Below are 228,775 nucleotides of genomic sequence, written 5' to 3'. Positions count from 1 at the left end.
CTGCCCCCATAGCGGCGCCGAGCCGGTTGATCTCCTCGGCCGCCCTGTACCGGGAACCGCTGCGGCTGGTCGTGCACCACTCGCACCCGCTGGCCACGCGCCGCCGCGCCCGGCTCGCGGACATCAGGCACGATCCGTTCGTGGCGATGGGGCCCGGTTACGGCATGCGCTCGCTGACGGACGCACTGTTCCGGGAGGCGGGATTCCGGCCCCGCATCGCCTTCGAAAGCCAGGACTCCCACACCGCGCGGGGCCTCGTCTCGGCCGGCCTCGGCGTCAGCATCCTCCCGCCCGGCGGCCTGGCCCCCGGCCGCCACACCCCGGGGCAGTCAGGCGACCTGGGCTGGGTGGAGCTTGCGCTGGAGTCCGGCCTGGCCTTCCGGGAGATCGGCTTGGCCTGGCGGGAACGGCGCGGGGGAGCGGACGCCGAACCGGATCCGGTTCGGCTGTTCCGGGAACTGGTGCTCAGCGAGGGCCCGGCGCTGCTTGCCGGCTTCGTCCGCGGGCGCTCCGGCAACTGAACGGATCCGCCCGTCGTCGCCGGAGTCCTTCGCTCGCGGGTTCCGTCCGGACTCGACGTTTCCTCACGGCGAGCCCGGAGCGAAGCCGCGAGCGGGCGGACCGCCGCCGGCGGCTCCTCAGCCCAGCAGCCCAGCCATGACCTCCGCGACGGAACCGGCACGCGCCTGCTGCCAGCCGGTCCCGGCCCAGAGATTCAGCCGCTCCGCGTCCCCGGCGGCGGCAGCGGCTGCCCGCAGCGGGGCGGTGAGGTGGTGCACGGCCGGGTATGCCTCCGGCGCGTTGGGGTGGTCCCGGACAAACTCATTGACCAGCGCCCGCGCCGAGCGTCCGGTAAAGGCGCGCGTCATTTCGGTCTGCGTGAAGCGCGGGCTGGCCAGCGCGTCCTTGTGCAACTGCCGGGCACCGCTCTCGTCCGAGCGGAGGAAAGCCGTGCCCAGCTGGCCGGCCTCGGCCCCCGCGGCCAGCACCTGGTCCAGGCCGGCGGCGTCCATGATGCCGCCGGCCGCGGCGAGGGGGAGCTCGACGGCGGCGCGCACCGCCGCGACCAGCTCCGCCGTCGTGCCCGGCGCAGCGGAACCCGGCAAGGCGGAACCCGTGGCCGCGGAATCCGGCAGGAATGCTGCGCTGTGGCCCCCGGCGCACGCATGCTGCACCACCAGGGCGTCCACCCCCTGTTCGGCCGCCTGCCGGGCCTCGGACACCGAGGTGACCGTGGCCAGCACCGCCGACCCGGCCCGCTGCAAAGCGCGGACCACCTCCACGCCGGGGAGCCCAAACGCGAAACTGACCAGCTCCACCGGGTCTGCCAGCAGGGCATCGATCTTGCCCTGCCATTCGTCGTCGTCATCGAGCCGCAGGGGCGGAAGCTCCACGCCGTAGCGCGCCGCGTCGGCATGCAAACTGAGCCGGTACTCCTCCAGCTCCGCCAGGACGGCTGCGGACGGGGCCAGCTGGTCCGGGTCCGGGACAAAGACATTCATGCCGAACCGCGCGCCGGACTCACGGGTGGCGCGGATATCCGCCTGCATGGCGGCAACGCCCTTGTACCCGGCGGCCAGGAAGCCAAGGCCGCCGGCTGCATGCACGGCCGTCACGAAAGCGGGTGTGGTCGTCCCGCCGGCCATGGGGGCTGCTAGGACCCGGGTGCTCAAGATGCCGTGCGACATTGCTAACTCCTGCCGTTGGTTCAGTAGGCTGTTCAGGTGACCCATTCTGACATCCCGGCCGCGCCGGCACCCTCCGCCTCCACCCCTTCCGGTGCCGTGATCGGACTCGATATCGGCGGGACCAAGACCCGGGGAGTCCGGTTCGAGGCCGGAACCCCGGTGGCGGACGAATCGGTGGGAAGCGCCAACGTCCAGAACGTCACCCGGGAGGAGGCCGTCCGCAACCTGGCGGAACTCTTCGGCCGGATCGGCGGGGGAGACGTCGCCCAGGTCTACGCCGGAGCCGGCGGCATCGATACCGACGACGACGCCGCGGCGCTCGCCGCGCTGATCGCCCCGCACGTGCCGGGCGCCAAAGTCACCGTGGTGCACGATTCACGCCTGCTGCTGGCAGCCGGGGGTGCCAGCACCGGCGTCGCCGTGATCGCGGGAACCGGCTCGGCCGCGTGGGGCCGGAACAGCCACGGCGCCGAGGCCCGGGCCGGCGGCTGGGGCTACCTGCTCGGCGACGAAGGCAGCGGCTACTGGCTGGGCCGGGAAGCCGTGCGCCACAGCCTGCGCCGGATGAACCAGGGGCTCGAACCGGATGACCTGACCCGTGCCCTGCTGGATTCCTGCGGGGTGGACCACCCGAACAAGCTGATTGCGCTGTTCCACTCGCCCCAGACCGGACGCCGCTTCTGGGCCCAGCGTGCCCGGCTGGTTGTGGAAGCGGCCGACGCCGGCCACGCGCCGAGCCAGGCGCTGATCAACCAGGCCGGCCGCGACCTCGCCGGGCTCGCCGAACAGACTGTCCGGCAGCTTGGCATCGAGGGGCCGGTCATCTTGGGCAGCGGACTCGGCATGAACGTGCCGCGGCTGCAGGAAGCATTCCGCGGGGCCCTCGCCGCCGCCGGGATCACCGACGTCCGGGTCCTGCAGCAGGAGCCGGTGTTCGGCGTACTCCAGCTCGTCGCCGAGCAGGGCTAGCGGACCATCATTGCCGACGCCGGGGGCGCAGCGGCACCCCGGGCAGCGGCGGCGCCGGGATCCGTCCGGACTCGGGACCGGCGTCGGGACCGTGGCCACGCACCAGCCCGAACCGCGCCCGCGAGGCGTCCTCGTCCGAGAGGCCGGCCTGGGCTTCCCAGTCGAGCCGCGACTGCTCCACCTCTTCGTGGCTGCGGCCCACGAAGTTCCACCACATCAGCAATTCTTCCTCGAACGGCTCGCCGCCCAGCAACATGAAGCGGGTGCCCGGGGCAGCGTCCAGGTCCAGGCTGCTGCGCCCGGTGCCAAGGTAGCCCAGCGGCCCCGGGGGCACATCCTGGCCATCCAGTGCCAGGGACCCATCGAGCACCAGCACGGCGTGTTCGAAGTCCGGATCCAGCGGCAGGCTGAGCCGGCCGGCGCAGCTGATGTCGGCCCCCACGATCGGCGAGTAAACGCTGGCTGGGGAGGTGGTGCCCGCGAGGGTCCCCACAATGACCGTGGCGGTGAAGCCGTCACCACGGACCACGGGCAGCTCGCGGTGCTGTTCGAAGGCCGGGGCCCGGTGCCGGTGGGCGTCGGGCAACGCGACCCACAGCTGCAGTCCGCGCTGCAGCGGCAGCTCGTGCTCGGGGCTGTCCGCCCCGACTGCGGGCAGTACCGCGAACTCGGAGTGCGAGACCCCGCGGCCGGCGGTCATGATGTTCAGTTCGCCCGGGCGCACGAGCACGTCGCTGCCCACACTGTCGCGGTGATGGATGGTGCCGGCCAGCGGCCAGGTGACGGTCTGCAGCCCGGTGTGCGGGTGCGGCAGTACCGACATGGCCACCCGGTCCGGGCCGAAGCTGTCCAGGAAGCACCACGCGCCGACGGTCGGCAGCCCACGCTGCGGCAGCGTCCGGGAGACGTTCATGGCCCGGACGCCGCCCAGCGGGACCTCCCTGGCCGGCCACAATTGCAGGCACGGCCCGCTGGCGGCGCCCTCCACACTGTGGGCGGCGGGGCAGACTTCTTCGGGCGGAAGAACTTCGAGGTTGGTCACCCTCAAACTCTAGGGCCAGGACGGGAGATCCGGCAGGGCCAGCGCTGCGCCGTTACGCTGGATCAATGACCCTGCCATTCGACACCCGCCCGGCCGCCTACGGAATCATCATCCGCGAGGACTCCCTCCTGCTGGCGTACTGGAAGCAGGGCGGCCGCGAGGGCTGGACCCTGCCCGGCGGCGGCCTGGACCTCGCCGAGCATCCGGTGGACGGGTGCCGCCGGGAGATCTACGAGGAGACCGGCTACGATGCCGAGATCGGCGCCCTGCTCGGAATCGACGTCGGGCACTGGCCCGCCGAGACCCGGCTCGACGGCGGCCAGCGCGACTTCCAGTCCCTGCGGCTGGTCTACGAGGCGAGCATCACCGGCGGCGAACTGCGGCACGAGGTGGGCGGCAGCACCACCCATGCCGCCTGGATCCCGCTGGCCGAAGTGGCGGGCCTGAACCGAGTCTCGCTCGTGGATGCGGCGCTGCGGCTCTACCGGGAGCGGCCGCTGGACGGAAAACTCGCCTGAAAACCCTAGCCACCCGCGGCTCGGGCGGTTAGCCTAGAGAAACCGCGGCCGGGATGGCCGCCAGATGCCCGGGGAGGTGGAAATGATGACTGAAACGGACCTGCGCGCGCAGCGCACAACCTCACGCCTCATTATTCCTGCCCCGGCCGTCCGCATTTCCTAGCCCAACACCGCTGACCGGTCCGTCTGACCGCAGCGGGCAGCGCACCCCCGGGGCCCATCAAAGGGTTTCCATTGAATCTTCAGCGCAGTCAACAAACGGCTCTTCAAGGGCCGGTCCGTTTCGGTTTCACCGACGCCGTCACGGAACTCTTCTCCGCCCATCCGGTCCCTGGCGGCACCGGCGCCGGGCGGGTCGTGCGGGTGGACCGCAACCTCGTCCTGGTGGCGGCCCACGACGGCCAATCGCACCTGCCGTACCCGCGGACCGGGAAAGTTCCGGCCACCGGCGACTGGGTCTGGCTCGGCAGCAACCCGGTAGGGGAGCCCGCCATCGTTAGCGTGCTGCCCCGCCGCTCGGAGCTGAGCCGGAAGCGCGCCTTCGAGGCGTCCTCGGAGGCGCAGGTGCTTGGTACCAATATGGACCTCGTCGGCGTCGTGGTGCCGGTGGACCGTCCGCTCACACACAACAGGCTCGAGCGCACGCTCGTCGCGGCCTGGGATTCCGGCGCCACCCCGCTGGTGGTGATCACGAAGGCGGACCTCGCCGAGGTGGCGGACGACGTCGTCGGGCAGGTCATGCTGCAGGCCGCCGGCGTCGACGTGGTCACCACCTCGGCCGAACACGGCGACGGCCTCGACGAGCTGCTGGGACACCTTCCGCCCGGCGGCACCATCGTGCTGCTCGGCCCGTCGGGCGCCGGTAAATCCACCCTGATCAACGCCCTTGTTGGCTTCAAGGCGCAGGAAACAGGCGCGGTGAGGTCCGGCGACGGCAAAGGCAGGCACACCACAACCTCCCGTGAACTTGTGCCGTTGCCGGGCGGCTCGGTGCTGATGGACACGCCCGGGGTGCGCGGCTTTGGATTGTTCGACGCCGAGGACGGCCTGGACGAGGTGTTCGGGGACCTTGAGGACCTCTTCGCCCGGTGCCGGTTTGCCGACTGTGCGCACGGCCGCGAGCCAGGCTGTGCCGTGCAGGCCGCCCTCGCCGAGGGAAAGCTGGAGGGACGCCGCTGGGAGAGCTACCTCAAGATGCAGCGGGAGGTGGCGGCATTGGAACGGCGCCACGACGCCGCTGCCCGGCGCGCCTACCAGCGGGAGTGGCACCAGAAAGTGGTGGTTGCCAGCCGGAGCCAGCGCGCCGCCGAGCGGCTCAGCCACGACCAGCCGGGAAGGGGCAAGGACGGCGGCAACGGAAAGGGCAAACGTCGAGCGAAATAAGACCGGCCCATCCGGAACACGAACGGTGCCGAATGCCTCAGGTAGCCCGGGCTCCGCCGGCCGTGTCGGACCCGATTCTTCGAATTGGTCCCCGAGCTGGTCGGCGGCGCCCGCTACGCTGAGTCATACCCGCTTTACAGCCAAAAAACAGCATGCATATGATCAGTTGGCTGGACCGTCCCATGTTGCCGCCAACAGATAGGTAAGCCCGGAATGGCAGAGGCCATGATCGAGTTCCAGAGCGTCACCAAGCAGTATCCGGGCGGCCAGGCCGCCGTTGACGATCTGAGCATGTCCATCGACAAGGGCGCCATCACCGTCTTCGTCGGGCCCTCCGGCTGCGGCAAGACCACCTCGCTGCGGATGATCAACCGCATGGTCGAGCCGACGTCGGGCACCATCACCGTGGACGGGCGGGACGTCACCTCCGTGCCGGCCGCGCAGCTGCGACGTTCCATGGGCTACGTCATGCAGTCCTCCGGGCTGATGCCCCACCGCTCCGTGCTGGACAACATCGCCACCGTGCCGCGGCTCAACGGGGTGTCCAAGGCCGCGTCCCGGAAGCGCGCGCAGGAGCTGCTCGACGTCGTCGGGCTCGCCTCCGGTCTTGGCCGGCGCTACCCCTCACAGCTCTCCGGCGGCCAGCAACAGCGCGTGGGAGTGGCCCGCGCCCTCGCCGCCGACCCGCCCGTGCTGCTGATGGACGAACCCTTCAGCGCCGTGGACCCCGTGGTGCGCGACGAACTGCAGAAAGAGCTGCTCCGGCTGCAGCGCGACCTGGCCAAGACCATAGTGTTCGTCACCCACGACATCGACGAGGCGACCGTGCTGGGGGACAAGGTGGCCGTCTTTGCCAGCGGAGGGAAGCTGGCGCAGTACGCCACCCCGGAAGAGATCCTGCGGGCCCCGGCCAACGACTTTGTCGCGTCCTTTGTGGGCCGCGACCGGGGCTTCCGGCACCTCGCGTTCAGTCCGTCCGACGGCGTCGCGATCCACCCGGTACACACCGTCCGCGCGGACGAACTCGCCCGCCGCGGCGGCCCGGAAGCCGACGAATGGCAGCTCGTGGTCGACGACGAGCATCGGCCGCTCGGCTGGAGCGCGCCGGGCGCCGGTCCCGCGACGGTCCCGGGCGGATCGCTCTTCCACAAAGGGGAGACGCTCCGCCGGGCCCTGGACGCTGCCCTGTCCTCACCCTCCGGACTCGGCGTCGCCGTGGACGCTGACGGCCGGGTGGCCGGCGTCATCACGGCCGCGGAAGTGCTCGCCCTGATCGAAGCGGACCGCCGGGTCCGGCAGGGCGCGCGCTGATGGAATGGTTCCTGGCGAACAGCGGACAGGTCTTCAGCCTTGCGGGACAGCACCTCGTCCTGGCCGTCCTGCCGATGATCTTCGGCCTGCTGATCTCCATTCCGCTCGCCCAGCTGGCCCGGCAGAACCGGACCCTGCGCACCGTGGTCCTGACAGCCTCCTCGCTGCTCTACACCATCCCGTCGCTGGCGCTCTTCATTATCCTGCCGACCGTGCTGGGAACCAAGATTCTGGACCCGGTCAACGTCGTCGTGGCCCTGACCATCTACGCCGTCGCGCTCCTGGTCCGGGCCGCCCTGGATGCCTTCGACTCGGTGGACGATGACCTGCAGCAGGCCGCCGTCGCGATGGGCTTCAAACCCCTGGCCCGGTTCCTGCAGATCGACCTGCCGCTGTCGCTGCCCGTGCTCTTCGCCGGGCTCCGGGTGGTCTCCGTCAGCAACATCTCCCTGGTCAGCGTCGCCGCCCTGCTCGGCATCGGGAACCTCGGCATGCTGTTCACTTCCGGGCTCCAGCGCGACTTCGTGACCGAGGTGCTGGTCGGCATTGTCGCCATCCTGGTCCTGGCGCTGCTGATGGACGCGGTGCTGGTGCTCCTCGAGCGGCTCCTGACACCTTGGACCCGGGCCGGCACAGGAAAGTCCGGCGAGCCGGCATCGGCCCGCCGTCTTTCCGAATCAGCCGCGGGGGCGTCAGCATGAGCAATGTTTTCACCGACACCTTTGCCTGGCTCGCGGACCCGGAGCACTGGGCCGGCAGCACCGGCATCCCCGTGCGCCTTGCCGAGCACCTGCAGTACACCGGGCTGGTGATGCTGATCGCGACGGCCATCGCGGTCCCGGTCGGCCTGTACGTCGGCCACACTGGCCGCGGACGGGTGGCCGTGGTGGCCCTCGCCGGTGCGCTGCGCGCCCTGCCGACCCTCGGGCTGCTGACGCTCTTCGTCCTGTTGGCCGGCATCGGGCTGATGCCGCCGGTCTGGGCGCTGGTGATCCTGACCGTGCCGCCGCTGCTGGCCGGGACGTATGCGGGAATCTCCAGCGTGGACCGCGACGTCGTGGATGCGGCCCGCGCCATGGGGATGACCGAACTGCAGGTGCTCTTCCGCGCTGAATTCCCGAACGCGTTGCCGGTGATGTTCGGCGGCTTCCGCACCGGCGTCCTGCAGGTGATCGCCACGGTGTCGGTCGTCGCCTACATCAACCTGGGCGGCTTGGGCCGGTACCTCTTTGACGGCCTCGTGCTCTCGGACTTCCCGCAGATGCTCGGCGGATCGCTGCTCATCGCCGTGCTCGCCATCGCCGTCGACCTTGTCCTTGTGCTGTTCCAGCGGCTCTTCCTCTCCCGCGGGGCCGCCCGCAAACCCGACCGCAGCCACCCGGCCGCGGCACATCTCACAGACCCCGCGACCGCGGAGGCTGTTGTTCAAGGAGGTACGTCATGAAGGAAACCCGCCAACGAGCCCTCGGCAGGCGCGCATTCGGAGGCCTGGCCGCCGGCGTCGGTCTGGCCCTTGCCCTGTCCGCCTGCGGAGGCTCATCCAACCCGCTGTCCTCGGCCCCTGCCAGCGGCGGCTCGTCCGGCGCAGCCGGCGGCGCGCTGGTGATCGGTTCCGCCGACTTCACCGAGAGCCAGATCATCGCCGAGCTCTACGCCGGGGCGCTCAACGCCGCCGGGGTTACCGCGAGCACCAAGCCGAACATCGGTTCCCGGGAGGTCTACTTCAAGGCCGTGCAGGACGGATCCGTCGACGTGATCCCCGACTACAGCGGCAACCTGCTGCTGCACGTCAACAAGGGCGCCACCGAGATCTCCGCCGACGATATCGCCAAGGCGCTGCCGGGCAAGCTTCCGGACGGACTGGCGGTGCTGGATGCGGCCAAGGCCGAGGACAAGGACGCCATGGTGGTCACTAAGGCCACCGCCGAGAAGTACAAGCTGAAGTCCATCGAGGACCTGGCCAAGGTCTGCAAGGACATCGTGGTCGGCGCGCCGGCCACCTTCGCCGAACGCGCCTACGGCCTGCCGGGCCTGAAGAAGAACTACAACTGCGAGCCCAAGAAGCTTGAACCCTTCAGCGACGGCGGCGGCCCCGTCACCGTCAAGGCCCTGCTCTCGGACCAGGTCCAGGTGGCCGACATCTACACCACCACCCCGGCCATCGCGGACAACGACCTGGTAGTGCTGGAGGACCCGAAAAATAACTTCATCGCCCAGCAGGTCCTGCCGCTGTACAACAAGGCCAAGATGACGGACAAGGCCAAAGAGGCCCTCAATGCCGTCTCCAAGCTGCTCACCACCGAGGACCTGATCAACCTCAACCGCGCGGTTGGCGGCAGCCAGAAGCAGAACCCGAAGGACGCCGCGGCAGCGTGGCTCAAGGACAAGGGCCTGGTCAAGTAGACCGGGATCCCTGACTCTCCGACGGCGGCTGCCGGCCCGGTTACTCCGGCCGGCAGCCGCCGTCGCTGTGTCGCCATCCCGGCGGCAGGGCCGGCGTATGACGCCGGCTTCGGCTGTGAGACAAGTCTCAAGGGAAGTACATCCGCCATATGGCATATTTGATGAATGGCAGAATTCAAGCAGTCCACCAAGCTTCATAATGTCCTCTACGACATCCGTGGACCGATTCTTCAGGCCGCCCAGCAAATGGAGGCAGAGGGGCACCGCATCCTCAAACTGAACATCGGAAACCCGGCCCCGTTCGGGTTCGAAGCGCCGGACGCGATCCTGGTGGACATGATCCGCCACCTGCCGCACGCCCAGGGCTACAGCGACTCCCGCGGCATCTTCTCCGCCCGGACCGCCGTCTCGCAGTATTACCAGACGCGCGGGATCCAGAACATCCACGTCGACGACATCTACCTCGGCAACGGCGTCAGCGAGCTCATTACGATGTCGCTGATGGCCCTGCTGGACGACGGCGACGAGGTCCTCATCCCCACCCCGGACTATCCGCTCTGGACCGCTTCCGTGGCCCTGGCCGGCGGGAAGCCGGTGCACTACCTGTGCGACGAGGAATCCGGCTGGCAGCCCGACCTGGAGGACCTCGAAGCGAAGATCACGCCGCGCACCAAGGGCATCGTGGTGATCAACCCGAACAACCCCACCGGGGCCGTCTACCCCGAGGAAACGCTCAAGAAAATCGTGGCGCTGGCCGAAAAGCACGGCTTGGTCCTGTTCGCCGACGAGATCTACGAAAAGATCCTCTACGAGGACGCCGTGCACGTGAACATGGCCAGCCTCACCGGCGACGACGTCCTCTGCCTGACCTTCAGCGGTCTGTCCAAGGCCTACCGGGTCTGCGGCTACCGGGCAGGCTGGATGGCCATCTCGGGCCCCAAGAAGGATGCGGCGGACTACCTTGAGGGCATCAACCTGCTGGCCAACATGCGGCTTTGCGCCAACGTGCCGGCGCAGCACGCCATCCAGACGGCCCTCGGCGGGTACCAGAGCATCAACGACCTGATCCTGCCCGGCGGCCGGCTGCTGGAGCAGCGGAACAAGGCCTACGACATGCTGAACGCCATTCCTGGAGTCAGCACCCAGCAGGCCCGCGGCGCGATGTACCTGTTCCCGAAGCTGGATCCGGAGGTTTACCACATCCGCGACGACGAGAAGTTCGTCCTGGACCTGCTGCGCCAGCAGAAGATCCTCGTCTCCCACGGCAGGGCCTTCAACTGGGTCCGGCCGGACCACTTCCGGATGGTGACCCTGCCGAACGTCAAGGATCTGGAAGAGGCAATCAACCGCATGGCGGACTTCCTGAGCCGGTACCAGGGCAACTAGGATTCGGGACAGCAGCGCTGCGGGACGATCGTCCGGCAGGCCGGCTGCCCGAACCGGAAAGAGGCTTTGATGGCAGATGTCGTGAACTTCGACGAACACCCGGCTGACACCCTGAAGGCAGGGAAGAAGTTCAAGCTTGGCGACGTCGACCCCGGGTCCACGCCGGGCTACGCCGGCGACAAGGCCGAAGGCGAGAAGCTGCTCAGCGAACTCGACGGCAAGCTCACCAATCTCCAGGAGCAGCTCTTCGCGGAGTCCAGGATTGGCGGCAAGAAACGCGTCCTGCTGGTTCTGCAGGCGATGGACACCGCCGGCAAGGGCGGGATCGTCAACCACGTCATGGGCCAGATGAACCCGCAAGGCGTGCAGTTGAAGTCGTTCAAGGCGCCGACTCCCGAGGAGCAGTCCTACGACTTCCTGTGGCGGATCGAGAAGGAAGTTCCCGCGGCCGGGATGGTGGGGGTCTTCGACCGTTCCCACTACGAGGATGTCCTGATCCACCGGGTCCACCGCTGGGCCGACGCCGAGGAACTGGAACGCCGCTACCGGGCCATCAACGAATTCGAGGCCCGGCAAACGGCCGCGGGAACGAAGATCGTCAAGGTGATGCTGCACATCAGCCGCGACGAACAGCAGGAGCGTCTGCTGGCCCGGCTTGAGGATCCGGCGAAGCGGTGGAAGTACAGCGGGAACGACCTCAAGGAGCGGGCCTTCTGGGACGACTACATGGACGCGTACCAGGCCGCCTTTGAGCAGACCAGTTCCGAGCATGCGCCCTGGCACGTGGTTCCGGCGAACAAGAAGTGGTTCGCACGGATTGCCGTCCAGCAGTTGCTGCTGGACGCGCTGGAGGGGCTGGCGCTGGAGTGGCCCGTCCCGGAACTCGACGTCGAGATGGAACAGGAGCTGGTGCGGCGCTCCTAGCCGGCCCGCTCAGCCTTCCTGGCCGGCCTGGTCCCGGGCTGCCGCGAGCCGCTTGCGGGCGCCCTCGAGCCACTGCTCGCAGCGCTTCGCGAGGGCTTCGCCGCGCTCCCAGAGGGCCAGGGATTCCTCGAGGCTGGCGCCGCCGGCCTCGAGCTTGCCCACCACGCCCAGGAGCTGTTCGCGGGCCTCTTCGTAGCTCAGTCCGTCGAGGTCGGTGTCCGGTGCCGGGGTTGCTGCGTTCTCTGCTGCCATGCTGTGCTCTTTCTCTGGCTCCCGGGGTGGACCGCCAGTGCGGGGCCGGGAAGGGGATGTCGGGTTTGTCAGGTCTGTCTCTGTTGTCTGGGGGCGGCCGCCCGGTCAGTCTTCGGCGGCCTGCTGGCCGCCGGTGGACTGGGCCGTGAACCTGCCGCCGGCCACGCGCACGGCCAAGGCCGTGCCTGCCGGTGCCTGGTCGGGGTGCCGCACGACCTCGTGGCGGGTTCCCGGGGTCGTGGTGCCGTCGTCGAGCTGGACGACGGCGTAGCCGCGGTCCAGTGTCTTTTGCGGCGACAGGGCCCGGATCTGGGCCTTGAGGTGGACCAGTTGGTCAGCCGCCCGCACGACGGCGGTGTTGATGGCCGCGTGCGCCCGGCCCTTGAGCCGTTCGACGTCGTCGTGCCGCGCGGTGACCATGCTTTCCGGGGCCGCCAGCACCGGGCGGGAGCGAAGCGACGCGAGACGGTCCGTTTCCCGCTCCACCATGCGGGTGACCCCGCGGCGAAGCTGGTCGCGGGCCTGCCGGACCCTGGCCAGTTCCTCCGTCACGTCCGGGACGATCCGCTTCGCGGCGTCGGTGGGCGTCGAGGCGCGCAGGTCGGCGACGTCGTCCAGGATGGGCCGGTCGGCTTCGTGGCCGATCGCGCTGACGACCGGCGTGGCCGCGTCCGCCACGGCCCGGATGAGTTCCTCGCTGCTGAAGGGGAGCAGGTCCTCGAGGGCGCCGCCGCCGCGGGCGATGACAATGACGTCGACCTCCGGGAGGGCGTCCAGTTCCTGCAGGGCCCCGATGATTTGGGCCACGGCGGTATTGCCCTGGACGGCCACTTCGCGGATTTCGAATTCGACCGCGGGCCAGCGGAGCGCCGCGTTGCGGAGCACATCCTTCTTGGCGTCCGAATCGCGGCCGGTAATGAGGCCGATCCGGTGGGGGAGCAGGGGAAGGCGCTTCTTGCGGGAGTCCGCGAAGAGTCCCTCCGCCGAGAGGGCCTGGCGCAGGCGTTCAATCCGGGCCAGCAGATCGCCGAGCCCCACCGGCCGGATGTCCTTGACGGACATGTTCAGCCGGCCTGTCTTCAGCCAGAACTCGGCCTTGATCAGCGCCACCACGCGGGAGCCGCGCTCCAGCGGCATGGCCTGGCGGTCCAGGACGTTGGTCCAGACCGACGCGGGGAGGGAGATCTCCGCGTCAATGTCCCGCAGCGTGAGGTAGGCGTTGGTGCCGCGCCGGTTGAGCTCGATGACCTGGCCTTCGACCCAGGCCGAGGGCGCACGGTCGATGTACCCCTTGAGCTTCTGCGAGAGCATCTGTAAGGGCCACGGGTTGTCCGGGCTGGTGCCGGCCGCGGTGGCCGGCAGGGTGCTGGCCGCGGCGGTCTCCTCAGACATGCCGGTGACCGCCGGCGGTGTGTGCCGCGTGCAGGTGCGGGTGCTGGTGCATGTGGTGCGGGGTCCTTTGATGGAGACGGGGAACTGCTTCAACTCTATCCATAGCTCTACCAGCAGGGCCGGACGTTCTACCGGCCGCTTTCCGGTTCGCCGAAATGCCCCCGTAGGATGGCACTACTCCCAACCCCCTCCAGGAGATTTTCGTGCGCACTTTTGTCTCGGCCGTCGCCGTCCTGATCGGCCTTGCCATGGCGGCCGTTGCCGTCCCGGCCATGTGGGTGGACCGCAACCTCGTCCAAGAGGACGGGTTTGTCGCGCTTACCGCGCCGCTCGGCAAGGACCCTGCCTTCCAGAAGAGGCTGGCCACTGCAGCCGTGAACGGCATTGGCTTCGGTGACCAGCAGCTTCCCGCTGCCCTCGCCAACTTGGTCAAGCCGATTCTGGCGGAGGCTGCACAGTCCCTGACCTCCATGCCCGGGTACTCCGACGCCTGGGCCGAGACGCTGCGCCGGAGCCACCGGCTGAGTTTTGCCGATCCGCGCACCCTTCCGCCGGATGTCGACGGCGCCACCTCGCTGACGCTGGACGTCGCCCCGCTGGTGGGGCTGGTGGTCAAGCGGGTCTCGGAGTCCTCGCCGGTGCCGTTGAAGGCGCCGGAGACGGTACGGATCGGCATCGGGCAGTCCAACCAGCGTCAGCTGATAGAACGGGTGTCCGCGTACGCCCCGATGGGCTCCGCGGTGGCCGTGGGGTCGGCTATCGCCTTCATCCTGGCGTTCATCGCCGCGAGGCGGAAGTGGACGGTCCTGGTGGCAACCGGCATCGGCGCCCTCGTGCTGGCCGCGGTGTGGAAATTTGGTGGCGATGCCGCGGGCCAGGCGGTCCTGGGTACCCGCAGTGGCAACGACGTGGCGGAGATCTTCAAAAGCGAGTTCGTGGCCGCCTCCTTGGCGGGCTTCGGACCGTGGATCGTCGCGGCACTCGTGGCGGGGGCGTTCCTGCTGGTCGCAGGGATCGTGCTCCGTATTGTCGCCTCCCGCCGGCCGGCCCGAAGCATCGGGCAATAACGAACACCGGTAGCATTGGGGCATGACCTCCACCGCTGTATCCATCCCGATGCCCTCCGTTCCGCGCCGGCGGCGAACGCCGGAGGAAGTGTTGGCGGCGGCCCCGGTGACCGGGGCTAAGAAGGTGCTCCTGGCGGCACCGCGCGGTTACTGCGCCGGCGTCGACCGTGCCGTGATTGCCGTGGAAAAGGCGCTCGAGCACTACGGACCGCCCGTTTATGTCCGCAAGCAGATCGTCCACAACGTCCATGTGGTGAGCTCCCTCGAGGAAAAGGGTGCGATCTTCGTCGATGAGACCGATGAGGTGCCCGAAGGTGCCCTCGTGATCTTCTCGGCACACGGCGTCTCGCCGGCGGTCGTGCAGTCCGCCGAGGACCGCGGCCTGCGGACCATCGACGCTACCTGCCCGCTGGTGACCAAGGTGCACAAAGAGGCTGTCCGCTTCGCGAAGGACGACTTCGACATCCTGCTGATCGGCCACGACGGCCACGAGGAAGTCGAAGGGACCGCCGGCGAGGCCCCCGAGCACATCCAGATCATCAACGGCCCGCATGAGGTGGACAAGGTGACGGTCCGCGACCCCGAAAAGGTCATCTGGCTCTCGCAGACCACCCTGAGCGTGGACGAAACCATGGAGACCGTGCGCCTGCTGAAGGAGCGTTTCCCCACCCTGCAGGATCCGCCCAGCGATGACATCTGCTACGCGACCACGAACCGCCAGGTGGCCATCAAGAAGATCTCGCCGCAGGCCGACCTCGTGATTGTGGTTGGTTCGGCCAACTCCTCGAACTCCGTGCGCCTGGTGGAAGTCGCCCTGGAATACGGTGCCAAGGCCTCCTACCGCGTCGACTTCGCCAATGAGGTGGATGAGTCCTGGTTCGAGGGCGTCGCCACGGTCGGCGTGACCTCCGGCGCATCCGTGCCGGAGGTGCTGGTGAAGGACGTGCTCCGGCTCCTGGCCGACTACGGCTATGGCGCCGTCGAGGAAGTCGTCACGGCGGAGGAAGACCTGCTCTTCTCCCTGCCGAAGGAGCTCCGGGCCACCCTGAAGCAGGCCGGGGATGTCTCCCGGGCCCTGGGTGGCCGCGGCGCACGCCCCGCGGAACGGCCCTAGCCCCGCAGAGAAGTCTTAGGCGGCTGACTCTTCCGAGTCGCTGTCACTGCCGTCGTCGGCCTCGTCGAGCCCGGTGTTCCCGGCGGTGATACCCGGCTGCAGCTCCGGAGCGGCCACTGACCGTGGCGTCGCCTCGACAGTGGTCGGAGTCGCAAGACCCCCGGCGTCCAGGGCGTTAAGCTTGCGTGCGGTGGGGAGCACCCGGGCCTCCAGCGTGCCGACCAGGGAGTTGTAGCGGTCCACCGAGGTCTTCAGCGATGAGCCCAGCTTGGAAACGTTGTCGCCCAGGGTTCCCATCCGCTCGTAGAGCTGCTGGGCCAGTTCGAACAGTTCCCGCGCACTGTCCGTCAGCACGTCCTGCCGCCAGGTGAACGCCACTGACTTGAGGACCGCCAGCAGCGTCCCGGGCGAGGCGAGCACGACGTTCTTGGACAGCGCATAGTCCAGCAGGGCCGGATCCGCGGTGAGGGCGGCGGCCAGGATGGACTCGGCAGGCAGGAAGCAAATCACCAGTTCCGGGGCGTTGCCGGGAATGTCCCAGTACTTCTTGTTGCTCAGCGCATCAACGTGGGCTTTGAGGGCCTTCGCATGGGTGGCCAGCAGGGCCTGCTGGCCGTTCAGGGATACCGACCCGGGGGCCCGGCCGCCGGCGGGGGAGCCCAGCTCCTGCGCCTCGAGGTACGCCGTCAACGGCACTTTGGCGTCCACCACGAGCTGCTTATCGCCCGGGAGCTGGACGACGAGGTCGGGCCGGATAGTGTTGTCAGACCCGGAACTGTGCAGCTGCTCGTGGAAGTCAACATGCCTGAGCATTCCCGCGGCCTCCACCACACGGCGCAGCTGGACTTCGCCCCACTGGCCCCGGGCGCTGTTGGACCGCAGGGCCGACTCCAGCGCGTGCGTTGACCGCAGCAGCTGCTCGTCCGAGAGCCTCGCCTCCTGCAGCTGCTGGGCGAGCTGGCCGTACTGTTCCAGCCGGTCCCGCTCCAGCAGGGAGACCTGTTGCTGGACCGCCGTCAGCTTTTCGGCGACAGGGGCCAGCGCCCGCAACACGCTTCCGTCCTGGGCCCTCGCATCGCCCAGCTCCCGGTTCTGCGCCGCCAGCAGGCGGCGTTCGGCGTCGGCGGCGGCGAACCGGGCGCTTACTTCGGACAGACGCGCGGAAACGCCGTCGAAGTCCTGTTCCAGGGCGGAACTGCGGCGCCGGGACATGACAAAGGTGAAGGCGGCGCCGGCGACGGCTCCGATCAGCAGCATCAGCAGGGCAAGAATGAGTGCGAAAGCGTCCATGCCTTCACTCTGGCACGCAGCCCTGACAGTTTTGCCGAGGACGCACGGAACGCGGCGCTCCGGGCGGCGCCGACGGCGAACAGCGCCCCTCCGCCGCAGGGGACCGGGCGGTTTACCGGTAGAATCAATACTCGTGGCTCTTACTATTGGCATCGTCGGACTGCCCAACGTCGGCAAATCAACCCTTTTCAACGCACTGACCCGCAATCAGGTGCTCGCGGCGAACTACCCGTTCGCCACGATCGAGCCCAACGTTGGCGTCGTGAACCTGCCTGACCCGCGGCTCGCGAAGCTGGCCGAGATCTTCGGCTCGGCGCGCCTGCTGCCGGCCGCCGTGTCCTTCGTGGACATCGCCGGCATTGTCAAGGGCGCCTCCGAGGGTGAAGGCCTGGGTAACCAGTTCCTGGCGAACATCCGTGAGGCCGAGGCGATCGCGCAGGTTGTCCGCGTGTTCGATGACCCCGACGTCATCCACGTCGACGGCAAGGTCGACCCGCGCTCGGACATGGAGACCATCAACACCGAGCTGATCCTCGCGGACCTCCAGACCATCGAGAAGGCCGTCCCCCGGATCGAAAAAGAAGTCAAAATCAAGAAGCGCGAAGCCGCCGAGCTGGCCGCGGTCAAGGCTGCCCAGGCTGTGCTGGAGCGCGGCGACACCATCTTCTCCTCGATCAAGAGCGACAAGCTGGAGATGGAGCACCTGAAGGAGCTCGGCCTGCTCACCGCCAAGCCCTTCATCTACGTCTTCAATGCGGACGAGGGCATCCTTGGAAACCCCGAAAAGCAGGCGGAGCTGCGCGCGATGGTGGCGCCGGCGGACTGCATTTTCCTTGACGCCAAGCTCGAGTCAGACCTCGTTGAACTGGACGAGGAAGAGGCGCGCGAAATGCTCGAGATGAATGGCCAGGACGAGTCCGGCCTCGACCAGCTGGCCCGCGTCGGGTTCCACACGCTGGGGCTGCAGACCTACCTGACCGCCGGCCCCAAGGAGACCCGCGCCTGGACGATCCACCAGGGCGACACGGCTCCCCAGGCCGCCGGTGTCATCCACTCCGACTTCCAGCGTGGCTTCATCAAGGCCGAAGTGGTCTCCTTTGACGACCTGATCGAAGCCGGCTCCATGGCCGAGGCGAAAGCCCGCGGCAAGGTCCGGATCGAAGGCAAGGAATACATCATGGCCGACGGCGACGTGGTGGAGTTCCGCTTCAATGTGTAGGTCCTGACCGCCCTGGGAACTTTTGCGATGGCCGCTAAGAACCGTGTTCTTAGCGGCCATTCGCTTTCTGGGGACGGGCATTGGTGCTTGCGATGGGTGAGTCCACTGGCGTCTGGCTTGCACGGCTCCCCGGGGCCTTCGCTGCCGGTGGCGGGCGGGAGGGGCTTTCGGCTCATCGGGGCAGAAGCCGTTCGGTGAGCCGGGCACCGTCCACTGTGCCGATGTCTGTTCGGGCTATTTTGTGGTGGCTTTCTCTCTCCTGTCGACCGGGCGCCGTAGGAACGCCCCCCTGCCCGCTGAGCCTAAGGTCGGCACCCCGGGGCCGAAGGCTCCACGGCGCCGTAGGCGATGCGTGCGGCTGGTCCGGGTGGCCGATGGCGTCCATGAACCAGCCCCGGGTCTGACGGGCCAGATCCCCGCTTCCGCTCACGGCAACAGTGCAAATCCGGACTCATATCTTGTCTTCCCGATTGCTGCCAAGACGATCTGGAGAAAGCCCATCGCCTCGAGTTCCCTTGCACGCGAAAGAGGGCCGGCGTCGACCGCCCGGAGTCCTGCGCCTTCGAGGAGGGCAGCGACTGCTATTTTCGCCTCTGGGTCGTCTCCGGCGAACAGGACAGTCGTGCGCGTTGTGCCATTGGTGCCGGTGCTGAGCGTGTCGCCGAGATTGACGTTGAACGCTTTCACGACTGCCACGCCTGCCGGGAGGGCCTTGGAAAGTTCAACCGCAGTGGAGGAGTCCGGTGGGACCAGCAGCTCATCGTACGTGGTGAAATCGATGGGGTTGCTGATATCGATGACGACCTTGCCGCTGAGCCGATCGCGATAGTGCTCAAGAACATCCGGGTAGGCTTCATAGGGAACGGCGAGGACGACGAGGTCACCTGTGAGTTCATCGCCGACAAACCCATATTCCGCGTCGGAGCGCTCCGCGGCCGAGCCAGCCCCCGTCCTGCGCCTGATAATTTGGATACTCGCCCCGGCTCGCGCCGATACTTCGGCAATTGCTGAGCCCATCTTGCCGGTGCCAATGATGCTGATCGATGTCATGCGAACTAAATCCTCCTGAATCGTTTGAGTGCCTTTTCGGCGGCTGCCACCGCGTCGAAGTCGAAGAGCACACTTCGGCGGAAGTCACGTCCTGCGCGCAAGTCAGCGTCACGCTTCTTGGTGTCCTCAAACTCATTCCGCGCGTCGAACTGCGAGCCGCTTCTGCGAGAGCTGTTCTGCAAGATCGCCGTGCGTTGCATTCGAACGGCGGTGTAGCGCTTGAAAGCTTCGGCAATTCCATCGGCGCTTTCGGCCTCCCTGAGGAAAAAGGCGAGAGTAATGCTGTCCTCCATTGCTTGGTTCACTCCCTGGCCCGCGTGGGGCAGCATGGTGTGTGCTGCGTCGCCGAGCAACGTGACGCGCCCTCGCGACCAATTGGTGAGGGGCTCGTGGTCGTAGAGGCCCCACCAGAAGGTCTTGTCGATGAGTTGAACGAAGTGGCGTAGCTTCGGGTCCCATTTCTCACCCTCAAACTCGGCGGCGAGTTCGCTCACGTGCCCCGGCGCCGACCAGCTCTCTTTAAGAGGCCTGTCACTGGGTACGAACCCGACATAGTTAAACAACTTGCGCTGCTGCAGCGGGTAGCACATGAAGTGCTTTCCCTCACCCATCCATACCTGGCTGATCATGGGCCAGTCGTCGGGAAGGAGGGCTGCGTCAAGTACCCCGCGAAATGCGATGAATCCGGAGTAGACGGGTGCGGGGGCTCGCATCAGGGCATCCCGTACCACTGAGTGGACGCCGTCCGCACCCACCACAGCATCAAACTCACTGTTTACGCCGTTCTCGAAGCCCACGCAGACGCCCCTGTCTAGCGCTTGAATCGAGGTCAGACGATGGCCAAGGTGGATCGTGTCAGGTGCGACCTCGCGAGACAAAACGTTGACCAGGTCGGGCCTGTACATGCCGATATTTCGATACCGCTTTGCTGAGTCTTCCCAGGCTGCTTCGGCAACCAGATTGCCCATTGCGTCCAAGTAGACGCCGTGTCCGTCAGGGGTAGCCCCTGCGTGCTTGACCTGTTCAAGCACGCCGAGTTTGTCGAGAACGCGTTGTCCGTTCGGGGCGACGGTGACGCCCGCGCCCACGTCACCCAGCTTTTTTGCCTGTTCGAATACCGTGACGTGGACACCGGCGATCCTCGTAAGCGCAATCGCAGCGGTGAGGCCGCCCATCCCCGCGCCAATGACCGCGACTCTGGTGGTGTGATTTACCATTAGTTCTCCTCGACCACGTTAAGTAATCCTTGAATTTGCGGGCTATCAAGAGGCCATGACGACATGCTGAACAGTTCCCTGGACGTCACGGCGGATGGGTAACGTGGTTGCTACTGCTTCGCCCCAACCTCCCTGTGGGCCCCGTTCGGGGCGAACATCGTGGCGCCGCTGGCCTGCTCGGCCTCGTAGTCCGGGCCGAGGGGGATGCCGCGCCGGTCGCGCAGGCACAGCGTCGCCGCGGCCCCGATGAGGGTGGCTACGAGGATGTACCACGAGACTGCGGTCGTGGTTCCGGTGGCCTGCAGCAGGGCTTGGGCGATTGTGGGCGCGAACGCCCCGCCGAGGATGGACCCAATCGCGTAGGGGATGGCCACTCCCGAGAAGCGGACGGAGGCCGGGAAGATTTCGGTGTACCACGCCGCCAGTGGCCCGTACGTGAGCCCGAGGCCGATCGAGAGCAGGATCAGCCCGGCGTAGAGCCCGGGGAGCGTCGCGGTGTTGACGAGCCAGAACAGTGGGAAGGCCATCACGGCCTGCACCGCGAAGCCGATGAGGAGGGTGTTCCGCCGACCGAATGAGTCGGCAAGGCGCCCTGCAATGAGCGTCGCGACGAACCACGCCGCCGAGGCGACCGCGGACGCGATGAGCATCGCCGTGGTGTCTATCTTGAGCTTTCCGGTGGCGTAGCTCTGGAGGAATCCGCCGGTGGTCATATAGCCCACGGCGTTGTTGCCCACGAACACAAGCGCGGCGAGTATCACGAGGTGCCAGTGCCGCTTGAAGAGGACCGCGACGGGGGACTTGGTCTGCTGGCCGCGCTCGGCGATCTCAGCGAACACGGGGCTCTCCTCAACGGAGCGGCGGACCAGATAGCCGACGACGATAAGCACGATGCTTAGCAGGAAAGGCACGCGCCAGCCCCATTCGAGGAAGGCCTGTCCAGGGGAGACGACGCCGGTCATCAGGGCCATCACGCCCGAAGCGAGGAGAAAGCCGAGCGGGACACCGACCTGCGGCAAGGCGCCAGCGCGGCCGCGGCGGTCCGCAGGAGCGTGCTCGACGACCATGAGGACGGCGCCACCCCATTCGCCGCCGGCGGAGACGCCTTGGAGGATGCGGAGGAAGAGCAGGAGGATCGGCGCTGCGATGCCGATCTGCGCGAACGTGGGCAGGGCGCCGATTAGTGTCGTGGCCGTCCCCATGAGGATGAGCGTTAGGACCAGCATGGCACGGCGGCCGATTATGTCGCCGTAGTGCCCCGCAAGAAACGCGCCGAGCGGGCGGAAGAGGAAGGAGACGCCGACCGTGGCGAAGGAGAGCAGGAGCCCTATGTCCTCGCCGGCAGGCTTGAAGAAGAGTTGGGCGAACACGAGTCCTGCGCCTAGCGCGTAGATGAAGAAGTCGTACCACTCGATCGTGGTGCCGATAATCGTCGCAAGCGCGACGCGACGCTGCGTGGCCGGATTGCTAACGGCAGTTGAGGGGGTCATTGCTGTCCTAGTAGGAGTGCGGGCGAATCGGATGCTTTATGGTGAGCCAATTCACATCCTCATGTAAATGTCAGTAATGTGTGGATGTAGTCCTGTTTTACTTAAGAAGGTCTATCCATGTGGAGGTGAACATGGCCGATGTGAGCTTGAGGCAGCTCGAGTTGTTCGCAGCCTTGCCAAACTTCACTACGCTCAGTGCCGCGGCAGCGCATCTGCATATCTCGGAGTCGGCGTTGTCCCAGGCCGTAACGGGGCTAGAAAAGACTGTCGGGGAGCAGCTATGCGTGCGCCGCAAGGCCCGAGGGCTGACACTGACTCCTGCGGGGCAGAACTTTGCAATGCATGCCCGCCGGATCCTCGCGGACACACGCGAGCTCGTCCTGGGCTCGGGCCCGGGGGAGGAGCTGCGGGGTCCCGTTAAGCTTGGCTGCTACGCGAGCTTCGCCACGAGCGTGGTGCCCGAGCTACTCGAAGGCTTCCCGCGGAGGCACCCCGGGGTGGACCTCGAGATCACAGTGGGGAGCACCGACGACCTTTTACCAGCGCTCCAGTCGGGACGCCTCGATGTGGCCATCATGTACGAAAGGTTCCTCCCCGTCGGATACCGTCGCCGCGAGATCTACCCGACTGAGCTCGAGGCCCACCTGCATCCGGACCACCCGCTCGCGGCGGGAAGCACCGTGGATCTCACCGACCTCGCAGGCGAGCCACTGATCCTCTACGACGCAGCCCCGAGCACCATCAACATAGTCGAGGCGTTCGCGGCGCGTGGGCTGGAGCCCAGGATCGCGGCCCGGGTCACCCAGATCGGTCTTGTCGAGGCGCTCGTGGGCCGCGGCGTGGGCTACGGCCTGCTCATGTCCAGGCCCAACGTGCTCCCCATGAGTGCCGAGGGGCGGCCGGTCGCCGTCCGCCCCTTCGACCCGCCGGTAACCCTTTCCCGCGTCGTGGGCATCTGGCCCGAGGACATGATCCTTACGTCGCGCGCCGCGGCCCTGCTCGACTATGCGGTCGAGAAGCTCGGCTCCTACGGTCGCGCCAATGTAGTTCAGAACACAGCCGCGCACGACCGGCGCCGCCTTGTCTGACTCGAGGCGAAACGATGCCCAGGAGTAGGTCTTAGGGTCAATCGAGGGAACGGCCAGATTCCCCTGGGGAAAGCGTCTGGCGGGCGACGCGATCAACAACTGAGCATGGTCTTGACGAAGGATTTGCGCAACGGCAGCCAGCCCCGAAAGATCTGGATCGTCCCGAACTGGATGGGTGAGATGCGTCCGTAGGGAAAGTTGGAGTGATCGGGGATGAAACGTTGCGGTTCAGCCGGCGGCAACCGTTGACCGATGAGACGACATGCCGAATTCCGCAGCGCAAGAGTCCCGCTTCGGGTTGCATCCAGAGGTTCTTCCGTAACCGTGCGTTCAGTTGAGAAGCGAAACGGCCCGGGAGATGACGAGGGCCAGAAGGACGAATGCTCCGGCTGCCTCCACGCCCATCATGGCTTTTGCCGGTGTAGACAGCGGCATAGTGTCGGTGGGGCTGAAGGCCATGGAATTGGATAGCGAGAAGTATGCGTAATCGATGAACGATGGGACCCACCCGGTCCGCTCGGAGGACCTAGCCGCGACCTCCTCAATGGCGTCGTGGTCCTCGTCTTGAGGGAACCGGAAGTCTGCTGGCGGCATATCCTGGCGTTCGGCGTGGCGGCGGGTAACAGGGCCACCGCGGTCCATCTCCCAGAAGGCCAGGGCGAACGCAATGATGTTGGTGACCCAGATCTGCAACGCAGCCAGCAGGATTACAGGGCCATCGCTGTTGCCCGAAGTGGTGAGCCGGATGACCACCTGTACCAGGGCCACCTCGTTCGCGGCGACCAGAAGCAGCGCCTGCCCGGTGGCAACGTTTTTCGACCACCGCGTTTCCCTGTGGAACCGATGCGGATTCAGGTGCACGAGTGGGATCAGCATCGTCAGACCAACGCCGACCACCGTATACCTGAGCCACGGAAGGAAGGAGCTGGGCAGCGCGGCATACAGGCCCAGCGCGACGAGCAGTCCAATCGCCGCTGGCCACCGGTGCTCGGCGCGGGCGTCAGGGGTACCAGTATCAGCCATGGCTCAGTCTGTTTCCTGCTTCGGCCCTCGTTCGTGCCGACATCAGCGCTATCCTCCTTGCCGACTGTCTCTTGCCGACTGTCTGCGGTATTGGTGCGCCTAGCCCACCCGGTACTTCTCGATGTCGGACGTGCGAATGGTGAGTCCGTTGCCGGGGGAGTGCTTGTCGGGGATGATTGCGCCGCCCGTAGGGTCCAAGGTCCCGTCGAAGAACGTCTGTTCGATCCGGACGTGGTCGTGGAACCACTCCAGATGCCGGAAGTTCTCCGTCGCGGCGGCTGCGTGCGCGCTCAGGTGCGGTGCGCAGTGCCCGGATACCTGAAGCCCGTGCGCTGCAACCACGGCTGCGATGCGCAGCCATTGGGTGATACCGCCGCAGCGCGAAACATCCAGCTGGACACAGTCGACGGCTTCGGCCCGGCACAGGCGCTCGAAGTAGAACAGATCTGTACCGTATTCACCCGCGGCGACGTCGGCAGCTATCGCCTCCCTGACGGTCCGCAGGCCGGCCAGGTGGTCGGAGGAGACCGGCTCTTCAAACCACGCCAGCCTGGAGTCGCCGGCCGCTTGATAAACCCTCACCGCTTGTTTTGCCGTATAGGCACCATTGGCGTCTACGAACAGCTCAGCGTCGTCTCCTATGACGGTTCTGGCCTGACGAATGCGCTCCAAATCCTGGGGAATGGCGTTCCCCCGGTCCTGTCCGATCTTTATTTTGACCCGTGGGATGTGCTGGCCGTGCACCCAGCCCCCCAGCTGGTCCTGCAGTTGCTGGCGGGAGTAGGTGGTGAACCCGCCGCTGCCGTAAATGTCGACCTCGTCGCGCACCGCTCCGAGGAGGCGGTACAGGGGAAGGTGAAGCAGGCGTGCTTTCAAGTCCCACAGGGCACAGTCCACCGCGGAGATCGCGTAGCCGGCGAGCCCGCTGCGGCCGGAATTGCGCACGGCCTGCAGCATCGACTGCGCGGCTCCTCCGGTGTCCCACGCAGATCGTCCGGAGACGGCTGGCGCCAGCAATCCCGCGATCAGCTGGGCGCAAGAGGGTGGAGCGTAGGTCCAGCCAAGCCCTTCGCAGCCGCCGGCGCTGGTCCGGACCACCACCATCGTGGTGGCGTCCCAGGCGAAGGTGCCGTCTGCCTCGGAGTTATCGGTGGGAATCGTGTAGGTGCTGACGTCCAGGCCGGTGAGGGCCGGATCGGTGGTTCCCGTGGGGCGCATGGCTCAGCCTTTCCTGTGCGGAAGGAATACCTGCAGTTTGGTTCTGACTTCACGAGATCGGTTCAGCAGGTAATCTTCGAACTGTTGTTTTGGCATGGTCCGTTCCTTGGGTGGCGGCGGCCCGGATACGCGGCCGGTGGTTCGCTCAGGCCGCATTGTTGGCCCCGCCCGCGATCAGCCGTTCAGCGGTGCGCGCTGCGACCGCCATGATGGTCAATGCCGGGTTGGCGCTTCCTTGGGTGGGCATTACGCTACCGTCGGTGATGTAGAGGTTGGGTACGGCGAAGCTGCGGCAATCGGCGTCGACGACGCCGTGGCGCTCGTCCGCCGCCATCCGGGCCCCGCCCACCAAGTGCGCGTAGCGCTTGATGGTGATGACCTCGTCGGCCCCTGCGGCTTTCAGGACCTTTTCCATGGCTTCCTGGGCGGCGCCCATGAGTTGGCGGTCGTTGTCGCACTGGGAGTAGTGGAAGTGCGCGACCGGCATTGAGTTCCGGTCCTTCTCCTGCGCCAGGGTGACGCGGTTGTCCGCCTGCGGCAGGAATTCGCACAGCGCCCCCAGGCAGGCCCAGTGCACGTAGTCGCTCATGTATTCGCGCAACTTTGCTCCCCAGTGACCCTGGGCGGCGACGTGTTCGGCCCAGGTGATGGGCAGCGGCGATACCGTCTGTATCGAGAACCCGCGCTTGTAGGGCTTGGACGGGTTTGTCTCATAGAAGTCTTCGGAGCTGACTTCCGGCGGGGGCGCCTTCCACATTCGCACTTCTGAGTCGAACCTGCCGGCCGTCTGGGGCGCTCCCTGGACCATCAGGTACCTCCCCACCTGGTCGAAGTCATTGCACAGCCCGTCCGGGAAACGCTTGGAAGTGGAGTTGAGCAGTAGGCGGGGCGTCTCGATGGAGTAGCCGGCGACGGCGACCATACGGGCACGCTGGAAGCGCGTGCGGCCGTGGCGGACGTAGTGCACGCCGGTGGCTTTGCCCGTGGTGTCGTCCACTTCAATCCTCGTCACCATCGAGTCAGCCCGTACTTCTGCGCCGTGGTGCAGGGCATCCGGGATATGGGTGATCAGGGGTGAGGCTTTTGCGTTGACCTTGCAGCCCTGCAGGCAGAAGCCGCGGTAGATGCAGTGTGGCCGGTTGCCGAAGCGGCCGTTGGAGATCGCGACTGGGCCGACCTTCGCGGTGATACCGCAGGCCAGTGCGCCGCGCAGGAAGAGCTCGCCGTTCCCGGAGACGGGGTGCGGACTGTGCGGATAGGAGTGTGGATCGCCCCACGGCCAGTGTTCCCCGGCCACCGGAAGTTCGCCTTCGATGTCCTCGTAGTACGACTTAAGATCCTCGTACTCGAAGGGCCAGTCGGCGCCCACCCCGTCGGCACTGTAGGTATGGAAGTCACTCGGGTGGAACCTGGGGGTGTAGCCTGCGTAATGCACCATGGAGCCGCCCACGCCCCGGCCCGAGTTGTTTGAGCCCAGGGGCACCGGATCGTCCCCGGAGATCACCCGCGGTTCCGTCCAGTACAGGTGGTGTGAGGCCGCCTCGTCGCTGACCCAGTCGCGCTCCGGGTCCCAGAAAGGGCCCGCATCCAGGGCGACTGCCTTCCAGCCCGCGCGGGCCAAGCGCTGCAGGAGAGTAGAGCCGCCCGCACCGCACCCGACGATCACTATGTCGACTTCGTCATCGTCCTGGAACCGGGCCATGTCGGTGCGCATGGCGTGGTTAGTTCCCGGCACGGGGGGCAGCAGCCACGCGGAGGCGTTCCTATCTTTTACCGAGGCCATCAGTGTCGCCTCCCTTTCCCGGATTTTGTATTGGGACGGGCCGGATCCTGTCCGGGGCGGGCGTCCGGCACTTCGAAAGGCTCACGGGCGTCGAGGCCAAGATTCTTGTATCCGCGTGGATAAGCGGGCCCGGCAAAACCAATCTCATCCCAGGCCAGGGGATGCGAGTAGAAGGCCGTGCACGCATACCGGGTCCAGAGGCTCCATACCTGGGATGCCTGCCGCCCCCGCCACTGTTCGGCGTGGTGAATGTCCGTCAGGAGGCCTTCCTGCTCATCCCAGGACAGCTCGCAAAACGCTTTCCCGCTCCGTGCCCGGGCCTCGGCGTCCAGCGCCGCGAGGGTGCTGCGCCAGGCCGCCGGGTCCGGTTCCATGCCCTCGTAGTGCCAGCCGTCGGTCTGGTCCTCGGCCAAACGTGAGCCGACCATATTGACCACCGGGACCCGGGGTTCCTCACGCTGGTCCAGCAGTTGGTCAAACAGCGCCCTCGCTGCTGCCTCCTCCGCGACGGTGAAGAAGCGCAGGTCGGCCGGCCGGCCGAGGCGTGCCAGAACGACGCCTTGCGTCACCTGATCCCAGTGCCGGGACTGCCCCTGGGCATCGAAGCCCGGGAAGCGGCCGCCACCGTCCTTCGGGTCCAGCGGCAGGGCCGTCACCTTTCCCTCCTGAGCACCGCGGCGAGCAGACCCATGCCGCCCACCACAGTCACCAGGAGCGGGGCCAGCAGCGGCGGCCCCATTTCCATGTTGTACTTCAAGTTCGAAAACCCGCCGGGTTTCTGCGCAATGCCCCGGGCGTGTAGATATGTTCCCTGCAGGCCGTTGGCGACAATTGCTGCGGAGGCCAAGGGGAGCGCCGTTTTGGCCATCCGCCTGCTGAACACTCCAGCCACGCCGGCAGCTGCTCCGAGCGGTCCGAGGGCAACAGGGATCCACATCAGTTTGTTGCCAAAGCTTGCCTTGTCATGCTCAAAATATATTTCTGCGGCGGTCACGAGGGCGCCGATCGCGGTAATCCCGGAAAGGGACCGCTCGAAGCGGCCGGTTTCCACGTTGCGGATCATCCGGTCTATCCCGTAGACGGTTGCCCCGGGTGTAACTGGTGTCTTCATGGCGCTCCTTGCAGTCAGACTGGTTCTGCCGCGACGCAAATATTTCACTTGCGCAACAGATGGATGGATACTCGTGGTGTGGCAAATTCAGAAGATGCAATACAAGCCGCCGGTGCGCGGAAAGTGCCCTTGGATGGCAGCGAGGTGGATGCGGTGGTCCGGGCGGCCAACGTCTTGCTCCGCGTCGCTGCGCGGTCGGTGGCAGAAGTAGAAGACGTGGTGACGACGCCGCAGTTGCGGGTGCTGGTGCTCATCGCGAACCGCGGGCCGCAAAACCTCGGTGCGGTTGCCGTCGAGCTGGGGGTCCATCCCTCGAACGCCACGCGGACGTGTGACCGGCTGGTCCAGGCCGGGCTGATTGAGCGGGGAGAGGATCCACAGGACCGCCGCCTGTCCAAGCTAGTCCTCACCGCGAAGGGCACGCGACTGGTGGAGCAGGTGATGTCACACCGCCGTGAAGCGATAGCAGCGGTCCTGGAACACCTGCCCGCACAGACCAGGAAGTCCCTGACCGAGGCCATGAACGCGTTCGCGGAAGCCTCCGGGGAAACTGAAACCGAAGATGGACGCTTCGCACTGGCCCTCCACCGCTGAATCGACATGGGCTCACCGCCCCTTGCGGCGGCCCGCTGGCGGTAGCGCTGCGGGCCGGCGCGGCCTGATTCCGCCGCTCAGGCCAAATTCCGTACCCGCGAACAGGCCGGCAATCACAGCGTCCAGCGCGGCGGCCCTGCGGCGCCGCCGATCCGTAACCGCCAACCCCACCATGCTGGCCGAGTGCAACCAGTCCACCACACCGGCGCCGAGGTGTAGCGATCGGGAGAAAGGCGCCGCGCCAACGACCAGCGCCTGCAGGAGGTGCCTGGCGCCAAGAATACGGACCACTGCGCGGACCCGCCGGTCCGGCTGGTGTCCGAGCGCCAGACGGAAGATCATGCTCGGAAAGGCCAGTTGGCACAGTCCGTACGCCGCCCGGGTGGCTTCCATCGCCCTCACCGGCCTGTCCTACCCAGCAGCGCCCCGCCGAATGCCCACAAACCCAACACGGTGGCACCGGCCGCCGCCAGGACGGTGCCGTGGTGGTGGGAGGCCCATAGTTGAGGGCTCCGCGCCGCCGAGCGGGCATCAAACGCCCCGTGAGTTCCGAAATCCCGGTCCTCGTCGGCCGGTTCCCAGAGGTTGACGGGCTGTTCCGGGTCGCGGCTTTGCGGCCTCTGCTGGGAGGCGAATCCTTTCCGGGCCAGGTACCTGTCCAGCAGTCCGGGGGCCACAGCGTTCGCCACCAGGGTGGCTGCGGTGCTTGCCCCCACCCAGTACTCCCGGCGGTGCGGATGCGCGGCGGCAAAGAGTACCCCGCGGGCAGCGACTTCCGGCTGGTAGATCGGCGGAACCGGCTGGGCCTTGTTCGGCAGTCTGGAAAGTACCCAGCTGAACTGTGGCGTGTTGACCGCAGGCATTTGCACCATGGTCGTTTTGACCGGACTCCCGTCGTGCAGCAATTCGCAGCGAAGTGATTCATTGAAGCCCTGGATGGCGTGCTTGGCGCCGCAGTAGGCGGACTGGAGCGGGATGCCCCGGTAGGCCAGCGCCGAGCCGACCTGGACGATGGTGCCCCGGTTGTGTTTCTTCATGCGGTCCAGCGCGATCATTGTTCCGTAGACGTATCCCAGATAGCTGACGTCGGTGACGCGTTTGTATTCCTCCGGCTTGATCTCGGCGAAGGGGGCGAACACGGAAGTGAAGGCAACGTTGACCCAGATGTCAATCGGTCCCAGTTCCTGCTCAATGCGGCTTGCTGCCGCGTCGAGGGCATCATAGTCGGACGTGTCCACCGCGATGGCCAGCGCCCGGCCGCCCGAGTCTTCGACTTCTTTTGCTGCGCCCGCCAGCCCTGCCTCGCCCCGGGCCAGAAGGGCGACGGAGGCGCCGTGTCTGCCAAAGGCGATGGCCGTCGCCCGGCCGATGCCGCCGCTGGCGCCTGTCACAACGATTGTCTTGTCTTTGAAGGTGTTCATGAGTGCTCCTCGTCCTGGCCCGGGCAGGTCGCCCGGAGATGGTTGATGGTGCTCACTGCTCAGAATTCAGACCCCGCCAAGGGGGAGGGGGATCGGCGAGCCGCCGGGATGTTTCCAGCAGGGCTGCGTGAACGAAGGCCTGGGGGAAGTTGCCCCGGAGTTGGCGCTGTTCAATGTCGTACTCCTCCGTGAAGAGTCCCGGTGAGCCGCAGGCTGCACGGTTTCTTTCAAACCAGCGCGCCGCTTCAGTGGTCTCCCCGCTTTGGTGCAGGGCCATGGCCATATCGAAGCCGCACAGCAGGAAGGCGCCCTCGGACTCTTCCAGCGGCCGTCCGTCCTGGCGGAAGCGGTACAGGTACCCGTCGTGGGCAAGATCGTCCCGAATCGCTTTGAGAGTGGCAACGGAGCGGGGATCGTCGGCCGGAAGGGCCCCCCGGATTACCGGGAGAAGCAGGGACGCATCGACCCGGTCGTCGCCGGGTGCCCGTTGCCACCGTCCGCTGGAATGCAGGCAGTCTTTGGCCACATCGGTAAAGAGGGCGTCAGCCTGCGAGGTCCACGTGGCCCCCTGTTGCGGCGGGGCATTGCGGCCGATGGCGCGCAACCCGGCGGCGCAGATGAGGCGGGAGTGGGCCCACCTCCTGTTGTCGAGTTCCCACATGCCCGCGTCAGGTTCCTGCCACCGCGCCATGATGGCGTCCGCGCAGATCTCCGCCGCCTTCCAGTGCTCAAGGTTCAGACGGTCATTCTCCGCAGCGGCGGCGAACAGCAGCAACGACTCCCCGAATGCGTCCAGCTGGAACTGGTTATTGACCCAATTGCCGGCCTTAGCGGACCCCCCGGGGTAGCCGGGCAGCCCAACATCCCATTCATCCGGGACGCGGCCGCCCTCGGTGGTGTAGGCCGGCTTCATTTCCGGCCCGTCCGTGAGCAGCCTGGCGGAAACGAAACCGACCGCGTCATCCAGCAGCGGAAACATCTCGCAGGCCGCCACCGACTGGCCGACAAAACACTGATCCCGGATCCACGCGTAGCGGTAGTCGTAGTTCCTTTTCTGCCCGGCCCGTTCGGGCAGGCCCATGGTCGACGCGGCGACCATGGCTCCTCCCACCCCTGTCATTCCGCGAAGAACGGCGTAGGACTGCCGGCAGTCATCCGGGGATATGGTGTTGTCTAAGCGGGGGACGGCCGAGTGCCACGCATTTTCTGTCGCGTTCCACGCCTGAGCGGCCTGCGCCGGCTCAGCGGGCAGTTCGCGGTTGGAGATTTCCAAAACCAGATCGTGGTGTTCGCCTTCGGCAAGTTCGAGAACCACTTCGAGTCCTCCCGCTCCCGCCTTCGCCCCCGCCGCGCCGCCGAGGCGTATCCTGAGGTCTGCCGAGCTCGCGGTCCATAGACCGTCCTCACAGGAAAGCCTGGTCATCTTGTGCTTGCCGAAGTTCGCTCGGGCGTCCAACGTCACCCGCACGGTTGCCTGGCCCCGCACGGCACGGATCCGGCGCAGCAGCACGGCACGGGTGGGATCCCCGGGGTACGCCAGCGCTTCCCGGCATTCAATAATTCCTGAGCCGGTTACCCACCGGCTCACCCAGATCAGGGTTCCGTCCTCGTACTGTCCGCCCCAGACGTTGTGCGGGTCGGTAGGCGTCACGGCGAACGTTCCGGGACCGCCCAAGAGTCCCGAGAACACCGCGTCGTCCTGCCATTGCGGTGCGCACATCCACACCACGTCCCCGCCGGGGCCTATCAGGGCCGCGCGGGCGCCGTCGGCAACCATCGCGTACTCACGTAACGCGTGAGGGGGAAAGCCTGGAAACGAATCACTAAGCATGCTACCGAGTCTAAACGCAACAATTGCGAGGCCGCAATGAAATTGCTGGAGAAGTCCTGGGACTCCTGGGAGTGTCCGACGTCGGGCCCCGCGCGGACGTTTGTTGAAGGGCCGCCGGCAGGCCGGGATGCGGACGCGACGGCTCCGGCGGCCCCCGGGTGCTGGCGCACTGGGGCCGGCCTGAGGAGAGCTGCCACATGCTACCGATGAGTACTTTCGGAACCTATCTTTCCCGTCTCCTTTCCATCGCGGGCCTTAGTGTTGCTTCTCTTCACGGTCCTGGCCAAGGTGGAGCTTTCCTTTGATGCGTTCGATTCCTTCGGCTGCCAGGGCCTTGGCGGAGTCGCGCAGGACCCCGATCTCGTCGGGGTCCTTCTTGAGAAGCGCTTCTGCTGTGTGCTTTGCGAACTCAGTGGTGATGTGAGGAGGAAGGGGTGGGACGTTTTTGCTGGTGTACGCGTCGATGATGGTGACGCCCTGGTGTGCGAAGGCCGCGTCCCAGGCGCCCGCGACCTCGCTGTCGGTTTTGACCCGGATGCCGGTGAAGCCGAGCAGTTCCGCCCACCCGGCATAGTCAATCGACTGGACGTCCTGAGAGGTGGGCCACACGGGATTGGCGTCCTCGGTACGCATTTCCCATGACACCTGTGTCAAGTCGTTGTTGTGCAGAACCAGGATGATCAGCTGCGGGTTCTCCCATTCCTGCAGGTACTTCTTAATCGTGATCAGTTCGTTCATGCCGAGCATCTGGAAGGCACCGTCGCCAATGGTGCAGATAACGGAGCGTTCCGGATAGGCGAACTTTGCCGCTGTGGCGTAAGGCATCGCGGCGAGCATGCTGGCAAGCCGGCCGGAAAGATCGCCAAGCATGCCGCGGCGCAGCCTGATGTGGTGGCCGTACCAGTCCGCCGTGGATCCGGCGTCGGCGGTGACGATGGCCTGCGGGGGAAGGCGCTTGTTCAATTCCTGGTAGACCCGCCTGGGGTTGACGCCGTCTTTGTAGGTCAGCATCGCCTGGGCTTCCATCTCGTTTTCCCACTCGAGCATCTCCTCGGCGACGGTGTTCTGCCAGGAGAGGTCGGTTTTCGCCTCCAGGTGCGGGATGAGTGCGGTGAGGGTCGCCCTCACATCACCCCACAGATTGAGTTCGGTGGGGTAGCGCAATCCCATTTGCTCCGGCTTCAGGTCGACCTGGATCGCCCGTGCCTGTCCGCTCTTCGGGAGGAACTGGCTGTAGGGGTAGTTGGTTCCAAGGAAGACCAGGGTGTCGCACCCGCTCATTTGGTGTGCGCTGGGCAGGGAGCCGAGGAGACCGAGCTGCTGCGAGTGGTGCGGCACGTCGGAGGGGATCACCTGTTTGGCGCGCAGGGCCGTGATCAGGCCGGCGCCGCAAAGGTCGGCGGCTTTCAGCACCTCGTCGGTGGCGCCGTTTGCGCCATGGCCGACAATGAACGTGACTTTAGTGCCAGCATTGATGATTCCGGCGGCCTTCACGATCTCACTTGCCGGCGGGACGATTGAGATGGACGGGGAGACGGCACTGGAGCGTGATACCCAGTTCTGGGGAGTGAGATCAGGCATCTTCATTCCCTGCACGTCGTGGGGAATGATGATTACGGCCGGTCCCAGCCGCACCGTGGCTGTACGGAAGGCGGTGTCAACGACAGCCTGTGACTGTTCGGGCGAGACGATCGTCTGGACATATACAGAGACATCCGCAAAGACGCGTTCGAGATTGTTCTCCTGCTGTGTGAATGTGCCCAGCGAGTTCAGCCCCTGCTGGCCCACGATCGCGACGACCGGCTGGTTGTCCATCTGGGCGTCATAGAGGCCGTTGAGCATGTGGAAGGCGCCCGGGCTGGAAGTGGCAACGCAGACGCCGACTTCACCGGTGAACTTGGCGTGGGCGGTTGCCATCAGGGAGCAGATCTCCTCGTGCGTGGGGCGCACGTACTTAAGTCCTGCTCCATCGCGCTGGGCCTTCTCCAAGGCACCGTCGAACTCGCCGATCCCGTCGCCGGGGAAAGCGAAGATCCGGCTGACTCCCCATTCCTTGACGCGTTGGACCACAAAATCGCTAACAGTTGCCATGGTTCTTCCTCCATTTCTTTGTGTTGGGCCGGCCCGCGGCGCACGGCGGGGCAGTGATGGTCATCGGGAGCAGGGGGCCTAGGTGAGGACCACCGGCACGCTGTGGTACTTGTTCAGCTGCCAGCCCGGACGGCGGCAGCGGCGAGGATAAAGCCGGTGAGAGCGGAGGCGGCGCACAATATCCAGAGCCCGACGGCGCCACCGCTGGTCTGCCGTACGATGCGGGGTCCCGCGGTGGACGCGACACCTGCCCGAATGAGGGCTGTGCCCGCGCTAGCGACGGCGATTATCCAGCACAGCCACTGGACGATGGCTGTTGAACCCTGTTCCATGAGTTTCCTTTTCTAAAGAGGGTGCCTGCGGACGGCCGGCACGGACTTTTCTTGCATTTACGCTATCATTGCGTAAGCGCAAAGGAAATAAGTTCTCGAGGCCTCCTCGGCCGGCACCTGGGACTCCCTCCGTGCGACGAGGCTGCGAAGGCCGCCGGAGGTGACTCCGCGCAGCGCATTGAATGCTCCGTAAGTGGGTCAGCGAGCCCGGATTGGATCGTGGTAGTGATGGGCTCTTTGCCTCTGTGGGTTCTGATCGTTATTTTCGTCAGCGCCTCGGTCGTCATTTGGTTCGCTGGCATCCAGCTCTCTAGGAAGACCGACATTCTGGATAAACGATTCCATCTAGGCTCAGCTTTGGGCGGATTGATCCTTTTGGCCATAGCGACGAATCTTCCCGAACTGGCCATTACGGTCAGCGCCGCCATCTCCGGGGACCTGGAAGTCGCTGTGGGCAATATCCTCGGCGGAATTGCGTTGCAAACGGTAGTTTTGGTGGTGCTGGACGTCTTCGGCGTCAAGGGAAAGCACCCCCTGACCTACAAGGCTGCGTCCCTGACGCTCGTCATCGAGGCCGTGACTGTCGTCGCCGTGCTCGCCGTGGTCATCGCCGGAAGCCAGATGCCATCAGGCGTGGTGTTCGCGCGCCTGACGCCGAGTGCGGTTCTGATCGCAGTCGTGTGGGTTGTGGGTTTGTTACTTGTCCAGCGCGCGCAGAAACACCTTCCCTGGCAGGAGGAGGGCGAGGCCCCGGAAAGCCAATCCGAACCCAGGGGCCACAGCAAGGCACAAAGTCAGCGCGACTCCACGAAAACAAAGGGCACCGGCGCTTCTGTTGCTGTTTTTGCTGTCGCCGCCGTCGCCACCCTGATCGCCGGCGTAGTGCTTGAACAAAGTGGCAGTGCAGCAGCGGACCAGCTCGGTCTCTCCGGTGTGCTCTTCGGCGCCACTGTGCTGGCACTGGCAACGTCCCTGCCGGAAATTTCCACCGGCCTCGCGTCGGTACGCCAGGGTGATTACAAGCTGGCCGTCAGCGACATTTTTGGCGGAAACGCCTTCCTTCCGGTTCTTTTCCTTCTGGCGGTCCTCATCTCAGGCAAAGCGGTCCTGCCGCAGGCCCAGGCCACCGACATCTATCTCACGGCCCTGGCGATCCTGCTCACCGTCGTGTACCTGCTGGGTCTCCTTTTCCGGCCCCAGCGTCGCATAGCGAGGATGGGGGCCGATTCCCTTATTGTGCTGGTGCTCTATGCGCTCGGCGTCGCCGGACTCTTCGTCGTCGCCGGAGGATGAGGCCGGCAGTGGCGGCCCCAGCGGCGAGGCATACGCGACGGGGGTAGCCTGTGGCGTGAGTAGCAGGGACCTTGCCACACCCAGCGAGCGGGACGCGGAGAACCACGATGAAAGGAAGCCCATGAACACTGACCCAAGTAAGTCCGGCGCCGTGAATGCTGAGCCATTCAAAGGGGACCCTGCCGGGCAGGAGCCCACCGGTCGGGTCCCCGCTGCGGACGTGAAGCTGCAGCTTCAACTTGCGATCTTCGAGGCAAGCAAGGACTCAAAAGGCAAAAGCCTCGCCGAGATCCTTGAGAAGCTGCGGTCCGCTTTCGCCGCCCGCGGCGTCGCGGAACCCCCGGCCACGTGGTTGGAGTCCGTCGCCTCTTCAGCCTTCTACGGTGAGCCCTACCTCATTGATTTCCCCACTGCGATCGCGGCAGACTCCGCCGTGCCCGCTCCCAATCAAGAAGTCCGGAACCGCCTCGCGGGCCGCCGCGAGCTGCGGGCGGAAAAGCTTCCGCCCGGAATCTTCCCTTCTAGGGACGACTGGGACGTGCCCATCATCGAATCTCCCGAGGCTGTGAACCCGGCCGTCATTTCCCGGCGGGCGACGAGAATCGCTGCGGGCCTGGTTTTCGTAGGAGTCGTGGTTGCGGCCATAGTCCTGGTCATTCAGTCTGCCCGGACATCCAACTGGCGTCGGACGACCCTGCGGGCCAAACCCCGCGGAGGGGAAGTCGGCTAAGGCGGTAAGCTCAGTGGCCCACTGGCTCCCAGCCGCTCTCCAGTTGGATGAAAGGTTACTCTGTGCCGGAACGTGGTGGAGTTCCGGTTTAACGTTGAGCCCACACAATTTTGAGTCGGCCCCAGATGCTTCCGCATACGGGGCCGTCCCTCTTGGTGCGATGGTGGCCTCCGTGGGTTCTGGGTGCCGAGTGTGATAGCCGATGTGCGGTGTCCCGGATGGCGGCCAAGGGCAGTTCCGGAAGGTGCAGGCTAAGCCTGCTTCGTTGCATGGGGGAGTACTGCAGCCGACCAGCCGCAGGAATCCGACCCGCGCTGGGCTACCTGCAGCACGTGACCTAGGATCTACCCATGACGACTCTTCAGGGTGCGGTTGTTCTGGTAGCCGGCGCCACCGGCGGACTCGGTTCGCGCATCGCTGCTCAGCTGGAGAGCAACGGCGCCATCGTCGCCCGATCGTCAAAGTCTCTTGGGCACGATCTGCGCTCACCTTCCGTGATCCGGGAGGTGCTGGATCAGACGATTGCGCAGTACGGACGTCTCGACGGGCTAGTGGTTGCATCCGGCGTCGTCGCCTTCGGCGCGGCATCAGACCTTGAACCCGCCACGGTGGACGAACTCTTTTCTGTGAACACGACCAGTCCGATTCAACTCATTACCCAGAGTCAGCCCTACCTCGCGGTCTCCGCACGTGAGGGGCGGGAGCCCTTCGTGGTCACACTGAGCGGTGTTGTCGCCGAGGCACCCGTCGCCGGTCTGGCAGCGTACTCGGCGTCGAAGGCTGGGCTCGCGGCCTTTGTTGTCGCAGCGGCGCGTGAGTATCGCCGCGCGGGCATCCGAATCTTGGACGCTCGCCCGGGACACACTGGCACCGCGCTGTCCACCCATCCAATCGCCGGGTCAGCGCCGCGATTCGGAGCGGGGCTGGATCCAGACAAGGTTGCAGCGCGGATTATCACCGCGATCGTCGATGGCGAGAAGGATCTGCCCAGCAATGCCTTCTAGGCGCGGCCAAGGTCCTGGAACTGTGCGCTTACGAAGCTAATTGAGCATCAGGGCTTATAAAACAGGCGTTGGACGGCCGATTGCATAGTGCCGACCATCCGCGGCGGCCTCGGCCAGCAAGCGCGTCATGCGATAGTTGGGCAGGTCCGCCTCCGGCATCTCCGGCCCGCTAGCAACACACAGAGGAACACTCATGGTGAACGTCCAGACCGAAATACTGATCCGGCGGCCCCGCGAGATCGTGGCCAGTTTTGCTTCCGACCCGGACAACGCGCCGGCTTGGTACGTGAACATACGATCTGCAAAATGGCAGACTAAACGCCCCTTGGCGGTCGGCTCCCGGGTTGCTTTCACCGCGCGATTCCTGGGCCGAAATCTAGACTATGTCTACGAAATAAGCGAGCTGGTGCCTGGCTACAAACTTACTATGCGTACAAAGCAAGGTCCTTTCCCGATGCGGACCAGCTACAGCTGGCCCGACGAGGACGGCGCGACACGCATGACCCTCCGTAACACAGGTGAACCCTCCGGATTCTCAGCACTTGCCGGCATCTTCATGGCGCCAATGATGCGCAGGGCCATGCGCAAGGACCTGGAGAACCTCAAGAAGATTCTGGAATCCGCCTAGTCGAAGACAAAGCCAGCGTCTCGAGATTCGCTAGGCAACGTCCCGGCGTGGGGTCTGTCGTGAGGGAACCAGAGGTTACTCCGTGACGGAACGTGGTGGAGTTCCGCTTCAACGTGTAGGTCCCGTACTCCCTGAAATCGTACAGCCTGCGACCCCGAACGCATCTTCAGCTACCTCTAACTGGAACCAAGGCTTGTGGCAGTCCCGCTAGTGGTTTCCCCAATGCCGCCCAGCTCTTTGAGGACGGCCGCCGTCGGGGAGCGCCGGCCCCAATATTCCCGTGTGACGCAGCTGCTGGTTCCGTCTCTCTCCGGGAACGAGGCAGACTTTCCCTGGAGACACACATACGCGACCACAAGGAGTACTCCATGACCGCCGCAATCTCAGTCATTGTCTTTGATGTGAACGAAACCCTGTCGGATATGTCGCCTATGGGGGAACGCTTCAGCGAGGTTGGGGCACCAGTTGAGCTGGCTAAATTCTGGTTCGCGACGTTGTTGCGTGACGGCTTCGCACTGGCGGCCAGCGGGGAGAACGGATCGTTCGCCGCCATCGGGGCCGACGTTCTTCGGGAACTCCTGGCCGGGGTGGAGCTCAACCGCACTCTCGCTGAGGCGGTCGACCATGTGATGGGCGGCATGAACGGCCTTGAGGTACACCCGGATGTCCCAGAGGGGATCGGAGCCCTCGCCGCTGCGGGGTTCCGGCTGATCACGCTGAGCAACGGCTCGGCCGGGATCGCCGGCAAGTTGTTGAGCGGGGCCGGGATCCGGGACGCGTTCGAGGCTCTGCTGTCGGTCGAGGATGCGCCCGCGTGGAAGCCGGCCCGGGGCTCCTATGAATATGCAGCCGCCGCTTCGGGGGCCGACCCTGCCGGCATCCTGCTGGTGGCCGTGCATCCCTGGGATATCCACGGGGCCGCCCGCGCCGGACTGCGGACAGCGTGGCTAAACCGGACCGGGGGAAGCTACCCGGGCTACTTTGCGGCTCCGGACTTCATCGTCACAGCACTGACCGACCTCCCGGTGGCCCTGGTCGCAGCGCACTGACAGGGGACCGTCCCCTGGCGCCGCAGCCCAGCGCAGGTCCTGAGGACCGGGTTGAAGGAATAGAGATATAGAGGGCTTCGGCAATCATTGCCTGATGCCGGATACAGGAGTCGACTGAATCGACGGCATTGCGCGCGAGGGGTGAACGCTCACCAACGCCGCAGCGCCTAGCCGGATTGTTCGGCTTATATCCGGCGACAGCAGTCGGAATGAGTGACCAGAAGGCGTCATTCGGTGGGAGTATTCCGGCAGGAAGGTTCAGGACTCCTCCCGCCAGGTCGGCCAACATCAGCAAGGACGCCCGGGGGGACAGTGCCGCACCGAGGTTCTTGGGTGGCAACCGAAAGTGCGGGCGCCGGCGTAAACCGTCGTCCGCACCTGGTCGGGCGGTGTTACTCAGTGCTTCTTGAAGGCGTCTTTGACTTTCTCGCCGGCCTGCTTGAGATCGGCTTTGACCTGATGACGTTTGCCCTCGGCCTTCAGCCGGTCGTTGCCGGTGGCGTCTCCGGCGGCTTTTTGGCCCTTGCCGTGGAGTTTCTCGGCAGCGTTGTGAATCTTTTCTCCCAAACCCATGGCGAATCTCCTTATGTGGCCGCTTCTGCGGCATGATGCCGCCGAAACCGACAATTAATTGTAGTTGCGAATCGTCACCCTGGGGCCTACGCGTTCAAAGGATTTGCAGATCGACGCCGAAAATGGCCACTAGCGGCCAGCGCGCAATCGTGGACCGGGGGAGAGGGATGCGACGAAGAGACTTCCGTGCTCCGGGCTATTCGGCCGTGGTGGTGGCGGGTGCCATTTTGACCGTGGCCAGCAGGAGGACTCCGGCGATGGCTGTTGCGCCGGCAAGTAGGAATGCGATGAATGCTCCTGCCGGGGCCGCGTCGGCCTCACCGAGAACGGTGATGCCCAGGGTGACGGCGACGAGCGGATCGATTACTGTCAGGCCTGCGACGACGAGTTCGGGTGTCCCTCGGGCGTGGGCGTTTTGGACCAAGAATGTCCCGAACAGGGCGGCGACGATCAACCCTGCCAGACAGGTCAGGGATAGCCATTCGAAGTCGCCCTGGAAGAGTCGGGCAATGACGGTCTTGGCCAGCGCCGCGACGAACCCGAAGAGGATTCCGGCTCCTGCGGTGAACACGACGGCGCTCCAGCGGTGGCGCCAGAGACTGAAACCCGTGCCAAGCGCGACGAGGACGGCGCCGAGCAGTACCAGAATCGTGATGAGGTGCCGGTCGCTGATTTCAACGTCGCGGGCGGAAACTGCGGCGACTGCAACGAACACCCCGACACCGGCAATGCACAGGGCCACCGATGTGAGCGCGCGGCGGCCGGGGGACCTTCGGGTCATTCTGGCGGTGGCCAGGGTCGTGACCACAAGGGCGACCGCGCCGATGGGCTGCACAACGATCAGAGGTGAGAATCTCAGACTTGTGAGCTGCAGCAGTATTGCTGCTCCCAGCATGGCTGTGCCGGCGAGCCAGGCGGGTTTTCCCAGGAGGGCCTGCAGCCGGCCCCCGCCCATGCTCCCGGCGCCGCGCCCCGGTGCTGGCGCCTGCTCGCCAACGGCTTTGTGCTGGAAGAGCGTGCCTAGGGCAAGCAAGATCGCTCCGGCGACGGCGATCGGGATGCCAAGCCAGTGATAGGACGACAAGATCGGCACCGCAGCAGTCTGGATCATCATCCGACCCTACAGGTGGCGTGCAGCGCTGATGCACCGCCTCAGCGCCTCCCAGGACAAGCAGCCGGGTGCCCACCGGCGACCGGACTGGCCTTAACCGGACAATGGGTGCAGGTCAGACGCCTGCAGGATCGATGACGCCGTGGCGTTCAATGGTCGCCAGTTCCTTCAGCTCCTGCAGAATCTCCAGCTGCTGGCTATTGATGGCCATAAGCAGCTCAATCTCTTCCTTCGCCTTCACATTGGTGTCGTAGTCGTGTTGGGCCATGGCGGCGGCGATGGCATCCTGCCTTTTGGCGGCGATCAGCAGGATGGCGCCTTGGAGTCCGGCCAGCATCGAGAGCAGGAGGTTTAGAAGGATGTAGGGGTACGGATCCCAGGAATTGGTGGCCAGGGCCCAGGTGTTTATGGCGGCCCAGATGAGCATGAAAGCGATGAAGCCGCCCACGAATGGCCAGCTTCCCATGCCGTTGCGCATGAGGTCGGCGGCGCGCTGGCCTCTAGTAAGGGTGGCTTTGTGCCCCTCGTGCCAGGTCTTTTGGTGGTCGGTCATGACTCAGGGTAGCCGGGGAACGCCCCCGCCCGGCCTCTGCTTACCAGCAGGCGGACAAGCGGCAGGATGCTAAGCTTGCTTAGTTTCTCTTTCTGTCAAGCAGAGTGCGGCGAGGGCGAACTTGAAAGGTCCCGCCGGTCGTTGCGGCTGGCGGGGCTTCATAAGCTTGGCCTCCATCACTTGCTGGCCTGTCGCGACGGGGTCGCCCCGGCGTCTTGCTCGTGAGGTGTAACGGTTGCCGTTTGGTGTCCATTGAGTGGCGACCTCGAACGGTGAAACTTTGCGGGTCCTAACCCGCCCGGGCAGACTCGCCCCCCCGCTCGGCGCGTGTTCCCGAGACGAATCCGGCGTACCGAGGTTCGCTACGGCGGCGTCCCGTCGCGGGGTCTGTCGAGGTGATGAGTAGAGGTTATTCGGTGACGGAACGTGGTTGAGTTCCGCTTCAACGTTTAGTTCCTGACCTCCCTGAAACCTTTTACGATGGTCGCTAAGAACATGTGTTCTTAGCGGCCATCGCTATTACGGCTGCCCTCCTGGTCGAAATGACGCCGCCAGCTTTTGCGGCGCAAGGAATGATTGGCCTATGTTCGAGTGCCAGAATCATGTGCCGGTCGGCTGGAACCGGACATCGGAAAGATCGTCGGGGCGAGCCGAGCCGCCGTGTCTCAGTACCCGGGAAACCTGAGGCGAACGTGTAGGGCGGCGAGGGCTTCTAGCGCAGCTCCACCGGGCAGCACTTAGCCCTGTCGCAGCCGCCGCTGTTGGTCTGTAGCGAGCTGTTTGAGCTCGCGATCGAGGTCGGGGTCAGCCCGTTTTTCGATAGAAACACGCAGTTTGACGCTGCCACAAGTGGCTGGCGATGCGCGGAATATCACCTGCCTGGCTGGCCCGTGGTTAGATGAGCGCATGCGAAGACTTTGGGGGATTTTGGCCGTGTCTGTGCTGGCAATGACAGGGTGTAGGGCGGCTCCCGCTGTCGATGCGAAGGTGAGTCCGTCGGCCTCGGCCACCACGGCAACACCTTCTGCCGCAGTTGCGAGCGGTGAGTCCACGTGCAAGGACGCGGCGGGCGACTCAAGGTCCAAAGCGGTTGACATCGACCAAATTCGGCTGCTTAGCGACGGCAAGCTGATGTTCGTAGTCTTCAACACGGTTGCAAACGTTCCGACGACTGGCACCGTTCTTTACTCCGTGACCGCTTGGAGTTCAGACGGCAAGAAGGGCTACGAAATCGGAGCGAAGTTCCGGGACGGCCAAGAGATCGCCAACTTCGTTTACAACCTCGGGACGAACCAGCAGGAGAACATCACCAACGGAGCCGTGGCCGCAGACAAGCAGGTCAGAACCCGTTACCCTCTCGCTGCGCTCGCCGGTCTCGGCGATAAGTTCGGGTGGTATGGGGCCGTGACCGTGGACGGCGCGGGCGTCGGCACGGACGTGGATCGCTGCCCCGGCGGCGAAGCCAAGACCCAGTTCCCGGATGCCTAAGCCCCGCGCGGGAGTCCGCCGACGCATCGCTCCCAGCGGGGCGGCCGCGTAGTGGGACTCATAATCACATATCCATTTTTCTGGATATGGCTTTATGCATGCGGATATGGAAAGCGCACTGAACCCGTATTCGGCTCCGGCCGGCGTCAGTCCGGTCTTCCTGGGTGCTCCGATGCGTCCCGTAAAGAACCGGCTGACGGGTACAGGAATAATCCTGCTGATGGCGTGACCCGTCTCTCGAACTCGTCGACGCTACATCTCGGCGCCCTCGGCGTGAAACTCGCCATCGACGCGCCCCTCTCGGCAACCCCTAACGATGCCCGGGCCACCGGGACCTTCTGCTCTAGAGCCCTCCGCCCAACCTGCCTAGCGTCGAAGTACAAAGACGGGAAACCGTCCATACTTGAGGGAGCTGAGAGCAGTGGCCACACTGACACGCAGCATTACGATCGACGCGCCGGTCGAGACAGTATTCGACTTCGCGTTGGACATCAGCCGACTGTGGACGATGAAGGACGTCGAGTTGACGGATGTCGACATCAAGCCTGAAGGTGTCGGCACGTCGGCCCGCCTGACCACGCATCTCCTCGGCTTCCGCCTGGTGGGCGGTGTCGAGTACACCGAGGTCGTCCCCGGTCAGCGCATCGTCGCGCAGGTCCACTTCTTTGCGGAGAAGCCGACCTGGAGGTTCATGTTCGAGCCCGCCGACGGCGGTACCAGAGTGACCGCACAGGCCGAGTGGGACGTGAAGGTCCCGCTCGTGGGCGAGCCTATCGAGCGAATGATGGTGAAGGAACACGAGCCCTACGTGGAGGCGATGCTCGCCGAGCTCAAGTCACAGGTGGAGGCAAAGACCCCCGCCTGATGCGGCGAAGCCGCTTGCGGCATCCCGGTGAGGCATCTGCTTGGCGTGATGGTCATCGGGCTCTCGCTGTGCCAGCGCCCGATGGCTTTCCCCGTGCCGGTCTGTACAACGAACACCGGCCCACGGGAGACTGACGCCATGCGTAAATTGACCTTCGGTATGAACCTCAGCCTGGACGGCTACATCGCCGCGCCGGGCGGCGACATCGGCTGGAGCGTACCGAGCGATGAGTTGTTTCAATGGTGGTCCGACCGGGTGGGGGCGACCGGGCTGGCACTGTACGGGCGCAAACTGTGGGAGACGATGAACTCCCACTGGCCGACTGCGGACCAGCAGCCTGGCGCCACACCGGCGCAGATCGAGTTCGCCCGCCGCTGGCGGGACATGCCCAAGGTGGTGTTCTCCTCGACGGCCAGCACGGTCGACGGCAACGCCCGCCTGGTCACCGGCGATGCGGTCACCGAGATCACCCGCCTCAAGGCCGACGACGGCGCCTCCATGGACATCGGCGGTGCTACGCTCGCTGCGGCGGCCATGCGGGCCGGGCTGATCGACGAGTACGCGACCGTCACGCACCCGGTGCTGGTGGGCGGCGGCACGCCGTTCTTCACAGCCCTAGACAACTGGGTGAACCTGAACTTGGTGGAGGCCCGGACGTTTCCCGGTGGTGTGGTCCTTACCAGATACGAGACCCGGCGCTGAATGTCCGACGTCGAATCGTCACGCGAGGGCTTTACCCCACCGCTCGGAAAGACCCGCGGACCGGGGAGATTTGGCACTTGCGTCACCGGAAGACTAGGCGTATCACTGTTAATACGTTCTTCGAGAGAAGGACGGGAACGAACAACAGGGGAACTCTTGAACGCACGGTGGATCTGATCCTCCGTGGTCTGCCGGTGACGAGGCAGGAAGCGCCAGAGTTCCCGCAAGTTCGGGAGATGATGTTCGTCATAACGGAATCAAAACAGTCGAAGCCCCTTCAGCATTGCTGGTGGGGCTTCCCCTATTTACTGCCACGCCGCGCACTTTCCCTGAGCCGCCCAATCCGAGCCGGGAGGCCACCCCGCGGAAGTACTCAGCGGGCGGAGGTTGGGTCTTGGACCGGAACGGCGAGGCCGGATGGCTGTGCCTTGGCGGCCTTGTGCGGGTTTCCTGCTTCCTTGGCACAGTGGATGCAGCAGTACACGCCAGATTCGCTCTCGACCGGATGTCCGATGATCCGGCAGCCGCAGTGTTCACACGCCGGCGCCATCATATGTATGGCGCATTCGAAGCTGTCGAAAGTTCCGGTCTGGTTACCCATGGAGACGGTGAACGTTCTCCCGTCGGTGCTACCACAAACATCGCATGCTCCCATGATCCCTCTTCTCTTTAGCGCACGGTCTAAGCCCCAATTAACCGCTTGTAGGAGTTTGCTGAGTAGGGGCGAAGGTCCTTGCGGTACGGCAGACGCCAGCCCGCCGGGGGCGGCGTGGGGTCTTTGCCCGCTCACCATTGGGGTGTGGCGGGGCCAAAGGATGCAGCGGCAGAACGTTTCAGCGAGGTCAGGATCCGGTGCCCTGGCGCCTAGAACAGCGGCCAGGGCACCGCGGACATCTCCCCGCTCGGCGCCGGAAACCGACCGGCCAGACGCAACCGGGCGCAGCGCGCGGCGAGCGATGCGATTTCTTCGGCGCTGAGCAGGTCCGCCAGGTTGTGGCCCAGTTGGCCGTGCAGTCCTTCGCGGACTCGATCGATGCCAGCGCGTTCCTCGGCGGTCAGGGCGTCGCCCAGCCACCCCCACAGCACAGTGCGCAGCTTGTGGTCACGGTGGAAGGTGAGCCCATGGTCCACGCCGTGCCGGTGTCCGTCCGTCATGGCAAGAATGTGGTCGCCTTTGCGGTCCGCGTTGTTGACGATGACGTCGAACACCGCCATGCGTCTGAGCGCCGGCGTGTCTTCGTGAACGAGGGCGACCATGCATCCGTTCTCATCCCGTCCTTCGAGAACGCGTTTCCAGCCCCTCTCCGGCACTTGGTCCGTCGCGACCAGGTCCACGGCGCTTTGTGCGGGGTCCGGCTCCTGCCAGAGCTGCACCATTCCCTCGCCGAGCGGACCATCGCGCAGCCAGGTGCGCGGCACGATGTCCCAGCCGAGGACCTGCGAGACCAGGTAGGCGGCCACCTCCCGGTGTGCCAGGGTGCCGTCGGGAAAATCCCACAACGGACTTTCGCCTGCCAGCGGCTTATAGACGACCGCAACGTCGCCGATGCTGCCCAGGAAAGTAGCGTTTGAAGCCGTCGCGATGCGGCCGGTGAGCGTCAGCTCGGCAGTCACTAGGTCCGGCGTTGGCATCAGACCTCGGGGAGGGTGCAGATGTGCCCGTCGGCATCGATGGGGTAACCGCAGAGTGGGCACGTCGGGCGCCCGGCGCCCACGATCTCACGGGTTCGCTTGGCGAATGCGCGGGCGGTGCCGACCGGCATTCTCACGAGCAACATTTCGGGCTCGTTAGCGCCGTCCTCATCCAGGGATTCGTCGTTGTCATCATCGGCGATGGGATAGGCCTCAAGTACGACCTGGGCCGTTGTTGGGTCCCACCCTAGGCTCATGGCGCCGGTGCGAAACTGCTCCTGGACGGCCTCGAGCTGGTCATTGTCGACCAGTTCGATGGGAGTGCTCGTAGGAACGCTAAAGGGGTTGCCCTCGACGGTGATGAGCTGGTCGAGAATCTCGTCGATCTTCTCGGCGAGCAGAGCCGACTGCTGCTTCTCGAGGGCAATACTCACGATCTGCTTCCCTGCGCGCACTTGCAGGTAGAACGTGCGCGCCCCCGGAACGCCAATGGTGCCAACGACGACCCGATCAGGCCAGGCAAACTCGTGAACACGTGTAGGCATGTCAGTATTTTAGGCACATCAGGATCATGGCGCGTTGTGCCCGGCACCGCCGCCCACCGGCGCATCGCCAGAGTGGATGCCGTTTGACAGCCATGACAGGTCACCGGCGTCGGTGTTGGTCGCGTAGACGCTCGGCCGGGTGGCGCTGTAGCGAACGATTGATACGGAGGCGGGGCCCACGTTGATCCGCTGGAACAGGTCAAGGTGCATGCCGAGCGCGTCGGCGAGGATTGCCTTGATGATGTCACCGTGACTCACCGCCACCCACACGGCATCTGGTCCGAACTCGGCTTCGAAGGCTGCATCGTGGCGTCGAATCGCTGCCACCGACCGCGCCTGCATCGCCGCCATGGATTCACCGCCGGGAAAGACGACGGCGGACGGCTGGGACTGCACAACCGGCCACAAGTCCTCGGTCGCGAGATCACTGAGTGTGCGGCCCTGCCACTGGCCGTAGTCGCACTCGGTGAGATCGTGATCGACCGGCGCGGACGGCGTGCCAGCCTGGCGGTCGAGGATGAGCTGGGCGGTCTGCTGACAACGCTCAAGAGGGCTCGACACCACCCCGACGACGGGCACGGCCGCGAGCCGGTGTCCGGTCAGAGCCGCCTGGTCGCGGCCTGTCTGGTCCAGGCTGACGCCGGCTGCCCGACCGGCCAGCACTCCGGTCGCATTGGCTGTGGTGCGGCCGTGCCGCACGAGAATAACTGTCGCCATCCACCCAGCCTAACCACCCCGTCGACGGCGGTGTGAACCGCGGGTCAAGGGCCGGCCCGACCGGGAGCCGAGTACCGCATCGCCGTCGACCGAGCCGGCGGCCGATCGAGGTCCCGATGCAGGGGCAGGCTATCGGCTGGCTGACGGCTCGGCTTTCCGGCACAATCGTCACCACGGAGTACCAAAGCTACGCATGCCCTTGGCTAGCAGAGGCCACCTCCGCCAGGGCCACAAGCCCGCACATTTATTGGGGAACAACTTGAAGAAGCGCACCACGCTCCCGGCGGCCGCGGCTCTGGCCGGCCTGCTACTCACCGCGACGGCCTGCACGGCACCGGAACGGAACCCGGAGCCGTCCGCCCCGGCGGTCGCCGCCAACACACCGACGGCGGGCGGCGGAAAACGGTCGGCGCGGGGGCCTGTCGTGTCCGATTCGTTCGGCAACGCTGACTATTACACGACGCTCCCGAGCGACACGCCCGCCCGGGTGGCCGGCTCCTTCCGCATCTCCGAGGCGAAGCTCGCCGAGTTCAACAACCTGCAGCCCGGGGCGCCCCTGACGCCGGGCACGAAGCTCCGCCTGATCCCCGCCCCGGGACCGATCACGGGTGCGCAAGGAACGGCCGTCATCGACGCCAACGGCATCCCCACCAGCTATGTCGTTGAAGCCAAGGACACCCTGGACGGGATCACCTACCGGTTCGGCATCAATTCAAAACAGCTGGCAGAAGCGAACCAAGTACCGTACGTCGGCGAGCAAGGCGGCGTGTACTTCCTCCTCGCCGGCAAACACCTCCATCTGCAAAAGAACCCGGTCGACAGCAGGTCCGGCGCAGGGCCCACCGTCAACAATTCATTCCATCAGCCGATTTTTTACACGACTGTGGACGGCGACTCCCTAGACAGCCTCGGCTACAAATTCCGCTCCACCACGGCCCAGCTAATGCAATACAACCTGTCTCTCGCCGCGGACCGTCCCATCCCGGCCGGGACCAAGGTGCGGCTCATGCCCGGTGAGCTCAAAATCGACGGGGCCAAGGGCACCTTCACCGCCGACGCCGACGGAATCCCCATCTCCTACACCACGGCGCCCGGGGACACTGAGCACCAGATCGAAGCCCGGTTCAAAATACCCGATCTGGGCTTGGCGAACCGTCCGCTCACCGGCACCGCCACCGCCTGGTACACCATGAGAGACCTTCCCAGCGGGGAGATCGCCCCGGGGCAGGCCATCAGCCTCACCCTGAACATGCCCATCAATAAATAGCTCCCCGCCGCGACAACCTGCCCTGTCGGCGGTCTTGCGCCGGCCGTGTGCCCCGCCCTGTCTCTCCGCTATCCCGGCGGTATTGAGAACGACGTCGAGAACCGCGCCGGGCCCGCCGTCGGGCTGCACGAGACCTAAGTACACCGGCCGCTAACCACCAGGGCACGGGTTTCTCCGCTGAGAGCGCGTGTTCTTGGCGGCGCCAGCTCGTGCGTACGGTGCACGCCTCGGCCCTGTCGCCGCGGCCGTCACCGGCGTAGGCTTCGGCTGTGCCGGCCCTGTCCGTGGGACCTGTCCGCCCGGCCGGCAGTCGCCTATAAAGGAGTCCGCCATGACTGTTCTAGTCCAAAACCTGGTGCCCGGCCTGACCCGGGAACAGTACGAGGGCATCGCTGCGGCCCTGAGGGACAAACTCAAGGCCACCCCCGGATTCAACGCCCATTACGCCTATGAGAGCGACGGCGGAATGACGGTCGTAGAAATTTGGGAGGAGGCAGCGCAGCACGATGCCTGGTTCGACAACAATGTCAGGCCTAACCTGCCAGTGGAGATCACCCCGGTGAAGCACGAACTGGCGAACAAGGTGACAATTTAGGGCGCCCGCCCGGTCAACTCATACCGTCGGGGCATTCCGACGTCACCGGCGTGGAGACATCACCTTGGAGAGTGATCCTTTGCGGACCTAAGTGCCGGTGGCTGCGGCGGTGTGGCGTTCTGTCACGAAGGGACCCAGCAGCGTCATGAGGTGGGAGTGGACCCGTTCCAGCTTTTGACCGGATTCGAGCATCCGGGTGCCGGCGTGGACGACGGCGTACGCTCCTTCAGCGACAAGATCCACGTTGGCCATAGCGTTCCGCGACGGTGGCGGCGCTAATTCTAGGCCTTGCGGGATCCTTTGACTCTGACTGGCCTGCGCATCAAGAGTACGGCGCGCGACGGCGGCCTGCTGAGCAGGCCGCCGTCGTCGTGCCCGGGGGAGGGCGTGCTAGCGGGCCGGAGCCGGGACCCCCAGACGGCCGTCCACCATTTCCACAACGCGGTCGCAGTAGCCAAGGACGTCGTGGTCGTGGGTGACCACGACGGTTGCGACACCGTGGTCGTGGCTTTGCCGGACGAGGAGTTCCACGACCTCACGGCTGCGGGCCCGGTCCAGGGACGCGGTCGGTTCATCCACGAGAAGGAGTTTCGCCCCGGTGACGAGCGCCCGTTGGCGTTTCAAGTCCCGGCGCTCCAGTGCGTGGATGACGCTGCCACGTGGGCTTCCCTTTGCTCGGCGGCAGAGGCGCTGGGCTGCGCGGACCTGGTGGCACTGCCGGTGGCCGCCGGCAGTGGTGCAGGCCGCCCGGTAATTGCGGGTTAACTCGAAAAGAACCTAAAAGCCCCGATCCGCATGAATCGGGGCTTTTTTGCTGCATTCGTCCATAGCCCGGAGTTCGGCATCCGTCAATGAATTTTCACAAAATTTACTTTAGGGGGGCGCCAATTGTTGCAGCTCGATAACGAACCATATTTGCGGTCAACTTTCGTGCCGATCCGCCGCATCGTGGGTTTACGCTTCATGCCATGTGAGACGGGCCACACTGCCGCTGGGGGAGTGTGGACGTCTGTCTGGTGCCTACGGCGCCGGTCTCATCCACACCACAGAAACAAGGAGGCGGAATGCGCTTCGGTCGTATTTCCAAAGCAGTGGGGGTCGCGGCGGCAGCTGCACTCGCACTGAGTGCCTGCGCCGGCAACAGCGGCGGGTCAACCCCGCCGTCGTCTGCCGCGGCCGGCAAAACTGGCGGCTCGGCAACGGTCGTAGAGGTGAACGCGTTCAACACGTTCAACCCCAACACCGCTGACGGCAACACTGACATCAACTCGAAGATCAGCTACGCCACCCACTCGGGGTTCTACTACATCGACAATAAGCTGAACGTTGTACGCAACGAGAAGTTCGGCAAGATGGAAAAGACCTCGGACAACCCGCTGACGGTCAAGTACACCATCAATGATGGCGTGAAGTGGTCTGACGGAACGCCTGTCACCGCCGCCGACCTCCTGCTGCAGTGGGCCGCCTTCTCCGGTTACTACAACGACGCCGATGCGGAAGCAAAGACCGGAACGTCTTACTTCTCCTACGCCGGCGACCCGACCGGCATCGCACTTACCGATTTCCCGGAAATGGGCGCCGACGGCCGCTCCATGACCATCAAGTACTCCAAGCCCTTCGCCGACTGGGAAATCGCCCTTGGCGGCCCCGGCATTGACATCCCGGCTCACGTCCTCGCCAAGAAGGCCGGCCTGGCCGACACCAAGGCGTTCGTTGACCTGCTCAAGGGCATGCCGCGAGGCGACGCAAAGGCCCCGAAGCCTGTAAGCGCCCCGCTGAAGGCCATGTCGGACATGTGGAACACCGGCTTCGACACGAAGACGCTGCCGGCCGATCCGAGCCTGTACCTCTCCAACGGACCGTACATCGTCAAGGCCGTCAACCAGGACCAGTCCCTGACCATGGTCAAGAACAAGGACTACAAGTGGGGTCCGGACGCGAAGCTGGACGAGATCACCGTTCGCTACATTGGTGACTCGGCCGCCCAGGTCCAGGCACTGAAGAACGGCGAAGCGGACATCATCGCTCCGCAGGCCTCCGCGGACACCGTTGATCAGCTCAAGGCTCTGCAGAGCCAGGGTGTCACGGTCGACGTCGGAAACCAGCTCTCCTACGACCACATCGACCTGAACTACAGCGGCCCGTTCAAGGACAAGAACGTGCGTGACGCGTTCCTGAAGTCCGTTCCCCGCAAGGACATCGTCGACAAGATCGTCAAGAAGCTTGACCCGAAGGCGGCGCCGCTGGATTCCCAGCTGTTCGTTCCGGACCAGGCTCCCTACGCCGACTCGGTCAAGGACAACGGATCCGCCGCGTACAAGGATGTCGACATTGAGGGCGCCAAGAAGCTCCTCAACGGTGCCACTCCTGAAGTCCGCATCATGTACAACAAGGACAACCCCAACCGCGTTGACGCCTTCTCACTGATCCGCGAATCCGCCACCAAGGCCGGCTTCAAGATCGTCGACGGCGGCCTCGGCAAGTCTGACTGGGGTAAGGCCCTGGGCAAGGGGGGCTACGACGCCACCATCTTCGGCTGGATCAACTCGGGTGTGGGCGTCTCCGGCGTTCCGCAGATCTTCAAGTCCGGCAATGACTCCAACTTCAACAAGTTCTCCGATCCCGAAGCCGACAAGCTGATGGACGAACTGATTGTCACCACCGACAAGAGCAAGCAGGATGGCCTCATCCAGCAGATCGACAAGAAGATCTGGGGTTCCGCCTACGGCCTGCCGCTGTTCCAGGCAGTCGGCGTGGACGCTTACAGCGACCGCGTTACCGGCGTGAAGTACATGCCGAACCAGACCGGTGTCTGGTGGAACTTCTGGGAGTGGGCACAGAAGTAGCCGACGACCGCAAGTAACACTTGCTAGCTAAAGGCGTCGGGACCACGGCTTTACGGTCCCGACGCCTTTCTAGCGACACCCGACGATGGCCTGGCTGCCACCGAATCCCCGCGGCACCCGGCCGAACTCTGCGACCGGTCCTGGCAATCCCTGGGCCCGAATACCGAGGTTGTATTCCAATGGTGACTTACATAGTCCGGCGGCTCATGACAGCCGCCCTCATTCTTCTCGGCGCTTCCTTCCTGGTGTATCTCCTGACAGCGGCGTCCGGAGACCCCCTCGAGGAATTCCGAGTCAACAACTCCCCGCAAAAGCAGTCGCTCATGGACGCGCGCATCCAGCTCCTGCAACTGGATGTCCCGGCCCCCATCCGCTACTTCAAGTGGCTCGGCGGGGCCGCCCAGTGCCTCATCCCGTTCGCCAACTCCTGTGACCTCGGCAAGAACATCGCCGGCCAGCCTGTCACCGACGCTCTGGGCCACGCGCTTATCCAGACCCTGACGCTCGTTACCGGCGCCACGGTGCTGGCCATCCTGATCGGCATCACGCTGGGCATCGTCACGGCACTGCGCCAGTACAGCGCACTGGACTACGGCGTGACGTTCATGGCCTTCCTGTTCTTCTCGCTGCCGATCTTCTGGGTCGCCGTCCTGCTCAAGGAATTCGGCGCGATCGGCTTCAACGACTTCCTGCGGAACCCGGAGGTACCGCTGCCGGCGGCCCTGGGCATCGGCCTCGGGCTGGGAATCCTGATCGCCGTCGCCGCCGGCGGGGCACCGAGGCGGCGCCTGATCAGCGGCGGCGTCGTCTTCGCATTCGTCAGCGCCGTCCTCATCTACTTCTCCGCCACCGAATGGTTCAAGACCCCGGGACTGGGCCCGGTGGTCATCGCCATTGCCGGTGTCGGCATCGCCTTCGCGGTCACCCTGCTCTCGGCCGGGCTCAAGAACCGCAAGGCCCTGCAGTCTGCCCTGATCGCCGTCGCCGTCGGCGTCGTCCTGTACTTCGTCGTCCAGCCGCTGCTGGACCAGGCCACCTTCCTGATGATCGTGCTGCTGGCCGTTGCCGCCGTCCTGGTGGGCGTGGGGATCGGCTACTTCATGGGTGGTTACGACCGCGGCCAGTCCATGCGTGCCGCCGGCATCACCTCGTTCCTGGTCGGGGCCCTGATCTTGCTTGACCGCTTTATGCAGGCCTGGCCGAGCTACTTCAACAACAGCCGCGTCCGGGGCAGGCCGGTAGCGACCATCGGCGCCAACACCCCCAATATCGAGGGCGACTTCTGGGTCCTGGGCCTGGATTCCTTCACCCACCTGATCCTGCCGACGCTGGCCCTGATCCTGATTTCCCTGGCCAGCTACACACGGTTTACCAGGGCCTCGATGCTGGAAATCATGAACATGGACTACATCCGGACGGCGCGGGCCAAGGGTGTCTCGGAACGCACCGTCGTGATGCGCCACGCCTTCCGCAACGCGCTGATCCCGATCGCCACCATTGTGGCGTTCGACATCGGCGGCCTGATCGGCGGCGCCGTCATCACCGAGTCGGTCTTCTCGGTCCGGGGCATGGGCTTCCTCTTCCTGGACGGCATCTCCCACATCGACCCGAACCCGGTCATGGGCGTTTTCGTCTGTGTGGCCATCACGGCCATGGGTTTCAATCTCATTGCGGACCTCGCGTACTCCGCACTTGATCCGCGCGTAAGGGTAAAAGCATGAGCCAGCCAAGTCAGCAGGACGAAATCATGGCCGAGGAGGCCGCGCTCCAGCCCGCCCCCGCGGCCGGCATTGAGCCCATCCTCGAAGCGAAGGGCCTGAGCCAGGGCCAGATTGTCCGCAAGCGTTTCCTCGGGCACACCGGCGCGATCATCGGCCTGGTGGTCTTTGCCCTGATCTTCCTGATGGCCTTCACCTCGGTGGGTTACCTGGGCATCCCCGGGTGGTGGAAATACAACCACGAGCAGGTTTCGCCGCTGGTCAACGACGGCGTACCAACCTCCTCGCTGTGGCCGCTGGCGTGGGGCGAACACCCCTTCGGCCAGGACCGGATCGGCCGCGACCTGTTCGCGATGACCATGCGCGGCGCGCAGCAGTCCATCACCGTGATGGTGGTGATCGGCCTGATCGCGGGCCTGATCGGCGTCGTGGTGGGCGCAATCTCCGGCTATTTCCGCGGCTGGGCCGAAGCCATCCTGATGCGCCTGACCGACGTCATCATCATCATTCCGGCCCTGCTGCTCGCCGCCGTGATGGCACAGATGGCCGGCCGTCGTGACTCCGGAAGCTGGTTCGCATCGTTTGCCAGCACCAATGGCGTCCTGGCCCTGGGCATCTTCCTGGGCCTAATCAGCTGGGTGAGCCTGGCCCGCCTGATGCGCGGCGAGTTCCTCTCGCTGCGGGAACGTGAATTTGTCGACGCCGCCCGGATTTCCGGTGCGAGCAACGCCCGCATCATCTTCAAGCACATCCTGCCCAACGCCGTCGGTGTGCTGATTGTCAACGTCACGCTGACGATGTCCGCGGCGATCCTCACCGAAACGGCGCTGAGCTACCTGGGCGTCGGCGTCAAGGCGCCGGACACCTCCCTGGGCCTGCTCATCTCGCAGAACCAGCAGGCGTTCTCCACCCGGCCTTGGCTGTTCTGGTTCCCGGGTCTGTTCATCGTCCTGATCTGCCTGAGCATCAACTTCATCGGCGACGGGCTGCGTGATGCCTTTGATCCCCGGCAGAAGAAATTCAACGCCAAAAAGGCCCGCGAGGTAGCGGCGCCGGCCGCGGGGACACCCCCCGAGAAGACCGCCGTCACCGCGTTCGACGGACCCAAGGACAGCTAGGTGCGCTGCAGCGTTGCCCCCGGAGGGAGCCAGCTACTGGGCGGCAACCGTCCAGTAGCTGGCGGCAAGCAGGAGCGCGGCCGCGCCGATGGCTGTCCAGCGGGGCGTCACGACGGCGGCCGTGGTGCCCGCCTCGCCTGCGGCGAGGGCCCCGCTTTCCACCAGGTGTTGCCACCGTGTGCGCACCAGGCGGGCGGCCTGGCCGGAATCGGTGGTCTTCAGGTCGCCGGGCCGGACCGATTTCCCGGGGCCGTAACTGGTGTCCGGAAGCCCGTGCATGTCCTCGGGGCGGGCGTTGCGTCCGCCCCAGATGCCGGGCGCGGGTGCGGCCCACGCCGCGTAGCTGGTCTTCGCAGTGACGAGCGTCAGCGCGTAGCGGGTGTCCACATGCACGAGGGCGGCCCAGGGCACCAGGACGGACCGGAACGGGTTCTCCAGGGTCACGCCACCGTCGTGCACCACGACGGCCGGCATCCAGAAGAACTGCCAGCCCAGGAACGCGAGCAGCAGCAGCGGCGCGGCACTTGCCAGCCCCTCGACTCCGGCCGAGGCGACCGTGACTGCCAGGCCGACGGCCGCCACGGCCCAAGACAGCCAGGCGAACCATTTGTTCGTCCGGCCCTTGAAGATTTCAACGTTTCCGGCATCGGGCACAGTGCTCATGCCCCCCATAATTCAGTATTCCGGGTCACAGCACTAATTGCCGGTGCGACGGCGGCCCGGGCGGAAGGAACAACCCATCATGACTGACTTCATCACCCTGGATCCGGCCCCGGCCCCCGTGCCCGGCAAAGGTGACACCGTCCTGGAGGTCCGTGACCTCAGCGTGGACTTCGGCGTGGACAAAAAGTGGGTTCCCGCGGCGATCGGACTGAACTACGAGGTGCGCGCCGGTGAGGTCCTCGCCATCGTGGGGGAGTCCGGCTCCGGCAAGAGCGCCAGCTCGATGGCACTGCTGGGCCTGCTGCCGAGCAACAGCCGTGTCAGCGGCAGCGTCAAGCTCGCCGGCAAGGAGCTGCTGGGCACGAACGAATCGAACATCCGCTCCGTCCGCGGTAAGGATGTCGCGGTCATCTTCCAGGAGCCCATGACAGCGCTGAACCCGGTCTACACCGTGGGCGCGCAGATCGTCGAAACCATCCGGCTGCACAACGAGGTGTCCCCGGACCAGGCCCGTGAGCGCGCGCTGCGGATGCTCGAACTCGTGGAATTGCCGGACCCGGAGAAGGCCTTCAAGTCCTACCCCCACCAGCTCTCCGGCGGCCAGAGGCAGCGCGCCATGATCGCCCAGTCGCTCTCCTGCGACCCCAAGCTGCTGATCGCTGACGAGCCCACCACGGCCCTTGACGTCACCGTCCAGGCGGAGATCCTGGACCTTATGCGCAACCTGCGCAACAAGCTGGACAGCGCTATCGTCCTCATCACCCACGACATGGGCGTCGTGGCCGACCTCGCCGACCGGATCGCCGTGATGCGCCGCGGGCTAATCGTGGAGACGGGCACCGCGGGGGAGATCTTCCATAACCCGCAGCACGAGTACACCAAGGCGCTGCTGGCCGCCGTCCCGCACCTTGGCCAAGGCGGCGCGGAGAACGACGGCGACGTCGACGTCACGGCCGCCCTCGCTGCCGCCACGCAGGCCGAGATCCAGGCCATCCCGCGCTCGGAGCTGCTGCGCCGCGAACGTGAAAACGCAGCCGCGCTGGCCGCCGCGGAGACGGTGAAGCCGCAGGGCGATCCGGTCCTGGAACTCACCGACGTCGCCATCGAATACCCCAAGCAGGGGCGCGTGCCGGCCTTCCGCGCCGTCGAGGGCGCCAACCTCGCGATCTACCCCGGCCAGGTTGTTGGCCTCGTGGGGGAGTCGGGCTCGGGCAAGACCACGATCGGTCGCGCCGCCGTCGGCCTGCTGCCCGTGGCAGCCGGCACCATGAAGGTGGTGGGGCAGGACATCTCCGCGGCCAAGAAGAATGGCCGGCAGCTGCACGACATGCGCCGGCATGTCGGCATGGTCTTCCAGGACCCCTCCTCCTCGCTGAACCCGCGCCTGCCGATTGGCGAGAGCATCGGAGAGCCCATGTTCCTCGCTGGTGTGGCCAAGGGCGCCGAGCTCCAGCACCGGATCGAAGCCCTGCTGGACCAGGTTGAGCTGCCCCGCGACTACCGCAACCGCTACCCGCACGAGCTCTCCGGCGGTCAGAAGCAGCGCGTGGGCATCGCCCGGGCCCTGTCGCTGAAGCCGAAGCTGATGGTGGCGGACGAACCCACCTCCGCGCTTGACGTCTCCGTCCAGGCCAAAGTGCTGGAACTCTTCCAGAACCTGCAGAAGGAACTTGGCTTCGCCTGCCTGTTCGTCACCCATGACCTGGCCGTCGTGGACGTTCTGGCCGACCGGATCTGTGTGATGCAGCGTGGCCGGATCGTCGAACAGGGCAGCCGGGACCAGATCCTGCGGAACCCGCAGGAGCCCTACACCCAGCGGCTCCTGGCTGCCGTCCCGCTGCCGGATCCGGACAAGCAGCGCGAGCGGAGGGAACTGCGGGCACAGCTGCTCTCCGGCGCCAGCTAGGCCGCGTTCGGGGGTGATTTTCGGTTAGCGGCGCATAACCGGGAAGCGGCGGGCGCGAATACTACCAGCGAGTATTGTGTGACTTGAAACGCAGAGCGTTTGACGCTAACCGTCATGAAGTTGTCGGATCACGGTTTGGCAACGGAGTTCCAACATCCGGACATTTTGCGGTTAGGCTACTTCCATATGTAGGCCACGTCACAGGGGATACCCCTGTGCCCGGGCCTGCCGGGAAGCACAAGTCTCTCCCGAACGAACTCCCACAACTCTTAGGAGGCGGAATGCGTTTTTCGCGCACTTCCAAAGCACTGGGCATGATGGCGATCGCCGCCATGGCCCTGACCGGTTGCGGCGGCGGCGGGTCCAACACCGCCGGCGGCAGCACCGGTGGCGACGCCAGCAAGGTCATCATTGCCGACGGCTCGGAGCCCCAGCGCCCGCTGATGCCGGCCGACACCAACGAAGTTGGCGGCGGCAAGGTCATCCAGATGATGTTCGCCGGCCTGGTCAGCTATGACCCGAACGGCAAGCCCGTGAACGAACTGGCCGAGTCCATCGAAGGCAAGGACGGCCAGCACTTCACCATCAAGATCAAGAAGGACCAGAAGTTCACCAACGGCGAGGCCATCACGGCCAAGACGTTCGTCGACTCCTGGAACTTCGGCGCGGCTGCCAAGAACGCGCAGCTCAGCGGCAGCTTCTTCGAGAGCATCAAGGGCTACGACGAGGCCAGCGCCAAGGGCTCCACGGTCGAGACCATGTCCGGCCTGAAGGTCGTCGACGACCAGACCTTCACCGTTGAACTCTCGCAGCCGGAATCCGACTGGCCGCTGCGCCTCGGTTACACCGCCTTCGTGCCGGTCCCGTCCGGCGCGCTGAAGGACCCGAAGGGCTTCGGCGAGAAGCCGGTCGGCAACGGCCCGTACAAGATGGCGGACGGCGGCTGGCAGCACAACGTGCAGATCCAGCTCGTTCCGAACCCGGAATACAACGGCCCGCGCAAGGCCAAGAACGCCGGCGTGACGTTCAAGATCTTCCAGAACGACGACGCCGCGTACCAGGACCTGCTGTCCAATAACCTGGACATCCTGCAGACCATCCCCACGAGCGCCCTGAAGAACTTCAAGTCCGACCTGGGTGACCGCACCATCAACAAGCCGTACGCCGGCAACCAGACCATCGCCATCCCGGAATACCTGCCGGAGTGGAGCGGTGAAGCCGGCAAGCTGCGCCGCCAGGCCATCTCCATGGCCATCAACCGCGACGAGATCACCAAGGTCATCTTCAGCGGCGCACGCCAGCCCGCCAAGGACTTCACCGCCCCCGTCCTGGACGGCTACAGCGATTCGATCCCGGGTACCGAGAACCTGAAGTTCGACGCCGAGAAGGCCAAGGCTGCCTGGGCCAAGGCTGACGGCATCCAGAAGTGGGATGCCGAGAAGACCTTCACCATCGCCTACAACGCCGACAAGGGCGGCCACAAGGCATGGGTCGAAGCTGTTGTGAACCAGCTCAAGAACACTCTCGGCATCAAGGTTGAGGGCAAGCCGTACGCCACCTTCAAGGAAGCCCGCAACGACGCTACCGCGAAGACGCTGACCGGTGCGATCCGCGCCGGCTGGCAGGCCGACTACCCGTCGCTGTACAACTTCCTCGGACCGATCTACAAGACCGGTGCAGGCTCCAACGACGCGAAGTACGCCAACCCGGCGTTCGACAAGGCCATCACTGACGGTCTGAACGCTTCCTCCGTCGCCGAGGGCAACAAGGCCATGAACAAGGCCCAGGAGATCCTCCTGACCGACCTTCCGGCCATCCCGCTGTGGTACCAGGTTGCCCAGGGTGGCTGGAGCGACAAGGTCACCAACGTTGACTACGGCTGGGACGGCGTCCCGCTGTACTACAACATCACCGGCAAGTAACAACTGAACGACGGCGGGGGCTGCCTGGATTGGGGCCTCCGCCGTTGTTTTGCTTCCACACCGATTTCTCCCTGACGGCCAAAGCCTCGGGCGTACTTTCGCCGCCCGGCGACCGTGACTTTCCCGGCGTCGGACTGCACCAATAGTGAAAAGGTTCTTTGATGAACAACTCCGCCGCATCCCTGGCCGGGATGCCTGCTGACAAGGGTGTGCTTCGCTGATGGCGACATACATCCTCAAGCGCTTTCTCCAACTGATTCCCGTCTTCCTGGGCGCAACGCTGCTGGTCTACTTCCTGGTCTTCAGCCTCCCCGGTGACCCCATCGTCGCCCTGTTCGGAGACAAGCCGGTCAACGAGGCCGTCGCCGCGAAACTGCGGGCCCAGTACCACCTGGACCAGCCGTTCTTTATCCAATACCTGCTCTACCTCAAGAGCATCTTCACCTTCGACCTTGGCCAGGACTTCTCCGGCCGGCCGATCGCCGCGGTGCTCGGCGAGGTCTTCCCGGTGACCGCCCGGCTTGCCGTGATGGCCCTGATCTTCGAAGCCGTCTTCGGCATCATCTTCGGCTTGATCGCGGGCCTCCGTAAGGGCAAGTTCTTCGACGCAACCGTCCTGGTGGCGTCCCTGGTCGTCATCGGCATCCCGATCTTCGTCCTGGGCTTCCTGTTGCAGTTCACCATCGGTGTGCAACTGGGCTGGGCGAAACCGACCGTCAGTTCAGCGGCCACGGTGCAGGACCTGATCCTGCCGGCCATCGTGCTGGGCCTCGCCTCCTTCGCCTACGTGCTGCGCCTGACCCGCACGTCCGTCATTGAAAACATGAGCGCGGACTACGTGCGCACCGCCACCGCGAAGGGCCTGTCCCGCTTCCGCGTGGTCCGGGTGCACATCCTGCGCAACTCCCTGATCCCCGTCATCACCTTCCTTGGCGCGGACCTGGGCAGCCTGATGGGCGGCGCGATCGTCACTGAAGGCATCTTCAACGTGCCCGGCGTCGGCAACCGGCTCTACCGGGCCGTGCTCTCCGGCGAAGGCCCCACAGTGGTCTCGATCGTGACCGTGCTGGTGCTGATCTACTGCCTCTCCAACCTGCTCGTTGACCTGCTGTACGCCTGGCTTGACCCGAGGATCCGCTATGACTCCTGATTCCAACACCGCAAGGCCGGATGCTTCGGCGCCCGCCGAGCGCCACATCGAGCACTTCGTTGCCGACTTCGCCGAGACGCCCCTGCAGGCGACGGACAAAGTCAAGGAGGACCAGGCTCCGCTGAGCCTCTGGGCCGAAGCCTGGCGGAACCTGCGCAAGCAGCCGCTGTTCCTGATCTCCGCGTTCCTGATCCTCGTGGTCGTGGCCGTATCGCTCTTTCCGGGGCTCTTCTCGTCGATCGACCCGTCTTCCGAAGCGTGCCAGCTGGCCAACTCGGACGGGGGCCCCGCGGCGGGGCACCCGCTGGGCTACACCCAGCAGGGCTGTGACGTGTACGCCCGTGTCATCTTCGGCACCCGCTCCTCGGTCACCGTCGGCCTGTTCACCACCATCGGTGTGCTGGTGATCGGCGGCATCATGGGCGCCCTGGCCGGCTACTACGGCGGCTGGGTCGATGCCGTGCTGGCACGCATCAACGACATCTTCTTCGCCCTGCCGCTGATCCTCGGCGCCATCGTCGTGATGCAGCTGCCGATGTTCCGGGCCAACCGGACCGCATGGACCCTGGTCCTGATCCTGATGACCTTCGGCTGGCCGCAGATCGCCCGCATCACCCGCGGCGCTGTCATCGAGGTCCGCAACGCGGACTTCGTCACCGCCGCACGGTCCCTCGGCGTCTCCAAGTTCGGCGCCCTCATGCGGCACGTCATGCCGAACTCGCTCGCCCCGATCATCGTGGTGGCCACGATCTCGCTCGGTACCTTCATCGTCGCGGAATCCACGCTGTCGTTCCTCGGAATCGGGCTCCCGCCCAGCGTGATGTCCTGGGGCAACGACATCCAGGCCGCGCAGGCTTCCCTGCGCTCCAACCCGATGCCGCTGCTCTACCCGGCCATCGCCCTCTCCATCACCGTTCTGAGCTTCATCATGCTGGGCGATGCCCTGCGTGATGCTCTCGATCCCAAAGCGCGCAAGCGATGAAAGGGGAAGCCATGAACGCCCCTGTTGAAATCCGTGAAGAAGGTGCGGCCGCCCAGCGTCCGCTGCTCGAGATCCGGGACCTGGCGATCAGCTTCAAGACCAGCGGCGGCGTGGTCAACGCCGTCCGCAACGCCCACCTGACCGTGATGCCCGGCGAGACCGTAGCGATCGTGGGGGAGTCCGGCTCCGGAAAGTCGACGACGGCCTTGGCCGCCATCGGCCTGCTGCCGAGCAACGGCGCGGTGTCCGGCGGGCAGATCCTGTTCGACGGCGAGGACATTTCGCACGCCAGCGAAAAGCGCATGATCGAACTTCGCGGCAATAGCATCGGCATGGTCCCGCAGGACCCGATGTCCAACCTGAACCCGGTCTGGAAGATCGGCTACCAGGTCCGCGAGACGCTGAAGGCCAACGGCCTTCCGGACGGTCCGGACGACGTCGCGAAGGTGCTGTCCCAGGCGGGCCTGCCCGATGCCAGGCGGCGGGCCAAGCAGTACCCGCACGAGTTCTCCGGCGGCATGCGCCAGCGCGCCCTGATCGCGATCGGCCTGTCCTGCCAGCCGCGCCTCCTCATCGCCGATGAGCCGACGTCGGCCCTGGACGTCACCGTGCAGCGCCAGATCCTGGACCACCTGGACAAGATGACCACCGAACTGGGCACGGCTGTCCTCCTGATCACCCACGACCTTGGCCTGGCCGCCGAGCGCGCCGACAAGGTCGTGGTGATGTACCGCGGCCAGGTCGTGGAATCAGGGCCGTCACTGGAACTGCTGCAGAACCCGCAGCACCCGTACACCCAACGGCTGGTCGCCTCGGCGCCGTCGCTGGCATCACGGCGCATCCAGGTGGCCAAGGAACTCGGCGTCGAGTCGGAAGACCTGCTGGCGCCCGCTGAAGACGTCGTCGTCGAACCGTCCAAGCCTGAGGACGTGCTTCGGATTGAGAACCTGAAGAAGGTCTTCAAGCTGCGCTCCGGCCTTGGCCGCTCCACCGACTTCACCGCGGTGGACGACGTCTCCTTCAGCGTCAAGCGCGGCACCACGACGGCGATCGTGGGGGAGTCGGGCTCCGGCAAGTCCACCGTGGCGCAGATGGTCCTGAACCTGCTTCAGCCCACCGCGGGCAAGATCGTGTTCGACGGCGTCGACACCTCCACGCTGAACAACAAGGAGATCTTCGCCTTCCGCCGCCGGGTGCAGCCGATCTTCCAGGACCCGTACGGTTCCCTCGACCCGATGTACAACATCTTCCGGACCATCGAGGAGCCGCTGCGGACCCACAAGATCGGGAACAAAGCCAGCCGCGAGAAGAAGGTCCGCGAACTGTTGGACCAGGTGGCGCTGCCGCAGTCCACCATGCAGCGGTACCCGAACGAGCTCTCCGGCGGCCAGCGCCAGCGTGTCGCGATTGCGCGGGCCCTGGCCCTCGACCCGGAGGTCATCATCTGCGACGAGGCCGTCTCGGCGCTGGACGTGCTGGTGCAGGCCCAGGTGCTGAACCTGCTCGCCGACCTGCAGTCCCGGCTGGGCCTGACGTACCTGTTCATCACCCATGACCTCGCGGTGGTGCGGCAGATCGCGGACCACGTGTGTGTGATGGAGAAGGGCAAGCTCGTCGAGACCGGCTCCACGGATGACGTCTTCGATTCGCCGCAGCAGGACTACACCAAGGCCCTGCTCAACGCCATCCCGGGCGCCCGGCTCATGCTTCCTCCGGAAGTTGCCTGACCGGCACACCCGCTGACGCAGCAGACCGGTTAACGAAGGAGCCGGTGTCCATCCCACGGGGTGGACACCGGCTCCTTCTGTCGTTGTGAGCCGTATGGCGTTGTGGGCCTGGTGGCGTTGTTGGCCTGGTGGCGGGCGGCGCCTCAGGGTCAGCGGACCGTGGCGGTGTCGTCCGCCTGGATGCCCATCTCCTCCAGCCGCTGGCCGAGCAGCACGCCGAGGGCGTCGTTGCCTTCGGCAGACATGTGCGTGCCGTCCGCCAGCAACCGGGTGAGGTTGTACCTGCTCAGCCAGTCACCCACGCTCACGAAGGGGATCTCCTGCTTGGCCGCGATTGTCCCGAGCAGGGCGTCGACCTGGGTACGGCGGCCGCCGCCGTAGTTCGCGCCGCGGGCCAAGGTTCCGATCATCAGGAGCTTGCTGCCGGGGTAACGCTGCCGCAGGGTCGCGATCAGCCGCTCAGCGTTGGCGACGATCTGGGCGTCGGTGGCCCCACGGGTGGCGTCGTTGCCGCCGCCCTGGATGACCACCAGCGGCGGGGACCCGTAGGGAAGTTTCCAGTCGCCGCGCTGCAGGGCGTCGATGTAATTGCCGGTCTTGCCGTTCGCCGCGACGAACCCGGTGCCGCCGAGGCCGCAGAAGAACACGCCGTAGCCGGCGTTGCCCAGGCCCTGGCGCGTCCATGCGGTGAGGGGTTCGGACTGTGAGTCACCGATCAGCACGGCGGTGTGCCGGATGTCCGCAACGATCGCCTCGTCACGGCCATTAGCGGGATTGCGGTAAAGCGATCCCTCCGGCAGCGTTTCGGGATCCGGCCCCGTGACGAACTGGGACTTCGCGCCCAGACCCGCGGCGACGGGCTCGCCCGGGGCGCCGGCGGGGACGCGGACGGTCTTGCCACGGACGTCCTGCCCGGCATTAACGCTGGGCGCGGGCGCGGCAGTGGACTGGATCGGGCTTTGGCCGCAGCCGCCCAAGAGTACGCCTGCGGCGATCATCGGTGCGACGAAGCGGTACCGGGCCGAGGGGTTGCGCATTGATGTCTCCGGGCTGGCGTGCTGTTATCACAGCCATCATGGGGCATGCCTGGCCGGAAACCAAGTGACATTGCTCACGTGTCTGGCGTGTTTCTCGCCAGATGGCACCCGGGTGTGCTCCGCCGGCCGTCCCGTTTTTAGGCCAATAAATGCCCTAGCGTCTAGAATGGATGAAGGTGCCCTGTGCCAAAGGGACTCATCCGTCGTGCGTTCCGGTTGGAAATGTCGCGATACAACAGCTGACTTCACCACTGAATCGAGCAATAACGCATGTCTGAAACCACCACCAACACTGCGGTAGCCACTGCATCGCGCAGTGACCTGCGCAACGTCGCGATCGTGGCCCACGTTGACCACGGCAAGACCACCCTGGTCGACGCCATGCTCAAGCAGACCAACTCCTTTGCCGAGCACAACCACCTCGAAGACCGCGTCATGGACTCCGGTGACCTGGAACGCGAAAAGGGCATCACCATCCTGGCCAAGAACACCACCGTGGCCTACAACGGTCCGTCCTCCAAGGGCGAGACCATCACGATCAACGTGATCGACACCCCCGGCCACGCCGACTTCGGCGGCGAGGTCGAGCGCGGCCTGTCCATGGTCGACGGCGTCGTCCTCCTCGTCGATGCTTCCGAGGGCCCGCTGCCGCAGACCCGCTTTGTGCTGCGCAAGGCCCTGGCCGCTCACCTGCCGGTGATCCTCCTGGTCAACAAGACCGACCGCCCCGACGCCCGGATCGAAGAAGTCGTGCACGAGTCGATGGACCTGCTCCTCGGCCTGGCCTCCGACCTCGCGGACGAAGTTCCGGACCTGGACCTGGACAAGATCCTCAACGTGCCCGTCGTCTACGCCGCCGCCAAGGTTGGCCGCGCGTCCCTCGAGCAGCCGGCCGACGGCACCCCCCCGGAGAACGAGGACCTCGAGCCGCTCTTCCAGGCCATCATCGAGCACATCCCGGCACCGACCTACAACCCGAACGGTGTCCTGCAGGCGCACGTCACCAACCTGGACGCCTCCCCGTTCCTCGGCCGCCTCGCCCTGCTGCGCATCTACAACGGCACCCTCCGCAAGGGACAGACCGTTGCCTGGGCGCGCGCCAACGGCGAACTGAAGAACGTCAAGATCACCGAGCTGCTCGCCACCAAGGCGCTGGACCGCGTCCCGGCCGAGTCCGCAGGCCCGGGCGAGATTGTCGCCGTCGCCGGCATCGAGGAAATCACCATTGGTGAGACCCTGACCGACGCCGAGAACCCGCAGCCGCTTCCGCTGATCACCGTGGACGATCCCGCGATCTCCATGACCATCGGTATCAACACCTCGCCGCTGGCCGGCAAGGTCAAGGGCGCGAAGGTCACCGCCCGCCAGGTCAAGGACCGCCTGGACAAGGAACTGATCGGTAACGTCTCCATCAAGGTGCTCCCCACCGAGCGTCCGGATGCCTGGGAAGTCCAGGGCCGTGGAGAGCTCGCGCTGGCCATCCTGGTCGAGCAGATGCGCCGCGAGGGCTTTGAACTGACTGTCGGCAAGCCGCAGGTTGTCACCAAGACCATCGACGGCAAGATCCACGAGCCGATGGAGCACATGACCATCGACGTGCCGGAAGAGTACCTCGGCGCCGTCACCCAGCTCATGGCAGCCCGCAAGGGCCGCATGACCAACATGGCCAACCACGGCACCGGCTGGTGCCGCATGGAGTTCATCGTTCCGGCCCGTGGCCTGATCGGTTTCCGCACCAAGTTCCTCACGGACACCCGTGGCGCCGGCATCGCCGCCTCCATCTCCGAAGGCTACGAACCGTGGGCCGGCCCGATCGAATACCGCACCAACGGCTCGATGATCGCCGACCGCGCCGGTGTTGTGACGCCGTTCGCCATGATCAACCTGCAGGAACGCGGCTCCTTCTTCGTCAAGCCCACCTCCGAGGTCTACGAGGGCATGATCGTCGGCGAGAACTCCCGCGCCGACGACATGGACGTCAACATCACGAAGGAAAAGAAGCTCACCAACATGCGTGCCGCTTCCTCGGACACCTTCGAGAACCTGACGCCGCCGCGCGATCTGACCCTCGAAGAGTCCCTCGAATTCGCCCGCGAAGACGAGTGCGTCGAGGTCACCCCGGACGCCATCCGCATCCGCAAGGTCATCCTGGACACCAACGAGCGGGCCAAGGCCAACCGCGCCCGCGCCAAGGTCTAGTCTCCGCGTTTACGCTGAGGCCCTTGTGAACAGAAGAGCTGCCGGTATGGCAGGCGGCATTGCCGTCGCCGTACCGGCAGCTCTTTTTGCTGCCCTCGCAGGCACCATGCTGCACGGGCAGCACCTGGTGGTTGGCGGCGTCGAGCTTCCGTGGGGCGCCGTCGCCGCGTTGGTGCTGCTGGGCGCGGTCGAGCTCTGGCTCGGTGCCGCCTTCCGGTCCCCGCTTCCAACGGCAGCCTGCGGTGCCGTCTGCTACGCGCTGGCGGGCTGGTGGTCCACCCTGGATCAGGGCAAGCGCCTGATCATCGGCGACCTCGCAGGGAATATCTGGGTGTACGGCATCGTGGGTGTCACGCTCATTACGCTGGCCTGGAGTCGGCGCTACGCGCGGCGGGGCCGGTAGCGTACCAACCCGGGAGGGACATGCCCATCCTTGGTTCATCCGGACGGACATGCCCGTCGTCCGTGACCGCCCTGGCGGGACATGCCCAGCTTTAATTCACGCTGATGAGCATGCCCGTCGTACGTGACCGCCCTGGCGGGACATGCCCAGCTTTAATTCACGCTGATGAGCATGCCCGTCGTACGTGACCGCACTGGCGGGACATGCCCATCCTTCGTTCCCCAGAGTGGACATATGGGCACAATGTCCAATGCTCGGACCGTGCACTGGACATGTCCGTCGGCCGGGAATGGACATGTCCGTCCAAGCAGCCGCTTCGGTGGCCACCCGCTTGTGCACATAGCGGAAGCCGGAGCTGTCGCTCTCGGGCCGGCCTCGAAACCATGGTGAGCATGGTCAAAATCAATGAAGTCATGTCCAGGTACGACGGCGTTGCGCGAGCCAAGCATCTGGCGGCTGCCGGGATATCGGGCTTTCACCTCCGGGCGGCCCTGGCATCGGGCGCCGTCGCCCGGGTGTCCCGCGGCGTCTACGCGACGCCGGGAGCAGACCCTCTACTTGTCGCTATCCGTTCCCTCCCCGCCGAGCCCGCGTGTGTCAGTGCAGCGCAATTCGGCGGCCTGTGGGTCCTAGAAGCGCCCCAGCAACCACACGTCGGACTCACCCATAGCCGGACCTATCCGGGTTTTGTATGCCACCGGGCGACTCATCCACCGACCCTGCTGGACACGGTGGTGCAGAGCCTGCGCTGCCTGCCGGAGCTGGATGGCCTTGTGATTGCCGAATCCGCCGTCGTACTGAAGGGACTTCCCTTGGCGTCGCTTCGCCTGCGCCTGGCCAGCCGGAGTGACGCCCGGGAACGCAGGATCGTCGCATCCATCGTTCCGCAGTCGCAATCGGTCATCGAGTGCCTCGCACGGTTCCACCTTCGGCGCGCAGGCTTCCACGTTGAATCCCAGGTCAACGTCCCGGGGATGGGCCACCTGGATCTCATGGTGGACGGGCGGCTCGGAATCGAGACCGACGGCGCCGGCTTTCACATGGACCGGTTGAGTTTCGAAGAAGATCGGCGCCGGTGGAATGTCACCACCAGACTGGGTGTTCCCACTCTGGTCGTCACCTATCCGCTGCTCAAATACCGGCCGGAGGAATTTATTGCCATGGTCCGGGAGGCGCTCAACCGGCTCTCCGCCGCCGCCTGGTTCCTGCCGCTGCGGGAATCCTGCCGCCGCCTGAATCCTGCCGCTGCCTGATTCCTGCCGCTGCCTGAATCCTGCGGCTGCGGGATTGGAGCTGTCTGTGCCGCGAGCAATGGGCATGTCCGTCGCGGGATCCCGGCGGGAATGGGCATGCTCTCCCTGCAGAGCGGCGGATGGACATAACGGCATTATGTCCATTCTTCGAACCTGGGAATGGACATGTCCCATGGTGGAGGGCGCAGCCGATGGGCATGCTCGTCGGCGCGGCTTGGGGATGGGCATGCCCGTCGGATTGTGCAGCGGATGGGCATGTCCTATTGAGGCGGCTAGGGGAGGGCATGTCCACGGGGGCGGCGCGGCGGGGCCGGCGGGACTGCCTTGGCGGCCACCACCAGCCCGAGGCCAATGACGACGTCGGACCGCCGGGTCCGTACAGTGCATTCCCTGGCGGTGCGGGCCACCAGCTCGCCCAAGGCATCCGTCAGGCCGCCATCAATCCGGTAGCGCACCACCACTCGGGTCCCCAGCGGGGCGTCGGAGAGGAACTGCTGCGGCTGGGGGATCGGTGAACTCACCCGTCCATAGTAGGGGGCGAGGGCTCTGTGACGCCCGGCTAGGTTCGCGGGACCGGGCTGGGAGATAATAGGCTCAGAAGTCAGCAGCCCGGCGCTCAGGCCGGGAGCAAAATCCGGCGGGATGCCGGAACCAACGTGGAGAGGCCAGGGACGTGACGTACGTAATCGCGCAGCCGTGTGTAGATGTCAAAGACAAGGCATGTATCGAAGAATGCCCCGTCGATTGCATCTACGAGGGTGAGCGTTCCCTGTACATCCACCCGGACGAGTGCGTGGACTGCGGCGCCTGCGAGCCGGTGTGCCCCGTCGAGGCCATCTACTACGAGGATGACACCCCCGAGGAATGGGCCGACTACTACAAGGCCAACGTCGAGTTCTTCGATGTGCTCGGCTCGCCCGGTGGCGCCGCAAAGATCGGCAACACCCACACGGACCACCCCATGATCGCCGCGCTGCCGCCGCAGAACCAAGACAACTAGGACGGCCTTCCGGTGACTTCCGCGGTGCGCAGTTTCGGCCTCAGCCTGCCCGACTACCCTTGGGAAGCGATGGCGCCCTACCTTGCGCGCGCCGCCGCGCATCCCGGCGGAGCGGTAAACCTCTCGATCGGCACCCCGGTTGACGATACGCCTGCCCTCGTCCAGGAGGCGCTCCGGGCGGCCGCCAACGCCCCCGGGTACCCCACTGTGCACGGTACGCCGGCACTCCGGGAAGCGATCGCTGCCTGGTTTGACCGCCGCCGCGGCGTCCCCGGGCTGGATCCGCAGAACGTCATGCCCACCGTCGGGTCCAAGGAACTCGTGGCCTGGCTGCCGTTCCTGCTCGGCCTCAAGCCGGGCGACGTCGTGGTGCGGCCCACCGTCGCCTACCCCACCTACGACATCGGCGCCACCTTCGCCGGGGCAGAGCACGTGGCCGCTGACGACCTCGACGAGCTCGACGCCGACACCAGGTCCCGCGTCCGGCTCGTCTGGGTTAACTCACCCGCCAACCCCACCGGCAGCGTCCGCGACGCCGACTCGCTCAAGCGGATCGTGGGCCAGGCCCGGGAACTCGGCGCCGTGGTCGCCTCCGACGAGTGCTACGCCGAACTTGGCTGGGGCGAGTGGGACGTCCAGCGCGGCGGCGACCCCGTGCCCAGCATCCTGGACCCTCGCGTGGCCGGGGACTCCCACGAGGGTCTGCTGGCGGTCTACTCGCTGAGCAAGCAGTCCAACCTCGCAGGCTACCGCGCCGCGTTCGTGGCCGGCGACGGCGCGATCATGGCCAACCTGGTCAACAGCCGCAAGCACGCCGGCATGATCGTGCCCTACCCGGTCCAGGAAGCCATGCGCGTGGCCCTCGGCGACGACGGGCACGTGGCCGCGCAAAAGGACCTCTACCGCGGACGCCGCGAACGCATTGTCCCGGCGCTGGAGCGTTTCGGACTGACGATCCACGAATCCCGTGCCGGGCTCTATCTCTGGGCCACCGCGGGCGAGGCCACCTGGGACACCGTCGGCAGGCTCGCCGACCGCGGCATCGTCTCGGGTCCCGGCGTCTTCTACGGGGACGCCGGCCACGGCTTCATCCGGGTGGCGCTGACCGCTACGGACGAACGGATCGACGCCGCCGTCGAACGGCTGGCTACGGGACCGTAACAATGCTGTGATGCCGGACACAAGATGCGCGATTTGGACGCTTTGGAGTAGCCCCGGATTAGTGCCACCCGCGAACTGGCGGTAGTTTTTAACTGACTATCAATGGTGGCTTTCCACAAGAAGGCAGCGCAGCCGTTGGAACCCGTGTCCAGATACGGGCTCCGTGGGCCGCTTCACCAGATGTTGGATCAAGCTTTCAACAGGGGCCCTGACGCCTCATGAGGAGAATCCATGACTGAGACCACCAGCGCAACCCTGCGTCATGCGGGCGGCGAGCTCGAGCTCCCCCGCATCAAGGTTGTTGAAGGGAACGAAGGCTACGACGTTTCCAAGCTGCTGAAGCAGACCGGCGCCGTTGCCTTCGACCCCGGTTTCATGAACACCGCGGCCACCACGTCGGCCATCACCTACATCGACGGCGACGCCGGCATCCTGCGCTACCGGGGCTACCCGATCGAGCAGCTCGCCCAGCACTCCAGCTTCCTGGAAGTCTCCTACCTGCTGATCTACGGCAACCTGCCGACTCCGGCCGAGCTGGAAGCTTTTGACCAGCGGATCCGCCACCACACCCTGCTGCACGAGGAGCTCAAAGGCTTCTTCAGCGGCTTCCCCCGCGACGCCCACCCGATGCCGGTGCTGTCCTCCGCCGTGTCCGCGCTGTCCACGTTCTACCAGGACTCGCTGGACCCGTTCAACGCCGAGCAGGTTGAGGTCTCCACCTACCGGCTGCTGGCCAAGATGCCGGTTATCGCGGCCTACGCGCTGAAGAAGTCCGTCGGCCAGCCGATGCTGTACCCGGACAACTCCCACAACCTCGTGGAGAACTTCCTCCGCCTGAGCTTCGGCCTGCCGGCCGAGCAGTACGAGGTGGACCCGGTGGTGGCCAAGGCCCTGGACCTGCTGCTGATCCTGCACGCGGACCACGAGCAGAACTGCTCCACCTCCACGGTGCGGCTGGTCGGCTCCTCCAACGCCAACCTCTTCGCCTCCGTTTCCGCCGGCATCAACGCCCTCTTCGGCCCCGCCCACGGCGGCGCCAACGAGGCTGTGCTCAAGATGCTCCGCCAGATCCAGGCCGACGGCATCAAGCCCGAGGACTACATGGAGAAGGTCAAGAACAAGGAAGACGGCGTCCGCCTGATGGGCTTCGGGCACCGGGTCTACAAGAACTACGACCCGCGCGCCAAGATCGTCAAGGCCACGGCCCACGAGATCCTCAGCAAGCTCGGCGGCAACGACGAACTCCTGGACATCGCGCTCCGCCTCGAAGAGAAGGCGCTGCAGGATGACTACTTCATCGAGCGCAAGCTCTACCCGAACGTGGACTTCTACACCGGCCTGATCTACAAGGCGATGGGCTTCCCGGAGAAGATGTTCACCGTGTTGTTCGCGATCGGCCGTCTGCCGGGCTGGATCGCGCAGTGGCGCGAAATGATCAGCGACCCGAACACCAAGATCGGCCGCCCGCGGCAGCTCTACACGGGAGAGCCGGAACGGAACTACCCCTCCGTCTAGGCACCACCCGTCCACGACGCCGGCCGCGCACCTCGAGCATGAGGTGCGCGGCCGGCGTCGTTGTTGCCGGGGACAGGTGGCCCGGCCCTGGTGCTGGAGTTGCTGGTGCGACCGGCGTGGGAGGCCCGCGTGCGGGCACATCCGTGCTAAAAAGGAGCAATGCCCAAATTTGTCGACGCTGCTTTGCGGCGCCAGGAAGTTGTCGAAGCCGTTTTCAGGATTGTCGCGGCAGACGGGCTCGAGCGGGCCTCGCTCCGCGAGGTCGCCGACGAAGCCGAACTGGCGGTGGGCTCCGTGCGGCACTACTTTGCCAGCAGCGACGAGCTCCTGGCCCACTCTTTCGGCGTCGTGGTGGACCGGATCGCCGGCCGGCTCGACACTGCGGAGGCCCGGCTGGCGGAAACCGCCCCAGGCTCCGCCGAGCACCGCACCGCCGTATTAACTCTGCTGGGGGAACTTCTGCCGCTGGACGAGGAACGCGCCGTCGACGCCTGCGTCTGGATGGCCTTCAAGAACGCGGCCCGGACCAGGCCGTTCCTTGCCCCGGAAGCGGACCGCAGCCACCGCACGGTGGCCGCCGTCGTCGGCCGGCTGATGATGGACCTGGCCGCGACCCAAGGCGATGACGACGGCGCCGGCGGTCCGGACCGGCAGCAGCTCGTCACCGAGGCGGAACGGTTGCTGGCCACCCTGGACGGACTCACTATGCACGCCCTGCTGCAGCCGGAGTGGATGACGGCACAAATGTGCCACGATGTACTCGAGGCCCATCTGGCCAGCCTGGTCGGCAGCGGGGCCGGCCATTAACGTGCACTACCTTCAGGAATAGACTGGAAAAGTACGTCTTGCCAAGGGAGGCAATCGGATGCACCAAACAGGCGGGCCGGGCTGGCAAATCACCATGGACACCTCAGGACCGCTGCTCATAGCGCTGTACGTCCGAGACGCGGCCGGCCTGGAGACTGTCGGCCACCCCGCACTCTGCCACGCGGCCCCGAAGATCCGTGCCTCCGACCATTCGCACCTGATCGACGAGGTCGGCGGCATCAGCGCCCTCAAGACCGAGTGGGAGGCCTGGTGGGCCCAGCTCCTGAAAGCCCACCCGGAGATGGAGCCCGAGCTTGGGCCGCCGGGATTCCGCGCGTTCGGGAACTCGCCGGCCCTCCGCCGGGTCCTGCAGGCGCACTTCGGTGCGGCCCTGAGCTGGGCCCGCGAACGCCGGGGGGAGTACCTGGCCCTGGAAGCCGAACGGGATGCCAGCGGAGCCACCGAGTTGCTGGCCGACCTGGTGGAGGACCGGCTGCTGGAGGTCGGCCGGGCCGCTCGGAACTTTGAGCTGACCATCATCGAGCTTCCCCTCGCCGAGCCGCGGGCCTGGTATCTGGAGCCGGACAAGATCATCATGAGCTCGGCGCTGCTCTCCGAGCCGGAACTGTTCCGCAGCTACGTCCAGCCCGTCATCGAACTGCTGGTCTGAGCCCGGCGCCGTCGGACCGGCCCTGGGTCGGGGACGGACTGCGCTACGGCGCAGGCTTCCCGGCGACCGTGATGGCGACCTGGCCCGACGGCGCGTCCCCGGCCTGCCAGCCGTTGTGGGATGACCGGGTCCAGGTTTGCCCGGCCACCCGGACCTCGCTGATCGACAGGGCCTTGGCGTTGGCCACCGCCCAGTGGGCGACCGCCCAGGATCGGGTGTCCTGGGCGGTCACCATTACCGTCCTTCCGGCCGCCGTCGCCGGGATGGGGCCGAAGGCCGCGGCCAGGCGCTGCTGGAGCTGCGCGGGGTCCCCTGCCGCGTCCGGCATGCGCAGCGAGCAGTCGAGGCCCTGCGCGGTGTGGCCGGTCAGGGCGGAGGCGAAGGCGCGGGCCATCCCCTCGTGCTGGGCGTAGGCCCCGGGATACGCCGACCGCTGGACCTGCTGGGCGGCCTCGGTAATGGGAAGCGATTCGTAGCCCGGGATCGTCTCCAACGCGTCGTAGAAGGCGTTCGTGGCGTGGTACGGGTCCATCACCTCCTGCTCGGTGCCCCAGCCCTGCGAGGGCCGCTGCTGGAACAGCCCGCGGGAGTCAGGGCCGGCCTGGTCGCCGTGGCCGATGTTGCGCAGCTTCGACTCCTGCATGGACGTGGCCAGGGCGATACTCGCGGCGCGGGCCGGCAGCCCCCGCCGGACCGCGATGGCACTGATGAGGGCCGCATTGGCGGCCTGGTCGGTCGCGAGATCGTCACCGCCCGAGCCCACCGCGGTGCAGCGCTCGGTGATCAGGGTCTCGGAGCGCTGCAGGAATTCCACTGCGGTATAAATCGCGCCCGCCACCATGGCTACGGCCAGCAACAGCACGATCCGACGGCGCCAGCCACCTCTGCGTGCCACGTAACAACTCCCTCAGGCCCTGCCGGGCCGGTCCAGTCTTCTGCCGGTCAATGATCGGCCGGTGCCTAGTTGGCGTGCAGAGCCTCGTTGAGTTCGACGGTCTGTCCCTTGCGCGGGAGTACCTCCACCTCGCCGGTGGAGGAGTTGCGGCGGAACAGCAGGTTGGGGACGCCGGAAAGTTCAACGGCCTTGACGATCTGGCTGGTGTCCTCGCCGTCGGCGTCCTTCTGCCCGACCACCCGCACCCGGGTGCCGGCCGTGACGTAAAGGCCGGCCTCGACGACGGAGTCGTCACCGATGCTGATGCCCACCCCGGAGTTGGCGCCGAGCAGGACTCGTTCGCCCAGGGAGATCTTCTCCTTGCCGCCGCCGGAGAGGGTGCCCATGATGGAGGCACCGCCGCCGACGTCGGAGCCGTCACCGGCCACCACGCCGGCGGAGATGCGGCCCTCGACCATGGAGGAGCCGAGCGTGCCGGCATTGAAGTTCACGAAGCCTTCGTGCATCACGGTGGTGCCTTCGGCGAGGTGCGCGCCGAGGCGGACCCGGTCGGCGTCGGCGATCCGGACGCCAGAGGGGATGACGTAGTCGACCATCCGCGGGAACTTGTCCACGCCGTAGACGGTCACGGCGCCGCGCCGGCGCAGCCGCGCGCGGGTCAGTTCGAAGTCCTCGACGGCGGCCGGGCCGAAGTTGGTCCACACAACGTTGGGCAGCTTGCCGAAGATGCCGTCCAGGTTGATGGTGTTGGGCCGCACGAGGCGGTGCGAGAGCAGGTGCAGGCGCAGGTACGCGTCCGCGGTGTCGGCCGGGGCCTCGTCGAGGTGGACCTGGACGAAGACGACCTTCTGCTCGGTGCCGCGGTCCGCGTCGGCGCCCTCTGCGGCGACGTCGAGCAGCGACTGGTCCGCATTCGCCACGTCGCGGAGGCTCTCCGTCGCGGTCCCGAGCGCCGGAGCCGGGAACCAGACGTCCAGCACGGTGGCCTCACCGTTGCGGGTGGCGATGGTCGCGACGCCGTAGCCGTAGGCGGAGCGGGAGTCGTCGGGCACGGCAGCAGAAGCGGTTTCAGTCATGACCCCAAGTCTATAGACGGCGCCCGCGCTCACCGAAACCCGTGACACCCCGACTGGGTCCCACTTGTTGTCGTTATGACGCCTCCGAACGACAACTACTGCGAGCCAGTTGGAGGAGCGGGGGCGGCATATACAGTGGAACCGTGACTGAACTTCTTGCCCCCGCCCGCCTGGACCTGCGCCGGGACGTTGCCCTGCTGACCGCGGACATCATCGACATCTTCAGTGTCTCGGGGGAGGAAGGCCGGCTGGCCGACGCCGTCGAGCACGCCCTCCGCGCCATCCCCCAACTGGAGCTGGTCCGCGACGGCGACGCGATGATCGCCCGCACCAGCCTCGGCCGGCCCGAGCGGGTCATCCTCGCCGGGCACCTCGACACCGTCCCGCTGCCGACCACCGAGGGCGCGCTCGGCACCGTCCCGTCCTACTGGCCCTCCGGGGCGCCGGGGGAGGGCATCCTGTACGGCCGCGGTGCCACCGACATGAAGAGCGGCGTCGCGGTGCAGCTCGCGCTGGCCGCGGGCTTGTTCGACGGCGGCGCGGAGCCGGACAAGGACGTCACCTTTGTCTTCTACGACCACGAGGAAGTCGAGGGGGTCAAGAGCGGCCTCCGCCGGCTGGTCCGGAACCACGGGGCCCTGCTGGAAGGCGACTTCGCGATCCTGCTGGAACCGACCGACGGCACAGTCGAGGGCGGCTGCAACGGCACCATCCGGTTCGAAGCGACCACCCTCGGCGAGGCTGCCCACTCGGCGCGCGCGTGGATGGGCAGTAACGCCATCCACGCTGCGGCCCCGATCCTGGCCCGGTTGGCCGACTACGAGCCGCAGACCGTCACCGTCGACGGCCTGGACTACCGCGAGAGCCTTAACGCGGTGAAGATCCAAGGCGGCACGGCCGGAAACGTCATTCCGGACCGTTGCGTGGTGGAAATCAACTACCGGTTCGCCCCGGACAAGTCCATGGCGCAGGCTGAGGAACACGTGCGCGAACTGCTGGCCGGCTTCGAGCTGGTCCGCACCGACGGCGCCGCCGGTGCGCGGCCCGGACTGAACCACCCCGCCGCCGCCTCCTTCGTCGCCGCCGTCGGGGCCGAGCCGAAACCCAAATACGGCTGGACCGACGTCGCGCGCTTCAGCGAACTGGGGGTCCCCGCCGTGAACTTCGGCCCGGGCGATGCGCTGCTGGCGCACAAAGACGATGAACACGTCGACGCCGAGGCGATCCGGGAGTGCCTGCGGGCGCTGCGGAGCTGGCTGGGCGTGTAGCCAGGGCACCGGATGGCCGGTTAAACAGCGAAGGTCCGGAACCCGACGGGTTCCGGACCTTCATCCATTGGGGCTTCGCCCGGACCGGCCTACTTGGCCGGGGCGGTGCCCGCGACCGGGACGTGGGCCATGCCGCCGGCGGCCTTCTTGGAACCGCGCTTCTCGATCATGATCGCGATGCGGGAAACCGCAAGGTTGATCGCGATGTAGATGGCCGCGGCCACGAAGAACACCGGGAACAGGAACTGCGGACCCAGGAAGTCGGCCATCACCTGGACCGCCCGGAGCAGCTCGCCGTAGGCGACGATGTAACCGAGCGAGGTGTCCTTCAGGAGCACCACGAGCTGCGCCACGAGCGAGGGGAGCATGCGGCGGATAGCCTGCGGCAGTTCGATGGTGAGCCGTGACTGGAAGCTCGTCAGGCCGATGGCAAGCCCGGCCTCCCGCTGTCCCTTGGGCAGCGACTGGATGCCGGCCCGGATGATTTCGGCGAAAATGGCCGAGTTGTACAGGACCAGGCCGGCCACCACGGCGATGAAGGAACTGGTGGCGAAGACGAGCAGTACGAACAGCATCATCAGGACCACGGGCATGCCGCGGAGGAACTCGAGCACAATGCGGGTGGGGATGCGGATCCAGGCCACATCGGAGATCCGCATCAGGCACAGCAGCAGGCCGAGGGGGAAGGCGATGACGGCTGAGACCGCGGCGGCACTGAGGGTGGCGCCGATGCCGTTGGCGATCAGGGTCCAGACGTCGGCCTGGCCGAAGATGGCCCACCGCCGTCCTTCGAAAATGCCCTGCTGGGCCAGGGTCATCACGGCCAGCACCAAGAGGACGCCAATCACGATCACACCGATGACCGAGCCAATGAGGGAAACGCGGCGGGCCTTGGGACCCGGGACGTCGTAGAGAACGGAGCTCATCGTGCGATCGCCACCTTTCGTTCAACCACGTTGGCCAGGTAGCCAAGCGGGACGGTTATCAGCAGGTAGAAGAACGCGACGCCGACCAGGACCCACATGACGGCGTCGCCGTGGTCGTTGGCCAGCTGCTTGCCGTAGCCGAAGAGTTCCAGTACGTAGAACGCGCCGGCGACGGAGGAGTTCTTCACCAGGGCGATCAGGATGTTGATCAACGGCGGGATCACCGTGCGCACGGCCTGCGGAAGGATAATCAGGGAGAGCACCTGGCCGAACTTCATGCCGATGCTGCGGGCGGCCTCGGCCTGGCCGACCGGGACGCTGTTGACGCCGGAGCGCACGGCCTCGGCGATGAAGGCAGAGGTGTAGGCGCTCAGGGCGATGATGGCTGCGACTTCGAACTGCTGGAACGTAACGCCCAGGCGGGGCAGCACGACGGCGGCGAAGAAGAACGCGATGGTCAGCGGGGTGTTCCGGACCACTTCCACGTAGGCCATGCTGAAGCCGCGCAGCGCGGCGATGGGGGAGACGCGGGCCGCCGCGAGCAGGGTGCCGAAAATGAGGGCGAAGATTCCCGAGACCACTGCCAGGAAAAGGGTTCTGAGAAAGCCGTCCCAGTACTGGGGCAGGCTTTCAATGATGACGTCCATAGGTTCCTTCAGCTGCGTTGAGGGGGTCAAGCGTTAACAGGGCAGTGGCGGCCGCCGGACCGCACGTCGCGAACTCCGGCGACCGCCACGCCTTGCTTAGTAGCGGTTGATGGCGGGGAGCTTCGGGGCCGTCTTGATGACGGCGCCTGCAGTTGCTTCCCAGGCCTTCTTGTACGAGCCGTCCTTGTCGAAGGCTTCCAGCTGGTCGTTGATCCAGTTGCGGAAGACCTTGTCGTCCTTCTTCAGGCCGATGCCGTAAGGCTCCTTGGTGAAGGTCTCGTCGGAGGCGAGCTTGAAGGCGTCCGGCTCCTTGTTGACGAAGCCGGCCAGGATGACGTTGTCGGTGGTGATCGCTTCGACCTGCTTGTTGCGCAGCGGCTCAAGGCAGGCGGAGTAGGTCGCGGCCGGGACCAGGACTGCTCCGTACTTCTCCACGATCGTGGAGGCAGGGGTGGATCCGGTCACGGAGCAGACGTTCTTGCCCTTGACGTCTTCGGGCTTCTTGATGGAGTTGTTGTCCTTGTTCACCATCAGGGCCTGGCCTGCCTCGTAGTACGGGCCGGCGAAGTCGACTTCAGTCTTGCGCTTGTCGTTGATCGTGTAAGTGGCGACGATGATGTCGACCTTGCCCTGCTTGATGAACTGCTCGCGGTTGGCCGAAACCGTCTCGACCCACTCGATCTTGTCGGCGGAGATGCCCAGCTTGGCGGCGATCAGCTTGCCGATCTCGACGTCGAAGCCGACCGGCTTGCCGTCGAGGCCCTTCTGGCCGAACAGCGGCTGGTCAAACTTGGTGCCGATGGTGATCTTGCCGGCGGAAGAAAGCTTTGCCATGGTGCTGTCGGCGGCGAAGCTCGGCTTCTCGGCTACGGGCGGATTGGTAGTGGAGGAGCTGCCGCCGCAGGCGCTCAGGCTCAGGGCCAGAGCTGCGGATGCGGCAACCAGAAGGGATTTCCTTCGGGTCAAAAATGCCATCATGACATTCCTTTCATTGGTCGGCCGCCTCACGGCGGCCTGGGTGCGAACTCTGCGGAGGTTCAGTGGTGGTGTGGCGCAGCGGAACGGTCAGTGCGTCAGCAGCTTGGACAGGAAGTCCTTGGCGCGGCTGCTCTTGGGGTTGGTGAAGAACTCTTCGGGCGTCGCGTCCTCGACGATCTGGCCGTCGGCCATAAAGACCACGCGGTCCGCTGCCTTGCGGGCGAAGCCCATTTCGTGGGTGACCACGATCATGGTCATGCCTTCCTTGGCCAACTGGATCATGACGTCGAGGACCTCGTTGATCATTTCCGGGTCCAGCGCGGAGGTGGGCTCGTCGAAGAGCATCACCTTCGGCTTCATGGCCAGGGCACGGGCGATCGCAACGCGCTGCTGCTGTCCACCGGAGAGCTGGGCCGGCAGCTTCGGCGCCTGGTGCCCGACGCCGACACGCTCCAGCAACGCCATGGCGTCCTTGTCCGCCTCGGCCTTCGACACGCCCTTGACCTTGATCGGTCCCAGGGTGACGTTTTCCAGGATCGTCTTGTGCGCGAACAGGTTGAAGGACTGGAACACCATCCCGACGTCGGCGCGCAGTTTGGCCAGTTCTTTGCCTTCTGCAGGCAGTTCGTTGCCGTCGATGGTGATCACGCCGTCGTCGATGGTTTCCAGACGGTTGATGGCGCGGCAGAGCGTTGACTTGCCGGAGCCCGAGGGCCCGATGACAACAACAACCTCGCCCTTGCGGACGTTCAGATTGATGTCCTTGAGGACGTGCAACTGGCCGTAATGCTTGTTGACGGCATTCAGGGAGACGAGGGCATCGCCGGGCACTTGAGTAGTCATAAGAAGAATCTAGCGAACATTAGCCGGATATGACCGCAATCACTCATAGTTGGTCCACATCGTGACCCAAGAGATATCCGCAGGTCAGGGTCATACCATACGCTCCGACAGCCATGACGCGCCGGAACACCGGGCCCGCCGATCCGCGCTAGCCTATGGGCATGAGTACCGAGCCGCAGCCCACCCCAGACCAGACCGCAGGGAACGCCGGTTCCGGCCGGCGTGAGGTCCCGCCGGCCAACGGCATCCGGCATAAGGGGCCCCTGGAGCTGCGCCGCAAGGCGGCGAAGGTCACGATGTCGGACCAGACGCTGCTGGACACCAAGGGCCCCGGCCAGTTCGTGCACACCGACCCGTGGCGTGTGCTGAGGATCCAGAGCGAATTCGTCGAAGGCTTCGGCGCCCTCGCCGACCTCGGGCCGGCGGTCAGCGTGTTCGGTTCCGCCCGGACCGTGCCGGGCAGCCTCAACTACGAACTGGCCGTCGACGTCGGCCGCAAACTGGCCGACGCCGGCCTGGCCGTGATTACCGGCGGCGGCCCCGGGTCCATGGAAGCGGCCAACAAGGGCGCGGTCCAGGGCAACGGGGTCTCGGTGGGGCTCGGGATCGAGCTGCCCTTCGAGCAGGGCATGAACCAGTGGGTGGACCTGGGCATCAACTTCCGCTACTTCTTCGCCCGCAAGACCATGTTCGTGAAGTATGCACAGGGGTTCATCGTGCTGCCCGGCGGCCTTGGCACCCTCGATGAGCTCTTCGAAGCCATGGTTCTGGTGCAGACCCGCAAGGTGACCTCCTTCCCGATCGTATTGATCGGCACCGCCTTCTGGAGCCCGATGCTGGAATGGCTCCAGACCACCTTGGTGGCCGAGGGCATGATGGCCGAGGAGGACCTGGACCTCGTGCAGGTGGTCGACGACCCGGCGCTCGCGGTGGAACTCATCGTCGAAGGCGCCTCCCGGCACCGCAACCCCACTGGAAACAACCCCGGCGCGGGGATTAACGGCGCCGGGACCAACGGCATGGGGACCGGCAACAGCCCGCGGGCCTGAGCGTTCCGCCCGGCCGCGTCTGGCACGATGGAGCTGTGAGTTTCTTCCTGGTCTTCGTGGCGATCGTGCTGGCCGCCGTCGCCATCCTCGTCGGCACCGACCTGGCGCCGCGGGTCTTCCGGCGCCGGGCCGGAGAGCAACCCTTCGAGGACGGCTTCGACGAACCGGTGGCCTCGCTGCCGGCCGTGTTGCTGCCCGACGACGCGGAACCCGCCGACGTCGACCGGATCCGTTTCGCCGTTGGCGTGCGCGGCTACCGGATGGACCAGGTGGACCAGGTCCTCGACGAGCTGCGGGACCAGATCGCCCGGAAGGACCGCGAAATCGCCAGCCTCCGCACGGAACTGGAACGTCCGGAACCCGAACGTCCGCGGCTGGAGAGCCCGGAGCCGGATCCGGCCCCGTGAACGAAACCGCGCAGGACGGCCTCAACGTTGCCGTGTGGAACCGGATCGCGGCGGCCGGCGCTCGCAGTGCCCGCTGGCCATGGTGGCTCCAGGTCGGCGGCCTCTACCTCGCCGCCCGCCTGGTCAGCGCCTGCATCTTCATGGCCGCCGCCCTCCAGCAGGGCGTGAACCCGTGGTTCCCACCGAAGCCCGACTACTGGAACTTCATCAACATCTGGGACGCGCGCTGGTACGGCGAGGCGCTGACCCGCGGGTACCCGGCCGTGCTGCCGACCGACGGGACCGGCAACGTGCAGGAGAACGCCTGGGCGTTCTACCCGATCTTCCCGCTACTGGGCAGGATGCTCTCCGGGCTGACCGGGATCGCCCCGGCCGCCTCACTGACCATGATCGCCATGCTCTCCGGGCTGGCGGCGGTCCTCGTCATCTACCGGCTGTTCCGCCTCAAGGCCACCCACCGCACGGCCCTCTGGGGCGCGGTGTTCGTCTCCACCTTCCCCGTCGCACCTGTCCTGCAGGTGCCGTACGCCGAGTCGCTGAACCTCCTGCTGCTCGCCGCGGCGCTGCTGCTGGTGGTGCGAAGGCATTACCTGTGGGCCATGCCGGTGGCGCTGCTGATGTGCCTGTCGCGGCCCACCGGGGTGCCCTTTGCCGCCATGGTTGGCCTGCTCTTCCTGTACCGCGCGTACCCGCATCTGGGGGCCCGCTTCGGCCTGCGCCCGCGGACCGCCGGGGAACCCCGGCCCGGCCTTGCCGCCGTAGCGGGCGCCGGCGCCCGGCAGCACAGCACCGGCGAGCTGTGGTCCCTGGCCGGGCTGGCCGCCGTCAGCAGCATTGGCGCGTTGATGTGGCCGGCCATCGCATGGGCCGTCACGGGGGATATAGAGGCCTACACCAAAACCGAGACAGTGTGGCGAGGCCACGACCTGGTGCCGTTCAAACCCTGGTTCGACACCGGCATCCAGCTCTTCGGACCCGTCCTGGGGCTGCTGGCGCCGTTCGTTTTCGTGGCCGCCTTTGCCCTGCTGATGATGTCCCGTCCCGTGGTGGCGCTGGGAACGGAGTTGCGGCTGTGGTGTGTTTGTTACGTGGGGTACCTGCTTGTCTTCCTGCACCCGCAAACCAGCACCTTCCGGATGCTGCTGCCGCTGTTCCCGCTGGCCCTCGGCGCGGCCCTCGTTTCCCGCTCCCGCGCCTACCGCGGGACGGTTGTTGTCATGTTTTTACTGCTGCAGCTGGTGTGGATCGTGTGGCTCTGGGCATGGGCGCAACTGCCCGGCGGCGGCGACTACCCGCCGTGACGCCGGACACCTTTCCGGACCCGAGCAGCGGCATTACCAAGGGTCCGGGAAAGTCCATCGATTAGCTACAAGCGCGTAATTACGGGATAATGGCCCTAAGCAAGGAAAACTGAGTGTTGAGCCACGGCGGCTGCCATCACGGCCGCCAGGCGGCTTGTTTGACCAAGCGGACGCAGCCCGGCCGGGCTGGCAAGTCACGGGACTACTAAGGGGGATATTCCTCATGGCGGCTATGAAACCACGCACCGGCGACGGCCCTATGGAAGTGACCAAAGAGGGCCGCAGCCTGATCATGCGTGTTCCGCTCGAAGGCGGGGGGCGGCTTGTGGTCGAACTCAACGCTGCCGAAGCGACCAACCTCAAGGAATGCTTGGTCGGCGTTACCGAATAGCTTCTCTATCGTGCCGAAGGGGCCCGCTGCCGGTTGGCGGCAGGCCCCTTCCGCTTTTGCGCCACAGGGGTGGGAAACTATTTCTTGACCGCGACCAGCAGTCCGTCGCCGGTGGGGAGCATCGCGGAGGCGAGCCGGTCGTCGTCGCGGATGGACTTTCCAATCTGGCGCAGCACCACGGTGGTCGCCTCCCGGGCCGCCGGGTTGGAGACCCGGTCCTTGTCCAGGGCGTCGTTGACGATCAGCAGGCCTCCGGACTTGAGCAGCCGGATGGCCTGCTCCACGTAGCCGGGGTAGTTGGGCTTGTCCGCGTCGATGAACACGAGGTCGTAGGCGCCGTCGGTGAGGCGCGGCAGTACGTCCCCGGCCCGGCCGGAGATGGTGCGGGTGCGGTTGGCGGGGCTGCCGGCCTCCTGGAAGGACTCGCGAGCGGCACGAAGGTGCTCGACATCGACGTCAATGGTAGTCAGGACGGCCTGCGGGCCGAGGCCCCGGAGGATGCACACGCCGGAGACGCCGGCGCCGGTGCCGATTTCCACGGCGGTCTGCGCCTTGGAGGCGGCCGCGAGTACGGTCAGGACGGCTCCGACGCCCGGTCCGATCGGGGTGACGCCCAGTTCGAAAGACCGTTCGCGCGCGTGCAACAGAACCTCATCCTCGGCAGGCAGATCTTCTGCGTAGGACCAGCTCGTGGACTTATCGGCGCTCATGGGTATCGCTTTCCGGGCAGGAGGGGAGTGTTTCATACAGCGTACTGTGTCCTTCACTGAGTACCCGTAACTCCGTACCGGGGCGGCGTTCCGGGGCGGTGTTCCGCCGTTGGCGGAAGAAACCTCCGGGTCAGGAAATTCCCAGCATATTTTGAAATGATGGGTATCCGCTCATCCGCAAGGTGACCGGCGCCGAATTAACGATGTAGGGCCTTGCATCCGCAAGTTCCATCAAGGCGTAAGCACCATCCGCGAGGGGAGTGGACAATGTCGGTTCTGGCAGGTGTCCCTGTAACTGATGAGTCCCAGCCCACGGCCGAGGCCGAGTGGGTCAGGCCGACGTGGGAAGAGGTGGTGACCAACCACTCCGCCAAGGTTTACCGCCTGGCGTACCGGCTCACCGGCAACAAGTTCGACGCCGAAGATCTCACCCAGGAGGTCTTCGTCCGCGTCTTCCGCTCCCTGGAGAATTTCAAGCCGGGAACCCTCGACGGCTGGCTCCACCGGATCACCACCAACCTCTTCCTCGACCAGGCTCGCCGCAAGAGCCGGATCCGTTTCGATGCCCTCGCCGAGGACGCCGAGTCGCGGATCCCCGGCCGCGAACCCGGCCCGGAACAGAGCTTTGAGTTCAACAACCTCGACCTGGACGTGCAGGCCGCGCTTGAGGAGTTGCCGCCGGATTTCCGCGCCGCCGTGGTGCTCTGCGACCTTGAAGGCCTGTCGTATGACGAGGTCGCCGTGGCGCTGGACGTCAAGCTTGGCACCGTCCGGTCGAGGATCCACCGCGGCCGCACCATGCTCCGGGAGAAGCTTGCCCACCGGGACCCGCGGCCGCAGCCGGCCGCCAAGCAATCGCTGAAGCCGCGGCTCAAGATGCCGCGCATCGCCGGCCTCCTCTGAACAGGGCAATGGGTCAGCTGAAACACTTACTGGGTGGCCTTGCGTGCAGGTACTTCGGCCGCACGCCGAGGCGTCCCCGGCTTGGCACGCCGCCGCTCTCCCGCAAGGCCCAGGAGCGGCGTCGGAGGCACCTGACGCGCTGCGCGGAGTGCCGCGTCCGGCAGCAACGGGAACGCCAATACCTTGAGAGGCTGCGCGGTGCCGCTGTGCCCGCCGCCAGCGACGACCTCACCGCACGGCTGCTCGCCCGCACGGGGGAGCTGGCCGTCGGACCCGAGGACGCAGGCAAAACACATTCCGCGCTCCCAGACGCCGCCCCGGCGGCCGGCACCGGGCCCGGCGCAGTACCCGGGCTGCAGCGTGCGCCGCAGGCTCGCCGGGCGCGGCCCTGGCGCCTGGCGGCGCAGATTGCCGGCGGAATCGCTGCCACCACGGCCTTGATGGGCGGCGCCGCCTACCTCATTGGCAGCGACGCGCCGCTGACTGCCGACGGTGCCTTTGCCGCAGCCCTTCCCGGCCGGCTGCCCGGGCCGGCTGTCACCTCCGAGAGTGTCTCAGGGGCCGCGTGGAAACTCAGCAGCGGTCCCGACGTCGCGCCCGCCGGTGGGCTGAACACGGAGCAGCTCGCCGCGCTGCGGGCCCGCGGCTGGACCTGCCCCGAACTGCGGGAACTGGGCTACCACCTCCTCTGGGCGCGCGGCGGCGTCGCCGACGGCTCGGAGGTGCTGGAGCTCCGCCTGACCGACGGCCTGCACTTTGCCACCGTCCTGGAACAGCATCCGAAAGCGTTCCCTGACGGCCCGGGCGGCGCCGGGTCCGGACAGCTCCCCACCGCGCCTCCTGTCAACGTGCTCACCGGGCACCCGGCCACCGAAGACGGCTTTGTGGCCGTCCGCCGGGCCGAAGCGGCGGCTCCGGAGAATCCCGTGCCGGCCGAGGGCACGCTGTGGGTGAACCGCCAGGCACCCTTCCGGGCCATCTACCGGACGCCCGTGGCCACTTTCACCTATGTCTCCGAACTGCCCGAAGAGCAGGCCGACGACGGCGTGGGCGCCCTCGTGCAGTCCCGTCCCGGCGGCGCGGCTGCGGCCGCCAGCGGTGAGGGGATCGAGGCCCGGCTGGAGCGTGGCATGGAACGGATTATGGAGCTGCTCGTCCGCTGAGGTCTTTTCCCGCCCGGGGCCCGGAGGGGTCCAGCCGAATCGTCGCACGCCCGAGTGAGAGGGTAATCTTCCTAGAGTGCTTGGAATCAACGGACCGGAGTTCATTCTTCTGCTGATCATCGGCCTTTTGGTGATCGGTCCCAGCAGGTTGCCCGAATACACCCAGAAGCTCGCCAACATCGTCAAGGAAGTACGCCGGATGGCCTCCGGCGCCCGCGAGCAGATCAAAGAAGAAGTCGGCATCGACATCGACGATGTGGACTGGAAGAAATACGATCCCCGGCAGTATGACCCCCGGCGGATCATCAAGGAAGCCCTCCTTGAGGACGACAGCAAACCCGTCAGCGCCGGAGCGCCGGCAGCCGTGGCCACCGCAGAGGAGCGGCCACCGGCCCGCGTCATCGAGCGGCTGCCGGAGGGCGAAGCCGCACCGTACGACTCCGAGGCCACCTAAGCCGACGTCCGGGGCAGGTCCGGCTCAGCGGGGCTGGAGACCCAGCGACAGGCCGTTCAGTCCGCGCGGGCTGGACGCCAGCTGTCCGGCAATCCCCGCCAAAGCCCTCGCCGCCGGCGTTTCGGGACGGCCAAGCACCAGCGGAACGCCGGTGTCCCCGCCTTCGCGCAACAGGATGTCGAGCGGGATCTGGCCGAGCAGGGGCACTTCGGTGCCCACCGTGGCGGAGAGACGCTCGGCGAGCACGGCGCCGCCGCCACTGCCGAAGAGTTCCATCCGGGCGCCGTCGGGCATTTCCAGGTAGGACATGTTCTCCACGACGCCGGCCACGGACTGGCCGGTCTGGACGGCGATCGCACCGGCCCGCTCGGCGACGTCGGCGGCCGCGGCCTGCGGGGTGGTGACTACCAAAATCTGCGCCGCCGGCAGCAGTTGGGCCACGGAGATGGCGATATCCCCGGTGCCGGGCGGCAGATCCAGGAACAGTGCGTCCAGGTCGCCGAAGTAGACGTCCGTGAGGAACTGCTCGAGCGCGCGGTGCAGCATGGGCCCGCGCCAGGCCACCGGCTGGTTGCCCGTGACGAACATGCCGATCGAGATGACTTTGACCCCGTAGGCCACCGGCGGCAGGATCATGTCATCCACCCGGGTGGGTGCCTGACTGATGCCCATCAGGGCGGGGACGGAGAAGCCGTACACGTCGGCGTCGACGATTCCCACCCGCAGGCCCTGCGCGGCCAGCGCGCAGGCCAGGTTCACGGTGACGGAGGACTTGCCCACGCCGCCTTTGCCGCTCGCCACGGCGTACACCTTAGTCAAGGAAGCCGGAGCGTTGAACGGGATGCCGCGCTTGCCGCCGGGGCCGCGCAACTGCTCCTTGAGGGCATCGCGCTGGTCCTGACTCATGACCTTCAATTCGACGTCGACGGCGCTGACCCCCGGCACGGCGGACAGCGCCGCTTCGCAGTCTGCGGTGATGGTGCCGCGGAGCGGGCAGCCGGCGATGGTCAGGAGCACGGTGATCCGGACCCGGCCGCCGTCGGAGACCGCCACCGAATCCACCATGCCAAGTTCCGTGATGGGCCGCCGGAGTTCGGGGTCGATCACGGTGCGCAGTGCCGCGTGCACGGCCTGTTCCATGCGGGACGCCTCGGCTGGTCCCTGCGGGGTGCTCATGCGGGCTTGGCTCAGCTTTCGGGGGAGGTGCGGTGGGCAGAGGTTTGCGGGCCGTCGGGCCTGCCCTCGGCCCGGACGCGCGGGATCTGCTGGGTGCGCGGGTTGCGCTGTTTGTCGCGGCGTTCCTTGAGCTTTTCCTTGACCTTGTCGCGCGGGGACTCGTGGGCGCCGGCGGAGGGGTCGTGGGTGCGCAGTTCCTCCTGCGCCTCGAGCATGTCCTCCAGCAGGCTGCGCAACTCGGCCCGGACGAAGTCGCGGGTGGCGACCTCTCGCAGGGCAATGCGCAGCGAGGCCAGCTCACGGGTCAGGTACTCGGTGTCCGAGAGGTTGCGTTCGGCGCGCTGGCGGTCCTGTTCCAGCGAGACGCGGTCCCGGTCGTCCTGGCGGTTTTGCGCCAGCAGCAGCAGGGGCGCGGCGTAGGAAGCCTGAAGGGAGAGCATCAGGGTCAGCAGGGTGTAGCCGAGCGCCTGCGAGTCGAACTGCCACTGTTCCGGCGCGAAGGTGTTCCAGACCAGCCAGAAAACGCAGAACACCGTCATGTAGACCAGGAACGTCGGAGTGCCCATAAACCGGGCGAAGCCCTCCGTGGCGTGGCCGAAAGCGTCCGGGTTGGGTGAGAATTTGGGCAGGATCCGCGCCCGGCCGCTCAGGGGCGTGTCGAGGCCGCCGGCGGTCCGTGCCCCGGGGCGGACGTTGGAGTTCCGTGGGGTACTGCTATCAGCCAATGCGGCCTCCAAGTTTCCTTATCGGGGCGTCGTCCTCGTGGGCGCGCCAGTCATCGGGCAACAGATGATCAAGCACGTCATCAACAGTCACCGCCCCGACGAGCCGGCCGTCCTCGTTGACCACGGGGAGCGAGTTGAGGTTGTAGGTGGCCAGGGTGCGGGCCACCTCGCTGATGTGGGCCTGGTCCGAGACCGGCTCGAGGTTCTTATCCACCAAGTTGCCCAGCGGTTCCGGCGGCGGATAGCGCAGCAGCTGCTGAATATGCACGACGCCGAGGAAACGTCCCGTGGGCGTCTCCAGCGGCGGCCGCGCGATGAAGATCGAGGAGGCCAGCGCGGGCGAGAGCTCCTCGCGCCGGACGTGGGCCAGGGCCTCGGCGACGGTCGCCTCCGGGGGCAGGATGACAGGAACGGGCGTCATCAGGCCGCCGGCGGTGTCCTCGTCGTATTCGAGCAGGCGGCGCACGTCCTCGGCGCCTTCGGGTTCCATCAGCTGGAGCAGTTCCTCGGCCTGGGCGCTGGGAAGCTCGGCGAGGAGGTCGGCGGCGTCGTCGGGGTCCATCTCCTCGAGCACGTCGGCGGCGCGCTCGACGTCGAGGGCGGAGAGGATTTCCACCTGGTCGCCCTCGGGCATTTCCTGCAGCACGTCGGCGAGGCGTTCATCCTGGAGCTCGCTGGCGACCTCGAAACGGCGCTTGTCGCTCATCTCCTGGAGGGCCTCGGCGAAGTCGGCGGGCTTGAGGTCCTCGTGGGTGGCGACGAACTGGGTGGCGGCCTGGGGTTCCGTGCGGGCACCCTGCTGGGCGTCGGCCCAGTCGATGATCATGGTTTCGTTGCGGCGCAGCCTGCTCAGCGGCGAGAGGGAGTGGCCGCGGCGCACGAAGAGCTTGCTGACGAACCAGTCGCCGGAGCGGTGCCGGTCCATCGCGATGTCCTCGATGGTGGCGTCCCCGCTGCCGTCCGCCAGGGTTACCCGGCGGTCGAACATCTCGGCCACCACCAGGGTTTCCGCGCCGCGCTGTTCGAAGCGGCGCAGGTTCACCAGGCCGGTGCAGATGATCTGGGTCTGGTCGATGGAGGTGATCCGGGTCATCGGCACGAAGACGCGCTTTTTGCCGGGAACTTCGACGACGATGCCCACCACGTGCGGGGCGCCGCGGTTGCCGCGGGAGAGCACCACGACATCGCGCAGCCTGCCCAGACGGTCGCCCAGAGGGTCGAAGACGTCCAGTCCAAGGAGGCGCGCGACAAATACCCGCGAAAGAGTTGTGCTCACACCTACAGGCTACCGAGTCCGCTCTCTTTTAGCTGAATTTGCAGGCGCCGCCCAGCCGGATGGGTGAGAATGGGCGTATGTCAAACATTTTTGGTGGTCCAAAGGCCGGCGCTCCCGGCGGGGCGGACGAGTCACGTGCTGTACCCAAGGGAGACACCGTCGGTTCCTACAACTCCTACCTGGACGCCCAGAAGGCGGTGGACTATCTGGCGGACCAGCAGTTTCCCGTGCAGCTTGTCTCCATCGTCGGCAACGACCTGAAGATGGTGGAGCGGGTCACCGGCCGGCTCACCTATCCCCGCGTGGCGCTCTCCGGCGCGCTGAGTGGCATGTGGTTCGGCCTCTTCGTCGGGGTCATGCTGTCCTTCTTCTCGACGTCCGACGGCTACTTCTCGATCGTCACCTCGGTACTGATGGGCGCGGCTTTCTTTATGCTCTTCGGCATCGTCACGTACGCGATGCAGCGCGGCAAGCGCGACTTCACGTCGACCAACCAGGTGGTGGCGACCAACTACGACGTCGTGGTGGCCTTCGAGGCCGCCCATGAGGCCCGCCGCCTGCTGCACCAGCTGCCGATGACCCAGCACGATGCCTCCGTCCCGGGCTACCAGCAGTTCGACCACCAGCACCAGCCCTACCAGCAGGGCCCGCAGCAGCCCGGGCAGCCGGGACAGGCGCCGATGCCGCAGCGTCCCGCGGGCTGGAGCGACCCTTACGGCCAGCGGGCAGCCGACGCCGCCCCGCAGCAGACCGCCGCCGGCGAGCCGGTGGCGCAGGAACCGGCCCGCCCCTCCGGCGTCAGTTACCCGGACCTTCCCGACGGCCGCCCGCAGTACGGCGTCCGCGTCACGGATGCCCAGCGCGGTCCGGGACAGCAGGGACCGGAACATCAGGGAAGTCAGGAAGAACCGCGCCCGGACGGCGAGCAGCGCTAAGCCGCACCGGCACAGGAGTCCGGCCCCTGTGCCGGGCAGTCAAAAGGGAGGGCCTGCGGCCCTCCCTTTTGCGTTCCTGCCAGGCCTGTTACGGCTGCTGGGCGTCAACTTCCTGGTAGATGCCGGCCATCCAGGACTCGACGTCGTCGGCCTTGCGCGGCAGCGCGGCGCTCAGGTTGACCGGACCGTCGGCCGTCATCAGGATGTCGTCCTCAATCCGGACACCGATGCCCCGGTATTCCGCCGGAATGCCGAGGTCCTCCGCCTTGAAGTAGAGCCCGGGTTCGATCGTGAAGACCATGCCCGGGGCCAAGACGCCGTCCAGGTACAGTTCGCGCTTGGCCTGGGCGCAGTCGTGCACGTCCAGGCCCAGGTGGTGGCTGGTGCCGTGCGGCATCCAGCGGCGGTGCTGCTGGCCCTCGGCGCTGATGGCTTCTTCGACCGAGACCGGCAGCAGTCCCCACTCGGCAAGTCGCTCGGCCAGCACGGTGGTGGCCGCGGTGTGGATATCGCGGAACTTGGTTCCGGGCTGCGCGGCGGCGAAGCCGGCGTCCGCGGCGTCGAGCACTGCCTCGTAAACCTTGCGCTGGATCTCGGAGAAGGTGCCGTTGGCCGGCAGCGTGCGGGTGATGTCCGCGGTGTAGAGGGAGTCCGCCTCAACGCCGGCGTCCAGCAGCAGCAGCTCGCCGGCGTTGACCTTGCCGGTGTTCCGGGTCCAATGCAGCACGGTGGCGTTGTTGCCGGAGGCGGCAATGGTGTCGTAGCCGAGCTCGTTGCCTTCTTCGCGGGCGCGGGCGAAGAACGCGCCCTCGACCACACGCTCGCCACGACGGTGGGTGAGGGCCCGCGGAAGGGCCTTGACCACCTCGGTGAAGCCCTGCACCGTAGCGGCCACGGCGACCTTCATCTGCTCGACTTCCCACTCGTCCTTGATCAGGCGCAGTTCGGAGAGCGCCTCGCTGAGCTTCTCATCGAGCGCGTCGAGGACGCCCAGGTCCAGGTTCTCCGGGTCCTTGGCGGTGTTGTAGCGCGCGGTGTCCACGAGCGCGTCGATGTTCTCGTCCACCTTGCGCACCAGCCGGATGGAGATGCCGCCGATTTCCGGGGCGCCGACGTCCTTGGTGATGGCGAGTTCGAGTTCGGCCAAGTCAGCGGTTTCCAGGCCCAGCTGGGCCTTGAACTCGGCGAGGGTCGGCCGGGCGCCGATCCAGAACTCACCCGAGCGGGAGTCGGCGTAGAACTGCTCGGTGTCGCGACCGGCCAGCGGACGGAAGTACAGGGTAGCGCGGTGGTGGCCGCCGTCGTCGCCCTTGCCCTCGTCAGTGGGCTCCAGGACCAGCACGGCGTCGGGCTCGTGGTCCAGGCCCAGCCCGGTCAGGTGCGCGAAGCCCGAGTGCGGACGGAAACGGTAATCGCAGTCGTTGGAGCGGACCTTCAGCGGGCCGGCGGGGATGACCAGGCGTTCACCTTTGAACAGCTCGGAGATGGCCCGGCGGCGGTTGGCGGCGTGGCCTGCGACGGCATCCCGTTCGGGCAGCTGCTGCCGGGACGGGGCCCAGTTGCTGGCCATGAACGCCTTGAAGGCGTCGGAGCTGGGCCGCTGGGAGCGGTTGTTGACGCGCTCGTCGAGGGGCTGGGAAGCGGAGACTTGGGTGTTATCTGCATCGTTCACCGTCCCATAGTCTCACCAGCGGCGCGGCAGAGGCCAACAAGGCGCCCCGGCGAATCTACTAGGCTGGGGAGGTGAGGATTGACCTGCATGCCCACTCGAATGTTTCCGACGGCACCCAAGCGCCCGCGGAGGTGATCGCGTCCGCGGCGCAGGCCGGGCTCGACGTCGTCGCCCTGACTGACCACGATTCCACCGATGGCTGGACCGAGGCCGCCGCCGCCGCCCGGGAGCTCGCCGTGGCCCTGGTCCCGGGTATGGAAATTTCCTGCCGGACCCACGAGGGCATCAGCGTCCACCTGCTTTGCTACCTGCACGACCCGGCCCACCCCGGGCTGCTGGAGGAGATCACCAAAGCCAAGGATGCTCGCTTCACCCGGGCCGAACGGATGGTCAGCCTGCTCGCCGAGGACTATCCGCTGAACTGGGACGACGTCATCCACCACGTTGCCCCCGGTGCCACCCTGGGCCGTCCGCACATCGCCGACGCCCTGGTTGCAGCCGGCGTCGTGGCGGACCGCAGCGAGGCCTTCGACACGATCCTGACCTCACGCTCGCGCTACTGGGTGCAGCATTACGCGCCGGAGCCTGCCTACGCCGTTGAACTCGTCCGCGAGGCCGGCGGCGTGCCGGTCTTCGCGCATCCCGTCGCGTCCTCCCGGGGACGGATCGTGGGGGACCGCACCTACCGGGAGATGATCGACGCCGGCCTGGCCGGCCTGGAGATTGACCACCGGGACAACCCGGAGGAGGGCCGGGTCTTCCTGCGCCGCCTCGCGCAACGGCACGGCCTGCTCGTGACCGGGTCCTCCGACTACCACGGGGCCGGGAAACCCAACGTGCTGGGCGAGAACCTGACCGCGCCGGAGGTGCTGGCCCGGATCGAGGAGCTGGGCACCGGTTCGTCCGTGGTGCGTTGATGGAGTGGATTGACCTTCAGCTCCTGGCCTCCGTGATCGTTACGCTGTTCGTGATCATGGATCCGCCCGGGACGGTGCCGATCTTCATGTCCCTGACGGCGCAGATGGACGCCAGGGACCGGAACATGTCGGCGCTGCAGGCCCTGCTCGTGGCAACCGGGGTGATCGTGACCTTCGCGATTTTCGGGCAGTCCATCCTGAACTACATGCACATTTCGCTCGCCGCGCTGCAGGGCGCCGGCGGCCTGCTCCTGGTGCTGATCGCGCTCCAGTTGCTCACCGGGTCCACCAGCGGCGAGGAGAACGCGGCGAAGTACAAGAACGTCGCGTTTGTTCCGCTGGGTACGCCGCTGATGGCCGGCCCGGGCGCGATCGTGGCGGTGATGGTCTTTGTGCAGCGCTCCGACAGCATGGCGCAGTACCTTGCCGTCGGGCTGGGGATCGCCGTGACGCTTGCGTCCCTGTACCTGGCGATGCGCTTCGCCGGCGTCGTGCAGCGCGCCCTGGGCGAGAACGGCGTCGAACTGGTCACCCGGATCGCGGGCCTCTTGCTCTCCGCGATCGCGGTGCAGATGATCGCCGACGCCGTGCACGCGTTCGTCAAGAGCTGGACCTGACGGCGCCGCCCAACTGGCTGGCGGTTGTTGTCGTTTTGGGTCGCCCTAACGACAACTAGTGCGAGCTAGTTGGGTGCCGTGCCGGGCCCGGTGGTGAACGCGGCGTGCGGGCCGAGCCGGGTGGCCATCACGTCGACGGCGGCCTGGTTCTGGTCCACGCACACGAACTTCCGGTCGAGCTTCGCGGCGACGGCGCCGAGCGTGCCGGAGCCGGCGAAGAAGTCCAGGCACCAGTCGCCGGGACGGCTGGAGGCGGCGACCACCCGGCGGATCAGGCCCTCGGGCTTCTGCGTCGGGTACCCGGTCTTTTCCTTCCCGGTAGGCGAGACAATCGTGTGCCACCAGACGTCGGTGGGCAGCTTGCCGAGTTCGCGCTTTGCCGGGGTGACCAAACCGGGCGCCATGTACGGTTCGCGGTCCACCTCGGCGCTGTCGAAGTGGTATTTGGCCGGGTTCTTCACGTACACGAGGATGTTGTCGTGCTTGGTGGGCCAGCGGAACTTGGCGCGGGCGCCGTAGTCATAGGCCCAGATGATTTCGTTGAGGAAGCACTCGCGGCCGAAGATCGCATCCAGCATGACCTTGGCGTAGTGCACCTCGCGGTAGTCGAGGTGCAGGTACAGGGTGCCGTCGTCGGCGAGCAGCCGCCAGGCTTCGACGAGCCGAGGCTCCAAAAAGGACCAGTAGTCGCTGAACGCGTCGTCGTACTTGTGCAGCGCGCCTTTGATCGTGTCGTAGGACCGGCCCTTGAAGCCGACGCGGTCGCCCTCGCCGCCGGCGTTGAGCACCATCTTGGTTTCCTGGCGCTTCTGGACCCGGCCGGTGTTGAAGGGCGGATCCACGTAAATGAGTGTGAAGGCGCCGTCCGGCAGCGTCGGGAGGTACTCCGCGTTGTCCGCGTGTACCACCAGATTGCTGCCGTCCGGCGCCCAGACGGTGTCAGCCATGGAGCGGATTAGGCCTCGGCGCTGCGTGCCGGGGCGCCGCCCTGGGCCTCGCCGGTGACGACTTCGCCGTTGCGGCGGCGGGTACGGGTCCGGCGGCGCGCCCGGGTGGCCCGGTCGACCTCGGTCGGGGCGCTGGCCGTTGCGGCGGCCGGAGCCGTTGCCTCGGCGGGGCCGGTGGCGGTTTCCGCCTCGGGGGAACGACGACGGCGCTCGCCCGAGCGTGCGCTGTCGGGCCCGCCCTCGCGGGAGCCGGAGCGTCCGCCGTCACGGGTCGAGCGTTCGCGTCCGCCCTCGCGGGAGCCGGAGCGTCCGCCGTCACGGGAGCCGGAACGGCCGCCGTCGCGTCCGCTGGTTTGTCCGCTGCCGCGCGTGTTCTTCTTGCCGGTTTCGCCGAGGTCCTCGAGGACTTCGGCGTCGACGCCGGCGAGTACCCGCTTGTCGCGGGGGAGACGGCCCTTGGTGCCCTCGGGAATGTCCAGCTCCTCGTACAGGTGCGGCGAGGAGGAGTAGGTCTCAACCGGCTCGGGCACGCTCAGGCCCAGGGCCTTGTTGATCAGGCCCCAGCGGGGCATGTCGTCCCAGTCGACGAAGGTCACGGCGGTGCCCTTGTTGCCGGCGCGTCCGGTGCGGCCGACGCGGTGCAGGTAGATCTTCTCGTCTTCGACGCACTGGTAGTTGATCACGTGCGTGACGTCGTCGACGTCGATGCCGCGTGCCGCAACGTCGGTGGCGACGAGGACATCCACCTTGTTGTTGCGGAAGGCGCGCAGTGCCTGCTCGCGGGCGCCCTGGCCGAGGTCGCCGTGGATCGCCGCGGCGGCGAAGCCGCGGTCCACGAGTTCCTCGGCGACCTTCGCCGCGGTGCGCTTGGTCTTGGTGAAGATGATGGTCCGGCCGCGTCCGCGGGCCTGCAGGATGCGGGCCACCACCTCGATCTTGTCCATGCTGTGGGCACGGTAGATCAGCTGGCGGATGTCGCGCTTGGTCAGGCCCTCGTCCTCGGGGTCCGCCGCACGGATGTGGGTGGGCTGGGTCATGTAGCGGCGCGCCATCGCGATGACCGGGCCGGGCATGGTGGCGGAGAACAGCAGGGTCTGGCGGACGGCCGGGGTGCCGGCGATGAGGGTCTCGACGTCGGGCAGGAAGCCGAGGTCCAGCATCTCGTCAGCCTCGTCGAGGATGACCATCTTGACGTTCTTGAGCACGAGGTGCTTCTGCTTGTAGAGGTCGATCAGGCGGCCCGGGGTGCCGACGACGATCTCGACGCCCTGCTGCAGCGCCTCGACCTGCGGCTCGTACGCGCGGCCGCCATAGATCGTGGTGATCCGTGCGTTGCGCTTGCGGGCGGCGTTCTGCAGGTCGCTGGCGACCTGCACGGCCAGCTCGCGGGTCGGGACGATCACGAGGGCCTGCGGGGCTCCCGCAGCCGGAAGCGCGGCGTAACCGGCGTCGTCGCGGCCGACGACGCGCTGCAGGGCCGGGATCCCGAAGCCGAGGGTCTTGCCGGTGCCGGTCTTGGCCTGGCCGATGATGTCGTGGCCGGCCAGGGCGACGGGCAGTGTCATGGCCTGGATCGGGAACGGGTGCGTGATGCCCGCGTCGGCGAGGGATTCAACAATGTCGGCGCGGACATTGTAGTCGGCGAAGGACTTTTCCGCGATTTCGTGCGGCTTTTCGTCCGAGATGATGGTCTCTTCCGGCTCAATCGATTCCGTGCCGGATTCGTCGGTCAGAAGCTGGTGCGTGTGCAATTCACTCACAGGGGAGTTTCCTTATTCATTTGGGCTGCGCTGCTTGCTCAACGGGGCCGGCGCTTGGCCGTTCCGGAGCACGCTCAGATGCGCAGGCAAGTCCAGTGGAAGCCGATCGCGGGCTATCTGAATGCTGGCACTGGGACCAGCGGGTGTTACTCAAGATCGCGTAGGGGCGGGCTTGTTGAATTCGAAAAACATGGAAATCAACGACCGGGCATCCATTACTACCCTTCCAGTCTAGCCGTTCGCCGTTGCGAACCTCGACGGGGGCCCGCGGTGCGGCGCGGCTGTGTGCCCCGCAGGCGCGGAGCCGGGACCGAACCGTCGCCGAAGAATCAGCCGACGAGCTCCAGCCGGACTTCCCGCTTAGCGATGTCCGAGGACACAACGCGCACCCGGACCTGGGTGCCGGATTCGAGTTCACCGGGGCAGCGGGCCGTCACCGCGGGCTCGGCGATCTGCACGATCCCGGACGGGCCGTTCCCGTTGCCGTTCCCCTTCCCGGTTGCGTTTGCCTTGCCGTTGCTGGTGCCGTTCCCGTTGCCGTCTGACCCCGCCGTGCCGTTCTTGGCCGGCTTTGAGCCGGAAATCACGACGGCATCAAACTCCTGCCCGATGTGGTTGATCAGCAGAGCGGCTTCCACCGTGTCCAGCGACAACCGTTCCAGCTTGGCGGCAAGCTGGTCCGAGGCTGCCATGATGGCCGGCAGCGAGGGGAGCGCCTCGCGGGCCCAGCCGGGAACCTCTGCGCCGTTGGACAGCGCCTCGCAGATGACGAGGACGAAGCGGTCGATCAGGCGCCGCAGCGGGGCGGTGGAGTGGGCATACGCCGCGCCGATGGCCGACTGGATCGCGTCCTCCGGGACCTGGCCGTCGAAAGGGGTATAACCGGCACCGCGGAAGAGCATGCCGGCCGAGTGGACAATCGCCAGCTGGCGGGGGTCAGTGGGGTCCAGGGTGCGCAGGTATTCCCCGTAGCTGACCTGCCCGTCCCAGGGTTTGCCGAGGGCGCCGGTCTGGCGCCGGAAATGCCGCAGCGAACGCTCGTCCGGTGCGGGCATGGTGCGCAGGATGCCCACCTTGCCCCGGAGCATCAGCTCCGCGGCGGCCATGCCGGTCATCAGCGAGATCTGGGCGTTCCAGTCCTCCACCGGCAGTGGCGGGGCAGCGACAATCCGGTAGCCGCCGTCGGGCAGCTGCTCGATTTCCTGCTCCGGCATGTTCAGGCTGGCCCCGCCGCGCAGGCGTTCCAGTTCCACCCGCTTGCTGCCGACTTCCTTCAGCAACTGCAGCAGGGGGTCCGCGGTACCGCCGTCGAGTTCAGCCTGCACGCCGTGGTAGCTGAGCTTGGCCCGGCTGCGGACCTGTGCCCGGCGCACCATGACGGAGGACACCTCGGCGGCGGCGTCGAGCTCAAACTCCCAGACGAAGGCTGCGCAGAGCTGGCCCGCGAGCAGGCTGCCGGCCGCCTCGCTGATGACCTCGGGGTGCAGCGGAATGCGGCCCTCCGGGGTGTAGAACGTCTGGCCGCGGCGGCGCGTTTCGGCGTCGAGCGCACTTCCGGGGGCGACGAAGGAAGGGACGTCCGCGATCGCGTAGAAGACCTTGTACCCCTCGCCGGCGCGATCAATGTACAACGCCTGGTCCAGGTCCGTCGAGGACGCAGGATCGATGGTCACGAACTCCACATGCGTCAGGTCCAGTGGCGGCAGCTCATGGCTGGCCACGGCCGCCTCGGCGTCGCGGAGCACGTCTTCCGGGAACGGACCCGGCAGCTCCAGCGTGGTGCGCAGGGCTTTGAGCGCCTGGGCCAATTGGTTCTGCTGCTGGCGCACGCTCGGGGTCAGGCGATGATGAGACACGAAAATCAGGTTAGCCCGATTTCCGCTATTAGTCTTGAAGCATGAGCACTTCCCCGGCCGACCCCGTCCGTGACCCGCGTTTTCTCCGGGACCTGCTGGGCGTGATGGCCTACGGGGAACTTTCGGCCTTCGAACGGCTTTCCTCCGACGCGCGGTATTCGCCCACGCTGCGCGACCGTGCGGTGCTGGGCGGCCTTGCCGTCAGCGAGTTCCAGCACTTCGAACTGGTCTGCGCGAAACTGGCGGAGCTTGGCATCGACGCGGAGGAAGCCATGCTGCCGTTCCAGCCGTCCGTGGACCATTTCCATGAGCGCACCCGCCCTTCTGACTGGTACGAATCGCTGATGAAGGCGTACGTGATCGACACGGTCTCGGCAGATTTCTACCGGTCCATTTCCGGCTACGTCGACGCCGACACGGCAAGCCTGATCCGCACGATCCAGTCGTCCGAGGGCGCGACGGCAGTGCTGGGCGAGCGGCTCAAGGCGGCGCTCGCCGATGATCCCCGGCTGGCTTCCCGGCTGGCCCTGTGGGCGCGGCGGCTGCTGGGCGAGGCGCTCACCCAGGCCCAGCGGGTCAGCGTGGACCATGCGCTCCTCGGCGGCCTCGCCGGGGTGGACGAGGCACGGGCCGGAGAGCTCGTCCGCGAACTGACTGCCGAGCTCGCCGCCGCCCACTCCCGCCGGATGTCCCAGCTGGGGCTCGCGGGCTAGTTGGACGCGGCCCCGGCGTTGGCTTCCGCCCCGGCGTCGAGCGCGGCGAGCAGCGCCCGCGCTGCCCCGGCGGGATCGTCGGCCTCGGTAATCGCCCGGACCACCACGATGCGGTGGGCGCCGGCGTCGACCACCTGCTCCACGTTGGACAGGTCGATGCCGCCGATCGCGAACCACGGCACCACCCCGGAGACCCTGCCGCTGTCCCCGGCCTCGGCCCGTTCAATCGCCGCGGCGGCGTAGCGCACCAGGTCCAGCCCGACGGCGGCGCGGCCCGGCTTCGTGGGGGTGGCCCAGACCGGCCCCACACAGAAGTAGTCCAGCCCGCTCCGGCCGGGGGCCGCGGCGATGGCGGCGTCAACCTGCTCCGGGGTGTGCGTGGACATCCCGATCACGGTGCCCTTGCCCAGGAACTCCCGGGCCGCGGCGAAGGGAATGTCTTTTTGGCCGATATGGAAGACCGGTGCCCCGGCCAGCGAGGCGAGGTCGGCGCGGTCGTTCACGGCCCAGAGCCGGCCGTGCCGGTGCGCCACGGAGTGCAGGACCTCCAGCAGTTCGAGCTCCTCGGCCGCCTCCAGCGACTTGTCCCGCAACTGGATGATGTCCACCCCGCCGGCAAAGGCGGCGTCGACGAAATCCTCGAAGTCGCCGCGGCCCTTCCGGGCATCGGTGCACAGGTACAGGCGGGCGGTGGTGTGGACATCTTGGCTCATGTTCCAAGCCTAGTTCCTCTAAACTGGGCGAATACCGCGGGAGCCCGCGCCGCCCGATACCGGGCCGCAGGGCTGAGAGGGCGTCAGAGCCGACCGCTTGACCTGATCCGGCTAGTACCGGCGTAGGGAAGGAAGCCCATGGACCTGTCCGTCTCACCATCCGCCGCACCGGCGGGCCCATCAGCGAAGTGGTACGACGTCGCCGTGATCGGCGGCGGGGTGATCGGCCACGGGATCGCCTGGGAGGCACGCCGCTCGGGCCGTTCGGTGGCCCTGATCGACCCCGCACCCGGGAGCGGGGCCAGCTGGGCCGCCGCCGGCATGCTGGCGCCCGTGAGCGAACTGCACTACCAGGAAGAAGGGCTCCTGGCCCTCATGCTGGAAGCCGCACGGCTGTGGCCCGGCTTCGCCGCCGGCCTGGACGGCGGCGCGGGGGAGGCGGGCGGCACCGGGTATCTCACGACGCCGACCCTCGCAATCGGCGCGGACGCGGCCGACCGCCGGGCGCTCGCGGACCTGCGGGAGGTGCAGCAGGCCTGCGGGCTCGCCGTGGAGCCGTTGACCGTGCGTGAGGCGCGTACCCGCGAGCCCTTGCTCAACCCCGGCATCTCCTGCGCCTTCGGCATCCCCGCCGACCACCAGGTTGACCCGCGCCGGCTGCTGGCCAGGATCGGTACATTGCTGGCCGCGGACGACCGGTTCACGGCCGTGGCCAGACGCGCCGGCGGGCTGCTCTGGGACGGCGGACGCGTCGCCGGTGTCGTCCTCGAGGGTGGCGGGGAGCTCCGGGCCGGGGAGACCATTGTGGCCAACGGCCTCGGGGCGGCGGACCTGCAGGGTTTGCCCGAGGGACTGGCCTTGCCGCTGCGGCCGGTCTACGGGGACATCCTCCGGCTCCGGGTGCCTGAACGGCTCCGGCCGCTCTTGCGCTCCACGGTGCGGGGGCTGGTCCGGGGGGTTCCGGTGTACATCGTCCCGCGGGCGGACGGCACCGTCGTGATCGGGGCGACCCAGCGCGAGGATGCACCCTCGAACCCTGGCGCCGTCTCGGCCGGTGGCGTGTACCAGCTGCTGCGCGACGCGCAGCAGCTGCTCCCCGCCGTCGCCGAACTGGAACTGCTCGAGGCCACCGCCCGGGCGCGGCCGGGAACACCGGACAACGCCCCGCTGCTGGGCCGCGCATCCCGCCCCGGAAGCGGGCAGGACATCGAAGGACTGATCATTGCCACCGGCTTCTTCCGGCACGGTGTCCTGCTGACCCCGGCGGCCGCCGCGATCTGCCGGGCGCTGCTGGACGGGCAGCCGGACCCGCGCTGGGCCCGGTTCCGCCCGGACCGCTTTTCCGGCCCCCGGGATTCCGCGGCTCAGGACTTTTCACCGAAAGACAGGACAACAGCATGAACATCAAACTCAACGGGGAACAGCACGCCGTCGCCGACGGCGCCACGGTCAGCGCCCTGGTCAGCGTCGTCACCGGCCGGAGCCTGGCCGCCAACGGGCAGGCCACGGACGGCCGGCAGCTCGGCGTCGCCGTCGCCCGCAACGCCGAGGTGGTGCCGCGCAGCCAGTGGCACGCGACGGCGCTCGCCGAGGGCGACGACGTCGAACTCGTCACGGCAGTCCAGGGAGGATGAACACCATGGAAGAAACAACGCTGAAGCCTTTGCAGCAGACCGGCATGGACCCGTTCACGGTGGACGGGGTGGAGCTGGGCTCGCGGCTCATTATGGGCACCGGCGGTGCGCCGAGCCTGCACGGCCTCGGTGCCGCGCTCGTGGCCTCCGGCACGGAACTCACCACGGTGGCCATGCGCCGCTACTCGCCGGCGGAGACCGGGTCGCTGTTCCAGCTGCTGGCGGAGCAGAATATCCGCGTGCTGCCCAACACGGCCGGCTGCTTCACCGCCCGGGACGCCGTCCTCACGGCCGAACTGGCCCGCGAAGCACTTGAGACGGACTGGGTGAAGCTCGAGGTGATCGCCGACGAGCACACCTTGCTGCCCGACGCCGTGGAACTCGTGGAGGCCACCGAACAGCTGGTGTCCCGCGGCTTCAAGGTCTTCGCCTACACGAACGATGACCCCGTACTGGCCCTCCGGCTGGAACACCTAGGCGCGACCGCCGTCATGCCCCTGGGCGCCCCGATCGGCACCGGACTGGGCATCCTGAACCCGCACAACATCGAACTGATCGTTTCCCGGGCTTCCGTGCCGGTGGTCCTCGACGCCGGCATCGGCACAGCCTCCGATGCCGCGCTCGCGATGGAGCTGGGCTGCGACGCCGTGCTGCTCGCCACGGCTGTGACCCGCGCCCAGGACCCGGCGCTGATGGGGGAGGCGTTCAAACACGCCGTCATCGCGGGCAGGCTTGCCCGGAAGGCGGGCCGGATTCCGCGCCGAGAGCATGCCCTCGCCTCGTCCGCCATGGAGGGCCGGGCCGAGTTCCTGTAGGGAATACCTGTGCCGATCCGGAAAACAGCACTGGGACTGACAATGCAGGGTAATCGAGCACTGTCAAAGAATTACTCCAGTGTCTATCCTGATGCATAAGACCGCGGAAACAAGGTCTGCAGGCCGCCGGCACGTCCCGGGAAGCCTTCCCGCTCCGGGGGCCCGCCTCGACGAGGAGGCGTGCATGTCCAGTCCTGAAGTGCCCACGCGCGGACCGGCCAGACCGGGTCCCTATGTGATTTCCGGAATCCTTTTGCTTATAGCCATCGTGGTTCCCCTGTATGTGCCGGCGTATTCGTACGACGAACCGCGGTTGGGCGGTATCCCCTTCTTCTACTGGTATCAGATGGCGTGGATACCGGTCACCGCAGCCCTGGTGGGGATCTCCTACTGGCTGGTCACGAAGGAAGACCGGCGTCGCCGCGAATCCGTCCGCAGCCGCCTGGCCGACGGGGTGGAACGGTGAACGGGGCCGGCGTGCCGCTGGCGGCCCCGGACCGGCCGGTCAACGGCGTAGCACTCACCATTGTGATCATCCTCTTCCTCCTGGTGGCGGTCCTGGGTTTCTTTGCCGCGCGGTGGCGGCGGGAAAAGACGACAGGGCTGCATAGCCTGGACGAATGGGGCCTTGGCGGCCGGGGCTTCGGAACCTGGGTGACCTGGTTCCTGCTTGGAGGCGACCTCTACACCGCTTACACGTTCGTGGCGGTGCCGGCGGCGATGTGGGCCACCGGCGCCGTGAGCGGCTTCTTTGCGGTGCCCTACACAATCGTGCTCTATCCGATCGTGTTCTTGCTGATGAGCAGGCTGTGGTCCGTCTCGCACCGGCACGGTTTTGTCACGCCAGCCGACTTCGTCGGCGGCCGCTATGGCAGCAGGGCGCTGACGGTTGCGGTGGCTGTCACCGGCATCGTAGCCACCATGCCCTACATTGCCCTGCAACTGGTGGGCATCAAGGCCGTGCTCACCGTGCTCGGTCTGGGCAGCGCAGAGAATGTGCTGCTGACCGACCTGCCGCTCATCATCGCGTTCGTGGTCCTGGCCGCCTATACCTACACCTCCGGCCTGCGCGCGCCGGCCCTGATCGCCGTCGTGAAGGACCTGCTGATCTATCTCGCCGTGATCGTCGCGGTGATTTACCTGCCCATCAAGTTCGGCGGGTGGGGCCCCATCTTCGACTCTGCCCAGACGAAGCTGGCGACGGTCAGCCCTGCGACCGGCAAACCGGCGGGCGCGTTCATCCCGGGCGCGTCCAGTTACTCCGCGTATTGGACGCTTGCCCTGGGCTCCGCACTCGCCCTGTTCATGTATCCGCACTCGATCACGGGCGTCCTGGCCACCAAAAGCAGGAACACCATCCGCCGGAACGCCGCGGTGCTGCCGCTGTACTCCCTGATGCTGGGTTTCCTGGCGCTCCTGGGATACGCGGCCATTTACGCCGGCACCAAGCCCACGGACCTGAACGGCGCCGTCAACCCGCAACTGGTTGTTCCGCAACTGTTCCTTGACCAGTTCCCGGCGTGGTTTGCCGGCATTGCCCTCGCCGCCATCGCCATCGGGGCGCTGGTCCCGGCCGCCATCATGTCCATCGCCGCGGCGAACCTGTTCACCCGAAACATCTACCGGGACCTGATCAAGCCGGACGCCACTCCGCGGCAGGAAGCCAGCGTCTCCAAGATCGCCTCGCTGGTGGTCAAGTTCGGTGCCCTGATCTTCGTCATTGCCATGGACCAGTCCGCGGCCATCAACATGCAACTCCTCGGCGGCATCTGGATACTGCAGACCTTCCCGGCCATCGTGGCGGGACTCTATACCCGCTGGTTCCACCGCTGGGCCCTGTTCGCCGGCTGGGCGGCCGGCATCGCGTACGGCACCATCGCGGCGTACAACGTGGTCAACCCCGTCACGAAAGCCCACTTTGGCGGTTCCATCGCGGCCATCCCCGGCACCGACGTCCAGGTCTACATCGCCGTCGTGGCCTTCGCGATAAACCTCGTCGTCGCGGCCATCCTGTCCCTGCTCTTCCGTGCAATGAAAGTCGCCGACGGGAAGGACATCACCCGCGCCTCGGACTACGGCGCCGACGAGAACGACCCGAAAGTTGCCCAGCTCCAGCGCGAGCACCCCCTCGTCGAGCCAGGGGGCCCCACGTACTGAAGCCCTAAGCTCAACAAGGCAGCTGGCCCAACAAAAGATCTTTCCGCCAAGTGTCCTTTTACCGGCCCCTTCCTCGTCGTACTGATGTACCGACCTACCAGAAGGAGTCACTGTGGACTACATGCTTTTCATCTGCACCGATCCCACGGCACCGGAATATGTGCCTGCGGAGGACAACATCGTGGAGTGGGGTGCGGAGATGGACGCCAGGGGCATCACCCGCCACGGCGACAGGCTGCGTCCTGTCGAGGACGCGACCACCGTCACGGTGCGCGCGGGCGAGGTGGTGGTCGCCGACGGCCCGTTTGCCGAGACGAAGGAATGGATTGCGGGCTATGACATCATCGCCTGCGACGACCTCGACGAGGCGATTGAGGTAGCGTCCAAGCATCCGATGGCAAAATTCGGCAAGATCGAGATCAGACCCGTGTGGCCGCTCGGGTTGTAGCGATCCGTCGACAGCCGGGAACGTCAGAGCAGGGGGAGCGGATGACCGTGGAGGCAGCGGAGGTGCAGGCCGCCATTGAGGCGGTGTCCGCACTGGAGGCAGCACGGATCACCGCCACCCTGATCCGCATCACTGGAGACTGGAGCCTGGCCGAAGACTGTGTCCAGGACGCTTTCGCGCGCGCCCTCGTCGACTGGCTCGAACGGGGGATCCCCGGAAACCCCGCCGCCTGGCTCACCACCGTTGCCAAAAACAGGGCCATTGACTGCCTGCGGAGTGCGGCCAGCGAGCAGAAGGCGGTGCGGGAACTCTCGATTCTGGCCCGGCTCGAGGGGCTGGCGGACGACGAAGCCGGCGATCCGGCCGAGGGTGACGACCGGCTGCGCCTGATCTACACCTGCTGCCATCCAGCCCTTCCGCTCGAGGCGCGGGTGGCCCTGACCTTGCGCACCGTGGCCGGCCTGACGACCGCCGAGATCGCGCGCGCGTTCCTCGTCTCGGAGGCGACCATGTCCAAACGGCTGGTCCGCGCCCGAGCCAAAATACGCGATGCCGGGATCCCTTACCGCGTCCCGCCGCCGGAGCTGGTCTCGGAACGTACGGCCGGGATCCTTGCCGTCCTCTACCTGATGTTCAACGAAGGATATTCGGCCGGCGGCGGCGACTCCCTGGTGCGGGAGCCGCTTGCCCGGGAAGCGATCCGACTCAACCGGCTGCTGATCGCCTTGCTTGACGGGTCCCCGCATCAGCCGGAGGCCATGGGTCTGCTGGCGCTGATGCTGTTCCACCATGGCCGCCGACATGCCCGGACCGACGCTGCGGGGGATCTGGTCACGCTGGAGGACCAGGACCGCGAGCTCTGGGACCGGGAGGCTACCGCGGAGGCGGTGGCGCTGCTGACGGCTGCGGACCGGATAGGCATCGTATGCGGGTCCCGGCCGGGCAGTTACCGGATCCAGGCCGCCATCGCCGGGTGCCACATGACCGCCCGCGAGTTCGGCAGCACCGATTTTTCCAGGCTGGCCCTGCTCTACGACCGCCTCGCCCGGCTGGCGCCGTCACCGGTGGTGGAACTCAACCGCGCCGTGGCCGTCGCCATGTCCCGGGGGCCGGACGCGGGGCTGGCCCTCATCGACGAGCTGGAACGGACCCGGTCGCTGGAAGGGTATTACCTCCTGCCTGCGGCGAAAGCGGACCTTCTGCGGCGCCTGGGCCGGATGCCGGAGGCCGGCCGCGAATACCGGCGGGCCCGGGAACTGGCACCGTCTGAGGCCGAGCGACGCTACCTCAGCAAACGTTTGGCGGAGACCCGCCGAGAGGAACCCGGAGTACTGTGACCAGCATGGAAATGCGCCTGGAAGTCGTACAAGTACCGGTCGCCGACGTCGATGCGGCGAAATTGTTCTATACGGAGAAGCTGGGCTTCGCGCTGGATCACGACGTGGAATACATTCCGGGAATGCGGGTCGTGCAACTCACGCCGCCCGGTTCCGCCACCTCGATAGTTGTGGGTACGGGCATGACCACGATGGTCCCCGGGAGCCTTGAGGGGCTGCAGTTGGTGGTCCCTGACATGGCGGCCACGCGCGCGGAACTGCTGCGACGCGGAGCCGAGATCAGTGCGGTCCAGGACATGGGCGGGATTGCCTTCGCCTACTTCAGCGACCCGGACGGGAACCGCTGGGTCATCCAGGAGTCCACCGCACCGGCGGAAACCGCTTAAAGCGGAGACCGCTTAAAGCAGTGTGGCCGCCCACCCTAGGGGGAGCGGCCACACCGTTGAGGACTTTTGCGTTCCCGTTAGAGCCGCAGGATCGCAGACATCCGCTCGGTGTCCAGCCGGGTCCGGGACCGGCCGAGGTAGATCACGGCGCCGACTGCCGCGGCCGTGCCCAGCAGCAGCGGCAGGACCCACGGGATCCAGGTCAGGCCCGGCAGGTAGCCGAAGCCGGCCGCCACAAAAATGATCCAGCTCAGCATCGCTACACCGACGGCAATTCCCGCGGGCACGCTGATGCCGTACTTGGCGTGCCGCTTGTCATTGGCCCAGACCACGAACCCCGCGGCCACGGCCACCATGGCGACCACAATCAGGGACAGCATTCAGACTCCTTTGGGAACTGCGGATTGGACGGGGCGGATCCGGTTGGCCGCGCCTACAGCGCGCCGAAACCGACCCGGCGGACTTCCTCGGCGCCGATTTCGACATAGCCCAGGACGTTGGCCGGGATGATGACCTGGCGGCCCTTCTCATCGGTCAGGCGGAGTTCGGTGCCCTTGGAAATGGCCTCGCCCACAAGCTTCGCCACCGCGTCGGCGTCCTGGTTCGATTCCAGGGCAATTTCGCGGCCGATGTTCTGAATGCCGATCTTTACTTCCACAGCAAGGCCTCCCAGCCAATCAAAGTGTTCACACGTGTGTTCTCTATTTGTAGTCTAGGACTCTTTGGGGAAGCGGGAGATTCCGCGCCAAGCTAAACGGTAGATCAGGTCGCTGGCCACATCGAGGTCCAGGTTGCCGTCGGTTTCCAGCCAGTACCGGGCGCTGACCTGCGCCATTCCGGCCAGCCCGCGGCCCAGCAGCTGGGCTTCCAGCAGCGGCAGCTTGGTGTCCTCGGCGATAACTTTCGCGATCGCATCGGCGAACGTCTTGTTGAAGGTTTCCAGCCGGGCGCTCACATCGACGTCGTTGACCAGATCCGATTCAAAGACTAGCCGGTGGGCCTGGTCGTCGCTGGCGATGAAGTGGTAGTAAGCCCGCATGACGGCCTGGACGCGCTCGTCGTTGTCCGTGGTCGAATTCAGGGCACCCAGCATGAGCTCGGTCAGTGCCGAGAGGTGCCTGTCCAGCAGCGCCAGGTAAAGGTCCCGCTTCGACGGAAAGTGCTGGTACAGCACCGGCTTGCTCACATGCGCCGTCTCGGCGATTTCATCCATGGCCGCACCGTGGTAGCCGTTGGCCACGAAGACCTCCTGCGCGGCAGCGAGCAACTGCGCGCGCCGTTCGTCGCGCGGGAGCCGCGCCGACCGCTGAGTCCCGCCGCGCGTCTGGCCGGCCGTTGACTTTCCGGTATGTCCCCGCTCAACCGGTGTCTGGTGAACCACTGTTGGCCTACTTTCCCTCGCTGTTAGCTCCACTTTACGCGGGGGTAATATGACCTGGCGGCAACTTCGGGCATAGATTGAAGTATGGCTTCCAAGTTGACCGCACACGGCACCACCGCATCACCGGCACCGGCGCCCGGACCGCTGGTTGAACCGGCGGACGGACTCACCCCCGACGAGGTGGAGCGCTACTCCCGCCACCTGATCATTCCCGAGATCGGGGCACTCGGGCAGCGCCGCCTGAAGAACGCCAAGGTCCTGGTGATCGGCGCCGGCGGCCTCGGCTCGCCCGCCCTGCTCTACCTGGCCGCCGCCGGGGTGGGGACGCTCGGCATCATCGACGACGACGACGTGGACCTGAGCAACCTCCAGCGCCAGGTGATCCACGGCGTGGCCGACGTCGGCCGGCCCAAGACCGAGTCCGCACGCGACGCCATCGCCGCGCTGAATCCCCTGGTGGAGGTCCGGCTGCACAACGTCCGCCTTGACGCCGCTAACGCCCTGGACCTCTTCGCAGGCTACGACCTGATCATCGACGGCGCCGACAACTTCGCCACCCGTTACCTCGTCAACGATGCGGCCGCGATCCTAGGCAAGCCCTATGTATGGGGCTCAATCTTCCGGTTCGACGGGCAGGTCAGCGTCTTCTGGGAACAGCACGGCCCGACGTACCGGGACCTGTATCCGGAGGCGCCCCCCGCGGGGTCGGTCCCCTCGTGCGGGGAGGGCGGCGTGTTCGGCATGCTGTGCGCGGCAGTCGGGTCCCTCATGGTGACCGAGGCGGTCAAGCTCATCACCGGCGTCGGGCGTTCCCTGCTGGGGCGCGTGGCGCTGTTCGACGCCCTCGGAGGCACCTGGCGCGAGATCAAGGTCTCCCGGGACCCCGAGGCGCCCCGCATCACCGAACTCACCGACTACGAGGCCTTCTGCGGGATCACACCCGCCGCCGACGCCGGCACCGAACATACCGTCACCGCCACCCAGCTCGCCACCATGCTGGCGTCGCGGAAGGCCGGATTGAAGGACTTCCAGCTCGTGGACGTCCGCGAGAGCGGCGAATTCGAGATCGTCAACATCGAAGGCGCCCGACTCATCCCGCAGGGCCGGATTCTGGCCGGCGATGCGTGGGCCGAGCTGCCGCAGGATACCGACATCGTCTTCCACTGCAAGGGCGGCACCCGTTCCGCCGCCGTCCTGGCCGCTGCCCGTGCGGCCGGCTACGAACGGGTCAGCCACCTCGAAGGTGGCATCCTCGCCTGGGTCCGCGACGTCGAACCCGGCAAACCGGTCTACTGAGAGGCACTGCGATGAGCAAAGACACCGGCCTGACCCCGCAGCACAAGATCGGCTCGGGTTTTGGCCCGCGTTCGACGGCGGCGGAGGTGGTCGCGGGGCTGGACCTGGCCGGGAAGACCGCCGTTGTGACCGGCGGCTACTCCGGGCTGGGCCTGGAGACGGTGCGGGCCCTGGCCTCGGCCGGAGCCCGGGTGATGGTCCCGGCGCGGCGGCCGGAGCACGCGCGCCAGGTCCTGGACGCGGCCGGACTCGACGGCGTCAGCGTCGCCGGGCTGGACCTCGCCGAGCTGTCCGGCGTCCGGGAGTTCGCGGCCGGTTTCCTCGCCTCGGAGTTCCTTGGCGAGGCCGGCAGCCTGGACATCCTGATCAACAACGCCGCCATCATGGCCAGCCCGGAACGCCGCGTCGGCCCGGGCTGGGAATCCCAATTTGCCACCAACCACCTGGGCCACTTCGCGCTGACCAACCTGCTGTGGCCCGCGCTGGCGGCGGGGGAGGGCGCCCGCGTGGTGGCTCTGTCTTCCACCGGCCACAAGCTGTCGCCGATCCGTTTCGACGACATCAATTTCGACTCTGGCTATGACAAATGGAAGGCGTACGGGCAGGCGAAGACGGCGAACGCGCTGTTCGCCGTGCAGTTGGACGCGCTCGGGAAGGATTCGGGTGTCCGGGCCTTTGCCGTACACCCGGGCGGCATCATGACTGAACTGCAGCGCCACCTGCCCCGGGAGGAAATGATCGCCTCGGGCTGGATGGACGCGGACGGCAAACTCAACGAGCGGTTCAAGACGCCGGCCCAGGGCGCCGCGACGTCGGTCTGGGCGGCGACCTCGCCGCTGCTGGCGGGCAAGGGAGGGGTCTATTGCGAGGACTGCGACATTGCTGAGCCCACCGTGCCGGGGACGCCGGAGGCGCGGATCAGGGGAGTGGATGCCCACGCCGTGGACCGGACGGACGCCGCGCGCCTCTGGCAACTGTCCGCCGAGTTGACGGGCATCAACGCCTTCGCCGCGGAGTAAGACTGGGCCGTCGAGGCCTAGGCTGTTTCCCGTCCGCCCTCGACGGGGGTGGTCGCGCTGTGGTCGACCGGGCACTCGGCGGCCGAGCTGCGGGCCGCCGGCTGTTCGACCGTGATGCCGTAGACGGCTTCAAGGCCGGCCACGTAGTTGTCCTGCTGGCCGTTCGCGGCGAGTTCGCGGGCGCGGACGGTGGGTATGTGCAGCAGCTGCTTGACCATCCGGCGCAGCGCGAATTCGACTTCCTCCGCCGCGGCGGTGCAGCCGTGGCGGGCGCGAACCTTTTCCATCTCGGCGTCGAGCACGTCCATGGTGTGCCGACGCAGGGCCACGATCGCCGAATCGACCGAGCGCGCCTCGCGTTCCTGCTCGAAGGCAGTGGCGGCGCCGTCGACGATGCCGCTGGCCTGGTTCAGGGACTCCGCCTGCTCCTGCGGGGCAGCCAGCCGGACCGACTCCAGCGTGAGCAGCTCAACGCCGTCGAGCTCGGCGACGGCGGGGTCGAAATCGTGGGTCAGGGCCAGATCGATCGCGATCAACGGCTGCGGCGACGAGGAGCGGATCCTGGCCAGTTCGGCGGCTTCGACGCGGTTGTCGGAGCCACTGCAGCCAATCATCACATCGGCGGCCGCGACGGCGCCCGGCAGCGAAGCGCTGTCCAGGGCGGTGCCGCCGCGGGTGGCGACGAAACCGGCGGCGCGGCCAGAGGAGGAGAACACCGAGACGTCGGTGCAGCCGCGTTCGCGCAGCAGCGACATGGTGGCGCCGGCGTAGGCGCCGGTACCGAAGACAACGGCCTTCTTGCTGGACCAGTCCGGATTCTCGGACAGGTCGGTCGCGAGGTCCAGGGCGACGGAGACGATGGAAAGCCCGCGCGAGCCGAGCGCCGTCTGCGCGCCGACGTCCTTGGCGGTCTTGGAAGCGGCCTGGAACAGCCGCACGAGACCGGAGCTGGCGGTGCCTTCGTGCTGCGCCGTGATCAGGGCGCGCCGGACCTGGCCGGCGATTTCGCGTTCCCCGACGACGGCGGAATCCAGTCCGGAACTGACCGCGAACAGGTGGCGGCTGACGTCGGGGCCGGTGCGGGTATTAAAAGCGCGGGAGACGAGTTGCTCGTTGAGGCCGCTGGCGCCGCTGATCTGGGAAACGAGCGCGGCGCGGGCCGCTTCGACATCGTCCGGGTGCGGGGCTTCGCCGTAAATCTCGAAGCGGTTGCAGGTGGCAAGGACGACGGCACCCGCCACGGCCGGCGATCCGGCGAGGGCGGATGTGGCAAGCCCCGAAGCGCCGGTGCTCAGTTGAGCAACGGTCTCGAGGTCGATGTCGGCGTGTGTAGCCACCAATGAGAAAAGAACCACAGCAGGACAATCATAGCTTTTTCGCGTCCTTGTAGAACAACTACCGGGCGTGGGACTGCCCACCCCGGGGTGTGATTCGCGCCACGACGGGGCTGGCAGCGCCGCGGCTGACAGGTTGTCGTTATCTTTTGAGGCCGATTTTCGGCACAATCAAAGGCATGACTCCTAGCGCTGCGGCATCGAACGGCACGGCAATGAACGGCACTGCAACCGACGGCACGGCACCCGACGGCTCGGCACGCAACCGCCTCGACGCCGGCCACCCCTTGATGGACGGCCGCACTGCCAACTCACCGCTGATCACCGCCTACCGCGGCGGTAAGCCCTCACGGCGCCCCGTCTGGTTCATGCGCCAGGCCGGCCGCTCGCTGCCGGAATACCTCAAGGTGCGCGAAGGCGTTGCCATGCTGGACTCCTGCCTGCGCCCCGAACTGGCCTCCGAGATCACCCTCCAGCCCGTGCGCAGGCACGACGTCGACGCCGCGATCTTCTTCTCCGATATCGTCATCCCGCTCAAGCTGGCCGGCGTCGGCGTTGACATTGTCCCCGGCGTGGGACCCGTGCTGGACAAGCCGGTGCGCACCGCGGCCGACGTCGCCGCCCTCCCGCAGCTGACCTGGGAAGCCCTGGAACCGATCCGCGAAGCCGTCCGGCTGACCGTGGCTGAACTGGGCAGCACGCCGCTGATCGGTTTCGCCGGTGCACCGTTCACGCTCGCGGCCTACATGGTGGAAGGCAAGCCCTCCCGCGACCACCTCGGCCCGCGCACCATGATGCACGCGGATCCGGAGACCTGGACGGCGCTGGCGAACTGGGCAGCGGACGCGTCCGGCATGTTCCTCCGCGCGCAGCTGGAAGCCGGTGCCTCCGCCGCGCAGCTCTTCGATTCCTGGGCGGGTTCGCTGGGGCTGGCCGACTACGAACGCTTCGTGGCCCCGGCGTCGGCCCGCGCCCTGGACCACGTCCGGCACCTCGGGGCACCGCTGATCCACTTCGGTACCGGCACCTCCGAATTGCTCGTGGCAATGCGCGACGTCGGCGTGGACGTCGTCGGCGTCGACTACCGGCTGCCGCTGGACGAGGCCAACCGCCGGCTCGGCGGGACCGTTCCGCTTCAGGGCAACATCGACCCGGCGCTGCTCTCCGCACCGTGGGAAATCCTCGAAGCCCACGTCCGGGACGTCATTAAGGCCGGCTCCGCGGCCCCCGGGCACGTCCTGAACCTGGGCCACGGTGTGCCACCCGAAACTGACGCGGCCGTCCTGACCCGCGTGGTCGAACTGATCCACTCGATCGCCCCGGAGTAAGCCCCGCGATGGCCACCGGTACTGACGCCGCCGCCGATTCCACTGCTTCCACCGCCGCCGCGCCGACCGCCGTGGTGGTGGGCGGCGGCATCTCCGGCCTGCTGGCCGCCCGGCAACTGGCCCGGGCAGGCGTCCGGACCACGGTGCTGGAAGCCTCCGGGGACTGGGGCGGCTGCGTGGGCAGCCACGTGGTGGCAGGCCTGACCCTGGACAGCGGAGCCGAATCCTTCGCCACCCGCTCCGCGGCGGTGGCCCGGCTGGCCGAAGAACTGGGCCTCGGCGCGCAGATCGTCCTGCCCAACCCCGGCGGCGCCTGGGTCCAGCTGCCCGAAGGCCCCCGGGAACTGCCAAAGACCGGGGTGCTCGGCATCCCGGCCAACCCCTGGGACCCGGAAGTCCGGCGCTCCCTGGGCCTGGTTGGCTCCCTCCGCGCCTCCGTGGACGCGCTGCTTCCGGCATCAGTCGGCACCACGGCCGAGGCCACCAGCGTGGCCGCCCTGGTCCGGGTCCGGATGGGCAGGCGCGTGCTGGACCGGCTCGTCTCGCCCGTGGTCGGCGGCGTGCACTCGGCCGACCCGGCCTTACTCGACGTCGATATGGTGGCGCCCGGCCTGCGCGCCGGCATCCGCAGCCACGGCTCGCTGGCCGCAGCCGTGGCCGCGCAGCGCCGTGCGTCGCCCGCCCGCCCGGACGCCCTGCAGCCCGGGCTGCAGAAGGCGGGCTCCGCCGTCGCCGGCCTTCGCGGCGGCATGCACACCCTGATCACGGCCCTCCTCGCGGAGCTGCGCCGGCTGGACGCCACCCTGCTCAGCGGGACCCGAGCCGAAGCGGTGCAGCGCGTCCCGGGCGGCTGGCGCGTCACCGCCGGAGGCGACTCTTTCGACGCCGAACGGCTGGTGGTGGCGGTGGAGGGCCCGGCCGCCGTCCAGCTCCTCTCCGGCACGTTGCCCGCCCTGGCCGCCCTCCGCCCCGAGGCCGGCCCCGATGTGAGGCTGGTGACCCTCGTGCTGGACCGACCGGACCTGGACGCGGCGCCGCGCGGCACCGGCGTCCTCGTGGCCCCGCAAAGCGCCGGCATCCGGGCCAAGGCGCTGACCCACGCCACCGCCAAATGGGCCTGGCTGGCCGAACGCACGGCACCCGGGCGGCATGTCCTGCGCCTCTCCTACGGGCGGGGCGACACCGCCCCTAACGGCGGCGCGGCCCACCCCGAACCGCGGAGCGACGAGGAACTGTTCGCCGCCGCACTCCAGGATGCCTCCACGCTGCTCGCCGTCCCGCTGTCCGCGGCCGACGTCGCGGGCTGGGACGTGGTGCGCTGGTCCGGCGCGCTGCCCTTCGCCGCGCTCGGCCACAAGCGCCGCGTCGACCAGGTCCGGCAGCTTTGCGCGGCGGAGGGCGGCCTAGCCGTCGTCGGCGGCTGGCTGGCCGGAAACGGGCTCGCCGCCATTGTTGCCGACACCCCCAGGCACGTGGCTGCCCTGCTCCCTTAACTGGGGCGCCGGCGGGCCGGACTCCGGCCCCGCGAGGTGCCCGGTAGCCGGAACGGGGCCCGTTCGGCAAATTTTCCCCGCCGGCGTTCAGCGGCTAGGCTCGATGACCATGGTTATGCACAGGTCCGAAGTTCCAGAAACGCCGGCCGGTCACCATGGGGGACTTCGACGCGGCACGGCAGTGGCGGCGCTCGGAGCGGTACTGGCTCTCACCGCAGGGGTTCCTGCCACCCAGGCTGCGACGCCGACGCCCAGCCCGGACGCGCCGACAGCCTCAATTTCCGTAGGCATCGACGGCGTGATCGGCGGCCTGCTGGGGTCCACGTCTCCGTCCCCGTCCCCGTCCCCGACGCCGACATCCGGCAGCGCCGCCCCCACCGGCAGCACGCCTCCGTCGACGTCCACCGCGCCGGCCCCGTCGGAGACACCGGAGCAGCGGGCTTCAGCCTCGCCCGTGGCACCCGGGACCTTGGCCCCGCAGCCGGTCCCGGCGGCACCGCAGCCGGTTTCCGGCCAGGCGTCCGGCAGCCAGCAGGCGCCGGCGCCGGTCCAGGCGCCCGCCGCTGAGACCCCCGCCGCCGAGGCCGCCCCTGACGCGACGGCGGGCACGCCGTCGGCCACGCCGAGCGGCACGCCCCAGTCCGCCACGACGATGTCCGCCGCCAAGGCTGCCTCGCCGGCCCCGACCGCGACCTCCGGCGACAGGATGCAGGCCGCTTCCGCCGTCGAGCCCTCCGGGCCCTCAGCCCTGGTGGGATGGGGGATCTGCCTGGTCGCCGTGTCCCTCGGCGCCGGCGCCGTGGCCTTGCGGATGCGCCGGATCTGAGCCTGCGGCCGCCCCGTCCCCGCCCCGCCTTGTGAAATTGAGCACTTCTACGCCTTGTAGAAGTGATCTATTTCGACTTACCTCGGGGGAGGGGGCAGACTGGTATCCATGAGCCACACTTCTGCCGAATCTGTCACTAAAACCGGAGCAGCAGCCGAGGAATCCACCGAGCAGTTCTTCACGCTCTGGACGGTCTTCAAGCGCTCCGCCGACGTCCTGCGCAGCGGCGACGCCGCCGAGGACTTCGAAGCCCTCCTTGGGCGGCTGGCCGGGGACGGCGTTGTCCACCGCGGCAGCTACGACGTCTCCGCGATGCGGGCGGACGCTGACATCATGATCTGGCTGCACGGCCCCAAGGCCGAGGCGCTGCAGCGGGCGGTGCGCGACATCCGCCGCAGCAAGCTCTTCACCGGCACCGAGATCGCGTGGTCCGCCATGGGCGTGCACCGCGAAGCAGAATTCGCCAAGAACCACACCCCGGCCTTCTCGCGCGGCGTGGAACCGGCGGAGTGGCTGTGTGTCTACCCGTTTGTCCGCTCCTACGAGTGGTACCTGCTGCCGGACGCCGAGCGCGGCGCGATGCTCCGCGACCACGGCCTGCTGGGCCGCGACTTCCCGCAGGTCATCTCCAACACCGTGTCTTCCTTCGCCCTCGGCGATTGGGAATGGATCCTGGGCCTCGAAGCCCCGGAGCTTGTTGACCTCGTTGACCTGATGCGCCACCTGCGCGCCACCGAGGCCCGCCACCACGTCCGGGAAGAGGTCCCCTTCTACACCGGCCGCCGTGTCAGCCCCGTCGAAATTGCCGAGGTCCTCGCATGAGCCCGCTCGAAGCGCAGGACCCCCAGGAGAACCCGATCACCGCCGTGAACCCCGTCACCGAGGCCGGCCGGATGGCCGCCAAGGACTACGACGCCGTGCTGCTCGCCTCCTTCGGCGGCCCGGAAGGCCAGGAAGACGTCATCCCGTTCCTGCGCAACGTCACCCGCGGCCGCGGCATCCCCGACGAACGGCTCGAAGAAGTCTCGCACCACTACCGCGCCAACGGCGGCATCAGCCCGATCAACGCCCAGAACCGCGAACTCAAGGCCGCCATGGAGACCGAACTCGCCGCCCGCGGCATCGGCCTGCCGGTCTTCTGGGGCAACCGCAACTGGGACCCATACATCCCGCAGACCCTGCAGGAAATCTACGACGCCGGGCACCGCAAGGTCCTGATGATCACCACCAGTGCCTACTCCTGCTACTCCAGCTGCCGGCAGTACCGCGAGGACATCGGCATGGCGCTGACCGAAACCGGGCTGGACGGCAAACTCGAAGTGGACAAGGTGCGCCAGTACTTCGACCACCCGGGCTTCGTGGAGCCGTTCGTCGAGGGCACCGCCGCCGGCCTCGCCGACGTCCGCGCCCAGCTGGCTGCCGCCGGAACCCCGGACGCCCCGGTCCACATCCTGTTCGCGACCCACTCCATTCCCACCCGCGACGCCGAGGCCGCCGGCCGCTCCGACGCCGAGCCGCGCCAGTTCGAGGAGGACTCCGCCTACGTGGCCCAGCACCTGGCCACCGGCAGCGAGGTCATCCGCCGGGTCGAAGCCGAATCCGGCGACACCGCGCCCTGGTCACTCGTGTACCAGTCCCGCTCCGGTGCCCCGCACGTGCCGTGGCTGGAACCCGACATCAACGATGCCATCGAGGAGCTCGCCGGCCAGGGCGTCAAGGGCGTCGTGATTGTGCCCCTGGGCTTTGTCAGCGACCACATGGAAGTCGTGTGGGACCTCGACACCGAGGCGCTGGAAACCTGCGGCACGCTGGGCGTCGCGGCCACCCGCGTCCCCACGCCCGGGACGCACCGCAAGTTTGTCGCCGGCATCGTGGACCTGATCTGCGAGCGGACCGCCGCCAACAACATCGTCGACCGCCCGCACCTGACCAAACTCGGCCCCTGGTACGACGTCTGCCGGCCCGGCTGCTGTGCCAACTTCCGCGGCGAGAAGCCCACCATCGCGGGCGCGGACACCACCGTCGGGACCGGGCACAGCCCCTACCCGGCAGCCGCCGAACCGGCGACCCCGGCCGGCTCCTCCGCTCCGGCTGGCCAGGCTGCGCCGTGACCGTTCGGATCGGCACCCGGGCCAGCAAACTCGCCCTCACCCAGACCCAGCAGACCGCTGACCAGCTGGCCGCCGTCGGGGGATTCCCGGTCGAACTCGTGCACATCCGGACCGACGGCGATGTCCTGACCGGCTCGCTGTCACAGATGGGCGGCACCGGCGTGTTCGTGGCCGCGCTGCGTGACGCGCTGCTGCAGGACGCCTGCGACGTCGCCGTTCATTCGCTCAAGGACCTGCCCACCGGTGCCGCGTTGGGCCTGACGCTCGCGGCGACGCCGAAGCGCGTCGACGTCCGGGACGTGCTCTGCGCCCGCGACGGGCTCCGGCTCGCCGAGCTGCCAGCCGGCGCCACCGTGGGAACGGGATCCCCGCGGCGGGCCGCGCAGCTGCGGGCCGCCCGCCCCGACCTGGACATCCGTGACATCCGCGGCAACGTCGACACCCGGCTGGGCCGGGTGCCCGGCCTGCCGGGCAACAGCACCGACGCCGTCGTCGAGGGCAAGTCCTGCGACCTCGACGCCGTTGTGCTCGCGGCCGCCGGGCTGCACCGCATCGGACGGCTCGACGCCGTCAGCGAGTACCTCGAAACCGAGGTGATGCTTCCCGCCGCCGGGCAAGGTTCCCTCGCGATCGAGTGCCGCACCGCTGATGCTCCCCGCAAGGCCGGGTCCACCGAAGGGTCCCAGGGCGTCCTCGCCCAGGCCCTCGCGGCCCTGGACGATCCGGACACCCGGCTGGCTGTCACGGCCGAACGGGCGCTCCTGGCCCGGCTGGAAGCCGGCTGCGCCGCGCCGGTGGGCGCCTACGCGCACCGCAAGGGCAGCATGCTGCACCTCGAAGCCGTGGTCTGCGCCGTGGACGGCACAGCGACGGTCCGCGACAAGAAGGCCACCGACAGGCTCACGGAAGTCGGCGCCACCCTGCTGGGAATCGAACTGGCCGAGGCGCTGCTGGCCGCCGGCGCCGCCGACATCGCCGACCTGGCCGCTTCCTGAGCCGAACGGATTCTTCTCTGATGGGACGCCGCAGCGCCAACATCCGGCCGGACGGGAACGCCGGGCCCAGGGTGCTCGAAGGTGCCCGGGTCCTGGTCACGCGAAGCCCGGACCGGGCCGGCGAGCTGGTGTCCGCCCTGCGCGGGACCGGCGCCGAGCCGCTGTTGCTGCCCCTCATCGACTTTGAGCACGCCTCCGACCAGCACTCCCTCGACGTCGCCTTCGACGCGCTCGGGGCAGGCGCCTACTCCTGGCTCGTGGTCAGCAGCGTCACCACGGTCCAGGTCCTTGAGGCTAAGGCGGCCGAACGCGGTGCCGCGCTCAGCGCCTGGCTGCCCGGCAGCCTGCAGGTCGCCGCCGTCGGACCCGCCACCCGCCGCGTCCTCGAAGCACTCGACATCGCCGTGGACCTCGCCCCGGCCGGGCAGAAGTCCGCGGCGGGGCTGCTGGACATCTGGCCGCGGAGCCGGGCCAGCGTGCTGCTGCCCCAAGCCGATATCGCCGACCCGCGGCTCCGCCGGGGACTAGAGGCGCGCGGCGCCTCGGTCCAGGCCGTTACCGCATACCGGACCGTCGACTACCCGGCGGACCCGCGCCGCGGCCTGTCCCGGCCCGCCGGGCCCCGGCAGCAGGAGCACGACGCTCCCGTCCTCACCCCGGCCGAGGCGAAAGCCGGTCTCGACGCCGGCACCCTGCACGCCGTTGTCGCCGCCTCACCGAGCGCCGTCCGCCGCGTCCACTCCGAACTTTCGCCGCTGGGGGAGTGCCGCCTCGTCGCGATCGGACGGTCTACGGCGGCCGAAGCCCGGTCCCTCGGACTCCCGGTCGACGCCGTCGCCGAAGAACCCACCGTCTCCGGCCTCGTCGCCGCCGTCATCGCAGCCCTGGACCCAGGACAACCGACCCCACACCCCGTCCACCCGCAGACCGTGAAGGACCAGACATGAGCTTCCCGACCCACCGCCCCCGCCGGCTCCGCACCACGCCCGCGATGCGCCGGTTGACGGCCGAACACCGCCTCTCCGCCGCAGAACTCATCCTCCCCGCGTTCATCCGCGAAGGACTCTCGGAGCCGAACCCGATCGCCTCGATGCCCGGCGTGCAGCAACACACCACCGACTCGCTCAAACGCGCCGCCGCTGAGGCCGTCCAGCTGGGCGTGGGCGGCATCATGCTGTTCGGTGTTCCCGCCGAACGGGACGCACGCGGCACCGCGTCATTGGATCCCGACGGCGTGCTGAACAAGGCCATCCGGGACGTGAAAGCGGAGGTCGGCGACGAGCTGGTCATCATGAGCGACGTCTGCCTCGACGAGTTCACCGACCACGGCCACTGCGGCGTCCTGGACGCCCACGGCTGCGTGGACAACGACGCGACCCTCGAGATCTACGGACAGATGGCCGTGGCCCAGGCCGAGGCCGGCGCACATGTGCTCGGCCCCTCCGGCATGATGGACGGGCAGGTCGCCGTGATCCGCCGGGCGCTGGAGCAGGCGGGACACGCCAATACCGCCGTCGTGGCCTACGCCGCCAAGTACGCGTCAGCGTTCTACGGCCCGTTCCGCGAGGCCGTCGACTCCCAGCTGACCGGGGACCGACGCACCTACCAGATGGACGCCGCCAACCGCCGTGAAGCGATCCTCGAGGTGGAACTGGACCTCGAGGAGGGCGCAGACATGGTGATGGTCAAACCCGCCATGAGCTACCTCGACATCCTCGCCGACGTGGCCGCGATGAGCCCCGTACCGGTGGCCGCCTACCAGATTTCCGGCGAGTACTCGATGATCGAAGCCGCCGCCGCGAACGGCTGGATCGACCGCCGGGCCGCCATTACCGAGTCCGTGCTCGGCATCAAACGGGCCGGCGCCAACATGGTCCTCACCTACTGGGCGAGCGAACTCGCCGGCTGGCTGAAGGAGTCCTGATGAGCGGCCCGAAACTGCCCGACCCGGCGTCCGGGGCCAGCCCCACGGCCCCCGTGGGCCCGGAAACGATCCTGCTCGGACTGAACACCTTCGGCGACGTCGGCGTGTTCCCGGACGGGCACCCCGTCCCGCACGCGCAGGTGCTCCGGCAACTGCTCGAACAGGCCGAACTCGCGGACCAGGTCGGACTGCACGCCTTTGGCGTGGGGGAGCACCACCGCCGCGACTTCGCGGTCTCCGCGCCCGAGGTGTTCCTCGCCGCGGCGGCCGCCCGGACCAAGCGCATCCGGCTCGGCTCGGCCGTGACCGTGCTCAGCTCCGATGACCCGATCCGGGTCTTCCAGCGTTTCGCCACGGTCGACGCCCTCTCCAACGGCCGGGCCGAGGTCATGCTGGGCCGCGGCTCGTTCGTAGAATCCTTCCCGCTGTTCGGACTCGACCTGGCCGACTACGAGGTCCTGTTCGAGGAGAAGCTCGAGCTCTTCGACAAGGTCCGCGCGCAGAAACCCATCAAATGGGAGGGCCGGACCCGGCCGGCCATCAACGGACTCAGCGTCTACCCGCCGCTGGAGCACCACCTGCTGCCGGCCTGGATCGGCGTCGGCGGCACGCCCGAGTCGGTGCTGCGCTGCGCCGAATACGGCTATCCGATCATCTTTGCCATCATCGGCGGCCAGCCCCGCTCCTTCGGCCCGCTGGCGGACCTCTACCGTGAGGCCATGGCCAAGTACGGCCACCCGATGCAGCAGATGGCCACACATTCGCCCGGGCACGTCGGCGCCACCGACGAGGAAGCGCGGGAGGAGTTCTTCCCGCATTGGCTGGCCCAGCGCAACCAGATCGGCGCCGAACGCGGCTGGGGCCCGGGCAACCGCGCCGAATTCGACTACCTGTGCACCCCCGAGGGCGCGCTCTACGTCGGTTCGCCGGAGACGGTCGCCACCAAGATCGCCCTGCTCAAGCGGACCCTGGGCGTGGACCGCTTCGACCTCAAGTACAGCAACGGCACGCTCCCGCATGCCGCCATGATGCGCTCCATCGAGCTGTTCGGCACCGAGGTGGCACCGCGCGTGGCCACCCTGCTGGCAGACGCGGGGCCCATCCGCGACCAGCCGTTGTGAGAACGACCCGCGAGAACCACTGAAAGAATAGGAACCATGACTTCCAGCCACCCTCGCAACGAGGAACTTTTCGACCGCGCCCGCCGACTGATGCCCGGCGGCGTCAACTCGCCGGTCCGGGCCTTTGGCTCGGTGGGCGGCACACCGCGCTTTATGGTGTCGGCCAAGGGCCCGTACCTGACCGATGCGGACGGGGCCGAGTACGTCGACCTGGTGTGCTCGTGGGGCCCGGCGCTGCTGGGACATGCCCACCCGGCGGTCCTCTCGGCCGTCCACGCCGCCGTCGACCGCGGGCTCTCCTTCGGCGCGTCGACCCCGGATGAGGCCAACCTCGCGGCAATCGTCCAGGAACGCGTCCCGGCCGCCGAGCGTGTCCGGATGGTCTCCACCGGCACCGAGGCCACCATGACCGCCATCCGGCTGGCCCGCGGCTTCACCGGACGCAATCTGGTGATCAAATTCGCCGGCTGCTACCACGGCCACCTCGACGGCCTCCTCGCCGCGGCCGGCTCCGGCCTCGCGACCCTCGCGCTGCCCGGCTCGGCCGGCGTCACCGCCGCCACGGCCGCCGAGACCCTCGTGCTGCCCTACAACGACCTGGCCGCCGTCGAAGCCGCCTTCGCCAAGCACGGCGACAGCATCGCCGCAGTCATCACCGAGGCCGCACCGGCCAACATGGGCGTCGTCACCCCGGGCGAGGGCTTCAACGCCGGCCTGGCCCGGATCACGCGCGAGCACGGGGCCCTGCTGATCCTGGACGAGGTCCTCACCGGCTTCCGCACCGGCTACTCGGGCTACTGGGGCCTCACCGGCGGGGCGGCCGACGCCGCCGAGCCCTGGGCTCCGGACCTGCTCACCTTCGGCAAGGTGATCGGCGGGGGAATGCCGACGGCGGCCCTCGGCGGCCGCGCCGACGTCATGGACTACCTCGCCCCGGTGGGCCCGGTCTACCAGGCCGGGACCCTCTCCGGGAACCCGGTGGCGATGGCCGCCGGCGTCGCGACCCTGACCCATGCCACGGCCGAGGTCTACTCGTTCGTCGACGCCCGCTCGCTGGAACTCTCCGCCGCCCTGTCCTCGGCCCTGGACGCCGCCGGCGTGGACCACTCCATCCAGCGTGCCGGGAACCTGTTCTCCGTGGCCTTCGGCACCGCGGCCCGCGGCGTCCACAACTACGACGACGCCCAGGCCCAGGAGGTCTTCCGCTACGCGCCGTTCTTCCACTCGATGCTGGACTCCGGGGTGTACCTGCCGCCGTCGGTGTTCGAGGCCTGGTTCCTCTCCGCCGCCCACGACGACGCCGCGATGAACCGGATCTTCGACGCCCTGCCGGCAGCGGCGAAGGCCGCGGCGGCCGCGACGGCCTAGCCGCCCGGCGGCGCATCCGTCGTCGTCGCCGTTAAATACTTTCGGCACCCGCCGTGGCGGATGCCGAAAGTATTTTATGCAGGGCCTATTTAATCCAGGCCTAGAAGGCCGGGGTTACGTCGCCGTTGGGCCATTCCTTCGCGATGAAGGCCTTGACCTCGGGGGAGTGCAGCAGCTCCTCGAGCTTCTTGATCCGGATGTCGTCCTTGGAATCTTCACGCCAGGCCAGGAAGTTGGCGTACGGGTTGTTGTCCACCGACTCCACGGCCAGGGCGTTCTTGGTGCTCAGCCCGGCCTTGAGGATGAAGTTGCCGTTGATCAAGGCCAGATCCACGGACGGGTCCTTCAGGTCGTTGATCAGCAGTTCCGGCTGGTTCTCGGAGAACTTCAGCTTCTTGGGGTTCTGCGCGTCGCTGAGCGTCAGCACCGAGGTGTCGTCCTTGATGTCCTTGACCAGGCCGGCGACCTGGAGGACCTTGAGGGCGCGGACCTGGTTGGACGGGTCGTTCGTGATAGCGACCTTGGCTCCGTCCTTGATGTCCTTGATGTTCTTGACCTTCTCGGAGAAAGCGGCGTAGGGCTCGATGTGCACGCCTGCGCCGTGACCGAACTTGTAGCCCTTGGTCTTGACCTGGTCTTCGAACCACGGCAGGTGCTGGTAGAAGTTGGCGTCCAGGGAGCCGTCGCTCAGCGCGGTGTTCGGCGTCTGGTAATCCTCGATCTCCTTGATTTCCAGCTTGAGGCCGGCCTTGGGGGCGAGCTCCTGGTTGATGAATTCGAGGATCTTGGCGTGCGGGACCGGGCTGGCGCCGACCTTGAGCGTAACGGGCTTGGCCGGGTCCAGGGCCGTGACCTGGGCGCTGGGGGTGGACGAACCACCGCAAGCCGTCAGCGCCAGGGCAGTGACAATGCCGGTGGCCAGGAGGGTGAGTGACTTACGCATTCGATGCGTTCCTTTCGAAAGAGGCGGACAGCACGACGGCGGGGGCCGTGGGCCGCGCAGATGCAGAGGGCGGCTACCCGCTGCAAGACGGGGGTGGTGGATTCGGTCAGCGGTGGTCGAGGCTGCGGAAAATCCGCTCGCCCACGAGTTGGATGACCTGGACGAGGACGACGATCAGGACGATGGTGACGATCATGACCGTGACGTCGAAGCGCTGGAAGCCGTAGTTGTAGGCCAGCTTGCCGAGGCCGCCGCCGCCGACAAGGCCGGCCATCGCGGAGTAGCCGACGAGGGTCACCACCGTGGTAGTGGCGGCCGCAACGAGGGCTGGCAGGGATTCTCGCAGCATCACCTTGCTGATGACCTGCATGGTGGTGGACCCCATCACCTGGGCGGCGTCGATCTTGCCGTGGTGGACATCGCGCAGGCAGGATTCCACCAGCCGGGCGAAGAAGGGGATCGTGCCGATGGACAATGAAACCGACGCGGCGATCGGGCCGAGGCTGGTTCCGGTGAGGGCCCGGGCCAGCGGGATGAGGGCCACCATCAGGATCGCGAACGGGATGGAGCGGGTGATGTTGACGATCACATCGCTGAGGATCCGGTTGGTGACGGGCATCGGGCGCAGTCCGCCCGGGGCCGTGACGTGCAGGAAAACGCCCAGCGGCAGGCCGATGAGTACGGTGAAGAACGCGGAGATGCCGACCATCTGCAGGGTTTCCACGATCGCGTCGGGCAGGGCCTTGGCCAGGACGGGGTTGCCGAAAATGTCGTTCATTAGTTCGCTCCTTCTTCCGCCGGGGCAGCATCGGCGGCCACACGCTTGGCGCTGATGCCACGGTCGTGCAGGTAGCGCAGGACGGCGTCGACGTCGGCGCCTTCGTCGAGCTGCACGCGGAGGTGGCCGAACTGCTGGCCGCCCAGCGTCTCAACACTGCCGGCGAGGACGTTGAAGTCCATGTTGAAGTGCCGTGCGACGCCGGTCAGCACGGGTTCCTTGGCGCTGTCGCCGGAGAAGAGGATCTCCAGCACCGGTCCGCGCTGCAGCGCCCCGTGCAGCGGCTCCGAGGGCGGCAGCGGCAGCAGGGCGCGGGCCAGCTTGCTGTCCAGCTCGCCGGCCACGTCCTGCAGGGCGCCGTGTTCGATGATGCGGCCCCGGGACAGCAGCGAGACGGAATCGCAGACGCGCTTCACGACGTTCATCTCGTGGGTGATGATCAGCACGGTCAGCTGCAGCCGCCGGGTCAGGTCCCGGATCAGGTCCAGGATCTCTTCGGTGGTGGCGGGGTCCAGGGCCGAGGTGGGCTCGTCGCAGAGCAGCACCTCGGGGTCCGAGGCGAGGGCGCGGGCGATGCCGACGCGCTGGCGCTGGCCGCCGGAGAGCTGGGACGGGTACGCGTTCTCGAAGCCCTCGAGTCCCACCAGCCTGAGCAGCTCGGCCACCCGCGTCCGGATCTTGTCCTTCGGGGTCTTGACGAGTTCCAGCGGGTGCGCCACGTTGCCGGCCGCGGTCCGGGAGTCCATCAGGTTCGCATGCTGGAAGACCATGCCGATGCGCCGCCGCGCAGCACGGATCTCCGAGTCCCGCACGGAACTCAGCTCGGTGCCGTCGATGCTGACGGACCCGGAGGTAGGGCGGTCCAGCAGGGTCAGACAGCGCACCAGCGTGGACTTGCCGGCGCCGGAGTGGCCGATGATGCCGTGGATCGAGCCCTTCGGTACGGCGAGCGTGACGCCGTCGAGCGCCACCACTTCCTTCTTGCCCTGCCGGTAGACCTTGCGAAGGTCGGTAACTGTGATCATTTATCCCTTGGCGGTTGGGTCTGGGCGCGACATAACACACGCCCTCTTCTGAACTAAATTATGTCAGCGGCGCCAAAGGGCATCCACTTACGCATCACGTTCGTCACAAAGGGAAATAGGGTGCAGATAATTCGGTCTTGAGGTCCGGCGGGCGGGATTGGGGCCGGGTGCGGTTCCGGCGGCGGAATCCCGCGCGGCAGTACCGGCCGGCGGGCCAGGTCGGAGCTCCTGTGATCTCCGTCCCAGCGGGTTGCCCGGCCCGCGGGCGAAGGCTAGAAGTCGCCCCGGCTGGCGTCCTCGGGCGGCAGCACCGGCCAGTCACCCTCGATCACGGCGGCCGGCTTGGTCTTGCGCAGGTAGCTCTGGAAGTCGGCGGCCTGCGCGGAGGCCCACTCAACCTGGAGCTGATGGAGGTGGCTGGCCGGCATCCGCAGCTTGGGGAATTTGCCGGCCATCGCGTCGAGCACCCGCAGCGTCGCCAGCGCATCCGCCGCGGAGGTGTGAGCGTTGTCGAGGCCGACGCCGTACTCCTCGCAAAGTGCTGTCAGCGTGCGCTTGCCCTTGCGGTACCGGTCCACCTGCTTGTTCATGATGTACGGGTCAAGGACGGGAAAGCGGCTCAGCTGGGGGACGCCGTAGCGGGCCGATTCGGCGGCCAGTACGGTGAAGTCGTAGCTGGCGTTGAAGGCAATCACCGGCACGCCGGTGTCGAACAGCTCCTGCAGGACCGCCGCCAGCTCCCGGGTCACCTCGGCGGCAGGCCGGCCCTCGCGGCGGGCCCGCTCGGTGGTGACGCCGTGGATGTCGCTGGCCTCGGTGGGGATTTCCACCCCGGGGTCGGCCAGCCATTCGTGCTCCCTGATGACCGAGCCGTCGGCGTCCACCACGGTCACCGACGCCGTGACGATCCTCGCGGCGCGGGAGTTCCGGCCGGTCGTCTCAAGGTCGAAGGCTGCGCGGGGAAGGGTGTGCCAGGTGCTCATGCTTCAACGCTACCTGCTGCCGCCGACAGTTTTGCGATGCCCCGCAGAGCCCGGGGACAACCGGCAATACCCGGCAACATCCGGCAACGCCCGGCGCGGCCCGCGACGCCCGGCGGCGGACGGCAACGGTAACCTTGGTCCATGCGGACGGAGTATGTGGAGGCAGTGCTGGAGCTCGCGGGGATGGTGCCGGCGGGTACCGCCGTCGCCTACGGCGACGTTGCCGAACTCCTCGGCGCGGGCGGCCCGCGCCAGGTCGGTTCGGTCATGAGCCACCACGGCAGCGCCGTGCCCTGGTGGCGGATCCTCAAGGCCAACGGGGACGCTCCGCCCGGCCATGAGCGCGAGGCCCTGGCCCTCTACCTGGCCGAAGGGACACCGCTGCACGGCAGCTTTGTGGAGTACCAGCGCACCGGAGAGGGCCGCTGGCGCGTCGACCTGGCGGCTGCCCGCTGGGCGCCGACCGAGGAGGAGTTCGACCAGATCGACGCCATTGCCGAGCGCCTGGAGCGGGAGCTGCACACGTTGTCAGTCCCCACTGATGAAATGTCCGTGTGAGAAGCCCCAGCCAAACCGCTCCCAGCCAGGCCCGCCCGGGCACCACAGCACCGCACCGGGCCGGCCTGCGCCTGCTGCCGCCCCGGACGCAGCACAGCGCCGCCCCAGTCCTGTCCGCGGACCAGCTCGCCGCCGTCGACGTCGAACACGGCGCCGGCCCAGTCCTGGTCCCCGGCGCGCCCGGCACCGGCAAGTCCACGGTCCTGGTCGAAGCTGCCGTCCGCCGGGCCCAGCGCGACGGCCTGGACCCGGAGCGGATGCTGATCCTGGCTCCCGGGCGGCTCGCCGCGGACGCACTGCGCGACCGCTTCACCGCGCGCCTGGACCGCAGTTTGAGCACGACGCCGGCCCGCACCTGGGCGTCGTACGCCTTTGACCTGATCCGGCGGGCCAAGGCGGAAGGCATCCTGCCGCTGCCGCGCGCGCCGAAACTGCTCTCCGGCCCCGAACAGGACCTCATCATCAAGGAACTCCTCGAGGGCCACGCCCAGCCGGGCCTGGAGCTACCCTGGCCGGAGGACCTCGGTGCCGCCCTGCAGACCCGCGGCTTCCGGCAGGAGGTCCGCCAGCTCTTTGACCGGATCATCGAATCCGGGCGCACCGCCGAGGACCTTGCCGCCCTCGCGCAGCGCTGCGGCCGCCCCGACTGGACCGCCGCGGCGGCGCTCTACGCCGAGTACCGTGACGTCCTGGACCTGCGGATGCCCGAATCCTTCGACCCGGCCGGGATCATCACCGCCGCGCGCCAGATCTTCCAGGACGCCCCGGAATTCCTGGCCGCCGAGCGGGGCCGGCTCCAGCTGATCCTCGTGGACGACATCCAGGAGGCGAACCCTGCCGTGTTCGAACTGCTCGCGGACATCGCCGGGGGCAAGGACGCCATCGTCACCTCTTCCCCGGACACCGTGGTGCAGGGCTTCCGCGGCGCCCGGCCGGACCTCGTGGCCGAACTGCCCCGGTTGCTCGCGCCAGCCGGTGGCACCGTGCTGGAACGGCCGCTGTGGACCGCGCACCGCCATGCCCCCGCCGTCGCACAGGCCTGGCAGGCCGTTGCGGAACGGATTTCGCTGCGCTCCGGCGGCACCTCAGCGCGCCGGCTCGAACCGGTGCCGCGAGGGAGTGAAGGCCAGGACGCCGGCGACGGAGTAGTCGAGGCCCACCTGCTGCCGTCCCCGGTGCACGAACTGCGCTATGTGGCCCAGCGGATCCTGGAAGCCCAGCTCAACGACGGCCGGGATTTGGGCGACATCGCGGTGATCGTGCGCAACGGCGGCCAGCTCAGCCAGCTGCAGCGCCACCTCGCCGGCCAGGGCATCCCGGTCCGGATCCCGGTGGCCGAGTCCGCGGTCCGGGACGAGGTAGCCGTGCGGCCGCTACTGGACGCCTATGCCGTGGCCCTTGATCCCGCCGCACTCAGCCCCGAATCCGCCGTCTCGCTGCTGACCTCCCGGATCGGCGGCGCCACCTCGATCGAGCTGCGCCGGCTCCGTCAGTCCCTGCGGCGGGAAGAGCTGCTGGGCGGCGGCGGCCGCACCAGTGACGCGCTGCTGGTGGAGGCGCTGCTGGAACCGGGCGCCCTGGCCACGCTCGGCATCGAGGGCAACTCCGCCCGCCGGGTCGCCCGGATGATCCGGGCCGGGCGGGAGGCTGCCGGGGCGGCCGGCGGCAACGCCGAAACCGTGTTGTGGGCGTTGTGGCACTCCACCGGGCTGGCCGGCCGCTGGACCGAGGCCGCCCTGGCCGGCGGGGCGGCGGGGGCCCGCGCGGACCGGGACCTCGATGCCATGATGGCGCTGTTCCACACGGCCGAACGGTACGTCGACCAGCTTCCGGGGTCCGGCCCGGAGCAGTTCCTTGAGTACCTGCTCAGCCAGGAACTGCCGATGGACACCCTGGCGGCACGGGCGCAGCTCGAGGACGCGGTGGAACTCATGACGCCGGCCAGCGCCGCGGGACGGGAATGGCCGGTGGTGATTGTTCCCGGGCTCCAGGAAGGAGTGTGGCCCAACACCCGGCTCCGCGGCGAACTCCTGGGCAGCACCCTCTTCGCCGACGCCGTCGAACACGGCGTCGAGTACGCCCTCCAGCTGGACCCGCTGAGCCGGCTCCGCGAGATCCGCTACGACGAGCTGCGCAGCTTCTCCACCGCCGTCTCGCGCGCCCGGGACGTGCTCATCTGCACCGCCGTGTCCTCGGAGGACGAACAGCCCTCATCCTTCCTGGACTACGTCTCGCCTTTGCACCCGGACCAGGACCGGCGCGGCTTCACCCCGGTGGAGCGGCCGCTGACCCTGCGCGCCCTGGTCGCCGAACTGCGCCAGTATGCCCAGCTCGACGGCGGCTCCGCCGAGGCGGCCGAGGCCACCGCCGTACTCGGGGCCCTGGCCGCCGCCGAACCCGCTGTGCCCGGCGCCCACCCCGAGAGCTGGTGGGGGCTCGCGCCGCTGTCCTCGACCGAGCCCGTGGTGCCGCCCGGCAGCACGGTCTTCGTCTCACCCTCCAAGGTCGAAACCGTGCAGAAATCGCCGCTGGACTGGTTTGTCCAGGCCGCCGGCGGCGAGGCCGCGACGGATTTCGCCCGCAGCCTAGGCACCCTGGTCCACGCCATCGCCCAGGACCTCCCGGACGCCTCCGGCGGGGAATACGTGGCCGAGCTGGTCAAACGCTGGCCGTCGCTCGGGATGAAGGACAACTGGGAAGGCAAACTCGACTACCAGCGGGCCGAGACGATGGTCCGCAAGCTCGCCCAGTACGTGCTGGTCATGCGGAGCGAGGGGCGGAGCCTGGTCGGCGTCGAGCAGGACTTCGAGGTGAAGCTGCCCGACGTGGCTGCGCCGGATGCCCCCGGCGGGGACGAGGCCTGGCCGGCCCGTCCTGCCGTGCTCCGCGGCCAGGTCGACCGGCTGGAGATCGACGCCGACGGCCGCCTGGTGATCGTGGACCTCAAGACCGGCAAGCGCCAGCCCGGCAAGGCGGAGCTGGAACGCCACCCGCAGCTTGGCGCCTACCAGGCCGCGGTCCTCGCCGGCGGGTTTACGGGCCCCGACGACGGGCCGCCGCCGCTGCCCGGCGGCGCCGTGCTGGCCCAGCTGGGCACCAGCACCAAGAGCCCCGGCGTGCAGAGCCAGCCGCCGCTGGATCCTGAGGCGAACTGGGCCCTGGACCTGGTGGGCGAGGCCGCCCGCGTTATGTCCGGCAGCACCTTCGAAGCCCGCCACGACCCCGCAAAAGGCGGGCACGGCGGCCACGGCTGCAGGCTTCCCGAAGTCTGCCCGCTGTGCGCACGCGGAAAGCAGGTCACCGAATGAGTGTCGAGGCAACGACGGCCGCCGGGCAGGACAGCACCGCGGGGCCGGACGCGCTGCCCGAACCGCGGTTCAGCCCCGAGGAGCTTTCGGCGATGCTGGGGGAGAAGAACACCCCCACCGCCGAACAATCGCTGATCATCTCATCGCCGCTGGCGCCCCGGCTCGTCATCGCCGGGGCAGGATCCGGCAAGACCGCCACCATGGCGGACCGTGTGGTGTGGCTCGTCGCCAACGGCTGGGTCCGGCCCGAGGAAGTGCTGGGTGTGACGTTCACCCGCAAGGCCGCCGGTGAACTCGCCACCCGGATCCGGGCCAAGCTGGCCGCCCTGGCCCGGATTGCCGCGGCCGACCCGGGGCACAAGGTGTTCCCCGCCGGGCTGCTAAGCACCGACGCCCTGGAACCCAAGGTCTCCACGTACCATTCCTACGCCAGCGGCATCGTCTCGGACTACGGGCTGCGGCTGGGCGTCGAACGCGACGTCGTGCTGCTCGGCGGCGCCCAGTCCTTCCAGCTCGCGAGCGAGGTGGTGGAGGCATTCGACGGCGACTACCAGCATTTCCGTTCCGCCAAGTCCACCCTGGTCAAGGCCGTCATCCAGCTCGCGGGGGAGTGCGCCGAACACCTGCAGGACCCCGCGCAGGTCCGCGGCTGGCTGCTGGACCGGGTGGCGGAGTTCGAGGCCCTGCCGTATCTCGCCACCGCCAAGAAGAACCCCAGCCAGGCCGCGGGGGACCTCAGCGCGCTGCTGCGCACCCGCGCCAGCGTCGCGGACATGGTGGGCCGCTACGCGGAGGCCAAACGGGCCAGGGGCGCCCTGGACTTCGGCGACCTCGTGGCGCTCGCGGCCAGGGTGGCCAGCGAAATACCGGTGGCGGCGCAGACCGAACGCCAGCGCTACAAGGTGGTGCTGCTGGACGAATTCCAGGACACCTCGCACGCGCAGCTCGTGCTGTTCTCCAGGCTCTTCGGCGATGGCCACGCCGTCACCGCGGTGGGGGACCCGAACCAGTCCATCTACGGCTTCCGCGGCGCGTCTGCCGGCCAGCTCTTCCACTTTGTCCGCGAGTTTCCGGTCCGGGTGGATGCCGGCGACGGCGGCAGCGACGCCGGAAGCGGGCCGCCGAGGTTCGCGGTGGCGCCGACGTCGTACCTCACCACCGCCTGGCGCAACGGCAGGAACATCCTCGAGGCCGCGAACGTCATTTCCGCCCCGCTCAGCAAGCCGGCGGACCACGCCGGCGCCGCCGGCGCCCGGGACAGCGCCGAAACCGTGGCGGTCCCACCGCTGCAACCCAGCCCCGCCGCCGTCCAGGGCCGCGTGGTGATGGGCCGCTTCGGCACGGACGAGGACGAGGCCGCGGCCATCGCCGCGGACGTGCTGAAATTCCGCCGGACCGACTTCGACGCCGGTAAGGCGGAGGAACCCGAGCCGCCGGCGATGGCCGTGCTGTGCCGCCGCCGTGCCCAAATGGAGTGCATCCGCCGCGAATTCGAGCTGCGCGGAATACCCTACGAAATCGTGGGCCTCGGCGGACTGCTGGACACCCCCGAAATCGTCGACCTTGTGGCGACCCTGAGGGTGCTGGCCGACCCGGGCCGCTCGGACTCGCTGATGCGGCTGCTCGCCGGTGCCCGCTGGCGGATCGGCCCTGCCGACCTGATGGCGTTCCGCGACTGGTCGAGCTTCCTGGCCCGGCGCCGCGGCCGCCCCGCGAACGGCACCGACGCCGACCCCGGCACGGAGACTGACACTGACACCGCCGAAACCGTCATCGAAGGGGACCTCACCGACGCGGCGAGCCTCGTCGAGGCGCTGGACTGGCTGCCCCGGCCCGACTGGACCTCCGCGCACGGCCGCCGGCTGAGCCCCGAAGCCCAGGACCGGCTGCAACGGCTCTCCGCCGAGCTCCGGCAACTGCGCAGCTTCATGGGCGATGACCTCAGCACACTGCTGGGCGAAGTGGAACGTGCCATGCTGCTGGACATCGAGGTCGCCGCCCGGCCCGGCATCAGCATCCACCAGGCCCGGCGCAACCTGGACGCCTTCCAGGACGCCGCCGCCGGGTTCCTGCACACCTCGCAGCGGGTCGACGTGCTGGCATTCCTGGCCTGGCTGGAGGCGGCCGCCGCGGAGGAAAACGGGCTCGACGCCGCCGCGCCGGACGTCAACCACGAAGCCGTCCAGCTGCTGACCGTTCATGCCTCCAAGGGGCTGGAATGGGACGTGGTGTTCGTCCCCGGGCTGAACACCGGGGCGTTCCCGAGCAGCCGGGATTCGCGCTGGAGCAGCGGCTCCGCCGCGCTCCCGTGGCCGCTGCGCGGCGACCGCGCCGACTTGCCGCAGTGGGACCTGGACCACCCGGACCAGAAAGGCTGGCTCGACGCCGAGAAGGACTTCAAGTCCGCGGTCCAGGCCCACGGCGAAGCCGAGGAACGGCGGCTGGCCTATGTGGCCTACACCCGCGCGAAGCACGTGCTCTGGGTGTCCAGCGCGGCCTGGGTTGGTTCCCGGGCGGGCCTGGCCGGAATGTCGCCGTTCCTGGCCGAACTCGAAACCCTGACTGCGGCCGGAGCGGCGGAGATCCACCCGCTCTCCGTCGCCGAGGATGCGCTCCCTGAAGAGAGCCCCCTGACCTCCGAGCTCGAGCTCGCCCTGTGGCCGTACGACCCGTTGGAAGGGCCCGTCCACCCACAGACCGGGGCACGGCTCCGGCTGGTGCCGGGCCGCCGCGCCGCCATGGAGGCCGCCGCCGCACGGGTCCTGGAGCGGCTGGAGCGCTCCGACGCCGCCGAGCTGCCAACGCCGGGGGCCGGAGCGCGGCAACTGCGCGGGCCGGCGGCCGGCTGGGCGCAGGAGGCGGCCACGCTGCTGGACCGGCGCTCCCGGCGGACCGCCGGCCAGGACGTCCATCTGCCGGGCCACATTTCCGCCTCCACCCTGGTGGACCTGGACGACGACGCGGCCTCCGTGGTGGCCCGGCTGCGGCGGCCCGTCCCGCGTGAACCCGGGATGTCCGCCCGCAAGGGAACGGCATTCCACGCCTGGGTCGAGGAATACTTCGGCACCTCGGGGATGCTGGACCTCGGTGAGGCGGCCGGCTCGGATGACCACATTGACGAGGCCTACGGACTGGACGCCATGGTGGACACCTTCCGCCAGTCCGAGTGGGCCCACCGGGCGCCCGCCCATGTCGAGGTGCCCGTGGAAACCCGGATCGGCGAGGTGGTGGTCCGCGGGCGCATCGACGCAGTCTTCCGGGACGCCGACGGCGGCTGGGACCTCGTGGACTGGAAGACCGGCCGCCGGCCCTCGGCCGCCCAGCTGAAGACCAAGGCCGTGCAGCTCGCCGTCTACCGGCTGGCCTGGTCCCGACTCAAAGGAATCCCGCTCGAGGATGTCCGGGCGGCCTTCTACTACGTGGCGGACAACCAGGTGGTGCGTCCGCACGATCTGGGTACGGCGGATCGGCTGGAAGAGATCGTCGCCGCGGCCCTGGGACGGACCGCAGGGGGCTGACGGACCGGGGCTAGTCCTGCTTCGCCGGAACGACCGTGAGGGCCGTCGTCGAGGTGTCATCCGCTGTGGCCGGGCCGTCGGCTGCGCTCTCGTCGGCCGGGCTCTCGTCGGCTGCGCTCTCGTCGGCCGGGCTCTCGTCGGCTGCGCTCTGGTCCTCATCGCGGGGGATCGGCGTGACGTGGACGGCTGCCACGGCGCCGCTGGCGGGCAGCGGGTCCGGGCCGGGCGCCGTGCCCTCGGTCTCCGGACCGATCGGTTGTACGGTCACGGCCGGCCGGGGCAACGGTTCCACGCTGATCGGCTGCCCGCCGTGCTCGGCGACGTCCTCGGCCAGCACCGCCAGCATCGACTCCGCCTCGTCCGTCATGTCCTGGTCCCCTGCCGCGAGCCCCTTGACCAGGTACTGGGCCAGGGCGAACTCCGCGGACAATGCTGCGCGGCGCAGCAGGTGCGCGTCGGGCGCGTCCCGGCGGCTGGAGGAGTATTGCGCAAGCACCGTGTCCACAAAGTCCTGGTCGTTGGACGCGACCAGCCAGGCCATATCGTCGGCCGGGTCGCCGATGCGCAGGTCCGTCCAGCCGGTCACCGCTGTGACCCGGTCGCCGTCGACCATGAGGTTGTCCTCATGGAGGTCGCCGTGCACCACGCTGGGGTTGAAGCGCCACAGCGACACGTCCTCCAGCGCGTGTTCCCAGCGGCGCAGCAGCAGGGGCGGGATCTTTCCCGTCGTTGCCGCCTGGTCGAGTTCATTGAGCCTGCGCTGGCGGAACTCATTCGGCGTGTAGCTCGGCAGGTCGGCGTTGCTGACCAGCGAGTGCGGGAGGTCGTGGATGGCCGCGAGGGCGGCGCCGATTTCCTTCGCCAGCGCGGAGGAGCCCTCGCTGAGTTCCTCGACCGAGCGGGTTGCCCCGGACAGGTGGGAGTAGACGAAGGTGCTGAGCTCGCCCTGCCGGACGGTGCCCGCCACGGTCGGCATCAGGAACGGGAGTTCGGCGCGGATGCCGGGGGCGAAGGCGCGCAGCACCAGGAACTCGGTTTCCAGCCGCGCACTCGCCTCGGCGTGCCGGGGTGAACGCACCCGCCAGCGCTTGCCTTCGGTGTCCAGGAGAAGGGCGGAGTCGAAGTCCGCCGGATCGTCGGGCGCGGAGCTCACGGCAGTCGGGGTCAGGCCGGGGACTGCCGCCGTTGCTACTGCTGCCAGTTCGATTGGTTTTCTTCTCACGCTTCCACGGTAGATTGAGCCGCGCCCAAGACGGCGATGCATCGCGGCGAGTCTGAAAGATCGGCCCGAAATAGCGCCGGGCGGTCAGTGCCGCCGGGGGCCAAGAGCCTAGTCCGACGACCGGTGCAGGACAAAGATGCCGCCGTAGGCGGGTTGCTCCGACCGCTGCCGGTCGCTGGCGGTGTATTCGCTCAGCACCGCGTGGACGCGCGTGAGGAGGTCTTCGGCGTCGGACTCGGAGAGGTGCAGGACAAAGCGGGAGAGGCTGGCGAGTGCGTCCGGCCCCGCGTCCGTCAATTCTTCCCGAAACGCGTCCACCGGTGCCAGCGGACCGTCCGGACCAGCCTCACCCAGTGCGGCGTCCAGATGCCAGGACCGCCCGGTGGAACGATACGGCTTCTCCAGCGCACCACTTTCTCCCGTGCGGACTTCCGCGGGTTCAAGGAACCCGGTGGAGAGCAATTGCCGCACGTGATAGAGCATGGTCCCCGGATCCTGGCCCAGCCGGTCGGCGAGCTGCTTGTTGGTCAGCTCGTGGAGCCCGCACAGGCGCAGGATCCGCAAGCGCAGCGGATGGGCCAGCGCCTTGATTTCCCGGGCGCTTGCGGCTGGCCTTTCTTCCTCCGCGCTTGTGTGCTCTTTCATGGACCCATCCTACAAACCGATGTACTGGACTCCAATCCCCTTGAATTTTCTCAATCGATGCGGAATGGTTCAGCTATGACCGATCAAACCGCGATGGTGTTGGAACGGAACCGTGCGCCCCTGGGCGCGTCCTACTGGAAACTCTGGACCTCGTCCGGGCTGTCCAACCTCGCGGACGGGGTCTTCAAGATCGCCCTGCCGCTGCTGGCCATTCAGCTCACGCAGTCACCCACGCTGATTGCCGGGCTGAGCGTGGCGGCGACACTTCCCTGGCTTGTCTTCGCTCTGACTGCCGGAGCGCTGGCCGACCGGCTGGACCGGCGCAAGCTCATGCTGTGGGCCAACCTCGGCCGGGGACTGCTGCCCGCCGCCCTGGTCGCCGTCCTCCTGCTGGATTTCGGCTCCATCTGGGCCCTGTATGTTGTCGCCTTGATGGTCGGCGTGGCCGAAACGCTCTACGACACCTCCGCGCAGTCGATCATGCCCCAAGTGGTGCACCGGGATCAGCTTTCGCGTGCCAACGGCCGCCTCTACGCCGTCGAGCTCACCGCCAATCAGTTTGTTGGCCCTCCGCTGGGCGGACTGCTGGTGGCCGTGGGCCTCGTTGCAGGTCTTGCCGTGCCGGCGGCGCTGTGGCTTGCCGCCGTCGGTTGCCTGTTCCTGGTCCCCGGGAGTTTCCGCATGGAGCGGGAACAAAAGACAACTTTGCGTTTCGATATCGGCGAGGGGTTGCGGTTCCTCTGGCACCAGAAGGTCCTCCGCACGCTCGCGGTCATGACGGGAGTGTTCAACTTCGCATCCAGCGCCGCTTTCGCCGTCCTGGTGCTTTTTGCCGTGGGGCCGACGTCGGAAATGAAACTGTCCGAGGCGGGGTTCGGCCTGCTGCTCACGGCGTCCGCCCTCGGCGCCTTCATTGGTTCCTTCACCTCCGAGTGGGCGGAGGCCAGGCTGGGCAGGTCGAAGTCCCTAATGCTCACGATTTTCGGGTGCGCGCTCTTCGTGGGCGCACCTGCCATGACCAATAATCCCTACGTCCTGGGCCCGATCCTCTTCGTGGGCGGCATCCTGATCGTGCTCTGGAACGTCATCACCGTATCCCTGCGCCAGCGCATCACTCCCAACCGCCTGCTGGGCAGAGTCAACAGTGCCTACCGCCTGCTGGCCTGGGGCACCATGCCACTCGGTGCCGCGGCAGGCGGCTTGCTGGCCCAGTGGCTGGGCCTTCAAGCCATGTTCGGCATCATGGGCGTCCTCACCCTCGCGCTGCTCGCGATGATGCCCATCCTCACCGACAAGGCAATTGCCGCAGCCGACGTCGAATCCTGAGTTGGATCAGTGCCGGGGCGGCCGCGCCCCGCCTTGGGGAAATGTCAATTGTCGGCGGGGGTCGGTACGGTGGGTACATGAGTCTTGCGGAGCCACCGGAGTCCGGTCCCGGCCAAAGTACCGGCCAAACTACCGGCCAGAATGCCGGGCCACATACCGACAACATTGCTCGAGCCGCGGTGGCCCGCGCCGCTATCGAGAGCCCGCCCGCCAACCGGCTGCGGGACACCGTTCTTCCGGTACGCCCCGCGCTGATCGACCGCGGTTCCGCGGCCAGGCTAAAACCGGACATGCTGGCGGACCTGCTGCGTACCGGCGGTGTGCAGGCGATGCTTCTCTCGCGGCGCCAGGCCCTGGTCAGCGGCGAAGGCCTCGTCTTCCTGGACGCAGCCGGCCTCGCCGCGCGGCTCCGGGGAACCGAGTACGCGCCGGAACAAGTGATCTACCTGGGCTCGGCCCTTCCCGGGGCCTCCGCGGCCGCCGGAACCCAGTACGTGCTGTTCATCCTGCCCGAACAGTTCGAGGTCCGGGCCGAGCCTTTCGAGCAGCACGTCGAGGGCATCCCGGCAGGGGCCCAGTGGGCGGGCTTCCGCGAGGTGGCAGCCCAGCTGGACCCCACCGACACCGCCCTGTTCATCGAGGCCAGCGCCATCGCCAACTGGCACGCCACCCACACCCACTGCCCCCGCTGCGGCGCCGCAACCGTGCCCGAAGCCGGCGGCTGGGTCCGGCGCTGCCCCTCGGACAACTCCGAGCACTACCCCCGCACGGACCCGGCCATCATCGTCACCGTCGTCGGCCCGGACGACCGGCTGCTGCTGGGCGGCGGGGGCCCGCAGGATTCGCGGACCTATTCCACCCTGGCCGGCTTCGTCGAGCCCGGCGAATCCCTCGAACAGGCCGTCATCCGCGAAATCGGCGAGGAGGTGGGCGTGCGTGTCACCGCGTCGCAGTACCTCGGCTCCCAGTCCTGGCCCTTCCCGGCCTCGCTTATGCTCGGCTTCACGGCGACGACGGCGGACACCGAGGCCACGCCCGACGGCGTCGAGGTCACCCGGGCACGCTGGTTCAGCCGCGCCGAGCTGCAGGAAGCGGTGCTGAGCGGCGAAATCGTCATCTCCAGCAGGCTCTCGATCGCCCGCGCCCTGATCGAGCACTGGTACGGCGGCGTCATCCAGGACCGCACGGACGACGCATGACGTCCCCGTGACAACGCGACGCGGCACCGCCCCTGCCGCCCGTTCCACACTGCGGCGCCTCCGACGCAGACCCTCCAACGACTGAGCAGCAGAAGTGAACACAGATATCTTCCAGTCCAGCGCCTTCCCGGCCGGACAACCCCAATCCGGCATACCGGCCGGCGAACCGCCCGCACCGGACACCCGGTCCCTCGAGGAACGGATCCTGGGCGGCCTGGACGCCGAACAACGCGAGGTGGCCAGCACCCTGAACGGCCCCATGTGCGTGCTCGCGGGCGCCGGCACCGGCAAGACCCGGGCCATCACGCACCGCATCGCGTATGGGGTGCACTCGGGGGTGTACAGCCCGCAGCGGCTGCTGGCCGTCACCTTCACCGCACGGGCCGCCGCGGAAATGCGCAGCAGGCTCCGCGACCTGGGCGTCGGCAGCGTGCAGGCCCGCACCTTCCACGCAGCTGCGCTGCGCCAGCTCCAGTTCTTCTGGCCCCAGGCCGTCGGCGGCGCACTGCCCAACCTGCTCGACCACAAGGCCCAAATGATCGCCGAGGCCGCACGCCGGCTGCGGCTCAGCACCGACCGGGCCTCCATCCGGGACCTGGCCTCCGAAATCGAGTGGGCCAAGGTGTCCATGCTCACCCCGGCCAACTACCTGGAAAAGGCGCAGGGCCGCGGCACCCCGGGCGGGTTCGACCTGACCGCCGTCGCCCGGGTGTTCCAGTCCTACGAGGACGTCAAGACGGACCGGAACGTCATCGACTTCGAAGACGTGCTGCTGATCACCGTGGGCATCCTGCAGGAGGACCCCAAGGTCGCCGCCACGGTGCGGGAGCAGTACCGGCACTTCGTGGTGGACGAATACCAGGACGTTTCGCCGCTGCAGCAGCGCCTCCTGGAACTGTGGCTGGGCGGCCGCGATGACCTCTGTGTGGTCGGCGACGCCAGCCAGACCATTTACTCCTTCACGGGCGCATCGCCCAAGCACCTGCTCGGCTTCAAGGGCCAGTACCCGGACGCCACCGTGGTCAAGCTGATCCGGGACTACCGTTCCACCCCGCAGGTGGTGAAGCTGGCCAACGAGCTGCTGGCCGGCCGCCGCAGCGGCGGCCCCGTGGCAGACGCCGCCTGGGCCGCGCCGCTGCAGCTGGTGGCGCAGCGGCCCGCCGGACCCGTGCCGCAGTTCACCGAATGCTCCGACGACGAGGCCGAGGCCGCGACCGTCGCGGTCAAGGTCCGGGCGCTGCTCGACGCGGGCACGCCCGCCAGCCAGATCGCCGTCTTGTTCCGCACGAACGGCCAGTCGGAGGCCTACGAACAGGCACTCGCCTCGGCAGGCATCGGCTACCAGCTCCGCGGCGGCGAACGGTTCTTCGCCCGCAAGGAAGTCCGGGACGCGATCCTGCAACTGCGGGCCGCCACCCGGGCGGTCGCCGAAACCGCCGCGCCCGAGCCCCTCGGCCAGCTGGTCCGCGACATCGTGTCCTCCCTCGGCTACACCGACGCGGCGCCGCACAGCGGAGGCGCCCTCCGGGAACGCTGGGAATCCCTCGCCGCCCTGGTGGCCCTCGCCGACGAACTGGTCATCAGCAGGGGAGCGGAGTTCAGCCTCGCGGACTTCGTGAACGAACTGCAGGAACGCTCGCTGGCGCAACACGCCCCGACCGTCCAGGGCGTGACCCTGGCGTCGCTGCACGCGGCCAAGGGCCTGGAATGGGAAGCCGTGTTCCTGGTCGGCCTGAGTGAAGGCCTGATGCCGATCTCCTTTGCGGACACCCCCGAGGCGGTGGATGAGGAACGCCGCCTGCTCTACGTCGGCATCACCCGCGCCAAGGAGCACCTGTACCTGTCCTGGTCCACCGCCAGGACCCCCGGCGGCCGGGCCAACCGCAAACCCTCGCGCTTCCTCGACGGGCTGCGGCCCGACTCGGTGGCCAGCTCCTCCGTCCGCGGCAAGGGCGCCGCGCCGCGCCGCAAGGCGGCAGCGCCGGCGTCGTGCCGGGTCTGCGGCAGCATGCTCTCCTCCGGCGCCGAACGCAAGGTGGGCCGGTGCAGCCAGTGCCCGCCGAGTTACGAGGAACAGACCTTCGACGCGCTGCGGCAGTGGCGGAAGGCGGTGGCCCTGGAGGCCGATGTCCCCGCATTTGTGGTCTTCACCGACGCGACCCTGACCGCGATCGCCGAGGCGCGGCCGGAATCCCTGGAAGAGCTCGCCAAGTTGCCCGGGGTGGGCGCCTCGAAGCTGGAAAAGTACGGCGAGACCGTGCTGGCAGTCCTGGTCGAAAGCTCCACGCTCTGATGGCCGGCGCCGGGAATCGCAGCAACACGCCGTTGACCACCGCGGACGGCGCGCCCGTGGAAGTGCGCCGCTCGGCGCGCCGGCGCCGTACCGTGGCCGCCTTCTGGGAAAACGGCACCGCCGTCGTCGCTATCCCCGCGCACTTCAGCGGCGCGCAGGAGCGCGAATGGGTACACCGGATGCTGGAGAAGCTTCGCCTGCAGGGAACCCGCGGCCACAAGGCGGCAGGCAAGCGCCGCGTCGGCAGCGACGCCGGGCTGGCGGCCCACGCGGCGGAGCTCTCGGCCAAGTATCTGGGCGGCCGGGCCGTCCCGACCTCGGTCCGCTGGGTGACGAACCAAAACTCCCGCTGGGGCTCGGCGACGCCCTCGGAGGGGACCATCAGGCTCTCCCACAAGCTGCAGCCGATGCCGCAGTGGGTCATCGACTATGTGCTCCTGCACGAACTGGCGCACCTGCTGGTGGCGGCCCACAATGCGGCGTTCTGGCGGCTGCTGGCGGCCTACCCGGAAACCGAACGTGCCAAGGCTTTCCTGGAAGGCGTGTCCTTTGCCACCGCCCGCGGCCTCCCGGCCGGGGAGGGCGACGGCGGCGACGTCGAGGGCACCGCCGACGACGTCGACGCAGCGGGCGAGCTCGAGGGCGCCCCCCGCTGAGTCGCCGTCAGGCCTTGGGGTTGCCGCCGTTCCCGCCGGCACCCGGTTCGTCGCCGGAATCGTCCGCGGCCGGGCCGGAATCGTCCGCGCCGTCCGGCCCGGCATCCGGAGCAGCCGCGTCGAAGCCGCCGCTGAGCAGCTTCTGCAGGGCGTCGTCGACCTCGGTGTCGCTGGCCTCGGCCAGCTTCCGGCGTTCGCTGAAGCCCTTCGGGTCGTCCAGGTCCTCCGCCGTGGGCAGCAGGTCGGGGTGCTGCCAGATGGCGTCCCGGCCCTCCACGCCGCGTTCTTCCTTGAGCTGGGCCCACAGCGTGGCGGCCTCGCGCAGCCGGCGGGGCCGCAGTTCCAGGCCGACGAGGGACGAGAACGCATGCTCCGCCGGGCCGCCGGTGGCACGCCGGCGCCGGACGGTCTCGCGCAGCGCCGCCGCGGAGGGCAGCAGCTTCTCGGTGGCGGCGGCTGTGAGCTCGTCAACCCACCCCTCCACGAGCGCCAGTGCCGTCTCCAGCTTTTCCAGCGCCTGATCCTGGGCGGGGGTCCGCTGCGGCATAAAGACGCCCTGCGACAGGGCTTCCTGGATGCCCTCCGGATTGCTCGGATCCAGCTCGCGGGCCAGCTCCTCGATCTTCGAGGTGTCGATGTGGATGCCGCGGGCGTAGGCCTCGATCGCGCCGAGCAGGTGGCCGCGCAGCCACGGCACCTGGACGAAGAGCCGGGCGTGGGCGGCTTCGCGGACCGCAAGGAAGAGTCGGATGTCGTTCTCCGGCAGGCTGAGGCCCTCGCCGAACTTCGCCACGTTGGCAGGCAGCAGCGCCATTTCCAGGTCGGCAAGGGGCACGCCGATGTCGGTGGAGCTGACCACTTCGGCGGAGAGGGCACCGATCGCCTGGCCCAGCTGCATGCCGAAGATAGCCCCGCCCATGTTCTGCAGCATCGAGGAGGCGCCGCCCATCATGGACTTCATTTCCTCGGGCATCTGCTCGGTCATGGCGGAAGACAGTGCGTTGGCGATGCTGTTGGCGACCGGCTCCGTCAGCCGCTTCCAGGTGCCGAGCGTTTCCTCCACCCATTCGGCGCGGGACCAGGCCCGGCCGATCAGTCCGGTGGCGGGAAGTTCGGTGACCTGGTCCAGCCACAGCTCGGCAAGCCGCAGGGCTTCGTCGACCTCACGGGACTGAGCGGCGGTGACGGACGGGTCCGACCCGCTGGCGGCCACCCGGCGGGCATTCTCATGGGCCAGTTGCCAGTTCACGGGCCCGTCCGAGGACGCGCTCATCATGGCCTGGACCTGTGAAAACATCTGGGCCAGCAGGTTCGGGTCGTCCGGCAGTCCGGCGGCCTTGGCGAGCTCCGCCGGATCGATGTCCCCCATGCCCTTGCCGCCCATCAGGTTCTGCAGCATTTCTGCCAGCGGATCCTTGGGTTCGTCGTCCCCGTTGGACGGATTAAGTGGGTTAGAGGTCATGATCCCGCCGATCGTCGGTGTGACTGGTGCTCAAGTTCACGCTACCCCTCCACGTGAGCGGCTGTCTTGCGAAACCCTGCCCCGTTCGCTGTCGGCAAAGAGCCCCGTGGGCACCCGAGCGCGTAGTGTTAGAGGCTGGAATATTTGCAGGCTGCCGAGCCGGTTTCGGCCGCAGCCGCAGCGCCAGATTCCGGCCCCGAAAGTGGCCGTGGCGCCGGCACGGAGAGGTCCTTCATTGACGTTTACCCAGGGCGGTCAGCCCCCCGGCGAAGCCGCGGCCCACGACGACGGATCCGCGCCCCACGACGGCGGCATTAAGGCCCGGCGGGCCGGTGGCGGGGGAGGGGACCGCCGCTCCTCCACCATGCTCGTCTCCGGCCTGCTGGCGCTGGGACTCGGCCTTGCCGCGATGACCCTCCCTGTCCCGTATGTGGTCGAATCGCCCGGCCCGACCTTCAACACGCTCGGCACGGACAACGGCAAGCCGGTCATCACCGTGTCCGGGCACGAGACGTTTCCGGCCAAGGGCAGCCTGGACCTCACCACCGTGTACGTCGACGGCGGCCCTAACGGCCCGGTGACCGCGTTCGAAGCCCTCAACGCTTGGCTCAACGCCTCCAAAGCGGTCTACCCGGAGGAACTGATCTTCCCGAGCGGCGTCACCAAGGAACAATCCCAGCAGGAAAGCGCCGTCGCCATGACGACGTCGCAGGAGAACGCCGTCGCCGCGGCGCTGAAAGAACTCGGCATCCCGTTCGAGCAGAAGCTGCAGGTGGCAGGGGTTCCGGACGGCTCGGCGTCCAAGGGCAAAGTCCAGGAGGGCGACGTCCTGGTCTCGATCAACGCCAAACCGATCACCGCCCTCAGCGTTGTCCAGGGCGAGCTCGCGGCGGGGAACGGCAAGCCGGTCACGGTCGTCGTCGACCGCAACGGCAGCCAGCAACCGCTGACGATCACGCCGAACAAATCCCAGGCCGGGCGCTACCTGCTCGGCGTCGCGCTGCAGTACAAGTTCAAGTTCCCCTTCGACGTCAAGATCTCCCTGGACAAGGTCGGCGGCCCGAGCGCCGGCATGATGTTCGCGCTCGGCATTGTGGACACCGTGACCCCCGGGGACCTGACCGGCGGCAAACACATCGCCGGGACCGGCACCATCACGCCCGACGGCGCCGTGGGGGCCATCGGCGGGATCGGCCAGAAGATGGTCGGGGCCAGGGCGGGCGGCGCGACCATGTTCCTCGCCCCGGCGGCCAACTGCGACGACGTCGTGGGCCACGTTCCCGCGGGACTGCAGGTCGTCAAGGTGGAGAACCTGGCCGAGGCGCGGCGCGCTGTTGAACTGTCCGCGGCCGACGGCGACACATCGGGACTTCCCACCTGCACCAGCAACTAGACTGACCCCGGAACTAAGCTCCACTGCCACTCGTGGCACTAATAACTCAATCCAGCACTGACGACCAGCTATGAGGTACCGAGTTTGTCCCGTCCCAGCACCGTCCCACCCGGAAGGCCACAGCAGCGGCGAGGCGCCCTGACGCCCACCCTGATTGTTGTCGCACTCATCGTGGTCGGCTTCATCTTCTTCGCCAATGTCTGGACGGACGTCCTCTGGTACCAGCAGTTGGGCTTCTTCGAAGTCTTCCTGACGGAGAACCTCGCGCGGACCGCCATCTTCCTGGCCGGCTTCGCCGTCATGTTCGCCGCGATGTTCTTCGCGATCCGGATCGCATACACGTCCCGTCCGGTCTACGCGCCCGACTCGGACGTCCGGGACAACCTCAACCGCTACCAGGCCCAGCTTGAGCCGATCCGTCGTGTGGTCATGATCGGCCTGCCGGTGCTGTTCGGCCTCTTTGCCGGCAGCGCGGCCGCCAGCCAGTGGCAGAAGGTGCTTTTGTTCCTGAACCAGCAGCCCTTCGGCCAGAACGACCCGCAGTTCAACCTGGACATCAGCTTCTACCTCATGACGCTGCCGTTCCTGGGCTTCGTCACGGGCTTCCTGATCAGCGTCGCCGTCGTGGCCGGCATCGCCGGGATCCTGACGCATTATCTTTACGGCAGCATCCGGCTGATGGAGCGCGGCGTCTTTACCAGCCGCGCCGCCCAGATCCACCTGGCGGTCGCCGGCGCCGCATTCCTGCTGCTGCTCGGCGCCAACTTCTGGCTGGACCGCTACTCCGCCGTGCTCAACAACGGCGGCCGCTGGGCCGGCGCGCTGTACACCGACGTGAACGCGGTGATCCCCACCAAGGCCATCCTCGCCGTCGCCGCGGGCCTCGTGGCTGTGTTGTTCATTGTGGCTGCCGTGATCGGGAAGTGGCGGCTGCCCATCATCGGCACCGCCATGCTGGTCATCACGTCGATCCTGGCCGGCGGTGTCTACCCCTGGGTGATCCAGCAGTTCCAGGTCCGCCCCTCGGAGCAGACCCTTGAGAACGAATACATCAAGCGGAACATCGCCATGACCCGTGCCGCCTACGGCCTGGATAAGATCCAGGAGAAGCGCTACGAGGCAACCACAAACGCCACCACCGGCGCCCTGGCCCCGGACGCGCAGACCACTGCCAATATCCGGCTGCTGGACCCGAACCTGATCTCGGACGCGTTCTCGCAGCTGGAGCAGTACCGGCCGTACTACCAGTTCCCGAGCACCCTGAATGTGGACCGTTACGAGGTGAACGGCAAGATCCAGGACACCGTGATCGCGGTGCGCGAGCTGAACCCGGGCGGACTCGCCACCAACCAGCAGTCCTGGCTGAACCGGCACGTGGTCTACACCCACGGCTACGGTGTGGTCGCGGCGAAGGGCAACAAGTTCACCGCGGACGGCAAGCCCGAATTCCTGCAGTCCGGCATCCCGTCCACCGGCGTGCTGGGGACCGACACCACCTACCAGCCACGGATCTACTTCGGCGAAAACTCGCCGGACTACTCGATTGTCGGCGCCCCGGACGGCGCCGCGCACCGCGAGCAGGACCGCCCGGCGGCCAAGGAAGGCGACGCCGGCACGCAGTACACCTTCACCGGGAACGGCGGCCCGAACGTCGGGAACTTCTTCAACAAGATCCTCTACGCGATCAAGTTCCAGTCCTCGGACCTGCTGCTCTCCGACGGCGTCAACGCCGAATCGCAGATCCTTTACGACCGGAGCCCCAAGGACCGCGTCGAGAAGGTTGCGCCGTACCTGACCGTGGATGGCAACGCCTACCCCGCCGTCGTCGACGGCAGGGTGAAGTGGATCGTGGACGGCTACACCACGAGCCCGTATTTCCCGTACTCGCAGCAGGAGCAGCTCTCCGACGCCACGAGGGATTCGCAGACCTCGGCGGGCCGCACCGCCGCGTTGCCGAGCAACTCCGTCAACTACATCCGCAACTCGGTCAAGGCCACGGTAGACGCCTACGACGGTTCCGTAACGCTCTACGCCTGGGATGACAAGGATCCGGTCCTGAAAGCCTGGCAGAAGGTGTTCCCGACGTCGCTGAAGCCTTTCTCCGAGATGTCCGGGGCCCTGATGAGCCATGTCCGGTACCCGGAGGACCTGTTCAAGGTCCAGCGTGAACTCCTCGGCCGCTACCACGTGACCAACGCGGACAACTTCTTCACCAACAACGACGCCTGGAGCGTGCCGAACGACCCGACCGTCAAGGAAGAGGGGGTCAAGCAGCCGCCGTTCTACATGTCGCTGCAGATGCCCGACCAGGACAAGCCGGCCTTCCAGCTGACCTCCTCGTTCATCCCGCAGGTGGTCAACGGCAATGCGCGCAACGTCCTCTACGGATTCCTGGCCGCGGACTCGGACGCAGGCAACCAGAAGGGCGTGAAAGCTGACAGCTACGGCCAGTTGCGGCTGCTGCAGATCCCGCCGGAGGCCAACGTCCCCGGCCCCGGCCAGGCGCAGAACAAGTTCAACTCCGATCCCACGGTGTCCCAGGCCCTGAACCTGCTGCGGCAGGGTGCCTCGGCGGTGCTCAACGGCAACCTGCTGACGCTGCCGGTGGGCGGCGGCCTGCTCTACGTCCAACCGGTCTACTTGAAGTCGACCGGCGAGACCTCGTACCCGACGCTGCAACGCGTGCTGGTCGCCTTCGGTGACAAGATCGGCTTCGCGCCGACACTGGACGAGGCGCTGAACCAGCTGTTCGGCGGCCGGTCCGGTGCCACCGCCGGCGACGCGGCCAACAACGGCCAGACGCCCCCCACCCCTGCGCCGGGGACCACCCCGCCCGCCACCGGCGGCACCGACGCCAAGGCGGAGCTGAAGGCCGCCCTGGACGACGCCAACGGAGCGATCAAGGCCGGTCAGGAGGCCTTGGCCAAGGGCGACTTCGCCGCCTATGGCGAGCAGCAGAAGAAGCTCTCCGCGGCCCTGCAGCGGGCCATCGACGCCGAGGCCAAGATCACCACCACGACGCCGGCGCCGGCCCCCTCGGCCACACCGTCACCGAGCGGCAGCGCTTCGCCGTCGGCGACGCCGTCGCCGAGCAAGTAGGCCGCAGCAAGACGGCAGCCGAAGGCCGGATTCCCCGTTCCGCTGGAGCTGGGAATCCGGCCTTTCGCGTTGCCCGGGGCGGTCGCGGCGCCGGGCTACATCACCGGGTGGGACGCACATCACGCCGTCCCGATTTGGCCTCCCGTTCACCGGCAGGTAAAGTTGTTCTTGCGACGCGGGGTGGAGCAGTTCGGTAGCTCGCTGGGCTCATAACCCAGAGGTCACAGGTTCAAATCCTGTCCCCGCAACTGAGAAGAAGTCCGGAGCACTGGAAAGTGTTCCGGACTTCTTGCTTTAACCATCCCTGGCAGGGGAGGGGCGGGACCGTGGTCGGGGCGGCCGCCAAAGTAGGGTAGTGTTGATCAAGCGACGCGGGGTGGAGCAGTTCGGTAGCTCGCTGGGCTCATAACCCAGAGGTCACAGGTTCAAATCCTGTCCCCGCAACCAATGGCAGGAACAACGAAGGCCCGGATCAGCAGATCCGGGCCTTTCGTTTGGCTGGGACGGCCGGCGTGCCGTTCAGGTGCGGGAAGCCGCGGACTGGATGGACTGGGCGAGGTCGCGGGGACGGCTCCACATGGGCCAATGCCCCGTCGGAAGGTCAACGACGTCGAGGCGCTCGATCTTCGCGACTTCGGCAAACATGGGATGGCCCGCGCGGGCCAGCTCCAGCACCTGCGCACTCGGGATGGAGCAGCACACCAGGGTGGTCCGGACCCTGTGGCGGGCGTCGTTCGTGAGCTTGACGGGCTGACGAAGCACGGGGCCGGGTTCAGGGACGGCCCGGGCACGAAAACGCTCTAGGACCTCTGCGCTCAGGCCTTCGAGGCTCGCCTGCTGGGCGAGGGCGTCGAGGGACGGCAGCGGAAGCTCCGCCAACTCCTCCGGCATGTCTGGTGCAAAGGCGCTTCCCGCCGCCGCAGGCCCTGAGTCGACCCACACCACTCGATGGACAAGCTCAGGGTGTTGGTCAAGGACGAGGCTGACGGGGGCGTTCGCCCCGCTATGGGCGACGAGAGTTGCGGGCTGATCCTCGGAGACCCCGAGTTCAGCCATGACCTTCAGGACCGCCGCGGCTTGATCGTCGAGCGTCTTCTCCGCACGCTCGGGATCGTCCGCGTCGAGACCGGGCAGTGTCATCGCGATCGTACGGGAATGTTCGGTGCTCAGGTATTCAAGGACTTCATCCCACGCCCACGCGCCCAGCCAGTGGCCGGCGATGAGAATGATGGTCGGGCTGCTTGCAGTAGTTGTCATGTCACTACCCTCGCAGGCAGTCCGGACAAGGGTATGTCACTATTTATGTCATGAATTTGGCGGAGACTGAACGATGAAGCGAGTCGAACGCCTCCATGCCCTTTCCGAGATGTTGCGCCGCAGCGGCGCGCGGGGTATTTCCGCCGAACAGTTGGCCGGCGAGCTTGAGGTCTCCGTGCGCACCATCAAGAGAGACCTCGACGCGCTGGAGAACAGCGGCGCGCCCGTCTGGTCCCGCCCGGGTCCGGGCGGTGGCTACGGATTGGCTGTGGGCGGCTCCCTGCCGCCCGTCAGCCTGTCCCCGGCTCAGGCCGTGGCGCTCCTGGCAGCTGTTTCTGCTGCACCCGATGCCCCCTATGCCGACCTAGCAGCAACAGGGATCCAGAAGATCCTGGACGTCCTCGATCCCAAAACCCGGGCACGGGCCGACGAACTGGCCCACCGGGTCTGGGTCAACTCGCGGCCCTCCTATTCTCGCGCAATCAAGTCGGCGCTGGAGGAGGCAATGGACGAGCAGCGGGTGATCCGCATTCGCTACACATCGGGCGACGAGAGCACGACCACCCGCGACGTTGAGCCAGTGCTGTTCGCCTCCATGAACGGACAGTGGTACCTCGTTGGGTGGTGCCGACTGCGCAGCGCAATGCGATGGTTCACCGTATCGCGCATCGAGCGGGCCACAGTAACCAGGATGGCTTGCGGCGGCCATACCATCGACGAGATCGGAGAACCCCCAGCGGACGCCCGGCCGGTGCACGGCCGGGGTCAGGGAGCCCCTCGGTCAACGTCTCCGCTCGGTGCCCCTAGCCGTCCTTGAGCCGCTGGTAGGTCTCCAGCGCCCGGGCACGGGACTCGGGCAGGCCCACGATCGGCGCCGGGTAGCCCGCGGCCGCGCCGTCGGCCTTCCACGGTTCATGCACCGCCTTGTCGTCCAGCTTCGCCAGCTCCGGAACAAACTCCCGCAGGTAACGGCCGGCGGCGTCGAACTTCTTGCTCTGAGTGACCGGGTTGAAGATACGGAAGTACGGCGACGCGTCCGCACCCGAGCCGGCCACCCACTGCCAGTTGGCGGGGTTGCTCGCGGCATCCGCATCCACGAGGGTGTCCCAGAACCAAGCCTCACCCAGCCGCCAGTCGGCCAGCATGTTCTTGACCAGGAACGACGCCGCCGCCATCCGCACGCGGTTGTGCATCCAGCCCGTCTGCCACAGCTGGCGCATCCCCGCGTCCACCAGCGGATAGCCGGTGCGGCCCTGCTGCCAGGCCTCCAGCTCGGCGTCCGACGGCGTCTGCCAGGCGAACCGGTCAAATTCGGGGCGGTAGTTGCGGGTGGCCAACTGCGGGTTCTCGTAGAGCAGCTGCCAGCAGAATTCCCGCCAGCCTAATTCAGAACGGAAGACCCCGACGTCGGCGGGGGCGCCGTGCGGGAAGCGTTCCCGGAGCGCGTGCCAGACCCGGAACGGGCTGATTTCGCCGAAGCGCAGGTGGGGGGAAAGCCTGCTGGTGCCCTCCACGCCGGGGATGTCCCGTCCGGTGCCGTAGTCGGCCGCGGGCCCGTCCAGGAAGTCCGCCAGGCGGAGGTGGGCCCCTGCCTCGCCCGGGGTCCATTCCGCGGCAAGCCCGGCGCTCCAGTCCGGGCGGTGGGGGAGCAGGGCCCAGGCTTCCAGCGCCTCACCGGCGGGCAGTTCGCCGGAGCCGTTGTGCGCCGGCGCTGGAAGCTGGTCCGGGGCGTCCAAAGGGTGCCGGGGCTCAGGCGCGTCGAGGCAGGCCTTCCAGAACGGCGTGAAGACTTTGTAGGGTCCGCCGGAGCCGGTGCGCACCGTCCAGGGCTCGAACATGAGGTTGGCCTGGAAGCTTGTGGCGCTTATGTCCTGCCCGGCAGCCCACTCCTTGAGGCCGGAGTCTACGGCACGTTCGGGGCCGCCGTAGCGGCGGTTCCAGAGCAACCGGGTGGCGCCCGTTTCCTCTGCCACCTGACGGATGACCCGCTCTGCCGGTCCGCTGCGCAGTAGCAGGCGGGAACCGGCGGCCTCAAGGTCCGCGGCGAGGGACACCAGCGAGTGGTGCAACCACCACTTTGCGGCGCCGCCCAGGGGACGCACGCCCGGTGACACCTCGTCCAGCACGTAGACCACTGTGAGGGGGTCGCCCTGCGACGCGGCCTCCGCCACGGCGGGGTTGTCGTCGAGTCGGAGATCATCGCGGAGCCACACAAGGGTCGAAGACATTTCTCCACGCTACTGGATCGGCGGCAGCCCCGGCGTGTGTCCGGGTACAGCAAAGGCCGGACACCCGTCGGTGCCCGGCCCTGCTTTAAGCGCTAAAGCTTGTCGAAATCTGCTTCCTCCACCGTGCTGCTGGTGGTCGAACCGTTGCCGGCGCCGAGGGCCTGGTTGCGGCTGCCGGACTTGAGCGCTGCCAGGCGGGCCTCGATTTCGGTCTGTTCGCCGAGGTCTTCCAAGGAATTGAACTGGGCGTCCAGGCTGGAGGCCGCGAGTTCCTGCTGGCCGCGGACCTTGGCTTCCTCGCGGCGGATCTTCTCTTCGAAGCGGCCCACCTCGGACGTCGGATCCATGATGTCGATACTCTTGAGGGCATCGTGCACCTGGCTCTGCGCCGCGGCCGTCTTGGAGCGGGCCACGAGTTCGTTGCGCTTGCTGGTGAGCTCGTTGAGCTTGCCCTTCATCTGGTCCAGGCCGTGCTTGAGCTTGTCCACGACCTCGGACTGGGAGGCGATGCTCGGCTCTGCCGCCTTCGCCTCGTTTTCCGCTGTCATCTGGCGCTGCAGGGCCACCTTGGCGAGGTTGTCGAACTTCTCGGCGTCCACAGTGTCGCCGTTGGCGCGGTACTCGTCGGCCTTGCGGGAGGCGGCGAGGGCCTTGTTGCCCCAGTCCTGGGCGTTCTTGATGTCCTCGTTGTAGTCATCCTGGAGCATACGCAGGTTGCCGATGGTCTGGGCGACGGCCGATTCGGCCTCGGCGATGTTGTTCGTGTAGTCGCGGACCATCTGGTCCAGCATCTTCTGCGGATCCTCGGCCTGGTCCAGCAGGGAATTGATATTCGCCTTCGCCAACTGCGCCATACGGCCGAAAATGGACTGCTTAACCATGGTGTTGCCTTTCGTCCTACCCAGTGGTGGCCACTGGATTCGGTGAACAGTGAATGTACCGCTTCTACCCGCCGGCCGGATCGAGTCCGCCGGCGCCTAGTCTGTAACCGGCCGGCTAGAAACTTCCGGAGTCCCCGCCGCCGAAATCGCCGCCGCCGCCAAAGTCGCCGCCGCCTCCGCCCCAGCCGCCACCGGAATCGCCGCCGCCCCAGCCGCCACCGCCGCCCCAGCCGCCGCCTCCGCCGCCATGGAGGATGGAGTTGATCAGGATGCCGCCGAGGATGGCGCCGCCGAGGCCGCCGCCACCGCCGCCGCCGAACATCCCGCCGCGGCCGTACCCCTGGTTGGCGTAGCCGCCGAACTGGTCCACATCGGCCTGGGCCTGTTGCGCCGCCTGCGCGGCGAGCGAATGCGCCTGCTGGGCGTACTGCAGGGCCGTCACCGGGTCGGTGCGCGAGATGGACAGGGCATAGTCGAGGTTGCGCTGCGCCTCGGCGAGCCGGGTGCGCGCCTCGGTGCCCACGCCGCCGCGGCGGGCCGTGATGTAGTCCGAGGTGGCGCTGATCTGCGCCTGGGCGGACATGATGCTCTGCTGCAGCGAGGCCTGCGCCCGGCGGGCTTGTTCCTGCTGGTCGCGGATGCCAGTGAGGGCCGCATCGAGGGACTGGTGGGCACTCTCCACACGCGCCAGGGTGGCGATCGGGTCGATTTTGCCGCCCTGGATCTCAGCCTTGACCTGGGCCAGCGCGGCCTCCACCCCGGCCACGGGGCCGGCCAATTCCGGGTGCGCACCGGACTGGATCATCGCCCGCGCCTGGGCCAGGTCCTGGGAGGTGTCGACGACTGCGGTCTCCAGCCCGTTCCGGGCTTCGTCGAGGTTCGCCGCCACCTTGGTGATGGCGCCGAGCAACACGTTGGTCTGGTGCAGGCTCTCCTCCGCGGCCCGGACCGCGACGGCGGCGAGGCTGCCCTCGCCGGCGCTGAGCTTTTCCTGGGCGGTGGCGGAGGCGTTCTGGACAAAGGCCAGCCGCTCCTTGGCCTGGCCGATGTTGTCCGCCACCTGCGTCAAGGCGGTGTCCGCGTATTTCGCCCGGAGTCCGGTCAGGGACTCCTCGGCTGCGGCGATTTTGGTCTCGGCTTCCGTGGCGCCGGCGCCGACGGCGGCCAGCGCCTGCGGGGCATTCTTCTCCAGCTCCCGCAGGGAGTCGAAGTCCGCTTTCTGCTCCTGGAGGGAAGACAGCGCTGCCTCGGACCGGCGGATGATCTCGCCGAGCCAGGTCCGCTGCTGCTCCTCGGTGTCCGGGATGTGGTCGTCGAGCTGCTGCTGCAGTTTGAACGACTCGGACATGTGGGCCTTGGCGTCCTGCAGTGCCTTGGTAAAGTTCCCGACGGCGGCATCGCCGTACTGCGCCTGGGCGAAGCCAAGCTCCTGCTCGCTGGACTTGATGGCGTCGTCCGCCTCGATCAGCAGCGAGCCGCTCTTGCGGCGCAGTTCCTCGACGCTCAGTCCGGCCAGCGGGTCCAGGTCGGCACCCTGCGGGCCGTAGGCGCTGCCGCCACCCGCGGCTGCCTTCTTGCGCCGGTTGCGGAGGTAAAGGTAGGTTCCCACACCGCCGGCGGCCACGACGCCGAGGCCGACCAACACGCCGTTCCCGGCGTCGGCCCCCGACGGGACCGATCCGCTGCCGCCACCGGCCGCGTCGCCGACTGCGGCCGCGGTGTCGATCGCGGCCTGGGCAAAGTCACGCTTGCCCCCGGCCAGGTTGGCGACGATCGCATTCTGGCTGATGGCGCTGGTCTTGGAGTAGATGGCGCTGGCCGAGTTGGGGGAGAAGTAGTACTTGCCGTCGTCGGACATGGCGAGGATGACGTCGGCACGGCCCATGCCCTTCTTCGTGGCGACAGCCTGCGACCACGATTTCGGATCGGCCGGATTCTCGAACGTCTTCACGGTGACCACGTACAGGTTGTACTTGTGGTCCTTCAGGAGCTTCTGGACAGCGTCCTGGACCTCGCCCTTGCGGCTGCCCAGCACGTTGCCGCTGTCGACGATGTTCTGTCCGGAAGGGATGGCCACCGGGTCTTCGGCGAGCGCGGGAGCGGCGGGGAGGGCCAGCAGTCCGGCGACGCCGAGTACGGCGAGGAATCGTTTCATCATTGACCGCATGTGCAACCCTTCAGCACTTCTGTGACCGGATCGGGCCGAACCGGTCGTCTCAGAACGCAGCAGCGCCCCCACGCAGGTGTAAAGCCGCAGGTCGCTGTGGCAATTCCATTTGATTCTATGGTGCACCCCAGAGGGCGTCCACCGCGGGGAATATGCCACCAGCGAAACGCGCTGAACCCAGCGGGACGGCAATTCACAAGGCCCCCCTCCACGGGGTCAGCATTCAGGAACCTCCCAGCGAATGTTCGCGTTTGCACCAGTCTGGGCGAGCATACTTATCTGCAGACGAGGATGAAAGGAAGTCCCATGACTGAGAACCCAATGCAGGGCGCGTCACCGGATCCATCGATGAAGAACCGGGACCCGCTTGGGCCGGGCGAGGGTGCTGCCGCGGCTCCGCACGGCGCGCCCGCTGAGGACTCAGCCCCCGAGAACCCGACCATGAGGCTGGACCGGCCGGCGGACGACGCCCCCCGGCCCGTGTACCCGCCGCGTGCGCCGGCCTACGGCCAGCACTCAGACACCGACACCCAGCAGTTCGGTGCACAAGCGCCCCACTCTGACCCTGGCCAGCCCGGACATGCCCAGCCCGGCGCCCCCAACACCGCACCGTACGCCCACACCCCCGGCGCCTACGGCGGGTACGGCAACCAGCCGCCGACCGGCCCGGCGCCCCAGAACTCGTTCGGGCACCCGGGCAATGCCCCGAAGCGCAAGGCCGCCTTCGGCGTTCCCACCCTCGTCGCCAGCATCCTCGCCGCCGGCCTCGTGGGCGGCGGCGTCGTCGCCGGCAGCACCGCCCTGCTGGGGAACCGTCCGCTGGCTTCCACCGGCAGTACCGGCCAGCCCGGCACCGTGATCGTCAACAACAAGGACGACGTCAACGCCATCACCGCCGCGGCCGTAAAGGCCTCGCCCAGCGTCGTGACCATCAAGGCCACGAGCGGGAGCAATGGCGGAACCGGCTCCGGCATCGTCCTCGACGGGGAGGGGCACGTGCTGACCAATACGCACGTCGTCACCCTGGACGGCAAGACCGCCAAGGCCGCCGTCGAAGTCCGTACCAGCGATGGCAAGGTCTTCACGGCCAAGATCGTCGGCACCGACCCGCTCTCCGACCTCGCCGTGATCAAGATCGACAACCCGACCGGGCTGGTCCCGGCCACCCTCGGCGACTCGGGCAAGCTCAACGTCGGCGACACCGCCGTCGCGATCGGCTCGCCGCTGGGCCTGACCGGAACCGTCACCGACGGCATCGTCTCGACGCTCAACCGCACCATCAGCGTGGCGTCCTCGGCAGCACCCAAGGACGGCGCGGACAACTCGCAGGGCGGCGACCAGGGCTTCCAGTTCGCCCCTCCCGGCGGCGGACAGGCGCCGAGCACGGCCGACCAGGGCAGCATCTCGATCAACGTCATCCAGACCGACGCGGCGATCAACCCCGGCAACTCCGGCGGCGCGCTGGTCAACAGCAAGGGTGAAGTCATCGGCGTCAACGTCGCCATCGCCTCCGCCGGCGGAGACGCGAGCGGCAGCAGCGGCAACATCGGGGTCGGCTTCAGCATCCCGATCAACCACGCCAAGCGGGTGGCCCAGGAGATCATCAGCAACGGCAAGGCCAGCCACGGCCAGCTGGGCGTCAGCGTCAAGTCCAAGGCGGCGGGCAGTTCATCCTCCGGATTCTCGGTTGGAGCCGACGTGGCCACGGTCGAGCCGGGATCGGCCGCCGACAAGGCCGGGATCAAGGTGGGCGACGTCGTCACCAAGTTCCAGGACCTCTCCATCAACGATCCGAACCAGCTCACGGCCGCGGTGCGGGAGCAGGCCGCCGGCGCAAAGGTGAAGGTGACGGTCCTGCGGGGCGGCCAGACGAAGGAACTCGACGTGACCCTCGGGGCCGCGGCAGAGCAGTAACCGGCAGGGCAGTACCAGGCAGGGGTGCATCAGTGCACCACCAAAAGCGACGCCGGCCGGCACCTTGGGGGTGCCGGCCGGCAGTGCTTTGCCCGGCCGTTTCCTCCGTTCTTGGTGCGCACGCGCTGGTGCCGCGCCGTCTGGCCGGCAGGGCCCTGACACAGGCGTTAACCCGGACCGCGCCGACCCCGCGCTATATGGTTAGCTAGGAGAAACCGCGGCGCCCCCGGCCGCGCGCCCTGGCCACTGCCCCGCCCGGCTGGCCGCCCACCCGCATGGAAGGCTGCTGTAAACACAGTGGAAGAGACCCTGAAGATCATCGTGCTGGTCAAGCACGTACCGGACGCGCAGTTCGACCGCCACCTCAGCGGCGGGGACAACACGACCGACCGCTCCGAAAGCATCCTGTCGGAGCTGGACGAATACGCCCTCGAGGCCGCCCTGCAGCTGATCGAGGCCCGCGGCGGCGAGGCGGCCGGCAACAAGGTCATTGCCCTGAGCATGGGCCCGGCCGGTGCCGTCAACGCCGTCAAGAAGTCGCTCCAGATCGGTGCCACCGAAGGCGTCCACCTCAGCGACGACGCCCTCGCTGGCTCGGACGCGGCGGCGACCTCACTGGCACTGGCGGCCGCGATCCGGCACCTCGGCACCGATGTCCCCGCCGACCTGGTCCTGACCGGAATGGCCTCCACCGACGGCGAGACCTCCCTGGTTCCGGCCCAGTTGGCCGAGCGCCTCGGCCTGCCGCAGGTCACTTTCGCGTCCTCGCTTGAACTCGACGGCGGGAAGCTCACCGCCCGCCGCGACGGGGACTCGCATGCGGACACCGTGGAGGCCACCCTCCCGGCACTCGTCTCCGTGACCGACCAGATCAACGAACCCCGCTACCCGAATTTCAAGGGCATCATGGCGGCCAAGAAGAAGACCATCACCACCCTGAGCTTGGCCGACATCGGCGTCGATGCCTCCTCGGTGGGGCTGGCGGGGTCCTGGACCGCGGTCGAGACCGCAGAAGTCCGCCCGCCGCGGACCGCCGGCACCATCATCACCGACGAGGGCGACGCCGGCATCCAGCTGGTCGAGTTCCTGGCCGCGCAGAAGCTGCTCTAAGGGGAGAAACCGGACATGGCAAAAGTACTTGTATTCATTGACACTCCCGGGGCCGCGCTGAAGAAGTCCAGCCTCGAACTGCTTACCATCGCCCGCTCCCTGGGTGAGCCGGTGGTGGCCTTCAACGGCGAACTGCAGGACGACGTCGCCGCCGGCCTCGGCGCGTACGGCGCAGCGGAACTCTACGTCCCTGCCGCCGCGGATCTCAACGATTACCTCATCGGCCCGAAAGCCGCGTTCCTCGCCGCCGCCGCGGAGACCTCCGGGGCGACCGTCGTGCTTGCCGAGAACTCGGCCGAGGGCAAGGAGATCGCTGCGCGGCTGGGCATCAAGCTTGGCGCCGGCGTGATCACCGACGTCGTCGCGGTGGACCCGGACGGCACCGCGCACAAGTCGGTGCTCGCCGGCTCCTACACCACCACGGCGAAAGCCACCACCCCGGTGGCCGTCCTGACCGTCAAGTCGAACAGTGTCGAGCCGGAGCAGGCCGCCGCGGCGACCGCCCCCCAGCCCGTCACCGTGGAATTGCCGGCCGATGCCACCGCCGGAGCAGCGCGTGTCACCGCCCGGAACGAAAAGGCCGCCAGCGGCCGGCCCGAGCTCTCCGAGGCCCGGATCGTGGTGGCCGGCGGCCGCGGCATGGACGGCAACTTCGGACCCGTCGAGGACCTGGCAGACGCCCTGGGCGCAGCCGTCGGCGCGTCCCGCGCAGCCACGGACGCCGGCTGGATCGGCCACGACGCCCAGATCGGCCAGACCGGCAAAACCGTCTCGCCGCAGCTCTACATCTCGGCCGGCATCTCCGGAGCCATCCAGCAGAAGGCCGGCATGCAGACCGCCAAGGTGATCGTGGCCGTCAACAAGGATGCGGAGTCGCCGGTCTTCGAGATCGCCGACTTCGGCATCGTGGGCGACCTCTTCCAGGTGCTCCCGCAGGCCACCGAGGAAATCAAGAAGCGCAGGGCCGGCCATTGAGCACCAACGCCACCACGGCACAAAGCCCGTTCGATCCGGAGCACCACCGGATCGAGCGGGTGCTTTGTTTCACCGCCCACCCTGACGACGTCGATTTCGGCGCCGCGGGTACCATCGCCGCGTGGACCGCCGCCGGGGTCCAGGTCAGCTACTGCATCATGACCGACGGCGACGCCGGCGGCTTCGACCCGGCGCAGCGTGACGAAATCGTGCGGCTGCGGACGGAAGAGCAGCAGCGCGCCGCCGCGCTCGTGGGCGTCACCGACATCCATTACCTCCACCAGCGCGACGGCTATCTCGAGGCCTCGCACGAGGTCATGCGCGAGGTGGTGCGCCTGATCCGCAAGCTCCGTCCCGACGTCGTGCTTGCCATGCATCCCGAACGCAACTGGAACCGCATCCAGAAGAGCCACCCGGACCACCTGGCGGTGGGGGAGGCGGTGACCAGGGCGGTGTACCCGGCGCTGGAGAACCCCTTCGCCTACCCTGAGCTGGCCGACGCCGGCCTGGCGGCCTACAAGCTGCCCTGGCTCTGGCTCTTCGCCGGCCCGGAGGAACGCGAAAACCACTTTGTCGACGTCAGCGGGCACGTTGAGGCCAAGCTGGCCGCCATCCACATCCACGTCAGCCAGCACCCGGACGTCGAGGCCATGGAACGCACCGTCCGCGGCCTCATGCTGGCCACCGCGCAGCGCGGCGGGCTGGCCGACGGGCGCAGCGCCGAAGCCTTCCACGTCGTCGCCGTCAACGGCCCCGGCACCATCGCCGGTTTCTAGTGTTGCCCGCGCGGGACCGCTGCCATATGCTTGCCATTGTTTAAATCATATTTATTGATGGAAGGCAGACTTTAATGGCGAAGACTGCGCAGCACCCCGTTCTGGTCGTCATGGGCGTCTCGGGCTCGGGAAAATCCACCGTGGCCGGCCTGCTGGCCGGCCGGCTCGGCTGGGAGCTCGCCGAAGGCGACGACCTGCACCCCGCATCCAATGTGGCCAAAATGCACGCCGGACAGCCGCTGACGGACGAAGACCGCTGGCCTTGGCTGGACAGCATCGCCGCCTGGATCCGGGCGCACACTGAGGCCGGGACGCCCGGCGTCGTGACCTGCTCGGCCCTGAAGAAGCGGTACCGGGACGTGCTGCGCGGGGAGGGCGTCGTCTTTGTCTTCCTCGAGGGCAGCAAGGACCGGATTTCGGACCGGCTCGCCTCCCGGCACGGCCACTTCATGCCGCCCGCGCTGCTGGAGTCCCAGTTCGAGGCGCTGGAGGCGCCCACCGAGGACGAAAACTTCATGACCCTCTGTGTCGGCGCAACCCCTGCGGAAGAGGCGCAGGAAATCATTGACCGGCTCCACCTCGACGCCGCCGCCGACGCATCCGACGCCGGCACGCACTGACCGCGCGCCGGCCACCACCCTTCATTCCCAGCTAGGAACACGTTTTGAATTCTCTTGCAGCACTGCAGCTTCCGGCTGCCGTCGAGGCCTGGACCGGCCACGACACCCGACTCCTGGTAGTCGCCGCCGTCGGCATCGCACTCATCGTGGTGCTGATCGCCAAGTTCAAGCTCCACCCCTTCCTCGCCCTGGTGCTCGGCTCGGCGTTCGTCGGCCTGGCCTCCGGAGTGGAACTGGCCAAGATCATCACCAACTTCGAGGACGGAGTCGGCGGCGTCCTGAAGGAGGTCGGCCTGCTGATCGCCCTCGGCGCCATGCTCGGCAAGCTCCTGGCGGACTCCGGCGGGGCTAACCGGGTGGTGGACACACTCCTTGCCAAGGCCAGCGGCAACCGCGTGGTCTGGTCCATCACGCTCGTTGCGGTGATCATCGGCCTGCCGATGTTCTTCGAAATCGGCCTGGTGCTCCTGCTGCCGGTGATCGTCCTGGTCACGCAACGCTCCAGGATGCCGCTCATGCGCGTCGCGATCCCGGCCCTGGCCGGGCTGTCGGTGCTGCACGGCCTGGTGCCGCCGCACCCGGGACCCTTGATCGCGATCAGCGCCGTCAAGGCGGACCTCGGCACCACGCTCGCGCTCGGGCTCCTGGTCGCCATCCCCACCGTCATCATCTGCGGGCCGCTGTTTTCCAGACTCGCCGCCAGATGGGTTCCCGTGGGCGCTCCCGCCGTCGCGGGCGGCATCGACACCGAGCACGGGGCCGACCTGGAGGGCGTCAAGCGCCAGCCCAGCTTCCTGGTGACATTGCTGACCATCATCTTCCCCGTGGTGCTGATGCTGCTCAAGGCGGTCGTGGACATCATCTGGCCCGACGCCAAAACCGCGCCGTGGATCCGGGTCTTCTTCGACTTCGTCGGCCAGCCCCTGGTGGCAATGACCCTGGCCGTGCTGCTGGCCATCGGAACCTTCGGCTACGCCGTCGGCTTCACCGGCAACAAGATCACCGCCAAGATCGGCGCGAGCCTCGGCCCGATTGCCGCGATCCTGCTGATCGTCGGCGCCGGCGGCGGCTTCAAGCAGACACTGATCGGCGCCGGAGTCGGCGACGCGGTCAAGAAGTGGGCCGAGGGCGCCAACATGTCCGTGCTGGTGCTCGGCTTCCTCGTGGCGGTCGCGCTCCGCCTGGCGACCGGCTCTGCCACCGTGGCCACCGTGACGGCAGCCGGCATCGTTGCCCCGCTGGCCAGCTCGCTGTCCCCGACCCATGCGGCGCTGCTGGCCCTCGCGATCGGCGCCGGCTCGCTCTTCCTTTCGCACGTCAACGACGCCGGCTTCTGGCTGGTGAAGGAACTCTTCGGCCTCAGCGTCGGCCAGACGTTCAAGACCTGGTCCGTGATGGAAACGCTGATCTCCGTGGTGGGGTTCGGCTTCGTGATGCTGCTCTCGCTGGTCATCTAGCGGCGCACGGACAACACCACACCGGCACAACAAAGCCGCGCAGGCCCGATGGGGGTCCTGCGCGGCTTTGTTGTTGTTTGGACTTAGGCGCCCAGCGGGGCCGAGGCCACGGTCGGCATTGTGGGTGTCTTCGAGCCGCCCGCCGGCTCCACCGTGATGCCCAGGGCGGCGGCAGAGCCGATGCCCGTGACGACGGCCGGCTTGGACAGCGCTTCGGCGTCCATCAGGCCCTTGGAGACCGGGGCCGAGCCGTCCTTGGGGATCAGCCACATCTGGTAGACCTTGCCCGAGGGCGGGGCGGGCACACCGTTCATCTTCACCACGGCGGCGTCCTTGGAGGGCGAGAGCGTGAGCGAGGCCGTGCCGCCGCCGACCACGTCGATCGTCGCCTTGCGCACATCGCCGGCCTGCATCACCTGGTTGAGCGGGTCATTCTGGTTGGCGACATAGGCGCCCACGCCCACTCCGCCCACGGCGATCGCGGCTGCTGCGGCGACGCCGATCAGCCAGTTGCGGGTGCCCTGCGGCCGCCTCCGCTCCTCGCGGCGCTTGCGGGCGGCACCGAGTTCGTCCGTGACCGGAAGTTCGGCGTTGTCCCGAACCGGCCGGGCCACCACCGGGGCAACGGCGGGGGAGGTGCGCCCGCCAGCGGAAGTCCCGGCACCTTGGGCGGGAAGAGCCGAGACGATGCGGTCGAAGAGCCCCGCCGGCGGTTCCTCCTCCGCGCTGAAGCTCATGGCCAGCGTCTCGCGTGCCTGCCGGACGCGCAGTTCGAATTCGGCGCGCTCGGCCGGCGGGGCGTCGGCGAGGTAGCGGTCGACGGCGTCGCGTTCGGCGTCGTCTAGGGCGTGCAGCGCGTAGACCTCGGCGAGGTCGACGGCGCGGCCGGAGCTGAGGTCGCCGGCGATGTCGGCGGAGAAGCTGCCGGGCGTGCCCGCGCTGTCCTGGTGATTCATGTCGTTCATCTCAACTCACCCCCAAGCAGGTCTTCAGTCGGATTAGTCCGTCGCGGATGCGGGACTTGATGGTGGGAACGGCCGCGTTGAGTTTCTCGGCGACTTCCCGGTAGGTCAGGCCGCCGTAGTAGGCGAGCCGGACGGATTCCTGCTGCGTGTCGGTCAGCGTGTCCAGGCAGCGGACCACCGCTTCGGCTTCGAGTCGGCTGCCGACCTCATCGGAGACGGAGTCGTGGTCGATCTCCTGGCTGCTGGCGCCGTACCTGGACTCCCGGTCGGTGGACGACTGCGAGGAGCGGACCTTGTCCACGGCCCGGCGGTGCGAAATCGTCATCAGCCAGGCGAGCGGGCTGCCGACATCGGCGTTGAACTTCGCCGCGTTCTGCCAGACCTGCAGGAAAACCTCCTGGGTGGTGTCCTCGCTCAGCTCCGGGTCAATCAGGACCCGGCGGGCCATACCAAAAACGCGGCGCGAGGTGAGCTGGTAGAACTCGGCGAAAGCGGCCTGGTCCCCGTCGGCGATCTGCCCGAGCAGAACTGCCAGCCGGCGGTTCAGGTCGGCTGGGGCGCTGGGGGGAGCGGCGGCCTCGGGGTTCGGGGCATTCGGAGTGTCCATCGCCTTCAAGCATAAGGCGCCAGCCGCGGAACGCGGGCCAGGACGGGCTTCGACAGCGCCGTGGTTGCCCGCAGCCTGGGGGGCCGGGCGTCTATCCACCTGCATTGTGCTCACCTGCCGTTCCTCGCTCCCTTCGACGTTTAGCCTGGATGGTCTCTCAGAAGGCATTCGGAGCAGCGGCGGACCCGGATGGGCCGGACTTCGGGGTTCGTTCGCAGGCGGACGTTCTTGCCCGCACCGGTCGGCGGCGCCGCTAGAGCTTCGCTCCCGCGAAGCCGTGCTGGCGCCAGGCCTCGTAGACGGCGATCGACGCAGCATTGGCCAGGTTCAGCGAGCGCAGCGCCGGCAGCATCGGCAGCCGGACGCGGGACGTCACATGCGGGTCGTGCTTCAGTTCCTCGGACAGGCCCACGGATTCCCGGCCGAACATCAGCACGTCGCCGGGCAGGTAGCCGATGTCCGTGTAGGAGGTTTCACCGTCGGAGGTGAACGCAAAAACGCGCTCGGGTGCCAGCGCCTCCCAGGCGGCGTCGATGTCCGGGTGCACGGTGACGACGGCGAGGTCGTGGTAGTCCAGGCCGGCGCGGCGGAGCTTGGCGTCGGAAAAATCAAAACCCAGCGGTTCCACGAGGTGCAGTTCTGCCCCCGTGATGGCGGCCAGCCGGATGGCGTTGCCGGTGTTGCCGGGAATTTCGGGGCTGTGGAAGAGGATGCGGAACACGCTTCCATCCTAGCGAGCGGTCCGGGACGCTAGTGCATTCCGCGCAGCAGCCGGGCGAGCACCGGAACGTTCACCGTGTTTGGGGCCGGCCCGGAACTGAGGAACTGCTTGAGGCCGCGGGCCAGCCCGGCGGCGTTGACGACCTGCACAATCTCATGGCTGTCGCCCCGGTCCCGGGGGCGTCCGTGCCGGTCGATCACTGGTTCGTGCAGGTTGCCGTCGGTGCTGTGGACCACCGTCCAGCCGGTGACGTTGAGTTCGGGGAAGATGTCCTGCATCCTGCGCACCACGTGCGCCAGCTGCGGCGGGGCGATGGAACGGCCGCCGTGGTTCAGCGTGCTCCCGTTCCAGGCGTAGGCGCCCGGCGGCAGGAGCATCGAACCGATGACGGCCAGCCGGTAGCCGGAGAGCAGGACATGGTCAATATGGCTGTTGTCCGCCGGGGACTGCAGTCCGTTAACCAAGCGGGCGGCCGGTATGGCCGGCAGGATCTGCCGGGTGATCAGCTGGACCGTCCGCATTTCGCGCTGGATGCGTGCCTCAGCGCCGAAGAGTCCGCGTTTGCGGGGCATGCCGTGGACTTGCTGCCGGGCCACCGGCTCCGTGATCAGCGGCACCTCGCCGCTTGCCGCCACCTCCTCGAAGGAGGGCACGTAGACCGGGGCGTCCGCGGCGGTGTTCCGCGGCGTGTTGGGCCGGCGGACATGCGCGGAGGCCCGGCTCCCGGCCGCGGGCGCGTCGAAGTGCGCCCCTTCCTCGGCCGGGGCCGTCCGACTGGAAAATGCGGTGCCGCTGCCGTAGGAACGGTCGTAGTCGGCGCGGCGCTTGGCATCGATGAGGGTCTCGTAGGCCAGGGTCACCCGGCGGAAGGTAGCGGCGTCGCCGCCGTGGTCGGGGTGCGCCGTTCGGGCGGCCTTGCGGTAGGCCACCTTGATGTCCTTGTCCGTCGCCGTGACAGGGATCCTGAGGACCTGGTAATGCGAGCTGCTGCCCTGCGTCAAGCACGAATCCTTTGCGTCTGTGGAGCGGGTCCGGCCTGGACCCCCGGCGTGGCCAGTTTAACCGGCTGGGTGAATAACGAGCGCGCAGCCGTGGATGGTTCCCGGCGGCTGGCATAATTCAGCCCATGAAGATCGCCCTCGCCGTCAACCCGCGCGCCTCCTTTGGCCGCGGCCGGCATGCAGGCCGCGAAGCGGCGGAGTGTTTCCGCGCGGCCGGCGTGCAGGTCCATTTGTTGTGCGAGGACAGTTACGAGCTGCTGTCCCGGGCCGTGGACAAGGCGCTGGCCGACGGGGTGGACGCGCTGGTGGTGGCCGGTGGCGACGGCATGGTGCACCTTGGTGTGAATGCGCTCGCCGGATCAGGTGCCGCCTTCGGAGCGACCGCCCTGGGCATCATTCCGAGCGGCACGGGAAACGACATGGCCCGGGCGCTTGGGCTGCCGCGGCACAACGTCCCCGCGGCGGCCGCCCGGGTCCTCGCGGCGCTGCCCGCGGGTGGCCGGGTGATCGACGCGGGCCGGGTGCGCGCGGGCGACCGGACACACTGGTTTGCCGGCGTCGTGTCGGCTGGTTTCGATGCGGCTGTCAACGAGCGCGCCAACACCTGGCGGTGGCCGCGGGGCCGCGCCCGGTACAACCTGGCCATGCTGCGCGAGCTGGCCACCTTCGGCGCCATTGAGTACACCGTGACGGCCGACGGCGAACGCTGGCAGCAGGGGGCCATGCTGATTTCGGTGGCCAACGGGCAGTCAATCGGCGGCGGCATGAAGGTTGTGCCCGACGCCGCGCTCGACGACGGGTACCTCGACCTATTCATCGTCCGGCCGCTGTCCCGCGCGGGATTCCTGGCGGTGTTCCCCAAGGTGTTCTCCGGCAAGCACGTGGGCCACCCGGCCGTAGAGATCCGCCGGGTCCGGCGGGTCGAACTGGAGGCGCACGGCGTCGTCGCGTATGCGGACGGCGAGCGCATAGGGCCGTTGCCGCTGACCATCGACGTCGTCCCCGGCGCCCTCCGGGTGCTGGCATAGGCGCGGCAGTGGCAACGGCAAACCCGGGCCGGACTTGCCGCACCGTGCCGGCGCTGGCGGTCCTGATCCCTCGGCACCGACACCGGTCAGCAGCGCCGCCGGCCCCGCCACCCCGACCGTTACCCCCGGCCACGACGCCGAAGCCGTGGCGGCACGGGACCGGCTGGTCGCCCGGCAGGCAGGACGTGGCCGGCGCCAGCGAGTCCTGAAGTCCGACGGCTGCCTGGCCTCGGCCAAGACCGGGTCAACCAGTGGCCGCTCGTTGCCCCGGGCGATGACAAGGCGTCCACGGAAGCGCTGTTCCACTACCTCGACCCGAGCATCCTGCCGCCCTGCCTCACGAAAGACGCGCTGCGCTGGGGCGGTGAGGCGGACAAACCGGGTCCCCGGGTGGGGGTGCTCGTGCTCGAACGCGGCGACAAAGCCGAATCCCGGGCGGCCGCCAGCTACGCCCGGCTTTTCGCCAAGACCGGCTCGTCCGTCTACGTCTCCGTCTTCTGCCCGGACCGGGCCGCACTCGCGGCGGCCCGTGCCGACGTCGCCGCCCGGCTGTCCGTGCTGCCGCCGTCGTCCTGACCCCCTGCACCGGCGGTCCGGGGCGGACAGCCCAGGGCGGAGAGCCCGACGACGGCAGCCGAGGCTACCGGCCCCTGACCGGCGAGAGCCGGTTCAGGGCAATTGCCCCGACCAGCAGGCCGAAATCACGAAGCGCCACGTCGAAGTAGCTGCCCAGGACCAGCAGGTTGATGATGATGCCCAGCAGCCAGACGGCGACGAGCAGCGACCCGAAGCGGGGCCGGAGGGCTACCGCGAGGCCGGCGACAATTTCCACGACGCCAACGATGTACATCAACGTTTGCGCCGGCAGGGGGACCACCGACGTCGCCACGGGGGCGAGGTACATCGTCCAATGGGTGAGCAGGTTGGTGAACTTGTCCAGACCGAAGATGATCGGCGCCACCGTGAAAACCGTGCGCAGCAGCAGGAAGGCCTGCCGCTGGGCGCCGGCCGCGACGGCCGGGGATGGGGCTGCCAGTGTGGTTGAAGATTTCATCGTGCACTCCTTCTAAAAATGGATATCTTGATTTTAGAATGGAAGAGCAGGTTAAGCAATGAATCTTGTTTTTAGAGCTAGGGTGGATTTATGAACCCCTTTTCGTGGAGCCGCAGGCTGGCCGCCGTGGCCTCGCTGGGCGATGAGAGCCGTCGGCGCCTCTTCCGCTTTGTCGCCGCCGCGGAGGATTCCGTCAGCCGCGACGATGCGGCCGGGTCGCTGGGGATGGCCCGCAGCACGGCGTCCTTCCATCTGGACCGCCTGGTCCACGACGGCCTGCTGGCGGTGGAGTTCCGGAAAATCGGCGGCAAGGAGGGCCCGGGCTCGGGCCGTCCGGCCAAGCTCTACCGTGCCGCCGTGCAGGAGGTCTCGGCGTCGATTCCGGAGCGCAGCTACGACCTGGCCGCCGAACTGCTGGTGACCGCCATTGAACAATCCGCGGCCGACGGCGGATCCGCTCGGGACGCGCTGCTGCAGGCCGCCCGCACGCGCGGGGTGGCGGCGGGGGAGTCCTCCGGCGGGGGTGACTTTGGTGCGCTGCTCGCCGAGGAGGGGTACCTGCCCGCGGACGACGGCGCCGGCGGGCTGGTGCTGCTCAACTGTCCCTTCCACCGGGTGGCCCAGGGCCATACGGCCGTGGTCTGCGCCATGAACGGCGCCTTCCTGGCCGGCGCCGCTGCGGGCTGCGGTGTGGACCCGGACCGGGTGGAGGCGCTCGACATCGAGGAGCTCAGGGCGCGGGATGCCGCCACGCCGGCCCAGTGCTGCGCCCGGATCAGGCCGGCTTGAGCCTGGCCTGCCCCTTGAGGCCGGTCAGCAGGACGCCGGCGACCACCATGGCGCCGCCGACGACTTGGACGAGTGTCAGCGGCGTCCCCAGCGCGACCGTAATGAGCGCCGTGAACACCACCATCAGGTTCAGGTAGTTCCCCGCGGTCCCAGGCGGGGTGGTCTTCAGCGCCAGGTTCCAGAACAGGTAGGCCCCCAGCGAGGGGAAGACGGCAATATAGGCCAGCGACCAGCCTTCGGCCGGGGTCTCCGGGAACCGTACGTGCAGCGCGAGGGCGAAGGGCGCCAGCGTCACGGTGGCGATGGCGACCTGCACCGCAGTGGCGGCGATGGCGGGGATGTCCAGCCTGCGGGCGATGATCGTGTAGCTGCCCCAGACCACAATGGCGCCGATCATCATCAGTTCGCCGGTGTTGACCGAGAGGCTGAACACGCGCTGCAGTTCGCCGCGGGTCAGCACCAGCAGCACCCCCAGCAGCCCCAGCCCGATGCCAAGCCAGCCCAGGTGGGTGGTCTTTTCGCCGAGCAGGACGATCGCCATCACCACGATCAGCGCAGGATTGGCCGCCGTGATCAGCGAGGCGTTCATCGCGGAGGTGTAGCCCAGCGCACCGTAGAGCAGCAGGGTATAGCCGCTCATGCCGAGCACGCTCAGCAGCAGCAGCACCGGCCAGCGGCGCAGCACCGCCCGCCAGTCCGGCTTTTCCACGAAGTGGGCCAGGGCCAGCAGCGGCAGCGCAGCCAGCGTCCAGCGCCAGAAGGTCAGGTCCATGGGGGTCATTGAGGCGACCGCGGCCTGGCCGACGACGAAATTTCCGGACCAGAACAGGGTGGCCAGGACGAGGTACAGGGACGCCTTCACCGCTCGAATGTACACCAGCGCGGGGGTCGTCCGGCCCCGGGTTGCCGGGATCGGCCCGCCGCCCCCGGCAGCACGCGACGGTAGAATTGGGCTGTGCCCGTTTACCTAGACCACGCCGCCACCACGCCGCTCGCCGCCGAGGCTCTCGCCGCGCTGACGCGTGAGCTGTCCCGCACCGGCAACCCCTCCTCCCTCCACGGTTCCGGCCGCCGCGCCCGCCGTGCCGTCGAGGACGCCCGCGAGGCGCTGGCAGCCGCGGCCGGGGCGCATCCCTCGGAAGTCATCTTCACCTCCGGCGGCACGGAGGCCGACAACCTCGCCGTCAAGGGACTTTACTGGGCCCGCCGCGCCGAGGACCCCCGGCGGACCCGCATCCTGTGCTCCACCGTCGAACATCACGCCGTGCTGGACACCGTCGAATGGCTGGAACGGCATGAAGGCGCGGACGTGCGCTGGCTGCCGGTCGACGCCGAGGGCGTGCTGGACCTGGCCGCGCTGGAGGCCGAACTGGCCGAGGACCCCGCCTCGATCGCCCTGGCTACTGTCATGTGGGCCAACAACGAGGTGGGCAGCATCCAGCCCGTCGCCGACGTTGTGCGCCTCGCACACGCCGCCGGTGTGCCCGTGCATTCCGACGCCGTGCAGGCATTCGGCTCCGTGCCGGTCGATTTCCGCGGGACAGGCCTGGACGCGATGTCTATCTCGGGGCACAAGATCGGCGGTCCGGTCGGCGTCGGCGCCCTGCTCCTGGGCCGCGCCGTCAAGCTGACCCCGGTCCAGCACGGTGGGGGACAGGAGCGCGACGTGCGCTCCGGGACCCTGGATACCGCGTCGATCGCCGCCTTCGCGGCGGCGGCGGAAGCCGTCACCGGAAAACTGGCGGGGGAGTCCGCACGGATCTCCGCGCTCCGGGACCGCCTGATCGAGGGCGTCCGCGCCGCCGTGCCGGAGGCCGTGCTGCGCGGGGCCCCCGGGGCCGGCCGGCTGCCAGGCAACGCGCATTTCACCTTCCCCGGCTGCGAGGCTGACTCCCTGCTGTTCCTGCTGGACCTTGCGGGGGTGGAGTCCTCCACCGGGTCCGCCTGCACCGCCGGCGTTCCGCGCCCCTCGCATGTGCTGCTTGCGATGGGACTGGACGAGGATACGGCCCGCGGCGCCCAGCGTTTCACCCTGGGCCACGCGTCCACGGACGCCGACGTCGACGCCCTGCTGGCCGCCCTGCCGGCGGCATATGCCCGCGCCCGCCAGGCAGGCATGGCGGGGCACGAGTCCAGCATCCAGACCGCCGGAACCGTCGCCCGCCACACTGCCACCGGCTAGCGCTCCGGCTGGCGCTCCGGCAGCAACTGCTCCAGCGGGACCTCCGGGTCCGACAGCGACTCCGGGCTCACCGGGGCCCGTGCGGTGATCAGGGCCTTAATGGCCTTCTGCGGCTTGGCTGACCGGGGCCAATTGACGTTCATGCCGGCCACCACGCGGCCCCCGCGCTGCCAGAAGGCCAGGAACTCCCGGTCATCAAGCGAGCCCCGGACCACGGGCGGGCCCTCGACGAGCGTCGGGAACCCGGAGTACTCCATGCTGACGTCGTACTGGTCCGTGTAGAAGTACGGAATGGTGTCCAGGACGGCCTCGCGGCCCAGCATCGTCCGTCCGGCGACCTTGCCGCCGTTCAATGCGTTGGACCAGTGCTCGCTGCGGTGGTGCCCGCCGGTGAACGGATGCAGGGAATTGGCGACATCCCCGGCGGCAAAGACCCCGGCGGCGGAGGTCCGCAGCGACGCGTCCGTGCGGATCCCGTTGTCCACCTCGATGCCGGCGGCAGCGGCAAGCGAGGTTTCGGGAACGACGCCGACGGCGATCACCACGAGGTCGGCTGCCAGGACTTCGCCGGCGTCGGTGCGCACACCGGTGACCCGGCCGGCGTCGCCCGTGATGGCGGCGGCCGACGCCGGCAGCCGGAACCGCACGCCGCGCGATTCATGCAGCGAGCGGAAGAAGGTTCCCAGTTCCGGGCCGATCGCTGCCGCGAGCGGTACCTGTTCAAGCCCCAGCAGGGTCACGGTGTTGCCGTAGGAGTTTGCGGCTGCGGCCAGTTCCATCCCGATCCAGCCCGAGCCGACCATCACCACGTTCCGGCCGCCGCCAGCCAGGGCGTCCCGGAGCCGGCGGCTGTCCTCCAGCGTCCGGAAGGTCATCACGCCGTCGAGGCCGCTGCCGGGCAGCGCAATGGCGCGCGGACGTGCCCCGGTGGCCAGCAGGAGCGCGGAATAGCGGAGCCGCGCGCCGTCGGCGAGGTGCACGGTGCGGGCGCCCGTGTCCAGCGCTGTGGCGGGAACGCCCAGGAGCAGCTCGACGTCGTTCTCCGCGTACCAGGCGGCCGGAACCACGGGCAGCGCCTCCTCGCCATCCTTGCCGAGAAGGTACTCCTTGGACAGCGGCGGCCGCAGGTAGGGGGCATGCGGCTCTTCGGCGAGCAGGGTCACCGGCCCCTCGTAGCCTTCGGCCCGCAGGGTCTTGGCGGCGGTGGCTCCGGCGAGCCCGCCGCCCACGATCACGATGTTGTCGACAGCCATCTCTGTTGGTCCCGTCTGCGCTGGTGCCAGGAGTTGCTACAACCAGGAGCTTCTAAAACTGTTAATTTTGACGCTAGAAGAACGGGGCGGGGGCGTCAAGGCTTTTTGAGGGAGGAATCGGCGTGGCGATAGAATAGCCAGGCGGACGTTGTGTTAGCTCCACACCTTGGGGCGACCGCCCGCGAACCCCCGTTTCCCAGAGAAAGCCAGCATGCGAGTTCTTGCAGCCATGAGCGGCGGCGTCGATTCCGCCGTCGCCGCAGCCCGCGCCGTCGAGGCCGGCCACGACGTCGTCGGGGTCCACCTCGCCCTCTCCCGCATGCCCGGAACGCTGCGCACCGGCAGCCGCGGCTGCTGCACTATCGAGGACTCCCGCGACGCCTGGCGGGCGTGCGACGTGCTGGGCATCCCGTACTACGTGTGGGACTTCTCCGAGCGTTTCAAGGAAGACGTCGTCCAGGACTTCATCGACGAATACGCCGCCGGCCGCACCCCCAACCCCTGCATGCGCTGCAACGAGCGGATCAAGTTCGCCGCCCTGCTGGAGAAGGCGATTGCCCTGGGTTTCGACGCTGTCTGTACCGGCCACTACGCCAAGGTGATCACCGACGCCGAGGGCAACCCGGAACTGCACCGCGCCGCTGACTGGGCGAAGGACCAGAGCTACGTGCTGGGCGTCCTCACGCACGAACAGCTCCGGCACTCGATGTTCCCGCTCGCCGACACCCCGTCCAAGGCCGAGGTCCGCGCCGAGGCCGAGCGCCGCGGGCTCTCGGTCGCGAACAAGCCCGACAGCCACGACATCTGCTTCATCCCCGACGGTGACACCGCCGGTTGGCTGGCCGAGAAGATCGAGATGACCACCGGCGACATCGTGGACGAGTCCGGCGCCAAGGTCGGCGAGCACCCCGGCGCCAACGCCTTTACCGTAGGCCAGCGCCGCGGCCTGAAGCTGGGCACCCCGGCCGCCGACGGCAAGCCGCGCTTTGTGCTGGAGATCCGGCCCAAGGAAAACAAGGTGGTGGTGGGCCCGGAGGCCCTCCTGGCCATCGACGAGATCCGGGGCATCAAGGTCTCCTGGGCCGGCCTGCCGATCGCCGAGATCGCCACCGGCGCGGAGTTCGACTGCCACGCCCAGGTCCGGGCCCACGGGGACCCCGTCCCGGCAACGGCCCGGATGGAGCCCGCGGAGGGATCCGGCAACCTCGTGGTTACCCTCGCAGAGCCGCTGCGCGGCGTGGCCCCCGGCCAGACCGTGGTGCTCTACCAAGGCAGTCGGGTCCTCGGCCAGGCCACGATCGACGCCGCGCGGTCGCGGCAGCGCGCCGCCCTCTAGCCGCGGTCACACGGCCGCCGGGGGCCGAGGGCATGTCCTTTTGCCAACCCCGAAATAGGGCATGTCCTTTTGCCAACCCCGAAATAGGGCATGTCCATTCTTCGGCCCTGACGCGGGGCATGCCCTCCGTCCGCAAGCCGGCGCGGGGCACATGCCCATTCTTCGCGGCCACGAGCGGGCATATAGGCATTATGTCCATTGCCCGGCCCGCACTGAGGGCATGTCCATTGGCCAAACCCCGGAGGCAGGGCATGTCCATTCTTCGGCCCTGACGCGGGGCATGCCCTGGTGCCCGGAAGCCGGCGCGGGGCACATGCCCATTCTTCGCGGCCACGAGCGGGCATATAGGCATTATGTCCATTGCCCGGCCCGCACGGAGGGCATGTCCGGCGCTGCCAACGTCCGCCGGCGGCCCCGCGGCGGGGTGCCGAAGATCCGGGCCAAATCCTGCAGAAAACGATGAGTTCCTTCGGATCGTGTAAATTTTGTGTCTCAACTCACAAGATTTGACGATTCACCCCACGGTCTTCTGGTTGAATCTAGGAATCAGGACAGTGTGCTGCCCTCGAGTCAAGCTACTTCGGGCAGCGGACTAGTACTCATCGAACAGAAAGTTCACAGATGGCAATGAACAAAAAGGCCCTGCAGAGCGCCATCGCGCTCGCCGGGGTTTCCGCCTTTGCATTGACGGCCTGCACCGGCCCTTCCGGCGGCGGAACGTCCTCCGGCAGCGCCGCAGGCGGAGGCACCATTACGTACGGCACCACTGACAAGGTGGTCACCCTCGATCCGGCCGGCTCCTACGACGCCGGCTCCTTTATGGTGATGAACCAGATTTACCCGTTCCTGATGAACTCGAAGCCCGGAACGGCCGACTCCAGCCCGGACATCGCCGAGTCCGCCTCCTTCACGAGCCCGACCGAGTACACCGTCAAGCTCAAGTCCGGCCTGAAGTTCGCCAACGGCCACGCCCTCACGTCCTCCGACGTGAAGTTCTCGATTGACCGCGTCGTCAAGATCAACGACGACAACGGCCCGGCCTCCCTGCTCGGCAACCTCGCCTCGGTGACAGCCAAAGACGACTCCACCGTGGTGTTCAAGCTCAAGGAAGGCAACGACCAGGTCTTCCCGGGCGTCCTCGCAGCCAACGCCGGCCCGATCGTCGATGAGGAAGTCTTCCCGGCCGACAAGCTGATGAGTGACGACGAGATCGTCAAGGCCAAGCCCTTCGCCGGCCAGTACACGATCGAGAGCTACAAGAAGAACGAGCTCATCAGCCTCAAGGCCAACCCGGACTACAAGGGCATGCTCGGCAAGCCGGCGAACGACAGTGCCACGATCAAGTACTACGCGGACTCCAACAACCTCAAGCTCGATGTCCAGCAGGGCAACATCGACGTCGCCGGCCGCAGCCTGACCGCGACCGACGCCGCTGACCTGGAGAAGGATTCCAAGGTCAAGGTCCACAAGGGCCCCGGTGGCGAACTGCGCTACATCGTCTTCAACTTCGACACCATGCCGTTCGGTGCGAAGACCCCCGACGCCAGCCCGGCCAAGGCCCTCGCCGTGCGCCAGGCGATGGCCGACGTCGTCGACCGCGACGCGATCGCTACCCAGGTCTACAAGGGCACCTACCTGCCGGCGTACTCCGTGGTCCCCGACGGCTTCGTCGGCGCCATCAAGCCGCTCAAGGACATGTACGGCGACGGCAACGGCAAGCCCAGCCTCGACAAGGCCAAGAAGGCTTTCAGCGACGCCGGCGTTACCGCCCCGGTCACCCTGAAGCTGCAGTACAACCCGGACCACTACGGCAAGTCCTCCGGCGACGAATACGCCATGATCAAGGAACAGCTGGAAAAGTCGGGCCTGTTCAAGGTCGACCTGCAGTCCACCGAGTGGGTCACCTACTCCAAGGACCGCACCAAGGATGTCTACCCGGTTTACCAGCTCGGCTGGTTCCCGGACTACTCCGACGCCGACAACTACCTGACCCCGTTCTTCATCCCGGGCAACTTCCTCAAGAACCACTACGAGAACGCCTCCGTGACGGATCTGATCAAGAAGCAGCTCACCACCGTTGACAAGAGCGAGCGCGAAAAGGTACTCGGTGACGCCCAGACGGCCGTCGCCAAGGACCTCTCCACGCTGCCGCTGTTGCAGGGCGCCCAGCTCATGGTCGCCGGCAAGGACGTCCAGGGTGTCGACAAGACCCTCGACGCGTCCTTCAAGACCCGTCTTGGTGTGATGTCCAAGTAGGTCCATTCCCCATCCGGTCCTGACCAGCCAAGGAGGCGGGGCGCCTGCGCGGCGTCCCGCCTCTCTTGCTGAGAGCAGGACAACCGATTCCGGAAGCCCACGAAGCCGACGGAAACACAAATTTAGGTACCAATGACAACACTTATTGAGGCGCCGCCCAGCGACGCCGACGGCCTATTGCCGACAAAGAAAAAGGCGTCCGGTGGGGGACTGGGCCAATACATCCTGATCAGGTTCCTGCTGATCTTCCCGACCATCTTCATCCTGGTCACACTCGTGTTCTTCCTGATGCGGATCACCGGCGATCCGATCACGGCCGCCCTCGGCGGCCGGCTCCCGCCGGAGCAACTGGCCGAACGCATCCACTCGGCCGGCTACGACCGGCCCATCTTCGTGCAGTACTTCGAATACCTCGGCCAGCTCATCACCGGCAATTTCGGCACCACACTCTCGGACAACCGGCAGGTCTCCGAGATGCTGACCACGTACGGGTCGGCAACACTCGAGCTGTCCATCAACGCGCTGCTCGTGGCCCTGGTCGTGGGCATTCCGCTCGGCATGATCGCCGCGCACCGCCGCGACAAGGCGCCCGACGCCGTCCTGCGGATCTTTGCCATTCTCTGCTACGCCACGCCGGTCTTCTTCGCCGGCATGCTGCTCAAGCTGACCTTCTCGGTCTGGCTGGGCTGGCTTCCGGTGGCCGGGCGGGCCAAGACCTCCACGGAACTGGCACTGACCGCGCTGCAGGCACCCACCGGCATCTACTGGCTCGACGCGGTGCGCAGCGGCAACATGGCCGCGCTCGGCGACGTCACCGCGCACGCGGTGCTGCCCGCCATCGCCCTGGGCCTGCTGACCGCCGGCATCTTCCTGCGCCTGGTCCGCACCAACGTGATCGGCACCCTCGGCAAGGACTACGTGGAAGCCGGACGCTCACGCGGCGTCAGCGAATTCCGCCTCGTCACCAAGCACGCCTACAAGCCGGCGCTGATCCCCATCATCACCGTGATGGGCCTGCAGATCGCGGTCATGCTCGGCGGCGCCGTGCTGACCGAGACCACCTTTGAATGGAAAGGCCTCGGCTTCCAGCTCGCCACCTACCTGACGGCCCGCGACTTCGTGGCCGTGCAGGGCATTGTGGTGCTGCTCGCCGTGATTGTGGCCGTGACCAACTTCATCGTGGATATCGTCGCCGCGCTGATCGACCCCCGCGTGAGGTACTGACATGAGCATCGAACCAACCATCGCCGCAGAAAACCGCAGGGAACCTTGGTTCCGGCGGCTGCCCGTCGTTTCCCACTTCAACAAGAGCGTCGGCCTCCAGCGGGGCATGCTCGTCGCCGGCCTCGTCCTGACCGCACTGTTCCTGCTGACGGCGATCTTCGCGCCGTTGATCGCCCCGTACGGCTTCTCGCAGATCTCCGACGCCGAGGGCAGCTTCCCCGCGCAGCAGGCCCCCGGCGGCCGGCACCTGCTCGGCACCACCGTCGGCGGCTACGACGTGTTCTCCCGGGTTGTCTGGGGCGCGCAGACCGCCGTTATGGTGATCGTCGTGGCCGTGATCATGTCGATCTTCATCGGCGTGATCCTTGGCCTGGTCAGCGGCTACATCGGCGGCTGGCTGGACCGGATCCTCGTGGTGATCGCCGACGCCGTCTACGCCTTCCCGTCCCTGCTGGTGGCTATCGTCATGGCCATCGTTATCAGCGGCGGGCGTTCCAGCCTGTGGGGCGGCATCCTGGCCGCGGCGATCTCCATCACCGTGGTCTTCATCCCGCAGTACTTCCGCGTCATCCGCGCGGAGACCATCCGGCTCAAGGCCGAACCCTTTGTTGAATCCGCAAAGGTGGTGGGCGCGTCCAACATCCGGATCATGACCCGCCACATCTACAAGAACGCCACCCGAACGCTGCCGCTGATCTTCACGTTGAACGCCTCCGAAGCCATCCTCACCCTCGCGGGCCTGGGCTTCCTCGGCTTCGGCATCGAACCGACGTCGGCCGCGGAATGGGGCTTCGACCTCAACAAGGCGCTGGCGGACACCACCTCCGGCATCTGGTGGACGGGCGTCTTCCCGGGCCTGGCCATTGTCCTCACCGTGGTGGGGCTGACCCTGGTCGGCGAGAGCATCAACGACCTCAACGACCCGCGCCTGCGCGGACGCAAGAAGGCTTCTTCCGGCAAACCCGGACCCGGCCCCGCCGCCGCCCAGACAGCAAACTCAGCAGAAGTGAGCAGTTCATGAGCACCAATATCGGCTCCGTTTCAGACCAGCACACCCGAGGCTCCGGGCCCGTGCTGGACATCGACCACCTCAAAGTCACCTTCGCCACGGACGCCGGGGACGTCTATGCCGTGAAGGATGTCAGCCTCGAGGTCAACCCGGGCGAGGTCGTCGCCATCGTGGGCGAATCCGGCTCCGGCAAGACCGTCACCGCCAAAACCATTCTGGGGCTGCTGCCGGAGACGGCCATCAGCTCGGGGGCCGTGCTGATCAACGGCAACAACGTGATCAGCGTCAGCGCGGCCAAGCTGCGCGAAATCCGGGGCCGCGACGTGGCCATGGTGTTCCAGGAGCCCTCGACCGCGCTCAACCCGGTCTTCACCGTCGGTTGGCAGATTGCCGAGGGCATCCGTGCCCACGCCGGCCACGGCCGGGTCAGCGCCAAGGACGCCAAGGCACGCGCCATCGAGGCCCTGCGCAAGGTCGGTATCCCGGATCCGGAAACCCGGGTGAACTACTACCCGCACCAGTTCTCCGGCGGCCAGAAGCAGCGCGTCGTCATTGCTGCCGCGCTTGCGCTCAACCCGGGCCTGATCGTCGCCGACGAACCGACGACCGCGCTGGACGTCACCGTGCAGGCGGAGATCCTTCAGCTCCTGCGCGAGCTCAGGGACCAGTACGGCACCTCGATCGTGCTCATCACGCACAACATGGGCGTCGTAGCCGACCTTGCCGACCGCGTCGTCGTGATGTACCAGGGCGACGTCGTCGAGGAGGCCAGTGCGCGGGTGCTCTTCGCGGAACCGAAGCAGGACTACACGAAGAAGCTCCTGGCGGCCGTCCCGCACCTGGGCCGGAACTCTGCCTCGGCGGGCATGACCGAACGCGCCCACCAGGGCGGCAAGGTCCTGGTCGAGGCGAAGAACCTGACCATCGAGTACCCCGGCCGGCTGGGCAGCCCGGCGTTCAAGGCCGTGGACGGTGTGAACTTCACGCTCTCCGAGGGGGAGGTCTTCGGCCTCGTCGGTGAGTCCGGTTCCGGCAAGACGACCATCGGCCGCGCCATCGCGGGCCTGAACAAGACCACGGGCGGCAGCCTGAAGGTGCTCGACTACGAGATGCTCAATCTCAAGGAGCGCACCTTCAAGCCGCTGCGCAAGCAGATCGGTTTCGTTTTCCAGGACCCGGCGGCCTCGTTCAACCCGCAGCTCACCATCGGTGACTGCATCGCCGAGCCGCTGATCATCCACAGCAAGCCGACGCCGGCGCAGGCACGCCAGCGGACCCGCGAGTTGCTCGAATCGGTGCAGCTGCCGGCGTCGTATGCCGACCGCTACCCGCACGAGCTCTCCGGCGGCCAGCGCCAGCGCGCGTCGCTGGCGCGGGCATTGATCCTGAACCCGAAGCTGCTGATCGCCGACGAGCCGACGTCGGCGCTGGATGTTTCGGTGCAGGCGAAGGTGCTGGAGCTGTTCAAGGAGATCCAGGCCGAATTCGGTTTCGCCTGCCTCTTCATCAGCCACGACCTCGCCGTGGTGGACATCCTCTCGCACTGGGTGGGTGTCCTCTACAAGGGCAAGATGGTGGAGCAGGGGCTCGGAAACCAGGTCATGGGCCACCCGCAGCATGAGTACACGAAGAAGCTCATCGCATCGCTGCCGGTACCCGACCCGGATGAGCAGGCCCGGCGCCGCGAGGAGTTCCGCGCGGTGCTCGGCGCCTGAGAGCCGGACCGCTCCGGCAGCACCAAGGGGCATGCCCGCCGTTCACTTCGAACGGCGGGCATGCCCCTTTTTCGGGCCGGGCGCACCCGTGCTTAACACCCGAGGGATTTCGGCCCGGCACCCTAGACTGGGTCAATGACCGAGCAGAACCAGAACAATCCCGACGCCGATGCCTATGACCCCGCCGCCAGTTCCCTGGCCGGGCACGTGGATCCCGCGGTGATGGCGGAGCTGCTCTCGATCCGGTCCAGCATCGACAACATCGACGCCACGCTGGTGTTCCTCCTGGCCGAGCGGTTCAAGGCCACGCAGAAGGTCGGCTTCCTCAAGGCCGCGCACAAGCTTCCGGCCGGGGACCCGGGCCGCGAGACCGCCCAGATCGCCCGCCTGCGGCGGCTCGCCGCGGAGGCGCACCTGGACCCGGCGTTCGCCGAGAAATTCCTGAACTTCATCATCGGCGAGGTGATCCGCCACCACGAGGCCATCGCCGAAGACCACCAGGCCGCCGCACACCAGGCCGCCGGCCGGGCCCCGGCGGCCCCGGATTCCGCCATCTCCGCCGAGGCGTAGCCGTGCCCGCACCCGAGCCCTCGCTGTCTGCTGCCGCCGCACAGGTCACGGCCACCGCGCTCGGCGCCTGGCCGGGGGAGGACCCCGTCGAGGCCGCCCGCATCATCCGCGGCGAACTGGGCAGCCCGCACCTGCCCTTCCTCGCCGAGCTCCCGGACCGTGGCGTCGGCTCGGACGCGCTGGGCCGCACCGCGTCGCTGCTGGAGGGCCTCGCCGTCGACGTCCAGCCCTACGGCTGGAGGATCGTGGACCGCCCCGGCCAGGACCTCAGGCGCGCCCGCTCGGCGCTGTCCACCGACATCAACGTCCTGGCCGACGTCGTCGGGGCGGAAGAGATCCCCGCGTCCGAGCTGAAGATCCAGCTGCGCGGCCCGCTCAGCCTCGCCGCCGGACTGCACCTGCACAACGGCGAGCGTGCCCTGATCGACCACGGTGCGCGGCGGGACCTCGCGGCCTCGCTCGCGGCCGGCGTGGACGCCCACCTGCGCCGGGTGGCCGCCGCCGTGCCGGGCGCCAGCCTGGTGGTGCAACTCGACGAACCGGACATCGCCGCCGTCATGGCGGGCACCATCCCGACGTCCAGCGGCTACCGCACCCTGCGCGCCGTGCCGGGTTCGGAGGTGACCGAGTCCTGGCGGATTGTCATCGACGCCCTGCGGGCCGCCGGGGCGGCCGAAATCGTGGTGTCCGTTCCCGAAGTCGAAGCGCCCTTCGACCGGATCCTGGCCGCCGGCGCGGACGGGATCGCCGTACCGTTGCGGGCACTGACCTCCCGCCAATGGGAGCAACTCGCCGGCGCCGTGGAGTCCGGGAAACGCCTGTGGGCCGGCGTGCTGCCGGTTGAGGACCCCGCGGCCGCGCTGCCCCGTGTGCCGCAGGCGGTCGAAACGCTGTGGCGCCCGTGGCGCCAGCTCGGGCTCCCGGCCAGCGCGTTGGGCCCGGCGCGGGTCACACCGGCCGGTGGCCTCGCCGGCCACACACCCTCGTCCGCGACGGCGGTGCTGACCCGGCTGACGCAGCTGGCCGACGGTCTGAACCAGCTCGCCCTCGGCTAGGGATTAGACGCGGCTTTCCCAGCGGCCGGGCCTGGCGCGCCCCGGCAGGTAGCCGGGCGCCAGCGCACCGGCCGGGTACGGCTCAAGCCCGTAGTCGAATCGGCCGGCGTACACCAGCACCAGGCCGATCTGCGGCTGGATCACCTTGACCTGGATCCGGTGCCGGCCCTCGTCCGGTTCCCACCACTGTTCGGCGTAGGCCTTGGCGTCCAGGGCCGCCGGCAGCGGGATCCGAAGCGGGCCCAGGAACAGCCGTGAGGCCTCCGAGACGCCGCGCAGCCGCCCTTCCGCGGTGACGCTGAGGTTGAGGTCGGTCACCAGCCTGCGGTAGCGGCCCACGTAATCCACCAGCCGCGGGGTGCCGGCGGAGGAATCCAGGCTGGTGGTGTCGTGGAAGAGCCTGGTGGTCTGCGGAAAGAAGATCTCCCGCCGGGCGGTCAGGCTGGAACGGCCGAACGGGTCCAGGTGCGCGTGGTTCTCAATCCGGAACCTGATGCCCTCGCCATACTCCGGGAAAAACGCCTCCTCACCGGTCGCCAGGCCCAGCAGCGGCCGCAGCCAGCGCTGCCGGCAGCCGACGACGTCGAAGACGCCCTCGCCGACCCCGTAGTGGCCGGAGCCCGGCACCAGCGAGAAGTAGTCCTGCAGTTCGGGCTGCAGCCTGGAAAAGTCGGATCCCAGGCCGAGCCGGTAGATGGGGTCATAGACGGTCACGCCATCCTCCTTCGGTTCACAGCCGTCCTGCGGCCTTCAAACGAATGTACGCGTCCGCGAGCGCCGGCGGCAGCTGCGACGGTTCGGCGTCCACCACTTCGACCCCCGCGTGGCGCAGCTGCGCGCTGACTGCCTCGCGTTCGAGCAGGGCGCGTTCGGCGGCCGCGGCGCGGAACACGCCGGTGGCACTTGAGCGCTCCCGCTGCATTTCGCCGAGCATGGGGTCGCGGACGGAGGCGACCACCACCACGTGCTCCTGCGCGAGCTGCGCGGCCATCGGCAGGAGCCCCTCTTCGGGGGCGCCGCCGTCGAGGGCGGTGAGCAGCACCACGAGCGAGCGGTGCGCGGAGACAGAGCGGATCTGGGCCGGGATCTGCGGCCAGTCGAGTTCGATGAGTTCGGCGTCGAGCGGGGCCATCGCTTGGACCAGCTGTCCCAGCAGGTTTCCCTTGGCCGCAGACCCCGCCCGCGCCCGGAGCCGGCGGTCGAAGGCGAGGAAGTCGACCCGGTCGCCGCCGCGTTCAGCGAGGACGGCCAGCAGCAGCGCCGCCTCCATGCCGGTGTCCAGCCGGGGCTCGTCGGCAATGCGGGCAGCGGCCGTGCGGGAGGTGTCCAGCAGGATGACGACGCGGCGGTCCCGCTCCGGCCGCCAGGTGCGGACCACGACGGCGGACCGGCGGGCCGTGGCGCGCCAGTCGATGGAGCGGACGTCGTCGCCGCGGACGTAATCGCGGAGGGAGTCGAACTCGGTGCCGGCGCCGCGGATCTGGACCGCCGCCCTGCCGTCGAGCTCGCGCAACTGGCGCAACTTGGATGGGAGGTGCCGCCGCGACGTGAACGGCGGCAGCACCTTCAGCGCCCCGGGGCAGGGCAGCGTGCGCTGCCGTGCGGCGAGTCCCAACGGGCCGAAGGCACGGACGGTGACGTGCTCGGCCGCCAGCTCACCGCGCCGGGTGGGCCGCAGCGTGACGGTCATTTTGCGGCGTTCGCCGGCCGGGACCAGCAGGCGCTGGCACGGATTCTGCGCGCCGGCCGAGGGCTGCCACGCGTCCCGGACCAGGCCGCGCAGGGCGCGGCGGCCGGCGTTGGCGACCGTGAGGACGGACTCCACCGACCCGGAGAGCGGGACGCTGCCGGGGTCGTTGCGCTGTACCGAGACGTGCCGCAGCGGCACGGCCAGGCCCAGGTCCAGCAGCGCCGCGGCGGCCAGCAGCAGGAGCAGGACCGTTGCAGACTCCCAGCCGGGCAGGAGCGCGGCCGGGACCAGGCCCAGCAAGGCCAGCAGTACGAAGCGTCCGGAAATCGCCATGGCTCAGCGCGGGACGGGGACGGAGGCGAGGATGCTGCCCAGCACACCGTCCACCTGCACGCCGTCCATCTGTGCCTCGGGCCGCAGTGCCACCCGGTGCCGAAGGCAGGGCAGGGCGAGGGCCTTGACGTCGTCGGGGGTGACGAAGGCCCGGCCGGAGAGCCAGGCCCAGGCGCGGGAGCCGTTGAGCAGGGCTGCGGCGCCGCGCGGCGAGACGCCGAGCTGGAACGACGGCGCCGCACGGGTGGCGCGGACGACGTCGACGATGTAGGCGAGGACCTCGGGGCCGATCTCGACGGCGGCCACGGCCTGCCGTGCGCGTTCCAGTTCGGCCGGACCGGCAACGGGGCGGATGCCGGCCGCGGCCAGCTGGCGGGGGTCGAAGCCGGCGGCGTGCCGCCGGATCACCTCGATTTCGTCCTCCCGTCCGGGCAGCGGCATGGTGAGCTTGAGCAGGAAGCGGTCGAGTTGGGCCTCCGGCAGCGCATAGGTCCCCTCGTACTCGACCGGGTTCTGCGTGGCCGCCACGATGAACGGTGCGGGCAGCGGGCGCGAGACGCCGTCCACCGACACCTGCCGCTCCTCCATGGCTTCCAGGAGCGAGGCCTGGGTCTTGGGCGGGGTCCGGTTGATTTCGTCCGCGAGCAGGATGTTGGTGAAGACCGGGCCTTCGCGGAAGCTGAACTCGGAGGTGTGCGAATCGTAGATTAGCGAGCCGGTGACGTCGCCGGGCATCAGGTCCGGGGTGAACTGGATCCGCTTGGTGTCCAGGCTGAGGGCGGCGGACAGGCTGCGCACCAGCAGGGTCTTGGCCACCCCGGGCACGCCCTCAATCAGCACGTGGCCGCGCGACAGGAGGGCGATCAGCATCCCGGTGACGGTGGCGTCCTGCCCGACGACGGCCTTGGCGACCTCGCGGCGGACGTCCAGTAGGGCCTGGCGCACGGGATCCTGCACGGGATGCTGCACTGGGTCACGCACTGGATCCCGGGCGCCGGCGTCGCGGCGGCCGGCAGTGTCCTCCGTCCACTCGGGCGCGGGGCGGGGCGCGGGCCAGGCTGCGGTTGGCTGGTCGTTCATCGGGTGTGTACCTCTTTCTCTAGTCTGTCCAGTTGCTGGGCCCAGCGCACCAGCTCCGCTTCGGCGCGGGGTGCGGCGTTGAGGACGCTGCCGATCTCCTCCGGAGTCCGGCCCAGGTGCCGGCCGGCGGCGTCGATGATGGCGGCCGCCCCGGCGTCGGGCCCCAGCCGGAGGATCCGGGCCAGCCGGACGAGCGTGCCGGCGCGGAGTACCTCTGTTGCCCGGTCCACGGCGCCCGCGTCGTGATAGAGGCGGGCCCGTCCCTCGGCCGTCTCAACCGCCTTGACCACCACCGGGAGCGGCTCGAACACCAGGGGGCCGAGCCTGCGGCCGCGCCAGAAGATGGCGAGCACCGCCACGAACGCCAGCCAGGGCCCGAGCACGTGGGTCCACGGGGCGGCGAGTTCAGCGAGGGTCACCGGCTGCTTCGTGGCGGGCACATCGGAGATGCCGGGCAGGTACCAGACCAGGTGTGGTTCCGCACCGAGGCTCCGCAGCACCAGCGCCGCGTTTCCTTCCTCGGCCAGGGCGCCGTTGCTCACGATTTCGGTGCTGCCCAGCACCACCGTCCGACCGTCCTCGCTGCCGGCATAGAGTCCGCCCTGGCCGCCCTGCGGGGCGTAGCAGACCACCTCTCCGTCATACAGGAAGCCGTTCTTGGCCGTGACGGCGCCCGCCGCGGCGGGGTCCGGGATGATGCAGTCCTGAGCCAGGACTTTGGTGCCGTCCTTCACCACTCCGGCCTGCAGAATTCCGCCGGTTATGCCTTGCAGCGTGTTCAGCCGCGGGGTGATCACCACCAGCCGGTCCGTAGCGCCGCCCAGGTACTGCAACTGGTCCCGGCTCAGATAGCCGTTGCGGTCGTAGAGCAGGACGGTGGTGCCCTCACCGGCGCGCCGGGCGGCGTCGAGCGCCCGGAGGGTCGCGTCGAGGGAGTCCTGCTGTTCCACGGCGACGCCGTGCCGGCCGAGGATTTCCGCGGCGGCGCGTGCCCCGTCGGGGGCGGCGTTCCGGGTGGAGAGCGGGGTGCGGTCCCCGCGGGGCTGCAGCTGGAGCACCGTCGTCAGGACCAGTGCGGCGATGAACACGACGCCGAGGACGGTCCAGGTGCGGTGTCGGCGGAGCAGCGCCGTCGTCCGGCTCATAGCGGCCTGACGAGGGCGTCCGAGCCGGCGCCCCGATAGTCCGGGGTGGTGCCGGCCAGGGCCGCGTCGAGCCGGGCCAGCGCCTCGTGCTCGCGGGGGCTGCCGTCAGCTCCGCCGTAGCGGACGGCGTCGAAGGTCAGCGCCGCCTCATCCAGTTCCCGGGCGTGGGCGGCAAACGCACGGCCCAGCCGGGCGGCGACCTCGCTTGCTGTCCGGCCCGGTTGCGGGTCCAGCACGGCGCGGTCCTCGGCCGCCCGGGCGAGGGCACGGAATTGCTCGACAATGGCAGCCGCCCAGTGCCCGCGGGCCGCCGCGGCCGCGGCCCGTTCGCGGTGCGCCTCCGGGCTCAGGGCCGCGCCGGCGTCGAAGACCTCCCGGGCGGTGGCCCGTTTGGCATTGAGCCGCGGCCGCACCACCACAATGGCGATGACAATAACGACGGCGGCGATGACCAGCAGGAGCGGCACGGCGTAGCCGCCATCGCCGGCCGGGGCGCCGTCCCCGGTGAAGGAGCGCAGCCAGCGGCCGAACTCCGCCATCGCGTCCTCCAGCCAGCTTGGCGCGGCGTCGCGGTAAGGTGCTTTCGCAAGTTCCTCCGCGGCCCAGCGGCCAGCCTCCCCGCGGTCCGGGAGCACCGGAGGCTCCGCCTGCAGTCTTACGGAGAGGGCGGCCACGGCTGGGTCCGCGCGGACGACGGCAGCGCCCATCATCCCCGGACCGGGGGAGGGCCGTAAGGCGGCCGCTGCCACAGCGACGTGTCCCCGTGGATGGCAGCCGGAGCCCGCCCCGGCACTCCGTCCGGGTCACTTCCGGTCTCCAGTTGCCGCATCAGGGACAGGTCGAGCCCGTCCTTGCGCATCCGGAGGTCCAGGTAGACCAGGGCCACTGTGGAGGTCTGGAAGGCGAAGCCCACGGCTGCGATCAGCGCTGAGACGACGGCGCTGACCACGGCGACGGCGATCGTGACAGTCTGGGTTTCCCCCTGGCCGCCCTGCGAGAAGACGGTAAACCCGATGGCGTTGCCGAGGAGCTTCACGGGAAGCAGGACGATCTGGCTGAGAACGCCGACGAGCAGACTGACCACCAGCGAGATTCCCAGCAGGCGCCACCAGTTGCCGCGGGTCAGTTGCCAGGAACGGCGCAGTCCCGCGAAGGCGCCGATTTCCTCAACCACGATCGCCGCCGGTGCGACCAGGAACCGGATGGCGACCCAGACCAGGACCACCATCAGGCTGACAAACAGGAGTACCAGCGCGCCGGCCGCCGCGCGGTCCATGGCGGCCACCAGCGACACTGTCGCCAGCACCGAGAGGGCCACGACGGCGGCAGTGCCGAGGACCAGCAGGCCGGCGAGTCCCAGCAGGGCGCCCATGCGGGAGCGGGACAACGACCACATCTGGCGGAAGCCTGTTTTCCTGTTCAACAGCGAGCGGGCCACGGGGACGGCCATGGCGCCTTGCACCACCACCGACATCACAACGGAGACGAGCATCAACAGGACGCCGACCCCGGCGATGCCGAGGCCCAGCGCCGCCGCCTCCGACGGCCGGATGCCCTCCAGCCACGGTGCCGGCGACCACCCGGCGACGGCGCCGGTCTGGGCCAGGGCGGAGACAACAGAGCCCAGCGCCTGGGCAATCACGCCGGCCCCGAGCATGGCCGCAGGATTGCGCCTGACGGTCTGGAAGGCCCCGTCCAGAATCTCGCCCAGCACCAGGGGGCGCAGCGGCACGATGCCGGGTTTCGGAGGGGCGACGTAGCGCGGCTGGCCGAAGGGTGCGTGCGGGTACAAAGGCGGGGCCGGTATCCGGGGGGCAAACTGCGGCGCCCCCCGCTGCGGCGATGCCCCCCACGCGGGCGGGCTTCCCCACGGGGACGGCTGGGTCGGTTGCGGCGGGTCTCCCCACGGGGGCTGCGCGCCCCATTGCGGGCGGCCGCCCCACTGCTGCGGCTCGGTAGGTTCCTGCTCAGACAAGCTTTTCCTCCCCAAGAAAATTGCCCACCGGATGCCCGCAGCCCGGTGCCCGTTGCCCGGCAACCCGCGGTCCCCGGCGTCAGTCCGGGCCTGGCTTGCCCCCAGCCTATAGTTTCGCGCGCCCGCCGCAAGCACCCGGGCCAGTTCGGGGGGTCCAGCAAGGCCCGCAGTTGCGGGTGCAAGCGGCCGGGTCGCGGCACGACGTGCGGCCGCGCGCGCCATGCCGGGGACTGCCGGAATACGACAAAGCCATTTCAATAGGGGAATATGTAATGTATGAAGGCACGGATTTTGGTAGTGGACGATGACGAGGCGCTGGCCGAGATGATCGGTATTGTGCTGCGCAACGACGGCTTCGACCCCGTCTTTTGCGCGGACGGCGGGCAGGCGCTCGAGGTCTTCCGCTCCTCCAAGCCGGACCTCGTACTGCTGGACCTGATGCTTCCGGGCATGGACGGCATCGAAGTGTGCCGCCAGATCCGCTCCGAGTCTGATGTCCCGATTGTCATGCTGACGGCAAAGTCGGACACGTCCGACGTGGTGCGCGGCCTCGAGTCGGGTGCCGACGACTACGTTCCCAAACCGTTCAAGCCGGCCGAACTTGTGGCGCGGGTCCGGGCGCGGCTGCGTCCCGGCGACCAGAAAGCCCCCGAGACACTGCGCATCGCGGACGTAACCATCGACGTCGCCGGCCACGTCGTCAGCCGCAACAGCGAGCGGATTTCGCTGACCCCGCTGGAATTCGACCTGCTCGTCGCCCTGGCCCGCAAACCGTGGCAGGTCTTCACCCGTGAACTGCTGCTGGAACAGGTCTGGGGCTACCGGCACGCGGCGGACACCCGCCTGGTCAACGTCCACGTCCAGCGCCTGCGCTCCAAGATCGAACGCGATCCCGAAGCCCCTGAAGTTGTATTGACGGTCCGTGGTGTCGGCTACAAAGCAGGTTCCTGAGCCGGCGGACGGCCACCCGGGGCAAGCCCCGGAGCGTGCGTCAGCGCCGGAGACTACTGCTGCCCGGGCCGCCCCGGACAGCGAAAGCGCGGCCCCGCCGTCGCCGTCCCAGGGCCAGTCCGCGCTCTTCCGTGCCGGCATCTGGGCCCGCCGCGCCCGGATCGTCACCGCCAGGGTGGCGCGGCTGGTGCGCACCGGGGCGTCCAAGGTGTTGCCCGGGACCCGGTACCTGCTGCGCGCCCTGCACCGGCGCTGGCGGCGCTCGCTGCAGTTCCGCACCGTGCTGACCACCCTCCTGCTGGCGGTGGGCTCGTTCGCCGTCGTCGGCGCTTACCTCTCGAACCAGATCGCCAACAATCTCTTCCAGGAACGGCTGGCACAGGCGGAGTCCGAGACCCGCTACAACGTCAAGCAGGTCCAGGACACGTTCGACGGCGCGCAGGTCACCGACCAGTCGAGCGTCATCACCCTCGTCTACGACACCCTGAACGCCGTAGAAGGCCGCGGCTCGGTGATCCAGCGCCGCTATGTCTTCGAGGCCATGCCGGAACAGACGAAGCCGCGCAACCGCTGGGTCGAATCGCGGGCCTCCGACCAGCTCACCATCAGCGTGATCCCGCCCGAGCTGCGCAAGGCAGTGCAGGACTCCGGCAAGGACCAGTTCTGGGCCTCCACGGAGTTCCCCGTGGGCACCGAGGACCGCCCCGGCATCGCCGTCGGGAACAAGGTGACGTTCAACGGCACGGTCTACGAGCTCTACCTCATCTACGACCTGAACACCGCGCAGAAGACGCTCGATGAGATCCAGAACGTGCTGCTCGCTGGCGCCGCCGCCCTGGCGCTTATGGTCGGCGCCGTCGCCTGGTACGTCACCCGCAACGTGGTCAGCCCGGTCAGCCATGCCGCCCTCGTCTCCGAGAAGCTCGCTGCCGGCCAACTCCAGGAACGCATGGTGGTCAAGGGCGAGGACGAAGTGGCCCGGCTGGGCGCCTCCTTCAACCACATGGCCGCCAGCCTGCAGGAGCAGATCACGCAGCTGGCCACGCTGTCCCAGATGCAGCAGCGCTTTGTCTCCGACGTCTCGCACGAGCTCCGGACGCCGTTGACCACGGTGCGGATGGCCGCCGAGGTGCTGTACGACGCCCGCGACGATTTCGACCCGGTCAACAAGCGCTCCGCCGAGCTGCTGTACAACCAGGTGGAGCGCTTCCAGTCGCTGCTGGCCGATCTGCTGGAGATCTCCCGGTTCGACGCCGGCGTGGCCATGCTCGACGCCGAACCCACCGACATCGTCCAGCTCATCACCCACGTGATGGAGGGGGTGGCGCCGGTGGCTGCCGAATACGGGTCGGAGGTGACGCTCAATGCCCCCGAAGGCAGCATTGTCGTCGAAATGGATGACCGGCGGATCGACCGGATCCTGCGCAACCTGGTCCTGAACGCCCTGGAGCACGGGGAAGGCAAGCCGGTGAACATTTCCGTGGCCGCTAACGACACCGCCGTAGCCGTGGCCGTGCGGGACCGCGGAATCGGCATGACCTCCGCGGAAGCCGCCCGCGTCTTCGACCGGTTCTGGCGGGCCGACCCGGCCCGGGCCCGCACCACCGGCGGCAGCGGCCTGGGCCTCTCCATCGCGACCGAGGACACCAAGCTGCACAACGGCTGGCTGCAGGCCTGGGGCAAGAAGGGGAGCGGTTCCAACTTCCGCCTCACGCTGCCGCTGCGCCAGGGCGAAGCGATCGCAAAATCCCCGCTCCAGCTCGAACCTGCCGACGTCGGAATGACCAGCGGCCCGGGCAAGCAGATGATGCTGCTGCTGGACGCGGCCGTCACCGTGCCCCGCCCGGCCGGCGGCCCCAACGGGGCAGCCGGATTCAACGGAACGGGATCCAAGGGAACAGGGGAACAGCCATGAGAGGTGCCCGAACGCTCACCGGCCTCGCCGCGGCACTGCTGGCGCTGGTCCTCGTGATGCTGACGTCCTGCGCGCAGATCCCGCGCTCCGGCCCGGTGGGCAAGAGCACCGACGAGAGTGCCGGGAAACCGAACAACGCCCCGGTCTTCTTCCCCGTGGCTCCGCGGGCCGGCGCCGGCCCGGAATCGGTGATCGAGGACTTCTACCTCGCGGGCAGCGGCTACGAGGACGACTACGCCGTGGCGCGGCAGTACCTCACGCAGGCCGCCTCGGTGAAATGGAAGCCGGACCAGCGGGTGCTGGTGTTCCGCTCCGCCCGCGTGGTGGGCACCGCCGTCGAAAACGTCTTCAACTACGAGCTTGACCTGGCCTACTCGGTCGACGCCGACGGCATCGCCACGCAACTGCCCGAAGGCTCCAAGGAACGCATTCCCGCGACCCTGACCAAGGTCGACGGTGAGTGGAGGATCGCCCAAATCCCGGACGGCACGGCCATCCCCGAGGAGACCTTCAAGGTAATTTACGGTTCCTACCCCATCTACTTCTACGACCCCACGTTCACCTATGCGGTCCCGGATGTGCGCTGGTTCATCAAGAAGAAGACCGTCAAGGCGATGACCAGCGCCCTGCTCGGCGGCCCCGCCCCCTATCTGAAGGGCGCCGTCGTCAGCGCGTTCCCCTCGGGCATGAAGCTGGCGCGCGAGTCGGTTCCCGTGGTCTCCGGGGCGGCCCAGGTGGACCTCTCGGCCAAGGACCTCGTGGAGGCCTCCAACGAAGACCGGCTGCGGATGCAGACCCAGCTGGCCCTGACCTTCCGCAGCCAGCCCGACGTGATCAACGTGGAGCTGCGGGCGAACCAGGACCTGGTGCGGGTCGAGGACAACGGCTCCGTGTTGCCGCCCGTGCGGGACAAGGACGTGCCCGCGCGCCAGATAGCGGTCAGCAACAATGACCTGGTCCGCCTTGAGAACAACAAGGTCGGCCCTCTTCCGGACATCCAGTCCGTGAGCGCGCTGTCCCCGCGGCTGCCGGCTGAATCCCCGGTCTCCCAGACCGCGGCCTTCCTCAACCCCGGACGCACCACGCTGTATTCGATCGTCCCGGGCCAGCCCGCGCGAACGCTCACCACGAGGGCCAGCCTGTCCCGGCCGTCTTTCGACCGGTACGACTGGCTTTGGGCCGCCGGCCCGGGCGGCAACGGGGCCACCGAGGTTTTGGCCTACCGGCCGGCGGGGATCGCCGAAGGCGCGAACGTCCCCGGCGTGACCCTCACCCCGGCCTGGCTGGCCGGACGGAAGGTCAAGGAGTTCCGGATTTCCCGCGAAGGCACGCGGGCGCTGGTGATCTCGGAGCTCAACGGTAAGACCAGTGTCCAGATCACCGGGATCATCCGCACCGGCGACGGCACGCCGCGGGACCTCACCGCACCGATCACCCTCCAGACGGCCCACGACCCCGACCAGGGCGTCTGGGTCAACGACACCACGGTTGCCGTGATGAAGGGGTCCGCGAGCGAGAACGTCACTCCGGAACTGGTGTCCCTGACCTCCTCGGCGCCGCAGCCGCTGGCGCCCTGGCCGGGCCTTACCGCGCTGAGCGCGGGCAACGGACCGGCCGAGATTTTCGGCCAGTCAGCCGAAGGCATCTTCCAGCGGCTCGGCAACGGCTGGTCACCGCAGATCAAGGGCGTGATCGATCCGTCCTTCGTGGGCTGACCCGGTCCGCCGCCGCGTCGACATGGCGGCTGGCAACATAGCGGCTGTCCACATAGCGGCGGGGCGGGCTTCCGCGCCGGCACCCCTGCGGCCAGCCTTGAGGAGTGACCATACAACGATCTGGCCTCCACCCTGACCTCGCTCCGCCGACGGCTCCGCGGCACCGCGGGGGCTACCGCCGCTGGCCGGCGCGGGTCGGTGACCTGGCAGCCGCAGCCGCCGCGGAACTCCTGGCGCTCGCGGTCCCGGTGGAATGCGTCTGCTGTGGCGCCGAGGACAGGACCCTGTGCGCCGCCTGCGCCCGCCGGGTCCGGCTGCTCACCCGCCGGCCGTTCCGGGCCGAGGGGAGGGCACCGGCCCTGGTGGACATGGACGGCTCGGTCCTGCTCCCGGTCGTGGCTGCCGGCGTCTACCGGAGCGAGCTGGCGCAGACCGTGCTGTCTTTCAAGCGGCGCGGCCAGCGGCAGCTGGGCGAGGAGCTGGCCAGGGCACTAGCCCGGGCCATCGGCGCCGCGGTGGCCCCCGCGGACGGAGTCCTGCTGGTCCCGGTCCCCACCAGCGGCACGGCCTTTCGACGCCGGGGCTTCAGCCCCGTGCATGTGCTCCTCCACAGGGCCCGGCGAACCCCCGCCCTGGAAGGCGCCGCCGTCGCCGACGTGCTCCGCAAGACCAAGCCCGCGGCGACCGGTCTACGGACGGCCGGGGCCGCCATCCGGGCGACTGGCCCGCCAGGCTGGCCCGGCGGGCAGAAGGGCCTGGGCCGCGCGGCCCGGGCCGGGCGGGTACGCGGCTCCATGCGGGTCGTGGCCGGTTTCCGTCCGCCGGGGCTCGCCGGGCGGCCCTGTGTTGTCGTGGACGATGTGCTCACCACGGGTGCGACCCTGGCCGAAGCGGCCCGCGCCTTGCGCGCCGCGGGGGGCGTTGTCCGGGGCGCGGTGGTGCTCGCGGCGACACGCCCGCCGGCCCGGGAAGACTTTGCCGCGGCAATCCCCGCACTGGCGCGGAACACCGGGGATGAGGAAAAAAATAAACCAAAAAAGGATGAATAACAGGGGCCCATGAACTAACGTCGAAGATGGGTACCAAGAACAGATGTACCTGTCGATAGCGGCTCGGAAAGGGGCTCGACTGTCAGTCAGATCAGCCCCCGGACGTGCCGCCGTCGTGTCACCGAAGTCATTTGGAGGGCACCATGGAGTTCATGATCAGCGGTCGTAATTTGACGGTTTCGGACCGGTTCCGCGAATACGCCGACGAAAAGATCTCAAAGATCGCGTCACTGGGGGACAAGGTCCAGAGGGTGGACGCAAAGGTTTCCAAGGAGACCAAAGCCCGTCAGACCGCAGAACTGCTCACGGTTGAGCTGACCGTCCTGGGGCGAGGCCCCGTGATCCGTGCCGAAGCGAGCGCCGCAGACAAATTCGCCGCCTTCGATCTGGCCTACAACAAGCTTCTTGAACGGCTGCGCCGGGCCAAGGACCGCAAGAAGGTCCACCACGGCCGGCACACACCGAAGTCCGTCACCGAGGCGACGGCAACCCTGGAACCCGCCAGTACCCAGGAACCCATTTACGAGGAGGCGAGCCATCCGCCGCAGGCCCGGCCGGAGGAGAAGTCGCCCTACGAGGTGGAGAACGACATACCGGCTGGGGACTCGCCGGTTTTGATCCGGCGGAAAGTCTTTCCCGCGGCCTCCCTCTCGCTCGACGACGCCGTCGACAACATGGAGCTCGTGGGCCACGACTTCTACCTGTTCGTGGACAAGGACACGAAGGCCCCGTCGGTCGTCTACCGCCGTGAAGGCTGGACCTACGGCGTGATCAGCCTGGACCAGACCTGCGAGCCGGGCGAGGCTCCGTTGGAAGAGAAGATCATCGCTTATCGTTCAGAGGATGAGCCCGCCAGCGCCTAAAGCTGGCGACCATCCAACGAAGGGAATGATGTGCACGCATCGCTGAGCCTCAAGCAGGCGCGGCGGATCGCACTGGCAGCCCAGGGATTGGACAAGGTCCGGCCCGCCGCACCCGTGAGCGCACGGGCGGTGGGCCGTACCTTTGCCCGCCTGCACCTGGTCCAGATCGATTCCGTCAACGTGCTCTCGCGCAGCCACTACCTGCCGTTCTTCTCCAGGCTGGGGAACTACGACCGGTCCATCCTGCACCGCATGGCGGGGACACACCCCCGCCGGATGATGGAGTACTGGGCCCATGAGGCCAGTTTTATCCGGCCCGAGCATTTCCGGGACCTCGTCCAGTGGCAAAGCCGCAAGTGGGTCGGCGCGCACGACATGGACCCGGAGCTGCGCAGCGAGGTGGCGCAGCGGGTGCTGGCCGCACTGAGCGCGGGCCGGCCGCTGACCGCAGCCGAACTAACGGCCAGGCTGGGCCATATCGAGGACCGGTCGAAGGACAACTGGGGGTGGAACTGGAACGCGGTCAAGCGGGTCCTGGAACACCTCTTTGAAGAAGGGCTCGTCTCGGCCGCGTCCCGGACGGAATCCTTTGAACGCCGCTATACGCTGACCGCCAGGATTCTGGCCGCCGCGCCGCCGGCGGGCCAGACGGTGCCCGGGGCGGCGGCGCCTGGTGAGGCAGGTGCGCCGGATGCCGCGGTGCCGGGTGATGCCGCGGCCGCCATGGTCCGGCTGATCGACGCCGCGGCGCAGGCCCACGGGATCGGCACCCTGCGGTGCTTCGCGGATTACTTCAGGACCCCGCAGCGCGCCGCCGCCATCGCGGTGGAGCAGCTCGTGGACGCCGGCCGGCTGGAGCCGGTCACCGTGGCAGGCTGGAACAGGCCGCTCTACCGCCACGCCGACGCCGTGCTGCCGCGCGCCGCCACCGGCCGTGCGCTGCTGAGCCCGTTCGATTCCCTGGTCTTCGAACGCCGCAGGCTGGAGGAACTCTTCGGCTTCCACTACCGGATCGAGATCTATACCCCCGAAGCCAAACGCCGCTACGGCTACTACGTGCTGCCGTTGCTGCTCCGCGACGGGATCGTGGCCCGCGTCGACCTGAAGGCGGACCGCGCAAGCGGCAGCCTGCTCGCCCGGGCCAGCCACGCCGAGGCCGGCGCGCCCGCCGACACCGCCGTCGAACTCGCCGAAGAACTGCAGCTCATGGCAGAGTGGTTGGAGCTGGACCGGATCGTAGTCGCCCCCGTGGGGGACCTGGCGCCCGCCCTCGGGCAGGCCGTGGCCGGCCTGCATCCGCTCTGAGGGAACAGGCGCGTTCCGCCCTGCGTCTCTCCCGTAGACTAAACACGCCGGAATTCGGCAGCTTGAGACTGGGAGCAATTTCACGTGGCATCACTTATTGAAAAACTTCTCCGCACGGGTGACAAAAAGACCCTGCGGCAACTGCGGAACTATGCCGATTCCATCAATGCCCTGGAAAGCTCCTTCCAGACCTTCACCGACGCCGAACTGCGTGAAGAGACGGACCGGCTGCGTGCCCGCCACGGCGACGGCGAGAAGCTGGACGACCTGCTGCCCGAGGCTTTCGCGGCCGTCCGCGAAGCCTCCTCGCGCACCCTCGGGATGCGCCACTTCGACGTCCAGTTGATGGGCGGCGCCGCCCTGCACCTGGGCAACATCGCCGAAATGAAGACCGGTGAAGGCAAGACCCTGGTGGCCACCGCTCCGGCCTACCTCAATGCGCTCGCAGGCAAGGGCGTGCACGTCATCACCGTGAACGACTACCTCGCCGAATACCAGTCGGACCTGATGGGCCGCGTCTACCGCTTCCTGGGCCTGAGCAGCGGCTGCATCCTGTCCAACCAGGACCCGGCCGTCCGCCGCGAACAGTACGCCTCGGACATCACCTACGGCACCAACAACGAATTCGGCTTCGACTACCTGCGCGACAACATGGCGTGGGACAAGTCCGAGCTGGTCCAGCGCGGCCACCACTTCGCCATCGTCGATGAAGTCGACTCCATCCTGATCGATGAAGCCCGCACCCCGCTGATCATCTCCGGCCCGGCTCAGGGCGACACCAACCGCTGGTACAGCGAATTCGCCAAGGTGGTGCTTCGGCTGCAGCCGGACACCGACTACGAAGTCGATGAGAAGAAGCGCACCGTCGGTGTCCTCGAGGCCGGCATTGAAAAGGTCGAGGACTACCTCGGCATCCACAACCTCTACGAGTCCGCCAACACCCCGCTGATCGGCTTCCTAAACAACGCCATCAAGGCCAAGGAACTCTTCAAGCGGGACAAGGACTACGTCATCCTCGACGGCGAAGTGCTGATCGTGGACGAGCACACCGGCCGCATCCTGGCCGGCCGGCGCTACAACGAGGGCATGCACCAGGCGATCGAAGCCAAAGAAGGCGTCGAGATCAAGGCCGAGAACCAGACCCTCGCCACGGTCACCCTGCAGAACTACTTCCGCATGTACGACAAGCTCGCAGGCATGACCGGCACCGCCGAAACCGAAGCGGCCGAATTCATGAGCACCTACAAGCTCGGCGTCGTCGCGATCCCCACCAACCGGGACATGCAGCGCATCGACCAGCCGGACCTCGTCTACAAGAACGAGGCCGTCAAGTTCGACGCCGTGGTCCGGGACATCGCCGAGCGGCACGAAAAGGGCCAGCCGGTCCTGGTCGGCACCACCAGCGTGGAAAAGAGCGAGTACCTGTCCCGGCTGCTGGCCAAGGAAGGCATCCGCCACGAGGTCCTGAACGCCAAGAACCACGCCCGTGAAGCGTCCATCGTGGCGCAGGCCGGGCGCAAGGGAGCCGTGACAGTCGCGACCAACATGGCCGGCCGCGGTACCGACATCATGCTCGGCGGCAACGCCGAATTCACCGCCGTCGCCGAACTGGCCAAGCGCGGACTGGACCCGGAGGAAAACTCCGAGGAATACGAAGCCGCGTGGCCCGCCGCGTTCGAGGCCGCCAAGCAGTCCGTCAAGGATGAGCACGAGGAAGTCCTGAACCTCGGCGGCCTCTATGTGCTTGGCACCGAGCGGCACGAGTCCCGCCGGATCGACAACCAGCTGCGCGGCCGCTCCGGGCGCCAGGGCGACCCGGGCGAATCCCGCTTCTACCTGTCGCTGACCGATGACCTGATGCGGCTGTTCAACTCCGGCGCTGCCGAGCGGCTCATGAACAGCTCGGTGCCCGACGACGTCGCCCTCGAATCGAAGCTCGTGTCACGCGCCATCGCCTCGGCCCAGGGCCAGGTGGAGGGCCGCAACGCCGAACAGCGCAAGAACGTCCTGAAGTACGACGACGTCCTGAACCGCCAGCGCGAAGCCATCTACGGGGACCGCCGCCGCATCCTCGAGGGCGATGACCTGCACGAAAAGGTCCAGTACTTCCTCGAGGACACGATCACCGCGTTTATCGACGAGGCCACGGCCGAGGGTACGGGCGACGACTGGGACTTCAACCTGCTGTGGTCCAACCTGAAGACCTTGTACCCGGTCAGCTTCACCCCCCGCGACGTGATCGACGAGGCCGGCGGCAAGTCGCGGATTACCGTCGACTTCCTCAAGGAAGAGATCCTCTCCGATGCCCGCCTGGTCTACCAGGCCCGCGAGGAGCTGATCGGCTCCGAGAGCATGCGCGAACTCGAACGGCGTGTGGTCCTCTCCGTGATCGGCCGCAAATGGCAGGAACACCTCTACGAGATGGACTACCTCAAGGAGGGCATCGGCCTGCGGGCGATGGCCCAGCGCGATCCCCTGGTCGAGTACCAGCGCGAGGGTTTCATCATGTTCCAGGCCATGATGGAGGCAATCCGGGAGGAGAGCGTCGGCTTCCTGTTCAACCTGGACGTCGAGGTGACCCCGGCGCAGGACGTTGTGGTGGCCGACGCCGAGGGCCAGCACACGGAACACCGCGACCTGGAGGTCCATGCTGCCGGCCTGGAAGCTCCGGAGAAGCCTGCCCAGCTGCAGTACACGGCACCCGGCGAGGACGGGGCGGCCCAGACCCGCGTCGAGACGAAATCCTCCGGACGCTCCGGCAACCCGGCGAAGGCGGCGCAGGAGTCGCCGCGCCGCGCCAGCAAGAAGAAGCGCCGCTAGGAGAAACCCGCCGCAGACGGCATCAGGCAAGCAGAAGTGCAGGGCCGGAACGAAAGTTCCGGCCCTGCACTTCTTAACGCGTCCTCCTTTCCCGTTCGGGCTGTGGGACTCAGCCGATCTCAAGCACGGTGACCCGCCACACCAGCCGGCTCCGCTCCAGCCGCAGCGCGACGGCACGGACGCGCAATTCATCCGACACCACGGCGCTGGCCTCGTAGACGTCCCCGGACACCCGGCACGCGCGGACCGAGCGGACAGCCGGATTCCGGTGCAGCCGGCCCGCCGTCGGTGAGGTGCCCGAGGCGACCCTGCGCGTCAGTGCGGCCCGGTGCTGCAGCGCGGCCAGGCAGCGCTCATCAAGCCGGCGGGCGAGCTGCTGGGCGGGCCGGGTGCCGGCGAGGACTTCGATGGCAGCCTGCACGGTGGAGCGGGAAATGGCGCACACCTCGCGGTGCTCATCTACCAGCCGCAGGACCGGCGCAGGGCCGCGGGCCGCGGGGCGGAGCCCGACGCGGTGATCCGGCGGTGCCGGTGGGAGGGGAACCGCGTTGCCTGTGCGGATGCCGGTGAGGGGGCTCATGGGGATTCCTTTGCTGTCGTCGGGCGGGTGTGCGGTTGGAGTGGTTCACAGATTGGCGGGCAGCCTGAGGACCTGCCCGGGAAGCAACAGTCCGGGATCGCCCCCGATGACGTCGCGGTTGGCCTGGTACAACCGGGGCCACGCCAGGGCGATGTCGACGTCGGATGCCAGCGGACCCAGCTCCGCCGCGCAGATGCTCCACAGCGAATCCCCGGCCCGGACAGTCACCTCCGGAGTGCCTGCCGCCGGTCCTTGCGCGGGCACCTGTAACGGCGGCTGGCCTGGATCCAGCGGCCGCAGCTGCCGGGCCGCGAAGGTGTACGGATCCACCGGCGGCGGAACCGGCATCCAGTGCGGGTCGAGGCCAAGGCTGGCCGGACCGGAGGAAGGTGTAGCGGGCTCCGGGACCGGGGCGCCGGTGGGCACCCAGGCCGCGGCCGCGGCGGGGGGATCCATGCCCGGTCCGGCGGCAACCGGGGCCGCGTGGGCCAACGGTGCCGTCACGAGCTGAAGTCCGACGGCGGCCAGCGCCAGCCGGCGCATAAACGCGGGGCTGAATTTCCCGGCTGCCGCGGCGGCCCGCAGGCGGCCGCAGTGTTCGAGCAGCGCGGCCGCGAAGGCGATGAGGAAGGACAGGGCCCACCAGACGACCACGATCAAGCCGACGGTGTTGGCGGCGACGCCGATGTGGTCCTCGAACGAGAGGGACTGGCGCCGCGCCGCGGAGGCATTGAGCCGCTGCACGAGCCCGGCACCCGTCCCGGCCAGGAAGCCTCCCAGAAGCAGGATGACGGACGCCATGGCCGCGTCGGCGCCCAGACCGCGCCCGGGGACGACGCCGGAAGAATCCTTGCTAGCCACAACCGCCTCCTTCGCGGGACCGGGCCCGCTCATTGTGCCGCTCATTGCCGGATAGAACTTTGATATCGTTTGATCAAGTTTGATGCGATTAAGCAAAGTTTGGTCCCGCAAGATGAAGTTTGTCTAGGGGGGGGCTGAAGGCTGTGGATTGACCGCCGTCGGGGGGCCGCCTACGCTGGCGCCATGCGGTGGGATGCCCTGTTTGCAGACCTGGAGGCGCAGCTTGCCGCCGGCGAACGCCTGGACCTGGATACGGAAATCGACGAGCGGGCGCGCGTGGACGCGGCGGCGGTCGAACTGGCGGACCGGCTGCGCGGTTCGGTGGGGCTTCGGATCGGCGTCCATCTCGGTTCGGGAACGGTCTACGAAGGGGCGCTGAGTCACGTCGGCAGCCAGTGGCTGGTCCTGAATGAGGAGCGGCACCAGGTCCTGATTCCCTATGCCTCGGCCGCCCGGTACTCGGGGCTGTCCAGACTGGCGGTGGCCGCGGGGCCGGCAGTCCGGCAGCGTCTTGGCCTAGCCAGTGCGCTGCGCGGGCTGGCCCGGGACCGCGCCAGCCTGACGGTGCTGGTGTCCCGGGCAACTGCGGGGGAGTCCGTGCTGCACGGGGTGATTGACAGGGTCGGACGCGATTTCCTTGACCTGGCCATTACCCGGCCCGGCGAGGAGCGACGCGCGGCAAACGTCAGCGGTGCGGCCACCATTCCGTTTGGCGCCCTGGCCGCGCTGCGGTCGGTCCGCGTCGCCGGCCAGCCGGGCTAGCGCCTGCGGGCGGGACGCGGGGCGCTGGCCCGCGCGGACTCAGCTGCCCTTGGCCTTGGCCTCGTCGATCATGCGGCTTGCTTCGGCGTAGCGCTCCTGGATGTACTGCTCAAGCATGGTCTCCTCGACCCGCCACTGGCCGCGGCCGCCCACCTGGATGGCCTTCAGCTGTCCGCTGCGGACCAGGGCATAGGCGGCGGGCGAGTTGATCTGGAGCTGCTCGGCAACGTCCGCGAGGGTCAGGAATCGGGGCATGGCACCATTTTGCCACCGGTGGCGCGGTTTGGGACCGTTATCCACAGTTTGCTGCGGTTTGCCCCGGGATCTTCCCGCCGGGCCGTCAATTCGTGAGAATAAGGGTGTCCGGCGCCAGGAGCCCGGGCTGCGACTACAGGGGGAGCAGGACGCATGAGTGAGAGCACGGTGGCCGGCGGCGCCAGGTTAAAACGGCCTTCGTGGAAGGATCCCCGACTCCTCGTCGGCATCCTGCTCGTCCTGGCTTCCGTCGCTGGTGTCGTCTCGCTCGTGGCGGCGGCCGACCAGACTACGGAAGCCTATGCGGCCAGCAGTCCGATTGCGGTCGGCGAGAAGCTGACCACGGACAAGCTGCACCTGGTCAAGGTCCGCCTGGGCGACGTCGAACAGCAGTACCTCACCCCGGAGTCCGGCGTTCCCGGCGGCCTGGTCGCCGTCCAGCGCATCGGCAAGGACCAGCTGCTCCCGCGCGAAAGCCTTGGCCGGCCGGAAGCCCTGGACCGCAAACCGGTCGCGGTCACGATCGACGAAGCCCTGCCTCCACAGGCGGTGGCCGGCTCACGGGTGGACGTCTGGGTGGCCCTGCCGGACGCGCGCAACGGATTCAGCGAACCCACCCTGCTGCTCCCGGGGGCCGAGATCGCCCAGCTCACCCCGGGCAGCACCGCCCTCGGAGCGCAGCGCTCCACCGTCGTCATGGTCCTCGTCCCGGACGGGCAGATGCCGAAACTCCTCGGGGCGCAGGCCAACAAGGCGAAGATCTCGGTGGTCTGGAATCCGGGCGGCGCACCCTGATGGGCATCCCGGTGGTGACCGTGGGACGGACCCTGGACGACCTGGTCGGCGGGCTGGAGCGGCTGCACGGGCCGGTGTCGGTGGTCCGGCGTTGTGCTGAACTCGCCGAACTGCTCGCAGCGTGCCAGACGGGGCTGGCGCGGGCCGCCGTCGTCGCGGACGGCAGCGGGGAACTGACCGCCTCGCTCGTGGACCGCCTGTCTGCCGTGGGCGTCGCCGTGGTGGCCCTGAGCGACAGCCCGGAGGAAACGGCCAGGCTGCAGGGGATCGGCGTGACCGTGGAGGGGTCCGCGGTGGAGGCCGAGGCGCTCGCCGCCCTGATCGCCGGCGCCGTGGCACAGATCTCGACGCCGGGGCCCGGCCCGGCGGCCAGCGCCTTCGCTGACCATGCCACGGCGTTCCGCCCCCCGGACGGCAGGCCCGGCACTGCGCCCGGTGCCGCGTCCGGTGCCGGCGCCGCACAGGGCCGGCCGGGGGAGCCGGGCACGGGTCGCATCATCGCCGTCTGGGGCCCTGCCGGCGCGCCGGGCCGGACCCTGGTGGCCGCCAACATCGCCGGGGAACTGGCGGCCGAGGGCAAATCGGTGCTGCTGGTCGACGCCGACAGCTACGGGGCGAGCGTGGCTGCCGTGCTGGGACTGCTGGACGAGGCGGCCGGGCTCGCTCAGGCCTGCCGGCTGGCGGACCAGGGTGTGCTCGACGGCCCGGCCCTGCTTCGGATCGCTGCGCCGGTGGCAACCCGCGCCGGATCGTTCCGCGTCCTCACCGGCATCACCCGCGCCGACCGCTGGACCGAACTTCGGGCCGCGGCACTCTCGCTGGTCTACCAGCGGGCCCGGGAGGTCGCCGAGGTCACGGTGATCGACGTGGGCTTCTGCCTGGAAGCCGACGAGGAGCTCAGCTTCGATTCGATGGCGCCGCGCCGGAACGCCGCCACCCTGCGGAGCCTGGAACTGGCCGACACCGTCTATGCCGTCGGCGCCGCCGACCCGGTGGGAGTGCCGCGGCTGGTCCGCGCCCTGGCCGAACTCGACGCCGCCGTTCCGCAAGCGTCGCCGCGCGTCGTGCTGAACAAGGTGAGGGCCTCCGCCGTCGGACGCCTGCCGGAGCGCCAGCTCCGCGACGCCTGGTCACGTTACGGCCCCGCGACACCGCTGGAAGCGTTCCTCCCGGCCGATCCGGCGGCCTGCGACGCCGCCCTCCTGGCCGGCTCGCTGCTGCTCGAAAGTGCCCCCGACTCGGCCCTCCGCAAGGCCCTCGCTGCTCTGGTTTGTGCACCTGTCCAGCGAAATCGCAAATCCTCTGTTCTTTCTTCCACAGCAAAGCGGCGGGCGAAAGACTAGGCTCGCCATGAGGGCTGCAACGGTGCGGCCATGAACTTTTTGATGGAGGCGTTTGTCGATGTCGTCTGGGTCCAGCGTGGAGGATCAACCCGTTTCGATCGGTGCCGGTGAAGGGTACTTCGGGGACTACTACGAACATCTCGCCGAGGAGGATGCACGCGCCTACGGCGAGGACGTCCTGACCGCGCGGTCGCAGGCGCACCTGGCCACGGCCGCCACCCGGCAGCCCGGCGTGGCGAACATTGTGATCGCCGACGAGGCCGAGTCCAGCGTCGTTTACATCGTCACGGACGACATGCCGTTCCTGGTGGACTCCGTCAACGCCGAGCTCGTCCGGCAGAAGTCCCCGATCCATCTTGTGATCCACCCCCTCTTTGTCGTGACCCGCAACCGCGACAGCGGCAACCTGGTCAAGGTCGCACGGGTTCCCTCGCACCTGGGCATCTCCAGCGGCGACACGGCGGCGATGCCCAACCTGTCGCACCTGATCGCCCAGGGCGACAACGCCTCGCACATGGAATCGTGGATCGCGGTCGAAATCGACCGGGTCGACGACGCCAAACGCCAGCAGCTGATCGAAGGCCTCTCCCGCGTGCTGGGCGACGTCCGGGCGGCGGTCGAGGACTGGCCCAAGATGCGCCACAAGGCCCATGAGGTCTCCGACGATCTTGACCACCTGGCCAACGCCGCACAGATCGCCGAAATCCGCCAGGCGCAGGACCTGCTGCGCTGGCTCGACGACGGGAACTTCACCTTTCTCGGCTACCGCGAATACGACCTGCGGAACGAATCCGGCGAGGACGTGCTGGAACTCCGGGAAGACAGCGGCCTCGGCCTGCTGCGCGACGGCGGCGACACCCGCCACCAGATCCAGCACCTGACCGAGACGGGCCGCAAGAAGGCGCGCGAAAAGAGCGCCCTGGTCATCACCAAGGCCAACTCCCGCTCCACGGTGCACCGCTCTGCATACCTGGACTACATCGGCGTCAAGAGCTTCGACGCCGCCGGCAACGTCAACGGCGAACGGCGCTTCATCGGCCTGTTCGCCACCACCGCCTACGCCGCCTCGGTCAGGGACATCCCGGTGGTGCGCGAGAAGGTCGATGCCGTGCTGCGCGACGCAGGGTTCCCGCCCGACTCCCACTCCGGCAAGGACCTGCTCGGCATCCTAGAGACGTACCCGCGGGATGAGCTCTTTCAGATCGAAATCCCCGACCTGGCCGCCATTGCCACCGGCATTCAGCGGCTGCAGGAACGCCGCCGGACCCGGCTGTTCCTCCGCCCGGATATCTACGGCCGCTTCATGTCCGCGCTCGTCTACCTGCCCCGCGACCGGTACACCACCAACGTGCGGCTGCGCATCGAGCAGGAACTGCGGGAGACCTTCAACGCGGTCTCGATCGACTATGAGGCGCGGATGACCGAATCCGCCCTCGCCCGGCTCTTCTTCCGGATCCGGCTGCCCAAGGACGCCGACGTCAGCCACGTCAACAGCGACGAGCTGGAGAAGCGCCTGGTCCGGGCGGCCCGGTCCTGGAGCGAAGGCATCGCCGAGGTGCTCCGCGCCCGGGCTGGCGCCGACGGCGAGAACGGCGCCAAGGAACTCGCCGCCGAGTGGGCCGAAGCGTTCCCCGCCAGCTACCGCGTGGACTACGAAGTCGAGGACGCCCTCGAGGACATTGCACGCTTCGAGAAGTACGGCGCAGCCGCCGAGCGTGCCGGCGAGGGCCTCGCGGAGCGCCCCGGCGTGCACGTCTACCTGCCCGAGGGCGCCGGCGCCACGCTGGAGGAAGACGCCCGCGTCAAGCTGTACATGCTCGAGCCCAAGAGCCTGAGCCAGATCCTGCCGTACTTCCATAACCTCGGCCTCGAGGTCCTGGACGAACGCCCCTTCGAGATCGAGACCGCCGGGCACCGCGACTTCTTCCTCTACGACCTCGGCCTGAAGTACCCGGCCGGGGTGGACCCGGTCAGCACCGGCGACCTGCTGGGCGAGTCGTTCGGCGCGGCCGTCTCCGGCGTGGTGGAATCGGACAGCTTCGACCGGCTGGTGCTCCGTGAGGGCATGCCCTGGCGCCAGGTGGTCGTGCTCCGCGCCTACGCCAAGTACATGCGCCAGATGGGCAACACCAACTCCTTCGAGTTCATGGCGGACACGCTGCTGGCGAACCCGGACGTGACCCGCGGGCTGAACGCGCTCTTCGCCGCCCGCTTCGACCCCGCGCTGCCCGCCGCGGAACGCGAACAGCGCCAGGACAGCGTCCGCGCCAGCCTGGACACCGCGATCGAACAGGTCGCCACGCTCGACGCCGACCGGGTGCTGCGCACCTTCAAGAACCTGATCCAGGCCACGCTCCGGACCAACTTCTACCAGAACAAGACGCACGTCAGCTTCAAGCTGGATCCCTCCGGCATCGACGGCCTGCCGTTCCCGCGGCCCATGTTCGAGATCTGGGTATACTCGCCCCGGGTCGAGGGCGTGCACCTGCGCTTCGGCAAGGTGGCCCGCGGCGGGCTCCGCTGGTCGGACCGCCGGGAGGATTTCCGTACCGAAATCCTGGGCCTGGTCAAGGCGCAGACCGTCAAGAACGCCGTGATCGTGCCCACCGGCGCCAAGGGCGGCTTCTACGCCAAGCAGCTTCCGGATCCCGCGGCGGACCGCGCCGCCTGGATGGCCGAGGGCGTGGAGAGCTACAAGACGTTCATCCGCGGCCTGCTCGACATCACCGACAACCTCGTCACCACGCCGGAAGGCGAAACCCTGGTGCCGCCCGCCGACGTCGTCCGGCACGACGACGACGATTCCTACCTCGTCGTCGCGGCGGACAAGGGAACGGCCTCGTTCTCCGACATCGCCAACGGCCTCGCCGCCGAATACGGCTTCTGGCTCGGCGACGCGTTCGCCTCCGGCGGCTCCGTCGGCTACGACCACAAGGCCATGGGCATCACCGCCCGCGGCGCGTGGGAATCCGTCAAACGCCACTTCAGCGAGCTGGACCTGGACACCCAGGCCGAGCCGTTCACCGTCGTCGGCGTCGGCGACATGTCCGGGGACGTCTTCGGCAATGGCATGCTGCTCTCGCGGCACATCCGCCTGCTCGCAGCCTTCGACCACCGGCACATCTTCCTGGATCCGAACCCCGATGAGGCGGCCTCCTTCGCGGAGCGTCAGCGGCTCTTCGAACTGCCGCGCTCTTCGTGGGACGACTACAACAAGTCGCTGATCAGTGAAGGCGGCGGAGTGTTCCCCCGCCAGGCCAAGTCCATTCCGGTGTCCACGCAGGTCCAGGCCGCCCTCGGCCTGCCGGAGGGGACCACCCGGCTCAGCCCGCCGGAACTGCTCCGTGCGATCCTGCTGGCCCCCGCCGACCTGCTCTACAACGGCGGCATCGGCACCTACGTCAAGGCATCCACCGAGACCAACGCCCAGGTCGGTGACAAGGCCAACGATGCCATCCGCGTCGACGGTAGGGAGCTGCGCGTGAAAGTGGTCGGCGAAGGCGGAAACCTCGGCATGACCCAGCGCGGGCGTATCGAGGCCGCGCTGCAGGGCGTCATCCTCAACACGGACGCCATCGACAACTCGGCAGGCGTGGACTGCTCCGACCACGAGGTCAACATCAAGATCTTCGTGGACCGGATGGTGGCCGCCGGCAAACTGGAGCCGGCCGAACGCGCCGAGTTCCTCTCCTCGATGACCGAGGAAGTCGGCCGCCTGGTGCTCGAGGACAACATCGACCAGAACATCCTGCTGCTCAACGACCGGATGCGGGTTTCCGAATGGAGCCCCAGCTACGAGCGGCTGATGGACTGGCTGGAGAAATCCGCCGACCTCAAGCGCGAGCTGGAGGCGCTGCCGACCACCGAGACCCTGCGCGAGCGCCTCGAGCAGGGCCAGGGCCTGACCTCGCCGGAGCTCTCCGTGCTGGCCGCCTACGCCAAGATCGAACTCGCCTCCGCGCTGCGCGACAGCGATCTCGCGGAGGATCCGTGGTTCCGCGAGACCCTGCGCGCCTACTTCCCGAAGCAGCTGCGGGAACGTTTCGACGCCGAACTGGACAGCCACCCGCTGCGCCGGGAGATCATCGCGACAGTGGTCGCGAACGACATGATCAACATGGGCGGCATCACCTTCGCATTCCGCGCCATGGAGGAGACGTCGGCCGCAGAGGCTGCCGTCGCCAAGGCGTTCGTGGCCCTCCGCGAGGTCTACGAACTCGACATCATGGTTGCCGAGCTCAACGAGCTGCCGGCGTCGTTCCCGACCGAACACTGGAGCACGGTCCACCTGGACATCCGCCGGCTGCTGGACCGGGCGGTGCGGTGGATCCTGAGCCAGGGCAACGCCGCGCGGCCGATCGCCGAGATCGTGGCCGAATTCAAGCCGCTGATGGACCCGATGCGGGCACGGCTGCTGGACTACCTGCGCGGCGATGACCGCGAGCGGGTGGCCCAGTGGCTCGAGAAAGCCCGGAGCTGGGAGCTGCCCGAGGACCTGGCGCACCGCTGGGCGGAGCTGTTCGAGAGCTTCGTGCTGCTGGACATCGCCAAGATTGTGCATGTCAGCCCCGAGCCGGTGGAGAACATCGCGCACGTCTACTACACGGTCTTCAACCGGTTCCACGCCGATTCGCTGCTCGAACGCATCACGAAGCTGCCGAGGAGGGACCGCTGGCAGGCCCTGGCACGCGCGGCCCTGCGCGACGACCTGTACTCGACCGTCTCTGACATGACGACGGCGGTCCTGGAGGCGACGCCGGCGGATATGCCCGCGGAGGAACGGCTGGTGGCCTGGGAAAGCCAGAACGTCGAGCAGCTGGGCCGGGCCAAGAGCATGTTTGACGAGGTGAACGCGCTCGAGGCCGATGACATGGCCTCACTCTCGGTAGCATTGAGGCTCTTGAGGTCAATCGTTCGACGCTAGGGTCTGCCGGCCCCCGCGTCGCAAATGGAGGTGCTGTGGCAATCTTTACGGACCCTATCAGGGAGCATGCTGATTTCGGGCCGGGGGATGCCGAGTGGCTGCACCTGCTCGTGGGGGACTGGCAGATGGTCGCCGATCTCGCTTTTGCCGACCTCGCGTTGTGGTTCCCGCATCCCGAACTCGGCTATGTGGCGCTGGCGCACGTCCGCCCCTCCACCACGCACACGGTGTTCCACGCCGACTTCGTGGGGGAGGGGATCCGTTCGGACCTGAAACGGCTCGTCGACAAGGCCTGGGAGAGCCGCACGATCGAACGCTCCAACGAGACGAACTGGAGCAGCGACACGGCGATGCGGGTCGAAGCCGTGCCGATGGTGCGCAACGGCCGGACGCTGGCGATCGTGACCTCCCACATGGACCTCTCCAGCTCACGGATGCCTTCCCGGCTGGAACTGACCTATCGGCAGTGCGCCTACGACCTGCTGCGCATGGGCACCCTGGGCCTCTGGCCGGATTTTGCCTCGCCCACCGGATCGCGCCGCGGCGCGCCGCGCGTCGGGGACGGCCTGATCCGGCTCGACGCCGAGGGAATCGTGCAATACGCGAGCCCGAACGGGGTGTCCGCCTTCCGCCGGCTCGGCGACGGCGAGTCCCTCGAGGGCCGGTCGCTGGCCGAGGTCACCGCGGGCCTGCTGCGGGATCGGCGGATGGTGGACGAGACCCTGCCGCTCGTGGTCACCGGACGCATGCCGTGGCGCAGCGAAATCGAGTCCCGCGGGGTGAGCCTGTCGCTGCGGGCGATCCCGCTGCGCGACGAACAACAGCGTTTCGGGGCGCTCGTGCTGTGCCGTGACGTCTCGGAACTGCGGCGGCGGGAGATGGAGCTCGTCACGAAGGACGCCACCATCCGCGAAATCCACCACCGCGTCAAGAACAACTTGCAGACCGTGGCGGCGCTGTTGCGGATGCAGTCCCGCCGGATGGTCAGCGACGAGGCCAAGCAAGGGCTCGAACAGGCCATGCGCCGGGTCGCCACCATCGCACTGGTCCACGAAACCCTTTCCCAGGGCCTGACCCAGAGCGTCGACTTCGACGAGCTGATCGGACGCCAGTTCCGACTGTCCGCGGAGGTCGCCTCACCCTCGCAGCAGGTGAAGACCCAGCGGTCCGGGCTGTTCGGGGAGCTGCCCAGTGACTTCGCCACGCCGCTGGCCCTGGTGATCAACGAACTCGTGACGAACGCGGTCGAACACGGGCTCGAGGGCCGGGCCGGAACCGTCTGGCTGCTTGCCGACCGCTCCGAAAGCGAGGACGGGGACGAACTGCTGACCGTGACCGTCGCGGACGACGGCGTCGGACTCCCGGCCGGGTCCTACACGGAAGGCCTGGGGTTGCAGATCGTGCGCACCCTCGTCATGAGCGAACTCGGCGGGAGTATCCACTGGAAGCCGCGGGAGGGCGGGGGAACCGCGGTGCAGGTGGTCCTGAGCCTCACGCCGCGCTGAGCCAGCGCCGAGCTGCCGTGCAGATCGTGCTTAACAGGAAATGGCCCCGGACCAGTCGGTCCGAGGCCATTTCTGCCTGTCGCCCGGAGGCGGAAAATCAGGAAGCGCGGCGGGCGCGGGCCGCGCGGCGCTTAAGGGCTCGGCGTTCGTCCTCGCTCATGCCGCCCCACACGCCGGCGTCCTGGCCGGACTCGAGGGCCCACTGGAGGCAGGTATCCACGACGGGGCAGCGCCGGCAGACACTCTTGGCTTCCTCGATCTGCAGGAGGGCCGGGCCGGTGTTTCCAACGGGGAAGAACAGCTCCGGGTCCTTGTCAAGGCACGCTGCGCGGTTACGCCAATCCATGCTGATCAGTAACTCCATTCCTGGGAATTCGTTAAATGCCTCTTGTGAAATTATTCACTAGAGGCTTCATAAGAAAAGGGCCCTGTGGGCCCCCTCGGTCATCTGGATTAAGCGTGACATGTTAACGCTGTGTAAACAAGGGGTATTTGCGGTACAAATGCCGCCAAATCGTGAGCGATGCATCACATTGACTGGCGGAGCCCCCACTTCTGTTCGACTATGTCCGGTAGTGTGCCAGTGTGTCAAGACCCCCTGAGAACCCCGCCGATCCCGCCGAGAACGAGGCCGGTGACCAGGCCGGTGACCAGGCCGGTGACCAGGCCGGTGACCAGGCCGGTACCCAGGCCGGTGCTCCCGGCCCCGGTCCCCAGGCCCGGCCCGCGGGAATCACCGTCATTGCGATCGTCGCGGCCTTGGAGGCCACAGCGCTGCTGGTGGCAGCCTGCTGGTATGGATTCCAGCTGCTGACCGGGGCGCCCGTGCTGTCGTTCTGGGGCGCAGTCTTTACCCTGGGCCTGCTCCTGGCTTTTTCGGCGGGGCTTTTCGCCGTGGGCCATTTCCTGTTCCGCGGGTACCGCTGGCCGCGGGCCGGTGCCCTGGTGGCGCAGCTGTTTATGCTGACCATCGGCTTTCCCGCCCTGACCGGGGGCTACCCCCTCGCCGGGCTGGCGATGCTGCTGCCTGCCGCCGTCGCCATCGTGTTGTTGTTCGACAAGCGCGTCATCGCCTTCGGGTCCCGGGCGGGCGGCGCACCCCCCGCACTGTAGGGATGCCTTTTACGGGACCGCTCACGGCGGTTCCTCCGGAGCCAGTGCCAGTTGCACCGCCGCGGCCCGTCCGTCCGAGATCACGACGGCGCGTCCGGCCGGAGGATGGAGCTCCGGCTCGAAGCGCATACCAAAGAGATCTCCGTCCATCAGGCTGCGGGGGCAGAGCAGGATTCCCCGGCCGTGGCTGCGGGCCTTGAGCGCCAACGGCACGCGCTGCTGCAGCGCTGGGCCGAAGCCGGCGGTGAAAACCACCGTCCAGCCCAGGCCGTTGAGCTCGAGCAGCACGGCGTTCGTCTCCCGGCCGGAAAGGTCCGCGTCGTCGGCGAGGATGATCGCGGCGGGATCGAGGTCGCCGGCGACGGCCCGCGTATGGACCCCGGACCAGTAGTCCTCGCGCCTGCTTCCCGCGTCAGGCCGCAGCCACGCCCGTGACTGGTTCAGCCGCGGCAGGGCACGCAGCAGGGTGCTCTTGCCCGAACTGGGGCCGCCGAGGACGGCGGCGACGCTGCCGGGCGGAGCCAGGATGCCGACGGGCCGCAGCTCATCACCTCCCACCCCAATCCAGAGCCGTGCATCCGAGGGCGCCGCCGACGGAATCTCCGGGCCGAGCCGGGAACGGACCTCGTCCGCCGTCACCATCGCCGGAAGCGCCTCGATCCGGAACGGCCGGCCCCGCACGCTGCGGCCCGGCCCGCGGCCGGGAACCGCAGCGCCCCGGTCTTCTGCGGGCCGGTCGTAGAGCTGCGCCGCCCGCGGCACGGTTACGCCCGGCTTTCCGTCCCCGACGAAGTGCCCCGAGACAATAACGCGTCCCGGGATGGCCGGCAGTTTCGGAAGCAACGGCAACGCGAGCCTGCCCTCCTCCGTCGAACCGGCCGGGAAGAAGATCCGGTTGGGGAGCGCCGGGAAGAACCGCGCGGACACCAGCTCGCGCTCGCCGGAGAGGACTGCGGTGATCTCCGCCTTGGGACCGTCCCGGATGAGGTCCGCGACGAGATCCTCGGCCCAAGCGAGGGGGCCTGAGCGGAACGCGGAAACCCACGACCCCCAGTTGTGCAGCACCAGGACCAGCGGGGCAAGCCCCCCGGAGCGGGGTGCGGCCAGCCGCCGGGTCATTTCCTCGGCGGCGCGGGCAAGCACCCGGGCCGCCCGCGCTGGCTCGTGCGGGCCTACCCGGGCACCCACGCGGGGAGAGCCGGCGGCGGCGGCCAGGGCACCGTCCCCGTCCAGCAGGTAGAGATGCGATTCGGCTTCGGAGTCCATCAACTGGTCCAGTGCCAGGCGCAGCGTCCGGGTGCTCCCGCCGGTTGCGTCCTGTGTTCCACCGATCAGGGCCAGGTGACCGTGGAGGTCCGGGTTCCAGCCCAGGCGGCGCACCTGCTGCTGCTCCGGCAGGTCCACCAGCCCCAGCAGGACCGTGCGGCCCGTCCGCTGCCCGGCGTCGGCGTCGGCTTCCGGACGGGACTCTGGGCCGGGTTCGGGTTCGGGGCCGGGGAAGGCCAGGGTCTGCGGGAGCGGTCCGGCGACGGGACGGCGCGGCGGGACGCCGCCTTGGACATGCCACAGCCTCGCCAGTAATGCAGCGAAAGCCGCGGCGGACTCCGACGGCGTGGCCCCCGGCGCAGGGCCGGCCGCCGGCAGGGAGGTGCCGGGCATCCGGTCGAGGATGGCCTCTGCGGGCAGCACCGTCACCGCGGCATCCGGCGGTACGGGCGGCGCCGGGGAGAAAGTGGCCGTCTGGAACTCTTCGGGAGGTCCGCTGCCGCGCACCAGGTAGGCTCGCCCCGGGCTGCCGACCGGGATGGTGGCGGCGAGCCGCGAGTTGATGATGTCGGCGGATTCAAGCTCGGACTGGACTCTCAGCACGACGCAGCTGGTGACATTGGCCCGGATATCCGCGGTGAGCGCCCCCTGCGGCCGCTGGGTCGCCATGACCAGGTGGATGCCGAGGGAACGGCCGATCACCGCAATGCGCATCAGTTCCGTCAGGGCCGCCGGCGCGTCCTCCACCAGCATGCGGAATTCGTCGATGACCAGGACCAGGTGGGGGAGTGCCGGGACCCCCGGGGCATGCGCCGGGTAGGAAGCGAGGTCGGGTACTCCGGCCGCGGCCAGCAGCTCTTCCCGGCGGCGGACTTCGGCCCGAAGCGAGGCCAGCGTCCGGTCCACTTCGTAGCCGTCCAGGTCCGTGAGGAGCCCCACACAATGCGGCAGCCCGGTCAGAGGCCCCAGGCCCGAACCGCCCTTGAAGTCCACGAAGAGCAGGATGACGCGGTCCGGCGGGTAGCACGCGGCCAGCCCGGTCACGAGGGTGCGCAGGAATTCCGACTTGCCCGCGCCGGTCGTTCCCGCCACCAGCAGATGCGGCCCGTCGGCGTGCAGGTCCATCCGCACGGGCCCCTCCGCCCCGCGGCCGACCGGAACCGGCAGTCCCGGCGACCGCCCCGGCGGGTGGCGGTCCGCTTCCCAGCGGGCCGCCACCTCGGCCTCCGTCAACGCCAGGACCTCGTCCAGCGAACAGGACTCCGGGATGGAGGAGGCAGCGGTCACGGGGCGGTGCACGTCCCCGAGCTGCCGGCAGAAACGGTCAAAGACCCGCTCCGGCACCAGGTCCGGCACAAAGCAGGTTCCGCTAGACCCGCGCGTGAGCCGGCCGGTGCCTCCGGCCAGGATGACAGCCTGCCCCGTTTCGGGTGCTGGTGCGGGTGCGGAGCATACGATCACCTGCCAGCCGAGCCGGTGCGCCTCGGTGGCCAGGGCATCCGCGCCTCCGGCCCGTGGCCCGGCCCCGCCTTCGGCCCCGGGACCGGTCCCGGGCAGCAGGATCAGAACGCCCCTGTCACAGCCCGGGCCGGGACCGGACGAAAGCCTGGCGGCGGTGACGGCCGCGCTGGATGACAGGGAAACGCGGGACAGGAAGCGGGCGGCGAGCGGGAGCGACGGGGCGGCCCCGTGAAGATGAACCCAGGTCCGCCCGGCGCGGGGGTAGCCGGCGAGCTGCATGACGAAATACCGGACCAGCCCGGCGACAGACTGTGCCGGGCCCTCCAGCAGGGTCGCAACCGAGGGATCCAGGGTCAACGGCAGCAGATGACCAGCGGGCGGCGCGCCGAAGGCCGGGTCTGCCGGTTCGCGCCGGATGTTCGCCGCCTGCCGGGCCAGCCCGAGCCGCAGCCACACCGGGCCGGCTGTGGTGGGGGCGCGTCCTGCCGACGGAGCGTGTCCGTCAGCCGCGCCCGGCCGTGCCGCGCCGAGCACCAGTTCGGCCGCCGACGGCGCGGCCCGCCGCCGTCGTTCGCCGTCCTGCCGGACCGCTGCCGCCACCGCGGCCCGGAGCTCGCGGCGCAGCCGGCGGCCGGAGAGGGCCGGCAGCAGGACCGGGACGGCCGAGACGGCGGTGAACGCCAGGAACATCCACATCCCGGTGGCCGTGGCAAGGACCACCCCGGCCACGAGGGGCAGGACGGCGGCCAGCACCAGAAGCGTCCGCGGGCCGGCCGGGCCGGGACCGCGGACGCTCAGCGGCTCGGTGGTGTCTTCGCCGGCGCACGACAGCCCTGGGCTGCCCGGGCCCGACAGCCCCGGCTGCTCCCCGCGGAAGAGGACCGCAAGCGTGGAGTGGCCGCAGCCGATGATGCTCTCGGTGGACACCGGAGCGGAGTGCACCTGGCGGCCGTCGATCCGGGTCCCGTTGGCGCTGCCCAGGTCGGTCAAAGTGATCCCCGCATCAGAAACGTCCAGCCGCGCGTGTTCCCGGGAAAGATAGGCATCCGGGATGGCCATTTCCGTTCCGCTCCGGCCGAAGCGGTAGCGGCCGCGCCGCACCGGCAGCACCGTCCCGGCGCCGGGTCCGCTGAGGACTGCCAGCAGCAGCGACGCGCCGGACGGCGCCTTCCAGCCTCCCGGTCCGGGCCCAGCCTGCGTGCGCGCCCTCAGCCCCGCGGGGCAGCCGTCCACGAGCACGGCGCCATTCACCAGCGGGGCGGCGCCGGCGCTGAGGGCCGCAAGCGGGACGCCTGCGACGCTCAGCCGGGCCGTGCCGAACTTCCGGGACACGGCGTCCTGGATGACGGCCCCGGGGCAACCGGAGGGCGCCGCGATGGAGAGCTCCACCGGGCCTGCAACGGCTGAACCCGGTTGCCCGACGAGGGTGCAGTGCAGGAGCATCGCCGGATCCTTTCTCCCGGTCCCCGCAGTCAAGGCTAGGCCGGGCAATCGGCCGATGGCCTGCAGGAATCCCGCCATGTGGACAACGTTGACGTGTCTCGCCGGCGTGCTGCGGCGGCGCCCGATTCGCCGGTTCACACCCTGTCTCGGGTAGGCTAGAGCAGCAGACAATGCACAACGTTGCGCTGCCCACATTCGAACCAGGAGATTTTGTGACCGCTGACCTCGTTATCGTAGGGTCGGGCTTTTTCGGCCTGACAATCGCAGAACAGGCCGCCACTGAGCTGGGCTTGAAGGTCGTCGTCATCGACCGCCGCCACCACATCGGCGGCAATGCCTACAGCGAAAAGGAGGAGCAGACCGGGATCGAAGTCCACCGGTACGGCGCGCACCTTTTCCACACCTCGAACGACCGCGTCTGGGAGTATGTCAACCGCTTCACGACGTTCACCAACTACGTGCACAAGGTCTACGGCGTCCACAAGGGCGAGGTTTACTCCCTGCCCATCAACCTGGCCACCATCAACCAGTTCTTCCGCGCGAACCTGACCCCGGGCCAGGCCAAGGACCTGATCAAGGAACAGGCCGGCGAACTGGCGGGAACGGATCCGCAGAACCTCAACGACAAGGGCATCCAGCTCATCGGCCGGCCGCTCTACGAGGCGTTCATCAAGCACTACACCGGCAAGCAGTGGCAGACGGACCCCAAGGACCTGCCCGCCGGCATCATCTCCCGGCTCCCGGTGCGCTACAACTACGACAACCGCTACTTCAACGACAAGTACGAGGGCCTGCCGACCAACGGCTACACCGCGTGGATCGAGAAGATGGCCGAGCACCCGAACATCGAGGTCCGGCTCAACACCGACTTCTTCGACGAGTCACACGAGTACAGCAAGAACAAGGTCGTCGGCACCATCCCCGTCGTCTACACCGGACCGGTGGACCGCTACTTCGACTACGCCGAGGGTGACCTCTCCTGGCGCACCATCGACTTCGAGGAGGAAGTGCTCGACGTCGGAGACTTCCAGGGCACCTCGGTGGTCAACTACAACGACGCCGACGTCGCCTACACCCGCATCATCGAGCCGCGGCACTTCCACCCCGAGCGCGACTACCAGACGGAGAAGACCGTCATCATGCGCGAGTTCTCCCGCGCGGCCGAGAAGGGCGACGAGCCCTACTACCCGATCAACACCGCCGCGGACCGCGAACGCCTGCTCAAGTACCGCGACCTCGCGGCCGCCGAGCGGGACGTCCTCTTCGGCGGACGCCTCGGCACCTACAAGTACCTGGACATGCACATGGCCATCGGCTCCGCCCTGACCATGTTCGACAACAAGATCCGCCCGCACTTCGAAAGCGGCGCCAAGATTGAAAGCGGGGGAGTGGACGCATGAGCGTTGCAACCGAAGTTTTGAACGAGGGGAACGCCGCCCGCGTGAACGAGGAATGGCAGACCGTCCACCGGGTTGTCTTCCCGACCGACGGCGACACGGACACCCTTCCCCTGTACCTGGACTTCAACGCCGCGCAACGCGTGGTGTCCGAGGACTCCCAGAACTCCAAGTCCGGGTCCGGTGTCACGGCTGTCTCCTCGGCCGGTGCCAAGGTCCGCACCGACTTCCTTGAGAACCGCCGCCAGCTGCACCTGCCGGCATTCCGCCGCGTGTCCTTCGGCACCTACTTCAACGCGTTCCCGGCCAGCTACTGGCGGGCCCACACGGATGTCACCGGCGTCCGCCTGACCGTTGCGGTCGACGCGCCGGCGACCGTCGTCATCTCCCGATCCACCGCCCGGGGCACGTCCAACCGGGTGGAAAGCATCACCGTCGACGCCGATACCCCGGCCGACGTCGTGCTCCCGCTGGCCAACTTCGGCGACGGCGGCTGGTACTGGTTCGACCTCGTCGCCGCTTCAGAGCAGGTCAAGCTGCTCGGCGCCGAATGGTCGGTGCGCAAGCCCGAGGGCTTCGTACCGGGCACCGCAACCGTGGCCGTAACCACCTTCAACCGTCCCGACTACTGCGTGAAGCACCTCACCACGTTCGCGGAGTCACCCGAACTCCTCGAGGTCGTTGACCGGCTGCTCATCACCGATCAGGGCACGCAGAAGGTGCGCGACCAGGAGGGCTTCACCGAGGCCGCGGCGCGGCTCGGGGACAAGTTCGCCATCATCGAACAGGGCAACCTGGGCGGCTCGGGCGGCTTCGCCCGCGGCATGCACGAGACTGTCGAGGACGGCCGCAGCAAGTACGTGCTGCTGCTGGACGACGACGTCATCATCGAGACCGAAGGCGTGCTCCGCGCCATCAACTTCGCTGACTTCACCCGGAAGCCGACGATCGTCGGCGGCCACATGTTCAACCTTTACGAGCGCTCCGTCATGCACACCTTCGGCGAGGAAGTGAACGAGTACAAGTTCTTCTGGGGCGCCGTTGAGAGCACCCGGGAGGGCCACGACTTCTCCGCGAGCAACCTGCGCACCACGCCCTGGATGCACCGCCGGATCGACGTTGACTTCAACGGCTGGTGGATGTGCCTGGTGCCCACGAGCATCGTGCGTGAAATCGGCCTGTCGCTGCCCGTCTTCATCAAGTGGGACGACGCCGAATACGGCATCCGCGCCAGCCGCCACGGCTACCAGACCGTCACCCTTCCCGGGGCAGCAGTCTGGCACATGCCCTGGACGGAAAAGGACGACACCATCGACTGGCAGGCGTACTTCCACCAGCGCAACCGGTGGCTCGCAGCGCTCGTCTACTCGCCCTACAAAAAGGGCGGCATCCTGCCCCGGATGAGCTTTATGGTCGACGTCAAGCACCTGCTCTCGATGCAGTATTCCGCCGTCGAGCTCCGTCTCGATGCGCTGGAGGACCTGCTCAAGGGCCCGTCCCACCTGCACGAGACGATCAAGACGAAACTCCCCGAAATCCGCGCCCGCCGTGCGGACTTCGACGACGCACGGATCACCAAGGAAGTCTCCGGCTTCCCGCAGGTCAAGCGCGTCAAGCCGCCGCGCCGCGGCAAGAAGCCCAAGGCGCCGAAGTCGATCCTGACAGCCCTCGCCACCGCCGCGACCGCGGGCATCCGCCAGGTCCAGGGTGTCCGTCCCGGGGCCCTGGAACACCCCGAGGCGCTGGTTCCCGCCATGGACGCCCGCTGGTGGCGGCTGTCCCAGCTGGATTCCGCGATCGTGTCCTCGGCTGACGGCTCCGGCGCGTCCTGGTACAAGCGCCAGCCCGAGCAGTTCCGGACCATGATGGCGCGCAGCATCAAGCTGCACCAGCAGCTCCTGCGCGACTGGGAGAAGCTGTCCAAGGTCTACGCCGAGGCACTGCCGGAGTTCACCTCGCCGCAGGCCTGGAAGCAGACCTTCGAGGCCATGAGCGAGAAGCCCGCCGCACAGACGCCGGAGCAGAAGTGACCTCAGCCGCTACCGACGGCGGGTCCGACGCCCTCGTCCGCCCCGGCGTGGGCGGCGGCCTCGCCGATGTTTTCAGGCAGCGCTTCCTGCTGAAGCTGCTGGTGCGCAAGGAACTGCAGATCCGCTACCGCGGTTCAGTGCTGGGACTGCTCTGGTCCTACGTCAAGCCCGGTGTGCAGTTTGTCGTGTTCTACATCGCCCTGGGTGTCTTCCTGGGACTGGAGCGCAGTCCGCGCAACCCCGACGGCCTCGCGAACTACGCGATCTACCTGTTCTCGGGCATCGTGTTGATCAACTTCTTCTCGGAAGCCCTGAGCAACGCGGCCCGGTCGATCGTCGGCAACGGCGGGCTGATCAAAAAGATCTACCTGCCCCGGGAGCTGTTCCCGGTGGCCTCGGTCTGGGTGTCGGCAGTGCACTTCGTGCCGCAGCTCGCGGTCCTCGTGGCCGCCTGCCTGGTGGTCGGCTGGCAGCCCTCGCTGCTCCAGTTGGCGGCCGCGGCGGCGGGGTTCATCATTGTCGCCATGCTTGCCACCGGTCTGGGGCTGCTGTTCGGGTCGGCCAACGTCTACTTCCGTGACTTCGAGAACATCGTGGACATGCTGCTGATGGTGGCCACCTGGGCTTCCCCGGTCATGTACGCGTGGACCATGGTGCGGAGCAAGCTCGGCGACGGCTGGTACTCGGTGTACCAGGTCAACCCGATCACCATCGGCGTCGAGGCTTTCCACTATGCGTTCTGGTTGCCCACCACCGACGGCACCGCCCCCATCCCCCCGGGTCTGCTGTCGCTGTGGATCCCGGTGGGGCTTGTCGTTTCGTTCCTGCTCCTCATCCTGGGCCAGTGGACATTCCGTCGGCTCGAGGGCCGTTTCGCGCAGGAGCTGTAGCATGCCGGTGGCAATCGAAGTAAAGAAGATCAACAAGCAGTTCGTGCTGCGGCACACCCGGTCCCTCAAGGAGACCATCGTGTGGCTGTTCACGGGCCGCAAGGGCGACCTCTCGAAGAAGTTCCACGCGCTCCACGACGTCGACCTCGAGGTCCAGCAGGGCGAAACCGTGGCGCTGCTCGGCCTGAACGGCTCGGGCAAGTCCACCCTGCTCAAGCACATTTCCGGCGTGATGCTCCCCGACAGCGGGACGGTCCGGACCCGGGGCAAGGTGGCCGGACTCATCGAGGTCGGCGCCGGTTTCCACCACGACCTCTCCGGCCGGGACAACGTCTACCTGAACGGTGCGATCCTGGGCATGACCGAGGCCCAGATCAACGAGCAGTTCGACTCGATCGTCGAGTTCGCCGAAATCGGTGAGTTCATCGATACCGAAGTCAGGTTCTATTCCTCCGGCATGTACCTGCGCCTGGCGTTTTCGGTGGCGGTGCACACCGATCCGGAGGTCTTCCTGGTCGATGAGATCCTCGCCGTCGGCGACGAGCCGTTCCAGCGCAAGTGCCTGGACAAGATCAAGGAACTGTCCGCTGCGGGCAAAACCCTCGTCGTCGTGAGCCACGACCTGGAACTGGTGTCGCGGATCTGTGACCGCGGCGTCGTCCTGCAGCACGGCAATGTTGTCTTCGACGGGCCGATCCACGACGCCGTCGCACGGCTCCGCACCGAAACGTCGCGCTGATCCCGGTGACGTCGCCAACAGAAACAACTTCAGCACGCAGCAGCGACCGGCCCGGCGATACCGCCGACGGCGGGATCCGTTCCGCCGACACCCCCGCTCCGGCTGCCGCCGCCAGGCGGCCGTTCCGGACCGACATCCAGGCCCTGCGCGCGCTGGCCGTCAGCCTCGTCGTCGCCAACCACCTCTGGCCCCTCCGGCTGCCGGGCGGCTACGTGGGCGTCGACGTCTTCTTTGTCATCTCCGGGTTCCTGATCACCTCCCATCTGGGCAAGGAGCTGTTCGCCAGCGGCCGGGTCCGGCTCGGGCAGTTCTATGCCCGCCGCGCGCGCCGGCTGCTGCCGGCGGCCTTCACGGTTCTGGCCGTGTCGCTGGCCTGGGCCTGGCTCTGGCTGCCCTACACGCGCTGGAGCGCCAACGCCCAGGAAATCGTGGGTAGCGCGTTCTACGTGGAAAACTGGGTACTCGCCGCCAAGGCCGTGGACTATTCCGCGATGAACTCCTCCGCCACCATGGTCCAGCACTACTGGTCGCTGTCGGTGGAGGAACAGTTCTATCTGGCTTGGCCGCTGGCGCTGATGGGGCTCTACCTCCTGGCCGTCCGCCGGAACTGGGCGACGCGCCGGGTCCTGCTGGCAGGGCTCGCGGTGGCCACGGCCGCCTCGCTTGGCTTCAGCATCTTCCTGACGGCTGTCTCGCACAGCGAGGCCTACTTCAGCACCCCGGTCCGCGTCTGGGAGTTCGGCGCCGGTGCGCTGCTGGCACTGGGTGCTTCCCGGCCGCTTCCCTCCAGGCTGGCCCGCAACATCCTCGCGTTGCTTGGCTTCGCCATGGTGCTCTTCTCCGCGGCCGCCTATGACCACACGACGCCGTTCCCCGGCTGGATGGCGATTCTGCCGGTCGCCGGCACGGCCCTGGTGATTCTTGCCGGCGCCGGCGGCGGCCGTTTGTGGCACGACCGGCTGACCGCGCTCCGGCCCGTGCAGTTCCTGGGCAACATTTCCTATTCGCTGTACCTCTGGCACTGGCCGCTGATCGTCGTCGCACCGTTCGTGCTGGGCTCCACCCTGGGCACACCGGCGAGGGCACTGCTCGCCGTGGCCGCGGTGGGACTGGCATGGTTGACCAAACGGTGGATCGAGGACCGTTGGATTGTGCCTCCGCGGCAGGCTTCACGCCCGCGCCGCGTGCTGGCGGGCGTCGCGGCAGGCATGCTGGTCGTGCTGCTGGCGGGGCTGACCCTGCACCTGCAGGTTGCGCCGAAGGCCGCGGCGGCAGCGGAGCTCGCGCGGACCGACGCGGCAGGACCGTGCTTCGGTCCCCGCTCGGTGGGTAAAGCCGAGTGCGGTGATCCTTTCGCGCGTCCGGTCAGTGACCCGAACATGGGTCCCGCGAACGAATACTGGGGCCTGCCGGCGGATTGCCTGGACCAGGAGGACACCCTCTACCTGGAGCAACCCGGTGGACCGGCCGTCTGCGATTATTCGGCGGGGCGCCCGGGAGCCGAGTCTGTGTGGCTCGTCGGGGATTCCCACGCGCAGCAGTGGCAGACCGCCATCATCGAACTTGCCCGGCAGAAGCACTGGAAGCTGAACGTGAGCTACAGCGGTGGTTGCCCGCTGGTCGACGCGCCCTACCAGGGGTACCGCGGTGGCGCGGCCGACCCGGCCAAGGTCCGCAAGTGCGGGCTCTGGGGCGCGAACGTCGCCGCCGCAGTGGAGCGCGACAAGGCCGCCAAGGTGTTCACCTCAACGTTCGCGGCGGGGGAGCAGATCAATGACGGTTCCGGCCGGAGCCAGGTGGAGCAGTACCAGGACGGCCTCCGCCGCTACTGGTCACGGTGGTCGCAGTCCGGGGCCGTCGTCTACGCCCTCGCCGATCCGCCGCTCAATGACAAGGTCCGCGACGTCAACTGCGTGGCCGTCAGCGCAGGGGACCCCCTCACTTGCCGTGCGCCGCGGGCGCTGGCTCTTCCCCGGGACCCGCTGGTGGCGGCCGTGGAGGCTGCCCGGGCCGCCGGCGACGAGCGGGTACGGCTGCTGGATCTGTCGGAGTACTTCTGCGACGCCGCCTACTGCTACGGCGCCGTCGGCGGCCTTCCAATCTACTTCGACCCGGACCACCTGAACCGGCAGCTCTCGCTCCAGCTGGCACCGTATATTGCCGCACGACTCGAAACTCCGGCGCACGGCTAGCGCGGGAAGCGCAACGCACGAACGACAAAGCGGGCCGGGGCATCATCCGAAGGGATGCTGTCCCGGCCCGCTTTGTTACTCCGTAGCCGCTACATGATCACTGGTACTTGATCACCGCTGCTTGATCACGGGTACTTGATCACTGCACCGCCGGCCGAGGTCCAGGAGATCGTCCCGCCTTGGAACCCCTGGGCGACGCCGCCGTTCGCGATGGCGTACTGATCGGTGGTGGGGTATCCGAGCTTGCCGCTTTCAAAGCCCTGCGCTGCCCAGGCGTCCCGAATCGGGCCGAACGTGGCATGGGCGCCGGTGGCCGCGGTCCAGTAGATGGAGCCGCCCTGGTAGGCCTGTGCCCGGCCGCCGTTGGGGTAGCTCAGCTCATCCGTGGTGGGGTAGCCGAGCGTGCCGCTCTCAAAGCCCAGCGCTGCCCACGCCGCACGGATCGGGCCGGCGGACGCGTGGGCGCCGGTGGCCGCGGTCCAGTAGATCGAGCCGCCCTGGAACACCTGCGCGCGTCCGCCGTTGGGGTAGCTCAGCTCGTCCGTGACAGGGTAGCCGAGCGTGCCGGTCTCAAAGCCGAGAGCGGCCCATGCGGCGCGGATCGGGCCGGTGGTGATGTGGGCGCCGGTGGCCGCCGTCCAGTGGATGGCCCCGCCCTGGAACGCCTGGGCCCGACCACCATTGGCGGTGGCGGCCTCGTCCGTCGTCGGATAGCCGAGCTTCCCGCCCTCGAAGCCCTGCGCGGCCCAGGCGGTACGGATGGGTCCGGCGGTGGCATGGGCGCCGGTTTCCGCGGTCCAGTAGATCGCGCCGCCCTGGTAGGCCTGCGCGATGCCACCGTTGGGGTAGCTGAGCTGGTCCGTCACCGGATAGCCGAGTTTGCCGCCTTCGTACCCCAGGGCGGCCCAGGCATCGCGGAGGGGGCCGGAGCTGATGCGGGCGCCGGTGGCACCGGTCCAGTAGATGGCGCCGCCTTGGAAGGTCTGGACCATGCCGCCGTTGGCTGCCGGAGCCTGGTCACCCGTGGGGTAGCCAAGTTTGCCGCCCTCAAAGCCCTGCGCCGCCCACGCGGCCCGGATGGGCCCGGACGTGGCGTGCGCGCCCGTGGCGGAGGTCCAGTAGATGGAGCCGCCTTGGTAGGCCTGAGCCAGGCCGCCGTTGGGGTAGCTGAGCTCGCCCGAGATCGGGTAGCCGAGGATCCCGCTTTCGTAACCCAGTGCCGCCCAGGCTTCCCGGATGGGGCCGGAGCTGGTGCGGGCCCCCGTGGCTGCGGTCCAGTAGATGGCGCCGCCCTGGAAGGCCTGGACCATGCCGCCGTTCGCTGCCGGTCCTTGGTCACCGGTGGGGTAGCCAAGTTTGCCGCCTTCGAAACCCTGCGCGGCATAGGCGGCCCGGATGGGACCGGACGTGGCGTGCGCGCCGGTGTTCGCGGTCCAGTAGATGGCCCCGCCCTGGTAGGCCTGCGCGACCCCGCCGTTAGGGTAGTTGAGTTCGTCGGTGCTGGGGAAGCCCAGTGCGCCGGCTTCGTAGCCCAAGGCTGCCCAGGCTGCCCGGATTGGGTCGGTGCTGGCGTGGGCGCCCGTGGCTGCGGTCCAGTAGATGGAACCGCCCTGGAAGGTCTGGACGGTTCCGCCGTTGATCGTCGGCGTCTCATCCGCCGTCGGGTAGCCGAGTTTGCCTCCTTCCAAGCCCTGCGCGGCATAGGCGGCCCGGATCGCCCCGGACGTGGCGTGGGCGCCGGTGGCTGCGGTCCAGTAGATGGCTCCGCCTTGGAAGGTCTGGACGGTTCCGCCGTTGATCGTCGGCGTCTCGTCCGCCGTCGGGTAGCCGAGTTTGCCGCCTTCGAAGCCCTGCGCCGCCCAGACTGCACGGATGGGCCCGGACGTGGCGTGGGCGCCGGTGGCGGCGGTCCAGTAGATGGAGCCACCTTGGTAGACCTGGGCCTGGCCGCCGTTGGGGTAGCCCAGAACGTCAGTTGTGGGGTAGCCGAGTTTTCCGCCCTCGAACCCCTGCGCCGCCCAGGCGGTTCGGATTGGGCCGTAGCTGGGACGGGCGCCGGTGTCGGCGGTCCAGTAGATGGAGCCGTTTTGGAAGGCTTGCGCTACGCCGCCGTTGCTCGTCGACATTTCGTCGGTCGTGGGGTAGCCAAGCTTGCCTGTTTCAAAGCCCAGTGCGGCCCAGGCGGCCCTGATGGGCCCGGACGAGGCGTGGGCGCCGGTGGCCGCGGTCCAGTAGATGGAACCGCCCTGGAAGGCTTGCGCGCGACCGCCGTTGGCGGAGCTGAGCTCGTCCGTGGTGGGGTAGCCGAGTTTGCCGGTTTCAAAGCCGAGGGTTCCCCACGCGTCCCGGATGGCCCCCGACGTGGCGTGGGCGCCGGTGGCCGCGGTCCAGTAGATGGCACCGCCCTGGAAACCCTGCGCACGTCCGCCGTTGGGGTAGTCCAGCTCGTCGGTGACCGGGTAGCCGAGCTTGCCGCTTTCGAACCCTTGGACACCCCAGGCCGCACGGATGGCGCCTGCCGTCGTGTGGGCGCCGCCGTCGGCGGTCCAGTACACCGAGCCGCCTTGGAAGATCTGGGCGACCCCGCCGTTGGGATAGTTCAGGGCATCGGTGGTGGGGTAGCCCAGGCTGCCGTTCTCGAAGCCGCGGCCGCCCCACAGGGCGCGAATGGCGCCGGCAGTGGTGTGGGCGCCGGTGCCGGGACTCCAGTGAATGGCGCCGATGTCAAAGGAAAGGTAGCCACCACCGTCCTTGAGGCCATAGGTCTCACCGGAGGTCTGTGCCCCGAAGCGCCCGTTCAGCTCGGAAGCCTTGAGCGCCAGGGGGGAGGGCACGTACAGCAAGCGGTTAGGGGTGCCCGGCGTCGCACCGTTGATGATCCCCACGGTGGCGCCGTCGATCAGGGCCGAGCTGACCTGGGCGGGCGTCATTGACGGATTCCGGGACAGGAGGACGGCCGCCGCGCCGGCCACGTGGGGCGAGGCCATCGACGTGCCCGACTCGATCCGTTCCGCGGTGTCGGAGGAAAAGCCCGCCGAGGTGACGCTGACGCCTGGTGCGTAGAGATCCACGCAGCTGCCGTAGTTGGAGAATGAGGCCTGGTTGTCCCCTTTATCGCTTGCGGCCACGGTCAGCACGGCAGGGACTCTGGCAGGGGAACCGGAGCAGGCGTCCTGGCGGTAGTTGCCCGCCGCGGCGACGACGGTGATGCCGTCGTCAATGGCCCCCTGCACGGCCGCATCGAAGGCGGCATCGCTGAAGCCTGCCATGCTCATGTTGATCACGGCGGGTTGGCCGGCCTTGTGGTCGGCGGTGACCCAGTCCAGGCCGGCAATGACATCGGAGGAATAACCGGAACCGTCGCAGTAGAGGACCCGCACCGGCACAATGGTCGCAGACTTTGCCATGCCGTATTGGGTGCCAGCCACGGTGCCGGCGACGTGCGTCCCATGCCCGTTGCAGTCGCCGGTTCCGAGGCCGTCGTAACTCCAGCCCGGAGCGACGCGCCCTTGGAAATCGACGTGCGTAGACCGAAGCCCGGTGTCCACGATGTACGCCTTGACGCCGGCGCCGGAGCCGAGGGGTTGGTAATAGGTGTTCAACGGGAGACTGCGCTGATCGGTCCGGTCGAGGCCCCACGGGGAGGAATCCTGGGCGATGCTGACGCGCTGGTCGAGCTGGACAGCCACGACGCCGGGCGCCTGCTTGAGCTGCTCCGCTTTCGCGGGGGTCGCGGTGATTGCGGCCCCTTTTAGCGCGTGCGTGAACGTCTTCTCCACCGCAACGCCCTGGGACGCCAGGCCGTCGGCCTTGGCACCGATGTCTGTGGCCTTGGCGTAGCGGACAATGTAGCGGGCTGTCCCGTCCGTCGGGGCAGGAGCGGGTGCCGTGGGGGCCATGGTGGAGGACGGGGCGGGCGCCGCCGTCGAACTCTCGGCAGTGGGGGAGGGCGACGGGGTGGCTGCCGGTGCGGACGGGGCCGTGGTTGCCGTCGGCGAGGCCGTCGGGGCCACAGGGTCGGCGGGAGTGCCGGGAGCGGGTGCCTCGGCAGTTGCCGCCGGCTGCGTAGGGGCTGGCGCGGCGGGGCCGGACGGGGCGCCGGGGACGACGGCGACGGCTGTCCCGGTGCCAAGCGCCGTCAGCGTGCAGAGGACTGCGGTGAAAAGGAAATTCCTCGTGGAGGCGGGGCGAAATGGCATGAGAAATCTTCCAGTCGGATATGCGGGGGCCGGCCGCATATAGAGCTTTCCGCGACGTAAGACTGGAAACGGTCCCGGGCGGCGGAGCGCCCGGGACCTCAGTCTTCATCCATGAAGATACACGATCGAAATGACTATTCAGCCGAATTTGATGCGAGCCGCGCCCCCGACTTCGGGCGGCCCTATTTCTTGTGCAAAAGGTGGCCCGGGCCTGCGCCGAAATTGCGCCTAAATTTACCTCCGCTTAATTGCCGCAGGCTGTGACTTTGTACAGTTTCGCGTCGCCCTGGGAGTCAACCAGGGTGAAGTCCGGGTCGGTCGCCATGTCAACGAGCCCCGGCATCGTGTGGACGTGGCCGTGGATTTCGCGGGTGCCGAAGTCCAGCACGTAGTAGGTTTTGAGCCGCCGGACGATGTCGCAGATCGCCGGGTCTTCGCCCGCCTGGTTGAGCCGGTTCAGGATGGCGCTGGTGTCGGCGCCGAACTCGCTGAAGATGTGCGGCGTCAGGGATTTCCGGTCCGCAATGGCGTAGACCATCGAGGCGCCGGTCCACGGGCTGGACACCACGGTGTTGTCTGCCGGAATTTCCGCCGCGACCCGCCGCAGCAGGATCATCTCGTTCGTGTCCACCAGCCGGGCGGCCGGTGTGAGTGCGTAGCTTCCGGCGGCCGAGGCGACGGAGGCGCTCACGGTCCCGCCCTGGGAGAGCCCGAGGAGACCGGTGAACACCAGGACGCCGGCCACTGCGGACGCGACGGTGGCCCGCGACCCGGTGGTCCAAGCGGCGAACGCCGGGGCCTTGCCTTCGGCCAGCCGGGAGCGGACCGCCCCGTGCACGAGGTCGGTCAGCCAGACAACGCCCATAACGGCGACGGGCAGGGCGGCCACCGGCAGCAGGGCCGCCAGCCGGAACGGATCGTTGTACCAGACGCCGCCGAACCAGGTCCGCAGCGGGCCAAACGGATAACCGGAGACGACGATGAACATCACGCAAGAGATCCCGAACATCATGAGCACCCACAAGTGGCGCCGCTGCCTGAGCATGGCCCAGATCCCGGCCAGGGTCAGGGCGAAGATCAGCCAGGGGATGGGCCGGCCCTGCGGGGCGCTGGTCAGGGCCTGTCCGAACGCCTGGGCAAGGCCCTGGATGGGCTGCCAGGTGGACTGGGCCTCGTCCGGACGGATCAGCTTCCAGGCGACGATCAACGCGGCCGTGTAAGCGGCCAGCGCAACGAGGACGACGCCGGCCGCACGCGGCGTGCCGAAGCGGCCCCGCCAGTGCCGGAACAGGGCGACGGCGGCCACCAGGATGGCGGGGTACGTCCAGGCCAGCAGCGCCAGCATCTGGCTTGGGTGGGCCAGTGCCAGCCCCGGAAGCGAGCCCAGCCCGAGGATCCAGGCGGAAACCGTGGGCAGCACGAGTCCGCGGGCGGCGCGCAGCGCCAGGGCCGCCAGGCCGATGCTGGCCGGGAGCAGCGCGATCGAGAGCAGGTTGGGGTAGAGGACACCGAAGTCCAGCATCAGGTAGGGGAACGAGCTGAAGCCGGCGGCAAAGGCGGCAGCAGAGACGACGACCATCCGCCGCTTGCCGAAGACGGCCGTGGCGAGCAGGAGGCAGGACAGCGGCCAAAGGAGCGCGGAGATGGCGACGTTGGTGGCATTGACGGCCGCGGGGACGGTGCTGCCGGTCAGCTGCTGCGTGAGCGAAGCGACATCATGCCAGGCGGCCGGGTAGAAGCCGCCCATCCCGGTGGACGAGGTGAAACCGCTGACACGCAACGACGACGCGTTGCCGGTGTCGACGATGTAGCGCACCGCGTTGAGGTGGAAGACGTTGTCAAAGGTCTGCGAAATGTTGTCGATGCTGCCGAAAATCTGGCCCATGCGCCAGAACAGCACGAGAAAGACCACGCCGACGGCAAACCAGCCGAGGATGATGCCGGCCCAGTGGCGCGGCCCGTAGCCCAGCAGCAGGCCGTGCCCGGTGCCGTGCCCGGCGGGGACCGGTGCCCCATGGTTCCGCAGCCGGGCCGGCAGCAGGCGGCGCAGCACAAAGATTGCGGCGGCAAGAACGGCGGAAACGGCCAGGATCACGACCATGCCCCAGGGCAGCCCCGCGAACCCGGTCAGGATAGCGGTCACCGAGATGATGGAGACGCTCACGGGCCCGGCGGATCCTGCCAGCACCCACCCCCGTGCTCCGGCGGCCCAGGAAACCAGGAGGCCGGGGACCATCAGCACCACGATTGCGGCGAAGACAAGGGGAGCCAAATCGGCGTAAATCATGGGCATACCCCATCGCAAGGCAACATCGAACTACTTTCCGGGCGTGGTCTAGAGAATTGACCGGTAAATCGAGAGGAGCCGTTGCTCCATGATTTCCCAGCTGAAGGTGGTCTCGAAAAGGGCCCGGGCTCGTTGCTGAATATCTGCAAGTTCACCGGCGTCGGCAAAAAGCCGTTCCGCTGCCTGTTCAAAAGAACCAGCTGAATAATCGCACACCGCGCCGACTTCGTGGGCGCTTACCAACTGGTCCACACCCGTGTCCTTCGCCACAATGATGGGCAGGCCAAGCATCAATGCCTCGTAGAACTTGTTCGGGGAGGAATATTTGTGGTTTGGCACCGCCGGGTCATAAACGGCGAGCAGGCAGTCGGCGGAGGCTTCGAGCTTCAGCGTTTCCGCGTAGGGGAGCCTGCCGTGGAAGGTGATGTTCTCGAACTCCGCGGCGTACTTGCGCGCCGTCGCTTCGAGGCCGCCAAACCCGCCAATGTCCAGGTGCCAGTCCGGCCGCCGGGAGAACAGCTCGAGGAGTTCGGCCAGCAGGCGGCCTTCGCTCAGGATCCCCACGTAGACGAACCGCTTGCGCGGGTCGCCGGTCCGGACGGCGTGGACTTCGGTCTCCGGAGGAGAGTTGTGGATGACGACCAGCTGCTTCGGCTTGGCCTTGGACAGCTGGGATTCACGGTTTTCGCCCACGATGATCACCACGTCGGCGCGGTTGATCACGAAGGTGTCGATGCGTTCGATCAGGGGCGCCACCGCCCGGGGCACGGAAAACGAATCAACGAAGTAGTCGTAGATGTCGTAGACGAGCGGGACCCGCAGGATTTTGGCCATGATCAGGCCGCTGAGCGCCGTTCCGAGGTCGCTCGCGTGGATGGCGGTGATGCCCTTGCGGTGCTTCCACAGCTGGCGGAGCAGGAACAGCTGGAACAGTGCCATGCCGAGCAGGGTGCCCAGGCTCGCGCCATAGCTGGACTTGATGCCGGACCGGAGGATCCGTGCCTTGCCGTTGGGGAACGTCAGGACCTCGTCCCGGGCCAGGTCGCCGTCACGGTCCCAGCCGAGAATCAGGATGTCCGGGTGTTCCTTCAGGACGCTGTTGACTTCTTTTTCGACCCTCGGATCGGGGGCCACGTGCGTCGCACGCAAAAACGCGATGGTCATCCGTTCGTGCCGGCCTCGGCTGCCAGGGGCGTGGCGGTGGGATCGAAGTCCGGAAGCCGTTCCCCCGTTCCGAACAGGGCCTGGATGGCGGCGAGGGTGCGGGCGGCCGCCTGGCCGTCGCCGTAGGGGTTCACGGCGTGCGCCATGGAGTCGTAGTGCTCCTGGTTGTGCAGCAGGGCGTTGACCTCGGAGACGATCCGGTCCTCGTCGGTGCCGATCAGGAGCACGGTGCCTGCGTGGACGGCTTCGGGACGTTCGGTGTTCTCGCGCATCACGAGGACCGGCTTGCCGAGGCTGGGCGCCTCTTCCTGGACTCCGCCGGAGTCGGTGAGGACGACGTCGGCCAGGGCCAGCATGCGGGTGAACTCGCCGTAGGCCAGGGGCTCGGTCACGACGACGTTGGGGAACTTCTCGATGAACGGGAGGACCGCTTCGCGGACCACCGGGTTCTTGTGGGCCGGGAGCACAATCGTGAGGTCGGGCTCGGCCTCGGCGATCCGGGCGAGGGCGCGGCCCACGCCGCGCATTGCCTCGCCCTGGTTTTCGCGGCGGTGGGTCGTGACCAGCAGGATCCGCCGGCCGGCGTCGGCCAGTTCCTGGAGCGCGGGGTCGGAGAAGGGCACCTGCTTGCCGACGGTGGTGAAGAGGGCATCGATGACCGTGTTGCCGGTCACCACGATGTCCTTTTCGGGGATTCCCTCGGCCAGCAGGTTGCTCTTGCTCTCCGAGGTGGGTGCCAGGTGCAGGGCGGTGATCTGGGAGGTGATCTTGCGGTTCGCCTCTTCCGGGAAGGGCGAGTACAGGTTCCCGCTGCGCAGGCCGGCCTCAACGTGGATGACCGGAATGCCATGGTAGAAAGCGGCGATGGCTCCGGCGGTCGACGTCGTGGTGTCGCCCTGGACGATCACGGCATCCGGCTTGTGCTCGCTGAAGAGCTTGTCCAGCCCTTCGAGGGTCCGGGTCATGATGCCGGTCAGCGACTGCCGCGGCTGGATGATGTTCAGATCATGGTCGGGGACGATTTCGAACAGCTCGTTGACCTGGTCCAGCATGTGCCGGTGCTGCCCGGTGACAGTCACGACGCACTCGAAGTCCGGGGACTCCTGCAGTGCCGCGACGATCGGAGCCATCTTGATGGCCTCCGGACGGGTGCCGTAAATCGGCATGAGCGTACGCATCAAAACTCCCTAGGGTGATCACATTGGAACTCTGGCCACCATATCAAAGCCGCCGCTCAGGCCTCGGCGGCGTGGTCGGGCACCCGGCCGTGCTGGCGGAGCAGGAACGCGGGCCAGACAAGGGCGGCGGCGGCGTTCGCTGCGACGAACCCCGACACCGCTCCGTCCAGGCCGTTGAGGAAGAGCCCGCTGAAGGGGAAGAGGATGTGCATTACCGTCTGGATCGCCCTGCCCTTGACGAGGCTGCCGTGCGCGAGGATCCCGCGGGAGACGATGTAGTAGAAGTGTCCAAGGAATCCGACGGCGACGTAGATGGTGCAGGCCACGGCGTAGTGCGCCAGCGTGGCCAGCGCACCGGCGACAAAGTGGAGCTGCGGCAGCACGAGGCCCAGCACGGCGAAGCAGGCCAGCGCCATTAGCGCCGCGACGCCGAGCACACCGAACAGAACCTTGCGGCTCAGCAGCACCGCGGGCGGCATCTGCGAAATGTTGGGCCTGATCGGGTCCAGGGTTAGCTGGATCGGCATGGCCACGCTGGAGATGCTGCGGTATGCGCCGAAGTTGGCGGTGCCCAGGAAAGGTGCCATGGCCAGCGGTGCGCCGATCGACCCGGCGTCCATCAGCAGGGATTCCCCGAGCAGCGGCACGATGCGAGCCCGCCGGCG

General features: G+C 67.9%; 199 protein-coding genes, 2 tRNA genes, 1 pseudogene and 1 riboswitch (2 of these 203 running past the window's edge). Of the genes and pseudogenes, 121 read left to right on the top strand and 81 right to left on the bottom strand.

Features of this window, described 5'->3' with window-relative positions; translation table 11 throughout:
• Window positions 1–521: the 3' portion of a LysR family transcriptional regulator gene (locus FFF93_RS12275; protein ID WP_138768661.1), read on the top strand. Its footprint begins 463 nt before the window's first position; only the last 521 of its 984 coding nucleotides appear in the window; its start codon lies off the left edge, out of view; its stop codon occupies window positions 519–521.
• A gap of 117 nt (window positions 522–638) precedes the next feature.
• Here the strand turns inward: FFF93_RS12275 and FFF93_RS12270 are convergent, their stop codons facing one another.
• Window positions 639–1,688, bottom strand: a complete 1,050-nt coding sequence (locus tag FFF93_RS12270; protein WP_138768662.1) for a nitronate monooxygenase — start codon at window positions 1,686–1,688, stop codon at window positions 639–641.
• Between the two features lie 36 nt (window positions 1,689–1,724).
• On the opposite strand from FFF93_RS12270, the gene FFF93_RS12265 reads away from it, so the two are divergent.
• Window positions 1,725–2,657, top strand: a complete 933-nt coding sequence (locus tag FFF93_RS12265) for an N-acetylglucosamine kinase (RefSeq protein ID WP_138768663.1) — start codon at window positions 1,725–1,727, stop codon at window positions 2,655–2,657.
• 7 nt (window positions 2,658–2,664) lie between these two features.
• Here FFF93_RS12265 and FFF93_RS12260 read toward each other — a convergent pair whose 3' ends face one another.
• Entirely contained in the window at window positions 2,665–3,699 is a 1,035-nt protein-coding gene (locus FFF93_RS12260) for a pirin family protein (protein ID WP_138768664.1), read from the bottom strand.
• A 65-nt stretch (window positions 3,700–3,764) separates the two neighbouring features.
• On the opposite strand from FFF93_RS12260, the gene FFF93_RS12255 reads away from it, so the two are divergent.
• The 8 genes from FFF93_RS12255 (at window position 3,765) to FFF93_RS12220 (ending at window position 11,624) form a co-directional block, all read left to right on the top strand.
• The gene (locus FFF93_RS12255) at window positions 3,765–4,217 is read left to right on the top strand and encodes an NUDIX hydrolase (RefSeq protein ID WP_138768665.1); all 453 of its coding nucleotides are present in this window, start codon (window positions 3,765–3,767) and stop codon (window positions 4,215–4,217) included.
• A gap of 234 nt (window positions 4,218–4,451) precedes the next feature.
• Window positions 4,452–5,600, top strand: a complete 1,149-nt coding sequence (rsgA, locus tag FFF93_RS12250; protein ID WP_261375108.1) for a ribosome small subunit-dependent GTPase A — start codon at window positions 4,452–4,454, stop codon at window positions 5,598–5,600.
• A 213-nt stretch (window positions 5,601–5,813) separates the two neighbouring features.
• Window positions 5,814–6,911, top strand: a complete 1,098-nt coding sequence (locus FFF93_RS12245; protein ID WP_138768667.1) for an ABC transporter ATP-binding protein — start codon at window positions 5,814–5,816, stop codon at window positions 6,909–6,911.
• A complete protein-coding gene (locus FFF93_RS12240; RefSeq protein WP_138768668.1) occupies window positions 6,911–7,612 on the top strand; it encodes an ABC transporter permease in 702 nt (233 codons plus the stop codon). Before FFF93_RS12245 ends, FFF93_RS12240 begins: the two co-directional genes overlap by 1 nt.
• Entirely contained in the window at window positions 7,609–8,355 is a 747-nt protein-coding gene (locus FFF93_RS12235) for an ABC transporter permease (protein WP_138768669.1), read from the top strand. The genes FFF93_RS12240 and FFF93_RS12235 overlap by 4 nt, the downstream gene beginning before the upstream one ends.
• A complete protein-coding gene (locus tag FFF93_RS12230; protein WP_138768670.1) occupies window positions 8,352–9,314 on the top strand; it encodes an ABC transporter substrate-binding protein in 963 nt (320 codons plus the stop codon). Before FFF93_RS12235 ends, FFF93_RS12230 begins: the two co-directional genes overlap by 4 nt.
• 165 nt (window positions 9,315–9,479) lie before the next feature.
• Window positions 9,480–10,700, top strand: coding sequence for a pyridoxal phosphate-dependent aminotransferase (locus FFF93_RS12225; RefSeq protein WP_138768671.1), 1,221 nt, complete (start codon window positions 9,480–9,482; stop codon window positions 10,698–10,700).
• Between the two features lie 69 nt (window positions 10,701–10,769).
• Window positions 10,770–11,624, top strand: coding sequence for a polyphosphate kinase 2 family protein (locus FFF93_RS12220; protein WP_138768672.1), 855 nt, complete (start codon window positions 10,770–10,772; stop codon window positions 11,622–11,624).
• Window positions 11,625–11,633: 9 nt separating this feature from the next.
• On the opposite strand, the gene FFF93_RS12215 is transcribed toward FFF93_RS12220, so the two are convergent.
• A complete protein-coding gene (locus FFF93_RS12215) occupies window positions 11,634–11,876 on the bottom strand; it encodes an exodeoxyribonuclease VII small subunit (RefSeq protein ID WP_138768673.1) in 243 nt (80 codons plus the stop codon).
• A 105-nt stretch (window positions 11,877–11,981) separates the two neighbouring features.
• A complete protein-coding gene (gene xseA / locus FFF93_RS12210) occupies window positions 11,982–13,268 on the bottom strand; it encodes an exodeoxyribonuclease VII large subunit (RefSeq protein WP_138768674.1) in 1,287 nt (428 codons plus the stop codon).
• A 203-nt stretch (window positions 13,269–13,471) separates the two neighbouring features.
• Here xseA and FFF93_RS12205 point away from each other — a divergent pair, with 203 nt between their 5' ends.
• Together FFF93_RS12205 and FFF93_RS12200 are read left to right on the top strand one after the other, a co-directional pair.
• A complete protein-coding gene (locus tag FFF93_RS12205; protein WP_138768675.1) occupies window positions 13,472–14,335 on the top strand; it encodes a hypothetical protein in 864 nt (287 codons plus the stop codon).
• A 22-nt stretch (window positions 14,336–14,357) separates the two neighbouring features.
• Window positions 14,358–15,449: a 4-hydroxy-3-methylbut-2-enyl diphosphate reductase gene (locus tag FFF93_RS12200; RefSeq protein ID WP_138768676.1), complete on the top strand. Its 1,092-nt coding sequence runs from the start codon at window positions 14,358–14,360 to the stop codon at window positions 15,447–15,449.
• A gap of 15 nt (window positions 15,450–15,464) precedes the next feature.
• Here the strand turns inward: FFF93_RS12200 and FFF93_RS12195 are convergent, their stop codons facing one another.
• The gene (locus FFF93_RS12195) at window positions 15,465–16,739 is read right to left on the bottom strand and encodes a DNA recombination protein RmuC (RefSeq protein WP_138768677.1); all 1,275 of its coding nucleotides are present in this window, start codon (window positions 16,737–16,739) and stop codon (window positions 15,465–15,467) included.
• A 133-nt stretch (window positions 16,740–16,872) separates the two neighbouring features.
• On the opposite strand from FFF93_RS12195, the gene ychF reads away from it, so the two are divergent.
• On the top strand, window positions 16,873–17,958 hold the full coding sequence (gene ychF, locus FFF93_RS12190; RefSeq protein WP_138768678.1) for a redox-regulated ATPase YchF: 1,086 nt from the start codon (window positions 16,873–16,875) through the stop codon (window positions 17,956–17,958).
• Between the two features lie 426 nt (window positions 17,959–18,384).
• Here ychF and FFF93_RS12185 read toward each other — a convergent pair whose 3' ends face one another.
• From FFF93_RS12185 to FFF93_RS12175, 3 genes are all read right to left on the bottom strand, one after another.
• A complete protein-coding gene (locus FFF93_RS12185; RefSeq protein ID WP_138768679.1) occupies window positions 18,385–19,008 on the bottom strand; it encodes an NADPH-dependent F420 reductase in 624 nt (207 codons plus the stop codon).
• Window positions 19,009–19,013: 5 nt separating this feature from the next.
• Window positions 19,014–20,225 carry an FAD-dependent monooxygenase gene (locus tag FFF93_RS12180; protein ID WP_138768680.1) on the bottom strand — a complete coding sequence of 404 codons (1,212 nt, stop codon included), beginning with the start codon at window positions 20,223–20,225 and terminating at the stop codon, window positions 19,014–19,016.
• Window positions 20,226–20,335: 110 nt separating this feature from the next.
• Complete coding sequence (locus FFF93_RS12175) at window positions 20,336–21,715, bottom strand: MFS transporter (RefSeq protein WP_138768681.1); 1,380 nt, start codon at window positions 21,713–21,715, stop codon at window positions 20,336–20,338.
• 131 nt (window positions 21,716–21,846) lie between these two features.
• Between FFF93_RS12175 and FFF93_RS12170 the strand changes: the two genes are divergently transcribed.
• The gene (locus FFF93_RS12170) at window positions 21,847–22,803 is read left to right on the top strand and encodes a LysR substrate-binding domain-containing protein (protein WP_138770394.1); all 957 of its coding nucleotides are present in this window, start codon (window positions 21,847–21,849) and stop codon (window positions 22,801–22,803) included.
• Between the two features lie 330 nt (window positions 22,804–23,133).
• Here the strand turns inward: FFF93_RS12170 and FFF93_RS12165 are convergent, their stop codons facing one another.
• The 5 genes from FFF93_RS12165 to FFF93_RS12145 form a co-directional block, all read right to left on the bottom strand.
• Window positions 23,134–23,826 carry a DUF1345 domain-containing protein gene (locus FFF93_RS12165; RefSeq protein ID WP_138768682.1) on the bottom strand — a complete coding sequence of 231 codons (693 nt, stop codon included), beginning with the start codon at window positions 23,824–23,826 and terminating at the stop codon, window positions 23,134–23,136.
• A gap of 99 nt (window positions 23,827–23,925) precedes the next feature.
• On the bottom strand, window positions 23,926–25,044 hold the full coding sequence (locus FFF93_RS12160) for an enolase C-terminal domain-like protein (protein ID WP_138768683.1): 1,119 nt from the start codon (window positions 25,042–25,044) through the stop codon (window positions 23,926–23,928).
• Window positions 25,045–25,189: 145 nt separating this feature from the next.
• Window positions 25,190–26,779 (bottom strand): GMC family oxidoreductase, encoded by a 1,590-nt coding sequence (locus tag FFF93_RS12155; RefSeq protein ID WP_261375107.1) that lies wholly within the window; start codon window positions 26,777–26,779, stop codon window positions 25,190–25,192.
• Between the two features lie 47 nt (window positions 26,780–26,826).
• Window positions 26,827–27,483, bottom strand: a complete 657-nt coding sequence (locus FFF93_RS12150; RefSeq protein WP_138768685.1) for a gluconate 2-dehydrogenase subunit 3 family protein — start codon at window positions 27,481–27,483, stop codon at window positions 26,827–26,829.
• On the bottom strand, window positions 27,480–27,938 hold the full coding sequence (locus tag FFF93_RS12145; RefSeq protein WP_138768686.1) for a hypothetical protein: 459 nt from the start codon (window positions 27,936–27,938) through the stop codon (window positions 27,480–27,482). The genes FFF93_RS12150 and FFF93_RS12145 overlap by 4 nt, the downstream gene beginning before the upstream one ends.
• A gap of 78 nt (window positions 27,939–28,016) precedes the next feature.
• Between FFF93_RS12145 and FFF93_RS12140 the strand changes: the two genes are divergently transcribed.
• Window positions 28,017–28,532, top strand: coding sequence for a MarR family winged helix-turn-helix transcriptional regulator (locus tag FFF93_RS12140; RefSeq protein WP_261375106.1), 516 nt, complete (start codon window positions 28,017–28,019; stop codon window positions 28,530–28,532).
• Window positions 28,533–28,544: 12 nt separating this feature from the next.
• On the opposite strand, the gene FFF93_RS12135 is transcribed toward FFF93_RS12140, so the two are convergent.
• The 4 genes from FFF93_RS12135 to FFF93_RS12120 all read right to left on the bottom strand — a co-directional run bounded on the left by FFF93_RS12135 (window position 28,545) and on the right by FFF93_RS12120 (window position 33,875).
• Entirely contained in the window at window positions 28,545–28,934 is a 390-nt protein-coding gene (locus FFF93_RS12135) for a hypothetical protein (protein WP_138768688.1), read from the bottom strand.
• Window positions 28,931–29,953, bottom strand: a complete 1,023-nt coding sequence (locus tag FFF93_RS12130) for an SDR family oxidoreductase (protein ID WP_138768689.1) — start codon at window positions 29,951–29,953, stop codon at window positions 28,931–28,933. The genes FFF93_RS12135 and FFF93_RS12130 overlap by 4 nt, the downstream gene beginning before the upstream one ends.
• A gap of 52 nt (window positions 29,954–30,005) precedes the next feature.
• A complete protein-coding gene (locus FFF93_RS12125; protein ID WP_261375441.1) occupies window positions 30,006–31,730 on the bottom strand; it encodes a glycoside hydrolase family 15 protein in 1,725 nt (574 codons plus the stop codon).
• A gap of 309 nt (window positions 31,731–32,039) precedes the next feature.
• Window positions 32,040–33,875 (bottom strand): thiamine pyrophosphate-requiring protein, encoded by a 1,836-nt coding sequence (locus FFF93_RS12120; RefSeq protein ID WP_138768691.1) that lies wholly within the window; start codon window positions 33,873–33,875, stop codon window positions 32,040–32,042.
• Window positions 33,876–34,435: 560 nt separating this feature from the next.
• Between FFF93_RS12120 and FFF93_RS12115 the strand changes: the two genes are divergently transcribed.
• The 5 genes from FFF93_RS12115 (at window position 34,436) to FFF93_RS12095 (ending at window position 38,911) form a co-directional block, all read left to right on the top strand.
• Entirely contained in the window at window positions 34,436–35,500 is a 1,065-nt protein-coding gene (locus FFF93_RS12115; protein WP_138770395.1) for a sodium:calcium antiporter, read from the top strand.
• A 55-nt stretch (window positions 35,501–35,555) separates the two neighbouring features.
• Window positions 35,556–36,230 (top strand): hypothetical protein, encoded by a 675-nt coding sequence (locus FFF93_RS12110; RefSeq protein WP_138768692.1) that lies wholly within the window; start codon window positions 35,556–35,558, stop codon window positions 36,228–36,230.
• A 350-nt stretch (window positions 36,231–36,580) separates the two neighbouring features.
• Window positions 36,581–37,234 carry an SDR family oxidoreductase gene (locus tag FFF93_RS12105; protein ID WP_138768693.1) on the top strand — a complete coding sequence of 218 codons (654 nt, stop codon included), beginning with the start codon at window positions 36,581–36,583 and terminating at the stop codon, window positions 37,232–37,234.
• Between the two features lie 193 nt (window positions 37,235–37,427).
• A complete protein-coding gene (locus tag FFF93_RS12100) occupies window positions 37,428–37,862 on the top strand; it encodes an SRPBCC family protein (protein ID WP_138768694.1) in 435 nt (144 codons plus the stop codon).
• A 368-nt stretch (window positions 37,863–38,230) separates the two neighbouring features.
• Entirely contained in the window at window positions 38,231–38,911 is a 681-nt protein-coding gene (locus FFF93_RS12095) for a haloacid dehalogenase type II (RefSeq protein ID WP_138768695.1), read from the top strand.
• Between the two features lie 396 nt (window positions 38,912–39,307).
• On the opposite strand, the gene FFF93_RS12085 is transcribed toward FFF93_RS12095, so the two are convergent.
• The 3 genes from FFF93_RS12085 to FFF93_RS12075 all read right to left on the bottom strand — a co-directional run bounded on the left by FFF93_RS12085 (window position 39,308) and on the right by FFF93_RS12075 (window position 41,148).
• Window positions 39,308–39,484, bottom strand: coding sequence for a CsbD family protein (locus FFF93_RS12085; RefSeq protein WP_138768697.1), 177 nt, complete (start codon window positions 39,482–39,484; stop codon window positions 39,308–39,310).
• Between the two features lie 196 nt (window positions 39,485–39,680).
• Window positions 39,681–40,577: a DMT family transporter gene (locus FFF93_RS12080; protein WP_261375105.1), complete on the bottom strand. Its 897-nt coding sequence runs from the start codon at window positions 40,575–40,577 to the stop codon at window positions 39,681–39,683.
• 133 nt (window positions 40,578–40,710) lie between these two features.
• Window positions 40,711–41,148, bottom strand: a complete 438-nt coding sequence (locus FFF93_RS12075; RefSeq protein ID WP_138768699.1) for a DUF1003 domain-containing protein — start codon at window positions 41,146–41,148, stop codon at window positions 40,711–40,713.
• A gap of 933 nt (window positions 41,149–42,081) precedes the next feature.
• Here FFF93_RS12075 and FFF93_RS12070 point away from each other — a divergent pair.
• From FFF93_RS12070 to FFF93_RS12060, 3 genes are all read left to right on the top strand, one after another.
• Window positions 42,082–42,636 carry a hypothetical protein gene (locus FFF93_RS12070; RefSeq protein ID WP_138768700.1) on the top strand — a complete coding sequence of 185 codons (555 nt, stop codon included), beginning with the start codon at window positions 42,082–42,084 and terminating at the stop codon, window positions 42,634–42,636.
• A 421-nt stretch (window positions 42,637–43,057) separates the two neighbouring features.
• A complete protein-coding gene (locus FFF93_RS12065; protein WP_222424621.1) occupies window positions 43,058–43,501 on the top strand; it encodes an SRPBCC family protein in 444 nt (147 codons plus the stop codon).
• A gap of 138 nt (window positions 43,502–43,639) precedes the next feature.
• Window positions 43,640–44,203 carry a dihydrofolate reductase family protein gene (locus tag FFF93_RS12060; protein ID WP_138768702.1) on the top strand — a complete coding sequence of 188 codons (564 nt, stop codon included), beginning with the start codon at window positions 43,640–43,642 and terminating at the stop codon, window positions 44,201–44,203.
• Window positions 44,204–45,067: 864 nt separating this feature from the next.
• Here the strand turns inward: FFF93_RS12060 and FFF93_RS12050 are convergent.
• Genes FFF93_RS12050 through FFF93_RS12040 form a run of 3 tightly spaced genes read right to left on the bottom strand, consistent with a single transcriptional unit; the run spans window position 45,068 to window position 47,097 of the window.
• Entirely contained in the window at window positions 45,068–45,835 is a 768-nt protein-coding gene (locus tag FFF93_RS12050) for an SCO1664 family protein (protein WP_138768704.1), read from the bottom strand.
• Entirely contained in the window at window positions 45,835–46,380 is a 546-nt protein-coding gene (locus FFF93_RS12045) for a DUF3090 domain-containing protein (protein WP_138768705.1), read from the bottom strand. The genes FFF93_RS12050 and FFF93_RS12045 overlap by 1 nt, the downstream gene beginning before the upstream one ends.
• 24 nt (window positions 46,381–46,404) lie before the next feature.
• The gene (locus FFF93_RS12040; protein WP_138768706.1) at window positions 46,405–47,097 is read right to left on the bottom strand and encodes a histidine phosphatase family protein; all 693 of its coding nucleotides are present in this window, start codon (window positions 47,095–47,097) and stop codon (window positions 46,405–46,407) included.
• Window positions 47,098–47,356: 259 nt separating this feature from the next.
• Here FFF93_RS12040 and FFF93_RS12035 point away from each other — a divergent pair, with 259 nt between their 5' ends.
• Window positions 47,357–48,364, top strand: a complete 1,008-nt coding sequence (locus FFF93_RS12035) for a LysM peptidoglycan-binding domain-containing protein (protein ID WP_186372155.1) — start codon at window positions 47,357–47,359, stop codon at window positions 48,362–48,364.
• A 331-nt stretch (window positions 48,365–48,695) separates the two neighbouring features.
• A complete protein-coding gene (locus FFF93_RS12030; RefSeq protein ID WP_138768708.1) occupies window positions 48,696–48,959 on the top strand; it encodes a hypothetical protein in 264 nt (87 codons plus the stop codon).
• An 87-nt stretch (window positions 48,960–49,046) separates the two neighbouring features.
• Here the strand turns inward: FFF93_RS12030 and FFF93_RS16965 are convergent, their stop codons facing one another.
• Both FFF93_RS16965 and FFF93_RS12025 read right to left on the bottom strand, forming a co-directional pair.
• Complete coding sequence (locus tag FFF93_RS16965) at window positions 49,047–49,202, bottom strand: hypothetical protein (protein WP_186372154.1); 156 nt, start codon at window positions 49,200–49,202, stop codon at window positions 49,047–49,049.
• 147 nt (window positions 49,203–49,349) lie between these two features.
• Window positions 49,350–49,538 carry a hypothetical protein gene (locus FFF93_RS12025; RefSeq protein WP_261375104.1) on the bottom strand — a complete coding sequence of 63 codons (189 nt, stop codon included), beginning with the start codon at window positions 49,536–49,538 and terminating at the stop codon, window positions 49,350–49,352.
• 485 nt (window positions 49,539–50,023) lie between these two features.
• Between FFF93_RS12025 and FFF93_RS12020 the strand changes: the two genes are divergently transcribed.
• The 3 genes from FFF93_RS12020 (at window position 50,024) to FFF93_RS12010 (ending at window position 54,641) form a co-directional block, all read left to right on the top strand.
• Window positions 50,024–51,805, top strand: coding sequence for an ABC transporter family substrate-binding protein (locus FFF93_RS12020; RefSeq protein ID WP_138768709.1), 1,782 nt, complete (start codon window positions 50,024–50,026; stop codon window positions 51,803–51,805).
• A 179-nt stretch (window positions 51,806–51,984) separates the two neighbouring features.
• A complete protein-coding gene (locus FFF93_RS12015; protein ID WP_138768710.1) occupies window positions 51,985–53,526 on the top strand; it encodes an ABC transporter permease in 1,542 nt (513 codons plus the stop codon).
• The gene (locus tag FFF93_RS12010) at window positions 53,523–54,641 is read left to right on the top strand and encodes an ABC transporter permease (RefSeq protein WP_395858388.1); all 1,119 of its coding nucleotides are present in this window, start codon (window positions 53,523–53,525) and stop codon (window positions 54,639–54,641) included. Before FFF93_RS12015 ends, FFF93_RS12010 begins: the two co-directional genes overlap by 4 nt.
• Window positions 54,642–54,674: 33 nt before the next feature.
• Here FFF93_RS12010 and FFF93_RS12005 read toward each other — a convergent pair whose 3' ends face one another.
• Window positions 54,675–55,304: a PH domain-containing protein gene (locus FFF93_RS12005; protein WP_138768711.1), complete on the bottom strand. Its 630-nt coding sequence runs from the start codon at window positions 55,302–55,304 to the stop codon at window positions 54,675–54,677.
• A gap of 79 nt (window positions 55,305–55,383) precedes the next feature.
• Here FFF93_RS12005 and FFF93_RS12000 point away from each other — a divergent pair, with 79 nt between their 5' ends.
• From FFF93_RS12000 to FFF93_RS11980, 5 genes are all read left to right on the top strand, one after another.
• On the top strand, window positions 55,384–57,210 hold the full coding sequence (locus FFF93_RS12000; protein WP_138768712.1) for an ABC transporter ATP-binding protein: 1,827 nt from the start codon (window positions 55,384–55,386) through the stop codon (window positions 57,208–57,210).
• 281 nt (window positions 57,211–57,491) lie between these two features.
• Window positions 57,492–59,132, top strand: coding sequence for an ABC transporter substrate-binding protein (locus FFF93_RS11995; protein ID WP_138768713.1), 1,641 nt, complete (start codon window positions 57,492–57,494; stop codon window positions 59,130–59,132).
• A 220-nt stretch (window positions 59,133–59,352) separates the two neighbouring features.
• A complete protein-coding gene (locus FFF93_RS11990) occupies window positions 59,353–60,282 on the top strand; it encodes an ABC transporter permease (RefSeq protein ID WP_138768714.1) in 930 nt (309 codons plus the stop codon).
• Window positions 60,272–61,264, top strand: a complete 993-nt coding sequence (locus FFF93_RS11985) for an ABC transporter permease (protein WP_138768715.1) — start codon at window positions 60,272–60,274, stop codon at window positions 61,262–61,264. Before FFF93_RS11990 ends, FFF93_RS11985 begins: the two co-directional genes overlap by 11 nt.
• Window positions 61,265–61,275: 11 nt before the next feature.
• Window positions 61,276–62,991, top strand: coding sequence for an ABC transporter ATP-binding protein (locus tag FFF93_RS11980; protein WP_186372153.1), 1,716 nt, complete (start codon window positions 61,276–61,278; stop codon window positions 62,989–62,991).
• A 149-nt stretch (window positions 62,992–63,140) separates the two neighbouring features.
• Here FFF93_RS11980 and FFF93_RS11975 read toward each other — a convergent pair whose 3' ends face one another.
• A complete protein-coding gene (locus FFF93_RS11975) occupies window positions 63,141–64,028 on the bottom strand; it encodes an SGNH/GDSL hydrolase family protein (protein WP_138768717.1) in 888 nt (295 codons plus the stop codon).
• Window positions 64,029–64,298: 270 nt separating this feature from the next.
• Between FFF93_RS11975 and typA the strand changes: the two genes are divergently transcribed.
• From typA to FFF93_RS11960, 3 genes are all read left to right on the top strand, one after another.
• On the top strand, window positions 64,299–66,227 hold the full coding sequence (typA, locus tag FFF93_RS11970) for a translational GTPase TypA (protein WP_138768718.1): 1,929 nt from the start codon (window positions 64,299–64,301) through the stop codon (window positions 66,225–66,227).
• A gap of 46 nt (window positions 66,228–66,273) precedes the next feature.
• Window positions 66,274–66,630, top strand: a complete 357-nt coding sequence (locus tag FFF93_RS11965) for a hypothetical protein (protein WP_138768719.1) — start codon at window positions 66,274–66,276, stop codon at window positions 66,628–66,630.
• Between the two features lie 392 nt (window positions 66,631–67,022).
• Complete coding sequence (locus FFF93_RS11960) at window positions 67,023–67,883, top strand: type IV toxin-antitoxin system AbiEi family antitoxin domain-containing protein (protein ID WP_186372152.1); 861 nt, start codon at window positions 67,023–67,025, stop codon at window positions 67,881–67,883.
• A 272-nt stretch (window positions 67,884–68,155) separates the two neighbouring features.
• On the opposite strand, the gene FFF93_RS11955 is transcribed toward FFF93_RS11960, so the two are convergent.
• Window positions 68,156–68,404, bottom strand: coding sequence for a hypothetical protein (locus tag FFF93_RS11955; protein ID WP_138768721.1), 249 nt, complete (start codon window positions 68,402–68,404; stop codon window positions 68,156–68,158).
• A 152-nt stretch (window positions 68,405–68,556) separates the two neighbouring features.
• Here FFF93_RS11955 and fdxA point away from each other — a divergent pair, with 152 nt between their 5' ends.
• The 5 genes from fdxA to FFF93_RS11930 all read left to right on the top strand — a co-directional run bounded on the left by fdxA (window position 68,557) and on the right by FFF93_RS11930 (window position 73,036).
• Window positions 68,557–68,883, top strand: coding sequence for a ferredoxin (fdxA, locus tag FFF93_RS11950; RefSeq protein WP_056737938.1), 327 nt, complete (start codon window positions 68,557–68,559; stop codon window positions 68,881–68,883).
• 12 nt (window positions 68,884–68,895) lie between these two features.
• A complete protein-coding gene (gene dapC / locus FFF93_RS11945) occupies window positions 68,896–70,044 on the top strand; it encodes a succinyldiaminopimelate transaminase (protein WP_138768722.1) in 1,149 nt (382 codons plus the stop codon).
• Window positions 70,045–70,275: 231 nt separating this feature from the next.
• Window positions 70,276–71,559, top strand: coding sequence for a citrate synthase (locus tag FFF93_RS11940; RefSeq protein WP_138768723.1), 1,284 nt, complete (start codon window positions 70,276–70,278; stop codon window positions 71,557–71,559).
• Window positions 71,560–71,718: 159 nt separating this feature from the next.
• On the top strand, window positions 71,719–72,366 hold the full coding sequence (locus FFF93_RS11935; protein WP_138768724.1) for a TetR/AcrR family transcriptional regulator: 648 nt from the start codon (window positions 71,719–71,721) through the stop codon (window positions 72,364–72,366).
• A 58-nt stretch (window positions 72,367–72,424) separates the two neighbouring features.
• The gene (locus FFF93_RS11930; RefSeq protein ID WP_138768725.1) at window positions 72,425–73,036 is read left to right on the top strand and encodes a hypothetical protein; all 612 of its coding nucleotides are present in this window, start codon (window positions 72,425–72,427) and stop codon (window positions 73,034–73,036) included.
• A gap of 43 nt (window positions 73,037–73,079) precedes the next feature.
• Here the strand turns inward: FFF93_RS11930 and FFF93_RS11925 are convergent, their stop codons facing one another.
• Window positions 73,080–73,931, bottom strand: a complete 852-nt coding sequence (locus FFF93_RS11925) for a hypothetical protein (RefSeq protein WP_395858387.1) — start codon at window positions 73,929–73,931, stop codon at window positions 73,080–73,082.
• 65 nt (window positions 73,932–73,996) lie between these two features.
• Window positions 73,997–75,007 carry a 2,3,4,5-tetrahydropyridine-2,6-dicarboxylate N-succinyltransferase gene (gene dapD, locus FFF93_RS11920; RefSeq protein WP_138768726.1) on the bottom strand — a complete coding sequence of 337 codons (1,011 nt, stop codon included), beginning with the start codon at window positions 75,005–75,007 and terminating at the stop codon, window positions 73,997–73,999.
• A gap of 143 nt (window positions 75,008–75,150) precedes the next feature.
• On the opposite strand from dapD, the gene dapE reads away from it, so the two are divergent.
• On the top strand, window positions 75,151–76,275 hold the full coding sequence (gene dapE, locus FFF93_RS11915; protein ID WP_138768727.1) for a succinyl-diaminopimelate desuccinylase: 1,125 nt from the start codon (window positions 75,151–75,153) through the stop codon (window positions 76,273–76,275).
• Window positions 76,276–76,364: 89 nt separating this feature from the next.
• On the opposite strand, the gene FFF93_RS11910 is transcribed toward dapE, so the two are convergent.
• From FFF93_RS11910 to FFF93_RS11895, 4 genes are all read right to left on the bottom strand, one after another.
• Complete coding sequence (locus FFF93_RS11910; RefSeq protein WP_138768728.1) at window positions 76,365–77,201, bottom strand: amino acid ABC transporter permease; 837 nt, start codon at window positions 77,199–77,201, stop codon at window positions 76,365–76,367.
• Window positions 77,198–77,848 (bottom strand): amino acid ABC transporter permease, encoded by a 651-nt coding sequence (locus tag FFF93_RS11905; RefSeq protein WP_138768729.1) that lies wholly within the window; start codon window positions 77,846–77,848, stop codon window positions 77,198–77,200. Before FFF93_RS11905 ends, FFF93_RS11910 begins: the two co-directional genes overlap by 4 nt.
• Before the next feature lie 96 nt (window positions 77,849–77,944).
• Entirely contained in the window at window positions 77,945–78,826 is an 882-nt protein-coding gene (locus tag FFF93_RS11900; protein ID WP_138768730.1) for a glutamate ABC transporter substrate-binding protein, read from the bottom strand.
• Between the two features lie 87 nt (window positions 78,827–78,913).
• A complete protein-coding gene (locus tag FFF93_RS11895) occupies window positions 78,914–79,669 on the bottom strand; it encodes an amino acid ABC transporter ATP-binding protein (protein ID WP_138768731.1) in 756 nt (251 codons plus the stop codon).
• A gap of 155 nt (window positions 79,670–79,824) precedes the next feature.
• Here FFF93_RS11895 and FFF93_RS11890 point away from each other — a divergent pair, with 155 nt between their 5' ends.
• The 4 genes from FFF93_RS11890 (at window position 79,825) to FFF93_RS11875 (ending at window position 82,817) form a co-directional block, all read left to right on the top strand.
• Window positions 79,825–80,718 (top strand): TIGR00730 family Rossman fold protein, encoded by an 894-nt coding sequence (locus FFF93_RS11890; RefSeq protein WP_261375102.1) that lies wholly within the window; start codon window positions 79,825–79,827, stop codon window positions 80,716–80,718.
• A gap of 35 nt (window positions 80,719–80,753) precedes the next feature.
• Complete coding sequence (locus FFF93_RS11885) at window positions 80,754–81,125, top strand: DivIVA domain-containing protein (RefSeq protein ID WP_138768732.1); 372 nt, start codon at window positions 80,754–80,756, stop codon at window positions 81,123–81,125.
• The gene (locus FFF93_RS11880; RefSeq protein ID WP_138768733.1) at window positions 81,122–82,426 is read left to right on the top strand and encodes a hypothetical protein; all 1,305 of its coding nucleotides are present in this window, start codon (window positions 81,122–81,124) and stop codon (window positions 82,424–82,426) included. Before FFF93_RS11885 ends, FFF93_RS11880 begins: the two co-directional genes overlap by 4 nt.
• 223 nt (window positions 82,427–82,649) lie before the next feature.
• A complete protein-coding gene (locus tag FFF93_RS11875; RefSeq protein ID WP_079550332.1) occupies window positions 82,650–82,817 on the top strand; it encodes a DUF3117 domain-containing protein in 168 nt (55 codons plus the stop codon).
• Between the two features lie 77 nt (window positions 82,818–82,894).
• On the opposite strand, the gene FFF93_RS11870 is transcribed toward FFF93_RS11875, so the two are convergent.
• Window positions 82,895–83,527: an O-methyltransferase gene (locus FFF93_RS11870; RefSeq protein ID WP_138768734.1), complete on the bottom strand. Its 633-nt coding sequence runs from the start codon at window positions 83,525–83,527 to the stop codon at window positions 82,895–82,897.
• Window positions 83,528–83,794: 267 nt separating this feature from the next.
• On the opposite strand from FFF93_RS11870, the gene sigE reads away from it, so the two are divergent.
• From sigE to FFF93_RS11855, 3 genes are all read left to right on the top strand, one after another.
• On the top strand, window positions 83,795–84,430 hold the full coding sequence (gene sigE / locus FFF93_RS11865) for an RNA polymerase sigma factor SigE (RefSeq protein WP_138768735.1): 636 nt from the start codon (window positions 83,795–83,797) through the stop codon (window positions 84,428–84,430).
• Window positions 84,431–84,636: 206 nt separating this feature from the next.
• Window positions 84,637–85,593, top strand: a complete 957-nt coding sequence (locus tag FFF93_RS11860) for a hypothetical protein (RefSeq protein WP_261375101.1) — start codon at window positions 84,637–84,639, stop codon at window positions 85,591–85,593.
• A gap of 76 nt (window positions 85,594–85,669) precedes the next feature.
• Complete coding sequence (locus FFF93_RS11855; RefSeq protein ID WP_138768736.1) at window positions 85,670–86,047, top strand: twin-arginine translocase TatA/TatE family subunit; 378 nt, start codon at window positions 85,670–85,672, stop codon at window positions 86,045–86,047.
• 24 nt (window positions 86,048–86,071) lie between these two features.
• Here FFF93_RS11855 and FFF93_RS11850 read toward each other — a convergent pair whose 3' ends face one another.
• The 3 genes from FFF93_RS11850 to FFF93_RS11840 are packed head-to-tail and all read right to left on the bottom strand — an operon-like array spanning window position 86,072 to window position 89,224.
• Window positions 86,072–87,223, bottom strand: a complete 1,152-nt coding sequence (locus tag FFF93_RS11850) for an Mrp/NBP35 family ATP-binding protein (RefSeq protein ID WP_186372151.1) — start codon at window positions 87,221–87,223, stop codon at window positions 86,072–86,074.
• An 11-nt stretch (window positions 87,224–87,234) separates the two neighbouring features.
• On the bottom strand, window positions 87,235–87,960 hold the full coding sequence (locus tag FFF93_RS11845; RefSeq protein WP_138768737.1) for a DUF1003 domain-containing protein: 726 nt from the start codon (window positions 87,958–87,960) through the stop codon (window positions 87,235–87,237).
• Window positions 87,941–89,224 (bottom strand): magnesium transporter MgtE N-terminal domain-containing protein, encoded by a 1,284-nt coding sequence (locus tag FFF93_RS11840; RefSeq protein ID WP_138768738.1) that lies wholly within the window; start codon window positions 89,222–89,224, stop codon window positions 87,941–87,943. Before FFF93_RS11840 ends, FFF93_RS11845 begins: the two co-directional genes overlap by 20 nt.
• A 77-nt stretch (window positions 89,225–89,301) precedes the next feature.
• Between FFF93_RS11840 and FFF93_RS11835 the strand changes: the two genes are divergently transcribed.
• On the top strand, window positions 89,302–90,159 hold the full coding sequence (locus tag FFF93_RS11835; RefSeq protein ID WP_138768739.1) for a general stress protein: 858 nt from the start codon (window positions 89,302–89,304) through the stop codon (window positions 90,157–90,159).
• Between the two features lie 88 nt (window positions 90,160–90,247).
• Here the strand turns inward: FFF93_RS11835 and FFF93_RS11830 are convergent, their stop codons facing one another.
• On the bottom strand, window positions 90,248–91,831 hold the full coding sequence (locus FFF93_RS11830; protein WP_138768740.1) for an aminopeptidase P family protein: 1,584 nt from the start codon (window positions 91,829–91,831) through the stop codon (window positions 90,248–90,250).
• A 71-nt stretch (window positions 91,832–91,902) separates the two neighbouring features.
• Between FFF93_RS11830 and FFF93_RS11825 the strand changes: the two genes are divergently transcribed.
• Entirely contained in the window at window positions 91,903–92,748 is an 846-nt protein-coding gene (locus FFF93_RS11825; protein WP_138768741.1) for a PHP domain-containing protein, read from the top strand.
• A gap of 8 nt (window positions 92,749–92,756) precedes the next feature.
• Entirely contained in the window at window positions 92,757–93,365 is a 609-nt protein-coding gene (locus FFF93_RS11820) for a MarC family protein (RefSeq protein ID WP_138770399.1), read from the top strand.
• Window positions 93,366–93,430: 65 nt separating this feature from the next.
• Here the strand turns inward: FFF93_RS11820 and FFF93_RS11815 are convergent, their stop codons facing one another.
• The 3 genes from FFF93_RS11815 to FFF93_RS11805 form a co-directional block, all read right to left on the bottom strand.
• Complete coding sequence (locus tag FFF93_RS11815; protein ID WP_138768742.1) at window positions 93,431–94,312, bottom strand: site-specific DNA-methyltransferase; 882 nt, start codon at window positions 94,310–94,312, stop codon at window positions 93,431–93,433.
• 8 nt (window positions 94,313–94,320) lie between these two features.
• A complete protein-coding gene (locus tag FFF93_RS11810) occupies window positions 94,321–96,072 on the bottom strand; it encodes a DEAD/DEAH box helicase (RefSeq protein WP_138768743.1) in 1,752 nt (583 codons plus the stop codon).
• Window positions 96,073–96,401: 329 nt separating this feature from the next.
• The gene (locus FFF93_RS11805) at window positions 96,402–97,928 is read right to left on the bottom strand and encodes an RNB domain-containing ribonuclease (protein WP_138768744.1); all 1,527 of its coding nucleotides are present in this window, start codon (window positions 97,926–97,928) and stop codon (window positions 96,402–96,404) included.
• Between the two features lie 41 nt (window positions 97,929–97,969).
• Here FFF93_RS11805 and FFF93_RS11800 point away from each other — a divergent pair, with 41 nt between their 5' ends.
• Window positions 97,970–98,641, top strand: a complete 672-nt coding sequence (locus FFF93_RS11800) for a ferritin-like fold-containing protein (RefSeq protein ID WP_138768745.1) — start codon at window positions 97,970–97,972, stop codon at window positions 98,639–98,641.
• Here FFF93_RS11800 and thiE read toward each other — a convergent pair.
• The gene (gene thiE, locus FFF93_RS11795; protein ID WP_138768746.1) at window positions 98,638–99,354 is read right to left on the bottom strand and encodes a thiamine phosphate synthase; all 717 of its coding nucleotides are present in this window, start codon (window positions 99,352–99,354) and stop codon (window positions 98,638–98,640) included. The genes FFF93_RS11800 and thiE overlap by 4 nt on opposite strands.
• A gap of 26 nt (window positions 99,355–99,380) precedes the next feature.
• Window positions 99,381–99,501: riboswitch (TPP riboswitch) on the top strand.
• On the opposite strand from thiE, the gene thiO reads away from it, so the two are divergent.
• The 8 genes from thiO (at window position 99,493) to FFF93_RS11755 (ending at window position 106,131) form a co-directional block, all read left to right on the top strand.
• Window positions 99,493–100,755, top strand: coding sequence for a glycine oxidase ThiO (gene thiO / locus FFF93_RS11790; protein WP_138768747.1), 1,263 nt, complete (start codon window positions 99,493–99,495; stop codon window positions 100,753–100,755). (Overlaps the previous riboswitch by 9 nt.)
• The gene (gene thiS, locus FFF93_RS11785; protein ID WP_138768748.1) at window positions 100,752–100,988 is read left to right on the top strand and encodes a sulfur carrier protein ThiS; all 237 of its coding nucleotides are present in this window, start codon (window positions 100,752–100,754) and stop codon (window positions 100,986–100,988) included. The genes thiO and thiS overlap by 4 nt, the downstream gene beginning before the upstream one ends.
• A gap of 5 nt (window positions 100,989–100,993) precedes the next feature.
• A complete protein-coding gene (locus FFF93_RS11780; protein WP_138768749.1) occupies window positions 100,994–101,803 on the top strand; it encodes a thiazole synthase in 810 nt (269 codons plus the stop codon).
• Between the two features lie 184 nt (window positions 101,804–101,987).
• Window positions 101,988–102,269 carry a DUF3311 domain-containing protein gene (locus FFF93_RS11775; RefSeq protein ID WP_138768750.1) on the top strand — a complete coding sequence of 94 codons (282 nt, stop codon included), beginning with the start codon at window positions 101,988–101,990 and terminating at the stop codon, window positions 102,267–102,269.
• On the top strand, window positions 102,266–103,960 hold the full coding sequence (gene mctP / locus FFF93_RS11770; protein WP_261375099.1) for a monocarboxylate uptake permease MctP: 1,695 nt from the start codon (window positions 102,266–102,268) through the stop codon (window positions 103,958–103,960). Before FFF93_RS11775 ends, mctP begins: the two co-directional genes overlap by 4 nt.
• Before the next feature lie 121 nt (window positions 103,961–104,081).
• Window positions 104,082–104,408 carry a YciI family protein gene (locus FFF93_RS11765; RefSeq protein WP_315851476.1) on the top strand — a complete coding sequence of 109 codons (327 nt, stop codon included), beginning with the start codon at window positions 104,082–104,084 and terminating at the stop codon, window positions 104,406–104,408.
• A gap of 41 nt (window positions 104,409–104,449) precedes the next feature.
• Complete coding sequence (locus FFF93_RS11760) at window positions 104,450–105,745, top strand: RNA polymerase sigma factor (protein WP_138768752.1); 1,296 nt, start codon at window positions 104,450–104,452, stop codon at window positions 105,743–105,745.
• Between the two features lie 5 nt (window positions 105,746–105,750).
• Entirely contained in the window at window positions 105,751–106,131 is a 381-nt protein-coding gene (locus FFF93_RS11755) for a VOC family protein (protein ID WP_138770401.1), read from the top strand.
• 77 nt (window positions 106,132–106,208) lie between these two features.
• Here FFF93_RS11755 and FFF93_RS11750 read toward each other — a convergent pair whose 3' ends face one another.
• The 3 genes from FFF93_RS11750 to FFF93_RS11740 are packed head-to-tail and all read right to left on the bottom strand — an operon-like array spanning window position 106,209 to window position 107,512.
• Window positions 106,209–106,511 carry a hypothetical protein gene (locus tag FFF93_RS11750; RefSeq protein ID WP_138768753.1) on the bottom strand — a complete coding sequence of 101 codons (303 nt, stop codon included), beginning with the start codon at window positions 106,509–106,511 and terminating at the stop codon, window positions 106,209–106,211.
• 53 nt (window positions 106,512–106,564) lie between these two features.
• Window positions 106,565–106,789, bottom strand: a complete 225-nt coding sequence (locus FFF93_RS11745) for a DUF3107 domain-containing protein (protein ID WP_138768754.1) — start codon at window positions 106,787–106,789, stop codon at window positions 106,565–106,567.
• Between the two features lie 54 nt (window positions 106,790–106,843).
• Complete coding sequence (locus FFF93_RS11740; protein ID WP_395858386.1) at window positions 106,844–107,512, bottom strand: TetR/AcrR family transcriptional regulator; 669 nt, start codon at window positions 107,510–107,512, stop codon at window positions 106,844–106,846.
• Between the two features lie 84 nt (window positions 107,513–107,596).
• Here FFF93_RS11740 and moeB point away from each other — a divergent pair, with 84 nt between their 5' ends.
• Together moeB and FFF93_RS11730 are read left to right on the top strand one after the other, a co-directional pair.
• The gene (moeB, locus tag FFF93_RS11735) at window positions 107,597–108,808 is read left to right on the top strand and encodes a molybdopterin-synthase adenylyltransferase MoeB (protein ID WP_138768755.1); all 1,212 of its coding nucleotides are present in this window, start codon (window positions 107,597–107,599) and stop codon (window positions 108,806–108,808) included.
• Between the two features lie 11 nt (window positions 108,809–108,819).
• On the top strand, window positions 108,820–109,827 hold the full coding sequence (locus FFF93_RS11730) for an SDR family NAD(P)-dependent oxidoreductase (protein WP_138768756.1): 1,008 nt from the start codon (window positions 108,820–108,822) through the stop codon (window positions 109,825–109,827).
• A 17-nt stretch (window positions 109,828–109,844) separates the two neighbouring features.
• Here FFF93_RS11730 and FFF93_RS11725 read toward each other — a convergent pair whose 3' ends face one another.
• A complete protein-coding gene (locus FFF93_RS11725; RefSeq protein ID WP_138768757.1) occupies window positions 109,845–111,182 on the bottom strand; it encodes a glutamyl-tRNA reductase in 1,338 nt (445 codons plus the stop codon).
• Window positions 111,183–111,340: 158 nt separating this feature from the next.
• Between FFF93_RS11725 and hemE the strand changes: the two genes are divergently transcribed.
• The 10 genes from hemE to hemL all read left to right on the top strand — a co-directional run bounded on the left by hemE (window position 111,341) and on the right by hemL (window position 122,327).
• Window positions 111,341–112,489, top strand: a complete 1,149-nt coding sequence (gene hemE, locus FFF93_RS11720; RefSeq protein ID WP_138768758.1) for a uroporphyrinogen decarboxylase — start codon at window positions 111,341–111,343, stop codon at window positions 112,487–112,489.
• An 8-nt stretch (window positions 112,490–112,497) separates the two neighbouring features.
• Window positions 112,498–113,982 carry a protoporphyrinogen oxidase gene (hemG, locus tag FFF93_RS11715; RefSeq protein WP_138768759.1) on the top strand — a complete coding sequence of 495 codons (1,485 nt, stop codon included), beginning with the start codon at window positions 112,498–112,500 and terminating at the stop codon, window positions 113,980–113,982.
• Between the two features lie 181 nt (window positions 113,983–114,163).
• Window positions 114,164–114,808, top strand: coding sequence for a hypothetical protein (locus tag FFF93_RS11710; RefSeq protein ID WP_138768760.1), 645 nt, complete (start codon window positions 114,164–114,166; stop codon window positions 114,806–114,808).
• 108 nt (window positions 114,809–114,916) lie between these two features.
• The gene (gene hemQ, locus FFF93_RS11705; protein WP_138768761.1) at window positions 114,917–115,630 is read left to right on the top strand and encodes a hydrogen peroxide-dependent heme synthase; all 714 of its coding nucleotides are present in this window, start codon (window positions 114,917–114,919) and stop codon (window positions 115,628–115,630) included.
• Window positions 115,627–116,919: a ferrochelatase gene (locus FFF93_RS11700; protein ID WP_138768762.1), complete on the top strand. Its 1,293-nt coding sequence runs from the start codon at window positions 115,627–115,629 to the stop codon at window positions 116,917–116,919. Before hemQ ends, FFF93_RS11700 begins: the two co-directional genes overlap by 4 nt.
• Window positions 116,916–117,914 carry a hydroxymethylbilane synthase gene (gene hemC, locus FFF93_RS11695; RefSeq protein ID WP_138768763.1) on the top strand — a complete coding sequence of 333 codons (999 nt, stop codon included), beginning with the start codon at window positions 116,916–116,918 and terminating at the stop codon, window positions 117,912–117,914. Before FFF93_RS11700 ends, hemC begins: the two co-directional genes overlap by 4 nt.
• A gap of 20 nt (window positions 117,915–117,934) precedes the next feature.
• Window positions 117,935–118,861 (top strand): uroporphyrinogen-III synthase, encoded by a 927-nt coding sequence (locus FFF93_RS11690; protein ID WP_138768764.1) that lies wholly within the window; start codon window positions 117,935–117,937, stop codon window positions 118,859–118,861.
• Window positions 118,858–119,838, top strand: a complete 981-nt coding sequence (gene hemB / locus FFF93_RS11685; protein WP_138768765.1) for a porphobilinogen synthase — start codon at window positions 118,858–118,860, stop codon at window positions 119,836–119,838. The genes FFF93_RS11690 and hemB overlap by 4 nt, the downstream gene beginning before the upstream one ends.
• Window positions 119,838–120,959 carry an LLM class flavin-dependent oxidoreductase gene (locus FFF93_RS11680; RefSeq protein WP_138768766.1) on the top strand — a complete coding sequence of 374 codons (1,122 nt, stop codon included), beginning with the start codon at window positions 119,838–119,840 and terminating at the stop codon, window positions 120,957–120,959. The genes hemB and FFF93_RS11680 overlap by 1 nt, the downstream gene beginning before the upstream one ends.
• 36 nt (window positions 120,960–120,995) lie before the next feature.
• Entirely contained in the window at window positions 120,996–122,327 is a 1,332-nt protein-coding gene (hemL, locus tag FFF93_RS11675; RefSeq protein WP_138768767.1) for a glutamate-1-semialdehyde 2,1-aminomutase, read from the top strand.
• 100 nt (window positions 122,328–122,427) lie between these two features.
• On the opposite strand, the gene FFF93_RS11670 is transcribed toward hemL, so the two are convergent.
• The 4 genes from FFF93_RS11670 to FFF93_RS11655 all read right to left on the bottom strand — a co-directional run bounded on the left by FFF93_RS11670 (window position 122,428) and on the right by FFF93_RS11655 (window position 126,056).
• Window positions 122,428–123,270 carry a MetQ/NlpA family ABC transporter substrate-binding protein gene (locus FFF93_RS11670; protein WP_138768768.1) on the bottom strand — a complete coding sequence of 281 codons (843 nt, stop codon included), beginning with the start codon at window positions 123,268–123,270 and terminating at the stop codon, window positions 122,428–122,430.
• 106 nt (window positions 123,271–123,376) lie between these two features.
• Window positions 123,377–124,048 carry a methionine ABC transporter permease gene (locus FFF93_RS11665; protein ID WP_138768769.1) on the bottom strand — a complete coding sequence of 224 codons (672 nt, stop codon included), beginning with the start codon at window positions 124,046–124,048 and terminating at the stop codon, window positions 123,377–123,379.
• Window positions 124,048–125,073, bottom strand: coding sequence for a methionine ABC transporter ATP-binding protein (locus FFF93_RS11660; protein ID WP_138768770.1), 1,026 nt, complete (start codon window positions 125,071–125,073; stop codon window positions 124,048–124,050). The genes FFF93_RS11665 and FFF93_RS11660 overlap by 1 nt, the downstream gene beginning before the upstream one ends.
• A 272-nt stretch (window positions 125,074–125,345) precedes the next feature.
• Window positions 125,346–126,056 (bottom strand): 3'-5' exonuclease, encoded by a 711-nt coding sequence (locus FFF93_RS11655; RefSeq protein ID WP_138768771.1) that lies wholly within the window; start codon window positions 126,054–126,056, stop codon window positions 125,346–125,348.
• 141 nt (window positions 126,057–126,197) lie between these two features.
• Between FFF93_RS11655 and FFF93_RS11650 the strand changes: the two genes are divergently transcribed.
• The 3 genes from FFF93_RS11650 to FFF93_RS11640 all read left to right on the top strand — a co-directional run bounded on the left by FFF93_RS11650 (window position 126,198) and on the right by FFF93_RS11640 (window position 133,440).
• Window positions 126,198–126,614 (top strand): MGMT family protein, encoded by a 417-nt coding sequence (locus tag FFF93_RS11650; RefSeq protein WP_138768772.1) that lies wholly within the window; start codon window positions 126,198–126,200, stop codon window positions 126,612–126,614.
• 65 nt (window positions 126,615–126,679) lie between these two features.
• On the top strand, window positions 126,680–129,922 hold the full coding sequence (locus FFF93_RS11645; protein WP_138770403.1) for an ATP-dependent DNA helicase: 3,243 nt from the start codon (window positions 126,680–126,682) through the stop codon (window positions 129,920–129,922).
• Entirely contained in the window at window positions 129,919–133,440 is a 3,522-nt protein-coding gene (locus FFF93_RS11640; protein WP_138768773.1) for an ATP-dependent DNA helicase, read from the top strand. Before FFF93_RS11645 ends, FFF93_RS11640 begins: the two co-directional genes overlap by 4 nt.
• 10 nt (window positions 133,441–133,450) lie before the next feature.
• On the opposite strand, the gene FFF93_RS11635 is transcribed toward FFF93_RS11640, so the two are convergent.
• Together FFF93_RS11635 and FFF93_RS11630 are read right to left on the bottom strand one after the other, a co-directional pair.
• Complete coding sequence (locus tag FFF93_RS11635; RefSeq protein WP_138768774.1) at window positions 133,451–134,662, bottom strand: macrolide 2'-phosphotransferase; 1,212 nt, start codon at window positions 134,660–134,662, stop codon at window positions 133,451–133,453.
• A gap of 108 nt (window positions 134,663–134,770) precedes the next feature.
• Entirely contained in the window at window positions 134,771–135,307 is a 537-nt protein-coding gene (locus FFF93_RS11630) for a transcriptional regulator (protein ID WP_138768775.1), read from the bottom strand.
• Window positions 135,308–135,382: 75 nt separating this feature from the next.
• On the opposite strand from FFF93_RS11630, the gene FFF93_RS11625 reads away from it, so the two are divergent.
• The 4 genes from FFF93_RS11625 (at window position 135,383) to FFF93_RS11610 (ending at window position 140,781) form a co-directional block, all read left to right on the top strand.
• On the top strand, window positions 135,383–136,633 hold the full coding sequence (locus tag FFF93_RS11625; RefSeq protein WP_261375094.1) for an MFS transporter: 1,251 nt from the start codon (window positions 135,383–135,385) through the stop codon (window positions 136,631–136,633).
• Between the two features lie 179 nt (window positions 136,634–136,812).
• The gene (gene nudC / locus FFF93_RS11620) at window positions 136,813–137,832 is read left to right on the top strand and encodes an NAD(+) diphosphatase (protein ID WP_261375093.1); all 1,020 of its coding nucleotides are present in this window, start codon (window positions 136,813–136,815) and stop codon (window positions 137,830–137,832) included.
• A 151-nt stretch (window positions 137,833–137,983) separates the two neighbouring features.
• Window positions 137,984–140,125 carry an ATP-dependent DNA helicase UvrD2 gene (locus tag FFF93_RS11615; protein ID WP_138770405.1) on the top strand — a complete coding sequence of 714 codons (2,142 nt, stop codon included), beginning with the start codon at window positions 137,984–137,986 and terminating at the stop codon, window positions 140,123–140,125.
• On the top strand, window positions 140,125–140,781 hold the full coding sequence (locus FFF93_RS11610) for a M48 family metallopeptidase (protein WP_138768777.1): 657 nt from the start codon (window positions 140,125–140,127) through the stop codon (window positions 140,779–140,781). Before FFF93_RS11615 ends, FFF93_RS11610 begins: the two co-directional genes overlap by 1 nt.
• A gap of 7 nt (window positions 140,782–140,788) precedes the next feature.
• On the opposite strand, the gene FFF93_RS11605 is transcribed toward FFF93_RS11610, so the two are convergent.
• Window positions 140,789–142,243: a zinc-dependent metalloprotease gene (locus FFF93_RS11605; protein WP_138768778.1), complete on the bottom strand. Its 1,455-nt coding sequence runs from the start codon at window positions 142,241–142,243 to the stop codon at window positions 140,789–140,791.
• A 235-nt stretch (window positions 142,244–142,478) separates the two neighbouring features.
• Here FFF93_RS11605 and FFF93_RS11600 point away from each other — a divergent pair, with 235 nt between their 5' ends.
• From FFF93_RS11600 to FFF93_RS11585, 4 genes are all read left to right on the top strand, one after another.
• Window positions 142,479–143,636, top strand: coding sequence for a PDZ domain-containing protein (locus tag FFF93_RS11600; RefSeq protein ID WP_261375092.1), 1,158 nt, complete (start codon window positions 142,479–142,481; stop codon window positions 143,634–143,636).
• Between the two features lie 84 nt (window positions 143,637–143,720).
• Entirely contained in the window at window positions 143,721–146,735 is a 3,015-nt protein-coding gene (locus FFF93_RS11595; RefSeq protein ID WP_138768780.1) for a UPF0182 family protein, read from the top strand.
• A 174-nt stretch (window positions 146,736–146,909) separates the two neighbouring features.
• Window positions 146,910–146,983: transfer RNA gene (locus tag FFF93_RS11590), tRNA-Met, on the top strand.
• 122 nt (window positions 146,984–147,105) lie between these two features.
• A tRNA-Met gene (locus tag FFF93_RS11585) sits at window positions 147,106–147,182 on the top strand.
• 72 nt (window positions 147,183–147,254) lie between these two features.
• Here the strand turns inward: FFF93_RS11585 and FFF93_RS11580 are convergent.
• A complete protein-coding gene (locus FFF93_RS11580) occupies window positions 147,255–147,992 on the bottom strand; it encodes an alpha/beta fold hydrolase (RefSeq protein ID WP_138768781.1) in 738 nt (245 codons plus the stop codon).
• Window positions 147,993–148,065: 73 nt separating this feature from the next.
• Between FFF93_RS11580 and FFF93_RS11575 the strand changes: the two genes are divergently transcribed.
• On the top strand, window positions 148,066–148,809 hold the full coding sequence (locus FFF93_RS11575) for a YafY family protein (protein ID WP_138768782.1): 744 nt from the start codon (window positions 148,066–148,068) through the stop codon (window positions 148,807–148,809).
• Here FFF93_RS11575 and FFF93_RS11570 read toward each other — a convergent pair.
• The 3 genes from FFF93_RS11570 to FFF93_RS11560 all read right to left on the bottom strand — a co-directional run bounded on the left by FFF93_RS11570 (window position 148,796) and on the right by FFF93_RS11560 (window position 153,268).
• Window positions 148,796–150,220: a deoxyribodipyrimidine photo-lyase gene (locus tag FFF93_RS11570; RefSeq protein ID WP_138768783.1), complete on the bottom strand. Its 1,425-nt coding sequence runs from the start codon at window positions 150,218–150,220 to the stop codon at window positions 148,796–148,798. The genes FFF93_RS11575 and FFF93_RS11570 overlap by 14 nt on opposite strands.
• A gap of 92 nt (window positions 150,221–150,312) precedes the next feature.
• A complete protein-coding gene (locus FFF93_RS11565; protein ID WP_138768784.1) occupies window positions 150,313–151,101 on the bottom strand; it encodes a PspA/IM30 family protein in 789 nt (262 codons plus the stop codon).
• A gap of 115 nt (window positions 151,102–151,216) precedes the next feature.
• Window positions 151,217–153,268 (bottom strand): TPM domain-containing protein, encoded by a 2,052-nt coding sequence (locus FFF93_RS11560; RefSeq protein WP_186372149.1) that lies wholly within the window; start codon window positions 153,266–153,268, stop codon window positions 151,217–151,219.
• Between the two features lie 306 nt (window positions 153,269–153,574).
• Between FFF93_RS11560 and FFF93_RS11555 the strand changes: the two genes are divergently transcribed.
• From FFF93_RS11555 to FFF93_RS11530, 6 genes are all read left to right on the top strand, one after another.
• Complete coding sequence (locus FFF93_RS11555; RefSeq protein ID WP_138768786.1) at window positions 153,575–155,182, top strand: S1C family serine protease; 1,608 nt, start codon at window positions 153,575–153,577, stop codon at window positions 155,180–155,182.
• A gap of 309 nt (window positions 155,183–155,491) precedes the next feature.
• Window positions 155,492–156,292, top strand: coding sequence for an electron transfer flavoprotein subunit beta/FixA family protein (locus FFF93_RS11550; protein WP_138770406.1), 801 nt, complete (start codon window positions 155,492–155,494; stop codon window positions 156,290–156,292).
• Between the two features lie 15 nt (window positions 156,293–156,307).
• Window positions 156,308–157,267, top strand: a complete 960-nt coding sequence (locus tag FFF93_RS11545) for an electron transfer flavoprotein subunit alpha/FixB family protein (RefSeq protein ID WP_138768787.1) — start codon at window positions 156,308–156,310, stop codon at window positions 157,265–157,267.
• Entirely contained in the window at window positions 157,264–158,043 is a 780-nt protein-coding gene (locus tag FFF93_RS11540) for a PIG-L deacetylase family protein (protein ID WP_138768788.1), read from the top strand. The genes FFF93_RS11545 and FFF93_RS11540 overlap by 4 nt, the downstream gene beginning before the upstream one ends.
• A 74-nt stretch (window positions 158,044–158,117) precedes the next feature.
• Window positions 158,118–158,663, top strand: coding sequence for a gluconokinase (locus tag FFF93_RS11535; protein ID WP_138768789.1), 546 nt, complete (start codon window positions 158,118–158,120; stop codon window positions 158,661–158,663).
• A 44-nt stretch (window positions 158,664–158,707) separates the two neighbouring features.
• The gene (locus FFF93_RS11530) at window positions 158,708–160,120 is read left to right on the top strand and encodes a GntP family permease (RefSeq protein ID WP_261375091.1); all 1,413 of its coding nucleotides are present in this window, start codon (window positions 158,708–158,710) and stop codon (window positions 160,118–160,120) included.
• Window positions 160,121–160,203: 83 nt separating this feature from the next.
• Here the strand turns inward: FFF93_RS11530 and FFF93_RS11525 are convergent, their stop codons facing one another.
• The 4 genes from FFF93_RS11525 to FFF93_RS11510 all read right to left on the bottom strand — a co-directional run bounded on the left by FFF93_RS11525 (window position 160,204) and on the right by FFF93_RS11510 (window position 163,414).
• The gene (locus FFF93_RS11525) at window positions 160,204–161,085 is read right to left on the bottom strand and encodes an anti-sigma factor domain-containing protein (protein ID WP_395858385.1); all 882 of its coding nucleotides are present in this window, start codon (window positions 161,083–161,085) and stop codon (window positions 160,204–160,206) included.
• Between the two features lies 1 nt (window position 161,086).
• A complete protein-coding gene (gene sigK, locus FFF93_RS11520) occupies window positions 161,087–161,692 on the bottom strand; it encodes an ECF RNA polymerase sigma factor SigK (protein WP_138768791.1) in 606 nt (201 codons plus the stop codon).
• Window positions 161,693–161,945: 253 nt separating this feature from the next.
• A complete protein-coding gene (locus tag FFF93_RS11515; RefSeq protein ID WP_138768792.1) occupies window positions 161,946–162,413 on the bottom strand; it encodes a tRNA (cytidine(34)-2'-O)-methyltransferase in 468 nt (155 codons plus the stop codon).
• 29 nt (window positions 162,414–162,442) lie between these two features.
• Window positions 162,443–163,414 (bottom strand): J domain-containing protein, encoded by a 972-nt coding sequence (locus FFF93_RS11510; RefSeq protein WP_138768793.1) that lies wholly within the window; start codon window positions 163,412–163,414, stop codon window positions 162,443–162,445.
• 125 nt (window positions 163,415–163,539) lie between these two features.
• Between FFF93_RS11510 and FFF93_RS11505 the strand changes: the two genes are divergently transcribed.
• Together FFF93_RS11505 and FFF93_RS17145 are read left to right on the top strand one after the other, a co-directional pair.
• Window positions 163,540–164,442: a diacylglycerol kinase family protein gene (locus FFF93_RS11505; protein WP_138768794.1), complete on the top strand. Its 903-nt coding sequence runs from the start codon at window positions 163,540–163,542 to the stop codon at window positions 164,440–164,442.
• Window positions 164,443–164,832: 390 nt separating this feature from the next.
• Window positions 164,833–165,018, top strand: a complete 186-nt coding sequence (locus tag FFF93_RS17145) for a hypothetical protein (RefSeq protein WP_261375090.1) — start codon at window positions 164,833–164,835, stop codon at window positions 165,016–165,018.
• A 64-nt stretch (window positions 165,019–165,082) separates the two neighbouring features.
• Here the strand turns inward: FFF93_RS17145 and FFF93_RS11495 are convergent, their stop codons facing one another.
• Window positions 165,083–165,496 carry a hypothetical protein gene (locus tag FFF93_RS11495; protein WP_138768795.1) on the bottom strand — a complete coding sequence of 138 codons (414 nt, stop codon included), beginning with the start codon at window positions 165,494–165,496 and terminating at the stop codon, window positions 165,083–165,085.
• A 90-nt stretch (window positions 165,497–165,586) separates the two neighbouring features.
• Here FFF93_RS11495 and FFF93_RS11490 point away from each other — a divergent pair, with 90 nt between their 5' ends.
• The gene (locus FFF93_RS11490) at window positions 165,587–166,285 is read left to right on the top strand and encodes a metalloregulator ArsR/SmtB family transcription factor (RefSeq protein ID WP_138768796.1); all 699 of its coding nucleotides are present in this window, start codon (window positions 165,587–165,589) and stop codon (window positions 166,283–166,285) included.
• Here the strand turns inward: FFF93_RS11490 and FFF93_RS11485 are convergent.
• A complete protein-coding gene (locus FFF93_RS11485; RefSeq protein ID WP_138768797.1) occupies window positions 166,272–167,147 on the bottom strand; it encodes a DMT family transporter in 876 nt (291 codons plus the stop codon). The two genes, FFF93_RS11490 and FFF93_RS11485, sit on opposite strands and share 14 nt — an antisense overlap.
• Before the next feature lie 93 nt (window positions 167,148–167,240).
• On the opposite strand from FFF93_RS11485, the gene FFF93_RS11480 reads away from it, so the two are divergent.
• Window positions 167,241–168,467, top strand: coding sequence for a cysteine desulfurase family protein (locus FFF93_RS11480; protein ID WP_138768798.1), 1,227 nt, complete (start codon window positions 167,241–167,243; stop codon window positions 168,465–168,467).
• Here the strand turns inward: FFF93_RS11480 and FFF93_RS11475 are convergent.
• Window positions 168,464–169,720, bottom strand: a complete 1,257-nt coding sequence (locus FFF93_RS11475) for an NAD(P)/FAD-dependent oxidoreductase (RefSeq protein WP_138768799.1) — start codon at window positions 169,718–169,720, stop codon at window positions 168,464–168,466. The two genes, FFF93_RS11480 and FFF93_RS11475, sit on opposite strands and share 4 nt — an antisense overlap.
• A 229-nt stretch (window positions 169,721–169,949) precedes the next feature.
• On the opposite strand from FFF93_RS11475, the gene mnmA reads away from it, so the two are divergent.
• The 7 genes from mnmA to FFF93_RS11440 all read left to right on the top strand — a co-directional run bounded on the left by mnmA (window position 169,950) and on the right by FFF93_RS11440 (window position 178,885).
• Window positions 169,950–171,056 carry a tRNA 2-thiouridine(34) synthase MnmA gene (gene mnmA / locus FFF93_RS11470; protein ID WP_261375436.1) on the top strand — a complete coding sequence of 369 codons (1,107 nt, stop codon included), beginning with the start codon at window positions 169,950–169,952 and terminating at the stop codon, window positions 171,054–171,056.
• A gap of 621 nt (window positions 171,057–171,677) precedes the next feature.
• The gene (locus tag FFF93_RS11465; RefSeq protein ID WP_138768801.1) at window positions 171,678–173,312 is read left to right on the top strand and encodes an ABC transporter substrate-binding protein; all 1,635 of its coding nucleotides are present in this window, start codon (window positions 171,678–171,680) and stop codon (window positions 173,310–173,312) included.
• A 132-nt stretch (window positions 173,313–173,444) separates the two neighbouring features.
• Entirely contained in the window at window positions 173,445–174,536 is a 1,092-nt protein-coding gene (locus tag FFF93_RS11460) for an ABC transporter permease (RefSeq protein ID WP_138768802.1), read from the top strand.
• Between the two features lies 1 nt (window position 174,537).
• A complete protein-coding gene (locus FFF93_RS11455; RefSeq protein WP_138768803.1) occupies window positions 174,538–175,557 on the top strand; it encodes an ABC transporter permease in 1,020 nt (339 codons plus the stop codon).
• Window positions 175,554–177,260, top strand: a complete 1,707-nt coding sequence (locus FFF93_RS11450; protein WP_138768804.1) for an ABC transporter ATP-binding protein — start codon at window positions 175,554–175,556, stop codon at window positions 177,258–177,260. Before FFF93_RS11455 ends, FFF93_RS11450 begins: the two co-directional genes overlap by 4 nt.
• Before the next feature lie 135 nt (window positions 177,261–177,395).
• On the top strand, window positions 177,396–177,830 hold the full coding sequence (locus tag FFF93_RS11445; RefSeq protein ID WP_138768805.1) for a chorismate mutase: 435 nt from the start codon (window positions 177,396–177,398) through the stop codon (window positions 177,828–177,830).
• Window positions 177,831–177,832: 2 nt separating this feature from the next.
• Complete coding sequence (locus FFF93_RS11440; RefSeq protein WP_261375089.1) at window positions 177,833–178,885, top strand: hypothetical protein; 1,053 nt, start codon at window positions 177,833–177,835, stop codon at window positions 178,883–178,885.
• Between the two features lie 3 nt (window positions 178,886–178,888).
• On the opposite strand, the gene FFF93_RS11435 is transcribed toward FFF93_RS11440, so the two are convergent.
• From FFF93_RS11435 to FFF93_RS11410, 6 genes are read right to left on the bottom strand one after another with little or no spacing between them, the layout of a single operon-like run.
• Window positions 178,889–179,599, bottom strand: coding sequence for a DUF4166 domain-containing protein (locus FFF93_RS11435; protein WP_138768806.1), 711 nt, complete (start codon window positions 179,597–179,599; stop codon window positions 178,889–178,891).
• Window positions 179,600–179,615: 16 nt separating this feature from the next.
• Entirely contained in the window at window positions 179,616–180,908 is a 1,293-nt protein-coding gene (locus tag FFF93_RS11430; RefSeq protein WP_138768807.1) for a DUF58 domain-containing protein, read from the bottom strand.
• A gap of 3 nt (window positions 180,909–180,911) precedes the next feature.
• Complete coding sequence (locus FFF93_RS11425) at window positions 180,912–181,988, bottom strand: MoxR family ATPase (RefSeq protein ID WP_261375088.1); 1,077 nt, start codon at window positions 181,986–181,988, stop codon at window positions 180,912–180,914.
• The gene (locus tag FFF93_RS11420; RefSeq protein ID WP_138768808.1) at window positions 181,985–183,133 is read right to left on the bottom strand and encodes a DUF4350 domain-containing protein; all 1,149 of its coding nucleotides are present in this window, start codon (window positions 183,131–183,133) and stop codon (window positions 181,985–181,987) included. Before FFF93_RS11420 ends, FFF93_RS11425 begins: the two co-directional genes overlap by 4 nt.
• The gene (locus tag FFF93_RS11415) at window positions 183,130–183,843 is read right to left on the bottom strand and encodes a DUF4129 domain-containing protein (protein WP_138768809.1); all 714 of its coding nucleotides are present in this window, start codon (window positions 183,841–183,843) and stop codon (window positions 183,130–183,132) included. Before FFF93_RS11415 ends, FFF93_RS11420 begins: the two co-directional genes overlap by 4 nt.
• A complete protein-coding gene (locus FFF93_RS11410) occupies window positions 183,840–184,925 on the bottom strand; it encodes a hypothetical protein (RefSeq protein WP_138768810.1) in 1,086 nt (361 codons plus the stop codon). Before FFF93_RS11410 ends, FFF93_RS11415 begins: the two co-directional genes overlap by 4 nt.
• Window positions 184,926–185,384: 459 nt before the next feature.
• On the opposite strand from FFF93_RS11410, the gene mtrA reads away from it, so the two are divergent.
• The 7 genes from mtrA to secA all read left to right on the top strand — a co-directional run bounded on the left by mtrA (window position 185,385) and on the right by secA (window position 195,726).
• Complete coding sequence (mtrA, locus tag FFF93_RS11405; RefSeq protein WP_138768811.1) at window positions 185,385–186,059, top strand: MtrAB system response regulator MtrA; 675 nt, start codon at window positions 185,385–185,387, stop codon at window positions 186,057–186,059.
• Window positions 186,031–187,974, top strand: a complete 1,944-nt coding sequence (gene mtrB / locus FFF93_RS11400; protein WP_261375087.1) for an MtrAB system histidine kinase MtrB — start codon at window positions 186,031–186,033, stop codon at window positions 187,972–187,974. The genes mtrA and mtrB overlap by 29 nt, the downstream gene beginning before the upstream one ends.
• Window positions 187,971–189,689: an LpqB family beta-propeller domain-containing protein gene (locus FFF93_RS11395; protein WP_138768812.1), complete on the top strand. Its 1,719-nt coding sequence runs from the start codon at window positions 187,971–187,973 to the stop codon at window positions 189,687–189,689. The genes mtrB and FFF93_RS11395 overlap by 4 nt, the downstream gene beginning before the upstream one ends.
• Before the next feature lie 104 nt (window positions 189,690–189,793).
• Window positions 189,794–190,738 carry a ComF family protein gene (locus FFF93_RS11390; protein ID WP_138768813.1) on the top strand — a complete coding sequence of 315 codons (945 nt, stop codon included), beginning with the start codon at window positions 189,794–189,796 and terminating at the stop codon, window positions 190,736–190,738.
• 143 nt (window positions 190,739–190,881) lie between these two features.
• Window positions 190,882–191,601, top strand: a complete 720-nt coding sequence (gene hpf / locus FFF93_RS11385; protein ID WP_138768814.1) for a ribosome hibernation-promoting factor, HPF/YfiA family — start codon at window positions 190,882–190,884, stop codon at window positions 191,599–191,601.
• Window positions 191,602–191,631: 30 nt separating this feature from the next.
• The gene (locus FFF93_RS11380) at window positions 191,632–192,906 is read left to right on the top strand and encodes a winged helix-turn-helix domain-containing protein (RefSeq protein WP_138768815.1); all 1,275 of its coding nucleotides are present in this window, start codon (window positions 191,632–191,634) and stop codon (window positions 192,904–192,906) included.
• A gap of 84 nt (window positions 192,907–192,990) precedes the next feature.
• Window positions 192,991–195,726: a preprotein translocase subunit SecA gene (gene secA, locus FFF93_RS11375; RefSeq protein WP_138768816.1), complete on the top strand. Its 2,736-nt coding sequence runs from the start codon at window positions 192,991–192,993 to the stop codon at window positions 195,724–195,726.
• Between the two features lie 109 nt (window positions 195,727–195,835).
• Here the strand turns inward: secA and FFF93_RS11370 are convergent, their stop codons facing one another.
• Both FFF93_RS11370 and FFF93_RS11365 read right to left on the bottom strand, forming a co-directional pair.
• Window positions 195,836–196,306, bottom strand: a complete 471-nt coding sequence (locus tag FFF93_RS11370; RefSeq protein ID WP_138768817.1) for an Rv3235 family protein — start codon at window positions 196,304–196,306, stop codon at window positions 195,836–195,838.
• 45 nt (window positions 196,307–196,351) lie between these two features.
• Window positions 196,352–197,167: a LysM peptidoglycan-binding domain-containing protein gene (locus tag FFF93_RS11365; RefSeq protein ID WP_186372148.1), complete on the bottom strand. Its 816-nt coding sequence runs from the start codon at window positions 197,165–197,167 to the stop codon at window positions 196,352–196,354.
• Between the two features lie 183 nt (window positions 197,168–197,350).
• Here FFF93_RS11365 and FFF93_RS11360 point away from each other — a divergent pair, with 183 nt between their 5' ends.
• Window positions 197,351–197,929 carry a hypothetical protein gene (locus tag FFF93_RS11360; RefSeq protein WP_138768819.1) on the top strand — a complete coding sequence of 193 codons (579 nt, stop codon included), beginning with the start codon at window positions 197,351–197,353 and terminating at the stop codon, window positions 197,927–197,929.
• Window positions 197,930–197,968: 39 nt separating this feature from the next.
• Here the strand turns inward: FFF93_RS11360 and FFF93_RS11355 are convergent, their stop codons facing one another.
• Window positions 197,969–198,184, bottom strand: a complete 216-nt coding sequence (locus tag FFF93_RS11355; RefSeq protein ID WP_138768820.1) for a helix-turn-helix domain-containing protein — start codon at window positions 198,182–198,184, stop codon at window positions 197,969–197,971.
• A gap of 153 nt (window positions 198,185–198,337) precedes the next feature.
• Here FFF93_RS11355 and FFF93_RS11350 point away from each other — a divergent pair, with 153 nt between their 5' ends.
• The 5 genes and pseudogenes from FFF93_RS11350 to FFF93_RS11335 all read left to right on the top strand — a co-directional run bounded on the left by FFF93_RS11350 (window position 198,338) and on the right by FFF93_RS11335 (window position 206,751).
• Window positions 198,338–198,979 (top strand): hypothetical protein, encoded by a 642-nt coding sequence (locus tag FFF93_RS11350; RefSeq protein WP_138768821.1) that lies wholly within the window; start codon window positions 198,338–198,340, stop codon window positions 198,977–198,979.
• Window positions 198,979–200,322, top strand: a complete 1,344-nt coding sequence (locus FFF93_RS11345; protein WP_138768822.1) for a P-loop NTPase — start codon at window positions 198,979–198,981, stop codon at window positions 200,320–200,322. The genes FFF93_RS11350 and FFF93_RS11345 overlap by 1 nt, the downstream gene beginning before the upstream one ends.
• Window positions 200,323–200,380: 58 nt before the next feature.
• A pseudogene (locus FFF93_RS17250) lies at window positions 200,381–200,842 on the top strand (hypothetical protein); the annotation flags it as partial.
• Window positions 200,843–201,406: 564 nt separating this feature from the next.
• Window positions 201,407–205,246 carry an NAD-glutamate dehydrogenase gene (locus FFF93_RS11340; protein WP_395858438.1) on the top strand — a complete coding sequence of 1,280 codons (3,840 nt, stop codon included), beginning with the start codon at window positions 201,407–201,409 and terminating at the stop codon, window positions 205,244–205,246.
• A gap of 35 nt (window positions 205,247–205,281) precedes the next feature.
• A complete protein-coding gene (locus FFF93_RS11335; RefSeq protein WP_138768824.1) occupies window positions 205,282–206,751 on the top strand; it encodes a sensor histidine kinase in 1,470 nt (489 codons plus the stop codon).
• A 97-nt stretch (window positions 206,752–206,848) separates the two neighbouring features.
• On the opposite strand, the gene FFF93_RS11330 is transcribed toward FFF93_RS11335, so the two are convergent.
• On the bottom strand, window positions 206,849–207,097 hold the full coding sequence (locus tag FFF93_RS11330; RefSeq protein WP_003804966.1) for a WhiB family transcriptional regulator: 249 nt from the start codon (window positions 207,095–207,097) through the stop codon (window positions 206,849–206,851).
• 386 nt (window positions 207,098–207,483) lie between these two features.
• Between FFF93_RS11330 and FFF93_RS11325 the strand changes: the two genes are divergently transcribed.
• Window positions 207,484–207,864 carry a DUF4175 domain-containing protein gene (locus FFF93_RS11325; RefSeq protein ID WP_138770410.1) on the top strand — a complete coding sequence of 127 codons (381 nt, stop codon included), beginning with the start codon at window positions 207,484–207,486 and terminating at the stop codon, window positions 207,862–207,864.
• Between the two features lie 21 nt (window positions 207,865–207,885).
• Here FFF93_RS11325 and FFF93_RS11320 read toward each other — a convergent pair whose 3' ends face one another.
• Window positions 207,886–212,034 carry an FtsK/SpoIIIE domain-containing protein gene (locus tag FFF93_RS11320; protein ID WP_138768825.1) on the bottom strand — a complete coding sequence of 1,383 codons (4,149 nt, stop codon included), beginning with the start codon at window positions 212,032–212,034 and terminating at the stop codon, window positions 207,886–207,888.
• A gap of 212 nt (window positions 212,035–212,246) precedes the next feature.
• Here FFF93_RS11320 and glf point away from each other — a divergent pair, with 212 nt between their 5' ends.
• Genes glf through FFF93_RS11295 form a run of 5 tightly spaced genes read left to right on the top strand, consistent with a single transcriptional unit; the run spans window position 212,247 to window position 219,282 of the window.
• Window positions 212,247–213,434: a UDP-galactopyranose mutase gene (glf, locus tag FFF93_RS11315; RefSeq protein ID WP_138768826.1), complete on the top strand. Its 1,188-nt coding sequence runs from the start codon at window positions 212,247–212,249 to the stop codon at window positions 213,432–213,434.
• On the top strand, window positions 213,431–215,461 hold the full coding sequence (locus FFF93_RS11310; protein WP_186372147.1) for a glycosyltransferase: 2,031 nt from the start codon (window positions 213,431–213,433) through the stop codon (window positions 215,459–215,461). Before glf ends, FFF93_RS11310 begins: the two co-directional genes overlap by 4 nt.
• Window positions 215,458–216,351: an ABC transporter permease gene (locus FFF93_RS11305; protein WP_138768827.1), complete on the top strand. Its 894-nt coding sequence runs from the start codon at window positions 215,458–215,460 to the stop codon at window positions 216,349–216,351. Before FFF93_RS11310 ends, FFF93_RS11305 begins: the two co-directional genes overlap by 4 nt.
• Before the next feature lies 1 nt (window position 216,352).
• Window positions 216,353–217,090: an ABC transporter ATP-binding protein gene (locus FFF93_RS11300; protein WP_138768828.1), complete on the top strand. Its 738-nt coding sequence runs from the start codon at window positions 216,353–216,355 to the stop codon at window positions 217,088–217,090.
• Between the two features lie 5 nt (window positions 217,091–217,095).
• A complete protein-coding gene (locus FFF93_RS11295; protein ID WP_222424620.1) occupies window positions 217,096–219,282 on the top strand; it encodes an acyltransferase family protein in 2,187 nt (728 codons plus the stop codon).
• Window positions 219,283–219,407: 125 nt separating this feature from the next.
• Here FFF93_RS11295 and FFF93_RS11290 read toward each other — a convergent pair whose 3' ends face one another.
• From FFF93_RS11290 to FFF93_RS11270, 5 genes are all read right to left on the bottom strand, one after another.
• Window positions 219,408–223,481, bottom strand: coding sequence for a S8 family serine peptidase (locus FFF93_RS11290; protein WP_138768829.1), 4,074 nt, complete (start codon window positions 223,479–223,481; stop codon window positions 219,408–219,410).
• Window positions 223,482–223,725: 244 nt separating this feature from the next.
• Window positions 223,726–225,768 carry a DUF6541 family protein gene (locus FFF93_RS11285; RefSeq protein WP_138768830.1) on the bottom strand — a complete coding sequence of 681 codons (2,043 nt, stop codon included), beginning with the start codon at window positions 225,766–225,768 and terminating at the stop codon, window positions 223,726–223,728.
• A gap of 48 nt (window positions 225,769–225,816) precedes the next feature.
• Window positions 225,817–226,932 carry a glycosyltransferase family 4 protein gene (locus FFF93_RS11280; protein ID WP_138768831.1) on the bottom strand — a complete coding sequence of 372 codons (1,116 nt, stop codon included), beginning with the start codon at window positions 226,930–226,932 and terminating at the stop codon, window positions 225,817–225,819.
• Window positions 226,929–228,110 carry a non-hydrolyzing UDP-N-acetylglucosamine 2-epimerase gene (gene wecB, locus FFF93_RS11275; protein WP_138768832.1) on the bottom strand — a complete coding sequence of 394 codons (1,182 nt, stop codon included), beginning with the start codon at window positions 228,108–228,110 and terminating at the stop codon, window positions 226,929–226,931. The genes FFF93_RS11280 and wecB overlap by 4 nt, the downstream gene beginning before the upstream one ends.
• Before the next feature lie 56 nt (window positions 228,111–228,166).
• Window positions 228,167–228,775: the 3' portion of a hypothetical protein gene (locus FFF93_RS11270; protein WP_138768833.1), read on the bottom strand. The gene runs 576 nt beyond the window's last position; 609 of the gene's 1,185 nt are visible here — the last part of the coding sequence; its start codon lies off the right edge, out of view; the stop codon is at window positions 228,167–228,169.

This window comes from Arthrobacter sp. KBS0702 (assembly GCF_005937985.2).
Classification (GTDB): Bacteria; Actinomycetota; Actinomycetes; order Actinomycetales; family Micrococcaceae; genus Arthrobacter.
Note: the sequence above shows the minus strand (reverse complement) of the source record. Positions and strands in the feature narration are given on the sequence as shown.

What these genes read in the sequence shown, in the direction of transcription:
- FFF93_RS12270 (WP_138768662.1), bottom strand. Translation starts at nt 1,688, where the DNA reads ATGTCGCACGGCATCTTGAGCACCCGGGTCCTAGCAGCCCCCATGGCC.
- FFF93_RS12255 (WP_138768665.1), top strand. Translation starts at nt 3,765, where the DNA reads ATGACCCTGCCATTCGACACCCGCCCGGCCGCCTACGGAATCATCATC.
- FFF93_RS12245 (WP_138768667.1), top strand. Translation starts at nt 5,814, where the DNA reads ATGGCAGAGGCCATGATCGAGTTCCAGAGCGTCACCAAGCAGTATCCG.
- FFF93_RS12240 (WP_138768668.1), top strand. Translation starts at nt 6,911, where the DNA reads ATGGAATGGTTCCTGGCGAACAGCGGACAGGTCTTCAGCCTTGCGGGA.
- FFF93_RS12235 (WP_138768669.1), top strand. Translation starts at nt 7,609, where the DNA reads ATGAGCAATGTTTTCACCGACACCTTTGCCTGGCTCGCGGACCCGGAG.
- FFF93_RS12230 (WP_138768670.1), top strand. Translation starts at nt 8,352, where the DNA reads ATGAAGGAAACCCGCCAACGAGCCCTCGGCAGGCGCGCATTCGGAGGC.
- FFF93_RS12225 (WP_138768671.1), top strand. Translation starts at nt 9,480, where the DNA reads ATGGCAGAATTCAAGCAGTCCACCAAGCTTCATAATGTCCTCTACGAC.
- FFF93_RS12220 (WP_138768672.1), top strand. Translation starts at nt 10,770, where the DNA reads ATGGCAGATGTCGTGAACTTCGACGAACACCCGGCTGACACCCTGAAG.
- FFF93_RS12215 (WP_138768673.1), bottom strand. Translation starts at nt 11,876, where the DNA reads ATGGCAGCAGAGAACGCAGCAACCCCGGCACCGGACACCGACCTCGAC.
- xseA (WP_138768674.1), bottom strand. Translation starts at nt 13,268, where the DNA reads ATGTCTGAGGAGACCGCCGCGGCCAGCACCCTGCCGGCCACCGCGGCC.
- FFF93_RS12200 (WP_138768676.1), top strand. Translation starts at nt 14,358, where the DNA reads ATGACCTCCACCGCTGTATCCATCCCGATGCCCTCCGTTCCGCGCCGG.
- FFF93_RS12195 (WP_138768677.1), bottom strand. Translation starts at nt 16,739, where the DNA reads ATGGACGCTTTCGCACTCATTCTTGCCCTGCTGATGCTGCTGATCGGA.
- FFF93_RS12185 (WP_138768679.1), bottom strand. Translation starts at nt 19,008, where the DNA reads ATGACATCGATCAGCATCATTGGCACCGGCAAGATGGGCTCAGCAATT.
- FFF93_RS12180 (WP_138768680.1), bottom strand. Translation starts at nt 20,225, where the DNA reads ATGGTAAATCACACCACCAGAGTCGCGGTCATTGGCGCGGGGATGGGC.
- FFF93_RS12175 (WP_138768681.1), bottom strand. Translation starts at nt 21,715, where the DNA reads ATGACCCCCTCAACTGCCGTTAGCAATCCGGCCACGCAGCGTCGCGTC.
- FFF93_RS12170 (WP_138770394.1), top strand. Translation starts at nt 21,847, where the DNA reads ATGGCCGATGTGAGCTTGAGGCAGCTCGAGTTGTTCGCAGCCTTGCCA.
- FFF93_RS12165 (WP_138768682.1), bottom strand. Translation starts at nt 23,826, where the DNA reads ATGGCTGATACTGGTACCCCTGACGCCCGCGCCGAGCACCGGTGGCCA.
- FFF93_RS12160 (WP_138768683.1), bottom strand. Translation starts at nt 25,044, where the DNA reads ATGCGCCCCACGGGAACCACCGATCCGGCCCTCACCGGCCTGGACGTC.
- FFF93_RS12145 (WP_138768686.1), bottom strand. Translation starts at nt 27,938, where the DNA reads ATGAAGACACCAGTTACACCCGGGGCAACCGTCTACGGGATAGACCGG.
- FFF93_RS12130 (WP_138768689.1), bottom strand. Translation starts at nt 29,953, where the DNA reads ATGAACACCTTCAAAGACAAGACAATCGTTGTGACAGGCGCCAGCGGC.
- FFF93_RS12125 (WP_261375441.1), bottom strand. Translation starts at nt 31,730, where the DNA reads ATGGTTGCCGACGGCGCCCGCGCGGCCCTGATAGGCCCCGGCGGGGAC.
- FFF93_RS12120 (WP_138768691.1), bottom strand. Translation starts at nt 33,875, where the DNA reads ATGGCAACTGTTAGCGATTTTGTGGTCCAACGCGTCAAGGAATGGGGA.
- FFF93_RS12115 (WP_138770395.1), top strand. Translation starts at nt 34,436, where the DNA reads ATGGGCTCTTTGCCTCTGTGGGTTCTGATCGTTATTTTCGTCAGCGCC.
- FFF93_RS12105 (WP_138768693.1), top strand. Translation starts at nt 36,581, where the DNA reads ATGACGACTCTTCAGGGTGCGGTTGTTCTGGTAGCCGGCGCCACCGGC.
- FFF93_RS12100 (WP_138768694.1), top strand. Translation starts at nt 37,428, where the DNA reads ATGGTGAACGTCCAGACCGAAATACTGATCCGGCGGCCCCGCGAGATC.
- FFF93_RS12095 (WP_138768695.1), top strand. Translation starts at nt 38,231, where the DNA reads ATGACCGCCGCAATCTCAGTCATTGTCTTTGATGTGAACGAAACCCTG.
- FFF93_RS12085 (WP_138768697.1), bottom strand. Translation starts at nt 39,484, where the DNA reads ATGGGTTTGGGAGAAAAGATTCACAACGCTGCCGAGAAACTCCACGGC.
- FFF93_RS12075 (WP_138768699.1), bottom strand. Translation starts at nt 41,148, where the DNA reads ATGACCGACCACCAAAAGACCTGGCACGAGGGGCACAAAGCCACCCTT.
- FFF93_RS12060 (WP_138768702.1), top strand. Translation starts at nt 43,640, where the DNA reads ATGCGTAAATTGACCTTCGGTATGAACCTCAGCCTGGACGGCTACATC.
- FFF93_RS12050 (WP_138768704.1), bottom strand. Translation starts at nt 45,835, where the DNA reads ATGCCAACGCCGGACCTAGTGACTGCCGAGCTGACGCTCACCGGCCGC.
- FFF93_RS12045 (WP_138768705.1), bottom strand. Translation starts at nt 46,380, where the DNA reads ATGCCTACACGTGTTCACGAGTTTGCCTGGCCTGATCGGGTCGTCGTT.
- FFF93_RS12040 (WP_138768706.1), bottom strand. Translation starts at nt 47,097, where the DNA reads ATGGCGACAGTTATTCTCGTGCGGCACGGCCGCACCACAGCCAATGCG.
- FFF93_RS12030 (WP_138768708.1), top strand. Translation starts at nt 48,696, where the DNA reads ATGACTGTTCTAGTCCAAAACCTGGTGCCCGGCCTGACCCGGGAACAG.
- FFF93_RS12020 (WP_138768709.1), top strand. Translation starts at nt 50,024, where the DNA reads ATGCGCTTCGGTCGTATTTCCAAAGCAGTGGGGGTCGCGGCGGCAGCT.
- FFF93_RS12015 (WP_138768710.1), top strand. Translation starts at nt 51,985, where the DNA reads ATGGTGACTTACATAGTCCGGCGGCTCATGACAGCCGCCCTCATTCTT.
- FFF93_RS12010 (WP_395858388.1), top strand. Translation starts at nt 53,523, where the DNA reads ATGAGCCAGCCAAGTCAGCAGGACGAAATCATGGCCGAGGAGGCCGCG.
- FFF93_RS12005 (WP_138768711.1), bottom strand. Translation starts at nt 55,304, where the DNA reads ATGAGCACTGTGCCCGATGCCGGAAACGTTGAAATCTTCAAGGGCCGG.
- FFF93_RS12000 (WP_138768712.1), top strand. Translation starts at nt 55,384, where the DNA reads ATGACTGACTTCATCACCCTGGATCCGGCCCCGGCCCCCGTGCCCGGC.
- FFF93_RS11995 (WP_138768713.1), top strand. Translation starts at nt 57,492, where the DNA reads ATGCGTTTTTCGCGCACTTCCAAAGCACTGGGCATGATGGCGATCGCC.
- FFF93_RS11990 (WP_138768714.1), top strand. Translation starts at nt 59,353, where the DNA reads ATGGCGACATACATCCTCAAGCGCTTTCTCCAACTGATTCCCGTCTTC.
- FFF93_RS11985 (WP_138768715.1), top strand. Translation starts at nt 60,272, where the DNA reads ATGACTCCTGATTCCAACACCGCAAGGCCGGATGCTTCGGCGCCCGCC.
- FFF93_RS11980 (WP_186372153.1), top strand. Translation starts at nt 61,276, where the DNA reads ATGAACGCCCCTGTTGAAATCCGTGAAGAAGGTGCGGCCGCCCAGCGT.
- FFF93_RS11975 (WP_138768717.1), bottom strand. Translation starts at nt 64,028, where the DNA reads ATGCGCAACCCCTCGGCCCGGTACCGCTTCGTCGCACCGATGATCGCC.
- typA (WP_138768718.1), top strand. Translation starts at nt 64,299, where the DNA reads ATGTCTGAAACCACCACCAACACTGCGGTAGCCACTGCATCGCGCAGT.
- FFF93_RS11965 (WP_138768719.1), top strand. Translation starts at nt 66,274, where the DNA reads ATGGCAGGCGGCATTGCCGTCGCCGTACCGGCAGCTCTTTTTGCTGCC.
- FFF93_RS11960 (WP_186372152.1), top strand. Translation starts at nt 67,023, where the DNA reads ATGGTCAAAATCAATGAAGTCATGTCCAGGTACGACGGCGTTGCGCGA.
- FFF93_RS11940 (WP_138768723.1), top strand. Translation starts at nt 70,276, where the DNA reads ATGACTGAGACCACCAGCGCAACCCTGCGTCATGCGGGCGGCGAGCTC.
- FFF93_RS11935 (WP_138768724.1), top strand. Translation starts at nt 71,719, where the DNA reads ATGCCCAAATTTGTCGACGCTGCTTTGCGGCGCCAGGAAGTTGTCGAA.
- FFF93_RS11930 (WP_138768725.1), top strand. Translation starts at nt 72,425, where the DNA reads ATGCACCAAACAGGCGGGCCGGGCTGGCAAATCACCATGGACACCTCA.
- dapD (WP_138768726.1), bottom strand. Translation starts at nt 75,007, where the DNA reads ATGACTGAAACCGCTTCTGCTGCCGTGCCCGACGACTCCCGCTCCGCC.
- FFF93_RS11910 (WP_138768728.1), bottom strand. Translation starts at nt 77,201, where the DNA reads ATGAGCTCCGTTCTCTACGACGTCCCGGGTCCCAAGGCCCGCCGCGTT.
- FFF93_RS11905 (WP_138768729.1), bottom strand. Translation starts at nt 77,848, where the DNA reads ATGGACGTCATCATTGAAAGCCTGCCCCAGTACTGGGACGGCTTTCTC.
- FFF93_RS11900 (WP_138768730.1), bottom strand. Translation starts at nt 78,826, where the DNA reads ATGATGGCATTTTTGACCCGAAGGAAATCCCTTCTGGTTGCCGCATCC.
- FFF93_RS11895 (WP_138768731.1), bottom strand. Translation starts at nt 79,669, where the DNA reads ATGACTACTCAAGTGCCCGGCGATGCCCTCGTCTCCCTGAATGCCGTC.
- FFF93_RS11890 (WP_261375102.1), top strand. Translation starts at nt 79,825, where the DNA reads ATGGGCATGAGTACCGAGCCGCAGCCCACCCCAGACCAGACCGCAGGG.
- FFF93_RS11875 (WP_079550332.1), top strand. Translation starts at nt 82,650, where the DNA reads ATGGCGGCTATGAAACCACGCACCGGCGACGGCCCTATGGAAGTGACC.
- FFF93_RS11870 (WP_138768734.1), bottom strand. Translation starts at nt 83,527, where the DNA reads ATGAGCGCCGATAAGTCCACGAGCTGGTCCTACGCAGAAGATCTGCCT.
- sigE (WP_138768735.1), top strand. Translation starts at nt 83,795, where the DNA reads ATGTCGGTTCTGGCAGGTGTCCCTGTAACTGATGAGTCCCAGCCCACG.
- FFF93_RS11850 (WP_186372151.1), bottom strand. Translation starts at nt 87,223, where the DNA reads ATGAGCACCCCGCAGGGACCAGCCGAGGCGTCCCGCATGGAACAGGCC.
- FFF93_RS11835 (WP_138768739.1), top strand. Translation starts at nt 89,302, where the DNA reads ATGTCAAACATTTTTGGTGGTCCAAAGGCCGGCGCTCCCGGCGGGGCG.
- FFF93_RS11815 (WP_138768742.1), bottom strand. Translation starts at nt 94,312, where the DNA reads ATGGCTGACACCGTCTGGGCGCCGGACGGCAGCAATCTGGTGGTACAC.
- FFF93_RS11800 (WP_138768745.1), top strand. Translation starts at nt 97,970, where the DNA reads ATGAGCACTTCCCCGGCCGACCCCGTCCGTGACCCGCGTTTTCTCCGG.
- thiE (WP_138768746.1), bottom strand. Translation starts at nt 99,354, where the DNA reads ATGAGCCAAGATGTCCACACCACCGCCCGCCTGTACCTGTGCACCGAT.
- thiO (WP_138768747.1), top strand. Translation starts at nt 99,493, where the DNA reads ATGGACCTGTCCGTCTCACCATCCGCCGCACCGGCGGGCCCATCAGCG.
- thiS (WP_138768748.1), top strand. Translation starts at nt 100,752, where the DNA reads ATGAACATCAAACTCAACGGGGAACAGCACGCCGTCGCCGACGGCGCC.
- FFF93_RS11780 (WP_138768749.1), top strand. Translation starts at nt 100,994, where the DNA reads ATGGAAGAAACAACGCTGAAGCCTTTGCAGCAGACCGGCATGGACCCG.
- FFF93_RS11775 (WP_138768750.1), top strand. Translation starts at nt 101,988, where the DNA reads ATGTCCAGTCCTGAAGTGCCCACGCGCGGACCGGCCAGACCGGGTCCC.
- FFF93_RS11765 (WP_315851476.1), top strand. Translation starts at nt 104,082, where the DNA reads ATGCTTTTCATCTGCACCGATCCCACGGCACCGGAATATGTGCCTGCG.
- FFF93_RS11760 (WP_138768752.1), top strand. Translation starts at nt 104,450, where the DNA reads ATGACCGTGGAGGCAGCGGAGGTGCAGGCCGCCATTGAGGCGGTGTCC.
- FFF93_RS11755 (WP_138770401.1), top strand. Translation starts at nt 105,751, where the DNA reads ATGGAAATGCGCCTGGAAGTCGTACAAGTACCGGTCGCCGACGTCGAT.
- FFF93_RS11750 (WP_138768753.1), bottom strand. Translation starts at nt 106,511, where the DNA reads ATGCTGTCCCTGATTGTGGTCGCCATGGTGGCCGTGGCCGCGGGGTTC.
- moeB (WP_138768755.1), top strand. Translation starts at nt 107,597, where the DNA reads ATGGCTTCCAAGTTGACCGCACACGGCACCACCGCATCACCGGCACCG.
- FFF93_RS11730 (WP_138768756.1), top strand. Translation starts at nt 108,820, where the DNA reads ATGAGCAAAGACACCGGCCTGACCCCGCAGCACAAGATCGGCTCGGGT.
- hemE (WP_138768758.1), top strand. Translation starts at nt 111,341, where the DNA reads ATGACTCCTAGCGCTGCGGCATCGAACGGCACGGCAATGAACGGCACT.
- hemG (WP_138768759.1), top strand. Translation starts at nt 112,498, where the DNA reads ATGGCCACCGGTACTGACGCCGCCGCCGATTCCACTGCTTCCACCGCC.
- hemQ (WP_138768761.1), top strand. Translation starts at nt 114,917, where the DNA reads ATGAGCCACACTTCTGCCGAATCTGTCACTAAAACCGGAGCAGCAGCC.
- FFF93_RS11700 (WP_138768762.1), top strand. Translation starts at nt 115,627, where the DNA reads ATGAGCCCGCTCGAAGCGCAGGACCCCCAGGAGAACCCGATCACCGCC.
- FFF93_RS11690 (WP_138768764.1), top strand. Translation starts at nt 117,935, where the DNA reads ATGGGACGCCGCAGCGCCAACATCCGGCCGGACGGGAACGCCGGGCCC.
- hemB (WP_138768765.1), top strand. Translation starts at nt 118,858, where the DNA reads ATGAGCTTCCCGACCCACCGCCCCCGCCGGCTCCGCACCACGCCCGCG.
- FFF93_RS11680 (WP_138768766.1), top strand. Translation starts at nt 119,838, where the DNA reads ATGAGCGGCCCGAAACTGCCCGACCCGGCGTCCGGGGCCAGCCCCACG.
- hemL (WP_138768767.1), top strand. Translation starts at nt 120,996, where the DNA reads ATGACTTCCAGCCACCCTCGCAACGAGGAACTTTTCGACCGCGCCCGC.
- FFF93_RS11670 (WP_138768768.1), bottom strand. Translation starts at nt 123,270, where the DNA reads ATGCGTAAGTCACTCACCCTCCTGGCCACCGGCATTGTCACTGCCCTG.
- FFF93_RS11665 (WP_138768769.1), bottom strand. Translation starts at nt 124,048, where the DNA reads ATGAACGACATTTTCGGCAACCCCGTCCTGGCCAAGGCCCTGCCCGAC.
- FFF93_RS11660 (WP_138768770.1), bottom strand. Translation starts at nt 125,073, where the DNA reads ATGATCACAGTTACCGACCTTCGCAAGGTCTACCGGCAGGGCAAGAAG.
- FFF93_RS11655 (WP_138768771.1), bottom strand. Translation starts at nt 126,056, where the DNA reads ATGAGCACCTGGCACACCCTTCCCCGCGCAGCCTTCGACCTTGAGACG.
- FFF93_RS11650 (WP_138768772.1), top strand. Translation starts at nt 126,198, where the DNA reads ATGCGGACGGAGTATGTGGAGGCAGTGCTGGAGCTCGCGGGGATGGTG.
- FFF93_RS11640 (WP_138768773.1), top strand. Translation starts at nt 129,919, where the DNA reads ATGAGTGTCGAGGCAACGACGGCCGCCGGGCAGGACAGCACCGCGGGG.
- FFF93_RS11630 (WP_138768775.1), bottom strand. Translation starts at nt 135,307, where the DNA reads ATGAAAGAGCACACAAGCGCGGAGGAAGAAAGGCCAGCCGCAAGCGCC.
- FFF93_RS11625 (WP_261375094.1), top strand. Translation starts at nt 135,383, where the DNA reads ATGACCGATCAAACCGCGATGGTGTTGGAACGGAACCGTGCGCCCCTG.
- FFF93_RS11610 (WP_138768777.1), top strand. Translation starts at nt 140,125, where the DNA reads ATGGCCGGCGCCGGGAATCGCAGCAACACGCCGTTGACCACCGCGGAC.
- FFF93_RS11605 (WP_138768778.1), bottom strand. Translation starts at nt 142,243, where the DNA reads ATGACCTCTAACCCACTTAATCCGTCCAACGGGGACGACGAACCCAAG.
- FFF93_RS11580 (WP_138768781.1), bottom strand. Translation starts at nt 147,992, where the DNA reads ATGACAACTACTGCAAGCAGCCCGACCATCATTCTCATCGCCGGCCAC.
- FFF93_RS11575 (WP_138768782.1), top strand. Translation starts at nt 148,066, where the DNA reads ATGAAGCGAGTCGAACGCCTCCATGCCCTTTCCGAGATGTTGCGCCGC.
- FFF93_RS11570 (WP_138768783.1), bottom strand. Translation starts at nt 150,220, where the DNA reads ATGTCTTCGACCCTTGTGTGGCTCCGCGATGATCTCCGACTCGACGAC.
- FFF93_RS11565 (WP_138768784.1), bottom strand. Translation starts at nt 151,101, where the DNA reads ATGGTTAAGCAGTCCATTTTCGGCCGTATGGCGCAGTTGGCGAAGGCG.
- FFF93_RS11560 (WP_186372149.1), bottom strand. Translation starts at nt 153,268, where the DNA reads ATGCGGTCAATGATGAAACGATTCCTCGCCGTACTCGGCGTCGCCGGA.
- FFF93_RS11555 (WP_138768786.1), top strand. Translation starts at nt 153,575, where the DNA reads ATGACTGAGAACCCAATGCAGGGCGCGTCACCGGATCCATCGATGAAG.
- FFF93_RS11545 (WP_138768787.1), top strand. Translation starts at nt 156,308, where the DNA reads ATGGCAAAAGTACTTGTATTCATTGACACTCCCGGGGCCGCGCTGAAG.
- FFF93_RS11535 (WP_138768789.1), top strand. Translation starts at nt 158,118, where the DNA reads ATGGCGAAGACTGCGCAGCACCCCGTTCTGGTCGTCATGGGCGTCTCG.
- FFF93_RS11525 (WP_395858385.1), bottom strand. Translation starts at nt 161,085, where the DNA reads ATGAACGACATGAATCACCAGGACAGCGCGGGCACGCCCGGCAGCTTC.
- sigK (WP_138768791.1), bottom strand. Translation starts at nt 161,692, where the DNA reads ATGGACACTCCGAATGCCCCGAACCCCGAGGCCGCCGCTCCCCCCAGC.
- FFF93_RS11505 (WP_138768794.1), top strand. Translation starts at nt 163,540, where the DNA reads ATGAAGATCGCCCTCGCCGTCAACCCGCGCGCCTCCTTTGGCCGCGGC.
- FFF93_RS11495 (WP_138768795.1), bottom strand. Translation starts at nt 165,496, where the DNA reads ATGAAATCTTCAACCACACTGGCAGCCCCATCCCCGGCCGTCGCGGCC.
- FFF93_RS11490 (WP_138768796.1), top strand. Translation starts at nt 165,587, where the DNA reads ATGAACCCCTTTTCGTGGAGCCGCAGGCTGGCCGCCGTGGCCTCGCTG.
- FFF93_RS11475 (WP_138768799.1), bottom strand. Translation starts at nt 169,720, where the DNA reads ATGGCTGTCGACAACATCGTGATCGTGGGCGGCGGGCTCGCCGGAGCC.
- mnmA (WP_261375436.1), top strand. Translation starts at nt 169,950, where the DNA reads ATGAGCGGCGGCGTCGATTCCGCCGTCGCCGCAGCCCGCGCCGTCGAG.
- FFF93_RS11465 (WP_138768801.1), top strand. Translation starts at nt 171,678, where the DNA reads ATGGCAATGAACAAAAAGGCCCTGCAGAGCGCCATCGCGCTCGCCGGG.
- FFF93_RS11460 (WP_138768802.1), top strand. Translation starts at nt 173,445, where the DNA reads ATGACAACACTTATTGAGGCGCCGCCCAGCGACGCCGACGGCCTATTG.
- FFF93_RS11455 (WP_138768803.1), top strand. Translation starts at nt 174,538, where the DNA reads ATGAGCATCGAACCAACCATCGCCGCAGAAAACCGCAGGGAACCTTGG.
- FFF93_RS11450 (WP_138768804.1), top strand. Translation starts at nt 175,554, where the DNA reads ATGAGCACCAATATCGGCTCCGTTTCAGACCAGCACACCCGAGGCTCC.
- FFF93_RS11445 (WP_138768805.1), top strand. Translation starts at nt 177,396, where the DNA reads ATGACCGAGCAGAACCAGAACAATCCCGACGCCGATGCCTATGACCCC.
- FFF93_RS11430 (WP_138768807.1), bottom strand. Translation starts at nt 180,908, where the DNA reads ATGGCGATTTCCGGACGCTTCGTACTGCTGGCCTTGCTGGGCCTGGTC.
- FFF93_RS11425 (WP_261375088.1), bottom strand. Translation starts at nt 181,988, where the DNA reads ATGAACGACCAGCCAACCGCAGCCTGGCCCGCGCCCCGCCCCGCGCCC.
- FFF93_RS11420 (WP_138768808.1), bottom strand. Translation starts at nt 183,133, where the DNA reads ATGAGCCGGACGACGGCGCTGCTCCGCCGACACCGCACCTGGACCGTC.
- FFF93_RS11415 (WP_138768809.1), bottom strand. Translation starts at nt 183,843, where the DNA reads ATGATGGGCGCTGCCGTCGTCCGCGCGGACCCAGCCGTGGCCGCCCTC.
- mtrA (WP_138768811.1), top strand. Translation starts at nt 185,385, where the DNA reads ATGAAGGCACGGATTTTGGTAGTGGACGATGACGAGGCGCTGGCCGAG.
- FFF93_RS11395 (WP_138768812.1), top strand. Translation starts at nt 187,971, where the DNA reads ATGAGAGGTGCCCGAACGCTCACCGGCCTCGCCGCGGCACTGCTGGCG.
- hpf (WP_138768814.1), top strand. Translation starts at nt 190,882, where the DNA reads ATGGAGTTCATGATCAGCGGTCGTAATTTGACGGTTTCGGACCGGTTC.
- FFF93_RS11370 (WP_138768817.1), bottom strand. Translation starts at nt 196,306, where the DNA reads ATGAGCCCCCTCACCGGCATCCGCACAGGCAACGCGGTTCCCCTCCCA.
- FFF93_RS11360 (WP_138768819.1), top strand. Translation starts at nt 197,351, where the DNA reads ATGCGGTGGGATGCCCTGTTTGCAGACCTGGAGGCGCAGCTTGCCGCC.
- FFF93_RS11355 (WP_138768820.1), bottom strand. Translation starts at nt 198,184, where the DNA reads ATGCCCCGATTCCTGACCCTCGCGGACGTTGCCGAGCAGCTCCAGATC.
- FFF93_RS11350 (WP_138768821.1), top strand. Translation starts at nt 198,338, where the DNA reads ATGAGTGAGAGCACGGTGGCCGGCGGCGCCAGGTTAAAACGGCCTTCG.
- FFF93_RS11345 (WP_138768822.1), top strand. Translation starts at nt 198,979, where the DNA reads ATGGGCATCCCGGTGGTGACCGTGGGACGGACCCTGGACGACCTGGTC.
- FFF93_RS11330 (WP_003804966.1), bottom strand. Translation starts at nt 207,097, where the DNA reads ATGGATTGGCGTAACCGCGCAGCGTGCCTTGACAAGGACCCGGAGCTG.
- FFF93_RS11320 (WP_138768825.1), bottom strand. Translation starts at nt 212,034, where the DNA reads ATGCTCCTGCACTGCACCCTCGTCGGGCAACCGGGTTCAGCCGTTGCA.
- FFF93_RS11310 (WP_186372147.1), top strand. Translation starts at nt 213,431, where the DNA reads ATGAGCGTTGCAACCGAAGTTTTGAACGAGGGGAACGCCGCCCGCGTG.
- FFF93_RS11300 (WP_138768828.1), top strand. Translation starts at nt 216,353, where the DNA reads ATGCCGGTGGCAATCGAAGTAAAGAAGATCAACAAGCAGTTCGTGCTG.
- FFF93_RS11290 (WP_138768829.1), bottom strand. Translation starts at nt 223,481, where the DNA reads ATGCCATTTCGCCCCGCCTCCACGAGGAATTTCCTTTTCACCGCAGTC.
- FFF93_RS11285 (WP_138768830.1), bottom strand. Translation starts at nt 225,768, where the DNA reads ATGATTTACGCCGATTTGGCTCCCCTTGTCTTCGCCGCAATCGTGGTG.
- FFF93_RS11280 (WP_138768831.1), bottom strand. Translation starts at nt 226,932, where the DNA reads ATGACCATCGCGTTTTTGCGTGCGACGCACGTGGCCCCCGATCCGAGG.
- wecB (WP_138768832.1), bottom strand. Translation starts at nt 228,110, where the DNA reads ATGCGTACGCTCATGCCGATTTACGGCACCCGTCCGGAGGCCATCAAG.